Raw genomic sequence first — 228,298 nt, 5'->3', positions numbered from 1 at the left:
GTTCCGTGGGGTCCGGCCGGGGGCTCCGGGTGGGCGGCATGCCGGGCGGCATCGGCGACCCTTCGAGCGGCGGCGCCGGGGGCGGTCCGGGGATCGGCCGCGGCGGGTGGGGCCGGGGGCTCGGCGGTCGAGGGGCGGCGCCGTTCTCCACCCGTCCGGGGGTGGGGGCGTACCGGCTGGGTGCTGGCGGCGCGGACGGCCCGCCCATCGCCCCGTCGGTGGTCTCGACCTTGACCGCCAGCGAGACCTCGCGGCCGAGGCGGCGGGAGAGCGCGTCGGTGATCGCCCCCCGCAGAGCCCGTTCGATGGCTTCCTTGGCGAAATCGCTCGGCGCGGCGAGCAGCGCGGTGCCGTCCAGCAGGCCGATCGGCCTGGTCACGCGCATCCACGCGCGCTGCTGGGGGGAGAGCGTGCTGTCGGACAGTTCGCGCACGACCTGCTCCCAGACCACACCCAGGTTCAACTGGTGGTCGGACACCTGCTCTGCTCCCCTCCCCTCGTCCACCCGCGGTCCACGCGCACGGAGCGCTCTACCCTATCCCCAAGCCGAACCCGCGCAGCAGGTATCCACAAGGTTGTCCACAACTGTGCACTAATGTACGGCGATGCCGCGGTGAGCTTTCCACCCGCTCCCGCTCGGCGAGGACCTGCCCTCGGTGGGGCAGGGGTAGGCACGCTAACAAGCCTCGCCCAATGCCACAAGACGTAGCCGGCGGCAAGCTTTTCACGGTCCACGGCGTGTCGCCATTCGACCCTCGCCCGGCACCGGCGGGGCGGTCGCCGTGTGTTATCGAGGGGCCGGTTTCGGTGTCACCGGGCCGGGTGCGTACCCTCGTAAGGTCTCCCGCAGGCAGCGGGTGCGTTTCGCGTGCCCGTGTTCCTTGCCCGCCACCGAGGTGGGGTCGCGGCCGGAGCGGGAGACGAACACACACGTACGCGCTCGCCCGGTTTCACGTCTGCTCGCAGGCGTCGGCGAGTCAGAGAGCAGGAGAAGTCGACCGTGGCAAAGGGTAAGCGCACCTTCCAGCCGAACAACCGCCGACGCGCGCGGACCCACGGGTTCCGGCTGCGCATGCGGACCCGTGCCGGCCGGGCCATCTTGGCGGCCCGTCGTCGCAAGGGCCGTCAAGAGCTGTCCGCCTGATTCCGGCGGGGCCCGCCGTGTTGCCGGCCACCGCTCGACTGCGGCGGAGCGAGGACTTCCGTTCGGTCATGCGCGGTGGCGTCCGGGCCGGGCGCAAGCGCCTGGTGGTCCACGCGATCCCGGGCCACGCGCCCGGTGCCACCGGCAGCAGGGCGGGCTTCGTCGTGAGCAAGGCCGTCGGGAACTCGGTGGTGCGCCACCGGGTGGCCCGGCGGCTGCGTCATCTCGTATCCGCGCGGCTTGGAACGCTTCCGGGTGGTAGCTCGTTGGTCGTTCGGGCCCTGCCTGCCGCTGCCACCGCCACCAGTGCGGAACTCGGTTCGGACCTCGATTCGGCGTTGCGCCGGCTCGGCCTCGTGCCCGGTTCCGCCGGCGGGGCACGCCAGGATCCTCCATCGCGCGAAGACGGGCCATCGGTGTGAGCGAAACACGAACGGATGAGGGCAGCCCGGCACCAGTGCCGAGGCCGGGCCCGGTCGCGTGGGTTCTTCTGCTCCCGGTGCGCTTCTACCGCAAGGCGATCTCCCCCTTCCTGCCGCCCAGCTGCCGGTTCTACCCCAGCTGCAGTGCCTACGCGCAGGAAGCACTGACCCGGCACGGCGCGGCCCGCGGGAGCTACCTCGCGGTGCGCCGGCTGCTGCGCTGCGGGCCGTGGACCCCTCCCGGCCGGGACCCGGTACCCGAGGTCTTCACCTGGCGCCACCACCGACCTGGTACATCTACCGAGGAGTAGTTCAGTGCTCGACTTCATCTACTACCCCGTGTCCTTCATCCTGTGGTGTTGGCACAAGGTATTCGGGCTGGTGTTCGGCGAGGCCAGCGCCGTGGCCTGGGTCCTGGCGATCATCTTCCTGACCTTCACCGTGCGCGGCATCATGTTCAAGCCGTTCGTGAACCAGGTCCGGTCGATGAAGAAGATGCAGGACTTCGCGCCGGAGATCAAGAAGGTCCAGAAGAAGTACGCCAACGACAAGCAGCGCCAGGCGCTGGAGATGCAGAAGCTCCAGAAGGAGCACGGCGTCAACCCGCTCGGCAGCTGCCTGCCGATGCTGCTGCAGATCCCGGTGTTCATCGGCCTGAACCACGTGCTGCGGATGTTCACGAACGTCCCGCTGGAGCAGAAGACCGAGAACTACTTCTTCGACAAGAGCGGTGTCGAGTCCTACGTCAACGCGAAGCTGTTCGGCGTCAACCTCGGCGACGCCATCCACAACACCCAGATCCTCGCGGGCGACGCGGCCTCCGGCGGCTGGCACTGGTACGTGGCGCCGGTCGCGATCCCGCTGATGATCGTCGCGTCCATCGCGACCCACCTGACCGCGCGGCACTCGGTCGCCCGCCAGAACCCGGCGTCGGCGACCCAGCAGACCGCGATGATGAACAAGCTGACGCTGTACGTCTTCCCGCTCGGTGTGCTCGTCTTCGGTGCGCTCTTCCCGATCGGCCTGCTCATCTACTGGCTGGCGAACAACGGCTGGACCCTGATGCAGCAGCGCCTGGTCTACACCAAGATCGACAAGGAAGAGGAGAAGAAGAAGGCCGAGGCGATCGAGAAGCGCAACACCATCGCGCCGAAGGTCGGCCAGAAGCCGAAGGTCGGGCAGAAGCCGGTGCAGCAGAAGAAGAACCCGGCGCAGTCCGGCTCCGCCTCCACCAAGCCCGGCCAGCCGGGGCAGCCGAAGAAGAAGGCGGGCTCGCCGCACGGGTTCGCCCAGGGCGGCAGCACCGCGGCGAAGAAGGCGTCCGGCGGGTCCGGCGCGGCGAAGAAGCCGGCGCCGAAGACGAACTCCGCCACCGACGCGAACTCGACCTCGTCTGAGAACGGCTCGGGTGTGCCCGGCCTGATCAGCGACTCAACGAAGAAGTCTGGCCGGAAGCGCCGCTGAGCGCGGGCTGGAGAGGAGACAAGGCATGGCGGAAACGGCCGAAGCGGTCGGCACCGAGAGCGAGGAGACCGAGGTCGCCGAGGCGACCGCCGCTCCCGCGAAGAACGGTGTGGATGACGACCTCCTGGTGAAGGAGGGCGACATCGCGGGCGACTACCTGGAGCGCCTGCTGGACCTGCTGGACTACGACGGCGACATCGACCTGGATGTCGAAGCCGGCCGGGCCATCGTGAGCATCGACGGCGGGGACGACCTGGAGAAGCTGGTCGGCTCGCGGGGCAACGTGCTCGAGGCACTGCAAGAACTGACGCGGCTGGCGGTGCAGCAGGAGACGGGTTCGCGGAGCCGGCTGATGCTGGACATCGCGGGCTGGCGGGCGGATCGCCGGGCGGAGCTGCGGGAGCTGGGCCGGTCCACCGCGGAAACGGTGCTGTCCACCGGCGAACGGGTGCGGCTGCAGCCGATGAGCCCGTTCGAACGCAAGGTCGTCCACGACGCGGTCGCCGCCATCGACGGCGTCCGCAGCGAAAGCGAAGGCGAAGACCCGAAGCGTCGCGTGGTGGTCTTCCCCTCCTGAGGTTTTCACCAAGCGGCCCGCCGGATCCGATCCGGCGGGCCGCTTTGCGTTTCACGTGAAACTGCTTGCGCTGGTCGGCCACCGGACGTAACCGCCAGCGTGCTGCCGCCCGAGGGTGAGGATATTGAGCAGCGGCTCGCCGGGATGTGGTGTGCGGTTTCGATAGGACGGGCGGATCAGCCGGATCCCGCGCTCCAGCAGCAACCAGGCCGGGACGCTCGCCGAGCAGGCGGGGTTCGTGGAGGCGGCGGTTGCAGCCGGACTGTCCAGGCTGGAACGGGAAAGCGCCGGGCATGCGGGCGGGCGCGAACCCGGAGCCAGCGGGCTTCCGAGGGGAACCCGGGCAGCGCCTAGGCCACCGCGAGGGTGACCAGCTCGGCGTCGGTCTGCCCAGGCGACGCCTGCCCGCGAGGCGGTCGTCGATCCTGACGTAAAGCGCGGCTGAAGGTGTTCAGGTTCCGCCTGCCAAGTCGAACCGAGCCCAAGGCGAGACAGGTGTCCGTACCAACTTCAACGGTAGCGGTGTCCTAGGCCACCAATTCGTGGAGGGCCAGTGGCACCCGCTGGGACATGTCGAGGCCGCCGATCGCCCGGAGCGTGGTGGGGTATCAGAGCGGTGTCGGTGTGGCGCTGTGGAGCGTGGTGGTTCTGGGGTTTCCGGGCTGCTTGGGATTATGGGTGCAGTTGCCGTTGATGGTGGCGGCCGAGGGTTTGAATCGGTGGCCGTCCGGGAGTGGGGCTGGGGCAGGTGGCAATGACCTCCCGGTTGACAAGCGGCTGTCGACTTGGGTCTGCGCGGTTTCATGGAATGGCGAGAGCGTTGAGGACGGCGTGGCTCATGTGAGAGGTGAGCAGAGAGGTGCTGCCGTGCCCGGAGGTGCTGAGTGGTTTCACGTGAAACTTGGCGTGGGATCGTGCACATCTGTGGGTGCGTCGTGCGGGTCGGCGGAGGGCATCGGGGACAATCGGGGGTGCACCGTTTCACGTGAAACGGTGAGCGAGGAGGAGGGCGGAGTGGGTTTGGGAGTCGGGACGCCGGTGGCGGCGGAGCGGGTGTTCGGGGAGCGGCTTCCCGTTGCCGAGCGGTTCGCGGCGATGCTTGCCGAGCACGGGGTGGAGCGTGGACTCATCGGGCCCCGTGAAGTCGACCGGCTGTGGGACCGCCACATCTTGAACTCCGCGGTGATCGGCGAGAAGATCAGCACCGCCGCTCGCGTTGCCGACGTCGGATCCGGGGCCGGGCTGCCGGGGGTTCCGCTGGCGATCGCCCGGCCGGACCTCGATATCGTGCTCATCGAGCCGATGGCGCGGCGCGTCGACTGGCTCAACGAAGTCGTGGACGAGCTGAACCTGTCATCCGTCACCGTGGTGCGTGGGCGGGCGGAGGAGAAAGCCGTTCGAGCTGCTGCGGCCGATCGTGACGTGGTGACCGCGCGAGCGGTCGCTCCCCTGGCGAAACTGGCCGGCTGGTGCCTGCCGCTGGTGCGCACCGGCGGCACGCTGCTCGCGTTGAAGGGATCGAGTGCCGCGGAGGAGATAACGCGAGACCGGCTCGCGGTGAGCAAGGCCGGTGGCGGTGAAGCGACGGTGGCGGAGTGCGGTGGTGGCCTGCTGGACGTGCCGACCACCGTGGTGCTGATCCCCCGCGTCTCGCCGGAACGGAAGGCGAAGACGCAGACGCAGCGCCGTCGTTGAGGAGATGTTCCACGTGAAACGAACCCAGAACAGCTCGCCCCTATCGAGGAGGTGCTTCGGCCGGTGAACCCGCCGTCGTCAGCAAACACCGGACATGACGTGGGTTGGACCCCGATCGCGGAAGAAGCCATGCGCGCCGCGCGGGTGCTGCACCCGGAGTCCCACCAACTCCCCCGGCCGGACCGCCGCCGCGTCCTCACGGTCGCCAACCAGAAGGGTGGGGTCGGCAAAACGACCAGCGCGGTGAACCTCGCCGCCTCCCTCGCGGTGCACGGCCTCAAGACGCTCGTCGTCGATCTCGACCCCCAGGGCAACGCCAGCACCGCGCTCAACGTGGAACACCGCTCGGGCACCCCCTCGGTCTACGAGGTGCTGCTCGGCGAGGTGAGCTTGGCGGAGGCCGCGGCGGTCAGCGAGCAGTCCCCCAACCTCTACTGCGTGCCCGCCACCATCGACCTCGCCGGCGCCGAGATCGAACTGGTCTCCATGGCGTCCCGCGAGACGCGGCTCAAGGAGGCGCTGACGAGCGAGGCGATCGACCAGCTCGGCGTCGACTACGTCTTCATCGACTGCCCGCCGTCGCTCGGCCTGCTCACGGTGAACGCGATGGTCGCCGCGCAGGAGGTGCTCATCCCGATCCAGTGCGAGTACTACGCGCTGGAAGGGCTCGGGCAGCTGCTCAGCAACATCGAACTCGTCCAGCAGCACCTGAACCGCGAGCTGGCCGTCTCCACCATCCTGCTCACCATGTACGACGGGCGCACCAAGCTCGCCGACCAAGTGACCCAGGAGGTGCGCAACCACTTCGGCGAGGTCGTATTGAAGACGGTCATCCCCCGCAGCGTGAAGGTCTCCGAAGCGCCCGGCTACGGCCAGACGATCCTCGCCTACGACCCCGGATCCCGCGGCGCGCTGAGCTACCTCGACGCGGCCCGCGAGATCGCCGAGCGCGGTGCGAAGAACGGTGACCGACGATGAGTGCCGAACGCAGGGGTGGGCTCGGCCGCGGTCTGGCCGCCCTGATTCCGACCGGTCCGGTCAACACCGAGGGCAAGCCGGTCGAGGTGAAACCGGCGCCCGTGGAGAACGGGCAGAATGGCTCGGCGCCCGGTGGTGAGGTCGCCGGCGCGGTCTACCGCGAGGTGCCGCTCAGCGCGATCAAGCCGAACCCGAAGCAGCCGCGGCAGGTCTTCGACGAGGACGCGCTGGCCGAGCTGGAGCACTCGATCCGCGAGTTCGGGCTCATGCAGCCCGTCGTGGTGCGCCAGCTGCCGGGTGACGAGTACGAACTCGTCATGGGCGAGCGGCGCCTCCGGGCGTCGCAGCAGGCCGAGCTGGAGAAGATCCCGGCCATCGTCCGCCAGACCGCCGACGAGGCGATGCTGCGTGACGCGCTGCTGGAGAACATCCACCGCGTCCAGCTCAACCCGCTCGAAGAAGCCGCCGCCTACCAGCAGCTGCTCGACGAGTTCGAGGTGACCCACGAGGAGCTCGCCGGGCGCATCGGCCGCAGCCGGCCGGTCATCACCAACACCATCCGGTTGCTGAAGCTGCCGTTGCCGGTGCAGCGCCGGGTGGCCGCGGGCGTGCTGTCCGCCGGGCACGCGCGTGCGTTGCTCTCGCTGGACAACGCGGAGGACCAGGAAGACCTCGCCGCCCGGATCGTCGCGGAAGGCATGTCGGTCCGCGCCACCGAAGAGGCCGTGACGCTGAAGAAGAGCGAATCACCGCGCAAGGCGAAGCCCGCTCCCCGCAAGCCGATGCAGGCGCCGGGGTTGCAGGATCTCGCCGTTCGGCTCTCCGACACCTTCGACACCCGTGTCAAGGTCGACCTCGGGCGTCGCAAGGGCCGGATCGTGGTCGAGTTCGGCTCGGTGGACGACCTCGAGCGGATCGTCGCACTGATGGATCCGAATGGGGCAAATCAGACACGGAAAACCGATTAGGGATCACCCCGGGGCGTTTCGTCACGGTGATGATTTCCCAGCGTCGATCAACGAACACGCAGCGGAATCGAAGATCGCGTCGCCGGATCGGACCGATCCGGCGCTCGGTCAGCGCTTGATCGCGCGGTCGATCAGCTCGGCGAAGACCGCGCCGAGCGACCCGCCGCCGGCCTCGATCGCCATCGGCACGGTCGAGGTCTCGGTCAGCCCCGGCGACAGGTTCACTTCGAGGAAGTGCACGGTGCCGTCCGCGTCGACCACCGCGTCGGTCCGGGAGATGTCACGCAGGCCGAGCAACTGGTGCGCCGCGACCGCGAGTTCGCCGACCGCCTTCGCCGACTGCTCGGACAGGCGGGCCGGAGCGAAGAAGTCGGTCAGCCCGGCGGTGTAGCGAGCGGTGTAGTCGTACACCCCGCTCTCGGGCACGATCTCCACCGCGGGCAGCGCGGTCGGACCGGTTTCGGTTTCGACCACCGCGACGGCGACCTCGACGCCGTCGACGAAGCGCTCGGCGAGCACGGTGTCGCCGTAGGCGAAGCAGCCGACCATCGCCGCCGGCAGTTCGGCCGCGTCCCGGACCACCTGCGTGCCCAGCGCCGAGCCGCCCTGGTCCGGCTTCAGGATCAACGGCAGGCCCAGGCGGTCCACCATGGCGTCGAGCACGGCCTGCGCGCCGAGTTCGCGGAAGGTGCTGTGCGGCAGCACCACCCAGTCCGGCGTGGCGAACTCCGCCTTGGCGAGCAACGCCTTCGCGGTCGGCTTGTCCCAGGCGCGACGGCAACCCTGCGAGCTGGTGCCGACGAACGGCACGTCCAGCATCTCCAGCACGGTCTGCACCGAACCGTTCTCGCCCTGACCGCCGTGCAGCGCGACGACAACGGCATCCGGTCGCTGGGTGCGCAACCGCTCCAGCAGCCCGGCGTCGGTGTCCCACTCGGACACGGACAGCCCCTCGTGCCGCAACGCGGCGGACAGCCGCCTGCCGGAACGCAGGGAAACGTCGCGTTCGTGGGACAGACCGCCAGCGAGCACGGCAACGGTGCGTTCGGCCACCGGGGAACTCCTCAGAATTGGTCAGGCGGTGTCGGGCGACGGGTTTTCCGGCCCGGACACCGCGCGGGGGTTCACGCTACCGAAGGTGCGCATGAGGTCCATCTCGGATTCGAGCACGGCGGCGAGCCGCCGCACGCCCTCCCGGATGCGCTCCGGCGTCGGGTAGCAGTACGACAGGCGCATCTGCCTGCTGCCGAATCCGTCGGCGTAGAAACCGGTGCCGGAGGCGTAGGCGACGCGAGCGGTCACCGCACGCGGCAGCATCGCCTTGGTGTCGACGCCTTCCGGCACGGTCACCCAGACGTAGAAACCACCGTCGGGATGGGTCCACGAGCAACCGGGCGGCATGTGCTGCTCCAGCGCGGACAGGATGGCGTCCCGGCGTTCGCGGTAGTTCTCGCCGAACTTCTTGATCTGGCCCTGCCAGTCGTGCGTGGCCAGGTACCGCGAGACGACCAGCTGGTTCAGCGTCGGCGGGCACAGCGTGGCGGACTCCGCCGCGAGCACCAGCTTCTCGCGCACCGCGTGCGGCGCCAGCACCCAGCCCACCCGCAGGCCGGAGGCGAAGGTCTTGGAGAACGAGCCGAGGTAGACCACGTTGTCCGGGTCCATCGACCGCAGCGCCGGATAGGTCTGGCCGTCGAAGCCGAGCAGGCCGTACGGGTTGTCCTCGACCACCAGCACGTCGTACTGGCGGCAGATCTCCAGGATCTCCGCGCGCCGCTCGATGGCGAGCGTGACGCCGGCGGGGTTGTGGAAGTTCGGGATCGTGTAGAGGAACTTGACCCGCTTGCCGTGCGACCGGCACTGGGCGAGCGCTTCGCGGAGACCTTCGGGCACCAGGCCCCGGTCGTCCATCGCGACGTGCACGACCTCGGCCTGGTAGGCGGCGAACGACCCGAGCGCGCCCACGTAGGACGGGCCCTCGGCGATCACCACGTCGCCGGGGTCGCAGAACAGCCGGGTCACCATGTCCAGGCCCATCTGGGAGCCGACGGTGACCACCACGTCGTCGGGGTGGGCGCTGATGTCCTCCAGCGCCATCACCTCGCAGATCTGCTCACGCAGCGCCGGGACGCCGTGCGCGGAGCCGTACTGCAGCGCGACCAGGCCGTCGTTCGCGATCAACTCGGCCATCTGCGAGGACAGCGACTCCAGCGGCAGGGCCGCCAGGTTCGGCATGCCGCCGGCCAGCGAGACCACCTCGGGACGGCTGGCTACCGCGAACAGCGCTCGGATCTCCGAAGCCGTCATGCCCGCGGTGCGCGCGGCGTACCGCGGCAGGTGCGGGTCGAGGTTGTGGTGGCCGCTCTGCGGCGGTCTGGCTGGGCGCTTTTCGCTCATCGGGCACTTCGCAAACGATGTCGGCCGGCATGATCAGTGCTACTCGTTCGTAGATCCATCGAGTGTAACCATCCCCTCTTCGGGCCCTCGGCTCTTCCGGTGCTCATCACATCCGCATATCCTGTGATCTCGGCCGGTTTGCTCTTGCGGTGAACCGTGCCCCCAACGGGGTTCGTTACACAGGGGAGGTCGGACGGGTGTCGCGACGCGTCGTGGGCGTCACGCTGGACAACCTGGACCAGGTACCCCTGCACTGCCGGCGGTGCGTCTACTGGGAGGTCGCGCCGCACCTGAAGGCGCAGGCCGAGGAGTTCGGCGAGACCGAGGTCGAGAAGGAAGCCTGGGTGTCCAGCGTGCTGCTGGAATGGGGCTCCTGCGGCCGGATCGTCTACAGCGACACGCTGCCGATCGGCTTCGTGCTCTACGCCCCGCCGAACGCCGTGCCGCGGGCCAACGCGTTCCCCACTTCCCCACCGGCGCCGGACGCCGTGCTGCTCACCTCGTTCCACATCGCGCCGGAGTTCCGCGGTGGCGGGCTGGGACGGATGCTGGTGCAGGCCGTGGCGAAGGACCTGACCCGGCGCGGGGTCAAGGCGATCGAGGCGTTCGGGACCACCGAACCCGCCCCCGGTACGGAGCACGCCTGCGTGCTGCCCGCCGAGTTCCTGCAGTCGGTCGGCTTCAAGACCGTGCGCCCGCACCCGAAGTTCCCGCGGTTGCGCCTCGAACTGCGCTCGGCGATCTCCTGGAAGGAAGACGTCGAAGCGGCGCTGGAGCGGCTGCTCGGCCAGGTCACCATCACCACCGCCGAACCCAGCGTGGCCCGCTCCTGACCCGGAGTTGTCCACAGTTTGTGCACGGACTGCCGACTTGTCCACAGGGTTGTGCACAGTTGTCCCCAGCAGAGAACGGCCCGGCGGCATCGCCGGGCCGTTCTCGGGTGAAGGAATGGGCTCAGTCGGCCTTGGCGAGTTCGTAGGCCAGGACGTCGGCGAAGGTGAAGGTGCCGGTGGGCTGGTCGCCCTCGCCCAGCAGGTACAGGCGCTTCACCGCGATCAGGATGCCTTCGGCCACCACGTCGCGGAAGGCCGGGTCGGCCAGGCGGCGCCGGTCGTCCGGGTTGGTCAGGTAGCCGATCTCCACCCGGACCGCGGGGCAGCGGGTCATCCGCAGGATTTCCCAGGTCTTCGGGTGCGTCCGGCAGTCCAGCAGCCCGGTCCGCGCGGCCAGCTCCCGCTGGATGAAGCCGGCCAGCAGCTCGCCGACCGTGGAGCTGGTGCCGTTGCCGGTGCCGTAGTGGAAGCTCGCCACGCCCTGGGCGTACGGCGACGGGTTCTGGTCGCTGTGCAGCGACAGGAACAGGTCGGCGCCGGCTTCGTTGGCGAAGGTGGCGCGCTCGGCCTCGGCCGGGCTGTGGTCCGGGCCCCGTGAGATCAGGGCCTCCATGCCGGTGGCCTTCATCCGGCCTTCCAGGCGGCGAGCCAGGTCCCAGGCGATGTCGGCCTCACGCAGCCCGCCGACGACCACCCCGCCGTCGTGGCCGCCGTGGCCGGGGTCGATCACGATGCGCTTGCCGCGCAGCCGCGGCCCGGAGCGCCGCACCTGCTCCTGCTCCCGCAGGAACACCGGGCGGCCACCACGGGCCCGCGGGGACAGCTGCCGCAGCGCGCGGACCGTGCCGCCACCGCAGATGCCGTCTACCACCAGGCCGTAGTCCCGCTGGAAGGTCCGCAGCGCCTGCTCGGTCTGCGGGCCGAACACCCCGTCCGGGCGGCCGGCGTCGAAGCCGAGTTCGGTCAGCCGCTCCTGCAGCGCGAACACGTCGTCGCCGTGCACCGGCGACGAGATCAGGTAGGCCAGCGGCCGGCTGCCGAGGTGGTAGCTGGCGCCCCGCAGGGCCCGGTAGGTGGCCGGACCGACGATGCCGTCGGTGATCAGGCCACGACGCTGCTGGAACGCCCGGACGGCGTGTTCCACCGCCGCGTCGAAGGAGCCGGGCGACCCGTTGACCGGGGGCAGCAGCTCCAGCGCGGCCAGCATCGACCTGATCTCGGCGACATCGGGACCGGCGTCGCCGCGGCGGAGTACCCGCATGCACTCCTCGCTCTTCCTTGGGCGCCGGTTCGGCGCTGGGCGAATTTGTCACTGGGCAGCAAGGCCCAGGAACTCCATTGTGCCCTGCGAACTCTCGGTGAGCGCGCAAGGGCTGCCTGGCGGGCACCCGGTCAGCGGACCGGGCAACCGGTTCCGCGCCGCCGCTCCCGCTGGTGTGACGGCCTGACCGGCGCCGGACGTGAAAAGCCCGGGTGAGCCGTATCCATCGATACGGCTCACCCGGGCGGGTTGGTTCAACGCAGGGTCACAGGACGTCGGACAGGTCCGACAGCAGCGCGGCCTTCGGCTTGGCGCCGACGATCTGCTTCACCGGCTTGCCACCCTGGAACAGGATCAGCGTCGGGATCGACATCACCTGGTAGTCACGGGCGGTGTTCGGGTTCTCGTCGATGTCGAGCTTGGCGATGGTGATCTTGTCCTTGTTCTCCGACGCGATCTCCTCGAGCACCGGAGCCACCATGCGGCACGGGCCGCACCAGGTCGCCCAGAAGTCGACCAGAACCGGCTTTTCGCTGGTCAGGACGTCGTCGGTGAAGCTCTTGTCCGTCACCTTGACCGTGTCGGTCATCTTCTCTCCTTAGGGGGTGGATCCGGGTGTGAAGTTCAGTTGGCCGGGCCGTAGCCGCCGCCGACCAGCTCGGGTGCTTCCGCCGCGTGCTCGGTCACCGCGTGCTCGGCGAGCCAGCGTTCCGCGTCGATCGCCGCCGCGCAGCCGGAGCCCGCCGCGGTGATCGCCTGCCGGTAGGTGTGGTCGACCAGGTCGCCGGCGGCGAACACGCCGTCCAGGTTGGTGTACGAGCTGCGGCCCTTGGTCACCACGTACCCGTTCTCGTCGAGGTCCACCTGCCCGCGGACCAGTTCGCTGCGCGGGTCGTGCCCGATGGCGACGAAGAAGCCGGTCACGTCGAGGGTGGAGATTTCACCCGTGCGGGTGTCCTCCAGCTTCAGCCCGCTGACCTTGTCCTCGCCCACCACACCGGTGATGGCCTTGTTCAGCGCCCACTTGATCTTGTCGTTGGCGCGGGCGCGCTCGAGCATGATCTTCGAAGCGCGGAACTCCTCGCGGCGGTGCACGATGGTCACCGACTTCGCGAACTTGGTCAGGAAGGTGGCTTCCTCCATCGCGGAGTCACCGCCGCCGACCACGGCGATGTCGTGGTCGCGGAAGAAGAAGCCGTCACAGGTGGCGCAGGACGAGACCCCGCGGCCGAGCAGCTCCTGCTCGCCGGGCACGTGCAGGTAGCGCGCGGCGGCCCCCATGGCCAGCACGACGGCCCGCGCGGCGTACCGCTTGCCGTTGACCGTGACGTACTTGACCTCGCCGGCCAGGTCCAGCTCCTCGACGTCCTCGGCCCGCAGGTCGGCGCCGAAGTGCTTGGCCTGCTCGCGCATCTCCTCCATCAGCGCGGGGCCCTGGATGCCGGTGCGGAAACCGGGGTAGTTCTCCACCTCGGTGGTGGTCATCAGCGCTCCGCCGAACTGGGACCCCTCGAACACCAGCGGGTCCAGCTGCGCGCGTGCCGCATACACCGCCGCGGTGTAACCGGCGGGACCCGATCCGACGATGATCAGGTTCCGGACGTCCTCTGCAGCCACCCTTTGCCTCCGCTCGTAGTAGCCGTGTACCTGGCCTAACACGATCGTAGGTCGCGGTGTTCCCGAGGGGTGACGCACACCGCAGGTCGCCGGGCAGGGGCGGTACCCAGTGGGTACCGCCCCTGCTCAGCGCGCGATTTCTACTTGCCGCCGACGGTCTTGTCCAGCACCTTCTGGCAGTCCGGGGTCAGCGCGACCAGCTGGAACTGCCCGATGGTGCCCGGGGTGAGGATGACCAGCGTGGCGGGCTGCCCGTCGATGGTGGCGCCGCGGATGCCCGCCGGCTTCACCGCCGGGTCGAAACCCTGTTCGGCCAGGCACTCGTCGACCCGGTCGCGGGTGCCCAGCGGCCCGTAGTCCAGCTTCCCGGTGGAGCCGATGATCTCACCGATCGGGATGTTGTCCTGCTGCAGCGCCAGCGGCGGCTCGTTCGAGCCCGCACCGGGTGGCGGCTCCGCCACCGGTGGCTGCCCGGAGCCGTCGGTGCCGCTATCGCCCGGGACCGCGATGGCGATGGCCGCGATGGCCGCCGCCGCGATGCCGACCACCCCGGCGCCCCAGCCGGCGATCCTGGCCCGGCGCCTGCGGCGGGCGACGTCGATGCCGACCACGGGCGCGACCGGCGGTGCCATCGGCTCCGGTGCCGCCGGACCGGCGTTTCCCGCCGACCGCGCCATCTCTTCGGCCAGCGCGGCGTCCAGCCGCGCGGCGAACTCCGCCGGCATCGGTTCCACCTCGGCGTCGCCGAGGGCGGCGAGATCGGCCGTGGTGGATTCCAGCGCCTCGATGATCGCCGAAGCTTCGGCGTCCGCGCGGACGAGCGGCCACAACTCCGCCGCCTCGCGCTCGTCGAGCACTCCCGCATGCAGGTCGGCGAGCACGTCGACAGACCAGGGCGGGCCCACGGCCCCGCCAATCCCCCGACTCTCGTCCGTCATCGTCCCTCCCTCTGACCCTGCGTCCCGAGCGGACGCGACACACGCCGCTCGGTGCGGTCATGTTTGCTTTCGTTAGTTGGGACGCCGGGTTCCACGTCGGGGTTCCGCAGATGTCCGAGAACCTTGGCGAGCTTGGCGCGGCCCCGCGCGCACCGGCTCTTCACGGTGCCCTGGGCGATCCCGAGCATTTCCGCGGTCTCGGCCACCGAGTAGCCCTCCACGTCGACCAGCACGATCGGCGCGCGCTGGTCCTCTGGCAGCTGGTCGAGGGCTTCCTTGATGACCAGGCGCGTCTCCCGCTCGGACATCGAGTCGCGGGGGGTCGCCGGTTCGTTGTGGCTGGTCTCGGGCAGGGGCACGGTGGGCCGCGCCTGGCGGCGGCGGACCCGGTCGAGGCAGGCGTTCACCACGATGCGGTGCAGCCAGGTGGTCACCTGGGACTCGGCTCGGAAGTTGCCGGCCGCGCGGAACGCCGAGATGAAGGCGTCCTGCAGGGCGTCGGCCGCTTCCTCGGGATCTCGCAGGGTGCGCAGGGCGACGGCCCACATCCGGTCACGATGTCGGCGGACCAGCTCACTGAAGGCATGCGGATCGCCCGCGGCGTGCGCCGCGATGAGCGCGGCGTCCGTGGGAGTTGCAGCGGTCACTCGCGAGAGCCTATCGACTACCGCTTCCCCCACACGAGCGACACTAGGCAGCCGAGACGAACTCCAGATCGTTGATCTGCGTGACGTGCTTGTCGCCGTCCGTGCCCAGCTTCGTGATCCACACGATCACGTAGCGGCCCTCGGCCGGCCCCTGCAGCTTGATCTCGGTGTCCGGCCCGGTCAGCTCACCGGACCCGACCAGGCGCGTTTCGGCGAACTTCGGGTTCTTCTTGTCCGCGGTCCGGATCTCCACGGTGGTGCCGGGGCTGTCCGCGGCGATCTTCACCGCGCTCAGCTTCACCGCGTCCTCGAAGCTGTTGAGCAGGCCGACGCCCGGTTTGAGGTCGGGGAACTGCTGGCGGTACTCGTCGGTGCGCCAGAACGTGTCGCGCTTGCCGTCGAGCACGTTCTTCGCGCGCGCCGGGGCGTCGCCCTCGCCGCTGGGGTTGTAGACGTTGACGGTCTGCGGCTTCACCGGCGGGCCGGCGGGGGTGTTCGCCGGCGGCGGTGCCTCGTTGCCGCCGGGCTCGGGGGCCGCGGTGGGCGTCGGCTCGGCCACGTTGACCGTGGGCCCGCCCGCTTCGGGGCTCTCCTGGAAGAACGAGATGGCCAGCATGCCCAGCCAGGCCAGGATGCCGACCGCGGTCACCACCAGCACGGTCACGCCCAGTGCCAGCTTCCGCCGCCGCGCCGAGTCCTTGACCGGCTTCTTCGTGGTCCAGATCGCGCCGTCGGCGTCGGCCTCCTCCTCGGGTGGCGCGCCGACCTGGTTGATCAGCTGGGTGCGCTCCTCTTCCTCGGCGGCCTGGGCCAGCACGGCGAGAATGGCGGAGCTGGTGCGGATGCCGCCGTGGCCACCGTCCTCGATGGTGCGCACGGCCAGCGAAGACAGCGTCTGCGGCACACGCGGCTGGAGCGAGCGCGGCGGCACGATCCGGCCGTTCGGCGCGTGCGGTGCGCTCGGAATGGCCGGCGGCCCGCCCGGCAACGCCCAGCGGCCGGTGAGCAGCAGGTACAGCACCCCGCCGATGGCCTTGACGTCGTCGCGGAGGGTGGCGTCCGGCAGCGGGCCGGGGAACGCCAGGCGCAGCGCGCCGTCCGGGGTCAGCCGCAGGCGTTGCGGGTGGTCCAGCCCGAGCACCAGGCCGGACTGGTGGGCCTGCTCCACGGCCTGGGCCAGCGCGCCGACCATGCGGGCGGCGGCACCGGGCTCGACCGGCTTGTCCGCGACCAGGTCGACCAGGTCGCTGCCCCTGGTCCATTCGGCGACCACGATGCCGAGCAGGCCCTCGCTGGAGGCGATGCCGTTGCCGAGGTTCAGCACGTCGAGCACGCGGGCGACCCCGTTGTGGTTGAACTTGGCCGCGTGCGCGGCGCGTTCGAGGGTGCGCCGGGCCAGGCGCGCGGCGTCCGCGTCAGCCGGGTCGCCGACGAGCAGCGTCAGCGCGACGTCCCGCCGGAGCTGGCCGTCGCGGGCCCGCCAGAGGTGGGCATCCGCTCGTTCGTCGATGCCGAACTGCGCGAGGAGGCGGTAGCGGCCGTCGCCGACCACGGTCCCGGGCGCCAGCGGTCCGCTCCGGGCACGGGCTCCCACCTTTCCCGCACCCCCTTCTTTCCGGCTCGTGTCCACCGCACACTCCTGCTTTTCTCAGACGAGGGTACGTGAATGTGACACGAGCACTATGCCGATCCACGCGCAAATCGTTACCCACGCTTGATCATCCGGGTGATTCTCGAGGTCGCCGGCTTCAGCTCCTCGACCTTCAGCGCCATCAGCACGCCGAACGAAACGACGATCCCGACCACCCCCTGGAGTACCAGCTTGATCCAGGCCTGCAAGGTGGCGCCGAGCGCGTCGGGCACGATCAGACCGACGACCAGCGCGGCCCCGACTCCGGCGGCGCTGGCGACGACGGTGAACAGGATCACCCCCAGCACCCGTTTGCTGCGCAGGTTGCCCAGTCGCACCCAGAGCCAAACCTGCCCGAGCAGGGCGCCGATGACGAAGACCAGCGAGTTCACCATCATCACGCCGAGCACGATGTGCTGCGGCGCGAGCAGGGCCGAAGCCAGGTAGAGCAGCGGGATCTTGACCCCGGTCATCACCACCATGATCAGCGTCGGCGTGCGGGAGTCCTTCATCGCGTAGAACACCCGCATCTGCAGCATGACCAGCGCGTACGGCAGCAGGCCGAAGGCCGACACGGCGAGCGCCTGGCCCAGCCGCTCGGCCTGCTCCACCTGGCCCTTGCCGATGGCGAACAACGCGATGCCGATCGAGGTGCCCGCCACGGTCATCACCGCGGAGATCGGCACCAGCATCACCGTGGAGATGCGTGAGGCGTAGGACAGGTCGGCGACCAGCTTCTTGGTCTCGCCGTCGGCCGCCGCGCGGCTCATCCGCGGCATGATCGCGGTCAGCAGCGAGACGCCGATGACGCCGTACGGCAGCTGGAAGAGCAGCCAGGCGTTCGAGTAGATCGACGCGCCGCCCTTCTCGCCGCTGGTCAGCACGTTGGTGTTGACGATCATGCCGACCTGGCTGATCGCCACGTAGGCGAAGATCCACAGCGCCAGCCCGCCGAACTCCTTCAGCCGCGAGTCCAGGCCCCAGCGCCACTTGAACTTGAAGCCGGACCGCTTGAGCGCGGGCACCAGGAACAACGCCTGCACGGTCATCGCGGTCAGCACGCCGAGGCCGAGCACCAGCACCTTGGGCTCGGACATCTTCGACGGCACCAGCGTCGGGTCGCCGGGCAGGATCGCGTAGACGCCGATGGTGACGAAGATGACCAGGTTGTTGATCACCGGAGCCCACTGGGCGGGCCCGAAGATCTGCTTGGCGTTCAGGATCGCCGAGAGCACCGCGAACAGCCCGTAGAACAGCAGGCCGGGCAGCAGCAGGTAGGCGAACCAGGTGGCCAGTTCGGGATTGGCGTCGCCGCTGTCGGCCATCAGCAGGCCGGTGACCTGGGGGGCGAAGGCCACCGAGAGCACGGTGCCGAGCAGCAGCACGGTGGTCGCCATGGTGAGCAGGCGCTGGGTGTAGGCCTCGCCGCCGTCCTCGTCGTCCTGCGAGCGGACCAGCAGCGGCACCACCACACTGGTCAGCACGCCGCCGAGCAGCAGCTCGTTGATGATCAGCGGCAGCGTGTTCGCGACGGTGAACGAGTCGTAGATGATGCCGAGCGTGGCCACCCAGCCGAGCATCACCTTCCAGGCGAAACCGGTGATCCGGCTGGTCAGCGTGGCGATGGCCATCCGGCCGCTGGACTTGGCCAGCGACGGTCCGCTCGCCCCGCCGCTGGGCTGCGCCTCGGTCGGCGTGACGCCGTCGGAGATGCGCGGGATGAACCGGGTGGCGTACTCGTCGTACGGCCGGTGCATGTCCGGGTCGGCGGTGGGCCAGCGGGCCCCGGGCGGCAGACCGCGGTCGACCGGGATGAGCTGGGTGTACTCGACGCGGGGCCGCGCCGGCGGTGGCCCGTCGGGGCGGTCGCGGTTCCACGGGCGCACCGGCGGCTCGGGTCGCGGTGGCCGTTGCTGGATCGGCGGCGGCGGGCGCATCGGACCACGGGACCCGGCCACGGCGCGGCCGGGCGGTTCCGGCTGGGCGTTGGGGCCGCTCGGCTGGTGCGGGCCCGGCCTGCCGTTCGGCGGTGGCCCCGGACGGCGATCACCGGGGGGCGGGCCGGGCCGGTCGCCGGGCAGCGGCCGTGCGTCGGGGCGCTCGGGGGCGCGGGCTTCGGCGGGTGAACCGGGCCGCCCGCCGGGGCGATCGGGCCGTCCATCCGGAGCCGGACGCGCGTCGGGGCCGGGGCGCCCGTCCGGTATGGGGCGCCCATCGGGGCCGGTGCGGCTGTCGGGCAGGGGGCGGCCGTCGGGTGCCGGGCGGTTGTCCGGGCCGGGGCGGCCCTGCGGACCGGGGCGTCCATCGGGACCGGGGCGTCCATCGGGACCGGGGCGTCCGTCGGGACCGGGGCGTCCGTCGGGAACGGGGCGTCCGTCGGGAACGGGGCGTCCGTCAGGTCCTGGGCCGGGGCGACCCGGTGGACCTGGGCGGCCGTCGATACCCGGGCGACCGTCGGGTCCCGGGCGTCCGTCCGGCCCCGGGTGGCCATCGCGGTTGGGGCGGCCATCGGGACCCGGACGGCCATCGGGACCCGGGCGACCGTCCGGGCCGGGGCGTCCGTCCGGCCCCGGGTGGCCATCGCGGTTGGGGCGGCCATCGGGACCCGGGCGGTCGCCCGGGAGGGGGCGGCCGTCGGGTGGGGAGACGGGCATGGCGCGGGTGGGGGGCGGGGCCTGCCGCACCGGGACCTGCCGGGTGCGGCCGTCGCCGGGCGCGGGCCGTTGCGCCCTGGCCGGCGGGAGCCGGTCGGGTGGCGGTGGCTGCTGTCGCTCCGGGCGTTCGGGTCGAGGCGGCGTGGCCTGGGGTGGCCGGTCAGACCGCTGTCGCCCGGGTCGCTCCGGTGGCGAACCCGGCTCTCTGTCCAACACGTGCCCAATCCATCGGCGGCCTACGTCAACGATGCCCAGGGTAATGGCCGTGGGGTGTCCGGTTCGAGTTACCGGGACCTCACCGCCACCCGGCCCGCCCTCCGGCCACGCTGCTCCAGCCATCGGGCGAACCGCGACAGAGCGTAGTTGGCCGCGAAGTAGATCACCCCGATAACCACATAAGTCTGGATGAGCAGCTGGTTCTGGTAGTAGCCGATCAGCACCTTCCCGCTGAACAGCAGCTCGGCGTAGCTGACGAAGAAGCCCAGCGACGTGTCCTTCAGCACCCCGCCGGTCTGGCTGACCAGCGACGGCACCACCCGCCGCAGCGCCTGCGGCAGGATGACCAGCCGCATCGACTGGCCGGTGCCCAGCCCGAGCGCGGCCGCCGCCTCCCCCTGCCCGCGGTCCAGCGAGAGGATGCCCGCCCGGAAGATCTCCCCGAACTGCGCCGAACTCGACACCGCCAGCGGCACCACCAGCTTCCACAGCAGCGGCAGGTCCAGGCCGAGGCTCGGCAGCACGAACAGCACCACGTAGATCAGCAGCACGGCCGGGATCACCCGAACCGTCTCCAGGTACGCCCGCGCCAAGCCACTGATGACCACGTTCCGTGACACGCGTGCCACGGCGAGCAGCAACCCGGCCAGCCCGCCGAGCCACGCCGACAACCCCGCCGCGAGCAGCGTCTGACCGAGCGCGGTCAGCAGGTAGCGCCAGTTCGGCCACTGCGTGTACGGCGCCCACTTCTTCCAGTCCAGTTCACCGTTGACGGCGAACTGCCGCACGGCCAGCGCCAGCAGCACCCCGCCGGCCAGCACGCTGACCGCGGTGGCCACGCGGATCCGGCGCCGCGCCCGCGGACCCGGCTCGTCGAACAGCACGTTCACCGGTGGATCACCAGCTTCCGCTCCAGCAGCCGGGTCCCGGTGGTGATCAGCAGCGCGAGCAGCGCGTAGACCACCGCCGCGCCGGAGAAGATCAGGATCGGCTCGGCTTCGACCAGGTTGACCCGGTTGGCCGCGGTGCTCAGCTCGACCAGCCCCGCCCCGGCGGCCAGCGCGGTGTTCATCAGCAGCATCACGGTGAGGTTGCCGAGCGGCTGCACCACCGAGCGCAGCGCCTGCGGCAGCACCACCCACCGCAGCGACTGGCCGAAGCCGAGCCCGAGCGCCCGCGCGGCCTCGGCCTGACCGGCCGCGACGGTGTTGATCCCGGTCCGCAGTGCCTCGGCGTAGTAGGCCGCCGAGTACATCGACACGGCCAGCACCGCGGTGGTGAACAGCTCGAACTGGATCCCGAGCTTCGGCAGGCCGAAGACGAAGAACAGGATCCAGAGCAGCAGCGGCACGTTCTGGAAAACCTCCACGTAGGCCGTGCCGAACAGCCGCAGCGGCCGGACCGGCGAAACCCGGAACGTGACCACGACCAGCGAAATCGCCAGCGCCCCGACGAATGACAGCGTTGTCAGTTCAACGGTGGTCAGCACGCCACCGGCGAAGGTGCCGAAGTTGTCGAGCAGTACGTCCAAGGTCAGGAGCCCGGCACGGAACCGATGGCGGGCGGGACGGGCGCTTCACCGCTCACCACGGTGCCCAGCGAGTCCTTCCACACCTGCTGCCAGAGCCCGGCCTGCTGCAACTGCACCAGCCAGTCGTTGACGAACTTCTTGAACGCGTCGTCGCCGTGCTTGAGGCCGATGCCGTACGGGTCGCTGGTGAACGGCTCGCCGACCACCTGGATCTTGTCGTTCAACCGGGCGGACGCGGCGAGCAGGGTCAGGTCCTGCACGTAGGCCTCACCGCGGTTCTGCTCCAGCGCCTGCACGCACTCCGGGTCGGTGGCGAAGGTGATGATCTCCGCGGTCGGCGCCTGCTCCTTGATCGCCTCGACGGCCGGGGTGTTCGCGCCCGCGATGACCTTCTTGCCGTTGAGGTCGGCGGGCTTCTTGATGTCCGACTTGTCCTTCACCGTGGCGATGGCCTGGCCGGACATCAGGTACGGCCCGGCGAAGGCGACCTTCTCCGCGCGCTGCGGGGTGATCGTGTAGGTCTGGAACACCACGTCGACGGTGCTGTTCTGCAGCAGCGCCTCCCGCGTCTCGGAGCTGGAGTTGACGATCTTCGCGTCCGGCGAGCCGATGATGTACTTCGCCAGCAGCTTGCCCAGGGTGGCGTCGAAGCCCTCGGTCTCCCCGGTGGCCGGGTTCTGCTGGGACAGCAGCGGCGCGTCCAGCGAGCCGCCGACGAGCAGCTGCCCGCGCTGCTTGATCGCGGTGGCGGTCGGGCTGGCGGCGATGGCCTCGGCCGTCGCGACCGGCGCGCGGTCGATGATTCCCTGACCGCTCGAGCCCGGGGCACCCGGCAGCGCGCCGGGTTCGGCCGAGCAGGCGGCTGCCGTGCCCAGGGTGGCGATGACGCAGGTGAGCACGAGCATCCTGCGGGTTCTTGACGCTGCCATGGTCGCGTGGCCCTCACGATTCGTGAAATCGATTCACACTTCGGACAGGAATGGACGGAAGAATGGTCCAGTCCACCCTTGGGCGTCAAGGAGTTACGGTCGGTGAATCACGAACGAACGGTGTTCAGGCCGCCGGTGTCCGATCCTTGCCCCGGATCCGCCGGTAGATGCGGCGCCCGGAGAGCAGCAGCAGCGCCGCGCCTGCCACGATCGTGACGATCAGCGTGATCAAGCCGAACTGGGTCGAGTTCAGCTCCATCCGGGCCGGCGAGCCGAGCGGCGTGCCACCGGGGGTGCTCAGCGAGACGTCCACGCTGAAGTGCCCGGTGCGCAGCGCCTCCGCCTGGATCAGGTGCGGCACCGAACCGCGGGCGGGCAGCGGCCGGTCCGGGATCTGCTCGGGGCGCAGGCCGGTGAAGTTGTCCAGGTTGATCCGCACGGTCACGCCGACCGGCAGCGAGTTCTTCAGCGTCACCGGCAGCGGCGAGGTGTCCGAGGCCAGCGAGATCGACTGGCGCGGGGTCTCCACGGTGACCTGGCCACGCAGCCCGTCGAGCTGGCTGCGGGCGTCGCCGGCGGCGGCCAGCGCCCCCGCGGTGTCGGCCCGCCAGGCGGTGGACGAGGCCCGCATCAGGCCCGCGCGCACCGGCTTGATCAGATCCTCCGGCTCGACCTGGGTGGTCGCGTCACCGGTCAGCGAGCTGCCGAAGTCGGCGGTGTCCTGCTCGGTCTCGTTCAGCGAGTCGATCACCGGCTGCGGCAGCTCGGCGGGCGCGTCCTTGGCCGTGTAGTCCACCTTCGCCGAACCGGTGACCGGCGCGGCCAGCTCCTCCAGCACCGGTTTCGGCGAGACCATGCCGAGGCCCGAGTAGTCGCCGATGGTGCGCAGCAGCAGGGTCAGCTCGTCGACCGGGGCGGTCCACCGGCGCGGCGGGGCCAGCAGCAGCGGCGCCCCGCTGGTGTCGGACTGCGCGCCGGTCTGGAAGGCCAGCACGGCGAGCGCGTTCTGCGCGGCGACGTCCGGGTCGTCGGCCGGGGTCAGGTTGGTCGCCGTGCCGTCGCCCTGGCGGGTCGCCGACATCGAGCGGCTGAGCAGCGGGTCCAGTGCCACCCCGCGCAGGTTGGTGCCCTCGATGCCGGTGGGCCCGGACAGCGGCCGGCCCGAGCTCAGCTGGTCCGCTTCGGCGATGACCGTGGTCACCCTGGCGTCGGCGAGCTTGCCGAGCGTGGCCGGGTCCAGCCCGCCGTTCGGCCACAGCACCCCGGGCAGCGGTTTGACCCCGAGCAGGCGCTCGAACAGCGAGGTGTTGTCCACCGCGGTCCTGGTCAGCGCCGGATCGCCGTTGGTCACCTTGCCGAGCGCGGGCAGGTCGGCGTCGGCGTAGGGCAGCTGCAGCACGCAGGCGTCCGGCAGCAGCTGCCGCAGGCTGCTCAGCCAGCGGGCCGCGGTGTCGTTGCCGCGGCCGGGCACCTGACCGCCGTCGGCGGCCCGCACCAGGTAACCGCCGGTCATCTTCTCGACGGTCTCCAGCAGGTCCGGGTCGATCGCGAAGCACAGCGAGTCGAACAGGCGGGTGTCGCCCTTGACGTTCTTCGCCGCGGTGAGCAGCGCGTCGAGGCGGCCGCCGGGTGCCAGGTCGGTGGCCAGCTGGTCGTCGGAGAGCACCAGCGTGCCGCCGAACGGCGCGGCCACCACCCGCGGGCGGGTGTCCGCGATCGGCCACAGCACGGACAGCTCGGTGGCGCGCTCCGGCCGCGGCGGCGCGCTCTGCCCCGGCACGCCCAGCACCGGCAGCAGCATGCTGAACGCGGCCAGCCTGGCCTGCCCGCCGAACTCCGGCGTGCCGTTCACGTTGACCAGCAGCGGATACACGCCCGGCTTGCTGACCAGCGGTTTCGCGTCCCCGCCGAGCGGCACGGTGATCTGCAGCGGCACCGTCTGCCCTGGCTCGACCACCCGCGCCACGTCGACGTACTTGGTGATCGAGGCGTCGGTCGGCGGCGCTTCGGCCAGCGCTTCGCCGAGCTGGCGGGAGGTGGTCTGGCGCTCGCCGACCTGCAGGCGCACCTGCACGCCGGTGATCCGGCGGTCACCGGTGTTGGTCACCTTGCCCGACACGGTCAGCGTGGCCGAGGTCGACACCAGCAGGCGCGGGTTCATCTCGTCGATGTCCAGGCGGAGCCTGCTCGGTGCGTCGGGCACCGGCTGGGCAGCGCTCACCGGAACACCGATGAACGCCTGTACCACCAGGAGGAACGCGGTCAGCGTGGCCGAGGCCAGCCTTTTCACTCGGGGACTCCCTCTGCGGAGGAGCGGGAAGCTTGTGCTGCGAACAGTTCGCGGGCCTTGCGGACCAGGGTGCGCTCGTCGGCGTAGGCGAGCTTGGCCTCCAGTTCGGCCACCGGGACCCAGGCCACCTCGGTCACCTCGACGTCCTCGTCGGACAGCTCACCGCCCGCCGCTTCGAGCAGGAAGTGGTGCACGGTCTTGTGCACCCGCCGCCGTTCGGCGACGAACCAGTAGTCGATGGTGCCCAGTGGCTGGAGCACGTGCGCGGAAATGCCGGTCTCCTCCTTCACCTCGCGCACCGCCGTCTGCTCGGTGGTCTCACCGTCTTCGATGTGCCCCTTGGGGAGCGACCAGAGCAGTTTCCCGCGCCGGTCGAGCCTGCCGATCAGCACCGCGTGCTCCCGCTCGGCGTCGACCACCAGCCCACCGGCCGAGGTCTCGTCCACCGTGGTCAGCCTCCTGCCGCGGCGGCGCCGGGACCGGCGTCCCGGTTTGGCGCCACCGGAGCGACCGGCCGATCCAGGCATGCTGCGATGCTAGAGCAACAGCGCGCGCCGGTACGCTGGCTTCTCGTGTCCGTGTTGATCTGTGCGTGTAGTAAGTGCACCGTTTTCGTGGTGGGATCCCAGTGAACGAACTCGCCGTCCAGCGGAACGCGGTGATCGAGCTGATGCGGATCTCGCCGGTGGCCGATCAGCTCGCCGCCCGCTTCGCCGCCGCCGGCCACCGCCTGTACCTCGTCGGTGGCAGCGTTCGCGACGCCCTGCTCGGCAGGTTGTCGCCCGACCTCGACTTCACCACCGACGCCCGCCCGGACCAGGTGCTGGCGCTGGTGGCGGGCTGGGCGGACGCGGTGTGGGACGTCGGCATCGCCTTCGGCACGGTCGGCGTGACCAAGGGCGGTGCGCAGCTGGAGATCACCACCTTCCGCGCGGACGCCTACGACCACGTCAGCCGCAATCCCGAGGTCACCTTCGGCGACACCATCGAGGGCGACCTGCTGCGCCGCGACTTCACCTCGAACGCGATGGCCATCGAGCTGCCGTCGAAGACCTTCGTCGACCCGCACGGCGGTCTCGACGCGGTCCGGCTGAAGGTGCTGGACACCCCGGCCACCCCGCAGGAGTCGTTCACCGACGACCCGCTGCGGATGCTGCGGGCCGCGCGGTTCGTCTCCCAGCTCGGCTTCGAACCCGCACCGCGTGTGGTCGACGCGATGACCTCGATGGCGGGTGAGATCCGGCGGATCACCGCCGAGCGGGTGCAGGCCGAGCTGTCCAAGCTGCTCACCGGCGCGCACCCCCGGCTCGGGCTGGAGCTGCTGGTGGACACCGGGCTGGCCGACCACGTGCTGCCCGAGGTGCCCGGCATGCGGCTGGCCATCGACGAGCACCACCAGCACAAGGACGTCTACCAGCACTCGCTGACCGTGCTCGACCAGGCGATCGCGCTGGAGCGCAAGGACGACCCGGACGCCGAGCCGGACCTGGTGCTGCGGCTGGCCGCGCTGCTGCACGACATCGGCAAGCCGGCCACCCGCCGGTTCGAGGACGGCGGCGGGGTCAGCTTCCACCACCACGAGGTGGTCGGCGCGAAGATGGCCCGCAAACGTTTGCGCGAGCTGAAGTACAGCAAGGAGATCGTCGAGCAGGTGTCCCAGCTGGTGTTCCTGCACCTGCGCTTCCACGGCTACGGCAAGGGCGAGTGGACCGATTCGGCGGTGCGCCGGTACGTCACCGACGCCGGTCCCCTGCTGCCGCGGCTGCACAAGCTGGTCCGGGCCGACTGCACCACGCGCAACAAGCGCAAGGCCGCCGCCCTGCAGCGGACCTACGACGACCTGGAAGTCCGGATCGCCCGGATCGCCGCCGCCGAGGACCTCGCCCGCGTGCGCCCGGACCTCGACGGCAACGAGATCATGAAGCTGCTCGGCCTGCCACCGGGCCCGCTGGTCGGCAAGGCGTGGAAGTTCCTCAAGGAGCTGCGCCTCGACCGGGGTCCGCTGGAGCACGACGAGGCGGTGGCCGAACTCCGCCGCTGGGCGGCCGAACAGGGTATCGACCCACCGGAAGCACCGTCAGCCGGCTGACTAGAACATTCGGCCGATCTTCTCCAGCTGTTGATCCGAATGCCGATCGGATGAACGATACTCACTTCCCCACCCAGGTGAGATGGAGAGACATGCGCCGCCAGGGACCGCCCCAGCAGGCCAGCTTCCTCGTCACCCTGCTCCGGCGGGGTGCGCCGGCGATCGCCACGGCCAGCAGCGAGCTGTCCGACGGGGTCGCGGATCCGACGCCGGTGCGCGCGCTGCGCCGGATCTCGGCGATGGCCGCGCCGGTGGATCCGCGGGCCAGCGACGGCCTGCTGCTGCGGGCGGGTCGCTATGTCGCTTTCGTGCCGATGGTCTACCGGCTGATCGCGGTGCCGGGGGCGCTGGTCGCCTTCCTCGGTGCCCACGGCAGCGCCGGCGCGGCACCGGTGACCACCGTGGCGGTGCTGTCGGTGCTGCTCAACGTCTACGGCGTGCGCTGGATGCTGCGGTCGGCGCCGTTCCGCAGTGATCGCGCGGCGGTGCTGCTGACCGTCGACGCCGTGTTCACCGCGCTGGCGAACCTGGCGGTCGCCGCACTGGTGCCGCCGGAGGTCTACCCCGACGCCATCGGCGTGCCCGGCAAGCACCTGCTCGGCACGGTCGCGTTGTTCACCCTCGCCCTCGGCCTGCCCTACGGCATCGGGTTCCTGCTCGGCAGCATTCCGCTGAACCTGCTGATGAGCTGGGCGAACACCGGCTCGGTCCACGTCGGGAGCGCCTTCTCCGGGCTGGGCACGCTGGCCGGGGTGCTGCTCACCGCCTCCGGCGCGCTGGTGCTGATCGGCCTCGGCACCCGCCTCGCGCTGGCGTACGGCATCCGCAACGGCCGCCAAGCCGAACGCGCGCGCCAGCACCGGTTGATGCACGACACCGTGCTCCAGACGCTCGAGGCGCTGGCGTTGCCCGGCGAGGGCACCGCCGAGGAGCAGCTCGCCGAGGTGCGCCGGATGGCCCGCGCGGAAGCGGTCGAGGTGCGCAAGTACATCGAAGCGGCCGACAGCGAAGGCGCCCGCCCACTGGGCGAGAAGCTCGCCTCGCTCGCCGCGGAAATGGCCCGCGACGGGCTCCGGGCGCAGGTGGTGATCGCCGAACTGGACGAGGACACGCTCTCCGAGGTGCGCCAGATCGCCATCCGGGACGCCGTGCGCGAGGCCATGCGCAACACGATGAAGCACTCCGGCACGGACAAGGTGCTGGTGCGGGTGGAGGAACGCGACGGCGGCATCGCGGTGATCACCCGCGACCACGGCACCGGCTTCAGCTCGGACACCCGCCCGCCGGGCTTCGGCATCAGCGAGTCGATCACCGCGCGGCTGGCCGAGGTCGGCGGCAAGGCGACGGTCGAATCCACCCCGGGCAACGGCACCCGCGTGACATTGTGGGTGCCGTGTTGATCTTCGAAACCCTGGTCGCCTGCCTGACCGCACTGCGGGACGAGGACCGGCCGAAGGCCGCCGTGCTGGCCGGGCAGGCCGCGGGAGCCGGCTCGCGCCTCGGCGGGGAACTGGCCCGCCACCTCGATTCGGCCACCGGCCACGACGTCTACGACCAGCCCGCCGCGTTCACCGAGTTCATCCGCGGCGGCGGCAACGTGCACCTGTACGACCAGCTCGCGCGGCGGCTCGCCGAGCTGTACGACGACCGCCGCCCGGACTCGCTGCTCGACCTCGGCTGCGGGGACGGGCTCGCCGTGGTGCCCGCACTCGACCGGGCGGCGCACCGGCCGTCGCGGATCGACCTGGTGGAGCCGTCGGCCGCGTTGCTGGACACCGCCCGCCAGCGGGTCGCCGGGGCACACGCCGCGCAGGCCACCGCGCAGGAGTTCCTGGCGAACACCGACTCGTCCTGGGACCTCGTGCAGTCGACCTTCGCCATGCAGTCGCTGGAGCCGGACGACCGGCTGGAGGTGTTCCGCGTGCTGCGCGGGCGCACCGGCGAACTGGTGCTCGCCGAGTTCGACGTCCCGGAGGTGGCAGAGCACAGTCCGGAACACCTGGCTTCGCTGGTCACGCGGTACGAGCGGGGCGTGGCCGAGTACGACGGCGACCTGGTCGCGCCGGGCTTCCTGATGCCGATGCTGCTCGGCCTGGTCTCCCCCGGCGGTGGCCGCACCAACTGGGAGCAGCCCGCCGGCGGCTGGGTGGAGCAGCTGGCCGAGGCCGGGTTCAGCGAGGTCGGCGTGACCCCGCTGGCCGACTACTGGTGGTCGCCCGCGGTGCTGGTGCACGCCCGCTGAGCCGAAATCACGCGCTGACCTTCTCCATCGCGCCCGTTTCCACGTGCTGGCCCAGCGGCCGCGGCAGCAGGTACGCGACCGCGCCGCCGGGCAGGGCGCCCCACGGCACGGTGATGCCGGTGAGCACGCGCAGCGGGCGGTGCAGCACGTAGGTGTGCTGCTCGCGTTCGCGGTCGAAGGCGAGCGAGGTCTCCGGGAACCGCACGTGCTCCGGGTGCACCAGGTTGCCGCCCTCGCCGCCCCAGCGTCGCACCACGGTGCCCGCGGGCAGCACGATCAACCGCTTGGCGCGGAAGAAGTTCAGCGGCGGCTCGCCCCGCAGGGGCAGGATCGGCCAGTCCGTCGGGTGCCCGGCCTCGGCCTCCTCGGGCTCGCGCGCCAGCGCCGGGTACAGCACCATCGTGCCGATCAGGTGCCGCGCCGCGTCCTGGACGTGGTCGAACGGCACCGGGTCCACCGGCTCGCCCCCGGCGAACCGCGCCACCTCCCACCGGCCGCCGATCCGGCGGAGGCACCAGGCACCGTCGGCGGGCTCGCCGATGCGGTAGCTCGACGGCGCCACGCCCAGTTCGGCCAGCCTGCGGTGCAGCACGTCGAGCACTTCGGCGGCCCGCAGCTTCGGCAGGGCGTCGTCGTCGCGCTCGCCGCGGGCGTGCCGGTCCGGGCCCGGCAGGTCGTCTGCGGACTGCGGTGGGTACGGCTTGCCCAGCACCTCGGCTTCGGCGGTGTGCCGCAGCTTGTCCGGCACGTACGGCGGGCGGTGCAGGTTCGCCCGGATGTGGTCGACCAGCTCGGGCTCCGGCGGTACCCCGTACTTGCGCAGGTAGTGCGGTACGGCGGCGGGCCAGATCCAGGTGCCGTCGGTGTGGAAGGCGTCCGGCACGTCCGGCCTGCCGTGCGGGGAGAACAGGTCGGGCAGCGCCACCGGGCGGCCCGAGGCCACCGGCGACCGGTACAGGTAGTCGAGCACCCGGCGCACCTCGTCCGGTGGCAGCGGCGGCCGGTTCACCACCGGCTTCTCGCCCTCGGTGTGGCTGTCCACCACCTTCGCGTGCCGGAAGGTGACGTCCAGCGGCAGGCCCGCCTTCGCGGCGAGCCAGTCCGGCACGTGCTTGCGGTCGCGCGGGTACCGCTCCAGCTCGGCTTCGTAGGCCCGCGCGGTCGGCCGCCCGCCCTCACCCGGGGCCAGGCGCCAGTGCGGTTCGGCGTCCACGTCGAAGTCGAAGTCGAAGTTCGAGCCGGCGTCCAGCGTGAAGGTGCCCTCGAACCAGGTGCCGGTGGACGGCTCGTACATGGCCGTGCGCAACTGGCTGAACAACTGGCCCAGCTGCGCCGGTGGCGACAGCGAGACGACCAGGTCACCGGCGACCGCGCGGACCTCCAGCTCGGCGTAGCCGCCGACCTGCCGCAACTGGGCACCGACCCGTTCCCAGCCTTCCGGCAGCACCTTCAGCATGGTGCGGCCGATGGCACGCAGCAGCGCGTTCGGATCACCGGAACCGCGTTCCGGCGGCGGCGTGCCGGCCGGGAGGAAATCGTGCCGCTCCTGCCAGAGCGCTTCGATCTCCTCCGGCTCGGCGGTGGTGGTGAAGTCGACCAGGCCGAGTTCGCGGGCGCGGACCTCGTCCTGCCCGGTCCACCGCAGCGTCAGCGCTTCGCCGTTCTGCGGGGCGACGCGGTAGATCTCGTCGGCGAACAGGCAGTGCGTCTGCACGCTGAAGGTGCTCGCGGCCTCGGCCTCCGGCACCACCCTCGCCGGGCTGCCGTTCCACTCGGTGTCGAAGTCGGCGGGCGCTTCCTCCCCCGGAAGCGCCACCAGCAGCACGGTGCCGTCGGCGGTCGAGCGCTGGGCGCGGAACACCCCGCCCCGCCAGGCCGCGTAGAGCGAATCCGGTCGCTCAGCCGCGTCTATCCGGTAGCGCACGTCTCTCCCCCTTGTTCGTCACCGTGTCCCCTCGGTGAGATCCGAGTCAAATCTAGTCGCCCGGCCGATCCGTGTTCCACGTGGAACCATGATCAGGAGTTCGGGTACTTCCGCTCCCAGAGCGAGTGCGACGGCGGCTCGGGACCGAACTCGGCGAGCGCGTCGGCGGTGAGTTCCTCGATCGCGTCCCGCAGTTCCAGGTGCCCCAGCCAGCTCTGGCGCAGGGCGCCGGGGCCGTACATCGCGCCGGCGATGTTGCCGCAGATGGCACCGGTCGAATCGCTGTCCCCGCTGTGGTTGACCGCGGCCAGCAGCGCTTCGGCCAGGCTCTCGGTGGTGAGGGCGACGTAGACGGCGATCGCCAGCGCGCTCTCGCCGATCCAGCCGCCGCCGTCGATGGTGGCGATCTTCTCCGGCGTCGGCGGGCCCTGCCCGGCCAGTTGCACGGCGAACCGCAGCGCGGCCGTGGTTTCCTCGTGGTCCGGACGGCGGGACAACTGCCGGAAGGCCTCCTCGATCGCGTCCGGCAAGCCGCCGCCGTCGATCAGGTGGCGCACGATCACCGACAGCGCGCCAGCCGACAGGAAGCCGGTGGGATGGCTGTGGGTCAGCGCGGCGCACATCGCACCCACGCTGAACACCGCGTTCGCGTCGCCGGGCCACAGCGCGGCCGGAGCCGTCCGCATCACCCCGCCGCAGCCCTTCGAGGTGTTGAGCCGGTGGGTGAACGTGCCCATCCGCCCGTTGTTGCCGTACGACATCAACGCGGTCAGGCAGGTCTTGCCGGGAGCGCGGCGGCTGAACAACTCGCGGTGCGAAACCAGCCACCCGTCCGGTTCGCGGCTGGGGTCGTGCGGACCGCGGCAGTCCTCCCACGCCAGGTCCTGCGTGTGCAGCCAGCGCTGGTAGGCGCTCTGCACGAAGTGCTCCAGGCCGGTCCGCCCGCCGCGGCGCAGGTGCGCGTGCCCGCGGATGAGCCCTTCGAGGGTGAACAGGGTCATCTGGGTGTCGTCGGTGATCCGGCCGAGGCTGCCGAACGCGGGCACCAGGTCGGTGATGCCGTCGGGACCACGCAGCTCGCGGATGACGTCGATCGGCTCGAACTCGTCGGCCGCCCCCAGCGCGTCCCCGACGGCACCGGCCAGGATGCTGCCGCGGAACCGGTCGTCCCGGTTCAGCGACGGGGCCGCGTGGACTGTGTGGGGCACGGCCGGGCGCAGGCCAGTCGGGTACCGCTGCCCCCACTCGGGCGGTTCGGGGCCGAATTCGGCGAGGGCGTCGGCGATCAGGCTTTCGATGACGTCCCGGAGTTCCAGCTGCGCCAGCCAGTTCGCGCGGATCGCGTCCGGGCCGTACATCGCGCCGGCGATGTTGCCGCAGATGGCACCGGTCGAATCGCTGTCGCCGTCGTGGTTGACCGCGGCCAGCAGCGCTTCGTCCAGGCTCTCGGTGGCGAGGGCGACGTAGACGGCGATCGCCAGCGCGCTCTCGCCGATCCAGCCGCCGCCGTCGATGGCGGCGATCTTCTCCGGCGTCACCGGCCCCTGGTGCGAGAGCTTGATCGCCACGTCGAGCGCGGCGAGCGTTTCTTGGTCGCCGGTGCGCTCGAGGTGCTCGATCGCCAGGTCCACCGCATCCGGCAGCGAACCGCCGTCGAGCAGGTGGGCCACGATCACCGCCAGCGCACCGGCCGAGTGGTACCCGGCCGGATGGCTGTGCGTGAGCATCGCGCTGAACACGCCGGTCTCGAACACGTCCGGCCACAGCGCCGCCGGGGCCGCGCGCATCACGCCACCGCAGCCCTTCGAGTCGTTCAGCCGGTGGGTGAGCGTGCCCATCCGGCCGGTGGCGCCGAACTCCTTCAGCGCGTGGTAGCAGGTGGCGCCCGGGGCACGGCGGTCGAACAGGTCCCGGTTGGTGATCAGCCAGCCGTCCGGGGCGTTCGACCGGTTCTCCGGCCCGCGGGCCTCGTGCCACGAGACGCCCTGCGTGTGCAGCCAGCGCTGGTAGGCGTCCTGCAGGAAGTGCTCGCGGCCGCGGTGACCACCGGCGCGCTGGTGCGCGTGCGCCCGGATGAGCCCTTCGAGGGTGAACAGGGTCATCTGGGTGTCGTCGGTGATCCGGCCGAGGCCGCCGAACGCGGGCACCAGGTCGGTGATGCCGTCGGGACCGTGCAACTGCCGGATGCGTTCCATCGGGTCGAACTCGCGGGCCGCCCCCAGTGCGTCGCCGACGGCACCGGCGAGGATGCAGCCGCGGAACCGTTCCGCCCTGGTCAACGCGGGGGGCGGCACCGTCTCGGTTTCCAGCGCGGCGAGCAGCGAGGTCCGCGCGCGGTGTTCCTGCGGCTCGGCCGGACCCGAGGCGGGTGCTTCGCGGGCCGGGATCGACGGCGGGTACCGGTCGCCCCAGTCGGGCGGTTCGGGGCCGAACTCGGCGAGGGCGTCGTCGGCGATGCGCTCGATGACGTCACGCAGTTCCAGCTGGTCGAGCCAGTTCGGCCGCAGTTGCTCCGGGCCGTACAACGCGCCGACCAGGTTGCCGCAGACGGAAGCCGTGGAGTCGCTGTCCCCGCCGTGGTTCGCCGCGACGAGCAGGGCGTCGTTCGGGTTGTCGGTGACCAGTGCGGCGTAGAGCGCGATGGACAACGCCGTCTCGCCGACCCCGCCACCGCCGAGCGTCGCGGTTTTCTCCGGCGTCGGTGCCCCGCGCCCGGCCAGCGCGATCGCCGCGTCGATGGCGGCGGAGGTCTCCTCGTGCCCGTTCCGGCGGACGAGCAGTTCCCGCGCGGTGGCCAGCGCGGCCTCCAGGCTCGCGCCCCGGACCAGCTGGTGCACCATCGCCGCGAAGGTGCCGGCGGGGAGGTACCCGCTGGGGTGGCTGTGGGTCAGCGCCGCGCTCATCGCGCCGATTTCGAAGGCGTCGGCCGGATCGTCCGACCAGATGGCCGCCGGAGCCGCGCGCATCACGCCACCGCAGCCCTTCGACTCGTTGATCGGCTGCTCGAAGGTGCCCATCGGCACGCCGGAGCCGTAGCCCTTCAACGCGAAGAAGCAGGTCTGCCCCGGTGCGCGGCGGTGGTGCAGCGGTTCGTTGGTGATCAGCCAGCCGTCCGGCCGGTCGCCGTCCTCCCGCGGTCCCCGCGCCTTGTCCCACGGCACGCCCTGCGTGTGCAACCAGCGCTGGTAGGCCAGCTGCAGGCCGTAGCGGAGATCGGTGCCGCCGGTCCGGCGCTGCTCGGCGTGCGCGCGGATCAGCGCTTCCAGGGTGAACAGCGTCATCTGGGTGTCGTCGGTGATCAGCCCGATGCCGTCGTAGGCCGGGATGAAGTCGAGGATGCCGTCCGGTCCGGTCATCGCGCGCACGCGGTCCATGGACTTCGACTCGATCGGGGCGCCGAGCGCGTCGCCGCAGGCCCCGGCGAGCAGGCTGCCGCGCCAGCGCCGCGGGTCCACCCCGGTCGATTCGCGGGGAGCCCAGTCAGCCACCGGGTTCGGCGTCAGGAAGCGGCGTCCGGCGGCGTCGGTGCCGACAAAAAGCTCCACCCGCTCCACCCGGACCGCGTCCGGCGTGCCCCCGGCCGCCCGCTGACGGCGCACCAGGCGCGCCAGCACCGACAGTTCGTCGTCGCTGAGCCAGTCGTCCATGCGTCACCCCCGCGGATACCGGGCTTCCCACGCCTCCTGCTCGGACGGCTCGCGGGCCACGCCGAAGCGGTGGAAGTGGTAGAAGGCGTCCCCGGCGACGTTGTCGACCAGGCCCAGCTGCGGCAGCCGCGCCACCCAGTCCTGCGGCAGCCCCGGAATGCCGCGCTGCGCGCCGACCAGCGCGCCGGTCAGCGCGGCGGTGACCACCGAGCTGCCGGACTGGTGCGCCGCCAGCAGGATCGCCGCCCCCGGGTCGTCCCCGTGCTTTGCCGCGGCGAACAGGGCACGCAGCAGCACCGACCGCGGCGAACGGCCGTCGCCGAGCTGCTCGATCTGCTCGGCCGGGTCCCCGTTCCAGTCGTCCCGCAGTTCGAGGACCCGGGTGAGGTCCGCCCGCAGCGGATCGTCCGCGGCCAGCGACTGCCGGACCGAAGCCAGGTGGTTGTAGGTCGGCATGGCCATCTGGTCGGGCAGCCCGTCGGCCGGGCTCAGCAGCCCCCACAGCACGCGGACCAGCAGGTCCGCGCCCTCGGTGACGTCCGGGCCGGCGGCCGCGCCGATCAGCTCGTGTGCGATGGCCTGCGAGTACGCCACGTCGATGCCGTCGACCGGGGTGCCGCCCGCGACCGTCGCCGCCAGCGCGGGAGCGAGCAACGCGGAGAACTCGGCCGGTGCCGGGCCGGTGCCCGCGGTCGCCTCGTTCAGCCAGCCCTCCGGCCTGCCGACGCGCGGCAGCGACGCCGGGACCTCGGCGGTGTCGTTCACCGGCGGCAGGCCGCGGATCACCGCCTCGGTCTGGAACAGCAGCTGCCGGGTGAGCCCGCCGCGCTCCAGCGGCCCGCCGGTCCAGCGGCCGTGCTGCTCGGCCTGCGAGCCGATCGAATCACCGAGCGCGAAGCCGACGTAGGCGCCCGCGACCCGGTTCCAGCGGAAGTTGCTGCCCTGCTCGGTGGAGATCCGGCGGAAGAACTTGCCGAAGTGCCACGGCTGCGGCGACGGCGTGCCGTCGGTCCGGCGGTGCTCGACGAAACCGGCCGCCCACAGGTCGTCCGGCCAGCTCACCGTCGCGCCGGTGACCGGGGCACGCAGGTTGCGGAACCACAGCGCGTACGCCCGCGCGTACTGCAGGCACTCCCGTTCGGTGAGCACGTAGCCGAACTGCCTGGCCTGCTCGGCGACGAACGGCAGGTGCCCGGTCAGGTACCGCGGCGGATCGATGCCGAACTCGGTGACCAGCGCGTCCACCGCCTCGACCACGGGTGCGCTGTACTCGGCGGGCGCCCCGGGCACCGGCTCCGGCCCCAGGTCGTCGCCGAGGTCCGGCAGCACGTGGTTGCGCACCTCCTCGAAGCTGTACGTGCCCAAGTCGAGGTAGACCGAGCCGCCGCCGTTCTGCTCCTGGAAGAACCGGCGGAGCGTTTTGCGGGTCCACGCCCGCACCGAACCGGGCACGCGGGCCGGTGAGGTGTACACCTTGTTGTCATCGACGTCGAGCACTTCGCACTCGGTGAGGTACCGGAAGTAGGTCCGGTCGTCGATCCAGCCCACCGACCGGTACTGCCACAGCTTTTCGGCGTCGGTCAACGGCAGCGGGTAGCCCATCTTCAGCGGCCCATGGACGTACGCCGGGTTCGGCTTCGTCGCGCCGTCGGCGGATTCCCAGCGCACGATCGCCTTCTCCGGCGGTGCCAGGTTCGGGAACGCGGCCCGGTCGAAGTCGGAGTCCACCACCGCGGGCCAGGTGTCGTCGCTCTCCGCGGCCACCGGTCGCGGCGGGTTCGGCACGGCCATCGCGGCGGCCAGGTGCCGGGGTTCCCCGCCGTCGTCGGGCACGAACAACACCGGCGTCGGGAACAGGCCCTTGCCGATGTCCGTGCCGTCGAGGAAGGCGGCCGCGTTGTACGGCACCTGCCAGCCGTCGCCGTGGCGGGCGACGTACTCGGTGCGCACCCGCAGCGCGTCGCCGCCGGGCCGCCCGCGCAGCCACTGCTCGACGCGGCCGATCGCCTGCTCTTGGGTCATTCCGTTGGTGCTCACGATCGCGGGTACCGCCTCGCCCATCCTGAGGTGCTCTCGAAAACCGGGCTGTACTGGTCGAAGTGCCAGAACGCGTCGCTCGCCAGCTGCTCCACCAGGTCACGCGAGCCCACCTGCCCGGTCCACGGCAGTCCCGGCGGGCCCAGTCGGGCGCCGAGCAGGGCACCGGCCAGCGCCCCGGTCAGCGGGCGCCTGCCGCCGTGGTCGACCGACCGCCGCAACGCCAGTTCCGGGTAGTTCTCGTAGCCGCTGACCGCGCTGAGCGCCTGCGCCAGCACGGTCTTGGTGTCACTCCCGGCGCCGAAGTCGGCCGGCCGGGGCAGCACCGGGATCTTCGAGTGCGGGCTCATCGACATCAGCGACCGGTCGACGGTGTCCCGCAGCCCCGGCCAGGCGCCGTCGCGGAACAGGCCCCGCGCGGTGGCGATCGGCGGGCACACCGCGTCCTTGGTCAGCACCAGGTCGAACAGCGACGCCAGGAACGCGGCGGCCTCGGCGTCTTCGGCCCTGTGGGTCAGTCCGGCGAGCACCCGCGCGGTCCGGTCGACGCCGCCGGAACCCGCGTAACCGTTGGTCAGCGCGGCGGGCAACGCGGCGAGCAGCGCACCCGGGCCGGTGCCCGTGCCCGGCTTCTCCCCGGCCAGCTCCCGCACCGCGCCCAGCTCGGCCGGGTCGGGCTCGGCCCGTTCCCGCAGCTCCGGCACCTGGACCAGCCAGCCGTCGAGCTCACCGGGCACCGGCTCGCCCTGCGTGTGCAGCCAGCGCAGCAGCCCGCGCGCGGCGGTGACCGGCAGCTGATCCGCCCGTTCGGGGTCCTCGCGGTGCGGGCTGCGGATGACGCCTTCGGTCAGGAACAGCAGCTGCCGGGTGAGCGGCCCCAGCGGGACCTCCCGCTCCAGGCTGCCGTGGCGGCCCAGCGCTTCCCCGAGCGCGAAACCGAGGTAGGCGCCGGTCACCCGGTGCCAGCCGTGCTTGAACCCGGGATTGCCCTGCTCGAAGTACTTGCCGAAGGTGTTCAGCCGCGGCACGACCTCGCCGTGGTCGCCGTACCCCGGCCGCAGGCCGTTCGACGCCAGGTCCACCGGCCAGCGACCGCCGTCGTCCAGGCGGACGCGCTCGCGCCAGGTCCGCCCGAGCACGGTCAGCCGGATCTCCTCGTCGGTCAGCTCGTAGCCGTTGCGGCGGGCCCAGTCGACGGCGTGCGTCGGCGCGGAGACCGGGGTCGGCAGCACGATCTTGGCCGCGGCCTCCTCGGCGAGGGTCTTGACCTCCTCGCTCGCGGCGAACCCGGTGACCTTCTGGTCCACGGTCTGCTTGAACCGCGGGAACCGGGTCAGCACCTCGGTCAGCTCGGCGCCGCTGACCTGCTGGCGGTACTGCGGGCCGCCGTCGAGGTTCAGGTTCGGCGGCGGGTCCAGCTTCATCAGCGTCGCCAGGTCGACGTGCCACCAGCGGTGCACGTGCTCCGGCAGGTGCCGCGGGTCGCTGTAGGTGAGCAGCCGGTGCGCCTGCTGGTCGTAGGCGGTGCGCGGCACCCGGTCGTTGTCCGCGATCGGGATGAACACCTCGGTGCCGACCAGGCCGATCAGGAAGCGTTCGCGGTCCAGCCAGCCGGCGTCGTGGAAGGCGAGCAGGTGCTCCAGCGCGTTCCGCGGCCGCTCGCGGCCCAGCCGGATCGGGCCCGGCCGGTACGCCGGGTTCTCCCGTTCCTCGTCGGTCTCGGTGCCGTCGGGGGCGATCTTCTGCCAGCCGCCGATGGCTGCTTCCGGCACGCCGAGGTGGCCCAGCTTCGAGTCCCGGAACTCCTGGTCGACGATCTCGTGCCAGTGCTCCCGGCCCGGGTAGCGCGCCGGGATGCTCAGCCCGCCGGGGTGCGGCGCGGCCTGGCGCACCTGCCCGTCCGGCTCGCGCACCAGCATGTTCGGCGGCGGGAAGATCTCCTTGCCCGCGTCCCCGCCGTCCAGGAAGGCCACCGTGTTGTAGGGCACCGACCAGCCCTCCGGCACCCGGCGCACCTTGGTGGTGTCCACCCGGACCGGGCGGTCCGCGCCGTGCACGGCACGCAGCCAGTCCTCGACCCTGGCTACCGCTTCAGCCGCTTCCACGCTCAGACCGTTCCTTCCAGACTTCCGTCACCGGTGTGCTCGGTGATCGTTCTCGGGAGCACGTAGGCGACCGCTCCCCCGGGCAGGTTCGCCCAGGGCACGGTGATCCCGGTGATCACGTACAGCGGGCGGACCAGCCGGTACCGGCGTTCCGCGCCCTCCCGCTCCAGCGGCAGGGAGGTGGTGGGGAAGCGCACCCCGGGGTGGTGCACCAGGTTGCCGTTCTCCTCCCCGAAGCGCACGACCACCGTACCGGCGGCGAGCCGGATCAGGCGCTTGTTCCGCAACAACGTCAGCGGCGGTTCGCCTTCGGCGGGCTGGATCGGCCAGTCGTCGAGTTCACGGGCGGTCTCCAGCGGGCTCTCCGCCCCGGCGGTGATCCGCGCCGGGTGCAGCAGCACCGCGCCGAGCAACTGCTGGGCGGCGTCCTCCACCCGGTTGAAGTAACACGGGTCGACCGGCTCGCCGTCGTGGTAGCGGGCCACTTCCCAGCCGCGCTCGGTGTGCAGCAGGCTCCACGCGTTGTCCGCGGAACCACCCAGCCGGTAGGCGTTCGGCCACACGCCCGCCTCGTCCAGGCGCGCCCGCAGCGTGGCCAGCGTCTCCGCGCCGTCCAGCTCCGGGCCGACCTGGGTTTCCAGCTCGGCGGCCAGGTCACCGGTGCTCGGCTCGAACTGCTCGGGGTCCGGCTTCGGCCGCGGCTCGCCGAGCAGGTCGGCGGCCGCGGTCAGCCGGTGCAGCCGGTCCACGTGCGGGGTCTGGTACCGCTGCGCGCGGATGTGCGCGGCCAGCTCCGGATCCGGGGGGGTGCGGTGCTTGCGCAGGTAGTGGGCCACCGACGCGTGCCAGATCCAGACGCCGTCGGTGTGGTAGCGCTCGGGCACGTCCGGCGGGTCGGCCGGGGCGAAGATGTCCGGGCCCGGCTGGTCGCCGATCAGCACCACCGGCGAGCGTTCGAGGTAGTGCAGCAGCGCCGGGACCTCGTCCTCGGCCACCGCGGGCCGGTCGACCACCGGGCGTTCACCGGGGGTGTAGGCGTCCACGATCCTGGCGTGCTGGAAGACCACGGCGAGCGGCAGGCCCGCCTTCTCCCGCAGCCAGCGCGGGAGGTGCTCGTCGTCGCGGGGGAACTGCTCGAGCTCCTTGGCGAAGGCCACGCGGGTGGGCAGCCCCGGCCGGTCCGGCGGGCGCTTCCACTCCGGCGGGCTGAGCAGGTCGAAGTCGAAGTCGAACTGCTTGCCGCGCAGCGTGTACCGCGCCTGCAGCCAGGCGCCGACGCCCTTTTCGTACATGCCCGCCCGCAGTTCGGTCAGCAGTTCGCCGACCTCCGGCGGAGCGGACCAGAACAACGTGGTGCCGTGCTCGTCGGTCGAGCTGACCTCGACCTCGGTGTAGCCGCCGAGCTGGCGGAAGTCGACGGCCACCGTGCCCTGCTCCGGGCGCAGCGGTACCAGCGCGCGCCCGACGCCGACCAGCAGCTTGCCGCGTTCCTCCTCGGACAGCGGCTGCGCGGGCGGTGCCGCGTTCACGTCGATCCGGACCTGCCAGAGCGCGGTCAGCTGCTCCGGGGTCGCCTTGTCGACGTAACCACCCGCGTCGCCCTCGGGAATGCCCAGTTCCACCGCGCGCTCGGCGTCGTCCTTGCTCCACGACAGCAGGAAGTGGGGGGCGGTGTAGCCCGCCACCTGGAACTCCTCGTCCTTGTAGGTGGCGAACGCCTGCAACCAGGCCCGGCCGGCCAGGCCCTGGTGCAGCTCGTGTGGCTGGGTCATCGGAGGTCCCTCAACGCTTGCGGCGAACCGTGAAACTGGGCGGCTCACCCGCCGCCCGCCGGGCGAGTTCGTCCTCCCACATCGCGAACGTCCGCCGCTGGATCGACTCGATCAGCTCGAGTTCCTCGTCGGTGATCGGCCGGTTCTCCGCCTCCGCCTGGTCGTAGATCGATTCGATCGTCTCGTAGAGCGCGAAGATCGGCCCGTCCCCGGTCAGGTCCTGGCGGATCCGCTCGGTCCGCTGGACGAACTCCTCCCGGTCCAGTGCGCTGATGTCGCTGTCGGAGGTCGCGAAGAGCACCTTCTGGATCGGCCCGTGGTCCGGCTCGAACTCGCCGGTGTCCCAATTGAGCAGCGATCCGGCGAGGCCGCCGTCGGGCGTGGAGTCGATGACGAAGGTGCGCCCGAAGTACCGGAAGTACGACGGAGTCTCGATGGTCATCGCTGAGTCCTTCTGGTGTAGTTCCGCGGGTCGGTCTCCCGTCCACCCGCCAGCCGGAAGGCGTCCCCGAACCGGATCCGCTCCTCGTTGAGGATCGAACCGATCAGGGCCCGTTCCTCCGGCTTCAGTTCGCGGTCGCCGTCCTCGCCCTCCGCCCGGCTCTTGTCCTCGTTCGCCACGGCCTGGAAGTCACGCCGGACTTCGTAGAGCGCGTGCTCGTAGTCGGCCACGTCGTCGATGGACTTGACGTGCAGGCGCAGCTCGGCGACGTGGTATTCGCCGTTGCCGAGGTCGAGCCGGACGTTCATCTGCAGGTCCCGGTAACCGCTGCCCTGCGGTTTCAGGAACCGGTCGGAGAAGTCGACCACCTTGATCTTCGACCCGGGGCGGCGACTCTCTTCGAGCACCTTCGCCAGCCCCTGGTACGCCTGGTCCACGGTCCGGTACTGGACGATCGAGCCGACCAGGTCGTTCAGCCGGTTGGCCTCGCCCTTGTAGCCGTCGATCTTGTCCGCGGCCCGCACCTTGCTCTTGGGCACCTTGCGCGACTTGACCTCGACGTCTTTGGCGTTCCCGGCGATCGACCTGGCGAAGTCGCCCAGCATGTCGTTCTTCTTTTGCCAGTCCCGGTACAGGTACTCGAGGTACTGGCGCTGGTACTCGGGGTTGTCCTTCTCGTCCTTGTTGAACCCCGGCTGCAGCAGGTGCTGGGGCTTGACCCGCCGGATCTCCTTGACGGCCTCCGCCGAGAGCCGGGCCTGCTCGGGGGTGAGGTCACTGGGCGAGGGCTTCGGGTCCGCCTTGTACGAGTCGGCGAGTTCGGCGGGACCGCCGCCGTACTCGCGCACCTCGCGCACGCAGGACTCCAGCACCTCGACCGCGCCCGGGTACTTCAGCACGTTGCACAGCGTCTGCGGCCGGGCCAGCAGGGAGTTCTCCAGGAACGAGGTGTCGCGGAGGATCCGGGCCACCGCCGGACCGGTGGCCGAATCGAGCATCATCGCCCGGATCGCGTCACCGATCGGCAGGGGCTGGCCGTCGACCTTGACGGTGGCTTCCGGGTCGCGGGCGGTGATCGCGTTGCCCTCCTGGATCGCCCGCTCGACCCGCTCGCTGTCCAGGTAGCGCTCGATCTCCTCGCGCGTGGGCGGCGGCGACTCGTCCTGCGCCCTCGGGCGCTCCTCTTCCCGGGCCCGGTGCCCGTCCTCGTCCGGGTTCCTGGCGGGGTTCGGCTCCGGGGCCGGCGTGGGATCCGGGGTCCGGGGTGGCTCGGCCATGCCGTACCCACCGCGGTCGGCGGCCGGGGTCCGGTCCGGCACGGTGTGCGAGACCGACGGCACCGGCCGCCCGTCCGGCCCGATCCGCGACGGCCGCACTTGGTAACCCGAGCGCGGCGGCAGGCCCGCACCGGCGGGCGGGTTGGCCTGCTGCTGCCAGGCGATCCGCGGGTCCACCGGCGCGTCCGGCTTCTGGAAGGCGATCCGCGGGTCCACCGGGGCGGCCGGCTTGGGCACCGGCTGCGTGGTGTCCGCCGTGGCGGCGGTTTCGGTGTCGTTCTCGACCTGCTGCTTCTCGTTGTGCAGCTCGACCGCCTTCGCCGGGTCGAACGGCATCGTCTTCAGGTCGACCGGCGGGTGCGGCAGGCTCATCAGCGCGTTGCTCTGCGGGTCGATGAACGCCACGCCCTCCTTGGTGTGCACGACCTCCGCCACGTGCCCGTAGGTGTTGCCGTCGTCACCGACGTACTGCACCGCGATCACCGCGCGCGAGCCGATCGGCTGGTCGCGCATGTGCCGGATCACGTCGTCGTAGTCGCTGTGCCCGCGCCAGTCCCCGCCGCCGAGGTTCTCCCGCACGTAGTCGAGCGTGCCCATGGACGCCATGTCCTGGGGCAGCAGCCGGCCGGCCTCCGCGTCGATGCCGCCGAGGCGCAGCGCGTGCGCGACCATGCCGCGCGTGCAGTTGGTCTGGTAACCGTTGGCGAAGGCGTCCGGCGAGTAGAAGTTCGGGTTGACCCCGGCCATCTCCGGGTGCCGCTCGGCGATGTACTTCGCCTGCTGGTTCGGGTTCGCGGTGTCGGCGTGGATGGCCGGTTCGCTCGGCGGATTGGTCGCCCGCGCCAGCGGTGACCAGTCGTGGTCGCCGAGCTGGCTGGAGTCCATCGCCGGACCGTCCGGCCCCTGGTCGGCGCCCGCGTAACCGCCCTGTTCGGTGCCGTTGAGCGCGTCGGAGATGTCGCGCTGCGGCGGCGGGGCCGGGGCGTCGTCCGGCGGCGGGTTGAGCGTGGTGAGGCCGTCGAACGGCGACGGGGCCGCCTTCGCCCTGGCCGCGTTCTCCCGCTCGTTCGCCGCGCACTGCTCGCGCCGCTCGGCCATCCGCTGCTCGGCGGTGGCCTCGTCCACCCACCGCGGATCGCCTTCGACGATCTCCTCGGCCCGGATGACCAGCTTCTCGCGCTTGGTCACCGGATCGGTGACCAGCTCGTTCTCGTGCACGAACAGCTGGGTGGCAGGCTTGCCGATCGACTCGCCCTCGGACCGGTTCTGCGACAGCGACTCGACGTCCCGGAAGGTCTTCGAGTCGATGTGCATCTCGACGTCGGGGCCGAACTTCGTGTCCTGGTCCGGCGTGAGCTTCTTGCTCGCGCTCACCGGCGTCGTCTCGACCGCGGTCCGGCCGACCGGGTACTGGTCGCGGAACTGCTGGATCTTCACCGGGTCGCCGCCGAAGTCCAGCCCGCGGAGCAGCGGGCCCGGCGTCGGGTCGATCTTGTTCAGCGCGCCGACCAGCGCCCGGACCTGCTGCTGCGACCGGTCGAAGTCCGGGTGGTCCGGGCCTTCGCGGTGCGCGGCGTTGGCGGTCGAGTAGAAGTCGTGGCCGGTGTAACCGCGGATCACCGTGGCGTCTTCGTCGGTCAGCCTGGCGTAACGCGGATCCGCGTCACGGGCCCGGACCGCGTCGGCGGTGACGGCTTCGTGCCTGCCCTCGCCCTGGAAGGCGTTGGCGACGGCCCGGTGGTCCTCGGGCGTGGCCTGGAAGCCGGGGTCGTGCAGGTAGCTCTCGTCCGGCCGCCCGTGGCCGGGCTCGACCAGCGTGTTCTCCGACGGCGGTGCGTCCTGGACGGTGTCGGCCACCGGACCGTCACCCTGGTGGTAGGGCAGCGTGGCCACGCTCGACGGCTGGTCCGGCAGGTCCGCGAGGCGGTTGTTCTGCGGGTCGACCAGCGCCAGCCCGTGCTCGGTGTTGACGGCGGTGACCAGGTGGCTGACCACGCGCTTCGGCGAGTCCGGGTCGGCGGGGTCGCTCGGCACCTCGGACTCGTAGGCCAGCACCGACCGCGAGCCGACCGGGCGGTCGGCCAGGTCGCGCAGGGCGGCGTCGAAGTCGCCGTGCTGCTGCCACTGGCCGCCCAGCTTGTCCTGGACATAGTCGAGGTTCGCGTCGTGGCTGACCTGGTCCGGCGGCACCGGACCGGCGGTGCTGTCCTGACCCCGCAGGCGTTCCTCGAGCGCGACGACCGAACGGCTGGAGTTGGTGCGGTAGCCGTCTTCGAGCGCGTTCCAGGCGTGGAAGTTGTGCGCGTTGACGGCCTGGGTCTCCGGCAGCGTGTCCATCAGGAAGCGGACCTGCTGCTCCGGCGAGTTCATGGTGCCCGCGTGGAGGGCGGGTTCCGCCAGCGTGCTCCAGCCGCCTTCGGGCTCGCCGCGGTGCTCCACCGGTTCCGGGGTGGTCGGCGTGGGGTCGGGCGCGGGGGTGCCGAGCGCTTCCCAGATGGCGCTCTTCTTCACCGGCGCCTCGGCCAGCTCGCGGGCCTGGTCGGCGCTGAGCTGGCGGCGCTCGTCCATCCGGTCGCGGACGGTGTCGGGGTCGAGGTAACGCGGGTCGTCCGGCCCGATCTCCTCGGCCTCGATGATCCAGGTGCCGTCGACCTTCTCGTTGCGGGTGACCAGCAGCTGGGTGCCCGGTTTGAACAGCACCTCGCCTTCGCGCTTCATGCCGAGCTGGTCGATGTCGCGGCCGGTCTTGGACTTGATCCGCAGCTCGACCTCGCCGATGAACTTGCTCCGCGGCATCGACTCGGTGACCTTGCTGGAGCTGTTGAACTGCGTCTCGACCGCGATCTCGCCGACCTTGTACTGGGCGGCGAGCAGGTCGGCGGCGCGGCCGGTCAGGCTGACCTTGCGGGACACCAGCCCCTCGTGCGGCGGCAGCTCGTTGAGCCCGGAGGCGATCGCCCTGGCCTGCTGCACCGAGTCGGCGAAGTTCTCGTCCTGGTTGCGGAGGGACCGGTTCAACTGCTCGAACACGTCGGGGCGGGTGTAGGTGTGGACCGCGTACACCCCGTCGTCGGACATGTGGGCGAACTGCGGATTCTCGGCACGCCGCTCATACGCCTCACGACGAGCCACCTCGTGGGGGAGCTCGGCGTTGTTGTCGTGGCCGCTGGAGCGCAGCGTGTCCATCTGCGCTTCGGCCAGCGCCCGGAAGTCCGCGGTGCGGTCGGTGCGGAACCCGGGGTCGGTTACGTAGTCCTCACGAACACGCCCGTCGTCTTCTGGCCGCCCGTCCTGGTCGGCCGCGTCCTTGTCCGCGTCCTTGGCCGTGTCCTGTTCGGCCGACCCTTGGTCGTCCGAATCCTGCTTGTCCGCGTCCCGGTCGGCTCCGTCTTTGTCTGCGTCCCGATCGGCTCCGTCTTTGTCTGCGTCCCGGTCGGCTCCGTCTTTGTCTGCGTCCCGATCGGCTCCGTCTTTGTCTGCGTCCCGATCGGCTGTGTCTTGCTCGGCCCGGTCCTGCTTGTCCGCGTCCCGGTCGGCCGTGTCTTGCTCGGCCCGGTCCTGCTTGGGCGCGTCCTGTTCGGGCGCTTCCCGGTCGGCCGCGTCCTTGTCCGGTCCCTGCTCAGAACGCCCTTGCTCGGCTGCGTCCGCGTCCTGCTTGGGCGCCCCCTGCTGAACAGCATCGGGCTCGACCGCGTCCTGCTTGGGCGCGCCCTGACCGAGCGCATCCTGCCGGGACGCGTCTCGATCGGCGCCGTCCTGCTTGGACGCATCCGATCCGGGCGTCCCCTGCTCCGGCGCACCCTGCTCGGCCTTGTCCTGCTCGACCGCGTCCTGCCTCGGCGCCTCCTGCTCCGGCGCACGCTGCCGGCCCTCGTCCCGCTTGGGTGCTTCCTCCGGCGTACGGGGCTCAGCCCGGTCCTGCTTGGGCGCCTCCTGCTCCGGCGTGCGCTGCCCGGCCGTGTCCTGCTGCGGTGCGCTCTGCTCCGGCGTGGGCCGGACCTGCTCGGCAGCGGTGTCCCGCACAGGCACGTCCTGCCTGGCCGGACGCTGCTCGGGAGCCCGCTGTTCCGGCGGACGGGGCGCGGCAGGCTGCTGCTGCAACGGAATGTCCGGCCGGGTGACCGGCGGCTCGAGCGGCGGCTTCTGCCAGGCGTTGAACGGCTGTGGCGCTCCCTGCCGCCCAGGTGGCGGCGGCATCGGCGGACGCCCACCCGGCCCCGGCTGCTGCGGCCCACGCTGCGGCGGCCCCTGCTGATACCCGGCCTGCGGCGGCCGTCCCGGCTGCGGATACCCCGGAGGCCGCGGCGGCCCCCCACGCCCGGGCGGCGGCTGATCAAGGTTCCCCCGCATCGGCTGGAACGGCCGCTGCTGCGACGGGCCTTGCCGCTGCGGCCCCGGCTGCCCCGGCCCTGGCTGCTGAGGCACCCCACCTTGCCGACCGGGTCCACCCTGCTGACCCGGTCCACCCTGCTGGGGCAAACCACCTTGCTGTCCGGGCCCGCTTTGCTGGCTCCGCCCGCCTTGCTGACCTGGTCCACCCGGCTGCGGCGAACCACCTTGCTGGCTGGGTCCGCCCTGCTGGCTGGGGCCACCCTGCTGAGGCAGGCCGCCTTGCTGGCCGGGGCCACCTTGCTGAGGCAGGCCGCCTTGCTGGCTGGGGCCACCTTGCTGAGGCAAAGCGCCTTGCTGACTGGGTCCGCCCTGCTGGCCTGGCCCGCCTTGCTGACCCGGCCCGCCTTGGCGGCTTGGTCCACCCTGCTGACCGGGTGCACTTTGCTGACCCAGCCCACTCTGCTGGCCCGGTCCACCTTGGTGACCCGGTCCACCTTGGCGGCTCGGGCCGCTTTGCTGGTTTGGTCCGCCCTGCTGGCCTTGCCCGGGACGGGGACCCTGCGGAAGTCCACCGCCGGGGCCTTGCCGGTGGGTGCTCGGACTCTGCTGCTGCGGAGGGCGTCCCTGGGGCGGTGGCTGCGGCGGGCGCGGACCTTGGCCGTTCGGGCGGTTGCCCGGTTGGGGCTGGCCGCCGCCCTGTTGCAGTGGTGGGGGCGCGAAGCCACCGCCGCCTTGCTGCTGCGGGGGAGGCGGTGGCATGCCCGGACCACCCTGCGGTGGGCCGTCCTGCCGGGGCGTGCCCGGCGGTGGGAAGCCACCGCTGGTGAAGCCTGCGGCGGCCACGGAGTCCTGCGTGCGCGGCGGACCGCCCGGCTGCGGGCCGAACCCGCCACCCTGCTGCGGCGGCGGGTTGTAACCACCACCGCCGCCTTGCTGGGGCGCCATGCCGTAGCCGCCGCTGCTGCTACCGCCGCTCTGTGGCGGGGCCATGCCGTAGCCACCCGATGAACCGCTCCCCGACGAAGGCGAACTGCTCGAAGGTGAACCGCCGGAGGAGGGGGCGGGTGAGCCACTCGAAGCTGGGGCGCCGCCTGCGGGAGTTCCGCCTGTGGGGGCGCCACCAGCTGGTGAGCCAACTGCTGGGGCACCGCCTGCTGGTGAGCCGCCTGCGGGAGCGCCACCGGCTGGGGTGCCGCCTGGTTGGGCACCGCCGGAGGAGGCGGCGGGCTGCTGCTGGTTTCCACCGTCGTTGGCGGCGGCCGGGGAGTGTTGTGGCTGGGGGGCCGCAGTGGGTGCCGGTGCGGAGGACTGCTGACCCGCGCCGGTGTCGGAGCGTTCCATGGTCGCTGCTGACGACTGGCCGACGTGGTCCGCGGAGCGGGCGGGGGACGGTCCGTCCGAGGAGGACGAGTTGCCGGACGACGAGCTGCCCGCCGAGGACGAATCGCCGGAGGAGTAGCTGCCCGCCGAGGAAGCACCGCCGGGGGACGAGCCGCCCGAGGATGGACCACCTGAGGAAGAACCACCCGAAGACGAACCGTTCGACGACGAGCCCGAGGAGGAGCCGCCTGCGGATGAACTACCCGAGGAGGAGCCGCCTGCGGAGGAATCGCCCGCGGAGGAACCACCTGAAGAGGAGCCGGAGGACGAGCCACCTGAGGAGGAACCAATCGAGGAGGAGCCGCCGGAGGAAGAACCACCGGAAGAGGAGCCGCCCGAGGAGGAACCACCCGAGGAGCCACCCGAAGACGAACCATTCGAGGACGAACCCGAGGAGGAGTCACCCGGGGAAGAACCGCCGGAAGAGGAGCTGCCCGGCGAAGACGAATCCCCTGAACCCGTAGCAGAAGAACCGCCCGAGGACGAACCGTTCGAAGAAGACCCCGGACCACCCACATCCGGTGCGTCCACGTTCGGCGCGTTCGCCGACCGGATGCCGTCGATGTTCCCCTTGGCGCCGCCGGCGGCGCCATCGGTGGCCCCGCCCGAGGCGCCCATCAGCACGTCCGAGGCGCTCAGGTTCCCCAGTTCACCGGTGACCGCGGCCTCCCCGACCGTGGTCGCGACGCCTTCGGCGGCGCCGCGGGCCGCGCCCCGGATGGCACCGTCGGCGATCTGGCCGCCGACGCTGTCCGAAACGCCCCGCGTGGCGCCCTTCGGAACGGCCTCGCTCGCCGCGCCGACCACACCCTCGACCGCACCGCCGATCGCGGCGTCCGAGGTCTTGCCCCAGTCCCACGACTTCCGGTCGCCGGTGGCCATCTGCAGCCCCTGGATCCCGGCGTCCAGCGCCACCCCGGTGGCCACGTTGATCAGGACCTCTTTGAGGACCCGCTTCAGCACTTCCTGCGCGATCTTCTTGAACCCCTGCTGCGCCAGCTTCTGCAGCAGCTGCCGGAAGATCATCTGCACGGTCATCCGGGTGGCGATCTGCGCGGGCACGATGCCCGCGGTCGACCCGCCGAAGGTGACCGCAGCCGCCGCGATCATGCTCGCGATCGAGATCGCCAGCATGATCAGCGAGGCGATGATCATGTACTTCGTGTACTCGACGTCCAGTGCCGTCGCGTCGCACGAGTCACCGAGTGCCTGGCACGCCTCGGCCAGCGACTTGAAGTAGGCCTCGTCGCCCTCGACGAACTTCTTCCACGCCTCGGCGAACTTGTCGGCGCCGTCACCGGTCCAGGCGCCGAGCACCTCCCCGGCGCCCTTGGTGCCGATGTCCGCCGCCGGATTGATCGCCTTCGCGGCGGTGTGCCAGGCGTCCCGGAGGTTCCGCAGCTTGTCCTCGTCGCCTTCCGGCCAGCTCTCGCCGACGACGATGGGCAACAGCCACTTGACCTCGTCGGGCATCTCCATCCCCACGGGTCAGACTCCTCCGCCCTCTTTCAGCACCCCGCGCACCGTCTCGTCGGCGCCTTCCATGCTCTGCACGGCCGTTTCGACGTTGGTCCGCAGCGCGCGGATCCCTTCGACGATCGAAGTGAACGCCTTCACCGCGCCTTCGGCCCCCGGCACGTAGTCCTTGGCGAACTCCTGGCCCGACTCGTCGTCCCCCCAGCACGCGCCCTCGGCGGCCAGCGCGTCGGCGAGCGCCTTCCCGGCGTCCTCGAGCTGGTCGGCGGCGATGTTCAGTTTCGACGCCGCGGTGGTCGCGGCATCCGGGTCGAGCGTGAACCCCTGGCCCCCCGCGCCCATCAGCGGTTGCCCCGGGTGAGCCAGCTGTCCGGCGGCTCTTCCTCGTCCTCGACCGGCGCGGGCCGGGCCCGGCGCGTGGTCGGCTTGGGCTGCGGCATGGACGGTGGCGGCGGAGGCGGCGGCGTGGCCGCCGGGGGTGGCGGTGTTGCTGTCTGACCGCGGTGCTCGAAGATCGAGCCCTCGTCCTCGAAGGACTCCGGGCGCGCCGTCGGTTCCGGTTCCTTCGGCGTGAAGTCCGGGATGGACGGCACCAGCCCGGCCAGCGACGGCGCGTCCTCGAACAACTCGGTCAGGTCCGGCATGCCCTCGGTCAGCGGGGACATCAGTTCCGCGACCTGCTGCTTGACTTGCAGACCGCCGGTGCGCACCACCTCCAGCACCGAGGCGGCGAGCGCGGCGGGGCCACCGCTGCGCTCGAACGCGGTCGGCGCGAAGTCCAGTTTGCTCAGCACGCCGTTGGCGTCGATGGTGGCGCGGACCAGGCCGTCCTTGGAGGTGACCGTCGCCGAGGCCGCCGCGGCGGCGGCCTGGGCCTCGCGCAGCTGCTCGGTCTGCCGGTTGAACTGCTCCAGGAGGCCGTCGACCCGGTCCTTCATGGCGGCGTTTCGCGCCTCGAGCCGGGCTCGATCGTCCCCTGGCGTGGTCACAGTGCCCCCGAAATCAAGCGAAAGAGATGTGCTGGCGCCACCCTAGTAGTTCCCCCAGTCGGCCCACCCGGGTTCCGGAGATCATTCGCTAGTGCGAACCCGGGTGCTACCCAGATAGGCGACCGCACCCAGCGCGTACGCCCCCGCCGCGGCCAGCAGGAAGCCGGGGGCGCGCCCGTCCAACGGGACCAGCACCGCGGTGGTGGTGACCGCGGCCACCTGCGTGATGTTGAACAACCCGTCGTAGACGGAGAAGACCCGGCCGCGCACCTCGTCGCCGATGTCCTGCTGGATCGCCGCGTCCACGCACAGCTTCACCAGCTGCCCGGCCACGGCCAGCGCGAACGACGCCACCAGCACGGTCGGCAGCACCAGCGGCAGGCCCAGCCCGGCGATCGAGGCGGCCGCGGCCAGCAGCCCGCCGGTGATCACCCGCCGACGGCCGAAGCGGACCACCAGCCGGGGCGTGACCAGGCCGCCGAGCAGCAGCCCGGCCCCCGCCAGCAGGGCGAGCTGGCCCAGCCCGGTCAACCCGGCACGCAGCAGGCCGAGGTCGGTGAACGAGAACCGCATCAGCAGCACGGTCAGCAGCAGCGAGATGCCGAACCCGACCCGGTGCGCGAACAACGCCAGGAACCCGGCCCGGACCGACGGCGTGCGCAGCACCGCCCCGGCCCCGTCGGCCAGCCCCCTGGCGACCGCGACCAGCGCCATCGCCGGCTCGTCCACAGTGGACGGGCCGAGCTCGCCGCGGGCGAACCGGGCGGCGAACACCGCGGCGGCCACCGAACCGGCGATGGCGCAGGCCGTCGTCCACGCCGAACCGACGTCACCGACGCCGAGCAGTGCACGCAGGGCGATCGCGCAGGCACCGCCGATCACCGCGACGACCGAACCCAGCGTGGCGGCGAACGCGTTCGCGCCGACCAGCTTGTGCCACGGCACCACGTGCGGGAGCGAAGCCGACAGGCCGCAGCCGGCGAACCGGGAGATCCCGATCACCACCAGCGCGAGCACGAACATCGGCACCCCGTCGGCACCGAGGCCGACCGACAACGCGGAAACCGCGATCGCCAGCCCGCGCAGCAGATTGGCGACCACCAGCACCTGGCGCCGGTCCCAGCGGTCCAGCAGCGCACCGGCGAACGGCCCGACGATGGAATACGGCAGCAGGAGCGCGGCGAAACCGCCGGCGATGGTCAGCGCGTCGGCCGCGCGCTCGGGGTTGAACAGCACCGCACCGGCGAGTCCGGCCTGGTAGACGCCGTCGCCCCACTGCGAGGCGAAGCGGGAGAGGAGCAACCGGCGGAAGCCGGGCGGGGCGAGCAGCTCGCGCAGGCTGCTCGTGGTCACCGCCCCAGCGTAAGGGGTTGGTCGGCCGGCGCACTTTGGTCGCCTCTCGGCGGCTAGGCGCAGTGTGGCTCCAGCCGAACGGTATTCCACAAAGGCGGTTCTTCAGTGAGCCCGGGGGACACGGAAGTGCGCCGGCCACTGGGCTCAACGGGCCGGCGGCCGTTCTTGTTCCCGCGTCGGCCCACCTTCGCCGGCCGGGGAGTGGGATCATGGGCGGCGTGCGAGCGGACGCCGAGGTGGAACCGGGATCTTTGCTGGTCGCTGCCCCCACCATGTTCGACCCCAATTTCCGGCGGACCGTGGTGTTCGTCATCGACCACCGCGAGCAGGGCACGCTGGGGGTGGTGCTGAACCGGCCGAGCGAGGTGCCGGTGGACGACGTGCTGCCGGTCTGGGGCAGGCACGTGGTCGAGCCGCAGTCGGTGTTCGTCGGCGGGCCGGTGGAGAAGAAGACGGCGTTGTGCCTGGCGGCGCTGCGCACCGGGCAGGACGCGGCGAGCGTGCCGGGGGTGATCGCGGTGCGCGGCCCGGTGGCGCTGGTCGACCTGGACGCCGATCCGGACACGCTGGTGCCGAAGGTGCGCGGGCTGCGGGTGTTCGCCGGTTACGCCGGATGGGATTCCGGGCAGCTGGCCGGGGAGATCGCCCGCGGCGACTGGCTCATCGTGCCCGCGCTGCCCAGCGACGTGCTGGCCACGCCGAACCGCGACCTGTGGGGACAGGTGCTGCGGCGGCAGGGCGTGCCGACCTCGCTACTGGCTACGCACCCTGGGGACCTGCAGCGGAACTGAGCACACCGCAGCCACCGGCGCCGCAGGCGCACCCGGAGCAACCGGACGGTGCGGGTGCCGGTTCCGGCACGGCCAGCGCGGCCCGGTGGCCGAGCACCCCGCCCGCGGCGAGCAGGACCAGCGTGCCGAGCACCCCGACCACCGCGGCGACGATCACCCCGCCGGCGGTCGGCATGACCAGCGCGGCCACGCCGGAGAGCACGCCGACCACACCGCCGGCCATGGTCGGCAGGCCGGCCACCTTGTTGCCGACGCGGAAGGCTTCGTCGCTGCGCTGGGTGGCGGTGGTGCGCACGCCCGCCCCACGCGCCCTGGGCAGGCGCTCGCGCCAGCCGAGGACTCCGCCCCAGCCGACCAGGACACCGAAGACGATGGGGATCAGCGCGACTACCAGCACGCCCCCGAGCATAAGCGTGATTCGGAAGCAACCTGCTGGACACCCTCGTCCGCTGTGCTGCACGCCATGCCCCGAACGTTCCGAGGTCTGCTCAGCGCCGCTCTGGTCGCGGTCACCTCCTTCGCCCTGCTCACCCCGGCCGCGCACGCCGGCCAGCGCGTCCGCCTGCTCGGCGAGCAGGTCGTGCCGCACGGCCTGGTCTTCGGCGGCACCACGGTCGGCGGCCTGTCCGGCATCGACCGCGACCCGCGCACCGGCGAGTACGTGCTGATCAGCGACGACCGCACGAACGCCCGCTTCTACACCGCCGAGATCGACCTGACCGGGGCCGTCGAGTTCACCGGTGTGCACCACCTCGAGCGGCCGGACGGCACGAACTACCCGCCGCAGGGCGTGGACCCCGAGGAACTGCGCGTCGACCCGTGGCTGGGCACCTACTACTGGTCGCAGGAGGGGGACCGCACGCCGGCGGTGCTGCTGGACCCGTCGGTCCGCGAGGCCCGCCGCGACGGCCGTTACCTGCGTGACCTGCCGTTGCCCGAGGAGGTCAAGATGCGCCCGGCGAGCGGGCCGCGGCAGAACTACGGCCCGGAGGCGATGACCTTCGCCGCCCACGGCGCACTGGTGGTGACCGCGTTCGAGGGCCCGCTGCTGCAGGACGGCCCGGAGGCCACCACCGAGCGGGGCGCGGTCTCCCGCATCCTGGTGCAGGGCCGCTACGGCCCGGTGTTCACGCAGGTCCGCTACCAGCAGGAACCGATCTTCGCCCAGTCGAACCCGCCGGGTGCCTTCGCCAACAACGGCGTCACCTCGATCCTGCACTCCGGCGGCAACCGGTTCCTGGTCCTGGAGCGCTCGTTCGTCACCGGAGTCGGCAACAAGGTGCGGATCTACGAGATCGACCTGGCCGAACCCGGCAGGAAGCAGCTCCTGACCGACCTGTCCACCCTCGGTTTGTCCACTGTGGACAACGTGGAGGGGATGACCTGGGGCCCGCGGCTGCCCTCCGGGGAGCGGAGCCTGCTGCTGGTCAGCGACGACAACTTCTCGGCCACCCAGCTCACCCAGGTGATCGCGCTCGCCGTGCGCTGACGGGCGGGCGCAAACTCGCTGGCCGTGACGGCTATCATGGGAGGCATGAACACGGCTCGGCTGCTCCTTGGCCTGCCGCGCTGAACCGACCGACGGTTGAGCGCGGCGACCCCTCACGCCTCTGGCGGAGGGGTCGAGTTGTTTCTGGAGTGCGATACGACGGAGGACACGGGTCATGACCGAGGCGACCGCGGACACGCCCCAGCATCGCTACACCGCGGCGCTGGCCGGGAGGATCGAGCAGCGCTGGCAGGACTACTGGGCCGATCACGGCACCTACCACGCGCCGAACCCGGTCGGGGCGCTGTCCGACGGCACCGACGTGCCCTCCGACAAGCTGTTCGTGCAGGACATGTTCCCCTACCCCTCCGGCGCCGGTCTGCACGTCGGGCACCCGCTGGGCTTCATCGCCACCGACGTGTTCGCCCGGTACCACCGGATGATCGGCCGGAACGTCCTGCACACCATGGGCTTCGACGCCTTCGGCCTGCCCGCCGAGCAGTACGCCGTGCAGACCGGGGCGCACCCGCGCAAGACCACCGAAGAGAACATCGAGACCTACCTGCGGCAGATCCGCAGGCTGGGCCTGGGCCACGACGAGCGCCGCCGGGTGTCCACCATCGACCCCGAGTACTACCGCTGGACCCAGTGGATCTTCCTGCAGATCTTCAACTCCTTCTACGACCAGGAGCAGGGCAGGGCCCGCCCGATCGTCGAGCTGGAGACCGAATACGCGCAGGACAAGCGCCGCACGCCCGACGGCCGGAACTGGTGCGAGCTGACCCGCGCCGAGCAGCGCGACATCATCGACTCGCACCGCCTGGCCTACATCTCCGAGGCGCCGGTGAACTGGTGCCCCGGCCTGGGCACGGTGCTGTCCAACGAAGAGGTCACCCCGGACGGTCGCAGCGAGCGCGGCAACTTCCCGGTGTTCCGCCGCAACCTGCGCCAGTGGATGATGCGCATCACCGCCTACGCCGACCGCCTGGTCGACGACCTGGACCGGCTGGACTGGCCGGACAAGGTCAAGGCGATGCAGCGCAACTGGATCGGCCGGTCGAACGGCGCGAGGGTGGCCTTCGCCGCCGGGGACACCACGCGGATCGAGGTGTTCACCACCCGCCCCGACACCCTGTTCGGCGCCACCTACCTGGTGCTGGCCCCGGAGCACCCGCTGGTCGACCAGCTGACCACCGAGGCGTGGCCCGAGGGCGTGGACCCGCGCTGGACCGGCGACGCCGCCACCCCGGCCGAAGCGGTGGCCGCCTACCGCCTGGCCGCCTCCCGCAAGTCCGAGCTGGACCGGCAGGAGAACAAGGACAAAACCGGCGTGTTCACCGGCACCTGCGCGGTGAACCCGGTCAACGACCGGCGCATCCCGATCTTCGTCGCCGACTACGTGCTGATGGGCTACGGCACCGGCGCGATCATGGCGGTGCCCGGCCAGGACCAGCGCGACTGGGACTTCGCGGAGAAGTTCGGCCTGGACGTCGTCCGGACCGTGCAGCCGGCCGACGACTTCGACGGCAAGGCGTTCACCGGCGAAGGCGCCGCGATCAACTCGGGCTTCCTGGACGGCCTGGGCGTCGACGAAGCCAAGAAGACCATCATCACCTGGCTGGAGGAGCACGGCCACGGCCACGGCACCGTCCAGTACAAGCTGCGCGACTGGCTGTTCTCCCGCCAGCGGTACTGGGGCGAGCCGTTCCCGGTGGTCTGGGACGAGGACGGCCGGGTGCACGCGCTGCCGGACAGCCACCTGCCGGTGGAGCTGCCCGAGGTCGACGACTACTCGCCGAGGACCTTCGACCCGGACGACCCGAACACCGAGCCGTCGCCGCCGCTGTCGCGTGCCGACGACTGGGTCACCGTCGAACTGGACCTGGGCGACGGGCCGAAGACCTACCGCCGCGACACCAACACCATGCCCAACTGGGCGGGTTCGTGCTGGTACCAGCTGCGTTACATCGACCCGGAGAACACCGACCGGTTCGTCGACCCGGAGAACGAGCGGTACTGGACCGGCCCGCGCCCGGCCGAGCACGGCGCCGACGACCCCGGTGGCGTCGACCTGTACATCGGCGGCGTCGAGCACGCCGTGCTGCACCTGCTGTACTCGCGGTTCTGGCAGAAGGTGCTGTTCGACCTGGGCCACGTGTCCTCGGACGAGCCGTACCGGAAGCTGTTCAACCAGGGCTACATCCAGGCCTTCGCCTACACCGACTCGCGTGGTTTCTACGTGCCCGCCGAGGAGGTCGAGGAGCGCGACGGCAAGTACTTCCACTCCGGCCAGGAGGTCAAGCAGGAGTACGGGAAGATGGGCAAGAGCCTGAAGAACGTGGTCACGCCCGACCAGATGTCGGCCGACTACGGGGCCGACACCTTCCGGTTCTACGAGATGTCGATGGGTCCGCTGGAGCTGTCGCGGCCGTGGGCGACCAAGGACGTGGTCGGCTCGCAGCGCTTCCTGCAGCGGCTGTGGCGACTGGTGGTGGACGAGCAGACCGGTGCGCTGCGGGTGTCCGACGTGGACGCGAGCGAGGCGGACCGGCGGCTGCTGCACAAGACCATCGCCGGGGTCCGCGAGGACTACGCGGCGATGCGGTTCAACACCGCGGGCGCCAAGCTGATCGAGCTGAACAACCACCTGACCAAGGTCTACGGCGCGGCCGACGGCACGCCGCGGGAGCTGGCCGAGCCGCTGGTGCTGATGCTGGCTCCGCTGTGCCCGCACCTGGCCGAGGAGCTGTGGCAGCGGCTGGGCCACACCGATTCGCTGGCGCACGGCCCGTTCCCGGCGGTCGACGAGCAGTACCTGGTCGACGAGACGGTCGAGTACCCGGTGCAGGTCAACGGCAAGGTGCGCACCCGGATCACGGTGGCCGCCGACGCCGGTCAGGACGCGGTGCAGGCCGCCGCGCTGGCCGACGAGAAGGTGGTCGCGCTGCTGGGCGGGGGCGAGCCGCGCAAGGTGATCGTGGTGCCGGGCCGCCTGGTCAACGTGGTGGTCTGAAAAGCGCCAGCTTGGGCGGTCCGCCGGCGGTTCGATGGGTGTCGTACGAAAAAACCCATCGAATTCCGGAGGAAGAAGATGTCGCTCGACGGCAAGGTGGCCCTGGTGACCGGCGGCAGCCGTGGCATCGGCAGGGCGATCGCGCTCCGGCTCGCCGCCGACGGCGCCGACGTGGCACTGACCTACCGCGACCGCGCCGACGCGGCCACCGAGGTGGCCGACCGGATCAAGGCGGCCGGGCGGCGTGCCCTGGTGATCCGCGCGGACGGCGCCGACGCGGCCGACTGCACCCGGGCGGTCGAGGAGACCGTCGCCGAGTTCGGCGGGCTCGACGTCCTGGTCAACAACGCCGGGGTCGGCGTGATCGCGCCCATCGGTGACCTCGTGCTGGAGGACGTCGACCGCGTGCTCGCGGTCAACGTGCGTGCCCCGTTCCTGGCGGCGAAGGCGGCGGCGTCGCACCTCGGTGCAGGCGGGCGGCTGATCACCATCGGCAGCTGCGTGGCCGATCGGGCGCCGGGACCCGGCATGTCGCTGTACGCGCTGAGCAAAACCGCGATGCTGGGCCTGACCAAGGCGCTGGCCAGGGAACTGGGCCCGAACGGTGTGACGGTCAACGTGGTCCAGCCCGGCCCGACCGACACCGAGATGAACCCGGCGGACGGCCCGTACGCCGGTGACCAGGCCGCGATGACCGCGCTCGGCCGCTACGGCACCGCCGACGAGGTCGCCGCGACGGTCGCCTTCCTCGCGTCGGACGACGGCCGGTACATCACCGGCACGGCCGTCTCGGTCGACGGCGGGCACGCGGCCTGAGGCCGGCGGGCTGCTGCTCCCGCGTTCACCGGGGCAGCAGCCCGATCTCCCCGGCCAGATCGGCGAGCACGGCGTCGAACAACACATCCGGTTTGCGCACCGGGATCGGGTAGTTGCCGAACACCTCCAGCGTCACGTGGCCGTAGATGCGTGCCCAGAACTGGATCATCAGGTACGTGGTGCCCAGGTCCAGCTTCTCGGCGGGGAAGTCGAGACCCGATCCGCCGAGCACGGACAGCAGGTCACCGCGGTAGGCGGCCAGGTCGTCGCGCAGTTCCGCGGGCACCGTCTCGTCGGCGGGGGTGTCCAGGTCGTGGGTGGCGAGCAGGTGTCCCGCGGTGGTCAGGAAGATGCGGCCGAACGGTTCGTCCGCGCGGCTCAGCGTGGCCGCGCTGCTCGGCGCCGACCCCACTTCGCCGGTCGGCGACGCGAAGACCAGCGTGAACTCCCGCGTGTGCGTCAACGCCCAGCGCCGGAAACCGCGGCACAACGCGAACAGCTGCCCCGCGCCGTCGTCATCGGCGAGTTCGGCCACCTCGGTCGCGAGTTCGTCACCCAGATCGCCGACGATGTCGAGGCGCAGGTGCGCGAGGAGGTCGTCGCGCGAGCCGTAGTACCGGTACAGCGCGGGTGCGGTGATGCCCAGTTCCCTGGCGATCGCCCGCAGCGTCACCGCCTCGGGGCCGTGTGCCACCAGCAGGGCCCGCGCGGCCTGGCGGATCTCCTGGTCCGTCGCCGAGCGGCCCCGTTTGCGCAAACCCTCACCCCATCGGGTAAACGGCGTTCACCTGCCTCCGGTTCATTCTAGGAGCTGCCGCGGCGGTCAACGGCGCAACCACGACGACGCGCGGGTGAGCCGGTTGCCGAGCCAGGCGGACACCGCGGCCCCGGGCAGCCCGATCAACGCGTGCACCACCCAGGCGCCGAGCAGGGAGGGGCCACCCCAGGCACCGCTGTGGTCGGCGTCGGGGTCCCAGAACACGCCGTAGGTGACGACGCGGACGATGAGGAAGGCGGTCAGGCCGAGCAGCAGCACGCCGAGCACGGTGCACAGCCCGGCGAGCAGCAGCCTGAACGGATTGCGGGAGCGGGTCGCGGCGGTCATGGACCAACGCTAAACAGCGGGCTGACCTGCGGGAATCCGGTGAACCCCCGTTGCGGGTGGGGGAAACCCGGGGCGCCGCCGGCACCGATCACTCGGGGGGCTACGTGATCGGTGCCGGCGACCCGATGCCGTTCCGCCGGCCGAGGCCGCTGGTCGGGCAACGCCACCGCGCAAAACGCGGTGGCGTGTCTGTAGAGCTGAACCGCACCCGGGTGTGACGTCCGCGAGCGGAAATCACTCCGAACGGGTGACGCTCGGCTTGCACTCGCCTGATTGTCGCATTCAGAAGCGGATAAGTTACAAAGTCCTTCACATTCGTCGTGAACCGGCCCCTCCGCCTTCGGCTGAACGGGTCGCGTTGACCAGCCTGGCGTAGCGCGCACCCGCCGCCAGCAGCACCAGCCCGGCACCGAGGAAGGCACCCACGCGGGCCATGCCGTCGAGCGACGCGAGGTCGAACAACACCAGTTTCGCCAGCGCGGCGGCCACCAGCACCAGTCCGGTGACGCGGAACGCCTTCCGCCGGATGCCACGCAGCAGCAGCACGAACGCGGCGGCCGTCCAGGAGACGGTGATCAGCGCGTGGCCGATCAGGAAGCCGAGTTCGCCGTCCACCAGCAGCTGGACCGGGTAGAGCACGGTGCCCGCCGCGCCGTAGAGCACCGGGGGCGCGGCCGGCGGCAGCACCGCATCCGGCACCCCGGCGTTGGCGGCGGCGATGGCGAGCAGCACGGCGGCCAGCGCGATGAGCAGCGACACCGCGGCCGCGGTGACCAGCACGTCGGCCGGGACGCCGGTCCGGGGCGCCCGCAGCAGCATGACCGGCGTCGCGGCGGTGCCCATCGCGGCCAGCAACCCGGCGACGCCGAACGCCGCACCGGCCGCGGTCAGGCCGCCGCTCTTCAGCCGGATCGCCACCGCCGCCAGCGCGATCGCCTCGGCGAGCACCACGAGCACCCGCGACTCACCGGACAGCGCCACCACCGTGGTCTCGAAGGCCAGCATCACCGCCGGCACCCCGGCCGCCATCGCCACCCCTGAAGGCAAACGCTTGCGCGCCACCAGCCAGAGTCCGGTCAGCACCGCGGTGAGCCCACCGAGGAAGGCCGCGGCGGGCAGGCGGTCCAGCAGGAACGGCAGCAGCATCACCGGCAGCGGCGCGACCGCGAGCAACGCGATCGGCGTGACGTCGTCCCGGTGCACGGCGACCGTCGCGGTGGCCGTGGCGAGCACGAGCAGCGAGGTGAGCAGCGCGAGCACGGCGATCGCCAGCGAGTCCACCGCACCGGACCAGGCCCCGGCGGCGAGGCCGGCGGTCAGCGTCCCACCGGCGATCGGCGGCAGCCCGGCCGCCAGCACCACCCCCGGCCACCGCCGGGTCAACTGCACCGGCGCGGCGGCGGCCGAGAGCACCAGCAGGAAGGTCATCAGCAGCACGGTGAACCCCTCGGTCAGCACCGGCGCGCACACCGCGCAGCCGAGCAGCACGAACACCGCGAACCCCGGCGCCCGCCAAACCCCGGCCAGCACCACCCCACCCACGGCGACGCCCAGCCCGAGCAGCAACCCGGCCCACACCGGAAGGAGCTCCAGCACCGTGGTGGCCGCGACGATGTCCGCGTAGAGCACCGCCACCCCGGTCGCCGCCAACGCGAACGCGCCGGTACGAGCACCGGCGTTCCGGTGCAGCCGAACCCCGATCCCGGTGAGCGTGCCCCCGAGGAGCGCCCCGAGCAGCACCCGCGGCACCGGCCCGACCCACCCGCGCTGGATCGCCAGCACCAGCAGCAACACCACCCCGAGCAGGGTCACCGCCCCGCCGATCCAGGCGAGCACCTTGCTCCCGGCCCCGTCCCGGGCCAGCTGCTCCGCCACGGTCGGCTTGCGCGTCTGCGGCTGCCAACGAGGCGGTGGCCACTGGGTCCCGGGATACGGCGGGACGAACCCAGGTGCCGGGTAGGCAGACGCTCCCGCCGGGCCTTGGTGCCCACCCGCCGGAGTCGGCCGCGCCGGGTCCGTAGCCGCAGGTGCCCCGGTGTCCACCTGCGGCTCGGCGGCCTCCTTGGCCGACGGTGCCGGCTGAGCCGCCTCCAGGCGCGGAGTACCTGCGTCAGCCGCAGAGGCGGCCGCCGGCTGCCCAACTGGCTCAGCCGCCTCAGTCGGCAGCGCCGCTGCCGCGGCCCTCGGCGTCGGCAGAGCGCGGAGTTCCTCACCGAGCGCGGTGAGCCGGCCGGCGATCTCGCCGAGCGCGTCGGCGATCCGCGGCAGGGGGTCGGTGGTGCCGCTGTGCGTGCCCATGCGTCCAGGGTCGGCCGCCGGGCGCGCGGACGAATCCGTAGCTCTACTCAAACACCGTGACGATTGGGTGACTGGCAGGCTGTGGGGATGACCGCAGAAGTTCTGGTCGCCGGGTCGATCAACGCCGACCTGGTGGTTTCCGCCGATCGACGGCCCGGACCCGGCGAGACCGTGCTCGGGGGCGACACCGTGCTGCTGCCCGGCGGCAAGGGCGCCAACACGGCGGTGGCCGCTTCACTGGTCGGCGCCGAGGTCGCAATGATCGGCGCCATCGGCGACGACGCCAACGGCAGGCTGCTGCTCCGCTCGCTGCGTGAGGCCGGTGTCCGGGTCGACTTGGTGCGGACCGTGGACCGGCCGACCGGAGCCGCGTACATCCTGGTGACCCCGGACGGCGAGAACTCGATCCTGGTGTCGCCGGGGGCGAACAGCGCGCTGGAGCCGTCCGCCGTGGACGGCGCGTTCGACGGTGCCCGGGTGCTCGCCGTGTCCATGGAGGTGCCGCTGCCGACGGTCGAACACGCGGTGCTCGCCGCGGCGGAGGCGGGGGTGCGGGTGCTGCTGAACCTGTCGCCGGTGGCGGAGGTGAGCGAGCGGGCGCTGGCCGCCGTGGACGTCCTGCTGGTCAACGAGCACGAGGCCGCCCTGCTGCTGGGCGCCGACGACGCCGACCCCCAAGGCTTGCTGGAGCTGGGCCCGTACTCCGCGGTCGTCACGCGCGGTGCCCGAGGCGCACTGGTCGTGACCGCGGACGGTGCGACCGAAGTGCCGTCGCCGCAGGTGACCCCGGTCGACACCACCGGCGCCGGCGACGCCTTCACCGGCGCCCTCGCCGCCTCCCTCTCCGACGGCGCGACTCTGGTGGACGCGGCACGCCTGGCCGTGAAGGTCGCCGCTATCTCGGTCACCCGCCCAGGCGCCCAACCCTCGTACCCACGCGCCGACGAACTCGACTGACACCGTCTCGGCTTCGGCCGCTTCGGCTTCGGCGGCTCTGGGTTCGGTCGCTTTGGGTTCGGTCGCTTTGGGTTCGGCGGCTTTGGGTTCGGCGGCCTTGGGCTCGGGGGCTCTGGGTTCGGCCATCTCGATTGCGGTCATCCCGGGTTCGGCGATCTCGAAATCAGCCACCTCGAAACCAGCCACTTCGGAACCGGCCTCCTTGAAAGCGGCCCCCTCGGAACCGGCCACCCCGAAACCAACCATCTTGGGACCGGCGATCTCGGGTTCGGCCATCTCGGAACTGGCGATCTTGGAGCCAGCCCCTTGGAGTCAGCCGCTCGGAGTCAGCCGCTCGGAGTCAGCCGCTCGGAGTCAGCCGCTCGGAGTCAGCCGCTCGGAACCAGCCGCTCGGAACCAGCCGCTCGGAACCAGCCCCTCGGAACCAGTCCCTCGGAACCAGCCCCTCGGAACCAGCCCCTCGGAACCAGCCCCTCGGAACCAGCCCCTCGGAACCAGCCCCTCGGAACCAGCCCCTCGATTCGCTCCTGCCGCAAACGCACCCCTTTCGCCACCGAGCCGCCGAATTCGCCTCCAGTTGTCCCCAATCCATCCGGTCTGTGGACCATCCGCGATCCCCCCTTGAAGCCCCCGACCAGCGGATATGATGTTCGTGGGGACGCCCCCCTGGGAGCGGTGGGGGTTGGTTGAAGGATGGGCGGCGCAGGGCGCGGCGTCGGCTGGGGGGTTCTGGGGTTGGCCCTCATCGGGGGGTTTGCTGGTCTGGTGTGGCACGGTATGGTCTAGACCATGTTGTCGAAGCTTTCCGGGGTGGCGGTCAGTCCGGGGCGGGCCAGCGGGCCCGTGGTGCGGGTGGCCGAGCCGCTCGGGCCGCCGCCGGGTGGGCCTGCGCCGTCGGAGCCGGCGGTCGAGGCCGCGCGTATCGAGCCCGCCGCCCAGTTGGTCGCCGCGCGGCTGGAGAAGCAGGCCGAGGCCGCCACCGGTGAGGCCGCCACGATCCTGCAGACCACCGCCGCGATGGCCGCCGATCCGACGCTGGTCAGCCAGGCCGAGGAGCTGGTCAAGACCGAGCGCCTGCCCGCCGCTCGTGCGGTGCACCAGGCCGCGGAGGGCTTCGCCGAGATGCTTGCCGCCGCGGGTGGGTACCTGGCCGAGCGCGTGCGCGACATCCACGACATCCGCGACCGCATCGTCGCCGAGTTGCTCGGGTTGGTGCCGCCGGGCGTGCCCGAGCTGACCGGGCCGAGCGTGCTGGTCGCCCGTGACCTCGCGCCCGCGGACACCGCCGGGCTCGATCCGGCGAAGGTGCTCGCGCTGGTCACCGAGGAGGGCGGCCCCACCAGCCACACCGCGATCCTGGCCCGCGCGCTCGGCATCCCCGCCGTGGTCGCCGTCCGCGGGCTGCTCGCGTCCGGGGCCGAGGCGCTGGCCGTCGACGGCGACACCGGCGAGGTCGAGCCGGTCGACGCGAGTGCGCCGATCCAGGCGGCGACCACCGGCGGGCCCGCCGAGTGGAACGGCACCGGCGTCACCGCCGACGGCCACCGGGTGAAGGTGCTCGGCAACGTCGGGTCCGCCGCCGACGCGCAGGCCGCGGCGGACGCGGGCGCGGAAGGCGTCGGGCTGTTCCGCACCGAATTCTGCTACCTCGACGCCTCGGCCGAACCGTCCGTCGAGGCCCAGCGCGCCGCCTACACCGCGGTGCTCAAGCCGTTCGCGGGCAAGCCGGTCATCGTCCGCACGCTCGACGCCGGTGCCGACAAGCCGCTGGCCTTCCTCTCCCCCGACACCGAGCCGAACCCGGCGCTGGGGGTGCGTGGGCTGCGCATCGCCTTCGACCGGCCCGAAATCCTCGACCGCCAGCTGGAGGCCATCGCGCTCGCCGCGCAGGACTCCGGCGCCGAGGTGTCGGTGATGGCGCCGATGGTGGCCACCGCCGCCGAGGCCGCCTGGTTCGCCGAGCGCGTGCACGCGGCGGGCATCGCCAGGGCGGGGGTGATGATCGAGGTCCCGGCCGCCGCGCTGGCCGCGCGCGAAATCCTCGACGCCGTCGACTTCGTTTCGATCGGCACGAACGACCTCGCCCAGTACACCTTCGCCGCCGACCGCCAGCTCGGCGCGGTCGCCGCGTTGAACGACCCGTGGCAGCCCGCGTTGCTGCGGCTGATCGCGTTGATCGGCAAGGCCGCCGCGATCACCGGCAAGCCCGCCGGCGTCTGCGGGGAGGCCGCGGCCGATCCGCTGCTGGCCAGGGTGCTCACCGGGCTCGGGTTGACCAGCCTGTCGATGAACGCGGCCGCGGTGCGGGCGGTCGGCGCGAGCCTGGCGGCGGTCACCAGGGAGGACTGCGAGGCCGCCGCGGAAGCCGCGCTCGCCGCGGCCGATCCGGCTGCCGCCCGCCAGGCGGTCAGGACCAGGTGACCCGCCACGGCGTGCGCACCTGGAGCCGCCCGAACCGGTAGTAGCGCGGGGTCCGGACCTGCACGGAACCCGCGTACACCGAACCGCTCAGCACGAACCGCGGCCGTCCGGACGCGTGGTCGAACTCGGTCCGGTCGACCAGGCTGCCCGCCACCACGTTGACCGCCGACGTGGACAGCGCGGCGTCCGGCGGCAGCAGCAGTTCCACCGAACCGGCGGCCACGTTCAGCTCGATACGCACCTCGGCGTGGCTGATCCGCGCCTCGGTGAAGTCCAGTTCGGTCGAGCCCATCTGGTTCTGCACCAGGATCTCGTGCGGCACCCGCCACTGCCCCGACCGCTGAGCGGCGCCCAGCGTGGTCTTGAGCACCAGCCGGTCGCGCCGCGCGGGCACCGGCCCGTTGACGCCGTGGTGCACCAGGCCCGGCAGGTCGGTGAGCACCCGGTTCAGCTCACCGCGGGTGCGCGCGGCCAGCGCCAGGTCGGTGCGGGCGGTGAACTCGTCGAGGTCGAGCAGCCCCTGCCCGACCGCCTTCTGCAGCAACGCCGCGACGTGGTCCCGTTCGGCGTCGGAAACCCGCAGTTCCCGATCGCTCACCAGCGGGAACGGCGGCTGTGGCGGATCACCAGCGGACCGCCGTGCACCCGCCCGGTGACGATGATGGTCGGTGAGCCCGCCGCGGGCTGCCGCTTGCGCTTGTCCTCCACCGAACCCCACTTGATCTCGGTGATGGCGTTGAGGTCCACCCCGGCTTCCTCCGGCACGACCAGTTCGACGCCACCCCACTTGGTGTCCAGTTCGATGTAGACCACCGGCGAGGTGAGCACCGCTTCGGTGAAGTCGAGCTTGGTGCTCGCGTACTTGTTGCGGACCCGCAGGTGCGAGGGCACCTGCCACTGGCCGCTGCGCTTGAGGTTCGAGGCGTGCGCGCGCAGTTCGAGCGGTTTGCCGGACGGCGGCGCGTACGGGTAGTTGTGCACCGGCGACGGCGCGGGGGCCGCTCCGGCGGCCAAGACCGGAGCGGCGTCCCGGTGCACCAGCCCCGGCAGGTCGGCGAGCACGGAGTTCAGCTCACCGCGGGTGCGGGACGCCAGCGCCTTGTCGGTGCGCTCGGTGAACTCGTCGAGGTCGAGCATGCCCCGGCCGATCGCCTTCTGGAGCACCCCGACGACGTGCTCGCGCTCCGCGTCGGAGACGCGCAGGTCGCGCGGGTTGAACTCCTTCGGCGCCTCGGCGGCCTTCTCGGTGGCCTCGTCGCCGTTCGGCACCGGAAGCTGTTCGGTCTGCGGCTCACCCATGCGAACGATGCTAGGGCCGGGAGCCCGGGAGCGGATCGGGGATTTTCCCGGAGCTCAGTCCGTGTCGAGTCCGTGCTCGATGGCGTAGCGGGCCAGTTCCACGCGGTTGTGCAGTTGCAGCTTCCGCAGCGTCGACTGCACGTGGTTTTCCACGGTGCGGTGGGAGATGACCAGCTTCTCGGCGATCTGCCGCGCGGTCAGTCCTTTCGCGACCTGCCGCAGCACGTCGGTTTCGCGCTCGGTCAGCCGCGGCGGCGGTGCACCGGTGGCGGCGGGGGCGTCGGCCATCCGCCGGTACTCCCCGAGCACCAGGCCCGCGAGCCCGGAGGTGAACACCGGGTCGCCCGCGGCGGTCCGGCGCACGGCCTCGGCGAGTTCGGCCGACGAAGCCGACTTCACCAGGTAACCGGAGGCACCCGCCTTCACCGCTTCCAGCACGTCCTCGTGTTCCCCGCTGGCGGAGAGCACCAGCACCCTGGTCTCCGGCAGCGCGCCGGTGATCGCCCTGGTCGCGGTCACCCCGGAGGTCTCGCCGAGGTTCATGTCCATCAGCACCACGTCCGGGCGCACGGTCTTGGCGATCCGGATGGCCGCGTCGCCGTCCGGTGCGGTGGCCAGCACCTCGAACCCGTGCTCACCGAGGTCCCTGGCCACGCCGTCCCGCCAGATCGGGTGGTCGTCGACCACCATCACCGAAATCGCGCTCATCCCGGGGCTCCCTTCGGCACGCGGATCTCCCATTCCGTTCCGGCTCCCGGCGCGGTGTCCAGGCTGATCGTGCCACCCAGCCCGGTCACCCGGCCCCGGATGGACTCCGCGACCCCCAGCCGTCCCTCGGCCCGCGCCAGTTCCAGGCGGCCTTCGGGAATGCCGGGGCCGTCGTCGCGCACGGACACGACCACCTCGTCGCCGAGGTCCTCCAGCAGCACCCACGCCTGGGCGCCCGGGGCGTGCTTGGCCACGTTGACGAGTGCTTCGCGCACCGCGTCGACCAGTTCGGTGGTGGTGGCCGAGGGCAGCGAGACCGGTCCGGCCGGACCCGAGATGTGCACGGCCGACGTGCCCAGCAGCTGCAGCGCGGCCCGCAGGTCAGCGGTTTCGTCGGTCGGCCGCGTCGGCTCGGTGGTGACCAGCGCCCGCAGGGCGATCTCCTGCTCACCGGCCAGTTCGGCGAGTTCGGCCGCCTCGCCGCCCAGTTCGGCGCCGCGCTTGCGGACGCGGGCGAGCACCTGGAGCACGCTGTCGTGGATCGACCGCGCCAGCCGCTCGCGTTCCGCGGTGGCCGCCTCGGTGCGCAACGCCTGCGCCAGCGCCGAACCGGAACGCCGCGCGGTGGTCGCGGTCATGCCGATCAGCAGGCCGCTGGCCAGCAGCAGCACCCCGTCGCGAGCCACGTCGACGGTGAACTCGCCCCTGGCGAAACCGGTGCTCGCCGCGATCACCAGCCCGCCGAGCAGGCCGCCGGTCGCGCCGAACCGGGCTCCGGCGACCAGCGGCGGCACCGCCGCCCAGACCGTGGTGATCAGCGGATCGGCCGCGTCGAACTGCGCCTCGGACAGGATCCACGGCGAGGTCAGCACCAGCCCGGCGGTGAGCACCACGTCGGCGACCACCAGCCAGCGCCAGTGCCACCGCTGCCGTTCACGGGCGTAGACCACGCTGGTCAGCACGGTCCAGCCGGCCATCACGCCGAGCGCCACCCAGGCGAGCCAGGGGCGCCGGTACTCGTCCTGGTGCACCACCACGATGCCGGCGGCGAACAACCAGGTGAGCACGCGCAGGCCGATCGCACCCCACCACAACGGCGAGGCGAGGTCGCGTGTCGTGGGGCCGAACCGCGTGCTCACTTCTCCCGGACGTCCTCGTCGGGTTCGTCCGGCGCCACGGTGTTCGGCTCGGCGCTCTGGTCGTGCAGCACGTCCACGTCGGCCGGATCGGGGTCACGCTCGTGCAGCAGCGACTTGATGCCGGAGTTGAGCACGGCCAGCAGCGGCACCGCCAGCAGCGCCCCGGCGATCCCGGCGGCGACCAGGCCGGCGGTGATCGCCAGCACCACGGCCAGCGGGTGCAGCTTGACCGCCCGCCCCAGCAGCAGCGGCTGCAGGATGTGGCTCTCCAGCTGCATCACCAGGATCACCACGCCGAGCACGATCAACGCGGTGACAAAACCGTTGGTCACCAGCGCCACCAGCACCGCCACCGCACCGGTCAGCACCGCGCCGATGATCGGCACGAAGGCGCCGAGGAAGACCAGCGTGGACAGCGGGATCACCAGCGGCACCCCGAGGATCCACAGCCCGATGCCGATGCCGACGGCGTCGACCACGGCCACCGCCGCCGTCGCGCGCACGTAGCTGACCAGCGAGGCGAAACCGCGGCGACCGGCCACGTCCACCCGGGTGCGCACCTGACGCGGCACGCCGCCGGTGAGGAAGGTCCAGATCTGCTCCCCACCGGCGAGGAAGAAGATCAGGATGAACAGGGTCAGCACGAACCCGGTGAGCACCTCGCCGACGGTGCCCGCGGTGGTCAGCGCGCTGTCGGTGATCGTCGCCTGGTTCTTCTTCAGGAAGTCGATGGCCTGGTTGATGAAGTCCTGGATCTGCGTCTGCCGCAGGTGGATCGGGCCGTTGACCAGCCACTCCTCGATCTGGTCGAGGCTTTCGGTGAGCTGCTGCTGCAAGGCGGGCAGGCCGCTGGTGAACTGCACCACGACGAAGGTGAGCAGGCCGCCGAGCAGGCCGAGGCCGCCGATCAGCACGATGCCCGCGGCCAGCCCGCGTGGCACGCCCACCTTCACCAGCGAGGCCACCCCCGGCGCCATCAACGCGGCCAGCAGCAGCGCGATGGACAGCGGGATGACCACCACCGACAGGTAACCGACCAGCCAGACGATGACGTACAACGCGGCGATCACCACGAGGAACCGCCAGGCGAGCGCGGCGCCGATCCGCAGGCCGCGGGGCACGACGGTGGTCACGTCGAGTTCCACCGGCAGTCCGGGGTAGTCGGGGGCGGGCACGCGGGCGGCGGGCTTGTTCTCCTGCTCCGGCACAACGCACAACTTAGTCGGGGGGACCGACGGAGAACGGGCCGACGGCGGTAATGACCGCTGGGGATCACCCTCCGTCAGGTTCGGACACACTCTGTGCACTTCACACGATCGAGCCATCAAGGTGGTTCGAAGATGCGTCGGCGCGCGGTGATCAGTCAGTCTCGATCGCGATCGAGGTCCCCAGCGAGGAGCAACCGGTGGCGGAAGTGGTGGCGAACCAGCGAGGCGCGAAGCGCGCCGGTCGCTGGACTTCGCGCGCCCTCGTGCTCGCCGGCGGCGTTCTCGCCGGTACCGCCGCCGCGTGGGCCTTCGCCACCGGCGCCTCGGCCGCCGACGCTCCGGTGCCCGACGAAAGCGCCGACCTCACCCCGGTCACCGACGCGACCGTCGATCACCTCGACGACGTCACCGAAGGCGCCTCCGAGCTGACCGGCGATGTCGCCGGTGCCGCCGCGCGCGCCACCGACGTGCCGACGCTGCCCGCCACGCAGGCCCAGCTCAGCGCCGCCGTGGACGAGTTCGCCGGCGAAGCGGTGGTCCGCCCGGTCGGGCGCACGCTCGGTGCCTTCGAGCACATCGTGCGCAAGCCCGAGGACGCGCCGAAGGTCATCGAAGAGACGCTGACCCCGGCGCACCGGGACGCCCCCGACTTCGGCAAGGCCGTCTGGACCTTGCTGCACACCGAGGGCACCCCGCCCCGCCTGCCGCTCGACGCGGACCCGGTGGTCCCCGAGCAGCCGGTGGCGCTGGTGCCGGACGCCGGTCCCGCCGCCGTCCACACCGTGACCGTGCCCGCCGGTTCGGCGGACGCCGGTGCCCGGCTCGCCGGTCCCGGTGCTTCGCCCGTCGACAGGCCCGGCGACGAGGGCGAGCGCGAACTGCCGTCCCCGTTCGCCCCGGTGCGCGCGCCCTTCGCGCCGCCCACCGCACCCACCACCCCCGGCGGCGGTTCCGCCGGGGGGCACTTCGACGGTCTGCTGATCGGCGTGCCCGCCGGTTCGGCCACCGCCTTCGACACCGACCCGATCGGCTCCGTCCGATCCGGTGTCCGCCACCTCATGGTGGATCCGGGCGCGCAGCCCGGCGTCACGCCTGACTGATCACCGCGCGGGGCAGGACGATCGTGTCCCCCGCCGGTCACTTCCCGTGCCGGTAGTGCGCGTTCTCTCCTGACAACACCCCGCGGTTCCTCGCGGCCCGCCGTTTGCGCCGGCCGCTGCCCTCCTCCCGCACGCACCTGCTGCCAGGGAGCCCCGAACCCGCAAGGGAACCAAGGAAAAGGAGAACCCCCCAATGCAGACCTGGGCGAAGCGCGGATTCCAGACCGCGTTGGTCACCGGTGGTTTGCTGATGCTGGGCACCGGCATCGCTTCCGCCGACGAGAAAGTCGATCCCGACAGCCCTGCCGGTCCGCTCGACGTGAACGTGAACGTCCCCGTGCAGATCGAGAAGAACGCGTTCGGCACGCCGGCCGGTCAGGCCGACCTCCCCGGCTACCGGGGTGAGTTCGGCACCGACTCGGCCACCGATCCGCTGAAGAAAGTGCCCGCGCTGCAGAAGGCCCCCGCTTCCGCCGGTCAGGCGACCGCCCCGCTCGCGGGCGCGACGGACAAGGCCACCAGCGCGCTGTCTTCGGCCGGGGTCGCGCGCACCGAGCAGGACGGTGTCTCGGGGCTGGAATTCCACGAAGCCGACCCGGTCAAGGGCAACCAGGCCGCCGTCGACGTGACGATGCCGATCCAGATCTGCGGCAACGCCGCCGGGGTGGTCGGCGACGCCGCCGTCGAAGACGCCTACTGCGGTACCCAGGTCTGGTACCACGACGAGGACCTCGACACCGACGGCAAGCACTCGGGCATCGCGGGCAACGCCGTGGTGCTGGACTGGGCGATGCCGGTGCAGATCTCGGGCAACGCGGGTGGTTTCGCGGGCGGCTCCGGGCGCGTCTCGGGCAGTGCCGCGCAGGAGGTGACCGAGACCGGCGACGTGACCACCGACGGCACCGGTTCCGCCGCCTCGGGCAACGTGGTGGCCGGTCAGTTCGCCACCCCCGTCCAGGTCACCGGCAACGCGGCGTCCTGGTTCCTCGGCAACGCCCACAGCGAGTTCGACGCGGAGTCGGAAGCCGAATCGGGCGGTTACCTCAAGAGCGACGGGGACGGCGGCTCGGTCACCGGCAACGTGGTCGGCGTGCCGCTCGCGCTGCCGGTCAAGCTCAACGGCAACGCCGGTGGCGTCTGGGCGGCCGACGCCGACACGGTGTCGCACTCCGAGGCCGACGCCACTGCCGGGGGCACCACCCCGGGCATGAACGACATCCCGACCTACATCGCCACCGCCGGCGACGACGCGTTCCTGGCCGGGACCGTGGTCCAGCCGCAGGGCGCGCTGGTCGCCAACGCCACGGGCAACGCCGCGGCCTGGGTCGGCAACGCCACCACCGGCAACGCCAAGGACAACAGCTACGCCGGGCCGGGTTCCTCGTCCAGCGAGGTCGAGGCCGGTGGCTTCTCCAGCACCTCCGGCCAGGACGGCGCCGGTTCGGGCAACATCGTCGACCTGCCCGTGGCGCTCCCGGCCGAAGCCTTCGGCATCGGCGGCGCGTACATCGGCAACGCGCACGCCGCGCACGACAACGAAACCGCCACCAAGGCCGGTGAGGGCACCTTCACCACCGGCGACGGCTCGTTCCTCGCCGCCAACACGCTTTCCGGGCAGCCCGCGCTGACCGGTGAGGTGTTCGGCGTCGGTGCTTCGCACATCGGCAACGCCTCGGGCACCGCGACCGAGACGAAGACCATGGACTCGGGTGGTTACAACGGCACCACCGGCAACGACAGCTCGGCCTCCGGCAACGTCGTGCAGGTGCCGCTGGCCGTGCCCGCCGAGGTCTTCGGCGTCGGCGCTTCGTACGTCGGGCAGGCCGAGGGCACCGCGTCGGAGCTCAAGAAGATCAACTCGAGCGGGGGCGGCAACACCGACGACGACAACGGGTTCGTCAGCTCTAACCTGCTGTCCACCCCGCTGGCCGTGCCGGCGCAGGTGTTCGGCGTCGGCGCCTCGCACGTCGGCCGCGGTACCGGTGAAGCCACCACGGACACGCAGGTCACCTCGGGGCACGCGGTGCACTCGAACGGCGACGAGGCCGGTGGCTCGGGCAACATCGGGTACGTGCCGGTCGCCCTGCCGGTGCAGGCGCACGGCCTCGGCGGTTCGGTGTACGGCACCGGCTTCGGCACCAGCGAAAACCTGACCGACGTGGTGGCCGGCGGTGACGCCACCACCAGCGGTGAGGACGGCGCGGCTGCCGGGAACATCGCGCAGGCGCCGTTCGCCGGAGCCGCCACCGTCCACGGCACCTCGGCCGGGGTGCTCGCGCTGGTCGGCGGGGACACCGCCGAGAACGACGTGGTCACCGAGGCGGGCGGGGATGCCGAGACCAACGGTGACGGCGCCTCGATCGGCGGCAACGTGCTCAGCACCCAGGGCCTGCCGGTCGCGCAGGCGTTCGGGGACGCGGTGGCCGTGGCCGCCAAGGCCACCGGCACCGCGTCGAACAGCACCGACGCCACCTCGGGCGGCGACATCACCACCTCCGGGGTGGACGGCGCCTTCTCCGGCAACGTCCTCGACGTCCCGGTGGCCGCGGTCGGCCAGGGCTTCGGTGACGCCGCCGCGGTCGCGGGGGTGGCCGACGCCACCGCGGAGAACGTGACCAACGGCGAGGTCGGCGGCGAAACCACCACCGCGGGCACCTCGGACAGCCTGTCCGGGCTGGACGTGCAGGCGCCGATCGGCGCCGTGGCGCAGGTCTACGACATCCCGGCGGCGGTGCTGAGCACCGCGCACGCCGACGCGACCAACGCCACCGACCTGCTGGTCGCCGAGCGCGAGGCGGAGTTCGTCCAGAGCTTCGACGGTTCGGAGCTGCCGGTCGACGCGCTGCCGAAGCTGCAACTGCCCGCTCTGCCCGCTCTGCCCGCTCTGCCTGCTTTGCCGGGTGGTGACGGGCTGGATCTGCCCACCTCGGGCCTGCCGGTGCCGGGCCTGGCGGACCTGCCCACGCTGCCCGCCCTGCCGACGGCGCCGGGTCGCACCGCGGTGCCGCCGTCCGTGCTGAGCCTGGCCGCCGACGAAGCGGCGAACGCCCCGGTGCCCGAGCGCAAGGTGGAGTTCGCGCAGACCTTCGACCGCTCGGAGCTGCCGCTGGACGCGCTGCCCACGCTGCCGTCGTTCCCGTCGCTGCCCGTCCAGCGCGTCGATCTGCCGTCGCTGGGTTCGGTGACCGACCTGCCCGCGGTGGGCACCCTGCCGGTCCAGCGCTCGACCGCGCGCCAGGGCCTGACCGCCGGACTGCCCACCGACGGCCTGACCGGCGCCCTGCTCGGCGACGGCCTGCCGACCGAAGCGCTGACCGGCGACGGTCTGCTGGGTGACGGTGCGCCGACCGAGGCGCTGACCGGCGACGGCCTGCTGGGTGGTGGCCTGCCGATCAAGGCGCTGACCGGTGAAGGTGGTGGTGCGCCGACCGAGGGCGAGGCTGCTGACGGGTCGCTCGATGGCGGTGCGCCGACTGAGTACGTGGCTGCCGATGGGCTGCTGGGTGGCGGCCTGCCCACCGAAGCGCTGACCGGTGGAGGTCTGCCGGCCGAAGGGCTGCCGACCAGGGCGCTTTCCGGCGAAGGGCTGCTCGCTGACGGTCTGCCGACCCAGTACGTGGCTGCCGACGGGCTGCTCGGTGCTCTGCCGACCGAAGCGGTGTCCGGGCAGCTGCCTGCCGACGGGTTGCTCGCCGGGGGACTGCCGACCGAGGTGCTCGCCGAGGGGCTGCCCACCGGCGATCTGACCGGCAACCTGACCGGCGGCGTGCTGCCGACGGCCGGGCTGACCCAGGGCCTGCTCCGCGGTCTGCCCCAGGCTCCGGCGGGCACCGCGCTGCCGTCGGCGGCGGAGACCACCATGCCGATGCAGCGGGTCCCCGCGCTGCCGGTCGACCCGGCCCACCTGCTCCCGGGTACCGAGGCCGTGTCCGAGCTGGTGCAGACCGACGGGCCGCTGAGCGTGTTCCCGCGGCTGCTCACCGGGTTCACCGGGATCAGGTGAGCTGACCCGCCCCCACGAACGAACGGGTCCCTGGAGCGCCGGCTTCAGGGGCCCGTTCCCGTGTTCAGCCCAGTTGCACCGACCGCTTCGCCAGCCCGTACCAGAACCCGTCGATCACCGTCTTCGGCGGTTCACCACCGGCGCCGAGCGCGACGAACAGCGGGGCGAAGTGCTCGATCCGCGGGTGCGCGAGGCCGGGGGCCGGTGCCTTGCGGGTGAAGTCGAGGATGGCGTCCACGTCGTTCTTCGCTAGTGCTTCCGCGCCCCAGTGGTCGAATTCGGCCGACCACCGGGGCGGCGCGTGGTCGGCGTCGCAGTGCATGTTCATGCCGCTCAGGTTGTGCGTGAAGAAGCCGCTGCCGATGATCAGCACGCCTTCGTCACGCAGCGGCGCGAGGCGGCGGCCCAGGTCGAACAGCTGCTCCGGGTCGAGCGAGGGCATGGAGATCTGCAGCACCGGGACGTCGGCGTCGGGGAACATCTCCACCAGCGGGACGTAGGCGCCGTGGTCGAGGCCGCGTGCCGGGTCCTCGTGCACCGGCGTCTCACCGGACCGCAGCAGCTTCCGCACCCGCTCGGCCAGCGCCGGAGCGCCGGGGGCGGGATATTCCACCTGGTAGTACCGCTCGGGGAAACCCCAGAAGTCGTAGATCAGCGGCACGGTGGTGGTCGCGCCGATGGTCAGCGGGGCTTCCTCCCAGTGCGCCGAGACGATCAGGATCGCCGACGGCCGGTCCAGTGCGGCCGACCAGCCGGCGAGCTGCCGGGTCCAGGTGGCGTCGTCGGCGAGCGGCGGGGCTCCGTGGCTGAGGTAGAGCACTGGCGCGGCGGTCATGGCGGTCTCCCCGAGAGGTATGGTTGAAAATTCAACTATACGCCTCCTCCGGCGTCAACGGCCCGGTTCTACGCTGAACCCGTTCAACAGGCGGGAGGGTGCATGTCGGCGACGCGGCTGCTGGTGCTCGGCGCGGTCCGCGGTTTCGGCCGGGCCCACGGGTACCTGGTCCGGACCGAACTGCTCACCTGGGGCGCCGACGAGTGGGCCAACGTCAAATGGGGCTCGCTCTACCACGCGCTGCGCCAGCTGGCGAAGGACGGACTGCTGCGGGCGATCGAGGTGCCGGACGCAGGCGACCGCGTCGACTACGAGATCACCGAGGCCGGTGACGCCGAGTTCTTCCGGCTGCTGCGCGACGCGGTGAGCCGCCCCGAACCCCGCCAGGACCTGCTGACCGCCGGCTTGGCGCTGCTGCCGGCGTTGTCCAGGGCCGAGGCGATCGAGCTGCTGGAAAAACGGCTGCACGCCCTGGAAGTCGGCCGCGCCGACATCATCGAGCAGACCAGCGCCTGGGCCGATCCGGGGCACGTGCAGGAGCTGTTCGACCTGTGGGTGCACAACGCCACCAGCGGGGTCGACTGGACCCGCGGGCTGATCGAGCGGTTGAAGGCGGGCGCGCACACGATGGCCGGTGAGGACCCCGCCGGGTTCGGGGTGCCGGGCACCTGGACTCCGACCCAGGGTTGAGCTACCGCGGTCCGATGTGGACCGCGGCCGGATGCCGGAGGGTTCCCGGCATGAGAACTCTGCTGCCCGGTGCCCTTTCCCTGCTGCTGGCACCGCTGTTGCTGCTGGCCGGCGTGCTGCTGCGCCTGCCGCACGACCTGTTCTTCCCGGCCCAGCTCGCCGCGTACGGGCGGGAACCGTCGCTGATCTTCGCCGCCTACAGCTGCTTCCTGCTCGGCACGGTGCTGCTGTGGCCGGGGATCGTGCTGCTGGCCCGCCGGATCGGCGGCGGGTTCGGGTTGTGGGGCGGTGTCCTGGTCGTCTTCGGCCTGTTCGCCCGCACCTTCCACGCCGGGGTGGACCACCTCGCCTTCCAGCTGGTGCGGGTGCTCGGGGTGGAGCCCGCGACCCGCGTCGTGGCCGATTCGTACGGGGCTTACCACGTGCTGCGGGTGTTCACCGTGCCGATCCTCGTCGGCTGGGTGGTGCTGGCGATCGGAGCTTGGCGGTCCCGGGCGCTCGGCCGGACCGGTGCGGTGGCGCTCGGGTTGGTGACCGCGATGCCGGTCGGCGTGCTGAAGGGCACCGAATGGCTTTCGGTGGTCGCGGCGACCGGCTTGTGCGTGGCCCTGGTGCCGCTGGGCGTGCGTGTCCTGCGGGAGTGCCCGTGGCCGGCTCCGGCGGTCGCGCTGCGCTGGGGCCTGCTCGGCACGGCGACCGTCACGGCGATGTACTTCCTCGGCCAGGCAGGCTGAAACCCACCCGGGTGCGTGCTGGGTTCTGGGAGGCTGGCGGCGTGGACTACTCCGTCCGATACCTCGACGAGGGCGGCGGCCAGCCGGTGGTCGTCCTGCCCGGTGGGATGAACGAACCCGCCGACTGGGCCGGGGTCGCCGTTCGGCTGGTGCGGCGCTTCCGGGTCGTCCGGCTGCACCGCCGCCAGTACCGGATCGACGTGGCCTTCGACCGGCCGGTCACCATGGCCGACGAGGTCGCGGACGTGCTCGACGTGGTCCGGCGGCTCGACCGGCCGGTGCTCGTCGTCGGACACTCCTCTGGCGCGGTGCTCGCGATGGAGTCCGTGGTCGCCGAGCCGGAGCGGTTCGCCGGGGTGCTGCTGTACGAACCACCGTCGGTGCTCGGCGAGCCGCTCGGCGGGGAGGCCCTGGTCCGGGCCAGGGCCGCGCTGACCGCGGGACGGGCGGGCAAGGCGCTCGCCATCTTCCTGCGCGACGTGGTGCGCGTGCCGTCGTGGCTGGCGTCCACGGCCGGGCTCGCCTCGGTGTTCGTGCGCCGGTTCCGCCGGATGGTGCCCCGCCAACTCGACGACGTGGCGGCGATCGACGAACTCGGCGTGCGGCTGGACGCCTACGCCGGGATCACCGCCCCCACCGTGTTCCTGCTCGGTGAGCGCAGCCCGGAACACCTGCACCGGCGCACCGAAGCCGTGGTGCGGGCCCTGCCGGGCGCACCCCGCGTGGTCGTGCTGCCCGGCCAGGGCCACGACGCCCACCGCCGGGCCCCGGCCGAGGTGGCCGCGGCCATCGAGCGGCTGGCGGGCGAACTCCCCGGCGGCTAGCTCTGCGCGAGGTCGGCGAAGCGGCTGTAGTGCAGCTGGTGGGCGACCACCACGGTGCTGGTCGGCCCGGCGCGGTGCTTGGCCAGGATCAGGTCGGCCTCACCGGCACGCGGGTCGTCGCGTTCCCAGGCGTCGGGGCGGTTGATCAGCAGCACGATGTCCGCGTCCTGCTCCAGCGAACCCGATTCACGCAGGTCCGAGAGCATCGGGCGCTTGTCGGTGCGTTGCTCGGGACCACGGTTCAGCTGGCTGATCGCCACCAGCGGCACCTCGATCTCCTTCGCCAGCAGCTTCAGCTGCCGCGAGAACTCCGAGACCTCCTGCTGCCGCGACTCCACGCGCTTGCCCGAGCTCATCAGCTGCATGTAGTCCAGCACCACGAGCTTGAGGTCGTTGCGCTGCTTGAGCCGCCGGGCCTTGGCGCGGATCTCCATCATGGTCATGTTCGGCGAGTCGTCGATGAACAGCGGGGCCTCGCTGATCTCGCTCATCCGCCGCGCCAGCCTGGTCCAGTCGTCGTCGGACATGCGGCCACCACGCATGTCGGCCAGCCGGATCTTGGCCTCGGCCGAGAGCATGCGCATGACGATCTCGGTCCGGCTCATCTCCAGCGAGAAGATGACGCTGCTCATGCCGTGCTTGATCGAGCAGGAGCGGGCGAAGTCCAGCCCCAGCGTCGACTTCCCGACACCGGGGCGGGCCGCGACGATGATCATCTGGCCCGGGTGCAGGCCGTTGGTCACCTCGTCGAGGTCGGCGAAGCCGGTCGGGATGCCCTGCGCCGAACCACCGCGCGAGGCGATCGCGTCGATCTCGTCCATCGTCGGCTGGAGCAGTTCCTCCAGCGCCACGTAGTCCTCGCTGGTCCGCCGCTCGGTCACCTCGTAGATGGCCGCCTGCGCGCGGTCGACCACCTCGTCGATGTTGCCGCCGGCGTTGTCCTGGTTGGCGCCGTAGCCGTACTGCACGATCCGGGTGCCCGCTTCGACCAGGCGCCGCAGCACCGCCTTCTCGGCGACGATCTCCGCGTAGTACCCGGCGTTCGCCGCGGTCGGCACGGTGGCGATCAGCGTGTGCAGGTACGGCGCGCCGCCCACCCGGCCGAGTTCACCCCGGCGCTCCAGCTCGGCCGAGACGGTGATCGGGTCGGCGGGCTCACCGCGGCCGTAGAGGTCGAGGATGCACTCGTAGACCGCTTGGTGCGCGGGCCGGTAGAAGTCGTTCGGCCGCAGCGCCTCCACCACGTCGGCGATGGCGTCCTTGGACAGCAGCATGCCGCCGAGCACCGACTGCTCGGCCGCCACGTCCTGCGGCGGCTGCCGATCGAACTCGGCCGAGCGGCCACCACCGGGATCCGGTGGACCGGGGTCGTCGGGCTCGTAACCGGAGCCGCGATCATCGGTCATGGCCACCTCGGCAGCCACCTCCTCAGTCGAACGTCTGTTCGATTGTACGTCAGGTTTCCCCGCACGCTAGAGCGCTCGGACGGCGGTCGCCAAATCGCCCCGTGGACAACCTGTGGACAACTTGGGGATGGGTGGCGTCAACCAATCACAGGTGACCGCCTGCCTGTGGATACCTTGGGGGCAACTGTGGAGCCCCCCGGGAAAAGGGCAGGTCAAAGCGCCTGTGCACAGTGTGGAAAAACTCGTTCGGCGTGTCGCGGTAAACCGGTCGTTCGGCGTGTCGCGCACCGGGGCCAGTCCAGCTGTGGACAACCCCTGTGGACAACTCATTGCGCTATGTGGGTGAACGCAGATCAGCCCTCGACGGGTCAGCCCAGTCGCCCCAGGGCGGCCCGCAACCGGCCGGCCAGTTCCTGCGGGGTGGCCGGGGTGAAGGCGATCGCGGGTTCACCCGCGCCCGGCACCTCTTCGGTCAGCCAGCGCCCCTCGATGGTGTCGATGTAGTTGACCGGGCGATCGATCCGCTGCCTGCGGCCCGCCCGGTTGCGTGCCGCCACGTACAGGCTGCCGCCGCCGAGCCGGCGCAGGTTCAGCACCCGCCGCAGCTCCTCGGCTTCGACCGCACCCGCGCTCGGCCGCGCGTCGCGCATCACCGAGAAGCCGTCGTCCGCCGGACCGGGGCCGCGGCGGCTGCCGGTGGCCTCGCTCTTCGGCACCACCAGGCGGTTGCCCTTGCCCGGCGCGAGGTTCGGGATCTGCGCGAGGAACTCGTTGAGCAGTTCCTCCGGCCGCACCGAAGCCAGCACCACGCCCTCGGCCTCGGGATTGCGCGCCAGCACGAACGCCTCACCACCCGCCGAACCGGCGAGCAGGGTGTACTTGAGCGGCTTGCCCTCGAACCCGCCGTCGATCCAGGCGTAGTACTCCACCTGCGGCCGGGCGACCGCCTCGACCACGGCGATGAACCCGGGATCGATACCGCGCCGCCCCGCCAGGCCGTAGCGCGCCAGCTCGGCGTTGGTCCGCTCGTCCTCCGCGCGCTGCGCTTCCTCGCTGAGCCAGGTCGGCGTGCTGGAGAGCACCGTGTGCGGCTCGCCGTCCCGGCGGCGGATCAGGTTGAGCAGGGTGCCCGTGGTCAGCGTGACCTGCTTCTCCAGCAACTTCGCCATCCCCTAGTCGTCGACGCGCCCGGCCCGCGCGGAGGCGGACCGGGCGAAAAAGCGAATTCGGATATTACTCGCCGATCACCGGCGGCGCGGTCAGTTCGTCGGTGCCGAACACCTCGTTGGGGTCGTCGCCGAGCAGGTAGCGCGACTGCCGCTCCTCGTCCTCGGCGCCCTGGCCACGGCCACCGCCCGCACCCATGCCGCCCATGCCCATGCCACCCATGCCCGCACCGCGGCCCGCCGCGGCACCGGCGGCCGCCGCGCCGCCCATCGCGCCACCCATGCCCCGGCCCGCACCGGCACCCGCGCCCGGACCGGCCCCGGACTGGCCACCGGCACCGATCCCGCTGCCCGCACCCGCACCACCGGAGCCGATGCCGCCGACCCCGATGTTGCCGCCGCTGCCGGGACCGAACCCGCCGGACCCACCGGGCCCGAAGCCCTCGGCTCCCGGGATGTCCCCGCCGCTGCCGGGACCGAAGCCACCGGAACCGCCCGGGCCGAACCCGCCCGCGGACGGGATCTTGCCCGGCGTGTACCCGGCGGCACCGGTGCCGTTGTCCCAGGAAGGCGGCTGGTAACCCGGGCTGCCCGGACCACCGGGGTACCCGGGCGAACCGGGGAGCGGGATGTTGCCGCCCGGGGGATAGCCCCCGCCGGGCGTGCCGCCACCGGGCAGGTTCGGCATCGGGATGTTGCCGGGCTGGTAACCGCCGCCGGGCGTGCTGCCGCCACCGGGCAGCTTCGCCCCCGGGATGTCACCCGGCGTGTACCCGCCCTTGTCGTTGCCCTTGCCCTTGTCGTCGGCGCCGATGCCGTCCTTGTCCTTGCCGTCGCCGTTCTCACCGCTGCCGTCGCCGTTCACGTCGACGGCCTGCACCTGGCCGGAGATGGCGTTGTAGGTCGGCATGCCCTGGCCGTTGTCACCGCTGGACTTGAAGTAGGCGTTGAACGCGTCGACGTTCGCCTGGCCCTTGGTGTTGTACTCCTCGATCGCGCGGTCGGTGTCGGTCTCCCACGGCGTGATGTCGTTGAGGAACCCGCTGTCCGGCGGCTCCTTCGGCACCTCCTGCACCTTCGAGTGCACCGTGGTGAACGCGTTGTACTGCTCGCCGAGGTACTTGTCGCTGTCGTTGAGCTTGTCCTTCGAGTCCTGCATCCACACCTTCAGCGGGTGGCCGCCGGACTTCGCCGCCTCGCCCGAGGTACCGGTCCACGCCGCGTCCATCTCGGCGGTGAGCTGGTCGATGGTGGAGATGCGGCTCTCGTAGTTGCCCTTGAGCCGCCCGGCCGCGGCCTGGCCGTCGGCCAGCGACTGCGGGCCCTCACCCGTGGTGATCTGCTGCCAGATCTGGTAGCAGTCGATCTTGCGGTCACCCTCGCCGGCGGTGTAGCTGCCGGACTCGTCCTGGGTGGCCGCACCGTACGCGGCCGCTCCGGCCACGATCGGGACCAGGAACAAAACCATGGCTCAACCGCCCTTCACGGTGTCGATCATCGCTCCGGCGACCTTCTCGACCACCGGGCAGGGCTGCGACTCGTCCGGTCCACCGGACAGTTTCACGCTGACCCTGGCCGCGAACTGGTCGTTCAACCCGACGTAGATGGAACAGTCCCCGTTGCTCCGCGCATCGGTCAGCGCCGCGTAGACCGCCGGGTAACCGGCGACCTCGAGCGGCTCGAAGTAGGCGTAGTCGTCCTTCTGGGCGTAGATGTCGCTCAGACCGTTCGGGTTCTTGGTCTGCGCGGCGATGTCCACGCGGCTGGTGTCCGCTTCGGTGAAGTTCCAGTTGCAGGTGGGGCCGGTCGCGGCCTCGCGCGGGGTGGCGTCGGTGAGCCCCAGCTCGGAAACCTTCGCCGAGGAGAGTGTGGCGCAGACGTCTCCGGTGAACTTCTCGGTGTCGACCGGGTCGGACACCTGGGGTGCCGAGCCGGTGGAGCCGCCGGGTTCCGGGGTGCCGGGCGGGTCGGGGGCTTCGGCGGGCGGCTGGCCGCCGGGCACGGTGGCGGTCGGGATGTTCCCGGCGCTGCCGCCCTTGTCCCCGCAGCCCGCGAGCAGAGCGCCCGCCGCGAGGGCGGCGGCGGTGAGGCCGAGGAAGCGCTGCGTTGCCATCAGCTCTGCTCACCCGTCTTCTGCAGGGCGGCCTGCGTGTCCGCCTCTTTGTTGGTCATGCTCTTCTTCGCCGATTCGAGCGCTTCGATGTAGTTCTCCACGTACTCGCGCATCTTGTCGTTCTGGGCGATGAAAGCCTTGACCGACGGGGTGGCGAGCTTGGCGAAGTCGCCGCTGGCGAACTCCTTGCCCGGTGCCCTGACGTCCGCCATCAGCGCGGCGTCCTCGGCATCGGTCATCAGGTCGTCCAGCAGGTCCTTCCACTTCTTGATGACCGCGTCGATCTGGTCACCCTGGAAGGTGAACCCCCCACCGGCGCCCCCCGGCGCGGACATGCTGACTGGGCCAGTCATTCCGGTTCGTCCCCTTTCGACAACCCCGAGTACCCCACAGTGCGTTCCGGTCGTCAACCACTCGGACGCACCGACGCCGGAAGCCGTTCCCCCAGGTATACGCCAAAAGGGCCGCGCTCCTGGCGGAGGGCGGCCCCTTTGGCGAACACGCTGTTACTTGGCGACGACCTCGAGGCGGAGGTCGGCCTTCACGTCGGGGTGCAGCCGGGCGGTGACCTGGTGCTTGCCGACGGTCTTGATGTGCTCGCGCAGCTCGATGACGCGCTTGTCCAGCAGCGGGCCACCGGCCGACTTGACCGCGGCCACGATGTCGCCGGTGGTCACCGAGCCGAACAGCTTCTTCGAACCCTCGGCCGCCTTGGCGGACAGCTGGATGTGCCCGAGGTTCTCCAGCTCGGTCCGCACCTCCTTGGCGTGGTCGAGGTCGCGGATCCGGCGGGACTCCTGGGCCCGGCGGATGGTCCGCACGTTCTTCTCCGCGCCCTTGGTGGCGGGAATGGCGTACCCGCGCGGCAGCAGGTAGTTGCGCGCGTAGCCGTCCTTGACCTCGACGAGGTCGCCGGGACCGCCGAGGTTCGCCACGTCAGTGGTGAGAATGATCTTCGCCATGAGTGTGAACCTCCTTAGCGGGCGGTCGAGGTGTAGGGCAGCAGCGCCATCTCGCGCGAGTTCTTGACCGCGATGGCGACGTCACGCTGGTGCTGGCTGCAGTTGCCGGTGACCCGGCGGGCCCGGATCTTGCCGCGGTCGGAGATGTACTTGCGCAGCAGGTTGGTGTCCTTGTAGTCGATCGCCTCGGGGCGACCCTTCTTCTCGGCCTTGCAGAAAACGCAGACCTTCTTCTTCGGCTTGCGAATGGGTGGCTTCGCCACTGTCGACTCCTGGAATAGCTGTGAAGTGATTGATCAGAAGGGGGGTTCGTCGTTGAAGCCGCCACCGCCGCCACCGGCGGGCGGAGCCGAACCCCACGGGTCGTCGGCCGGGGCGCTCCCGCCGCCCTGGCCACCGCCGAAGCCACCGCCGCCGCCGCTGCCGCGGCTGACCTTGTTCACCTTGGCGGTGGCGTAGCGCAGCGAGGGGCCGATCTCGTCGACCTCGAGCTCCACGACCGTGCGCTTCTCGCCCTCTTTGGTCTCGAAGGACCGCTGCTTGAGCCTGCCCTGCACGACCACGCGGGCACCGCGGGTCAGCGATTCGGCGACGTTCTCCGCCGCCTGGCGCCAGATGTTGCAGCGCAGGAACAGGGCCTCGCCGTCCTTCCACTCGCCGCTCTGGCGGTCGAAGGTGCGCGGGGTGGACGCGACGGTGAAGTTCGCGACGGCCGCGCCGGACGGGGTGAACCGCAGCTCCGGGTCGGAGGTCAGGTTGCCGACCACCGTGATGACGGTGTCTCCAGCCATGGGTTCGTACCCCTCCGTCAGACCTTGACGGCCGGCTTGGCGGCGCGCTTGACCTCGCGGCGCATGACCTTGGTCCGCAGCACCGTCTCCTGCAGCGACAGCTGGCGGTCCAGCTCCTTGACCGCTTCCGGCGTGGAGTTCAGGTCGAGCACGGCGTAGATGCCCTCGGCGTGCTTGTTGATCTCGAACGAGAGCCGGCGGCGACCCCAGACGTCGACCTTCTCGACGGCTCCGCCCGAAGTGCGGATCACGTTGAGGAACGTGTCCAGCGTCGGGGCGACGGTCCGCTCGTCGAGGGTGGGATCCAGGATGACCATTACCTCGTAATGGCGTGACACAACCACTCACCTCCTGTGGGCTCACGGCCATGGAACTTCCATGGCAGGAGGGTTTGTCAGGAGAAAGGGTACCGGCAGAGCAGCGCGGCGCTCCGTTGAGGGTGGTGGTGGGAGGCGGGAGGGACCAGCTGTCCCCTACGACGCTTTTCGCAGCACCCAGGTCCGGACCAGCGCGGCGGTCACCCCGGCGAGCGCGACCACGGCCAGCAGCATCGGCAGCTGCACGCCGTTCTCACCCTGCCCGGGAGCGGCCAGCGAGTCGGCGTTGCCCGCGTTCTGCACCTCGGGGGCCTGGGTGGCGTTCGGGTCCGCGCCGAGGATGCCGAACTCGGGTGAGGTCGGGCCGGGGGCGGCGGAGCCGTACCGCGCGCCGGGGGGCAGCGCGACACCCGGCGTGGCGGCCGGGATGTTGCTGTAGTCCGGCGGCGGCGCGATCGTGCTGCCGGTGCCGAGCGGCAGGGTGCCCGGGGTCTGGCCCTGGTTGCCGCCGGTGCCGGGCTGGGGGCCGGGGGAGCCGCCGGGCTGCGTGACCGGCTGCTCGGTGACCGGCTCGCGGTGGTCACTGGCGTAGGCGGTCAGCCCGCAGTTGCCCGCGACCTTCTTCTCCACGTTGGCCAGCGTCTTCTTGCGGTCGATGCCGAGGCCCCACGACCCGGTCTCCTCCAGCGCCTTCGCCACCGCCTTGCCGATCACCGAGCCGGAGACCTGCGTGCTGGCGCCCTGGCCGACCTGGCCGACCGGGATCGAGGACACCTTCGCGATGTCGTTGGCGGCCCAGTCGCCGACGGCGAGCGTGCCCGCCTCCTGCGCCCCGGCCTTGACCAGGCCCTTGACCGAGGCACCGGAGATGGCCACGGTGTCGCCGGTCACCCCGGTGACCCCGGCGGTGCAGCTGTTGGCCTGCAGCGTGGTCGCCGCGGCGGTGCCGGTGGACAGGGCCAGCCCGCCGGTGGTGAGCGCGGCGATGGCGGTGGCCGTCAGTACCGAGCGGAAGGTTTTGGTCATCCGGTGCTGCACGAGCGCTGTCCTCCGGTTCGGGATCGGGAGATCACACAAGATAACGAGTCGCGCACGCGAAAGATACTCGATGGGGCAATTCCCGGTTACCGGACGGGGTGGATTACGCCGCCGCTTTGCGGAGCACCCAGGTGCGCACCAGCGCGGCCGACACCCCGGACAACGCGAGCACCGCGATCAACACCGGCAATCCCGTGCCCGCACCGGATCCGCCGCTGTCGGCGGCCAGCGCCTCGGCGCCGCCGGCGTTCTGCACGCCGTCCGGTGACGACGGTCGCCCGTCCGCGCCGAGAATGCCGAATTCCGGGGCGTAACCCGGGATTTGCCCGCCGTAGCGCACGCCGGGTGACGGGGCGTAAATGCCGGGGCTGGCCATCGGAATGGTGCTGTAGTCGCGCATCGGCGCGAATCCGGTGGAGAAGTTCGTCGGCAGGCTGGAGAACGCGGGCACGCCACCGCCGAGCACTTCGCTGTTCGCCTGCGGGATCGGCGCGACGCCGCCTCCGCCGGGGCCGGTCTGCGGGGCGCCGCCGGTGCCGGGGCTGCTGCCCGGTGGGGTCTGCGGGTGGCCGGGCTGGGCTTCGGGGGCCTGCCTGCCGCCGTTCAGCACGCCGACCGTGCCGCTGTGCACGCCGTCGACCACGCCCTTCGTCGCGTCCGCCAGCGGGGCGCCGACGCCGGGCACCGGGGCCACCACGGTGTCGATCACCTGCACGGTGACCTTGCACAGACCGCCGAGCAGGCCGTCGACCACGCCGGTGAGCACCTTGGTGGCTTCGCCGACCACACCGAGGTTGAGCGGGACGCCCAGCAGCGGGGTGGTGGCGAGAATGGTGTCCCCCGGTTTGGCGGTGACCGAACTGCCGCACGGGACCTTCTTGGTGTCGGCCGCCGACGCAGCCGACACCGTGGCCGGAGTGGCTATCGCCGCGGAACCCGCCAGGAGCAGGGTCGCCGCTCCCACGGCCGCCGTTCTCTGGATCTGCCTGCGCATGCCAGCCCTCTCACCCTGTTCATGCCCTGCTCACCGGAACAACGACGGTAACCGGGTCGGGTGACGCGCGCTCGACGAGAAGCCCGCGCGTACGGGTGGATTCGGCGGTTACGGAGAGTCAGACGGCGCGGCGGCGGAGCCAGGTCCTGGCCAGCAGCGCGGCCACCACGACCACGGAGAGCACCGCGATCAGCAGCGGCACCCGCTGCGGCGGGGTGGCCCCCGGCAGGGCTTCGGCGGTGCCGGAGTTCTCGGCGAGCACCTGCGGCGGGAGCGGCATGCCGAGTTCCGGCGCGGCGGGCGGACTGATGCCCGGCGGGATTACCGGGCCGATCATCGCGGCCGGGCCGATCAGCGCCTCGCCGAGCGGCAGGAAGCTGGAGTCGACGCCGCTGCTGGCGTCTCCGCCGACGCTGCTCTCACCATCACCACCACCGCCCGGATTGGTCTGGATCGGGCCTTCCGGGGCCTCTTCGGCCGGTGGCTGCTCCTCGTCCGGCGGGGTAGGACCGGGCTGCGGCGGCGGCTGGGGTTCGTCCTCGTCCGGCGGGGTGCCCGGTTCGGTGTCGTCGGCGCCGAGCAGGCTCTGGGTGGCCGCGCCGACCGTGTTGACCGCGGCCTGGCCGGTGTCGCAGATGATCCCCGCGGTGTTCACCACCAGCGCGTTCGTGCTGACGCCCAGTGCGTTGAGCGCCTCCTTCACCGGCAGCGACAGCAACGGCTTCGGCTTGCCGTTGCCGCCGGGGGAACCGGCGCCGAGGCCGAGGTCGAGCAGGCCCGGTGCGTTCGCGACGGCACCGAGGTCCAGGGTGAGCGGCTTGCCGTTCTTGCCCTTGAGCGTGGCGTCGCACTGGCCGACGACCACCGGGTCGACGCCGGCGGCCGCGGTCGCCGTGCCGGGCAGGGCCAGCGCGGCGGACACCGCCACCAGGAAGCCGGCCGCGCCGATCCGCTTCGCGTTCCTGCTCATGGGCCGCCTCCCCGGTTGACACACCGCGACCAAGGTAGCCCATCAACGTGACCGGCGGTGCTTCGAGTGGACGATTTTCCGCCTGTAGCGTGCTCGGCATGCAGATCGGTGCCCATGTTCGTGACGACGACCCGTTGCCCGCGGCCAGAGAGCGTGGTGCCGAGGTCGTGCAGTTCTTCCTCTCGGACCCGCAGGGCTGGAAGGCGCCGAAGCGCCACCCCAGCGCCGACGCGCTCCTGGCGGACGAGATCGAGGTCTTCATCCACTCGCCGTACCTGATCAACGTGGCTTCGCTGAACAACCGCATCCGCATCCCGTCCCGCAAGGGCGTGGCGCAGCACGCGGCCGGTTCCGCCGAGGTCGGCGCGAAGGGCCTGGTCGTGCACGGCGGCCACGTGCGCAAGGGCGAGGACCCCGCCGAAGGGCTGGCCAACTGGCGCAAGCTGTTCGAGCGGCAGGCCGAGAGCGGCGGGTTCCCGGTACCGATCCTGATCGAGAACACCGCGGGCGGCGACGGCGCGATGACCAAGGACCTGGAGATGATCGCCCGCCTCTGGGACCAGGTCGGCGAGTTCGGCGCGGGCTTCTGCCTGGACACCTGCCACGCCTACGCCGCGGGCTGGGACCTCGACGGCGTGGTGGACCGGGTCAAGGCCATCACCGGCCGGATCGACCTGGTGCACCTGAACAACTCGCGCGACGAGTTCGGCTCCACCCGCGACCGGCACGCCAGCGTGGTCGGCGGCGAGGGCACGATCGATCCGGCGGTGCTGGCCGAGGTGGCGCGCACGGCCGGGGCGCCGGTGGTGGTGGAGACGCCCGGCGACGGCCAGGCCGCCGACATCGCCTACCTGCGGGAGGCCGTGGCCCGGTGACGACGAAGCTCAGCCGGGCCGCGCTCGCCGTGCTCGTGGTGCTCTGCGGCGTGACCACGGTGCTGGGCTTCGCCAACAAGAACCGGTGCACCGGCCCCGAATTCGACGTCTGGGGGCGCAGCGGTCCCGACTACACCCAGCGCAGCTACGCCGACGTCTGCTACTCCGACATCCAGCACCTGTGGATCGGCCGCGACATCGACCGGCACGTGTTCCCCTACGTCCACGGCGCACTCGAGAACGGGCAGCTGGTCGGCGGTTCGGTCGAATACCCGGTGCTCACCGGTGTGCTGATCTGGGCGGGGGCGCTGTTCGCCGACACCGACGCCGGGTTCCTGCTCGCGTCGGCGGTGCTGCTGGCGCCGTTCGGCCTGCTCACCGCCTGGCTGCTGGGGCGGATGGCCGGCCGGCGCGCCCTGTGGTGGGCGATCGGGCCGCCGCTGGTGCTCTACGCCTTCCACAACTGGGACCTGCCGGTGGTGCTCACCGCGGTCGCCGCCTTCTTCGTCACCCTGCTCGGCAAGCGCCCGCTGCCGCAGCGCGCCGCGGTCGCCGCCGTGCTGCTCGGGCTCGGGTTCGCGTTGAAGGTGTACCCGGCGATCTTCGTGGTGCCGCTGGCGTTGTACGTGCTGACGAACGGTGAGCGGGAGGACGGCCGGTACGACCTGCGCGGGGCGTTGCGGGTGGTCGCCGTCGCCGCGGGCACCGGGATCGCGGCGAACCTGCCGTTCGCGCTCGCCGGGTTCGACGGCTGGTGGGCCTCCTTCCAGTTCCAGGGCGATCGCAAGGTCGACGTGTCGACCAACTCCATCTGGTTCTGGGCGTTCCGGCCGCGGTCCGATCCGGGCAACTCCGGCTTCCAGGATGCGATGAACCTGGTTTCGCCGACGTTGATGCTGGTCTCGTTCGCGGTCGCGTGCGTGCTGGGCTGGCAGCGGTACCGGCGTGAGGGCGTCTACCCGCTGCTGCCGGTTTCGGCCGCCATGCTGTGCGGGTTCCTGCTGCTGCACAAGGTCCACTCACCGCAGTACACGCTGTGGTTGCTGCCGATGTTCGTGCTGCTGCGGATCCGGTGGAGCTGGATCGCCGCGTACCTGGTCGCCGACCTGGCCATGGGCATCGGCATCTTCCGGTGGTTCGCCGCGCTGCAGGCGGGGGCCGGCGGCGGCATCTACGACGGTTTCGCGGCGCAGGCGGTGGCGATCGGCGTGTGGGGCCGGGCCGCCCTGCTGCTCGCCCTGTTCTTCGTCTTCCTGCGGGCCACACCGGTGGTGCGGTCGCCCGAAGCGGTCACCGGCCCGGCGCGCTCCCGGCTGGTGACCTGCGGCTGAACACGCCACCCCGGTAGACCACCACGTCCCTGGCGCGGTCGAGCACCCCGCCGCTGGGGTCGTCGTCGCCGACGGCACGCACCGGGTCCCGGTCCGGTCGCCGGATGTCGCGGACGACCAGCACGCACAACGCCACCACGGCGAGGTCCCGCACCACCACCGCGCCGAGGAACCAGCCTTCGGGCAGGCCGCGGTGGTCCTCGCCGAGGTAGAAGAACATGCGCGGGGCCCAGACCAGCGCGTCGAGCACCATCCAGCCGAGCAGCAGCCGCCACCGCGGCACCGCCAGCACGGCCAGCGGCACCAGCCACAGCGAGTACTGCGGGCTCCACACCTTGTTCGTCAGCAGGAACGCGGCGACCACCAGGAAACCCAGCTGCGCGAACCGCGGCCGGATCGCCGAGTTCAGCCCGAGGTGGGCGATGCCCGCGCAGCAGGCGAGGAACAACACCGCGGTCACCGTGTTCAGCCAGACCGGGCTCTCCCCCGGCAGCAGCACCCCGTCGAACCCGCGCCAGCCGGTGAAGTGGGCGATGACGTTGTACAGCGAATCCGGGTCCATGCCGCGTTCGCCGTTGAGCCGGAAGAACTCGCGCCAGCCGACCGGGTAGGCCAGCGCGATCGGCAGGTTCACCGCCAGCCAGGCACCGGCCGCGGCCAGCGCGGTGGTGGTCCACGCCCGCACCTTCCCGGCTCTGACGCAGAGCACGAGCAACGGCCCGAGCAGGAACAACGGGTACAGCTTGACCGCCGCGCCCAGCCCGATCAGCAGGCCGGCGAGCAGGGGCCGCCGCCGGGACCAGGCCAGCACCCCGGTGGCGGCGAAGGCGGTGGCGAGCGTGTCGAAGTTGGTGAAGGCGTGCACCAGCACCAGCGGGGACAAGGCGACGAGCACCGCGTCCCACGGTCGCCGCCGCGCGGTCCTCGCCACCGCCCAGACCGTGGTCAGCCAGGCGAGCGCCAGCCACAGCGCGGTGATGTTGAAGTACACGGCCACCGGGATGGCGCCGGGCAGGAAACCGCCGTCGGCCCCGGCCAGCCAGGCGTCGGTCAGCTTCGCGTTGACCCACTGGAACAACCCGGACAGCACCGGGTACTCCATGTACCGGACCTGCTCCTCGGAGGTGTTCTCGTTCTCCACCCAGCTGGTCTTGTACGGGAAGGTCGCCGGGTCGTCCAGCCGTTCCGCGCTGTAGAGCGGGACCACGTCGGAGTAGCACATCGCCACGTACGGCCGGCCCGAGCGCCAGTCGAGTTCCTGGCTGCCGTCCTCACCGGGGTACTGCTGGATGCAGGCGGCCTTGCCGAACCAGCTCAGCGTGAGCCCCACCACGGCGAGCAGCAGCGCCACCCGCAGCGGGGACCAGAACCAGTGCCTGCCCAGCGCGGCGTGCTCGCCGATCGGTCCGCCGAACGGCCGGGTCGCACCGGCCGCCAGCGGACTGCTGTGGCTGGGCAGCACTCTGTGCGCCGGGTCCAAGGAGACCGCATCGGACACGGTGGTCTGCTCGGGCTCGGTGGGCACGGCGGGATGGTATCCGCGCCGCGCGTGACACGCCGGTGAACCGGGTCACCCGGCCGGTCCGGCGTAGAACCGGGCCAGCACCTCGGCTGCCGCACCCGCCGCGACCAGGCGTTCGTCGTCTTCGGCGAGCACCAGGTCGAGCTTCTGCCACCCCGGCAGCGGCAGGGAGGCGCTCAGCTGGGCCTCGACCTGGGCCCGGTACAGCTCGGGCCGCGACCGCACCGAGAGCACGATGCGGTCGAGGTCGAGCAGTTGCACCAGGTCGACCAGGCCGACGCCGAGCAGGCGCGCCGCCTCGCCGGGGTCGCCGCGCCGGACGGCGGCGTTGTGCAGCACCTCGATGCAGCCGCGGCGCCCGCACGGGCACCGCGGGCCGTCGTGCGCGATGGTGGTGTGCCCGAACTCGCCGGCGTTGGTGCGCGGACCGCGGTGGAGCCTGCCGTCGAGCAGCAATCCGGCCCCGATGCCGGTGCCGACCAGCACCACGGCGACCGCGCGGGCCGGGGTGGTGGCGTGCCAGGCGTGCCCGGCGGCGGCCGCGTTGGTGTCCTTGTCCACCAGCACCGGCAGGCCGGTGGCCTCGGCGAGCAGGTCGCGCAGCGGTACCTCGTGCCAGCCGGGCAGGTTGGTCGCCTCGCGCAGCACGCCGGTGGTGTGGTCGAGCGGCCCGAGCGCGCCGACGCCGAGGCCGAGCGGGGTGCCGTCCCGCAGTTCGTCCACACAGGACCGGATCGCCGCGACGGCGTCGTCCGGGGTGAACCCGGCGGGCAGGTCGCGGGTCCGTTCGGCGACCACCGCGCCGAGCAGGTCGGTGCGCACCACGCGGAGTTCGTCCCGGTCGAGCTGGGCGCCGAGCGCGTGCCGCGCGTCGGCCCGGATGCGCAGGCGGGTGCGTGGCTTGCCCACCCCGCGTGACGGTTCGCGTTCCTCGTCGAGGATGCCCGCTTCGAGCAGGGCGGGCACGATCTTGGACACCGCCTGCTGGGTCAGCCCGCTGCGCTCGGCGAGTTCGACCCGGCTGAGCCCGCCCGCCCGCCGGATCTCGCCGAGCAGCAGCGCCTGGTTGTGCTCGCGCAGGCCCCGCAGGTTCACCCCGGTCTCGGTCTCCACCTGCCGATCCTCGCATGTGTTGCTGTTAATCAACAGCGTTGTTTTAATGGGTGCATGGCTGATCTGCGAGTGGGAATCCTCGGTTACGGCACCGGCGGGCGGGTGTTCCACGCGCCGCTGGTGGCCGCCACCCCCGGGCTGGGCGTCGCGGCGATCGTCACCGGCAACCCCGCGCGCGCCGAGCAGGCCGCCGCCGACCACCCCGGCGCCGAGGTCCTGGGGGACGCCGACGAGCTGTACCGCCGTGAGCTGGACCTGGTCGTGGTGAGCACGCCGAACCGGACCCACGTGCCGCTCGCGCTGCAGGCCATCGAGCACGGGGTGCCGGTGGTGGTGGACAAGCCGTTCGCGCCCACGTCGGCCGAGGCGCAGCGGGTGATCGACGCGGCGGCCGCGTCGGGCGTCGGGCTCACCGTGTTCCAGAACCGCCGCTGGGACTCGGACTTCCGGACCGTGCGCAAGGTGCTCGACTCCGGTGAGCTGGGCGAGGTGTTCCGGTTCGAGTCGCGTTACGACCGCTGGGTGCCGAAGCTGCGTGACAGCTGGCGCGAGTTCGCCGACCCCGGCGAGGCGGGCGGGCTGCTCTACGACCTCGGTGCGCACATCATCGACCAGGCGCTCCAGCTGTTCGGGCCGGTCACCGAGGTGTACGCCGAACTGGACAAGCGGCGCGAGGGCAGCGCCGTGCACGACGACGTCTTCGTCGCGCTGACGCACGCGAACGGGGTCCGCTCGCACCTGTGGACCTCCGCGCTCGCGGCCACGCTGAACCCGCGGTTCCGGGTGCTCGGCAACCGCGCCACGTTCACGAAGTACGGCCTGGACGTGCAGGAGCCGCAGGTCAAGGCGGGGGTGAAGCCGGGGGAGCCGGGCTGGGGCGTGGAGCCGGAGAGCGATCGGGGCGTGCTCGGCACCGGTGACGACACCCGTCGCGTGCCGACCGAGACCGGGCGGTACGAGCAGTTCTACGTCGAGGTCGCCGCCGCGGTGCGCGGGGAAGGCGCGTTCCCGGTCGACCCGGCGTCGGCGGTGGAGGCGTTGAAGGTGATCGAAGCGGCCGGGGTGTCCGGGGCGGAACGGCGCGTGGTGCAGACCCCACTGGCGAAGGGGTAGCACGCGGTAGGGATTCGGGCGCCGGGATCACCGACAGTGAAGCCATGCTGTCGGAAGATCTGGCGTTGCTGCACGCCACCGTCATCGACGCCACCGGCGCCCGCCCGCGCCCGGACGCGACGGTGGTGGTGCGGGGCGGGCGGATCGCGGCGGTCGGGCGGTTCGGGGAGGTGCACGTGCCGCGCGGGGTGCGGAAGCTCGACGTGACCGGGAAGTTCATCGTGCCGGGGCTGTGCGACGTGCGGGTGCACGGGCCGGGCGACCCGGCGCGGGACGCGCTGCTGCTGGCGAACGGGGTCACCCGGGTGCTCACGCTGCCGCCGGCGCGGGTGGTGCTGGACCCCGCGGAGCTGGCGGGCGCGGCCGCCCCGCACGTGCCGACGCTGGTGCGGCACTCCGTGCTGGACCGCCCCTCGCTGATCGCGGCGGACGACTACCGGCTCAAGTACGTCGCGCCCGAGGTGCGTGACGGGTGGCGGCGCGCGCTGGCGGGCCTGCGGCGGAAACCGGACCGGCGGTCGCTGTTCGACCACCGGCTGCGGCTGACCGGGGCGCTGCACCGCGCGGGCGTGCCGATCCTGGCGGGCACCGACACCGGTGCGCCGTGGATCTTCCCGGGGTTCAGCCTGCACGACGAACTGGCCCACCTGGTCGAGGCCGGGTGCACCCCGATGCAGGCCCTGCAAGCCGCGACCAGGGAACCGGCGCGGCAGCTGGGCCTGACCGCCCACGGCACCGTCACCCGCGGGAAGGTCGCCGACCTGCTCATCCTCGACGCCAACCCCCTCGCCGACATCCGGAACACCCGCAAGATCCACTCCCTCCTCCGCCACGGCACCCACCTGCCGCCCACCAGCCGAGCCCACCTCCTCACCACCCCCACCGCAACCGCCGGCTGACCGCGGCGCCGCCGCTTCGGCGCTCGCCGCGGCTCACGCTCGCGGGCTCGTGGTGGACCGCACGAAAATGGGGCCTTGCTCGTAGCGCACGAGCAAGGCCCCACTCAACAGCAACTCAGTTGTCGTCCGGATCTCGGCCGTGGATGGGGTCGCCGTTGCCGTGGCCCGGGTTCGGCAGGCCCGGGATGTGCGGGCCCCGCGAGTCGCTCGGCTCACCGGACGGGTCGCCGTCGTTGGGCTCGGACGGCGGGTTCGACTCGCTCGGCGGCGCCGAGGAAGGCGTCTGGCTCGGCGGCTGCGACTTCGGCGCCTGCGACGGCGGCGCCGTCTGCACCGTCCGGCCGATCAGCTTGACGTCGGAGAACTTCTCCTTCGGCTTCCCCTTCAGGTAGCCGTCCATGAACTTCTTCCACATCTCGCCCGGCAGGTCCTTGCCGTAGATCTTCTTCTTGTTCGACATCCGGATGACCTTGTCGGCCTCGGTGCCGACCCAGGCGCTGGTCGAGATGATCGGCGAGTAGCCGACCATCCACGCCTGCGAGTTCTCGTTGCCGAGGCTGTCCGGCTCACCCTGCTTCGGCGTGTACTGGTGCGTACCGGTCTTCCCGGCGCAGTCGTACCCGCCACCGCACGCCAGCTTCGAGTACGGCAGCACCGGGACCAGCGACTTCGTCACGTTCCCGGCGATCTGCTTGCTCTTCTCCGGATCGTCCGGCGCGAACGCCGCCTTCTCCTCGATCTCGGCCTCGTAGACCACCTCGTCGCGCGAGTTCAGCACCTTCGTCACGAAGTGGTAGTCGCGCTGGATGCCGTCGGCGGCGAAGGTCGCGTAGGCCGCCGCCATCTCGGCCGGCGTCACCTCGGCACCCCGGCCACCACCGATGGACAGGTTGTTGTCGGCGTCCGCCAGCGGCGCCTTCACCCCGGCCTGGTGCGCGGCGTCGACGACCTCCTCGACCCCGGTCTGCCGGGCGACGAAGTCGTAGAACACGGTGTTCACCGACTTCTCCATGGCCTCCGCGACCGAGCACTGCGCACTGCAGTCCACGCCCTCGGAGTTGCGCACCGTGGCACCCTGGATCTTCCGCGGCGACGTGCCGTCGTAGACCTCACCGAGCCCCTTGTTCGTCTTGAGCAGGGCGACCAGGTCGAACGGCTTGAACGACGAGCCCGGCGGACGGGCCGTGTTCGCCCAGTCGCGCTGGTCCTCCTTGACGTTCGGCCCGCCGTAGTAGGCGACCACCCCGCCGGTCTTCGGGTCGACCGCGACCAGCGCTTCCCGCAGCTCCGCCGGCTGGCCGTCCATCACCTCGGTGACCGTCTTGATGGCCAGTTCCTGCGCCTTCGGGTCGATCGTGGTGTAGATCTTGTACCCGCCGGACTGGATCTTGTCCTCGGTGATGCCCTTGGACTCCAGCTCGTCCACGATCCGGTTCTTCACCAGCAGGTTCGGCCCGCTGATCGACTGCTTGCGCACCTCGTCCAGCGGCCGCATCTCCGGGAAGGTGGCCTGCGCGCGCTCGGCGGGCGTCATCCACTGGTTCTCCACGATGCGGTCCATCGCCACCCGCCAGCGCTCCTCGGCCACCGCGCGGTTCTCCGAGCGGCCCGGCTGCTGGATCAGGCCGGCCAGCAGGGCGGCCTCGGAGGTGGTCATGTCCTTGGCGGACTTGCCGAAGAACGACTGCGCCGCGGTCTCGATGCCGTACGCCCCGCGCCCGAAGTAGATCGTGTTCAGGTACGCGGTGATGATCTCGTCCTTGTTGTACTGCTTGTTCATCTTGAAGGACTTGACCAGCTCGGTGGCCTTCCGGGTGAGGGTGCCCTCTTCGTTCTCCGTGGCCTTCTTCACGTACTGCTGGCTGATCGTGGATCCACCACCGACCCCGCCGGTGGCCTGGTTGTAGACCGCGCGCAGGATGCCGGTGATGTCGAACCCGGAGTTGGTCTCGAAGGTGGAGTCCTCGGTGGCGTAGATCGCCCGGCGCACGTGCTGCGGGATGTCCTCCGGCTGCAGCATCACCCGGTTGCCGCCCTGCGGGATGTCCTTGCCCATCTCCGACTCGTCGGCGAACAGGTAGGTGACCACCTTGTCCTGCTTGGCCGCCACCTCCGCCGGGGTCGGCACGTCGACGGTGAAGTAGAGCACCGTGAACACCCCGGCCGGGACCACCACGAACAGGCCGACCAGTACGTAGAGCGCCCGGCGCACGCGCTTCCAGCGGCGCCGCTTGCGCTGCGCCGGGGTGAGCACCTTCTTGCCGTCGCCGGGCTCGTCGTCGTCCGCGCCGAACTCGTTGAACGCCGCCTGGTGCTCGTCCGACGGCCAGCTGTCCCGGCGGTCGTAGTCGTTGTCGGGGAAGCCGGTGCCGTTGTGCTCGTGGTGCGTGATCAGTTCGGGCTCGCGCTCCGGCGTCGGCGGCACGAAGCTGGTCGGCTGCTCCTGGCGCGGGGGCTGCCGTCGCGGGGGCAACGGCGGCTGACCGGGTGGCGGCGGGCGGTACCCGCCGCCGTGCTGCTGGCGCGGGGGCGGCGGCTGCCGGTCCTCCTGCGGCCAGCCCTGCTGACCGGCGGGCGGGCCACCACCCTGACCGCCACGCGGGCGCCCGCGGCCGGGCTGCTCACCACCGGGCCACTGCGGTTCGTCACCGGCGGGCCACTCGTGGCTGCCGCGCTGCGGCTGGCGGGGGCCACCGCGGTTGTCGCCACCGGGCCACTGTGGCGCATCCCACTGCCCTGGTTCCTCTTCCGGCCACGATCGGCCGTACTGATCGTTCACGAAAAGCCCTCCCAGATCGGCGGTTCGGGGGACGCCGCTCTGTGGTCATCCGTTCTCGCTTGCCCCTGTGACGCTGGGATCACTGCCCGGCCGACCTCCGCGGACGGGTTCGGGGGTGTTCTCCGGTCCCAAGGACGTATGACTGCACCAGGTGGTTCCAGCCGCACGTCCGGCAGACCTCCACCACGTACACGGTGAACTCGGCGAAATGGTTGGCCATCTTCGCCAGTTCTTCCGGTGCCCGCGCCGAACCCGAGGCGTGCTTCAGCTCGTCGCCGTAGACCCAGGAGACCTCGGTGAGGACCTCCTTGCGGCAGACGGGGCAGTCGTCCCGCCCCGGGGTCCCGTGGAACTTGGCCGCCCTGAGCAGGTAGGGGCCCGCGTCGCACACCTCGGCGGTGCCGACGCGACCCGAGCGGACGCCCGCGAGCAGCGCCCGGCGCTGCAACGCGTAGTCCACGATCTGCCGGTGGGTTCGCACGCTGACAGAGTACGTGTCCCGGCGCCCGCGACGATGGGCCGTTCTGCCTAGCGCTGTGCGCATCGAGTGCGACACGCCGACGGAGTGGTAACGCTCTGGTGAATTCCACCACCGTGGTTCGGCATCCAACAGGTGATCCGCAGGGTTAGGTACGCCACTTCGATGTATCGGCGCGATATAGTGGCCCGGTAGGTTTCGACGCGCGGATGGAGTAATACGGAGCAACGCCGGAGCGCGTCGTTTGTTCCCGGAAGGGGGTGACCGGCGTGCTGGAGTTCGCGGTGCTGGGACTGCTGCACGAGGCACCCATGCACGGTTACGTGCTGCGCAAGCGGCTGCACGAAACCCTCGGCATGTTCCGCACCTTCTCCTACGGCTCGCTGTACCCGACCCTGCGGCGGTTGCAGCGAGCGGGCTTCATCGTCGAAGAGGACGGCGAAGCCCCGGCGCCGGATCCCGCCGCTCGAGCACAGAGCCGTGCGTGGGCAGCCCGCCGTGGGAAACGCGTGTACAAGCTGACCGCGGAGGGCAAGGAACGGTTCGCCGAACTGCTCGGCGACGCCGGTCCGCAGACCTGGGACGACGAGGGCTTCGGCGTCCACCTCGCGTTCTTCTCCAGGACACCGGCCGACGTCAGGATGCGGATCCTGGAGGGTCGCCGCCGCCGGGTCGAGGAGCGGCGTGAAGGACTGCGGGCGGCGATGGCCAGGGCCGAGGAGAGGATCGACCGCTACACCCGCGAGCTGCACCGGCTTGGCCTGGAAAGCAGCGAACGAGAAGTGCGCTGGCTCAACGAGCTGATCGCGCACGAGCAGGCCGAGCAGCGGGCAGAGGAGCCTTGAGCGCGGCTCGGCCACTACCTACGTGAAGAACGAAACCAAAGGAGATTCCGGCATGGGCGAGAACCGCCGCAGCGTTCGGGTGGCCATCGTTGGCGTCGGCAACTGTGCCGCATCGCTGGTGCAGGGTGTGCACTACTACCGCGACGCCGATCCCGCCTCGCGTGTGCCCGGGCTGATGCACGTCCAGTTCGGTGAGTACCACGTGCGGGACGTCGAGTTCGCCGCCGCCTTCGACGTGGACGCCAAGAAGGTCGGGCGCGACCTCAGCGAAGCCATCGTCGCCAGCGAGAACAACACCATCAAGATCGCCGACGTGCCGCCGCTCGGCGTCACCGTGCAGCGCGGGCACACGCTCGACGGGCTCGGCCGGTTCTACCGGGAGACCATCGAGGAGTCCGACGAGCAGCCGGTCGACGTGGTCGCCGCCCTGCGCGACGCCGAGGTCGACGTGCTGGTCTCCTACCTGCCGGTCGGCTCGGAGGACGCGGACAAGTTCTACGCGCAGGCCGCCATCGACGCCGGGGTGGCCTTCGTCAACGCGCTGCCGGTGTTCATCGCCTCCGACCCCGAGTGGGCGAAGAAGTTCACCGACGCGGGTGTCCCGATCGTCGGTGACGACATCAAGTCGCAGGTCGGCGCCACCATCACGCACCGCGTGCTGGCGAAGCTGTTCGAGGACCGCGGGGTGCAGCTCGACCGCACCATGCAGCTCAACGTGGGCGGGAACATGGACTTCCTGAACATGAAGGAGCTGGAGCGGCTGGAGTCGAAGAAGATCTCCAAGACCCAGGCGGTGACCTCGCAGGTCGATCGCGACCTCGGCAAGGCCAACGTGCACATCGGCCCCTCGGACTACGTGCAGTGGCTCGACGACCGCAAGTGGGCCTACGTCCGCCTGGAGGGCCGCGCCTTCGGTGACGTGCCGCTGAACCTGGAGTACAAGCTCGAGGTCTGGGACTCGCCGAACTCGGCGGGCATCATCATCGACGCGGTGCGGGCCGCGAAGATCGCCAAGGACCGCGGCATCGGCGGCCCGATCCTGTCGGCGTCCTCCTACTTCATGAAGTCGCCGCCGGAGCAGTACGACGACGCCACCGCCCGCGACGCCGTGGAGAAGTTCATCGCCGGCGAAGCCTGATCCACGCTGAACGGGGCACCACCGGCCAGTGGTGCCCCGTTCACCGCGTCACGCCCAGTGCCCGCGGCAGGTCGCTGATGTCCTTCAGCACCACGGCGGCCTCCGCCAGCACCGCCGGGTCCGGCGGGAAGTGCGGGTTCGGCACCGCGCACACCCGCATCCCGGCGGCCATCGCCGACTTCAGCCCGTTCGTGGTGTCCTCGACCGCCACGCAGTCCGCCGCGTCGACCCCGAGCCGCCGCGCCGCCTCCAGGTAGACGTCGGGGGCGGGCTTGCCCGCGTCGACCTGCTCGCTCGACAGCGCCACGCGCACCAGCTCGTCCAGCCCGGTGGCTTCGAGGAACGCCTGGATCAGCACCGGCGGTGACGAACTCGCGATGGCCACCGGGTACCGCTCGCCCACCGCGCGCACCGCCTCCGGCCCGCCCGCGATCAGCGGCGGCCCGTCGGCGTAGCGCTTCCGCATGCGGTCGACCACCACCTCCGCCACTTCGGCCGCGGTCAGCCGGACCCCGAGGCCGACCAGGTGCTCGGCCCATTCCGGGGTGCTCATGCCCTGCACCGCCCTGGTCGACTCCTCGCGCCAGGTACCACCGTGCTCGGCGACCACCGCGCGCCGCACCTCGTCCCAGGTCTGCTCGGAATCGACCAGCACCCCGTCGAGATCGAAGACCACCGCGTCCATGGGCGTGACCGTACCGGCGGCCGACCGGCCCCGGCGACTCAAGCGGGCAGTTCCACCGCCGCGAGCTTGGCCGGGTCGGTCACCACGAGGAGTTCGGCGATCCGGCCGCCGGTGACGGTGAACGCCATGAGCGAGAGCGGGCCGCCGCCAGGAACGGCTGGCGAGCACCTTGGTGGCGCCGGTGGACTTGCCGAGGATCTGGCCGATCTCCTCGAACGGCACCGCGAACAGGTCGTGCAGCACGAACGCCAGTCCGTCGTAGGGCGTTCCGGGGCGGGACCGGCGTGCTCGCAGGACGTCCAGGCTGAGCCGGCCGGCCCCCTGTGCGCCGGATTACTTGGACATGCTCAGCAATGATAGTTAGCATAGCTAAGTAAGAATTCGCTTAAGGAGGAGGCAAGGCCGCTGATGAGCGCCGGAAACCACGGGAGCCTGCTGGACGCGATCAAGGGCCAGCCCAAGCAGGTCTGGATCACCGCCTTCGCGGCGGTCATCGCCTTCATGGGCATCGGGCTGGTCGATCCGATCCTGCTCTCCATCGCCGAGGGGCTGAACGCCACGCCGTCCGAGGTGACCCTGCTGTTCTCGTCGTACCTCGGCGTGCAGGTGGTGGCGATGCTGTTCACCGGCGCGATGAGCGCGCGCTTCGGCGCCAAGCGCACCGTGCTCACCGGGCTCACGCTGATCGTGCTGGCCACCGCCCTGTGCGCGGCCGCCGGGTCCATCGAGCAGCTGGTCGGCCTGCGGGCGGTCTGGGGGCTCGGCAACGCCTTCTTCATCGCCACCGCGCTTTCGGTGATCGTCGGCGCGGCCACCGGCGGGCAGGCGGGCGCGATCCTGCTGTACGAGGCCGCGCTCGGCGTCGGCCTGTCGGTCGGGCCGCTGCTGGGGGCGCTGCTCGGCAACATCTCGTGGCGCGGGCCGTTCCTCGGCACCGCCGTGCTGATGGCCGGTGCGCTGGTGCTGTGCTCGATCTTCCTGAACAGCGACAAGGACGAGCAGCGGCCGCGGGTCCGGCTGCTGGACCCGATCCGCGCGCTGCGGCACGGCGGCCTGCTGCGGACCTCGATCGGTTCGGCGCTCTACACCGCCGCGTTCTTCACCGTGCTCGCCTGGTCGCCGTTCGTGCTGGAGTGGAGCGCCATCGCCGTCGGGCTGGTGTTCTGCGGCTGGGGTCTGTGCGTGGCGGTGGCCGGCGTGGTCTTCGCGCCGAAGCTGGCGGCGAAGCTGGGTGAGCGGCACGCGACCGTGGTCGCGGTGCTGGCCTACGCCGTGCTGCTGGCGGTGATGCTGGTGCCGGGCAAGCCGGTGCTGGTGGCCGCGATCATCGCCTCCGGGCTGGTGTCCGGCCTGCTGAACACGCTGTTCACCGGTACCGCGATGTCGGTCAGCGACGCACCGCGGCCGGTGGCCAGCGCGGGGTACAACTTCCTCCGCTGGCTGGGCGGGGCGGTCGCCGCCACCGTGGTCGGCCACGTGGCCGAGTGGCTCGGCTCGCCGCAGGCGCCGTTCCTGGCCGCGGCCGTCCTCTGTGTACTGGCCGGTGCGCTGCTGGCGATCGAGCAGCGCACCCCGGACTCCCACCGCGTCCCGCCGACAGCGGCGCTGGTCGGCGAAGAGTTCTAGTGAACAAAAGGTGAACACCCGACCAATGAAGGTATTCCCCTCCGTTGGTCGGGTGGCTTAGCGTCGGACTCCCGAACCTGGAGGTCCCCGTTGAAGTTCCTGCCGTTGCTCCCAGGCCACTCACCCGGCCGCGCGGCCGTCACCTGCACCTACCGCTGCGGGGACGCCTGTTTCCACGAAGTGCCCAACACCTCGGGCAACGCCACCTTCGCCGACGTGCTGACCGAGGTCAGCCGCCGCGGCGCGCTGAAGGCGGGTGCGGTGGTCGCGCTGGCCACCGGTGGTCTCACCGCCGCGCCCGCGCTCGCCGCCGCGCCGGAGAAGGGGCAGCCCAAGCCGCCACCGGGGCTGGACTTCCAGCGGGTCGAGCCGAACACGCTGGACGCGGTGGTCGTGCCGGAGGGCTACGAGCAGGGCATCGTCATCCGCTGGGGCGACCCGGTGCTGCCCGGCGCGCCGGAGTGGGACATCACCCAGCAGACCGGGGACGCGCAGGCCAAGCAGTTCGGCTACAACTGCGACTTCGCCGCGCTCCTGCCGATCGACCACACCGGGCTCAAGTCGCTGCTGGTGACCAACCACGAGTACACCACCGAAACGCACATGTTCCCCGGTTACGACGAGGACAACCCGACCGAGGAGCAGGTCGAGGTGGCCTGGGCGGCGCACGGCCTGACCGTGGTGCTGGTGACCAGGACGCCGCGGAGCGGGCACTACCGGCCGAAGCCGTCTCGGCTCAACCGCCGGATCACGCTGCACACGCCGTTCAAGGTGACCGGCCCGGCCGCGGGCAGTGCGCTGCTCAAGACTCCCGCCGACCCGACCGGCACGGTGGTGCTCGGCACGATGAACAACTGCGCGGGCGGCGTCACGCCGTGGGGCACGATCCTGTCCGGCGAGGAGAACGTCAACCAGTACTTCGCCAACGCCGACCTGGTGCCCGACGAGAAGACCCGGACCCGGCTCGCGCGCTACGGCATCAGGGGCACCGAGACCACGCGCAAGTGGGAGCGGTTCGACAGCCGGTTCGACCTGACCGAGCAGCTCAACGAGGCGAACCGGTTCGGCTGGGTGATCGAACTGGACCCGCACGACCCGGAGAGCACGCCGGTCAAGCACACGCACCTCGGCCGGTTCAAGCACGAGTGCGCCAACATCCGGATCGCCGACGACGGCCGCGTGGTGGCCTACTCCGGGGACGACGAGCGCTTCGAATACATCTACAAGTTCGTTTCGAACGGCAAGGTCAAGAAGGGCGGCAGCGCACACGCGCGGCGCCACAACATGACCCTGCTCGACGACGGCACGCTGTACGTGGCCCGGTTCACCGGCGACTCCCCGGCAGCCGAGATCGACGGCTCCGGGAAACTGCCCGGCGACGGCGAGTTCGACGGCGGTGGCGAGTGGATCCCGCTGGCCGCGGGCAAGAAGTCCTTTGTGGACGGAATGACCGCCGAAGAGGTGTACGTGTTCACCCGTGAGGCGGCGGACAAGGTCGGGGCCACCAAGATGGACCGGCCGGAGGACATCCAGGCGCACCCGAAGACCGGCCGGGTCTACTGCGCGCTGAGCAACAACGTCGAACGCGGCAACCCCGGCAAGGAGGGCGCGACCGAGCCGAACCCCCGGGTGCACAACAAGCACGGCCAGGTGCTCGAAATCGACGAGAAGGCGCTCGCGCTGAAGTTCCGCTGGCGGCTGTTCCTGGTCTGCGGCGACCCGTCCGCGCCGGACACCTACTTCGCCGGTTTCCCGAAGGACCAGGTGTCGCCGATCTCCAGCCCGGACAACGTGGCCTTCGACCGGCACGGCAACCTGTGGATCTCCACCGACTCCGCGGGGGCGCTCGGCATCAACGACGGGCTCTACGGCGTTCCGCTGGACGGCAAGCAGCGCGGGAACCTGAAGCTGTTCCTGACCGTGCCGAAGGGCGGGGAGACCTGCGGCCCGGTCATCGGCGACAAAGTGGTCACCGTCTGTGTTCAGCATCCGGGTGAGCTGGACGGCGCGAGTGCCGACAACCCCGCCTCGCACTGGCCCGACGGCGGTGCCAGCGTGCCGCGGCCCTCGGTGGTGGCGGTGTGGAAGCCCGGGAAGCACGGCCCGGGCGATATCGGCGGTTGACCTCGGTTCAAGGTGAATGACCAGGTCAACGCGGTGCGGGTGCGACGTGTGCCACACCGTGTTGGCCTGGTGTTCACCTCGAAGTCGGAACGGGCTCTCCTTGGTCGCTTAACGTCACGGCGTTCCCCTGACTGGACCACTGGAACCCACTGCACTCACCATGGAGGCACCGTGTCCGTCGAGCCCCAGCGGCTCCTGCCGTTGCTCACCTCACACCCCGGCGGCCGTTCCTCGGTCACCTGTGAGTACCGCTGCGGCAACGCTTGCGCGCACCCCGAGCCGAACACCTCGGACAACGAATACTTCGGCGACGTCGCGAAGAACGTGCTTTCCCGCCGTGGTGCGCTGAAGGCCAGCGCGGTGATGGCCGCGGCCGCGGGTGGTTTCGCCGCGTTGTCCGGTACCGCCGCCGCGGCGCCCGTCGAGGCGGCGGGCCACGGCAAGCCGGGCAAGCCGCAGAAGAAGGTGCCCGGCACCGACTTCGACCCGGTCCCGCCGAACACCAACGACGCGGTCACCATTCCGCCCGGCTACGACCAGCGCGTGGTCATCCGCTGGGGCGACGCGGTGGTGCCCGGTGCGCCGAAGTTCGACTTCCACAAGCAGACCGCGGCCGCGCAGGAGAAGCAGTTCGGCTACAACAACGACTTCGTCGGGCTGATCCCGCTCGACCCGCTGGGCATCTCGAACCTGCTCGTGGCCAACCACGAGTACACCACCGAGGTGCACATGTTCCCCGTCGACCAGTACGACCCGAACAACCCCACCGAGGAGCAGGTCAAGATCGCCTGGGCGGCACACGGGCTGTCCGTGGTGCAGGCGCTGCGCGACCCGATCCACGGCGGGCTGCGCGTGGTGCCGAGCCGCTACAACCGCCGCATCACGCTGAACACCGAGTTCGAGGTGCGCGGGCCCGCCGCCGGTTCGCAGTACCTCAAGACCTCCGCCGACCCGTCCGGCAAGGTGGTCCGCGGCACGCAGAACAACTGCGCCGGCAGCGTGACCCCCTGGGGCACCGTGCTCTCCGGTGAGGAGAACATCAACCAGTACTTCGCCAACGCGGGTGCGGTGACCGACCCGGTGCAGGCCGCGCGGCTCAAGCGCTACGGCTTCTCCGGCGCCGGGAGCACCCGCAAGTGGGAGCGGTTCGACAAGCGCTGGGACGTCACCCAGGAGCCGAACGAGCCGAACCGCTTCGGCTGGGTGGTCGAGATCGACCCGCACGACCCGAACGCGAAGCCGATCAAGCACACCCACCTCGGCCGGTTCAAGCACGAGGGCGCCGCGGTGAAGATCGCCGAGGACGGCCGCGTGGTCGCCTACTCCGGGGACGACGAGCGCTTCGAGTACATCTACAAGTACGTCTCGAACGGCAAGTACAAGAAGGGCAACAGCGCGCACGCCCGCCGCCACAACTCCGGCCTGCTCGACGACGGCACGCTCTACGTGGGCCGGTTCACCGGTGACTCGCCGGTCGGCGAGATCGACGGCACCGGCAAGCTGCCCGGCGACGGCGAGTTCGACGGCTCCGGCGAGTGGATCCCGCTGGCCGCCGGCAACAAGTCCTTTGTGGACGGATTCACCGCCGAGGAGGTCTACGTCTTCACCAGGCAGGCCGCGGACAAGGTGCTGCCGACGAAGATGGACCGGCCGGAGGACATCGAGCCGAACCCGGTCAACGGCCGCGTCTACTGCGCGCTGACCAACAACTCCGACCGCGGTGCGGCGGGCAAGGCCGGCGTCGACGAGGCCAACCCGCGCAACGGCAACCGCAACGGGCACGTGCTGGAGTTCGAAGAGGTCGGCAACGCCACCGCGACGAAGTTCAACTGGCGCCTGCTGCTGGTCTGCGGTGACCCGAAGACCGCAGACACCTACTTCGGCGGCTTCGACAAGTCGCAGGTCTCGCCGATCTCGTGCCCGGACAACGTGGCCTTCGACCCGCACGGCAACCTGTGGATCTCCACCGACGGCAACGCGCTCGGCTCGCACGACGGGCTGTTCTCGGTGCCGGTGAGCGGTCCGGAACGCGGCAAGGTGCAGCAGTTCCTCTCGGTGCCGACCGGTGCGGAGACCTGCGGTCCGGTGGTGACGGAGAACCTGGTGCTGGTGGCCGTGCAGCACCCGGGTGAGAACGCGCCGAACTCGGGTGCCCCCACCTCGCACTGGCCGGACGGCGGCGACACCCAGCCGCGCCCGGCCATCGTTTCGGTGTGGCGCAAGGGCCGGTGGGGTCTCACCGGCAAGATCGGCGTCCGCTAGCCCGCCGGGGAGCGGGGCACCCGGCTCGGGGTGCCCCGCTCCTTCGCGCTACTCGGTGGCCTTCCGCATGGCGGTGGTGCCGAGGAACAGGCCGACGGCGGCGATGCCGAACACCGCCAGGCCGCCGTGCAGCACCGCGGCCGCACCCAGCTCGCCGCCGAACAGAGCCCGTTCCGCATCGACCACATAGGACAGCGGGTTCAGCCGGGCGACGGTGTGCAGCCAGCCGGGGGCGCCGTCGATCGGCAGCAGCACCCCCGAGAGCAGCAGCAGCGGGAACAGCAGCGTCTGGTGCACCGCCCAGAACAGCGAATCCTGCTTGCGCACGGCGATCGCCAGCGCGAAGGACAGCGCGCCCATGCCGATCCCGAGCACCGCCAGCAGGACCAGCCCGGCGAGCACACCGGCCGGGTGCAGGGTGAAGCCGAGCGGCAGCACCACCAGGGTGATCAGCACCGCCTGCGCCAGCAGCAGCACCACTTCCTTGAGCACCCGCCCGAGCAGCATCGCGGTCCGGCTGATCGGGGTGACCAGCAGCCGTTCCAGCGAACCGCCACCGCGTTCCATCAGCAGGTTGTAGCCGGACGCCATGGTGCCGAACAGGGCGAGCATCACCAGGATGCCCGGTACGAACCACTGCCACGGCGAGCCGTCGCCGGGCAGCAGCGGGCCGAACAGCAGCAGGAACACCAGCGGCTGCGCCATGTTGATCAGCAGCCCGGCCGGGCTGAGCAGGTTGGGCTTGATCTCGCGGCCGAAGACCACGCCGGTGTCGGTGAGCAGGTTCATCAGCATTTCCCCTCAGGCGGTTTCACGGAGGCTGCGGCCGGTGAGGCCGAGGAAGACGTCGTCCAGGGTGGGGCGGCGGAGGTCGGCCGAGCGCACGGTGATCCCCTCCCGGTACAGCTCACGCAGGTACCGCGGCAGCGCGGCGGTGGCCTGCCCGGCCAGCCGCACGGTCACCAGGTCGCCGTCGACCACCACCTCCTTCGCCGGCGGGGCCAGTTCCGCCGCCCGGCGGGGTTCGTCGACCACCACTTCGATCAGGTCGCCGGCCAGGTTGGCCTTCAGGTTCGCCGCGGTGTCGTCGGCGATGACGCTGCCGTGGTCGATGACCAGCACCCGCTCGGCCATCGCGTCGGCTTCGTCGAGGTAGTGCGTGGTCAGGAAGATGGTCGTGCCGAACTCCCGGCGCAGCCGCAGGATGTGCTCCCACAGGTTCGCCCGGTTCTGCGGGTCGAGCCCGGACGACGGCTCGTCCATGAACAGCAGCTTCGGCCGGTGGATCAGCCCGAGCGCGATGTCGAGCCGCCGTCGCTGGCCACCGGAAAGCGAGTTGGCGTAACGCTTCGCGAGCGACTCGAGGTCGAGGGCGGCGAGCAGTTCACCGGCCCGCTTCCTGGCTTCCGACCGGCTGAGGCCGTAGCACCGGCCCTGGCTGAACAGTTCGTCGGCGACCCGGAAGTAGTCGCCGGAGCTCTTGCCCTGGCCGATGTAGCCGATCCGGCGGCGCGCGGCGGCCGGATCGGTGCGGATGTCGTGCCCCGCCACCTCCGCGGTGCCCGCCGTCGGCGGCAGCACCGTGGTCAGCATGCGCAGGCTGGTGGACTTACCGGCGCCGTTGGGGCCGAGGAAGGCGACCAGCTCGCCCTCCTCGACGTCCAGGTCGAGGCTCTGGACGGCTGCCACGGTCTCGTTCTTGACCTTGAAGTGCCTGGTCAGACCGCGGGCATGGATCATCTGCGACTCCCATACTCAAATTTGAGCTACCCCGTTCACGGGCAGCGCGAGATCGTTCTCGGTAGGTGATTTGCCGGATTTGCAGCTCGAAAAGCTTACTTCGAATGCGTCATAAAACGTCAGGGTGCTTGACAATTATCGGTTATTGTGGGCACCGTGAAGCCGCCGATCCCGTACCTGCTCGCCTACGCGCACACGCTCGCGTCGCGGCGGGTGGCCGAGCGCCTGCGCCGGTTCGGGCTGACCGCCCGGCAGTTCGGCGTGCTGGTGCAGTTGCAGCTCGAACCCGAGCTGACCATGGCCGAACTGGCGCGTCAGTTCGGCGTCAGCAGGCAGTCGCTGCACGAACTGGTCGGCGAACTCGAGGACGCCGGGCACCTGCACCGGCTGCCCGGGGCGACCGGGCGCACCGTGCGGCTGGTGCTCACCGAAGGCACCGAACGGCTGCTCGCCGCCGCGGAAGGCCCGATGATGCAGGCGGAACGCGATCTCGCCGGTGGCCTGAGCGCCCGCGAAACCGAGGCACTGCGTGGATTGCTGCAGAAGCTGATGGCACGCGCGACCGACGACGAGAGCTGGCTCAGCTACTGAAGCGAGTCCCGCCTGATCCGCTCGCCCAGCAGGACGGCCACCCCGGCGGCGGCGATCATGCACAGCCCGACCGCCCACAGCCCGGTGCGCTGGCTGCCCGTGGCGTCGGTCAGCCAGCCGGTGATGTACGGCGCGGCGAAGCCGCTGATGTTGCCCAGCGAGTTGATCATCGCGATGCCCCCGGCCGCCGCGGCCCCGGAGAGGAAGCTCGACGGCAGCGCCCAGAAGGTCGGCAGCGCCGAGCAGACCCCGGTGGCGCAGATGGTCACCGCGACCATGGCCAGCACCGGGTTGCCCAGGTACAGCGCCACCGGGATGGCCGCGCCGCCGACCAGCATCGGCACCGCCACGTGCCAGGTGCGTTCACCGGTCCGGTCGCCGTGCCGCGCCCACAGCACCATCACCACCGCGCCGACCACGTACGGGATCGCGGTGATCAGCCCGGTCTCGGTGATCGAGAACTGCGTGCCGAACTGCTGCTTGAACCCGGCGATGATGGTCGGCAGGAAGAAGCCGAGCGCGTAGAGCCCGTAGGCGATGCCGAAGTAGACGAAGGCCAGCGCCAGGATGCGCGGGTGGGTCAGCGCCTTGCGCAACGGCCAGTGGTGCTGCTGCTCGGTGTCCGCCTTCTCCGCGGCCAAAGTGGACGAAAGCCAGTCGCGCTCGCCCTCGGTCAGCCACTTCGCCTTCTCCGGGCGATCGGTCAGGTAGAACCAGGTGACGAAGGCCAGCAGGATCGCGGGCACGCCCTCGACCAGGAACATGAACCGCCAGCCGGACAAGCCGAACACCCCGTCGCCGCCGGAGATCAGCAGGCCGGAGACGGTGGCGCCGACCGCCGAGGAGATCGGCACCGCGGCCATGAACATGGCCACCGCCTTGGCGCGCTGCGCGGCCGGGAACCAGAAGGTCAGGTACAGGATGATGCCGGGGAAGAAGCCCGCCTCGGCGACCCCGAGCAGGAAACGCAGGACCACCAGCGTGGTCGCGTTCGGCACGAAGGCCATCACGGTGGCCACGACGCCCCAGGTGAGCATGATCCGGGCCATCCACCGCCGCGCGCCGAACCGGTGCAGCGCGAGGTTGCTCGGCACCTCCAGCAGCAGGTAACCGAGGAAGAAGATGCCCGAGGCGAAGCCGAACACCGTCGCGGTCAGCCCGAGTTCTTCGTTCATCCCGTTCGGCGCGGCGAAACCGATGTTCACCCGGTCCAGGTAGTTCACGAAGTACAGCAGGCAGAGGAACGGCATCAGCCGCAGCGCCACCTTGCGCAGCACGCGGTCACCGGGGTCAGTCGCCTTCATGATCGATCATCACAGGCCCGCGCGGCCCGTGCGTCAAGGGGCTCCTACCGTGGGACCCATGACTGAACAGCCGCTCGCCCTGGTCACCGGCGCTTCCCGAGGCATCGGCGCCGCCGTGGCGCAGGCGCTCGCCCCCACCCACCAGGTGCTGCTCGGCGGCCGTGACACCGGCGCGCTGGAGGAACTCGCCGCGGAACTGCCCGGCGCGCGCCCGTGGCCGGTCGACCTGGGCGATTCCGACGCCGTGCGTGCGGCCGTGGCGGACCTCGACCGGCTCGACGTGCTGGTGCACTCGGCGGGCGTCGCCGAACTGGGCACCGTCGAGCAGGCCACCGCCGAGGACTGGCGGCGCAACTTCGAGCTGAACGTGGTGGTGGTCGCCGAGCTGACCCGGTTGCTGCTGCCCGCGTTGCGCGCGGCGAAGGGGCACGTCGTGGTGATCAACTCCGGTGCCGGGCTCAACGCCCGCCCCGGCTGGGGTCCGTACGCGGCGAGCAAGTTCGCCGTGCGTGCCTTCGCCGACGTGCTGCGTGCCGAGGAGGAGCCGAACGGCCTGCGCGTCACCTCCGTCCACCCCGGCCGGACCGACACCGACATGCAGCGCGCGATCGTCGCCGGCGAGGGGAACGAGTACGACCCCGGCCGCTACCTGCGCCCCGATTCGGTGGCGAAGGCGGTGCTCGCCGCGGTCTCCGCGAGCCCCGACGCGCACCTCACCGAACTCGTCGTGCGGCCGCGATGACCACCACGCCGACCACCGCCACCAGCAGGTTCGCGTAGACCTCGTACCCGCGCAGCGCGTCGACGGCCGGGAAGACGTACCGGTTGAACGCGTTCAGGAACGGGCCGAGGACCGGCTGGTACCAGAGGTGGTCGATGGTGCCGCTGAGGCCCATCAGCACCAGCAGCCCGCCCGCGGTCTCGGTGGTTTTCCGCATGTCCCGACGCTAGGGAGGCCGGGCGGACGCCGTGCTCGGCCGAAGGTATCGAGCGGGACGACTTCGGTATCGCATCCGGTGGTGCCCGCCGGATCGCTGGGTAGGTTCGGTGCGGTGAGCACCCGCACCCGGCGCCAGTGGATCGTGGACAGCGCGGTGTTCGGCTTCGCCGTGGTGTTCGGGCTCTGGCTGGCGGTGGGCCGGCTGCGGTGGTGGCCGACCCCGGAACCGGCGTGGCTGCTCGACCTGGACCAGGTCGTCGGCGCGCTGGGCTGCGCCGCGTTGTGGTTCCGCCGCCGGTGGCCGGTGGGGCTGGCGGTGGTGCTGATCGCGTTGTCGTCGTTCTCCGAACTGGTCGGCGGGGCGGCGATGGCGGCCCTGTTCACCGTGGCCGTGCTCCGGCCACCGCGGGTCACCGCGTTGTTGTTCGCCGGTGGCCTGGCCGCCGCGTTCGCCTACCAGCAACTGCGGCCGGAGCCCGACGCGCCCGCGTCCCTGCTGCTGGCGTTCGGGCTGGTGGTGCAGAGCGCGGTGGTCGGCTGGGGGCTGGCCATCCACCACCGGCGCAAACTGGTGGTGTCGTTGCAGGAGCGTGCGGTCCGGGCGGCGCGTGAGGAGATCGCGCGGGAGATGCACGACGTGCTCGGGCACCGGCTTTCGCTGCTCAGCGTGCAAGCGGGCGCACTGGAGTTCCGGCCGGACGCGCCCGCCGAGGACGTCGCGCGGGCCGCCAAGGTGATCCGGGAGAGCTCGCACCAGGCGTTGCAGGACCTGCGCGAGGTGATCGGGGTGCTGCGGGCGCCGGTCGGCGAGCTGCCCCAGCCGTCGATGGCGGACCTGCCCGAGCTGGCCGGGGAATCGCGGCGGGCCGGGATGCGGGTCGAACTGCGGCTGGCGGTCGACGGCGAGCCACCGGACACGCTCGGCCGCACCGCCTACCGGATCGTGCAGGAGAGCCTGACCAACGCGCGCAAGCACGCCCCCGGTGCCGCCGTCGAGGTCGAGGTGACCGGTGCCCCCGGCGACGGGCTGGCGATCGAAGTCACCAACGAGGCGGCCACCGCGCCCGCCGAGGGCTCCGGACAGGGTTTGCTCGGCCTGACCGAGCGCGCGGTGATGGCGGGCGGGCGGCTGGCCCACGGGCCCCGGCCCGGCGGCGGCTGGCGGGTGTCGGCCCGGCTACCGTGGCCGCCGTGATCCGGGTACTGCTCGTCGACGACGACCCGCTGGTGCGCGCCGGGCTGACGATGATGCTCGGCGGAGCCGCCGACCTGCACGTGGTCGCCGAAGCCGGGGACGGCGCCGAGGTGCTGCCGCTGGTCGACGCGCACCACCCCGACGTGGTGCTGATGGACATCCGGATGCCGGGCACGGACGGCCTCACCGCCACCGAAGCCCTGCGGGCCCGGCCGTCGGCACCGGAGGTGATCGTGCTGACCACCTTCGACGCCGATCGGCACGTGCTGCGGGCGTTGCGGGCCGGGGCCGCCGGGTTCCTGCTCAAGGACACCCCGCCCGCCGAGATCGTGGCGGCGGTGCGGCGGGTCGCGCGGGGGCACCCGGCGCTGTCCCCGGCGGTGACCCGCCGCCTGATGGACCGGGTCGCCGAGTCCGACGTGGACCGCCGGCGCACGCGGGCGGCGGAGCGGCTGTCGCGGTTGAACGAGCGGGAGCGCGTGGTCGCCGTGGAGGTCGGGCGCGGGCGGTCGAACGCGGAGATCGGGCGGGTGCTGCACCTCGGGGTGCCGACGGTGAAGACGCACGTGTCGGCGATCCTGACCAAGCTCGGCCTGAACAACCGGGTGCAGATCGCCCTGCTGGTGCACGACGCCGGTCTGCTCAGCGGCTGAGCGCCGCCACGATTTCGGCGACCACGCCCTTCCAGTGCGTGCGCTGCTGTTCGCGTTCGGCCGCGTCGGCCAGCCGTTCCTGGTGCACACCGAGCCGAGCGCGGCCCTCGCCTGCCGAGGTGACCGTCAGCTGCAACGTGGTGTCGTGCGTCCAGCCGGGCGGCTGCCAGGTGAGCCGGAGGCGGTCGAGTTCGCGGAAGCTGCGCACCTCGCCTTGCACCCCGGCCTCGGTCCGGTAGCCGGTGCCCGCCTCGCGCGCGATCGTCACGCCTTCGCCGAGCCAGATCGCCACGCCCTCCGGTGAGGTGATGAAGTCCCACACCTCGGCCACCGGGTGGTCCACCGTCTTCGACACCCCGATCTGCCAGCCCGCGTCCCGGGTGCGCCCGACGGTCACCTGGTCACCGCCGCGATGGCGCTGACCTCGACCAGCGCGCCGGGCACGGCCAGCCCGGCCACCCGGGTGACGACCACCGGCGGCGTCGCACCGGCCAGCCCGGCTGCCGCCGCCGGATAGGCCGCGGCCAGGTCGGCGCCTTCGGCCAGCGCGATGGTGAGCATCACCAGATCCTGCACGGTGGCCCCGCCCGCGGCCAGCGCGGTGTGCAGGTTGGCCAGCACCTGGCGGGTCTGCGCGGCGATGTCGTCACCGCCGACGAGCCTGCCCTCACCGTCGACGGCGTTCTGGCCGCCGATGTAGACGGTGGTGGCACCCGGCGGCACCACGGCGACGTGGGTGAAGGCGGGCGACTGGACGAGTCCCTCGGGACGGAGCAATTGGTTCATGGGACTGAGCTTGCCGCCCTACCCGGACAGATACGGTCAGGGTTTACCGGCATCATTCCGAAGCGTGTCCACCACCACCCGGCGCCTCGAAACGCTCGCCCTGCTCCAGGCGCATCCCGGCATCTCCGCGCCACGGCTCGCGGAACGGCTCGGCGTCACCGAGCGCACGGCCCGCCGCGACGTCGCCCAGCTGCGGGAACTCGGCTACCGCATCGACGGCGATGCGGGCCGGGACGGCGGCTACCGCCTGGCTTCCGGGCGCACCATGCCACCGCTGCTGCTCGACGCCGACGAAACCGCGGCCGTCGTGGTCGGCCTGCGCACCGCGATCGCCGTCGACGGCCTCGAAACCGCGGCGACCACGGCACTGGCCAAGCTCACGCAGGTGGTCCCGTCGCGCTGGCAGACCCGGCTGAACGCCCTCGCCGACGTGCAGACCCGGCCCAGCCCGGCACGGCGGCGGACCGGCCGGGACGTGCTCATCCCGCTGGCCCTCGCCTGCCGCGCCGGTGAAGCCGTCCGCCTCCGCCACGACGACCGCCCGATCGACGTGCAGCCATATCGACTCGTCGCCTTGCGGAGCCACTGGTACCTGGTCGCCTGTCCCCGTGGGAGCGAACGCTGGCGGACCTACGCCATCGACCGCGTCGGGCACGCCCAGCCACTCGGCACCCGGTACCCGGCCCCGGAACCACCCGTGGACGCCGCCGCCTTCGTGTCGGACTCGCTCGCCCACGGACCCTGGCGGCACCGCGTCCGGGTGCGGGTGCACACCTCGGCCGACCTGGTCCGCGACCTGGTCGACCCGAGCGTCGCCACCGTCTCCGAGGTCGACGACTACACCTGCGACCTGCACTTCGGCACCGACGACCTGGACTGGGCCGCGCGGTGGCTCGCCTACCTGAACCTGGACCTGGACGTCCTCGAACCGGCCGCCCTCACCGGCCGCCTGCACTCCCTCGGCGAATGGCTGGCGGCCCGCTACTAGCCCCGCGGCCGCGATCCGCCCGCGCGCTCAGCCGATGGCTGCTCGACCGCTCCCAAGCCCCAGCCGCGCCGATGCCTGCCTGGCGCCTGGGGCTCGATCACCTGCTCTCAGCTCCACAGAGCATGAGCCTTCTGATCTCTAGGTCGCAGGTTCGAGTTCAGCCAGGCCGCGATCAGGCACGCAGCCGTGCCGAGGCCACCGCGACGCCCGCCTGTGCCTCCGCCCGGTCCACCCTGGTCGGCTCGCCGGCCGCGACCACCTGCTCCCCGGCCACCCACACCTCCCGCACCCGCCGCGAGCCCGCGCCCCACACCAGGTTCGCCAGCAGCTGGGCGTCCGGCACGTCGAGGCCGGTGGCGAAGGCGGGATCGTCCAGGTCGATGTGCACGAAGTCGGCCCACCGCCCGGCTTCCAGCGCGCCGATGTCGGCTCGGCCGAGTGCCTCGGCGCCGCCACGCGTGGCCAGCAGCAGGGCCCCGGCCGCGCTCAGCGCCGTCGAGTCCCCGGTCGCCAGCCGCGACAGCATCGCCGAGAGCTGCACCTCTTCCCACAGGTCCAGGTCGTCGTTGCTGGCCGGGCCGTCGGTGCCGAGGCCGACCGGCACCTTGGCCGCCCGCAGCTCGGCCAGCCGCGCGATGCCGGAGGCGAGCTTCGCGTTCGAGCCGGGGCAGTGCGCCACGCCGACCCCGTGGTCGGCGAACAACGCGATGTCCTCGTCGGACAGGTGGATGGCGTGGGCGGCGACCACCCTGGTGTCCAGCAACCCGGTCTTGGCCAGCAGCTTCGGCACCGAGCCGTGCTCGGCGCGCTGCTTCTCGTCCTCGGTGCGTGCCTCGGCCACGTGGATCTGCACCAGCGCGTCCCGGCGCCCGGCCGACTCCGCGGTCAGCCGCAACGCCTCCTCCGGCAGCGTGTACGCCGAATGCGGGCCGTAGCTGACCTCGATCCGCTCGCCGGGGCCGAAGCGCAGGCCGTCGGCGTCGATCCAGGCGTCGACGGCGTTGAGCTGCGCCCGCCAGTCCATGCCGGGCAGGTCCATGATCGGCGCGCCGATCGACACCCTGGCGCCGGTGGCCAGCACCGCGTCGGCGAGCTGGTCGCCGTGGAAGTACATCTCCGCGCTGGTGGTGACGCCGTGCCGCAGCATCTCCAGCGAGCCCAGCAGCATGCCGGTCCGGATGTCCTCGGCGCGCAACCGGGCTTCGGCCGGCCAGATGACCTCGCTCAGCCAGCGCAGCAGCGGCAGGTCGGACCCCATGCCGCGGAGCAGCACCATCGGGCTGTGCGCGTGGGTGTTGACCAGGCCGGGCAGCAGGATGCCGGTCAGCTCGGTGCACGGGACGTCGGTCTCCGGTGCCGTGGCGGCCGGGCCGCAGTGGGTGATCCGCCCGTCCTCGCCGACGTCGAGCACCGCGTCGCGGAGCACGGAACAGGCGGGGTCGGCGGGAAGGACGACGGGGGCGTGGAAACGACGGCGCATCACGGGATTCTAGAGGGTGCCCTCACTCGTCCATCAGGCCGGAACGCCAGGCCCAGGCGGCGATCTCCACCCGGTTCCGCGCGCCGATCTTGCCCTGCACCGAAGCCAGGTGCGTTTTCACCGTGGACAACGACAGGTACAGCTCGGTGCCGATCTCGGTGTTCGTCAGCCCGCGCGCGGTCGCCTTGACCACGTCGGTTTCACGCGCGGTCAGCGGCTCCGACGGCGGTTCGACCGACGGGCGCGCCGGTGCGCTGTCGAAGTGCTTCAGCAGCCGCACGGTGATCTGCGGTGACACCAGCGCGTCCCCGCGATCGGCCGCGCGCACCGCCTCGATCAGCAGCGCGGGCCCGGCGTCCTTGAGCAGGAACCCGCTGGCGCCGTTGCGCAACGCGGTGTGCACGTACTCGTCGAGGTCGAAGGTGGTCACCACGACCACCTTCAGCGGGTCGGCCACCTCCGGCCCGGCCAGCTGCCTGGTCACCGCCAGCCCGTCCAGCTCCGGCATCCGGATGTCCAGCAGGCAGACGTCCGGGCGCAGCTCGCGGGCCCGGCGCACGGCGTCCACACCGTTCGCCACGTCGGCCACCACCTCGATGTCGTCCTGCGCGTCGAGGATCATGCGGAAGCCCATCCGCACCATTTCCTGGTCGTCGGCGATCAGCACCCGGATCATTCCGCTCCCTGCCGAGCTTCGAGGGGCAACCACGCTTCGACCAGCCAGCCGCCCTCCGGCGACGGGCCGGCCTGCAACCGTCCGTGCAGCAGCGCGACCCGTTCGCGCATGCCGACCAGACCGTATCCGCCGGGGATCGGCGCGGTGCGCTGGCTCTCCCCGTGCCCGTTGTCGGTCACCCTGATGTGCAGTTCGCCGTCCTCCTCGCGCACCGACACCCAGGCCACCGTGGCGCCGGCGGCGTGCTTGCCGATGTTCGTCAGCGACTCCTGGACCAGCCGCAGCGCCGACCGGGCGACCTCCTGCGGCAGGTTTTCCGGCAGGTTCAGCTCGATCTTGGTGTGCACGCCGTGGTTCGCCGCGTCGACCATCTTGTGCAGGTCGGCGGCCAGGCTCATGGTGGCCTGTTCGCTGAACTCGGTGGTGCCCGCCGGGTGGTCCCCGCGCATGCTCCGCACCAGGCGCCGCATCGCGGTCAGGGCTTCGGTGCCCGCGGTCTCGATCCGGTCCAGCGCGTCCAGCGCCACGTGCGGGTTCTTCTCGGCGACCACCTTCGCCGCCTGCGCCTGCACCACGATGCCGGTCACGTGGTGCGCCACCACGTCGTGCAGTTCCCTGGCCAGCGCCATCCGCTCGGCGGTCTGGGCGTCGGTGACCGCGGACTGCACCACCTGCTTGCGCTCGGAATCCCTGGACCGCAGGAACAGCCCGGTCGCGATGGAGATGCCGAGCACCAGGAAGGCGGAGAGGATGTGCGGCTGCAGGTCGTCGAAGTCGAGGGTGGGGCCGTCGCGCCGGACGTTGGCCATCGCGCTCAACGCGACCGCGCCCGACAGCACCAGGATCGACGGCCAGGCGCGCGCGGTGGTGGTGTGCCGGATCAGCAGCACCACCATCACCGCCCCGGCCCCGACCTGCCCGATCGGCACCCCGCCGGCGAGCACGTAGCTGGAGTGGCCGCGCAGCACCAGCCGGGTGGCCACGGCGGAGAACAGCATCAGCCCGGCCAGCACCCAGGCGGCGGTCACCGGATGGCGCTTCCCCAGCATCGCCAGCCCGCCCGCGGCCAGCGAGCAGAGCAGCGTCGGCGCGGCACGCAGGCCCTCGCTGACCGCCGCGCCGAGTTCGAAGAACAACAGCAGGGACAGCAGGCCGACCATCGGCCACTGCCCGCTGACCAGCTCGCCGAGCTTGCTCTTCCGCTGCCGCTGGGCCGGGGACCGGGCGCCGATGCCGAACAACACCGCGGCGAAGAGCAGTCCGGCGCCGAACAGGCTGTTCCGGCCCTCGGCCAGTGAACTGAACGGGTCCACGTCCTCGCGTGCGGCGATGGCCAGCACGCACGACACGACCAGCGAGACCGTGCCCGCGAAAGCCACCCCGGGGCGGGCCGAGCGGACCAGGAGAATGACCAGTTCGAGCCCGGCCACCGTCTCGGCGAACGACAGGTTCTCCAGCACCGTCGAATAGGTCGGCACCCGGAACAGGTTCAGCAGCAGCGACGAGCACACCAGCACCAGCGCACCGGTGAACGCGGCGGCCACCGGCTGCGTCCTGGCCCAGACCGCGCAAGCGGCCATCAGCAGCATTCCCGGCACGATGCCGAGGTCGCGCAGGCGCGGTCCGGCACCGGTGATCACGGCGAGGTCGCAGAGCACGGCCGCGAGCAGCACGATACCGGGCACGCCGAGCCACCGCAGGAACGCGGTGACCCTGGCGGCGAACTGGTCGACGGTGGGCACGGTAGCGACGGTAGGGGATCGCCCGCGGACCGCACCTTGGCCGCCTGGCCATCTCCCCCTCGGCCGATCGGCCGAGGTTCCCGGCGGCCGCGGTGGCCGTCTGCCCGAAGCCCGGCACCCCCGCGCTGGGCGAGTCTGCTCGGCAGCAGAACGAATCAGGCGACGACAGGGAGAATTCCGGTGCAGAATCCACAGCGTCCACTCGGGACGGACGACGGCGCGCCCGTGCTGTCCGGCAGGGGGCTGGTGAAGCGCTACGGCACCCAGTACGCGCTGGCCGGGGTCGACATCGACGTCCGCGCCGGGGAGGCCATCGCCATCGTCGGGCCGTCCGGCTCGGGCAAGACCTCGCTGCTGCACGTGCTGGCGGGCATCCTCAAGGCCGACGACGGTGCCATCTTCCTCGGCGGCCAGCGGGTGGACCAGCTCAGCGAGACCAGGCGCAGCGAGCTGCGGCGCTCGGAGTTCGGCTTCGTCTTCCAGTCGGGCATGCTGGTCGCCGAGCTGACCGCCGAGGAGAACGCGGCGCTGCCGCAGCTGCTGGCCGGTGCCGGGCGCAAGGAGGCGCTGACCGCCGCCCGCGGCTGGCTGGCCCGCCTCGGCCTGGCGGGCAAGGAGCAGCGGCGCCCGGGTGAGCTGTCCGGCGGGGAGGCGCAGCGGGTGGCCATCGCCCGCGCGCTGGCGCACCAGCCGAAGGTGATCTTCGCCGACGAGCCGACCGGCGCGCTGGACACCCGGACCGGGCACGACACGATGGGCGCGCTGCTGGGCGCCGCCGCCGAGACCGGGGCCGCGGTGATCGTGGTGACGCACGACCGCGAGCTGGCCGAGTCGATGCCGCGCACGGTGGCCATCCGCGACGGCCGGATCGACGTGCGGGTCGCGGCGTGAACCCGTTCCAGCTGGCCGTGCGCGTGCTGCGGGCCGACCGCCGGACGCGGGTTTCGGCGATCCTCACCGGCGTCGGGGTCGCCGTGGCGACCGCGCTGGTGCTGCTGCTGGTCGGCCTGCCCTTCGGCACGCAGGCCCGGGCCGAACGCGCGTTGTGGCAGCAGCAGGTCTTCACCGAGGGGCAGACGGCCAACCTGTCGAAGGCGATCTCCGACGACTACTTCGAAGGCCGGGAGATCAAGCGGGTGGACGTGGCCCAGCTGGGCCCGGTCGGGTCGCTGCCACCGGGCGTCGACCGGCTGCCGGGGCCGGGCGAAGCGCTGGTCTCACCGGAACTGGCCCGGCTGATGGATTCGCGGATGGCCTCGCAGCTGTCCGACCGCTTCGGCACCGGGCCGCGTTCGCTGCTGGGTGAGCAGGCGCTGGCCTATCCCGAGCAGCTGGTCGCCCTGGTCGGCCACTCGCCGGAGGACATGCCGCAGGACGCCATGCCGGTCGACGGTTTCCCCGTCGACGGCGCCGAACCGGATTCCCTGCTGCAACTGCTCGCCGGGGTCGGTGTGGTGGTGCTGCTGGTGCCGAGCCTGGTGCTGGTCGCCTCCTCGGCCCGGCTGACCGCCGCGCGCCGTGAGCAGCGGCTGGCCGCGCTGCGGCTCGCCGGGGCCACGCCGAAGCAGGTGATCGGCATGGTCGCCGCCGAAACCGCGCTCGCCGCGGTGGCCGGCGCGCTCCTCGGCCTGGCGGTCAGCCCGCTGGCGAACGCACTGGCCACGGTGGTGCCGTGGGCCGGTGGCACCTGGCAGGCCGACGACTTCGCGTTGCCGCTCCCGCTCGCCATCGGCATCACCGCGGCGCTGCCCGCGCTGGTGCTGCTGGCCGCGGTCGCCGGGCTCCGGCGGGTGGTCACCGCGCCACTGGGTGCGACCGGCGGGCACACCAAGAAGCCGCTGCACTGGTGGCGCCTGCTCGCGCTGCCGGTGGCCGGGTCGTTCTTCTTCTACGCCATCTCAGCGGCCGACGACGGCGGCATCATGATCGTGCTGAGCGGCCTGTTCGTGCTGGTCGGCTCGGCGGCGGTGGTCGGGCCGTGGGTGACCTCGGCGGTCGGCGGCATCTTCGTCCGGTTGTGGCGCAAACCGGCCGGACTGCTCGCCGGTCGGCGGCTGCGGGACGATCCGAAGGGTGCCTACCGCGCGTCGGCCGGGGTGGTGCTGGCGGTGTTCGCCGGGTCGATGGCGCTGACCCTGCTGCCCAGCCTCGAATCGCTCGCCGGTGGTGGCCGATCGTTCCACGATTCGGTGCTCTACCTGGACTCCGAGGCGGAGACCGCGCACCAGCGGGCGGACGCGGCCAACGCCGAACTGGCCAGGTACGGGGTGCCGGAGCGGGTGGCCACCATTCCGCAGGTCGAGGTGGGCGGCCGGTCCGCGCTGGTGCTGGACTGCGCGAACGCCCGCGGCCTGCTGCGGTTCAACGCGGCCACCTGCGACGGCAGCCCCGCTGTCTACGCGGCCACGCCGATGGACCTGGCCGGGGTGGAGGTGTCCGCCGGCTTGGGGGCGGAGGGGCAGCCGCTGCCCGCGGGCACGGTGGCCCGTGAAGTGCCCTCGCGCGGCGAGGAGCAGTTCACCTCGTTGTTCATCGACCCGTCGGCGGTGCCCGCCGGGGTACGGCCGCAGTACTTCACCCTGGCCGTGCCGACCACCCCGGAAACCCGGGAAGTGGTGCGGACGGCGCTGATCACCGTGGCCGACGGGGAGCAGATCGACAGCCGGGAGCTGATCCTCGGCAACCAGCAGACCGAGCTGGGCGACCTGCGCCGCGTGACGGTGATCGGCCTGGTCGCCGCGGGCATCCTGGCCGGGTGCAGCGCGGCGATCGCGACCGCCGGTTCGGTGATGGACCGGCGGCGCACCTTCGGCGCGCTGATCGCCGCGGGCACCCCGGTGCCCACGCTGGCGCGGGCCCTGCGGACCGAGGCCGCGTTGCCCGCCCTGGTCGCCACCATCGGCGCCGGTGTGGTCGGCGCGATCGTCGGCCTGGGGCTGTTCAGCCTGGTCGACGACGACCCGGTGGTGCTCAGCCCGTGGCTGCTGGCGCCGGTGGTGCTGGGCGCCGGGGTCGCCGTGCTGGCGGCTTCGGTGTGCACCCCGGCCCTGAACCGGGTGCGCGCCGAACCCCTCGCCGACGAGTGAGGGAGTTGCTGACCGCGTCCCGCCCGGGGCGCGGTCAGCGGCGTTCGAAGATCAGGTCCCGGCTGATCCGGTTCTCCTCGCGGGCGCGGTTCTCGAACTTGGTCACCGGCCGCCAGTCCGGCCGCGGTGCCCAGTCGTCGTACCGGTTCACCAGCGACGGCTCCGCCGAGAGCACCTCGAGCATCTGCTCGGCGTAGTTCTCCCAGTCGGTGGCCAGGTGCAGCGTGCCGCCGGGTTCGATCCGCGAGGCCACCAGCCGGACGAACTCCGGCTGGACCAGTCGGCGCTTGTGGTGGCGCTTCTTCGGCCACGGGTCCGGGAAGAAGATCCGCACCCCGTGCAGCGAGTCGGCCGGGATGTGGCGGGTGAGCAGCACGACGGCGTCGCCGTTGACCAGGCGCAGGTTCGTCACGCCCAGCTTTTCGGCACGCAGCATCAACTGGCCGAGGCCCGGCTCGTACACCTCGACCGCGACGTAGTTCAGCTCCGGCGCGGCGGCGACCAGCTGCGAGGTGGTCTCGCCCATGCCGGAGCCGATCTCCAGCAGCACCGGCGCCTTCCGCCCGAACCACGCGTCGAAGTCGACCGGGCCCTCGGGCAGCTCGGCCACCTTGCGGCCGACCGACGGCCAGAGCTCTTCCCACGCGCGTTGCTGGCCGACCGTCATCCGGCCGCCGCGCTGCACGTAGCTGACCACGCTGCGCAGGCGCGGCTGGTTCTCGCTTTCCACCCGGCCAACCTAACCGCCGGTCAGCGGACCGCTTCGAACTCCCCCAGCCGCGAGCGCAGCCCGGCCAGGCCGGGCACCGCGATCGGGTTCGGCGTGGGACCGCTGTGCGCGGGCAGCACGTCGATCCAGCCGGTGTGCCGGTCGGTGTTCAGGATGGTCGTCGGAATCCGGTGCCCGGCGGGCCCGCCCTCGGAGGGCATGAACTCCCAGTAACCGGCTTCGCCGTCGGCGGCCCACGGCACGTACTCCCAGCCGATGCGCCTGCTGAGCAACTGCGCCACCCGGTCCTCGACGCGGAAGCCGCTTTCCCGGGAATCCAGCTCACCAGCCACCACGGCCCGGAGCCACCACGGCGCGGGCACCACTTCGCCCCCCGCCGCCGTCGCCCGGTAGAGCGCGAGCACCTGGTCTTCGGGGGCGCGGTGGACCCACGCACGCCGGATGTCTGACGGTTTGACCGCCGCCGCCACGCTGCGGGGCATTTCGATCGCCTGCGACCATTCGAGTCCCACCATCGGCTCGAGCCGGAGCTGGCGCGGGGCCGGTCGCTGGGCGGGGATGCTGCCTTCGACTCCTCGATCGGTTTTCACCACCGTCAAGGGTCACCTCCGTAGAGTTCCGTGACGGGTTCACCATTGAAAATGCCTGGTCAGCGGCCCGATGTCTGCTGTGTGTGAGCGAACCCACAGCGTATTTACATGGTCTTAACCCGGCTGCGTGCAGTAGTGCCTCATCAGTATGTCGCTTAGATCTTGAAATTCGTTACTACCTGTTTTCGGCGCTTTCCGGTGATCTTTTGCCTTCGCCGCGGGCCCGCAATGATTCACCCCTTACCCCGGTTTTCCGCAGCGAAACCGCCGCCCGCCCGCAAAATTCCACCACCGGACCACCCAACCGGCTGAACCTCGGACCAGGCCGGCTTATTCCACAGTCGACGGTTCGAGTCGCCGGGCACACGAAAGGGCCCGAGTCGCCCCCCGATGGCGACCCGGGCCCCTTCCCCCGATTCCGGCTCTGCGCACCCCCGTGCCGCGGATCCGGATTTCCCCTGTAGAGGCTTATGCGTCCCGCTTCTTCGCGGTGGCGATGGCGATGACCAGCATGATCACCGCGAACCCGGCGAAGTAGGCCAGCGCCCAGGCCGGGCTCAGCGTCGACGACGACAGCGGCGGGCCCACCTCCTGCCCGCCCATCGACGAGCCGTCGCCGGTGACGAAGCGGTGGGCCACGTTGAACGGCATCCACTGGTGGATGTCGTCACCGATGGACGGGATCAGCGGGACCAGGCCCTCGACGGCCAGGTTGTAGATCAGCAGCAGCGAGATCGCGCCGGCGCTGTGCCGGATCAGGATGCCGACGGCCACCGCGACCACCGCGGCCAGCGCGAACACCGGGCCGATGCCCGCCACGTTGATCCACTCCGCGGTGGTGTTCAGCGCCAGGTCGGCGTCCGGCTGCAGCACGTTGGCCACCGCCCAGGAGCCGAAGCCGGCGATCTCCCCGAGCACCAGCGCCAGCAGCGCCACCACCACGGTCTTCGCCACCAGCGCCGAACCCCGGTGCGGCACCGCCTGGAACGTGGTGCGGATGGTGCCGAAGCGGTATTCGGTGGTGACCGCCAGCGCGGCCAGCACCATCACCACGGCCAGGCCGAAGGTGTACCCGAATTCGGCGCTGCCCACCGAGACGAACTCGGTGTTCTCGGTGGTGCCGGTGACCAGTGCGGCGAACCCGATGGTGACGGCCAGCGTGACCAGGGCGCACCACCACGGCGAGCGGGTGGTGAACAGCTTGATGCGTTCGACTGCGAGCAGGGTCATCGTCGTCTCCAAAAAGTCACTGACCGGTCGGCGCCAGCAGCTGCGCCGCTTCGGTTTCGAGTCCGGTGTGGTACTCCACGGAGTCCCCGGTGATCTGCATGAACGCCTGCTCCAGCGAGCCCTGCAGCGGGCTCAGCTCGTGCAGCACGAGACCGTGCTGGGCGGCGATCTCGCCGATCTTGGCGCTGTCCAGGTCGGACACGATGAGCGCGCCGTCGTCCTCGGTCACCTGGGCGCTGGCGCCGGCCAGCAACTGGCCCAGCTGCCCGAGCTGCGGGCTGCGCACCTTGACCGTGTTCTCCGACGCCCGCGCCACGAAGTCCTTTGTGGAGCTCTGGGAGATCAGCTTCCCCCTGCCGATCACCACCAGTTCGCTCGCGGTCAGCGCCATTTCCGAGAGCAGGTGGCTGGAGACGAAGACCGTGCGGCCCTCGTCGGCCAGCCGGTGCATGAACTTGCGGATCCAGAGGATGCCCTCCGGGTCCAGGCCGTTGACCGGCTCGTCGAACAGCAGCACCTCGGGGTCGCCGAGCAGCGCCGCGGCGATGCCCAGCCGCTGCGACATGCCGAGCGAGAAACCGCCGGCGCGCTTGCCCGCCACCGAGGTGAGGCCGACGATGTCGAGCACCTCGTCCACCCGGCTCGCGGCGATCCGGTTCGACTTCGCCATCCACGCCAGGTGCGCGCGGGCGGAGCGGTTCGGGTGCACCCACTTGGCGTCCAGCAGCGCGCCGACCGTCCTCAGTGGATTCTTCAGTTCGTGGTACCGCTTCCCCCCGATGGTGACCCGGCCCGCGGTCGGGTTGTCCAGCCCCAGCACCATGCGCATGGTGGTGGACTTCCCGGCACCGTTCGGGCCGAGGAAGCCGGTGACCCGCCCGGCCGCCACGCTGAACGACAGGTGGTCCACGGCGAGCGTCTTCCCGTACCTCTTGGTGAGGCCATCTGCCTCGATCATGTCTCCTCCTCGGCAGCGGATCGCCGGATGCCACACCATCGTTTCCCGGCGCCGCGCCTTCGCGCGTCATCCCAGGGATCGAACTTCCCACCCGACTGCAGTCGTAGCTTGGCGCGCCGCGGGGACGAGGGGGATCGGTGATGCCCCTGAGCGGACCCTGAACTCGCTAGGCGATACCCGGACGGGTCAGGCCGGTCTCGTAGGCGAGCACCACGGCCTGCACGCGGTCGCGCAGCTCCAGTTTCGCCAGTATCCGGCCGACGTGGGTCTTGACCGTGGCTTCGGACAGGAAGAGGGCTTCGGCGATTTCGGTGTTGGACATCCCCTTGGCGATCAACACCAGCACCTCGCGCTCCCGCTCGGTGAGCGCGTTGAGCACGGACGCGTCGCGCAGGGGCGCGTCACCGGAGCCGACGAACCGGTCGAGCAGCCGCCGGGTCACCGACGGCGAGACGACCGCCTCCCCGCTGGCCACCGACCGCAAGGCCGACACCAGGTGGTCCGGCGGGGTGTCCTTCAGCAGGAACCCGCTGGCCCCGCCGCGCAACGCGGCGTAGACGTACTCGTCCAGGTCGAAGGTGGTCATCACGAGCACGCGCGCGGTGCCGGCGTCGACGATCAGCTTGGTCGCCTCGACGCCGTCGAGCACCGGCATCCGGACGTCCATCAGCACCACGTCCGGCCGCAGCTCCTCGGCCAGCCGCGCCGCCTCCGCCCCGTTGCCCGCCTCACCGACGACATCGATGTCGGGCTGGGCGCCGAGCACCATGCGGAAGCCGACGCGCATCAGTTCCTGGTCGTCGACCAGCACCACCCGGATCACGGGTCCAACCTAACCGGCAGCGTGGCGTGCACGCGCCAGCCACCACCCGGCCGGGGGCCGACCTCCAGCTTGCCGCCGAGCACGTTGGCGCGTTCACGCATGCCGATCAGGCCGTTGCCGCCGGGCAGCTGCGCGGTCACCGCGGTGGCACCGCGGGCGGGCACCGGCACCGGGCGCACGCCGTTGCCGTTGTCCGAGACCTCGATGCGCACGCCGTCGGCCTCGCGGTGCACCTTGACCTCCGCCTTCGCGCCGGGACCGCCGTGCTTGAGCGTGTTGGTCAGCGACTCCTGCACGATCCGGTAGACGCCGAGGGACACCCCGGCCGGCAGGTCGTCGAAGTTCTCGTCGACCTCCACCACCACCGGCACGCCCGCGGCGCCGACCCGCTGGGCCAGTTCGGTCAGCGAGTTCGCGTTGGGCTGGGGCACGCGTGGTTCGCCCTCGGACTCCTCGTTGCGCAGCACGTCGAGCAGGCGCCGCAGTTCGGCCAGCGCGCCGCGGCCGGTCTCGGAGATCGTCTGCACCGCGCGTTCGGCCAGGTCCGGGTTGGAGCGGATGGCGTAGGAGGCGCCGTCGGCCTGCACCACGATCACGCTGACCGCGTGCGCCACCACGTCGTGCAGCTCACGGGCGATCCGGCCGCGTTCGGCGGCCACCGCGATCCGGGTGGCCTGGTCTCGTTCGGTCTCCAGCAGGTGCAACCTGGCCTCCACTTCCGAGTGGTACGCACGCCGCGCCCCGACGAACTCCCCGAGCAGCCAGCAGCACGCGTACGCGAGCACCAGCAGCACGGCGTTGATCGCCAGCTCCTCGTCCACCTGCACGAACAGCTGGACGATGCTGGTGGTGACGCTGATCAGCAGGTACAGCGCACCGTGGCGCCGCCCGGCGTAGACGACGAGGGTGTAGATCGCGATCATGCCGACCGGCAGGCCGGCGACGCCGAGCTGCAGGCCGCCGTGCACGGTGCCGAGCACCAGCGCCGCGTACGCCGCCCACACCGGTCGTTTCCGGCGGAACACCACCGGCAGCACCACCAGGACGTCCAGCGGCACGGTGACGAACCAGGGGTGGACCACCAGCCCGGTCTCCTCGCTGGCCGACACCACGAGGAGCAGCAGGTCGAACAGCAGCAGCAACGCCGCGATGCAGCTGTCCCCGACCATCGGGTGTTTCCGTAACCAGAGGCTCAGGCGGCGCACGGAATCCAGCGTAGGTCCGCTGGGCGGGAAACCGCGTCGCCCGCCGGGACCACCTTCGATGCGACCGCAGGATGACGGGCATGATTGACCCCGAGATCCGAGCACTCGGGGAGGGAAGCGCGTGACGGCACCGGCGGAACAGGGCGGGCGGCTCGCGGGACCCCTGTCCACCTCGGTCGGCAACCTCTGCCACCGGTTGCAGTCCCAGGTCTCCGCGCGCACCGCGGCCGGGTTCGCCGAGGTGATGCGCCGGCTGGGCGCGCCGCTGCAGGTGGCCGTGGCCGGCCGGATCAAGTCCGGGAAGTCCACCCTGGTCAACGCCCTGATCGGGCGCCGGGTGGCACCGACGGACGTGGGTGAGTGCACCCGGCTGGTCACCCGCTTCCAGTACGGCACGGTGGACCGGGTCGAGGTGGTCTTCACCGACGGCCGCAAGCAGGTGCTGCCGTTCGCGCCGGACGGCAGCATCCCGGCCGAGCTGGGCGTGGACATCGACGAGGTGTCGCACCTGGAGGCGTACCTGACCAACGCCGTGCTGCAGGGCATGACGGTGATCGACACCCCCGGCCTCGGCTCGCTGGACGCCGCGTCGGTGTCGCGGACCGAGGAACTGCTCGGCGCCGCGAAGCACCGCAAAGACGACGGTGACGAATCCGGTTCCGACGAGCTGGACGACACCTCGCGCAACGCCGTCGCCGGTGCCGAGGCCGTGCTCTACGTGGTGACGCAGGGTGTGCGCGCCGACGACCAGCAGGCGCTGGCCGCGTTCACCGCCGCCACGGCCAGCCGCGAAGCCGGGCCGGTGAACGCCATCGCGGTGCTCAACAAGGCCGACACGATCGCCCCGGAGTCGGTGGACGGCGCCGGGGACGACGTGTGGAAGGCGGCGACCATGCTCGCCGAGAAGCAGGCCGCCACGCTCAAGCCCCGGGTGGCCGACGTGCTGCCGGTGATCGGCCTGCTCGCCGAGTCCGCCGAATCGGGTGCCTTCACCTCCGCCGACGCCGACGCCCTGCGGCAACTCGCCGAGGTCGACGACGCTTCGCTGGAGACGATGCTGATCTCCGCGGACATCTTCACCACCTGGGAATGCGCCGTCCCCTCCGGAATTCGCTTGCGGCTGCTGGAAAAGCTGGACCTGTTCGGCATCCGCAGCGCGATCGAGGCGATCCGCGCCGAGCCGGAGATCACCGCGGGCTCGCTGCGGCGCAAGCTGCTCGACGCCTCCGGCCTGGCCGCCGTGCGGGCCCGGCTGGCGATGGTGTTCGCCGCGCGGGCCGACGGCATCAAGGCCGCCGCCGCGCTCGCTTCGGTCACCGCGCTGGCCCACGCCTCCGGCGACCCGGCCGAACGCCAGCGCGTGCACGACGCCATCGAAGTCCTGCTGGCCAAGCCCGAGGCGCACCAGCTGCGCCTGCTGGAGGCGCTGACGCTGGTCGCCTCCGGCGCGGTCGACATGCCGGAGGACCTGGCCGAGGAGGTGCTGCGGGTGGGCAGCAACGCCGACATCGGCGCCCAGCTCGGCATGCCCGGCCGCCCGCGGGCGGAACTGGCGGCCTACTCGCTCGAACGCGCCGGCTGGTGGCGCTCCTTCGCCTCGTTCGGCGCGACGCCGGCGCAGAGCCGGGTGGCGCACGTGGTGCACCGCGCGTATTTCCTGATCTGGCAACAGCTTCGCGCGGATGGCGCGGGAGCCTGATGCCCGTGCCCGCTTCGGCATCAGCAGGAAGCTTTTACGCGCGGCTGGGCCGCTGAACCTGGCGCACGCGCGGCTACAGCGGCCGAAAAGCTTTGTGCGGATCGCCTGGGAGCCTGGCGCTCGAGCCCGCTTCAGCGGCTGGGAAGCTTGTGCGGAGGGCCCGGGAATCCGATGGCACGCCCGCGCCTGCCTCAGCTCCAGCGGCCGAGGATGCTTCGCGCGGATGGCGCGGGAGCCTGACGCGCTCACCCGCGGTCGCGTTCGCGGCGGCCTGAGGAACTTCGCGCGCGGATGGCCAGGGAGCCCGCGCCCGCTTCCAGCATCGGCGGGCAAGGAAGCTTCGCGCGGAAAGCCAGGAAGCCAGACGGCACACCCGCTTTGCTGGCCCGCTTCCGACATCACTCCCGACGTGGCGAGGACGCTTCGTATGGATAATCCGGTAATCCGAAGTTCGAGCTGATGTGTTCCCCCGCTTTCAGCATCAGTTTCAGCAGCGGTTTCCGGCTCAGCGCCGTGTTCCGCAGCCGAATGCCCAGTGCCGTTTTTCGGGGCGAGGAAGGCGCCGGTGCGGTCGCCGCCCTTCTGGCATTCCGCGGCGAAATCGCGGAGCAGGTGTTCGTAGCGGGCGAAGGCGGTGCGGTGGTCGGCCGTGGCCAGTTCGCCTGCCAGCACGTAGGCCGCGACGATGGCGGTGCCGGTGCCCATGCCGCCGAGGGTGGCACCGCACGCGGCGTCGCCGAGGAGGGCGATCCGGCCGGTTGACCAGGTCGGGGGAGGCGAACAGCACGTAGGCGCCCGCCGCGCCCCGGTGGTCGACCGCGACGGAGGCGTACCGGCCGGGGTGTTGTAACCGGCCGCTCCGTCCAGCCACGGCGGTGCCGCCATCTCCCAGCCCGCCACGTGGTAACCGAGGTGCCGGACGAAGTCGGCCTCCGGCCCGAACGCCAGCCGCCGGACGTTCGAGTGCAGGCCGTCGGCGCCGATGACCAGGTCGAAGGTGCGTTCGGTGCCGCTTTCGAACACCACGTGCACGCCGTCGCCGGTGTCGGCCACGGTGCGGATCGAGTCGCCGAAGACGTACTCGGCGGCGATGTGCTCACGCAGCAGCGCGGACAGGTCGGACCGCCGGATCTCGACCGCGCCACCGGCGAATTCGGCGGGCAGCTCCAGCAGCACCCGGTCGTCCTCGTCGACGAACCGGATCGGCGTGCCGCCGGTCTGCCGCTCGCGGATCCGGTCGAGCAGGCCCATCCGCTCCAGCACCCGCAGGTGCGCCGGTCCGCGGAAGTCCACCGCGTAACCGCCCTCGCGTGGCGCCGGTGCCACCTCGACCACGGTCGGCCGGAAACCGTATCGGCCCAGCCAGTGGGCCAGCGCCGGTCCGGCCACGCTGGCACCGGAGATCAACACGTCCATGCCGAAACCGGTGCTCAGCCTGGACCGGGTCGTCGCGGTGGCCATCGAGGTCGCCGACGCCGAGGGCCTGGCCGCGGTGTCCATGCAGCGCGTCGCCGACGAGCTGGGCTTCACCAAGATGTCGCTCTACCGGCACGTACCGGGCAAGGACGACCTGGTCGCGGCGATGACCGACCGGGCATACGGCGAGCCGGCAGAACTGGCGACACCTGGCGGGAGCGGCTCGGGCATTGGTGCCTGCTCGACAGCACCCCGCGCCCGCGCGTGTGGGGGCCGTGCGAAGTGGGCTGGACCGACCGCGCGCTGGCCGCGCTCGACGGCACCGGCCTGACCGGCGGCGAACGCCTCGACGCCGTCGCCACGCTGGCCGGGCACCTGCGGACCATCGCCGAGCAGGCCAGGAAGCCGGCCACGCCGGAGGCCGATTTCACCCGCACGCTGGACGCGTTGATGCGGGAGCACGGCGAGCGCTTCCCGGCGATGGCCGAGGCGGCGGAAGACGGCCAGGACGGCCAGGACAGCCAGGACAGGGCCCTCGATTTCGACCTGGAACGAATCCTCGACGGTCTGGCCGCACTCATCGGCGGCCGGGCGGGGGGCTGAGCTACGTTCGCTCCATGTCGTTGTGGTCCCGCGGACACGATCGAGCCGAAGACGGCGGAACCGGGGCGGGGGCAGCCGCGTCGGAACCCGATGTGGAGCCCGTAGGAGTGATCGTGCCCGGCGGGGACGTGGACCAGGCGTCCGTCGAACGGCAAACGCTGATCCAGCTGTGCCTGTACGCGCTGGACCGCGCACGCAGCGGCGGTGTGGTGGAGCGCCTGGAACAGGGCCTGGCCGAGGTCGGGGTGCGGGCGTTGCGCCCGGACGGCGAGCGGTTCGACCCGGCGGTGCACGAGGCAGGCGGCGCGGTGCCGACCGAGGACCCGGCGCTGGACGGCATCGTGGCGGAGACCGAGGTGGTCGGCTTCGCCGATCGCGACCGGTTGCTGCGTGCCCCGATCGTCACCGTTTACACCAGGAGATAGCTACGATTCGGGCGTGACCGCACCAGCCGCGCTCGGATCCGTCGGTAAGCCCACCCTGCCCGCGCAGGTGAAGCAGGCCAGGGAGACCCTGCTGGCGCTGCTGCGCGAGCTGGACCCGCAGGCCGCCCGCTGGGTGGAGGACCTGCGCAGGGCCCGGCCGAAAAAACCGTCGGTGGTGGTGGTCGGCGAGACCAACCGCGGCAAGAGCTCCCTGGTCAACGCCCTGCTGGCGATGCCGGGGCTGTCCCCGGTCGACGCGAACGTGGCCACCGCGACCTACCTGGTCTTCGAACACGCCGAAGCGTGGTCGGCGCAGGCTTGCTACCCCGGTCAGCTGGCTCCGGTCGGGGTGGAGATGGACGAGCTGGTCCGCTGGGTCTCGGCGGGCCACGAGCTGCCGGAGGGGCAGCTCCCGCCCCGGTACGTCGAGGTCAGCGGGCCGGTGCCGCTGCTGGAACGGGTGTCCATCGTGGACACCCCGGGCGTCGGCGGGCTGGATTCGATGCACGCCGAGCTGGCCATGGAGGCGGCGGCCAACGCCACCGCGCTGCTGTTCGTGGTGGACGCCTCCGCGCCGTTCACCTCCAGCGAGCTGAACTTCCTGCGCAGCATGGGCGACCGCGTGGAAACGGTGTTGTTCGCGCTGACCAAGACCGACCAGTTCCGCGGCTGGCGCCAGGTGCTCGACGCCGATCGCGAACTGCTCCGCGAGCACGCGCCCCGGTTCGCCGACGCGGTGTTCCACCCGGTCAGCGCACGCATGTTCGAGATGGCCGCGAAGGCGCCGAACGAGCAGGCCAGGACCATGCTGCGGGAGCGGTCCGGGGTGGCCGAACTGCAGGCCGCGATGCAGGAGATGCTGGTCGGCCGGTCGGCCATGCTCGGTGAGGCCAACACCCTGCGTGCCCTGTCCAGCGCGCTCGGCGAGCAGCACTCGAAGCTGCAGGCCGAGCGGCGGGCGCTGTCGGCGGGTGAGGCCGAGGCCGAGGTGCTGCGGGAACGCCGTGACCAGCTGGCCGCCGAGCGCCGGTCGTCCACCCGCGGCTGGCAGCTGCGCCTGCGCGGGGAGATCCAGCGGACCCGGGTCGAGATCGGGCACGAGGGCAACCGGCAGATGCGTGACGCCCAGTCCTACTTCCGCCAGCAGATCGACGCGGCCAAGCGCGAGCAGATCCAGGAGCTGCCCGGTCAGGTCGACGTCGCGCTGCAAACCATCTCGCAGCGCATGTCGCTGGCCCTGGCGCAGCGGCTCAACCAGGTGACCGACGTGGCGCTGGCCGAACTGTTCTCCCCGGAGGAGCTCGACGTCATCCGCGCCCAGTTCGCCAGGGCGGGCGGCCCGCCGGTGGTGCTGCGCCCGCCGGACAAGCGGCCGCCGACCGCCGAGGACAAGCTGCTGGTGTTCATGGGCGTGTCCGGCGGGGTCGGCGCGGGCAAGCTGGTGGCCGCGCCGCTGGCCGGGTTCGCCCTGTTCAACCCGGTGGTGCTGCCGGCGACCATCGTGATCGGGCTGGGCGCGGGCTGGTGGATGGCCAGGACCCGGCGGCACGCGGCGGACAAGCAGCACATGAAGCAGTGGCTGGTGGAGTCCATCGCGGACGCCAGGTCCACGCTCGACCAGCTGGTCGCCGAGCAGCTGATCGAGGCCGAGCAGCAGCTGTCGCTGGCGCTCGACGAGGCGCTCGGCCGCCGGATCGAGGCCATCGAAGCCGAGCTGAAGGAAGTCGACAAGACGATCAAGATGGGCACCCAGGAGCGCGCGAAGAAGCTCAGCCTGGTCACCAAGCGGCTCACGCAGGTGAGCGAGGGTCGCGAGCGCGCCGAGGGTTTCCTGTCCCGGATCCGGACGCTGAGGGACAAGACGTCGTGAACCAGCCACCGCAGCAGCCGTACCCCTACCACGGCCAGCAGCCATACGGTTATCCGCCGCAGCCGCCGAAGAAGAGCCGCACCGGACTGGTCGTCGGCCTGGTGGTGGGCCTGGTGGTGCTGCTCGGCGGCGGTGCGGTGCTGCTGGTGGTGCTGCTCAGCGACAGCGGCACCAGCGGTGACCCGCGGGCCACCGCCCAGCAGTACGTGGACGCGGTGAACAACAAGGACGCCGAGACCATCGTGGCGCTCAGTTGCTCGCTCGGCCCGCAGTACGTGGACGGCATCCGCGAGGAGCTGACCGGCAAGGGCGTCGAGATGACCCTGTCGCCGGAGGAGGGCACGGAGTCCGCGGCCAGTGCCGGTTACTGGATCGACGGGAAACTGGCGAACCCGGCCGGTTACGAGGACGGCGAACTGCGTTACCGGCTCAACCTGAGCACCACGAACGACCGGTGGTGCGTGACGCTGGGTGCGCTGGGCCTGCCCAGCTAGCCGATGGAGTGACCGGCTGTTGTGCCGGGGAACCGAACCGGCATACGGTGAGTCATAACCGCTGAAGACAACATCCTTGAACTGCCGGGGCGACTCCTGGCGAAGGGGGAATTCCCGTGTGGGTCGACGAGAGCGGTGGCACCGACACCACCGACAGCACCGCTGCCGCGGACGAGATGACGGTGACCGTCGACGGCGAGGAGTACACCGCTGACGTCAACTTCGACATGAACGAGGACGGCGTCAACGACACCGCGACGATCGAGACCGAGGACGGCGGCGTCCAGGCGTTCGTCGACACCGACGCCGACGGCGACGCCGACGAGTTCATCGAACTGGACGCCCAGGGCGAAGTGGTCTCGCACGCGGCGTACGACGAGGCGTCCGGCGACTGGGTCGACGTCAGCTCCGGGGGTACCACCGGGGACGACACCGACCCCACCACCCAGACCGGGAGCGAAGGCGGGATGACCGCCGACCTGCCCGAGGGCGAGGTGGAGGTCGGACCGGCCACCGTGGACACCGACAACGACGGCGTCAACGACACCGCCGTGGTCGAGGACTCCTCCGGCAACACCATCGGCTTCACCGACGTCGACGGCGACGGCGAGGCCGATCTCGCCGTGGTGATCGACCCGAGCGGTGAGTCCACCGTGTACGAGCACACCGGCGACGGCGAGTGGACCGAGCAGACCGGCAGCAGCGCGGTCGGCGCGGTGGGCGTGCCGTCCGCCGCCGACGACGCCTGGGGCGGCAGCGGTTCGCAGCCGGTCGAGGGCGTCGCCAAGATCGACTCCGCCACCGGCCAGTGGATCAGCCCCAACTGATCCGGCCGCTGACCAGGGCCCGGCGCGAACTCGCGCCGGGCCTTTCTGCTATTCGCGGAAAACGGGCAAGTAGCCCAGGATAACGCGCGTTCGAGTGAGACGCAGCGCACTATTTCCGTCGCCGGGATCGGGCAACCCACGGGGCTCCGGGCAGGAAGAACTTTCCCCTTCCGCCATTCCGGCGACAACTGAATCGATTCCCTTATCGTTCCTGTGAGAGAACCGACAGGTCATCCCTCGGTTACTCGCCGTCCATCCGGTTACCCTCCAAGAATCCCCAAGCCAGTACACCGGTTCCCGCAGCCGGTGTGCGAAGCCATTCGGTCGCCGGCGAAGGAGCCCGCCCCGGACGTCGGTCCGGTGTGGGCTTTTTTGCCGGAGTTCAGGAGAAGAGATGACTGCAGTAGCCATCCCCGGACTCGACGCCGCCCCGACCACGCACTCGAAGGTCCTGGCGTGGGTGCGGGAGGTCGCGGAGCTGACCACCCCGGACCGAGTGGTGTGGGTGGACGGCTCCGAAGAGGAGTCCGCGCGGATCAACGCCGAGCTGGTGGAAGCGGGCACCTTCGTGCCGCTGAAGGCGAAGCCGAACTCGTACTGGGCCGCCTCCGACCCGGACGACGTCGCGCGCGTCGAGGAGCGCACGTTCATCTGTTCCGAGCGCGAAGAGGACGCCGGGCCGACGAACAACTGGGCGCACCCCGGTGAGATGAAGGCGACCATGACCGAGCTGTACCGCGGGTGCATGCGGGGTCGCACGATGTACGTCATCCCGTTCTGCATGGGTCCGCTCGGCGACGACGACCCGAAGCTCGGCATCGAAATCACCGACTTCGCCTACGTGGTGGCGTCGATGCGGGTGATGACCAGGATGGGGCAGGCGGCGCTGGACAAGTTCGTCACCGAGGACGGCACCGAGCGCGAGTTCGTGCCCGCGCTGCACTCGGTCGGCGCCCCGCTCAACCCGGGCGAGGAGGACGTGCCGTGGCCGTGCAACTCGACCAAGTACATCACCCACTTCCCCGAGGAGCGGATGATCTGGAGCTACGGCTCCGGTTACGGCGGCAACTCGCTGCTCGGCAAGAAGTGCTACTCGCTGCGGATCGCCTCGGTGATGGCCCGTGACGAGGGCTGGCTCGCCGAGCACATGCTGATCCTCAAGCTCATCTCGCCCGAGGACAAGGCGTACTACGTCGCCGCGGCCTTCCCCAGCGCCTGCGGCAAGACCAACCTGGCCATGCTGCAGCCGACCATTCCCGGCTGGCGCGTGGAGACCCTGGGCGACGACATCGCCTGGATGCGCTTCGGCGAGGACGGCAGGCTGTACGCGGTCAACCCGGAGTTCGGCTTCTTCGGCGTCGCGCCGGGCACCAACTGGCACACCAACCCGAACGCCATGCGCACCATCGAGCAGGGCAACTCGGTGTTCACCAACGTCGCGCTGACCGACGAGGGCGACGTCTGGTGGGAGGGCATGGAGGGCGAGCCGCAGCACGCCACCTCCTGGAAGAAGCAGGAGTGGACGCCGGACTCGGACGAGAAGGCGGCCCACCCGAACTCGCGCTACTGCACGCCGATGTCACAGTGCCCGATCCTGGCGCCGGAGTGGGACGACCCGAAGGGCGTGCCGATCTCGGCGATCCTGTTCGGCGGCCGCCGCGCCACCACGGTGCCGCTGGTCACCGAGGCCCGCGACTGGCAGCACGGGGTGTTCATGGGGGCGACCATGTCCTCGGAGAAGACCGCCGCCGCGGCGGGCAAGGTCGGCGAGGTGCGCCGCGACCCGATGGCGATGCTGCCGTTCCTCGGCTACCACGCCGCCGACTACTTCCAGCACTGGCTCACCCTCGGCAAGGAGGCCGACGCGGCCAAGCTGCCGAAGATCTTCTACGTCAACTGGTTCCGCCGCGGTGACGACAAGCGCTTCCTGTGGCCCGGGTTCGGCGAGAACTCGCGCGTGCTGAAGTGGGTGATCGGCCGCATCGAGGGCAAGGCGTCGGCCACCGAAACCCCGATCGGCTGGGTGCCCACCGCCGACGACCTGGACATCGACGGCATCGAGGAGCCGAAGTCCGACGTGGAGGCGGCGCTGGCGTTCAGCGCCGAGGAGTGGCGCCAGGAGCTGCCGCTGATCGAGGAGTGGTTCGCCAAGATCGGGGACAAGGTGCCGTCCAACCTGCACGACGAGCTGGCCGCGTTGCGCCAGCGCCTCGGCTGACCCGCGTCCGCCACCGAACGGCCCGCCCACCGGCGGGCCGTTCTGCTGTCCGGGCACGGGTTCACCGTTGTCCCGGTACCGCCGTTGATTGTCATCCTGAATAGCCCTTTTGGCCTTGTTTTCGGCCCAAAAGGGCTATTCGTTTCCGGCCGGAGAATCGCGAGTATGGTCGCCGCATGGGGATCACTACCGAATCCATGGGAATCCGCGTGGGCAGGCAATGGCTGTTCCGCGGCCTCGACTGCGAGGTGGGTCCGGGTGAGTGCCTCGCGCTGGTCGGACCGAACGGCAGCGGGAAATCGACGCTGTTGCGCGTTCTTTACGGTATGCAGGCGCCCGCCGAAGGAAGGGTGGAGGTGGCGGGGCGCATTCCCGACGAGCGCAGTGTGGAGTTCCGGCGGAAGGTTTCGGTACTGCTCGACGATTCCGATGTGTTCGCCGAACTGACCCCGGTGCAGCACCTGGAACTGCTGGCTGGCAGCTTCGGTACCGAAGTGGACGGCGAACGGCTGCTCGCCGAGGCCGAGCTGGCGGACCGGGCCGGGGTGGCCGCGGGCAGCCTGTCCGCCGGGCAGCGGCGGCGGCTGTTGCTGCTGGGTGCCACCGCCCGGCCGTTCGAGGTGCTGCTGCTGGACGAGCCGGAGCGCGCGCTGGACACCGACGGCCGGGACTGGCTGGCCGGGCTGGTGCGCCGGGCCAAGGCAGGCGGCGCGGCGATCGCGCTGGCCACCCACCACCCGCCGCTGCTGGAGGCGGCGGATTCGGTGCTCACCATGCCCGGCGCGTGATCACTACGCTGGACCGGGTGCGGATTCCCGGCCGCCCGCGGTTCGGCGGGGTGTTCAGCGGTGACACCACCAGTTTCCTGGTGGTTTTCGGCATCGGGGCACTGGCCACCGCGTTCGGCAAGCTGCCGTGGTGGCGGGAGTTCCTGGGGGTCTCCACCCACGGCGGTGCGTTGCCCGCGGTGGTGCTGGTCCTGGCCGGACTGTCCGCCCGCGCCCAGTTGCGCCGGGGGTACCGGTGGGCCGATCCGTCCGAACTGACCTGGGTCGAAGCGGACCGGGTGCCCGCCATGGGCGCGCGGTCGTGGCGGGTCTGGCTGGGCTGGTTGCTCGCCACCGGTTACGCCACCGCGCTCGGCGGTGCGATCCACCAGGCGACCGTCGAGGTGTGGACGGCTGCCGGTTCCCTGCTGGCCGGGAGTTCGGCGTTGACGCTGGCGCTGGCCCGGCGGCCGGTCGAGACCGGAACGGCGGCCGGTCCGGTCGCGCTGGCGGGCGCGGGTGCGCTGGTGGCGGTGACCGCTCCGCCACCGCTGCTGCTCTCGGTATCCGGGGCGGTGCTGCTGCTCGCCGCGGGGGTGGTCGCGTGGGGGTCCGGGGCGCCGCTGCGGCCGGTGGCGGCGGTGACCGCCGGGCGGCTGGAGCTGGTGTCGGCGTGGCGCGAACGGGTGGTTCGCCTGGTTGCGGTGAGCTTCCTCGACCCACTGCTGGTGCTGCCCTCGGCACGGCCGGTCCCCGTGCCGGTGACCTCGGTGTGGCGGCTGGCCCTGGCCGGGGTGCTCGGGCGGCGCCGGTACACCGCGGCGGCCGTGCTGCTCGCCTTCGCCGCCGGGGTGGCGCGGCTGGCCTTTCCGGCGTTGCCCCAGGTCGTGGTGGTGGCGATCGCGGGGTACGCGGCGTTGATGCCGTTCGCCGGCGGGCTCGGCGAACTCTGGCGCAGTCCGGGTCTGCGCCGCTGGCTCGACGGCGGTGACCTGCGGCTCCGGGCCGCGTACGCCCTGGTTTTCGCCGGGTTGGCGCTGGCGTGGGGGCTGGTGTTGTGGCTGGTGGCGCTGCTGCTCGGCGTCTCGTTCGGCGCCGCCGCCTGGCTCGTGCTGCCGCTCGCCGCCGCCGCGGTGCTGCGCACGGCCTCGCGCCCGCTGATGAGCTACGACGACCTCGGCATCACCGACACCCCGTTCGGCCAGGCGCCGATCCGGCTCGTCACCCAGGCGATCCGGGGGCCGGACCTCGGTGCAGTGGGGGCATTGTTACTGAGCGTGGTGCCTCTGGGCCCCGTTTCGGTGGGCCTGGTTTCGCTGCTCGTCCTGTGGTCCTGCCTGCGCTGAGCCCCCGGGCTAGTCTCGCGGTGGCGAAGGGAGTTGATCACCGTGGGTGGTGGGCACGCGGCGGGCACCGGTCGGCGGGCGACCACCGAATTCCCGGCGGACTGGGGTGGCCGCCGGATCGTCCGGTTGATCACCGACGTGGCGGGCCGGCCGGACGAACCGCCGTGGCGGCAGCCCAACGGCCGGTGGCGGGCGGCGGGCGTGCGGGACGGCGTGTCCATCGTGGTGGTGGTCGAACCGGACGGGCGGGTGCACACCGGCTTCCCGATCGCGGGCCCCGGCGTGGTGCGCAATCCGGACACCGCCGCCGACCCGGCCAATCCGACCGTCGCCGACCTCACCGAAAGCCGGGTCAGCTTCTACGCGCTGAACCTGCTCAAGCACCTGGCGGACCGGCTGGCCGCCGACGCGCTGGCGCACTACCACGGGCTGTACCTGGCCGGTGAGTGGGAAGAACTGGTGGACGTGCTGGCCGCGCACCTGGTCGTCGAGCGGACACCGCTGAGCGTGGACGAGTACGCCGATTTCGAACGCCTGCTCAACGCCTACGACATCCCGAAACCGGGCTTCCTCTACCTGAACGACCGCGAGCACGTGCTGAAGGTGCTGCGGCCCTGAGTCGCTCAGGACGCTTTGGTCAGCGGTTCGGTGGCTTCGCACAGGGCGTCCAGCGGCAGCCGGACGGCGGTGGCGATGGCCGTGACGGTGAAGAACGCGGGCGTCGGGATGCGGCCGGTCTCGATCTTGCGCAGGGTCTCCACCGAGATCCCGGCCTCCGCGGCCACCTCGACCATGCTCCGCTCCCCGCGGGCCGCCCGCAGCGCGGCACCCAGCCGCTCACCACGTACCCGCTCTTCTTCGGTCAACGGAACGCGCACCATGCCGTCCAGTCTAGTCGCCCCGTTGTCCCCAGGCTGTGGACAACTCGGTGCACAGTTGGGGACAACTTCGCCGAAACCGGAATGACACCTGAAAACTTGTATCCGGAAGCCCTCCTCGCACGTCTGAACCAGCAACGACTCGTTCCCAGCGAGGAGGTCGACGATCGTGATCGCAGGTCTGGCGCTGCTGGTCCTCGGGCTGGGGGTGACGCTGCTGGTGGTGCTCAGCGGCGCGCTCCACCACGAGCAACTCGACATGACGGCAAAAAGGGGCCCCGCCGAGCGGAAGCTCGACGGGGCCTTCGTGCCACAACCGCGGAGAGGATGACGGGTCAGGGCGTGGGCAGCGGCATGCCCGGCAGGCTCTGGTCGTTCGGCACGATGCCGTCGACCAGGTAGTCCTCCACGACCTTGTCCACCGGCGCGTTGCCACCGGCGTAGATGCCGTGGTCACCCTCGTCGGTGACGGTCAGCATCCGCGAGTTGGCGAACGCCTGGTGCGCGCGCTGCGCGCCCTCGAGCGGGGTCGCCGGGTCGTGCACCGACTGCACGATGACCACCGGCGGCACGCCCTTGCCGTTCACCTTCGGCAGCGAGATCGGCTTGTGCTTCCAGAAGATGCACGGCTGGATCAGCCAGCCGGCGCCCAGCAGCGGCAGGTCCTGGTCGATCAGCTTCTGCGACTGCTTGATCACGCTGCTGCGGGTCCCGGTCCACGGCCCCTCGTTGCAGGGGATGGTCCAGAAGCTGGCGTCGTAGGCGTCGTCGTAGTCGGTCGGCACCACCAGCGGCTGCGGGCCGATCACGTCGTCGGGCTTCTGCTCGGCCTTGACCTTCTGCGCCGCCGCCGACTTCTGCTCGGCGGTGGTGCTGCCCTCGGTCAGCGTGCGCACGGCCACCAGGTACTCGGCGAGCACCGGGAAGTTCCGCTTGCCGTAGAGGTAACCGGGGATGGTCGAGTCGAACTTCGCCGCGCTGACCTTCTCGCCGTCCAGCTCGACCGGGTTCTGCGTGAGCTTGGCCCGGACCTGCTCGTAGGTCTGGCGGGCGGCCTCACCGGTGTTCCCGAAGTGGTAGACCGAGTCGTACTTGGCCAGCCACGGCAGGAAGTCCTGGCGCCAGCGGCGCTCGAAGCCCAGCGGCTGCCAGTCGAACGACTTCTGCCAGGTGGTGGTGAACTCGGTGGCCGAGTCCAGCACGAACCGGCCGACGCGGTTGGGGAAGTAGGTGGCGTAGTGCGCGCCCATCCAGGTGCCAGCCGAGTACCCGACCCAGTTGATCTTGTCGCGCTTGAGCAGCACGCGCAGCAGGTCGATGTCGCGGGTGGTCTGGTAGGTGTTGATCAGCGGGCCCAGTTCGCCGGACTTGACCTGGCAGGAGTTCGCCGCGTACTTGGTGGCGTCCAGGATCAGGTTCAGGTTGCCCTTGGACCGGTCACGCGGGTCCAGGTCACCGCCGGTGCCGATGGCCCCACCGCAGGTGATGTTGGTGCTCTTGCCGGTGCCGCGCGGGTCGAAGCCGACGATCTCCTGGCTGGCGCGCAGCTTGGCCTGGTTGCGCAGCCGGGCCGGGAAGCTGCGGCCGGGCGCGCCGGGGCCACCGGGGTTGGTGATCACGCTGGCGGTCGCCTCGCCGCCGGTCGCCTTGAGCCTGCTGACCGCGATGGTCAGGTCGATCTTGTCGCCGGTGCGGTCCCAGTTGCGCGGGGTCTGGTACGTCGCGCACTCGATGCCCTCGGCACCCGGCGGCGGTGCGGTGGGCAGTTCGTCGCCGGTGCAGGTGTGCCAGTTCAGCACCTGGCCGGCGTACTGCGCCGGGATGTTGGTCGAGTTCAGCGGTAACCCGCCCGTCGCGGCCGGATCGGCCAGTGCCGGGGTGACCCCGGCGAGCAGGCCGCCCGCCACCATCGGGATGACCACGGCGGTGCGCAGTCTTTTCATGTGTTGCCCCACTTGTCTCTTCGGTGTGTTCGCCCGTTTTCCTGGCGTACGCGGAAGTCGATGGCGGGTCATTGATATCGGCCCGGCCCGGCCTCGGCAACAGCCATTGGTCGGATATCGGGTCATCCGCCCGGTAACGGGGCGGTGCCGAGGTTCCGCAACTTCCCGGTCACCGGGACATCGGTTTGCGCGAAGCAGGTGAGGTTGGTGAATCCCTGTTCCCATTCGGTCTGGCTGGGCCAGCGCCAGGTGGCGACCACGTCTTCGCGGGTCGCCGTGCCCAGGTACTTGGTCAGCGTTTCACCGCAGACCGGCCGCGCGGCGGCGTTGAATTCGTCGGGCGTGGGCAACGGGTCGGTGTGCTTGCCCATGGTGACCACGCGAAGACCCTCCGCGTGGTGCGGTTCGGTGCAGGCCACCCGTTTCACCGCCGCCTCCAGCGGTTTGACCGCGGAGCACAACTGGAATTCGAAGAACTTCTCGCCGTTGAGCGCGCCCTTGACCGAACCGGTCCGTTCGACCGCTTTTCCGTCGGTGTCCAGTTGTGCCACCCCGCACCGGTACCAGCGGTGGCCGGCGGCCCAGTCGGGGGCCGGTGCCCACAGCATCCAGGCGGCCAGGGTGGAGGCGTCGAAGTCGGTGCTGCCGAGGTACTTGGCGGCTTCGGCCCGGCAGTCCGGCAGCGCCGCCTTGAAGATGACGTCGGCTTCCGGCCGCGCGGCGGGCAGCTCCGGGCCGAAGGTGCCGGCCTTGGTCACCTCGACGTGGTGCGGCTTCGAGCAGTCGACCGGGGCGGGGCTGGTGCCGAGCACGCACTGCCCCGGCTGGGCCACCGGGGTCTGGCTGGGGGCCTTCGCGCTCGGCGCGGACCGCTCGGCGGACGGCGGCCCGGCCTGGGCCCGGCCACCGACCTCGGTGGCGCAGCCGGAAACCGCGAGCGCGGCGGCGAGCAGTCCGATGCGCACCCGCCCGCCGGTCGACCGTGCCATGTCAGCCACCCCCGATCAGAGTCGCGCCCGACCCTATCCGACAGCCTTTCCCCAGTTCGCGGGTGTCGGGAGCAAATCGATACCGGACACGGGTGACGCACGGGGGCGGAGGTTCTAAGGTCAACGCGATCTCCACCGCCGGAGTGCGCTAAGAGGAGTTTGGTGAGGCCAATGTCGACCGGTAAGCCCGGGGGCCGGGTAACCGGGCTGGTGTTCAGCCCGTGGAACCTGCTGCTGATCATCCCGTTGTGGGTCGTGATCACCCCGCTCTACAACTTCGAAGAACCCCGCCTGATCGGGATGCCGTTCTTCTACTGGTTCCAGTTCGCCGGCATCGCGGTCGGGGTGCTCTGCACCACCGTGGTGTACCTGATGACGAAGCACAAGCCGACCAGCCGGACCAGCCTGCCCGAGTCCGATGTGGACGAGCTGGACGAGGGGAGTGCCCGGTGAGCGAGATCCAGTGGCCGGAGCTGATCATCTTCACCCTGCTCTTCGCGGTGGTCACCGTGCTCGGCTTCGTCGCGTCGCGGTGGAAGGCCGGGGACACCCTCGACCACCTCGACGAATGGGGCCTCGGCGGGCGCAAGTTCGGTTCGTGGATCACCTGGTTCCTGATCGGCGGTGACCTCTACACCGCGTACACCTTCGTCGCCGTGCCCGCGCTGCTGTTCGGCGCCGGTGCCGTCGGGTTCTACGCGCTGCCGTACACCATCGTCGCCTATCCGATCGTCTTCCTGCCGCTGCTGCGGTTGTGGTCGGTGTCGCGTTCGCACGGCTACGTCACGCCCGCCGACTTCGTGAAGGGCCGCTACGGTTCGCCGCTGCTGGCCACGCTGGTCGCGATCACCGGCATCGTCGCCACGATGCCCTACATCGCGCTGCAGCTGGTCGGCCTGGAGTCGGTGCTGCGCACGCTCGGCTTCAACGCCAGCGGTTTCCTCGGTCACCTGCCGCTGCTGATCGCCTTCATCATCCTGGCGGTCTACACCTACCAGTCCGGGCTGCGGGCGCCGGCGCTGATCGCGTTCGTCAAGGACATCCTGATCTACGTGGTGATCCTGGTCGCCGTGGTCTACCTGCCGAGCAAGCTCGGCGGCTGGGAGTCGATCTTCAGCGCGGCCGACGCCAAGTTCGACGCCAGCCCGGCGGCTTCGGACGGCATCTTCCTCAACGCGAACAACCAGCTGCAGTACGCCACGCTGGCCTTCGGCTCGGCGCTGGCGCTGTTCCTGTACCCGCACTCGGTGACCGGCGTGCTGGCCTCACGCGGGCGGAACGTGATCAAGCGCAACATGTCCGCGCTGCCCGCCTACTCGCTGCTGCTCGGCCTGCTGGCGCTGCTCGGGTTCGTGGCCATCGCCGCGGGCACGAAGGCGATCACCAACGAGGCCACCGGGCGCCCGGACGGCAACACGATCATCCCGCAGCTGTTCGCCGACCAGTTCCCGTCGTGGTTCACCGGCATCGCCTTCGCCGCCATCGGCATCGGCGCGCTGGTGCCCGCCGCGATCATGTCCATCGCCGCGGCGAACCTGTGGACGCGCAACGTCTACAAGGAGTTCCTCAAGAAGGACGCCACGCCGAAGCAGGAGGCCAAGCAGGCCAAGCTGGCCTCGCTGATCGTGAAGTTCGGCGCGGTGGCGTTCATCCTGTTCATCGACCCGCAGTTCTCCATCGACCTGCAGCTGATCGGCGGGGTGATCATCCTGCAGACGCTGCCGTCGGTGGCGCTTTCGCTCTACACCAGGTGGTTCCACATCTGGGGGCTGGTGGCCGGCTGGGTGGTCGGCATGGGCTGGGGCATGCTCCTGCTCTACAACATCCCCAACCCGGCCAGCGGCAAGGCGCACTTCGGCGGTTCGGCGCTGGCGCTGGACAAGATCGACCTCTTCGGCTGGCAGCCGTTCGCCGGTTCCCAGGTGCAGATCTACGTCGGCATCGTCGCCCTGGTGGCGAACCTGGTGGTGGCGGTCCTGGTCACCGCGGTGGCCCGGCGGCTGAAGGTGGCCAACGGCACCGACCAGACCAACGACGCCGACTACCACGTCGACGAGGACGACAAGAACCTGCGCGCGGTCGGCGTGCACTAGGGGCGAGCCGGGGTCGTGGGGGGCTCCACCCGCACGACCCCGGCCGAGCACCACGCTGCCGCGAGTTCACCGGCTCAGCACTCGCAGGTGGCCAACCGGCGACGCAGGAACCGTTGCTGCGGTTCGGAGTTCGGCAACGCCAGCGCCGCCCGGTAGTAGCCGGCCGCCCGCGCCGGTTCGCCCGCGAGCAACCACAGCGCACCGAGCGCGGCCGGGAGCCGCGGGTACGCCGCCGGCCGCGGTTCGTGCTCCAGCCGTTCCAGTTCGGCGATGCCCGCCGCCGGGCCGTCCGCCATCGCCAGCGCGATCGCCCGGTTCAGCCTGCCCGCCGGTGACGGCCGCAGGGCCAGCAACTGGTCGTACAGGCCGACGACGCGGGGCCAGTCGGTGTCCGGGGTCGTGTGGCACAACGCGATCGCCGCCTCCACGTGGTACGCCGACAGCTCGGGTCCGGTGCAGGCGGCCGCGAACAGCCGCGTGCCTTCGGCGATCATCGAGTGGTCCCACCGCGTGCGGTCCTGCTCGTGCCACAGCAGCAGGTCGCCGTCGGCGTCCACGCGCGCGGGCAACCGGCTGGCCTGCAACAGCATCAACGCCAGCAACGCCCGCGCCCTCGGCAGGTCGGTGCGCCGGTCGGCCAGCAGCAACCCGGCCAGCCGGACGGCCTCCCCGCACAGCTCACCCCGGATCGCCGACTCCCCGCCGCTGGCCTGGTAACCCTCGGTGAACAACAGGTAGAGCACCGCCAGCACACTGTCCACTCTGGACTCGATCGCCGCGGGCACGGCGAACGGCTGGTCGCTCCCAGCCAGCCAGCGCTTGGCCCGGACCAGGCGTTGCGCCACGGTGGCCGGTTTGTCCAGCAGCGCCGCGGCGATCTCCCCGACGCCGAGCCCGCCGACGGTCTTGAGGGTGAGCGCGACCTGGGCGGGCACCGGCAGTTCGGGGTGGCAGCAGAGCACCATCATGGTCAGCTCGTCGTCGGCCGCCGCGGGTTCGCCGAGCCGGTCGAGCAGCAACGGGAGCTTGGCCCGCAGCGAATCCTCGCGGCGCAGCAGGTCGACCGCGCGGTTGCGGGCGGCGCGGAAGAGCCAGCCGCGGGCGTTCTCCGGCACCCCGTGGTGCGGCCAGGTGCGCAACGCCCGCTCGATGGCGTCGGCCACGGCTTCCTCGGCGAGGTCCAGGTGGGCGGGACCCAGCGTCCTGGCCAGCGTGGCGGTGAGCTGCCCGGCGCTGTGCCGGAACAGGTGCTCCACCACGCCGGCCGGGGTGCTCATTCCTCCGAACAGCTCTCGTCGGCGACCTTGCGCAGCTCGATCGGCCCGAACCGCAGGTGCGGGTGGGTGCCGAAGATGCCGGCCGCCTGGTCGTAGTCGTCGGCGGTGATGGTGATGTACCCGCCGACGACCTCCGCCGAGCCGGTGTGCGGACCGTCGGTGGTGCTCAGCGCGTCACCGGAGCGCCGGAGCAGGCGCCCGGTTCTGGCCAGCGGGTGACTGGCCCGCAGGCGGCCCTCCCGCGTCACCCGGTCGGTCCAGGCCAGGTACTCCTCGAGCACGCGCTGCGCTTCGCCGGGGCTGAGGTCCTCGACGCTCTTCTCCTCGCGGCGGAGCAGGCCGATGTAGTCGGGCATGTGTTCCCTCCTCGTTCGTCAGGTGCCCCGAAGACGAACGAGCCCCGCCGGAATCGACACCTACAGCTTCAACCGCCAGGTCTGCCCGAGCACCACCGGCCCGAAGTCCGCGGTCGGCTGCTCGTCGACCAGTTCGAACCCGGCGGCCTGGTAGATCCGGCGGGCCGACGACAGCAGGCTCACCGTCCACAACTCCATCGTGGTGTACCCGACCGACCGCGCGAAGGACACGCACTCCTGCACCAGCCGCGCACCGACCCCGTGCCCCCGCGCACTCGGCTCCACCAGCAGCAACCGCAGCTTGGCCGTCTGCTCGCCGGCCCCGCGGGCGCACATGATCGACCCGACGCGCTCGCCGTCCAGTTCCGCGATCCACACCGCCTCGCGCGCCGGGTCACGCCCGGTCAGGTAGTCCGAAACGATCCGGGCGACCAGCGCCTCGAACCCGTCGTTCCACCCGTACTCCCTGGCGTAGACCGCCCCGTGGCGCTGCACCACCCACCCCAGGTCGCCCGCCCTCGGCGCCCGCAGCACCACCGTCGGATCGTGCTCCCCGCCCACGATCCGCGAGATGGTCCGCATCGCCTCCAGCAGCTCCACCTGCCGGTCCTCACCGAACCGCCCGAGCAACCCCCGGATCTGCTCGGAACTCCGGCGATCCAACTCGGCGAACACGCCGCGCCCGCGGTCGGTCAGCCGCACGATCTGGCGCCGCGCGTCCTCCGCGCTCCGCTCGCGCACCAGCAACCCCCGCCCCGCCAACCGGCCCAGCAGCCGACTGGCATATCCCGCGTCGAGCCCCAGCACGCGACGCAGCTCGCCCACCTCGGTCCACTCCCGCCGGGCCACCTCGAACAACACCCTGGACTCGGGCAGCGAATACTCCGCGTCGGCCGGCCCCTCGTCCAGCACCCCGATCACCCGCGTATACAGCCGGTTGAACGCCCGAACTTCCCCAACCCGATTCACCTGACAACCACAACAAAAACCACTGACGAAGTCAACCATTAATCCACAAGAGGTCCCCCAGTGGAGACAGCAGGAGTTGGTTCCTCGCCAACAAGACCAGCGCCCGCCAGTGCAAGGACCTCGCACCGCGGGGGTCCGGGGGCTCGGCCCTCCGGCATACCCGCAGCTCACGGCCACGGGAAAGGGGATGCCGCAGGCATCCCCTGAACATGGAAACCCCGTGATGCTGCCAGGTCGGGGGTCCGCCAGCATCACGGGGTCATCAGGGGTATCGACGCCTGGTCGGGTGGCGTTACACCCCGCTCGTATTGTGTTCTACGTCACTCGTGTGGGGGAAATTCCACCCGGTCCACGAGGGGTCAGCGCATGTGGGGCTGACGGGCCTGGGCGATCGCGATCAGCTCCTGACGAACAGTCGCGGTGGCCGCGGTGTCGATCGCCCGGTTCAGCGCCCGGCGAGTACGAGCCTCGGCGCGGCGGGCACGGAGCTTGGCGGCGATGTTGTTCATCGGTGTGTGCATCCCCTTCAAGGGTGTCGCTGGATCTCTCGGCTTACGTGGTCTAGTATGCCCGACCTCGCGGCAGATTGCCAACGATTATCCGGTGATCTGGCGCACGAGCCGATGAATCATCGGCAAACAAGGAGTAGACCCGACGAACCAGGTGAGCCCGGTAACCCTCTTCAGCTCTATCGTGGTGTATTGCTCAAAAGCTAGATAGTCGAAGAGACCGCTACGCCCCGGCGCGGTCGGGAGGAGTCCACCGGGCCGACGGCCCGGGACCGGTGCTACTCGTCGATCCGGCTGAGCAGGTAGTGGCCGAAGTGCGGCACGGTGAAGGCGATCCGGCCGCGTTCGGCGGAGAAGACCAGGCCCTTCTTCATCAGGTTGTCGCGCGCCGGTGACAGGCTCGACGGCTTCCGTCCCAGGTAGACGGCCACGTCCGAGGTGCTCGCCGCCTCGTCCCGCCCCTGCGTCAGCTCGGCCATCGCCAGCAGGTACTCGCGTTCGGCCGGGGTGGCGCGCTCGTACCGCGAGCCGAAGAAGCCCACCGCCAGCTCCGACTCCGCCTCCGGCGCGGCGACCTGCACGTCCTTGACGGTGATCGGGTCGTCCGGCGCGGCGTCCCAGGCCGCCTTCGCGTACGCCTGGATGAAGTACGGATAACCGCCGGACGCGTCGAACAACGCGTCCAGCGCCTCCGGCTCGATCCCGGCGTCCTCCCGGTCGATCGGCGCCAGCACCGCCCGGTCGGCGTCCTCGCGGTCCAGCCGGTCGATGCGGGCGTACCGGAAAAGGCGCTCCGAATAGGACTTCGACGCCGACAGCACCGCGGGCACGTGCGGCAACCCGGCCCCGACCACCACCAGCGGCGCCCCCGACTGGGACAGCTCGTGGCAGGACGCGCACAACGCCGAGACGTCCTCCGGCCCGAGGTCCTGGATCTCGTCGATCAGCAGCGCGACCCCGGTGCCGACGTCCGCGGCCAGCTCGGCCACGTCGGTGAACAACTCGGCCAGGTCGATCTCGATGTCGCCGGAGTCGGCGCGCCCCTGCGCGGCGGGCACGTCGATGCCCGGCTGCCAGCGGTCACGCAGCTTCGCGTCCGGTTTCGCGGCCCGCAACGCGAACGCCTTGAGCACCCCCAGCACCGATTCGACGCGGTCCGGGGCGCGGTGGCGGACCGCGAGGTCACGGATGGCGCGGTGCAGGGCGGCGGACAGCGGGCGCCGCAGCTCGGCGTCCGGCCGCGCCTCGATCTTGCCCGCACCCCAGCCGTGCCTGATCGCCATCGACCGCAGTTCACCGAGCAACACGGTTTTCCCGACCCCGCGCAGGCCGGTCAGCACCAGGCTGCGTTCCGGGCGGCCGCGGGCGACCCGTTCCAGCACCACCTCGAAGGCGTGCAGCTCGCGCTCCCTCCCGGCGAGTTCGGGCGGGCGCTGGCCGGCGCCGGGGGCGAACGGGTTGCGGATGGGGTCCACTCTCGAACGGTATCGGGCTTTCTAGCGCCGCACCGATAATGAGCCAGAAACCCCGAGGTGTGTCGTGGCCAGGTCTGCAGCCCTGGCCACGGGCCTAGTCGGCGAGGTGGCGCTCGCCGTAGACCTTCATCGCGTCGCGGACGTACTCCGCGGTGCCCTTGCCGTGCCGGTCGTAGTTCGCCGTGAACCGCTCGTCCGACACGTACAGCTCGCCCAGGCCGATGAAGTAGCACTTGCTCACCTCACCGGTCCCGGCCAGCCAGTGGTGCTGGCGCCGGGTGATCGCCTGCGCGACCTCGCCGTCCGCCGGCTCACCCGCCCGCATCGCGTCGGCGAAGTCGCGGGCGATGTCGACCTGCTCCTGCTGGAACGCCCGCTTCTCGGCGTCGCTCAGCGAACGCCACCAGCGGTCGCCCTTCTCGTAGGCGTCCTTGCCCCAGCGTTCGACGACCTCGTCCTGGTACCGGGTGTGGTCGAACCCGTCGAAGACCTCTTCTGCCATCAGTTGCTCACCTCCTTCCGTTTTCCGCAGGGTCGTGCGCACCGACTCGATCTGCCGTCCGAGCCGGTCCCGCTCCTGTTCGAGCAGGGCGAGGTGGGTGCGCAGGGCAGCGGCGGTGTCCTGCTGCCCGGCCAGCACCTCGGCGATGGCGGGCAGCCCGAGCCCCAGTTCGCGCAGCAGCAGGATCCGCTGCAGGCGCACCAGGGCGCGTTCGTCGTAGTAGCGGTAACCGTTGCGCCCCACCCGGGTCGGCTCCAGCAGCCCGACCTGCCCGTAGTGGCGCAGGGTGCGGCTGGTGGTGCCCGCCGTCCGCGCGATGTCCTGAATCGACCATTCCATCGTTCAACCTCAGTTCAACCTCGCGGAATCCACGGTAGAAGTTGACGCTGCGTCAAGGTCAACCCGGAATTCAGAAATCCGTTCCGCACCACGGCGTGACGGGACTGTGGAACAGCGCATCCGCCCTGGCCAGTGCCTCCGGCCGACGAACGTCGATGCGCCCGATCCCGGCCAGTGCGCTCGGCGACCACCCGCCGAGGTAGAGCATGGCCAGGGTGTCCACGTCCAGGCTGAGGTCGGCTTCGGCGTCCGTGCGCTCCACCCCGTCCTGGCCGATCCGGTAGCCACCGGTGTTCTCCGGCAGCCGGAGGTCACGCACGTGCAGCACCACCGGCTCGGCCACACCGCAACTCCTGGACGCAAGCGCTTGCGCCACGTCGGTCAGCCGCAGCCAGAGGTGGTCCTGCACCGCCCTGACCTGGGCCGCACGGGGATTCTCCAGCATCAGCTCGACGGGCTCGTCGATCGGCCTCGACGTGAAGCGGATCCTGGTCACCAGATCGATCGACAGCAGGTACCGCCACAGCCCGGCGATCGCCCCCGGAGCGGCGGCGTGCAGGTCGCGCACCTCCACGGCGGTGCCCGCGGCGGGCTGGTCGAAGGTGCCGAGCGGCACCGTGCGGTAGGTGGCGAACCCGTCGTCGGCGCCGTGCCGGTCGCGGTGCACGGCGACCAGGTAACCGTCGCGGTCGAGGACGCGGTCGTGCCCCCACGGCCACCACCGTTCGTCCCGCGTGAGCATGCCCGGCCGGTGCGGGGCGATCCGCGAGTACACCTCGCGGGGCACGGTCCGCGCGTCGGCGGCGGAGAGCAGCCGCACCGAACCGGTCACCGGCGCGTCCGAGCGGAGCCGCGCGCTCGCGCGCTCGACCACGACCTGCTTGACCTGGCACGAGACGCCGTAACCGAAGCGGCCGTAGATGGTGGCCTCGCTGGCGTGCAGCACCGCCGCCGGTTCACCGCGGTCACGGCAGTCGCGCAACTGGCCGGTCAGCAACGCGGTGCTCACCCCGCGCCGGGTGCGGTCCGCCCGCACGCCGACCCACGCCACCGCGGCCGCGGGCACCCGGCCGCCGGGCACCGCCAGGTCGACGGCGGTGGAGGTGGTCAGCCCGATCGGCAGGCCCTCGTCGAAGGCGGTGAACGTCCGGTCGGCGGTGAACACGCGCTCGGCGATCGCCCACTGCTCGTCGGTCAGCGGCGGGAAGTGCAGGGCTCGGGCCACCGTTTCCAGTGCGGGCCGCAGTTCGTGCGCCTCGGGTCGCCGGACGGTGAAGTCGGTCATGGCGGTGATCCTCCCAGGGTTCACCTGGACGTCGCCTGGGCCTGGTTGAGTCGCCTGCCATGAGAACCCTCCCCAAAGCGCTGGTCGTGGCGGTGGCCGCGACCGTGCTCGGCACCTCCGCCGCGCAGGCGTCCCCCCGCAAGGAGTTCGACATCCAGGCGCACCGCGGCGGGCTCGGGCTCACCGTGGAAGGCACGCTCGCCGCCTTCTCCACCGCGCTCGAACTCGGCGTCACCACGCTGGAACTGGACATCCAGATCACCAAGGACGGCCGGGACGTGGTCACCCACGACCGGAAGACGAACCCGGCGAAGTGCGCCGACACCCAGCCCGCCTTCCCCGGCGACCCGGCGTTCCCGTACGCGGGCAAATACGTCAAGGACCTCACCTTCGCGCAGGTCCGCACGCTGGACTGCGGCTCGCAGAAGCTGCCCAACCACCCCGGCCAGCAGCTTTCCCCCGGGGCGAAGATGCCGACCCTGCGTGAGGTGTTCGACCTGGCGCGCGAGCACCACGCCTGGGGCATCCGGTTCAACGTGGAGACCAAGGTCGAGGCGGCCGCACCGCACGAGACGGCCCCGCGTGAGCAGTTCGTCCAGCGGGCGGCCCGCGAGATCACCTTCTCCGGCTTCGCGCACCGCACCACCGTGCAGAGCTTCGACTGGGGTGCGTTGATGCTGATGCGCCGGACCGCGCCGTGGCTGAAGACGGTCGCGCTGACCCAGCCGGAGTTCCTGCAGGCCGGTCAGCCGGGCAAGTCGCCGTGGCTGGGCGGGCTGGACATCGACGACTTCGGCGGCAGCCCGGTGCGCGCGGTGAAGTCGTTCGGGGCGAGCGCGCTCTCGCCGGTGCACGGCAATCCGCAGGGCGGCGCGGTCGGTGACCCGAACTACCTGCCGTTCACCACGAAGGCGCTGGTCGACGAGGCACACCGGGCGGGGCTGAAGGTGGTGCCGTGGACGGTCAACGACAAGGCGACCATGCACAAGCTGATCGACGACGGCGTGGACGGCATCATCACCGACTACCCGAACCGGCTGCGGGAGGTCGCCGCCGAACGCGGGTTCGAGCTGCCGCGGGCCTATGCCGGTCGATAACGGCGTATGAGCCTTTCTAGCGCTGACACTAGAAAGGCTCATAAGGGGTGAGATCCCGCGGATGTGGGTACGTTCGAAGCAAGCTTGAATTGCTGTCGGAGAGGTGACCCCGTGATTCTGCGCCGATTGGCCCGCCCCCTGCTCGCGTCGATCTTCATCAGCGGCGGCATCAACGCGCTGCGGCAGGCGGAGGGCCACGCCGAAGCCGCCAAGCCGCTGCTGGACAGCACGGTCGGCAGGTACGCCGACAAGCTGCCCGCCCAGGTGCCAACCGATCCGGTGACCCTGGTCCGGGTGGACGCCGGGCTGAAGCTCGCCGCAGGCACGCTGTTCGCCCTCGGCAAGGCCCCGCGGCTGTCCTCGCTGGTGCTGCTCGGCAGCCTGGTGCCGACCACCGTGGCCGGCCACCCGTTCTGGGCGGAGAAGGACGAGCAGGCGAAGCAGCAGCACCTGATCCACTTCCTGAAGAACGCCGGTCTGGCCGGTGGGCTGATGCTCGCCGCCGCCGACACGCACGGCAAGCCCTCGCTGGGCTGGCGCGCCAAGAAGGCGGCGAAGGTGGCGAGCAGGCAGGCCCAGTCCCTCCAGCGGTCGGCGGGCAAGCAGGCCCAGAGCTGGCAGAAGAACGCCGAGAAGCAGACGCGCAAGGCCCGCAAGCGCGCCAAGCAGCTCACCAGCTGACGCGAAAGGGGGCATCCCGCACCGGGATGCCCCCTTCTCGCTACTTCTCCAGGATCGCGGTGATGCCCTGGCCACCGGCCGCGCACACCGAGATCAGGCCCCGCCCGGAGCCCTTCTCGTGCAGCAGTTTCGCCAGCGTGGCCACGATCCGGCCGCCGGTCGCGGCGAACGGGTGCCCGGCGGCGAGCGAGGAGCCGTTCACGTTCAGCTTCGACCGGTCGATCGAGCCCAGCGGCGCGTCCAGGCCGAGCTTCTCCTTGGCGAAGGCGTCGTCCTCCCATGCCTTCAGCGTCGCCAGCACCTGCGACGCGAACGCCTCGTGGATTTCGTAGAAGTCGAAGTCCTGCAGGGTCAGGCCCGCCCGCTCCAGCATCCGCGGCACCGCGTACGCGGGCGCCATCAGCAGCCCTTCGTCCCCGTGCACGTAGTCGACGGCCGCCGTCTGCGAGAAGGTCAGGTACGCCAGCACGGGCAGCTTCCGCGCCTTCGCCCACGCCTCGCTCGCCAGCAGCACGGTCGACGCGCCGTCGGTGAGCGGCGTCGAGTTGCCCGCGGTCATCGTGCCCTGGGGACCACCGAACGTCGGCTTCAGCTTCGACAGCTTCTCCACGCTCGAATCCGGCCGCAGGTTCTGGTCCCGCGACAGCTTCAGGAACGGCGTGAGCAGGTCGTCGAAGAACCCGCGGTCGTAGGCGGCGGCCAGGTTCCGGTGGCTCGCGGCCGCCAGTTCGTCCTGCTCGGCGCGCGAAACCTCCCACACCTTCGCGGTCAGCGCGGCGTGCTCACCCATCGACAGCCCGGTGCGCGGCTCGGCGTTGCGCGGGATCTCCGGCACGATGTGCCCCGGCCGGATCTTCGCCGCCAGCTTCAGCCGCTCGCCGACCGTCTTCGCCGCGTTCAGCTGGACCAGGATCTGCCGGAGGTCGTCGTTCACCGCGAGCGGCGCGTCGCTGGTGGTGTCCACGCCACCGGCGATGGCCGAGTCGATCTGCCCGAGCGCGATCTTGTTCGCCACGGTGACGATCGCCTGCAAACCGGTGCCGCAGGCCATCTGCAGGTCGGCGGCGGGCGTCTCCGGCGAAAGCTTGCTGCCGAGCACGCACTCACGGGCCAGGTTGAAGTCGCGGGCGTGCTTGAGCACCGCACCGGCGGCCACCTCGCCGATCCGTTCGCCCTGCAGGGAGAAACGGCTGACCAGGCCGTCCAGCGCCGCGGTCAGCATGTCCTGGTTCGAGGCCTGCGCGTACGGGCCGTTCGACCGCGCGAACGGGATCCGGTTGCCGCCCACGATGGCGACCCTGCGGACCGGCGGTGCCTTCTTCGTGGCCATCTTTCCTCCGAGGCGAAGTTGTGAGGTACTCCGAGTGTAACCTACTCGCTAGTAGGTTAGGCTGCACGGTGACACCGGACGCAGGGAAGGGATGGTCATGGCCGACAGGTACCAGCAGTTCGCGAAAGGCCGGCTCGGGCGGTTCCTGGTGCCGCGGCTGGGGTTGCCGAACCCGTACCCGCTGCGCCGCTACACCGCGGGTCAGGCCCCGCTCGACGGCCCGGCGCTGCTCGGCGCGGCTCCCGGCGGACGGCTGGAGAAGGCGCTGGCCACCCAGCTCGCCGACGCCGGTGTCGAGGTGCTCACCACCCCGGCAGGCGGCAGGCACGGCGCGCTGGTCTTCGACGCCACCGGCATCACCGAACCCGGCCGCCTGCGTGAGGTGTACAAGTTCTTCCAGCCGGTGATCCGGCAGCTGGTGCCCTCGGGCCGGGTGGTGGTGCTCGGCACGCCGCCGGAGGTGGTTGAGGGCCGCGAGCGGATCGCGCAGCGCGCGCTCGAAGGGTTCGTCCGCTCGGTCGGCAAGGAGCTCAAGCGCGGTGCCACCGCCCAGCTGGTCTACGTGGCCGAAGGCGCCGAGGAAGCCACCGAGTCGACGCTGCGGTTCCTGCTGTCGGCCAAGTCCGCCTTCGTCGACGGCCAGGTGATCCGCGTCGGCACCCACGGCAAGACCGCGCCGGCCCCGGAGAACTGGGCGAAGCCGCTGGACGGCAAGGTCGCGCTGGTCACCGGTGCCTCCCGGGGCATCGGCGCGGCGATCGCCGAGGTGCTCGCCCGCGACGGCGCCCACGTGGTCGCGCTCGACATCCCGGCGCAGGGCGCGGACCTGTCCAAGGTGGCCAACGAGATCGGCGGGGCCTCGCTGCAACTGGACGTCACCGCCGCCGACGCGCCCCAGCAGCTCGCCGACTACCTCACCCAGCGGCACGGCGGGGTCGACGTGGTCGTGCACAACGCCGGCATCACCCGCGACAAGACCCTCGGCAACCTGACCGAGGGCCACTGGGACGCGGTGCTCTCGGTGAACCTCGCCGCGCAGCTCGCGGTCAACGACAAGCTGCTCGCCGACGGGGTGCTCAACGACAACGGCCGCATCATCGGCGTCTCCTCGATCGCCGGCATCGCGGGCAACCTCGGCCAGACCAACTACGCCACCAGCAAGGCGGGCGTGATCGGCATGGTCGACGTGGGCGCGCCGGAGCTGGCGGCCAGGAACGGCACGATCAACGCGGTCGCCCCCGGCTTCATCGAAACCCAGATGACCGCGGCGGTGCCGGTGGTGATCCGCGAGGTCGGGCGGCGGCTGTCCAGCCTGGCGCAGGGCGGGCTGCCGGTGGACGTCGCGGAAACCATCGCCTGGTACGCCAACCCGGCTTCGGCCGCGGTCAACGGCAACGTGGTGCGCGTGTGCGGCCAGGCCTTCCTGGGAGCGTGAGATGACCACCACCAAGGAACTGAGCGCGGCCCCCAGCCTCGGCGCGCTGTACCCGAAGGCCCTGCTCGGCGGCCTGCGCCAGGGGCCGTCCGGCGGGCAGTTGCCGGACACCGAGTTCGTGCGCACCGGCGTCACCGTCGATCCGGCGCACCTGGCCGCGTACAACCGGGTCTGCGGGTTCCGCTTCGGCGACGAACTGCCCGCCACCTATCCGCACGTCCTCGCCTTCGGCCTGCAGATGGCGCTGATGACCGAGCCGGACTTCCCGTTCCCGCTGCTCGGCATGGTGCACGTGGCGAACCGGATCACCCAGCGCCGCCCGGTGCTGCTCGGTGAGCGGTCCACCGTGCGCGTGCGGGCGGAGAACCTGCGCCCGCACGAGAAGGGGCAGCAGTTCGACGTGCTCAGCGAGCTGGTCCCGGACGGTGAGGACGCTCCCGTGTGGACGGACGTGAGCACCTACCTGCGCCGCGGTGGTGGTTCGGGCGGCAAGGGGCCGGGCGAGCGGCTGGCGCCGCCGTCGCCGAACGCGATCTGGCGGGTGCCCGGTGACATCGGCCGCCGGTACGCCGAGGTGTCCGGGGACCGCAACCCGATCCACCTGCACCCGCTGACCGCGAAGGCGTTCGGCTTCCCGGCCGCGATCGCACACGGCATGTGGACCAAGGCGCGCAGCATGGCCGCGTTCGAGGGCAGGCTGCCCGGGGCGTTCACCGTGGACGTGAAGTTCAAGCTGCCGGTGCTGCTGCCCGGCGAGGTCGCCTTCACCAGCTGGGCGACCGGCGACGGCTGGGCGTTCGAGCTGTGGGGCGCGAAGAAGCCGAAACCGCACCTGGCGGGTTCGATCGCTGCGGTTCAGGGCGGCGCGAAGCGCTCCGTTGAGGGCGGTGGCGGGCGACGGGCGGGCTAGGGCTCGGCCGGCTTCCAGACGGCACCTTCGACCAGGTCGTTGAACCCGAGCCAGACCAGGTTCATCAGCCAGGAGGCGAGCACGCCGTCGGAGATGTTGGGGTGGTCGAGCGCCCAGTCGGCCAGCGATTCCGCGGCCCCGACCAGTGCCGCGGACAGGCCCTCACCGGAGAACTCGGCCTGCTCGGCGAGGCCCTTGCGGGTGCCCGCCGAAACCACCAGCGCGGCCACCAGCTCGATCGCGCGCTTGCGCATGTCGGTGATCTCGGCGGCGAACGGGCCGCCGACCACCAGCGCCTGTCGGTGCAGCACGGTCCACGACTCGCGGTACTCGGCGACGAACCGGTAGAACGAGCGCAGGCCGTGCCAGAGCTGCATGTCCGGCGGCAGGTCCGGCTGGACCCCGGCCTGGATGGCCTCCAGCAGCCGGGTGGCCTCGCGGCGGATGCACTGGGCGAACAGGTCCTCCTTGGAGCCGAGGTAGGTGTAGATCATCGGCTTGGAGACGCCTGCCACCTCGGAGATCTCGTCCATCGACGCCGAGTGGTAGCCGTACTGGGCGAACACCTGCACGGCGGCGTCCAGGATCTGCCGCTCCCGGACGGCCCGCGGCAGCCGCTTGGCGCGCTCGGGTGGATTCTGCACTTCCTCGGACACCTCTACCTCCCTCGTCCGGTGAACGCTACCGGGCTCGCGACCGGCGGTGTCACGGCACGGCGGCATCGGCTTGCCGAGTTACCTACTGATGAGTAGGCTACTGTTCGGTAAGTGGACGGGAGGCCGGCGTGGAGGACATCGAGCTGCTCGACGGCCCGGCGCTGCTCGAGGCACTGCGAACGGCCGACCTGCGGCAGGTGGAGCCGGCGCAGTTCGCGCGGATCATCGCCGGGGCGTCGAACGCGCAGCTGGACACCGTCGTCGGCGACCGGGCGCTGCGGGAGAAGGTGCTCGGCGAGATCTTCCGCCGGATGAGCGCGCACCTGCGTCCCGATCGGGCGGCCGGACTGGACGCGGTGGTCCGCTGGCGGCTGACCGGCGGAGCCGACGCCGATGGCCACGACCGCTTCGAAACGATCATCCGGGACGGCGCCTGCGCGGTCAGCCGGGTGCCGACCGAGAAACCGCGGGTGACCATCACCCTCTCGCCGGTGGACTTCTTCAAGCTCATCACCCACCAGGCCACCCCGGCGGTCATGTTCGTCACCGGCCGCATCAAGGTAAAAGGCGATCTCGCATTCGCGGCCGGGCTGATCGGTTTCTTCGATCTTCCCAAGCCCTGAACGGCGACCTACACTCGTTCCCCGTGTCTTCGAACCCGGTCACCTGGCGCGAGCGCTGGCGCGGCACATTGTTGCGCCGCAGCCGGCTGCCCGCGCCGCGCCCGCACGCGGAATCGGTGCTGGACGCGTTCGCCGGCGAACTGGAATTCCGCAGGCTGAGCCCGGCGCAGTTCGTGCAGGTGCTGGAAACCCTGCACATGCTCGGGTCGGTGGGCGCCGGGATCGAACTGTCCTCGTTGTCCACGCAATTGCTCGTCGACGTGGTCGGCAGCGCTTCGAAAGAGCAGATCAACGAGCTGGCCGCACACGACGAGTTGCGCCTGGTCTTTCTCGACGAGATATTCCGCAGGATGTCCGACCACCTGATCCCGGAAAAGGCGGAAAACGCGGAATTCGTGATCGGCTGGCGTTTCCACCGGGGCGACGGCGAGCCCCCGTTCGACCGCTACCAGACCGTGGTCGAGGACGGGGTCTGCGTTTCCAGCAGCGACCTCGGCCGCTCCCCGGACGCCACGGTCACCGCCTCCGCCGCCGACTTCATCCGGATGGCCACCGGGGTGACCGCGGCCGCGGCCATGTTCGTCACCGGCCGGGTGAAGGTCAAGGGCGACTACGCGCTGGCCGTCCGGTTCAGCAGCTACTTCGACATCCCGAAGGCTACCCCTCGATAACCGGGTGCTTCCCGGGCCGGGACGGCTCGTCGGGGTCGACCACCTCGCTGTCCACCACGATCACCCCGCCCCGGAACGGCGAGCGCGGGTGCACCGAGCGCTTCTCGATCCGCCGCAGCCAGGCGCGCCGGAACACCCCGCGCGTCGGCGGCAGGATCATCAGCAGCCCGGCCACGTCGCTGACGAAGCCCGGCAGCATGATCAGCAGGCCACCGAGCCCGATCAGCATGCCGTCGGTCACCTCGTTGTGCGCCGACCGCCCCGACCGCGCCGTCTCCACGAACGCGCGCGCCGCCTTGCCCCCCTCGCGGCGAGCCAGCCACGAGCCGAGGAACGCGCCCGCCAGCAGCAGGCCGATCGTGCCGAAAAAGCCGATGGCCGAGCTGACCGCCCAGACGGCCGCCACCTCGGCTACCACGTAGAGCAGGAAAACCACAGCCATGTCCGGTTCAACGACCCAGCGGCCCGTTTTGCTCCCGCCGGGGTGACCGGTCGTGGGGAACCGGCCGACCTGCCCGGTCGGGGCCTGGCGCGGCGGCGCTGGTGGGTCAGGTGTCCAGGTAGGCGGCGGCCTGCAGGGTGAACAGCTCCGCGTAACCGCCGTCCAGGGCCATCAGCTCCTCGTGCGTGCCGAATTCGGCCAGCTTCCCCCTCTCCAGCAACAGGATCTTCTCCGCCCGCCGGACCGTGGAGAACCGGTGCGAGATGTAGAGCGTGGTGCGGCCGTGCGCCAGCTCCCGCAACCGGGCGAACAACTCGTGCTCGGCTTCGGCGTCCAGTGCCGACGTCGGTTCGTCGAGCAGGAGGATCGGGGCGTCCCGCTGGAACGCCCTGGCCAGCGCCAGCTTCTGCCACTCACCGCCGGACAGGCTGATGCCCTGGTCGAACCACCGGCCCAGCGGGCTGTCGTAGGTCTTCGGCAGCCGTTCGATCCGGTCGGCCACCCCGGCGCGGCGGGCGGACTCCTCGATGCGCGGGCGGTCGGTCACGTTGTCGATGTCGCCGAGACCGATGTTCTCCGCCGCCGTGGCGTGGTAGCTGACGTGGTCCTGGAACATCGCGCTCATCCGCCGCCGCAGCTCGTCCGGGTCGAACTCCCGGATGTCCACGCCGTCGAGCAGGATGCGCCCGCCGGTCGGGTCGTACAACCGGCACAGCAGCTTCAGCAGGGTCGACTTCCCGGCCCCGTTCCGCCCGACCACGGCGACCGTGGTGGCCGGTTCGATGGTGAAGCTGACGTCGTCGAGCGCGGGTTCGTCGGCACCCGGGTAGCGGAAGCTGACCCGCTCGAAGGTGACCCGCCCGCGCACCGGCTCCGGCAGCGGCTTCGGGTTCGGCGGCGCCACGATCTCCGGCTCGGTGGCCAGGAACTTGTACAGCGTGTCCAGGTAGAGGTTGTTCTCGTACATGCCGGTGAAGGCGCTGAACAGCCCCTGCACCGAGGACTGCACGGCGGTCGCGGCGGCGGTGTACAGCGCGAGGTCGCCGAGCGTCAGCCGTCCCGCCACCGCTTCGAGCGCGATGTACAGCGCGATCGCGGACCCGGCGAGGGTGGACAGCAGGCTCCACGACGCCCCGGCCAGGTTCCGGTTGCGGATCAGCCTGCGCTGCTTGCCGTAGGCGGCCGTGCTGATCCGGTGGAACCGGTCGACCAGGTACGGGCCGAGGCCGAACAGCTTGGTCTCCTTGGCGTGGTTGTCCGTGGTGACCAGCATGGACAGGTACTCCATGCGCCGCCGGAACGGCGAGAGCATCAGGGTCAGCGTGAACGCGCGGGCGCCGTACTTCGACTGCGCGATGAACGCCGGGATCGGCGCCACCAGCGCGACCAGGGCGAGCAGCGGGCTCACCGTGACCAGCAGGGTGATCATGCTGCCGAAGGTGATCGAGGTGCGGATCAGCCCGAGGCCGGAGGTCAGCATGGACACCGGGCGCTGCGGTGCCTCCCGGTCGGCCTGGCGCAGCAGGTCGTAGGACTCCGAGCCCTCGAAGAAGGCCAGGTGCAGGCGGCTGGCGTGGGCCATCACCTGGTGGCGGATGGTCAGCACCATGCGTTCGGTGAGCAGCTGCTGGCAGATGTTCGTCAGCGCGGTGGTGATCGCGGTCAGGGTGAAGACGCCGAACTGGAACACGGCCAGCCAGACGATCGCGGTGGTGGTGCCGTGCCCGGAGATGGCCGCGACCACGGCGTCCATCAGCAGCTTGGCGGCGTAGGCGGTGAGCGTCGGCGTCAGCCCGGCGACCAGGGTGAGCAGCGCGATGCCGATGGTCAGCAGGCGGCCGGCGCCCCAGGTCAGCCGGGCGACCCTGGGCAGGCCGCGGACCGTGCCGCCGACCGCCTCGCGCACGCGCTTGAAGCGGGCGGCGAGGTCCGCCGGTTCGTCCGGGGCGGGGCGGGGATCGGGAATGCTGATCGGGCCGGTGAGCCCGCTTTCGGTCGCCTTGCCCGCGCGGCGCATCAGGCGGCGCAGGCCGGGCGGTCCCCCAGCGCGGAAATCGGTCACTGGCAGGCTCCGTGGAGGAAGACGTCCACGATCTCCTCCACCGTTGTCGCGTGGTCGGCGTCGCGGTGCTGGCTGAGCAGCAGGGAGGAGAACAACGCCGCGAGCTTCTCGGGCGGCAGCCGCAGCTTGTCGCGCTCGGGCTCGAAGAGTTCGGCGATGGCGTTGCGCGTGGTGAGGAAGGAATCGCGCCGGGCGTTGCGCTGCTGCTCGTTGCCGGGCTCGGGGCGCTTCATCGGACGGCCGGCGGTGAACATGGCGCCGACCACCGCACCCATGCGCCCGAGGTGCGCGGACAACGTCGCCGCGGCTTCCAGCAGCCGCTCGCGCAGGGGCTGGTCCAGCGGGATCTCGGCGATGGCCTGCAACGCGGTGTCGGGCCGCACCGCCTCGGCGATGCAGGCGTCGAGCAGCTCGTCCTTGTCCTTGAAGGCCCGGAAGATGGTGCCCTCGCCGATGCCCGCGGCCCGGGCGATCTGACTGGTGGTGATCGCGGCGCCGTGCTCGGCCACCAACGGCAGCACGGCCCGGACGATCATCTCGCGCCGCTGCTCGGTGCTCATGGCGGGGGCGCGTCGTTTGGCAGGAGGTGGGTTCATGCCTGCCAGTGTGCGGAGTGAGCGCTCACTCCGTCAAGCGAATATGTTGCCGCGCGAGCCGCCCCGGTTTTTCCGTGTGACTACGGCGAAGGCCGCGATGCAAGGCGGGAAGAGACGCCTTGACATCGCGGCCTTCGCCGTGTTTCTGGCGGTGGACCGGGGCGGGGTGGGGTTCGGGCGGCTGCGCTTGTTGGGTGCCCCGGCTGCGGTTGGTGCCGTGAGTGGGTGCTCCCCACTCACGGCAACGCCTCAGAAGACGAAGGCGCTCGCCGGGTCGGCCAGCAGGGTGCCCACGTCCGCGAGGAACTGGGAGCCCTGTTGCCCGTCGACCACGCGGTGGTCGAAGCTCAGGGCGAGCTGCAGCACCTTCCGCACCTTGATCTCCCCGTCGACCACCCACGGGGTGTCGCGGATGGCGCCGAAGGCCAGGATCGCCGACTCGCCGGGGGTGATGATCGGGGTGCCGGTGTCCACGCCGAACACGCCGACGTTGGTGATGGTGATGCTGCCGTTGATCATGTCGCCGGGGGCCGTCTTGCCCTCGCGCGCCACGTCGGTCAGCTCACCCAGCGCCTTGGCCAGCTCCGGCAGCGACAGCTGCTCGGCGTTGCGGATCTTCGGCACGATCAGCCCCCGCGGCGTGGCCGCGGCGATGCCCAGGTGCACGTAGCTCTTGTAGACGATCTCCTGGTTTTCCTCGTCCCAGGTCGCGTTCACGTCCGGGGTCCGCTTCACCGCCAGGCACATCGCCTTCGCCGCGAAGGCCAGCGGGGTCAGCTTGATCCCGGCGAACGCCGGGCTCTTCTTCAGCTTCTCCCGCAGCTCCATCATCGGCGTCACGTCGACGGTCAGGAACTCCGTCACGTGCGGTGCGGTGTACGCGCTCTCCACCATCGCCTTGGCGGTCGCCTTGCGCACACCCTTGATCGGCACCCGGCGCTCGCCGGAGCTGTCCGGAGTGGATACCGGAGTGGATACCGGGGCGGCGGCCGGAGCAGCCGCGCGCTGCACGTCCTCCCGGGTGATCACCCGGCCGTCGGCGGCCAGCGAGTGCAGGTCGACGCCGAGGTCCTTGGCCAGTTTGCGCACCGGCGGCTTCGCCAGCGGCACGTAACCGCCCTTGGCCGGCGCCGGGGCTTCGACCGCGGCCACCGGTTCGGGCGCCCGCGAAGGCGTGACCGGGGCCTCCTTGCGTGCCCGCCGCTTCGCGGTGACCGCCTTCGAGCCGTAGCCGACCAGCGGCTTCATCTCCTCCTCGGCCGGAGCCGGAGCGGGAGCCGGTGCGGAAGCGCCGTTCGGGGAGGGCGCTTCCGCCGGTGCCCCACCCGGATCGGTGTCGATGGTCAGGATCGGCGTGCCGACCTCGACCGTCTGCCCCGGCTCCACGTGCAGCTCGGTGATCACCCCGGCCCACGGGATGGGCAGTTCGACGGCCGCCTTGGCGGTCTCGATCTCCACCACGATCTGGTTGACCTTCACCTCGTCACCCGGCTTGACGTGCCAGTTGAGGATGTCGGCCTCGGTCAGCCCCTCCGCCGTGTCGGCCAGGGGAAACTGCTTGTACTGCGGCATGTTCGCGAATCCCCCTACCAGGCCAGCGAGCGGTCGACGGTGTGCAGCACCCGGTCGAGGTCGGGGAGGTAGTCCTCCTCGAGCTTCGCCGGCGGGTACGGGGTGTCGAACCCGGTGACCCGCAGGACCGGTGCCTCCAGCGAGTAGAAGCACTCCTGCTGCACCCGCATGGCGATCTCCGAGGTCAGCGACGACTCCGAAGGCGCCTCGCTGACCGCGATCAGCCGGCCGGTCCGCCGGACGGACTCGAACACCGGGTCCAGGTCCAGCGGGGAGAGCGTGCGCAGGTCGATGACCTCCAGCGAGGTCCCCTCCTCCTGCGCGGCGGTGGCCGCGTCCAGGCAGACCTTCACCGACGGCCCGTAGGCGACCAGGGTGGCCGCGTCACCGGGACGCACCACGCGCGAAGCGAACAGCGGGTCCGGCGTGGCCGTGGTGTCGACCTCGGCCCGCAGGTTGCCCGAGTGGTAGAGCCGCTTGGGCTCGAACAGCAGCACCGGGTCGTCGCACTCGATGGCCTGCCGCGTCATCCAGTACGCGTCGGCCGCGTTCGAGCACGAGACCACCTTGAGGCCCGCGACGTGCGCGAACAGGGACTCCGGGGACTCCGAGTGGTGCTCGACCGCGCCGATCCCGCCGCCGAACGGCACGCGGATCACCATCGGCACCTTGACCCGGCCCTGGGTGCGGTAGTGCAGCTTCGCCACCTGGCTGACGATCTGGTCGAAGCCGGGGAAGATGAAGCCCTCGAACTGGATCTCGCACACCGGCCGGAACCCGCGCACGGCCAGGCCGACCGCGGTGCCGATGATGCCGGACTCGGCCAGCGGCGTGTCCAGCACGCGCTGCTCGCCGAAGTCCTTCTGCAGGCCGTCGGTGATCCGGAAGACACCGCCGAGCTTGCCGACGTCCTCCCCGAGCACGATCACCTTGTCGTCGGCCTCCATGGCCGAGCGCAGGGCGAGGTTGATCGCCTTGCCGATGGTCAGGTTCTGCACGGCGCCCGCGGCCCCGTCCGCCTTCGCCTTCACGGGTGCGGCCATCAGTGCTCACTCCCCGCGAAACCCTCGAGGTAGGACAGGTACTCGCGCCGCTGGGCCTCCAGGACCGGCGACGGCTCGGCGTAGACGTTCTCGAAGATCCGCTCGGGCGGCGGATCGGGCATGTTGAACACGAAGTCACGCAGTTCGGCGGCGAAGCTGTCGGCCTCGGCGTCGATCTTGTCGAAGAACTCCTGGTCGGCGCCGCCACCGCGGGCCAGGTGCGCGCGCACCCGCTCGATCGGGTCCTTGAGCTTCCACTCCTCCAGCTCGTCGGAGAGCCGGTAGCGGGTGGGGTCGTCGGTGGTGGTGTGCGCGTCCATCCGGTAGGTGAACGCCTCGATCAGCACCGGGCCGTTGCCGTGGCGGCACTCGTCCAGCGCCCAGCGGGTGACCGCGAGGCAGGCGAGCACGTCGTTGCCGTCGACGCGGATGCCGGGGAAGCCGTAACCGCGGGCGCGCTGGTACAGCGGCAGGCGCGACTGGCGCTCGGTGGGCTCGGAGATGGCCCACTGGTTGTTCTGGCAGAAGAACACCACGGGCGCGTCGTAGACCGCGGACCAGACGAAGCCCTCGTGCACGTCGCCCTGGCTGGTGGCGCCGTCGCCGAAGTAGACGATGGTGGCTTCGCCGTTGTCGTCACCGACCTTGCCTTCGAACTTCTGGCCCATCGCGTACCCGGTGGCGTTGAGCACCTGGTTGCCGATGACGATCGTGTACGGGTGGAAGCCGTGGTGCTTGAAGTCCCAGCCACCGTGGTCGGAGCAGCGGAAGATGCCGATCAGCTCGCGGAAGTCGACCCCGCGGGTCCACGCCACGCCGTGCTCGCGGTAGCTCGGGAAGGCCATGTCGGACGGGCGGAGCGCGCGGCCGGAGCCGATCTGGGCGGCCTCCTGGCCGAGCAGCGGCACCCAGATGCCGAGCTGGCCCTGGCGCTGCATGGCGTTGGACTCGCGGTCGGCCCGCCGGACCAGCACCATGTCGCGGTAGAGGTTCCGCAGCGCTTCGTCGTCGACGTCGGAGACGTAGGGATCGAACTGCGCCGAGGGCACGCGTTCGCCTTCGGGCGTCAGCAGCTGGGTGAGTTCGGACCCACCTTCGGTCGTTGCGCGCAAACCCGCGATCACCTGCTCCGGTGTTGGTTCCGCCGCGGTCGCGGCGGGCCCGGCACCCGGTTCGGGATGCGTCCACTGTTCCGGGGACGACATTCTCGTTCTCCTCAGTTCGGTGCCGCGCAGCCGCTTGTGGCAGCCGCCGCGACTTCGCCGGCGGCACTGGGAACTCGGTCGAGCACCCGGCCGTCAGCGGTGACGGTCTTCGCGCACATCCTGGCACGAGAACCGGCTCCAGGTGAGTACCGGAGATTGATTTGTTGCCGCGAAGGCGGGGCTGAACAGGGGAAACACTAGGAAACCCGATGATGGGGCCGCCAAAAGTAGGGCGCACTGGTACGTCTGGACCAGCGGGGGACGGGTGCGGGAACCACCCCGCCCGCAGCGGAACGCACCGCCGCTCGCCCCCTGTGATGTACCCCACTCCCTCTGTCAGGATCGACGCATGGACCAGCGACTGCTTCGAGAGACGATCCAGGAAACCTGGCGCACCGACGCACTGGCGAGCCTCTCCGAGTTCGTCTCGATCCCCGCGCTCTCCCCGGCCTTCGACGCCTGGTGGGCGAGCAACGGGCACCTGCACGCGGCGGTCGAGCACGTGCGCCGGTGGCTGGTCGCGCGGGAGCTGCCCGGCGCGGTGGCCGAGGTGGTCAAGCTGCCCGGCCGGACCCCGTTGCTGCTGGTGGAGATGCCGGCGAGCGGCGCGGCCAACGACGAGACGGTGGTGCTCTACGGGCACCTCGACAAGCAGCCGGCCGCGGGCGAGTGGTCGCCGGGGCTCGACCCGTGGACACCGGTGGTCAAGGACGGCAGGCTCTACGGCCGCGGTGCCGGCGACGACGGGTACGCCGGTTACGCCGCCGCCACCGCGCTGGAGGCGCTGCACCGCGCGGGCGGCAGGCACGCGCGCACGGTCGTGCTGCTGGAGACCTGCGAGGAGTCCGGCAGCCCGGACCTGGCCGCCTACCTCGACCACCTGCGCGACCGCATCGGCCGGGTCGGCCTGGTGGTCTGCCTGGACGTGGCGGGCGGGGACTACGAACGGCTGTGGCTGGCGACCTCCCTGCGTGGCATCGCCTTCCTCGACCTGACCGTGCGCGTGCTCGACGCGGGCGTGCACTCCGGGCACTCGAGCGGGCTGGTGGCGAGTTCGTTCCGCATCCTGCGGCAGCTGCTCGACCGGCTGGAGGACTCGCGCACCGGGGAGGTGCTGCTGCCCGAGCTGAGCGTGGCGATCCCGGAGGACCGGCTGGCCGAGGTGCGGCTGGCGGTGGCCGAAGGCGGCCTGCGGCCCGAACTGCCGATCACCGAAGGTGTGCGGACCGCCACCGACGACCCGGTCGAACTGGTGCTGAACAACACCTGGCGCACCACGCTGTCGGTGACCGGGGCCAGCGGGCTGCCGCCGCTGGAGGACGCGGGCAACGTGCTGCGGCCGTTCACCGGCCTCAAGCTCAGCTTCCGGCTGCCGCCGACCGCCGATCCCGGCGCGGCGCTCGAAGCGATCAAGCGGGCGCTGACCACCGACGTGCCGTACGGCGCGAAGGTGGAGATCGGCCGGGCCGCCGCGGCGGCGGGCTGGAACGCGCCGAAGCTCGCGCCCTGGCTGGAGACCGCGCTGGACAAGGTGAGCGTCGACGTGTTCGGCGAGCCGTGGCGGGCGCTCGGCCTCGGCGGCACCATCCCGTTCCTCGGCCTGTTCGCCGAGACCTATCCGGACGCGCAGTTCGTGGTCACCGGGCCGCGTGGCCCCGGCAACAACGCGCACGTGCCGGACGAGTGGCTGCACCTGGCGCAGACCGAACGGGTGACCGAGGCGGTGGCCGGGATTCTGCACGCGCACGCCACCGAATGACCCGGTGGCAGGATGGGTGGCGTGGACCAGACTGTGAATGCGACCGCGTTGCGTGAAACCGTGCGGCGGCTCTGGGCGGACGACATCCTGCCGAGCCTGTCGGGACTGGTGGCCATCCCCGCCCTGTCCCCCGGTTTCGACCCGGACTGGGCGTCGAACGGCCACCTGGCCGCCGCCGTCGAGCACGTCCGGGACTGGCTCGGGAGCCGGGCGATCCCCGGTGCCTCGATCGAGGTGGTGGAGCTGCCCGGCCGCAGCCCGGTGCTGCTGCTCGACGTGCCTGCCACGGCCGGTGCCGAGGACAAGGGCACCGTGCTGCTCTACGGGCACCTGGACAAGCAGCCGCCGCTCGGCGGCTGGTCCGATGGGCTCGACCCGTGGAAGCCGGTGGTCAAGGACGGCAAGCTGTTCGGCCGCGGTTCCGCCGACGACGGTTACGCCGGTTACGCCGCGACGGCCGCGCTGGAGGCGTTGCGCGCCAACGGCGGTGCCCACGCGCGGGCCGTGGTCCTGCTGGAGACCGGTGAGGAGTCCGGCAGCCCGGACCTGCCCGCCTACCTGGAGCACCTGAGCGACCGGCTCGGTGACGTGACCTTCGTGGTGTGCCTGGATTCCGGCGGCAACGACTACGAGCGGCTGTGGCTGACCACCAGCCTGCGCGGCATGGTCCAGCTGCACGTGACCGTGCGCGTGCTCGACTCGGGGCAGCACTCGGGGCTGGCCAGCGGGGTGGTGCCCAGCTCGTTCCGCATCCTGCGCGAGCTGCTGGACCGGGTGGAGAACGCGCAGACCGGGCACCTGCTGCTGGACGAGTGCTACGTGGACATCCCGGCGGACCGCGCCGCCGAAGCCGAGGCCGCGGCGGCCGCCGCGCCGGGCGCGATGAAGCGGGCGTTCCCGCTGCACGGGGGCACCACCACGGTCGACGAGGACGACGTCGAGCTGCTGCTGAACAACAGCTGGCGGCCGACGCTGTCGGTGATCGGCGCGACGGGCTTCCCGGAGCCGATCGACGCGGGCAACGTGCTGCGCACGCACAGCACGCTGGCGCTGAGCTTCCGCCTGCCGCCCACCGCCGATTCGACGGCCGTGCTCGGTGCCCTGGAGAAGGTGCTGACCACCGACGTCCCGTACTCGGCGACCGTCGAACTGGCCGGCCTCGAACACGCCGACGGCTGGAACGCCCCGGCCAGCGCCCCCTGGCTGGCGGCTTCCCTGGAGGAAGTCAGCACCGCCGTCTTCGACGCCCCCTGGCGAGCCATGGGCCTGGGCGGCTCGATCCCGTTCATGGGCCTGCTCGGGGCGAAGTACCCGAACGCGCAGTTCCTGGTCACCGGCGCGCTGGGGCCGGACTCGAACGCGCACGTGCCGGACGAGTGGTTGCACCTGGCCCAGGCGGAGAGGGTGACGGCGGCGGTGGCGCACATCCTGAACGCCCACGCGACGAGCTGAGCACCCCGACGCCCCATTGTGCCGACGGTCGGAATTCCCTTGTCCAGGCGGGAAAGAGTACCTTGACAAGGGAATTCCGACCGTGGTTTTGGCTTCGTGTCGGGGAGCAGGGTAGGGGCTGGGCTGCTGGGTGTGGCTGGGTGGCCCGGCTTCCTGTTGGCATCACCCCTGGTGCCTTTGCTGTCAGGCGACTCGGGTCAGTTCTACGGAGACGTCCAGGGTTGATTCCCCACCGCCGGTGAAGATCCCCTTCAGCGGAGCGACGTCGGCGTAGTCCCGGCCGGTGGCGACCCAGACGTGGCGCGGGCCCACCGGGATGGCGTTGGTGGGGTCGTGCGCCCACCAGCCACCGGTCCAGGCATCGATCCAGGCGTGCGACTCGCCCTGCACGGTTTCCCCGAGTTGCGCGTCGGGTTGGGTGTGGAGGTAGCCCGAGACGTAGCGCGCGGGTACGCCGATGGAGCGCAGCATGGTCAGGGTGACGTGGGCGAAGTCCTGGCAGACGCCCTCCCCGGCCTGCCAGGCGTCCGTCGCGGTGCTGTGCACGCCGGTGGTGCCCGGCTGGTACTTCAGCTGCTCGTGCACCCAGTTCGACACCGCCAGCACGGTGTCCGCCGGGTCCTTGCCCTTCCGCAGGTCCCGCGCCACCTTCGCCAGTTCACGATCGTGCGGGGTGTAGTCGGTGGGCGTCAGGAACTCGGTGTGCTCGTCGAGCACCTCGTCCGAGTGCAGGTCCGCCCAGCTCGCCTCGTGCACCGGCGAGGCGGCCTCGGCCGTCTCCACCAGCGAAGTCGCCACCACGGTGAACTCCGTGTGCGGCGCGTGCAGGTCGAACGAAGTCACCACCGTGCCCCAGTAGTCCGAGTACCGGTACGCCCTGGTCGCCGGCTCGGTCTCCAGCCGGTTCGCCACCAGCGTCTGCCGCCGGTCCGAGCGCGGCGTCAGCCTGGCCTCGTTGTACGACTGCATGGCCGGGGTGGCGTAGTGGTACCCGGTGCGGTGCACCACGCGGACCTGCCAGCTCACAACGACACCTCCGCCCCGCGCCAGGCCACCCACGGCGACGAGTGGAAGTACTGCACCGACACCGCTTCCCCGATCTCCCGGATGGTCGTCTGCAGGCTGCCCAGCCGCTTCGGCAGTTCCTCCAGCAGGTCCGACGGCCGCAGGAACTCCAGTTCGCTGCGGGCGCGGCCGAGCAACCGCAGCGCCTCGGCCTGCTCGTTGCCCCGGCCGAGGCTGCCCTTCTGCAGCTTGCCGAGGCAGTACTCCGCCTGCCGCAGCGCGTGGAACACCGAGCGCGGGAACAGCGAATCACGCAGCAGGAACTGCACGATCCGGCCCGCGTCCAGCGCACCGCGGTAGGTGCGCAGGTAGGTGTCCTGGGCGCCGGTGGACCGCAGTACGGTGATCCAGCCCGGCGACGACGCGCGGTCCTGCACCCGGGACAGCAGCAACCGCACCACCATGTCCGCGCGCTCGATCGACCGCCCCAGCACCAGGAACAACCAGCCGTCGTCCCGGCTCATCGTCGAATCGGCGAGGCCGGCGAACATCGCCGCCCGTTCCTCCACGAAGGACAGGAACGAGTGCGGTCCGGCCCGGCGGGCGTGGCGCTGCCGGTCCGGCACCGCGTTCCAGGTGGCGTTGAGGCACTCCCACAACTCGGTCGAGACCACCTCACGCGCGCCACAGGTGTTCTCGCGGGCGGCGGTGATCGAGCCGACGATCGAGCTGGCGTTGTCCTTGGCGTAGGCGACCAGTTCGGTCAGCTTCCACACGTCCAGCTCACCCGGCTCCTCCGGCTGGATGCCGAGCACGGTCAGCAGCTGGCGGCTGGCGTGGTCCGGGTCCACGGTGGCGTCCTCCAGCAGCTGGTGGACCGACACGTTGAGGATGCGCGCGGTGTCGTCCGCGCGTTCCACGTACCGGCCGATCCAGTACAACGATTCGGCGTTGCGGGCGAGCATCGGTGCCTCCTCGTGGGGTTCACTGCTGCTGCTGCTGCTGCTGTTGCTGGGCGCTGGTCAGCTCCGGCCCCTGCTCGGCTGCCAGCCCGTCCAGCTGCGACTGCTCGGCCAGCGCCGGCTCGGCCAGTTCGCGGTCGGCCGCGGACGACCGGCTCGCCAGCACCCAGGTGTCCTTCGAGCCGCCGCCCTGCGAGGAGTTGACCACCAGGCTGCCCTCCGGCAGCGCCACCCTGGTCAGCCCGCCGGGCAGGACGAAGACGAAGTTGCCGTCGTTGACCGCGAACGGCCGCAGGTCCACGTGCCGCGGCGCCAGCCTGCCCTGGTCCACTTTGGACGGGACGGTGGACAGCTGCACCACCGGCTGGGCGATCCAGCCGCGCCGGTCGGCCTTCACCCGGCGCCTGAGGTCGGCCAGCTCCTTCGCCGACGCCTCCGGCCCGAACACGATGCCGTACCCACCGGAGCCCTCGACCGGTTTGACCACCAGCTCGTCCAGGTGGTCGAGCACGTGGTCGAGCTCGTCCGGCAGCCAGCAGCGGTAGGTGTCCACATTGGGCAGCATCGGCTTCTCGCCGAGGTAGTACTTCACCATCTCGGGCACGTAGGTGTAGACGAGCTTGTCGTCGCCGACGCCGTTGCCGACCGCGTTCGCGATCACCACGCCGCCCGCGCGGGCGGCGTTGAGCACCCCGGCGATGCCGAGCACGGAGTCCGGCCGGTAGTGCAGCGGGTCGAGGAACTCGTCGTCGATCCGCCGGTAGATCACGTCCACCGGCCGCTCGCCCTCGGTGGTGCGCAGGTAGACCACGTTGTCGCGGCAGAACAGGTCCCGGCCCTCGACCAGTTCCACGCCCATCAGCCTGGCCAGCAGCGAGTGCTCGAAGTAGGCGGAGTTGTGGATGCCGGGGGTGAGCACCACGATCATCGGGTCGGCCACGTTCGCCGCGGCCGCCGCCCGCAGGGAGCGCAGCAGGTGGGAGGCGTAGTCGCCGACCGGGCGCACCCGGTGCTGGGCGAACAGGTCCGGGAACACCCGCGCCATCGTGCGGCGGTTCTCCATCACGTAGGAGACGCCGGACGGGTTGCGCAGATTGTCCTCCAGCACGCGGAACGTGCCCGCCTCATCCCGCACCAGGTCCACGCCGGCCACGTGGATGCGCACGCCGTTGGGCGGGCTGATGCCGAACGCCTCGCGCTGGAAGTGCGAGCACGAGGTGATCAACCGGCGGGGCAGCACCCCGTCGGCGAGGATCTGCGCGTCGCCGTAGACGTCGTCGAGGAACGCCTCCAGCGCGCGCACCCGTTGCGCCACACCGCGTTCGAGCTTGGCCCACTCCGCCGCGGTGATCACCCTCGGGACCAGGTCCAGTGGGAACGGGCGTTCCTGGCCGGACAGCGAGAAGGTGATGCCCTGGTCGACCAGCGCGCGGTCGAGCGCCGCCGAGCGCGCGGTCAGCTCGGCGGCGTCGTACCCGGCGATCGACTCGTAGAGCGCGCGGTAGGGCGGGCGGACCGTGCCGTCCTCGGCGAACATCTCGTCGTAGGCCCCGGCGTGCGGCCGGTCACCGGCGAGGTAACCGTCGAACTGCGCTCCCGCCCGGCCGTTGGTGGTCGCCCGCGCCGTCCTGGCCCGCATCCCGGTGGGCGGCAGCTTGGGCGGCGCGTGCTGGTTCATGACCATCATCGTCGCTCACGTTCGAGTGGTTTGCGACACGCAGGAGTGATGTCGTCCAGGTCGCCACCAGGAAGACAATGGAAAGACCCAGTCGAAACGGCGCTGTAACGTCCCAATGCTGGGCAGTTGACCCCAGCGGGTGGCAGGATGCGAAAATCTCGCCGAGATCTGACTACTAGGAGTGACACCGTGGCGCGTCGACACACACGCAGAGCGCTCACCATCTTGCCGGCGCTCGCCTTGGCCGTTACCGCGGCCGGTTGCGCCGAATCGGTCAACACCGGGGGCGACACCCAGGCCGGGGGCCAGATCACGCTCAAGGAAGCGGGCAAGCTGACCACCTGCACCCACCTGCCCTACGCCCCGTTCCAGTTCACCGAGGGCGACAAGACCGTCGGCTTCGACGTGGAGCTGGTGGACCTGGTCCTGCCCCTGGTCGGCGCGAACGAGCAGAAGATCTTCGACACGCCGTTCGAGGGCATCAAGTCCGGCGAGTCGCTGAACATCGGCCAGTGCGACGTGGCCGCCGCGGCCATGTCGATCACGCCCGAGCGGCAGGCCGTGATGGACTTCTCCGACCCGTACTTCAACGCCAAGCAGGCGCTGCTGGTGAAGAAGGGTTCCGGCTACGACAGCCTGGAGAAGCTGCGCGGCAAGAAGCTCGGCGTGCAGCAGGGCACCACCGGCGAGACCTACGCCAACGAGAACAAGGAGAAGTTCGGCTACGAGGTCATCCAGTTCGAGGACCTCGCGCTGGAGCAGACCGCGGTGCAGACCGGCCAGGTCGACGCGGGCATCAACGACGACGTGGTGCTGCTGGACTTCCTCAAGGCCAACCAGGACGTGGAGGTGACCGCCACCTTCGACACCGGCGACAACTACGGCATCGCGGTGAAGAAGGGCAACGGCGCGTTGCTGGCCAAGGTCAACGAGGCGCTGACCAAGGCCAAGAGCGACGGCACCTACGACAAGATCTACGAAAAGTGGTTCGGCAAGAAGCCGACCGCCTGATCCGCGACTGAGGGGAACGGCCGCCACGGCGGTCGTTCCCCTTGGTTCTGCCAGCCACTTTCGAGGAGCCTCCCCCCATGGCCATGTCCAAGCGGCAGCGCCGGCAGACGGTCCAGCTCGCGCAGTACGCGCTGCTGGTGGTCGTCATCGCGGTGCTCGCCCTGATCGCGGACTGGGCGACGATCCAGCGCGCGTTCTTCAACCTCGACGCCGCGGCCGAGCAGTTCCCCGGCATCATCACCATCGCGCTGAAGAACACCATCATCTACACCGTGCTCGGCTTCCTGCTCGGCCTGGCCCTCGGGCTGGTGCTGGCGCTGATGAAGCTGTCGTCGGTGCCGCCGTACCGGTGGATCGCCACCGTCTACATCGAGTTCTTCCGCGGCATCCCGGCGCTGCTGGTGTTCATCGCGCTCGGCTTCGGTGTACCGCTCGCCTTCGGCATCAAGTTCGACATCTACTCCACCGCCGCGCTCGCCCTCGGCGCGGTCGGCGCCGCCTACATGGCCGAGACCATCCGCGCCGGCATCCAGGCGGTGCCGCCGGGCCAGGTCGAGGCGGCCAGGTCGCTGGGCATGAGCCAGGGCCGGGCGATGGTCACCATCGTCATCCCGCAGGCGTTCCGGATCATCCTGCCGCCGCTGACCAACGAGCTGATCCTGCTCACCAAGGACTCCTCGCTGATCTACCTGCTGGGCCTGGCCAGGGACCAGTACGAGCTGACCAAGTGGGGCCGCGAGGGCCTCAACGCCACCGGGTCGATGACGCCGATCCTGCTGGCCGGGCTGTGCTACCTGATCATCACCATCCCGCTGGGCTACCTTTCGCGGTATCTGGAGCGCAGGACCGGCCGGAAGCAGAACCGTGGCCTGGAGGTCGAGGCATGAGCGACGTGATCGTCGAGGTTTCCGGACTGCACAAGGCGTTCGGTGAGCTCCAGGTGCTCAAGGGCATCGACCTGCGGGTCGAGCGGGGGCAGGTGGTCTGCATCATCGGGCCGTCCGGCTCGGGCAAGTCCACCCTGCTGCGCTGCGTGAACCTGCTGGAAGAGCCCAACGAAGGCCGGATCGTGGTCAACGGCCACGAGATCACCGACCCCGACGTCGACATCGACCACGCGCGGCAGGGCATCGGCATGGTGTTCCAGTCGTTCAACCTGTTCGCCCACCTGTCCGTGCTGGACAACCTGACCATCGCCCAGCGCAAGGTGCTCAAGCGCGACAAGTCCGAGGCGGAGCGGGTCGCCCGCGACAACCTCAAGAAGGTCGGGCTCTCGGAGAAGGCGAATTCGCTGCCGATGCAGCTCTCCGGCGGGCAGCAGCAGCGCGTGGCGATCGCACGGGCGCTGTCGATGAACCCCGAGGTCATGCTGTTCGACGAACCCACGTCGGCGCTGGACCCGGAGCTGGTCGGCGACGTGCTCAGCGTGATGCGCCAGCTCGCCGAAGAGGGCATGACCATGCTGGTGGTCACGCACGAGATGCAGTTCGCGCGTGAGGTCGCCGACGTGGTGCTGTTCATGGACGGCGGTGTCGTGGTCGAGCACGGTGCGCCGTCGCGGGTGATCGGGGCCCCGCAGCACCAGCGGACGAAGACGTTCCTGTCGCGGGTGCTCAATCCGACGCACGTCGACGACTAGGCTGGCGCGGAGCGTCCGTTGAGGGTGGCGGTGGGCGACGGGAAGGGCGTCTGATTTGGTGGTTTTTCGCCGGGGAGGGGCTCGTGACGACCACGAGCCCGGCGACCCACTCGAACCAGCCGACGCCTTCGACCCGTTCCAGGACACCCCGGACAAGCGGTTCGAGATCCGCGCCGAGGACCTGATCAAGCCGTTGATCGTGCCGGAGGCCGGTGGGCTGCTCCGGTTGCGCAAGCAGCCGACGAACGCCCCGCTGGTGCAGGTCGAGGACGCCTACATCACCGGCCGCTTCGACCTGCGCGCGCTCGACCTGGAGTACCTGTTCCGCTTCGAGCGCTGCCGGTTCGAGGAACCGCCGGACGTGCGTGAGGCGACCCTGCTCGGCCTGGTGTTCCGCCGGTGCTGGCTGCCCGGGCTCAAGGCCCGCAACATGCGCAGCCGCAACGACGTCCGGCTGATCCGCTGCGAGGTGGAGGTCGAGCACACGGTCAAGGGGCACAGCGAGACCGCCGTCCAGCGCGGCGACGACCGCGAACGCGGCCGTCCCGACGCGGCGATCAACCTGACCGACGCCGCCATCGAGGGTTCGGTGGTGCTCACCAGGACCCGCATCCGGCACGCCCGCGGCAAGGCCATCCAGGCCGACCGGCTGGAGATCACCGGCGCCCTGCTGGCCTACCGCCTCGAAGCCGACGGCGAGATCCGCGTCCCCGGCCTGAAGACCGGCGGTAACGTCAACTTCTCCGGCGCCACCCTGCACAACCCGGACGGCTTCGCGCTCAACGGCAACGGCCTGCACATCGGCGGCAGCCTGCTCTGCGAGGTCGACACCTACGGCCCGCCGAAGGCTCGCCAGCGCTTCTCCGCCAACGGCATCATCTACCTGCCCAGCGCCAAGGTGGACAGCGACATCGTGCTGCGCGGGGCCCGGCTGCACACCAGCCAGCACGGCCCGATCGTGGTGGACCAGTGGAAGTCCCGCGACCCCTACCTCGACCCGCGCCCGGCGATCAGCGCCGACCGGCTGCGCGTCGACGGCAACGTCGAGCTCAGCGACGACTTCCGCGCCACCGGCACCATCCGCATGGTCAACGCGCACATCGGCGGCACCCTGCGGCTCGCGCACGCCGAGATCTCGGTGGCCAGGGGATACGTCGAGCCGTACTACGACCGGGCGTTGCACATCGACGGCACCGAGATCAGCGGCGACATCGAGGCGACCAACCTGAAGGTGCCGATGGGGCAGTGCCGCCTGTCGGACGTCACCGTCGGCGGCAACGTGCTCGCCTGGAACGCCACCCTGCTGCACCACGAACGCGACGTGTTCTCCGCGCGCCGCGCGAAGATCGCCGGGAACCTGCACCTGACCGACGCCACCGTGGAGGGCACGCTGCGGCTGCAGGGCATCGAGGTCGGCGGCAGCATCGACCTGTACGGCACCGAGGTGACCAAGCCCGCGGTCCGGCCGAGCACCAGCTTCTCGGTGGACGTGCGGGCCGGGCGGATCGGCCGCGACCTGGTGTTCACCGCCAACCGCGAGCGCCGGTTCCACGCCGAGGGCGGGGTCAACCTGGACGGCGCGGTGGTCGCCCGGCGGGTCGACCTGACCGGTGCGGTGCTCCAGTCCAGCGACCGCGACGGCATCGCGCTCGACGCCGGTTCGGTCACCGCGGACGAGTTCGCGCTGGTGCCCGACATCGCACCCCGCGGTGAGGTGGTGCTGGCCGGGGCGCACTGCGTCACGCTGAACGACAACCCGGAGCTGTGGGAGGCCACCGGCGGGCTGGACCTGGAGGACTTCCGGTACGACTCGATGAAGGTGCCGATCGGCATCAAGGACGACGCCGCGGTCGCCCAGCGCATCCGGCTGCTGCGCCGGGCGATGGGCGGTTACCGGCCCGGCCCGTACGACCAGCTCGCCGAGATGCTGCGGACCAGCGGTAACGAGGAGCACGCCTCGACCGTGCTGTTCAAGAAGCAGCAGTTCCGCTACGAGTCGCTGGCCGACGGCTACCGCTTCATGGGGCCGCTGGTGCGGTTGTGGAGCTGGCTCCAGCGGTCGATGGTCGGCTACGGCTACCGGCCGGGCCGCGCGGTCGGCTGGCTGCTGCTGTTGCTGATCGCGGGCAGCGTGTGGTTCGCCGCCGGGCACACCGACCACCCGTGCCTGACCGACACGCAGAACTACGCGCAGAGCGGTGGCCGGTGCGCGGTGAACAGCGACGACAAGGGCCTGGAGTGGAGCCCGGTGCTCTACACCGTCGACCTGCTGGTGCCGATCGTGGACTTCGGCAACAAGGGCCGCTGGTTCATGGAGGGCGCCGACAAGTGGGTGGCGGTGGGCTTCACCGCGATGGGCTGGACCCTGGCCACCACCGTCGCCGCGGGTGTCACCAGGGCGCTGCGCCGCAGCTGAGCTTGTTATCTTGCCAGCTATGGCGGAACCGAACGCGACGGCGAAGATCGAGGTCAGCGCCAGCCCGCAGCGGGTGTACGAGCTGGTCAGCGACCTGCGGGTGCTGGCGGAACTGGCCGAGGAGTACTCGGGCCACAAGTGGCTCGACGGCGCCACGAAGGCCACCGTCGGCGCCCGGTTCAAGGGCACCAACCGCCGCGGCCTCCGCCGTTGGAGCACCACCTCGGAAATCACCGATGCCTGGGCGGGCCGCCGGTTCGCCTTCGAGGTCACCTCGGTGGCCGGGTTGCCGGTGTCGCGGTGGCAGTACGACATCACCGCCACCGAGACCGGCTGCGTGGTGACCGAAAGCACCTGGGAGCGGCGCCCGTCCTGGTTCCGCCTCCCGACTTCGGCCGTCACCGGCGTCTTCGAACGCGACGAGCAGAACCAGCGCAACATCGAAGCGACGCTGCGGCGCCTGAAGGCTCGAGCTGAGGCTAACCGGTAGGTGGTTTCCACCGGTTGGAGCACACGGCGAGCCCCGTCGACCAACTGCTTGCAGGTCATCGCGTCGACGCGGCTCAGCTGGCCGTTGTAGCTGCGCGGGGCCTCGTCGACCGGCCGCTCGCTGAACGCGGTGCCGAGCATCGGACGGCCGATGACCACGGTCCCGCCGGCCCGGCGCGCGTCGATCCCGTACCGGTCGGGCAACGCTGTCCGCGGCGCCGGCGAACTCACCACCGAACAGCCAGGGCGACTTCTCCACCAGTTGCTGAAGGTGCCGCTCCTTGGTGGAGGGGTGCGCCACGGCTTGCTCGATCTCGTCCAGCTCGGCAGGAAGGTCTGCGCTGCCGACCCCCGCGCAGCGTTCGATCGTCCGGAGATCGTACTGGCCCGACCCGTTGTACCTCCGGTATTTCACCGTGGGGTCGTTACCGAGTCCGTGCGGGTGTGCACTGCATCTCCTGGGGAGAGCGGCTGTGGTCCACATCGTGGACATCGGGGCCTGACGGTGTTAGCTGTGGGGCGTGAGCAAACGTTTGGCCCGCGTCCGGGCGCCCGAGCTGGCCGGTCGCGAGTGGATCAACACCGGCGGTGAGCGGCTCCGCCTCGCCGACCTGCGCGGCAAGATCGTGCTGCTGGACTTCTGGACCTCCGGCTGCATCAACTGCCTGCACGTGCTGGACGAACTGCGCCCGCTCGAGGCCGAGTTCGCCGACGTGCTGGTGACCATCGGGGTGCATTCGCCCAAGTTCCTCCACGAGGGCGAGGCCGCCGCCATCGAGGCCGCGGTGCGCCGCTACGAGGTCCACCACCCGGTGCTCAACGACCCCGACCTCACCACCTGGTCGCAGTACGCCGTGCGTGCCTGGCCGACGCTGGTCATCGTCGACCCCGAGGGGTACGTGGTGCACGTCGCCGCTGGTGAGGGGCATGCCGAGGCCCTGCGCCGCGTGCTCACCGAACTCACCGAGCAGCACCGCGACACCTTGCGCCGCGGCGGCAGCCCGTACGTGCCGCTCGAGGAGTCCGAGAGCCTGCTCCGCTTCCCCAGCAAGGCCGTCGCCGCGCCCGGCGGGCACCTGCTGGTCGCCGACACGGGCAACCACTCCGTCGTCGAGCTGGACGGGGAGCGCCTGGTCCGCCGCTTCGGCACCGGACGGCGCGGCGAGCCGTTCACCGAGCCGTCCGGCGTCGCCGTGTTGCCGCCGGAGGTGGCCGAGCGGGCCGGGTACCACGTGGTGGTCGCCGACACCGCCGCCCACCGGCTCCAGGGGCTGAACCTCGACACCGGCGAAGTCACCGTCGTCGCGGGCACCGGCGAGCAGTGGCGCGACGGCGACTCCGGCGGCGACGCGCTCAAGGTCGACCTGACCAGTCCGTGGGACGTGGTCTGGTGGGCCGGCGAGGTGGTCGTCGCGATGGCGGGCAACCACACGCTGTCCGCCTTCGACCCGGTCGCGGGCACCATCCGGCGCTTCGCGGGCACCACCGTCGAGGGTCTGCGCGACGGCGACGCGGGCGAAGCCTTCTTCGCGCAGACCTCCGGCTTCGCCGTCACGCCCGGCAAGCTGTGGCTGGCCGACGCCGAGACCTCCGCGCTGCGCTGGATCGACGAAGCGGCCACTGTGCACACCGCGGTCGGCATCGACTTGTTCTCCTTTGGACACCGCGACGGCGACGCCGCCGACGCCCTCCTCCAGCACCCGCTCGGCCTCGCCGCGCTCCCGGACGGTTCGATCGCGATCGCCGACACCTACAACGGCGCCGTCCGCCGCTACGACCCGCGGACGCGGCAGGTGTCCACTGTGGCCACCGGCCTCGCCGAACCGTCCGGCCTGCTGGTGCGCGGCGACGAGCTGCTGGTCGTCGAATCCGCCGGGCACCGGATCACGCCGATCGCCGCCGACGGCCTGGAGAGCGTCGAGGGCGGCGCGCACGCCGTGCGCCGCCCGCCGACCGTGCTCGCCCCCGGTGAGCTGGAGTTCAGCGTGGTGTTCACCCCGCCGCCCGGCGAAAAGCTCGACGACCGCTACGGCCCGTCGACCCGGCTGGAGATCAGCGCGTCCCCGCCGGAACTGCTGGTCGACGGCGCGGGCGTGGGCACCGACCTGACGCGGCGGCTCCGGTTCGCCGACGGCATCACCGAGGGCGTGCTCCAGGTGGTGGCGCAGGCGGCCAGTTGCGACAGCGCCACCGAGCACCCGGTCTGCCGCGTCACGCGTCAGGACTGGGGCGTGCCGGTGCGGCTGGAGCCGGGCGCCGACCGGGCGCTGGAGCTGATGATGGCGGGTACCCCGGCGGAGTGAATTTCGCCGCGTAGCATTCGGGGCGTGTCCGAAGAATCCGCGGCCAAGCTCGAAATCCAAATGCTGCACGACCGGGTGCTGGCCAAGCTGTCCGGGGAGGACGGTGAGCGCCGCAGCAGCGGTGGCATCGTCATCCCCGCCACGGCGCAAGTCGCGCGGCGGCTCGCGTGGGGTGATGTACTCGGAGTCGGCAACAATGTGCGCAACGTGAAGGTTGGCGACCGGGTGCTGTTCAACCCGGAGGACCAACTCGAGGTGGAGATCCAGGGCGAGGGGTACCTGGTGATGCGCGAGCGCGACATTCACGCCATGGCGAGCGAGCGCACGGAGCACGGCACCGGGCTGTACCTGTAGGCGCTCGCCGCCGCCCGTCGTTTTCGGGAGGTGGTGGGCAGTGCAGGAGGAGTTGGACCGTCCTACGGCGGTGACGCGGGGCACAGCCCCCGAGCACTGCTGGCCGGAGTTCGACGCCGACGCGGTGGAGGTCGCGCCGCCGTCGCCCCGGCAGCACGACGAGGGACTGGCCGACTCCCTGCTCGACAAACCCGTGGTGCTGGCGCGCCCGCGCAGCCGGGCCACCCGCCGCCGGTTCGCCGTCGGCAGGTTGTTCGTCGGCATCGGTGCCTTCCTCGCGGTGTTCGTGGCGGCCTACGCCGCGGACCTGATCATCAGCTCCGGCACCGTGCCGCGCGGGGTGACCGTGGTCGGTGTGCCCATCGGCGGGATGCAGCGCGACGCGGCCGAAGCGTTGCTGCGCGCCGAGCTGGCGGCACGGCTGATCAAGCCGATCCCGGTGCGCGCCGGTGACGTGTCGGCCGAGCTGGACCCCGTCGAGTCCGGTTTCGCGGTGAACTGGCAGGAAACGGTGAGCAAGGCGGGCATCCAGCCGCTGGACCCGTTCACCCGCATCGCCTCGTTCTTCACCACCCGCGAGGTCGGCGTGGTGACCAGCAGCGATCCGGACGAGCTGAAGCAGTCGGTGACCCAGTTCGCCGCCGACCACCTCAACCACGACATGACCGAGGGCGGCATCCGCTTCGAGTCCATCCCCGGCAGCGACGGCGGTGTGACGGCGATCGCGGTGGAACCGCGCAACCGCCAGGAACTGACCGACGTGGCGACAGCCACCGACCTGCTCAAGGACAACTGGACCGACGGCGGCCTGATCGAACTGCCGATGCAGGTGACGCCGCCGAAGGCGACCAGCGAGGGCGTGCACGCGACGCTGGCGCAGATCGTGCGACCGGCGATCGCGCAGCCGGTGCGCATCCGCGGCGACGGCGGTGAGGCGGTGCTCAAACCGGACGGGATCGCCGGGGCCATGCGCTTCGCGCCGGTGGACGGCGGTGCCATCGAAGTCCGGCTCGACCAGTACGCGCTGCAGTTGCTGGCGCAGCCGCAACTGGCGGGAACCGAACGGCAGCCGGTGAACGCGAAGATCACCTTCGACGGCCCGGTGCCGGCCGTGCAGCCGTCGGTGGACGGCCGGAAGGTGGCCTGGGTGCCGACGCTGGCGCCGTTCCTGGAGGTGATGAAGCGGCCGGACGGACGCGAGCTGCCGGTGGTCTACGAGCCGGTCCGGCCGGACATCCCCACGGAGGTGGCGAACGCGCTGGGCATCAGGGAGGTCGTCGGCGAGTTCACCAGCGAGGGGTTCACCGCCAAGGACGTGGCGCGGAACGTGCGGACCATCGGGGGCAAGGTGACCGGGGCGATCGTGCGGCCGAACGAGACCTTCAGCCTCGACGGGTACGTGGGCCCGCGGACCCCGTCGCAGGGGTACCTCAAGGCGCCGGTGCACGAGGACGGCACCGGGCCGGAGGTCTACGGCGGCGGGATCAACCAGTTCACCTCGACCCTGTACAACGCGGTCTACTTCGCCGGACTGGCCTTCGCCGAGCACAGCTCGCAGACCTTCCACCTGGACCGCTTCCCGGTCGGGCGGGACGCCAAGTCGCTGGAGGAGGACGGGGCCGCGATCGACCTGCGGTTCACCAACGACGCCCCGACCGGGGTGGCGATCCAGACGCTGACCAGCGAGAAGTCGGTGACGGTGAAGATCTGGGGCACGAAGCGGTTCCGGGTGGAGAGCCAGACCGGCCCGCAGTCCGATCTGGTCCAGCCCACCGTGGAGCGCAAGACCACCCGCGGTTGCCGGGCGGTGAAGCCCGTGCCGGGGTTCACCGTCACGGACACCCGCCTCTTCTTCGACCCGGTCACCGGCGCCGAACTGGGCCGGGAACCCCGGGCGGTCACCTACCAGCCGCGAAACGGCGTCGAATGCATCCGGCCGCCGAAACCCAAACCGCCCGTCCGGGACCGCCCCAATCCACGCCCCTGATCACCGCAGGACGACGCAGTCCTTGGCCTCCAGTTCCGGCAACCAGTCCGGCACGCGCAACCGCTTGTTCCACCGCAGGTCGAGCTTGGCCAGCTTCGGCAGGTCCAGCAGCGAGTCCGGCAGCGAGGTCAGCAGGTTCTCCCGCAGGTCCAGGTGACGCAGGTCGGCGAGCGAACCAACGGACGAAGGCAGCGAAGTCAGCTGGTTCCCGCGCAGGTACAACTCGCGCAGCGCGGCCAACGAACCAATCGATTCCGGCAGCGAAGTCAGTTGATTGTGGTAAAGCCGCAATTCACGCAAGGAACGCATGGCGCCGATAGCCGCGGGCAGCTCGGTCAGCTGGTTGTCCGTGGCTCCCAGGTAGCGCAGCTTGTCCAGGTTGCACAGTGCATCCGGCAAGGCGGTCAACCGGTTGTCGCTCAGGTAGAGGTACTCCGTGAGGTTCGGCAGCGAACCGAGCGAAGGGGGCACCGAGGTGAGCTGGTTGTGCCCCAGGTCCAGGGTGTGCAGATCGGCCAGCGAGCCGAGCTCGTCGGGCACCGAAGTCAGCCGGTTGTCCGCCAGGTTCAGCACCCGCAGCCCCCGTGCCGACCACACCTCGCCGGGCACCTCGGTCAGGCCGTGCTGGTAGAAGTCGAGTTCCACCCGCCGAACCTACCGCCCTATCGAGTAATTGCCCTTCGCCCGCAGCTGGCTACGGTGGGTGAAGATCGGTCACGCACAAAGGAGGTCGGGTGTCCAGGTTCGCGAAGGTGCTGGCAGTGAGCGCGGCGATGGGGATGGCGGTCGGATTCGCGCCGGCGGCCGGGGCCGGGGAGACCCCGGCGCTGGTCCGCGCGTCGGTGACCAACCAGTGCAAGCTCAACGTGCGGGCCGAGCCACAGCTGGGCGGAACGCCGCTGGCCACGCTGACCTGCGACAACTACACCACCTGCGTGAAGCTGGAGACCGGGCCGGACGAGCCGTGCGGCAAGCCGGTGACCGGCGGGGAGTACACCTGCGTGGGCGGGAAGAACACCCAGGTCAAGGACAACCAGTGGGTCGAGGTCTCCTGGCGGATGCCGAAGCCCGCCTACGTCGCGGCCGCCTGCGCCTCGTTCCGGAGCTAGGCAGTCCGGTGGGCGGCGCGGGGATGGACCCGCCGCCCACCGGGCCTCGGCTAGTGCGTGACTCGGCGCCTGCCGTACAGCCCCGCAGCCAGCGAAACACCGATGGCCGCGACGATGACCTGGGTGAGCAGCTCCAGCCAGTCGAAACCGTTGGTGTCCGCGTAACCCAGTCCGCGCGCGATCGCCGTGCCGATGAACGCGGCGATGATGCCGACGATCAGGGTCAGCCAGATCGGGATCCCCTGCTTGCCGGGGGCGACCAGGCGGCCGAGGACGCCGATGATCAGCCCTACGATGATCGCGCTGATGATGCCTGCGATTTCCATAGCCCGTCTCCCTTGTACCGTCTTGGGCGCGGGGTACCTCGGCTGGGAAACCGCAAACCACAAAAAGGGCCGAGCGGGTGAACCCGCCCGGCCCCTTTTCTCGGCGGACCCAGCTCAGAAAGCGGCTTCCGGCACGTCCATCAGGTCGTTGTCGGCCGCCTCGACGATCGCGCGCCGCGAAGTCAGCTCCGGCAGCACGGTCTTGGCGAAGAACGAGGCCACGGCGATCTTGCCCTCGTAGAACGGGGTGTCCTTGGCCGGCGCGCCCGCGTCCAGCTTGGCGATGGCCACCTCGGCGCCGCGCAGCAGCTGCCAGCCGACCAGCAGGTCACCGGCGGACATCAGCAGGCGCACGGTGTGCTGGCCCACCTTGTTGATGTTCTTCGGGTCCTCCTGCGAGGAGGTCAGCTGCCCGATCATCGCGCCGAGCATGCCCTGCGTGTCCTCCAGGGCCTGCTTGAGCAGCGCGCGCTCGTTCTTGAGCCGGCCGTTGCCGCTCTCGGCGTCGATGAACTTGGTGATCTCGTTCGCGATGTGCGCCAGCGCCTGGCCCTTGTCGCGGACGATCTTCCGGAAGAAGAAGTCCAGCGACTGGATGGCCGTGGTGCCCTCGTACAGCGAGTCGATCTTCGAGTCGCGCAGGTACTGCTCGATCGGGTAGTCCTGCAGGAAGCCCGAGCCGCCGAGCGTCTGCAGCGACTGCACCAGCTGCTCGGTGGCCCGCTCGGAGCCGACGCCCTTGACGATCGGCAGCAGCAGGTCGTTCACCCGCGCCGCCAGCTCCTGGTCGCCCTCGCCGGTCCAGAGCTGGTCCTGGTAGGAGGCGGTGTACAGGTACACCGCACGCAGGCCCTCGGCGTAGGCCTTCTGCAGCATCAGCGAGCGGCGGACGTCCGGGTGGTGCGTGATGGTCACCCGCGGCGCGGTCTTGTCCAGCATGTTCGGCAGGTCGGCGCCCTGCACCCGCTCCTTGGCGAACTCCAGCGCGTTCAGGTAGCCGGTGGACAGCGTGGCGATGGCCTTGGTGCCGACCATCATCCTGGCGTACTCGATGACCTGGAACATCTGCGCGATGCCGTCGTGCACCTCGCCGAGCAGCCAGCCCTTGGCGGGTACGCCGTGCTGGCCGAAGGTCAGCTCGCAGGTGGTGGACACCTTGATGCCCATCTTGTGCTCGACGCCGGTGACGAAGGCGCCGTTGCGCTCGCCCAGCTCACCGGTCTCGCTGTCGAAGTGGAACTTCGGCACCAGGAACAGCGACAGGCCCTTGGTGCCCGGCTTGGTCTCGATGCCGGGCCCCTCGGGGCGCGCCAGCACCAGGTGCATGATGTTCTCGGTCAGGTCCTGCTCGGCGGAGGTGATGAACCGCTTCACGCCGTCGAGGTGCCAGGAGCCGTCCTCCTGCAGCACCGCCTTGGTGCGCCCGGCGCCCACGTCCGAACCGGCGTCCGGCTCGGTGAGCACCATGGTGGCGCCCCAGGACTTGTCGATCATCAGCTGCGCCCAGCGCTTCTGCTCGTCGGTCCCGTTCTTGTTCACGATCATCGCGAAGTTCGGGCCCGCCATGTACATGAACAGCGGCGGGTTCGCGCCGAGGATCAGCTCCGAGGCCGCCCACTGCACGGTCGGGGGCAGGCCGAAGCCGCCGAGGTCGTTGGTCAGGCCGAGGCGCCACCACTCGCCCTCGTACAGCTGCTCGTAGCTCTTCTTGAAGGACTCGGGCAGCTTCACCGAGAAGGTCTTGGGGTCGTACACCGGCGGGTTGCGGTCGGCGTCGGCGAAGGACTCGGCCAGCGGGCCGGTGGCGAGCTTGTTCAGCTCGCCGAGCACACCGCGGGCGGTCTCCTCGTCGGACTCGGCGAGCACGCCCTTGCCGAGGCGCTCCTGCACGCCGAGCACCTCGAACAGGTTGAACTCGAGGTCTCGGACATTGCTCTTGTAGTGGCCCATTTAGTCGCTCCGTGTCGCTCGGGGTTTCCGGTGGGCACGCCCTTAGCCGCTCACTGCCCTACTGGCCGGTAACATCAGGGTATTACCTGTCGGTAACCGACGGCAAGTGCCTCCGTCCAGATGTGATCGACGATCCTCGCCAGTGGGTGTGACGCCGGTCACCTCAGGGGATTGGCGGGGTCCGGGAGCTGGGCGCAGTCGTCCGGGTGCGTGATCAGGATGCCGGTGCGGAACGCGGTGGTCACCGCGTGCGTCCGGTCCCGGGCGGCGAGCTTGCGCAGGATGCTCTTGACGTGCGTGCGCACGGTCTCCACCGACAGGTAGAGCACCTTCGCGATGGCCGAGTTCTCCATGCCCTCGGCGATCAGCTGGAGCACCTGGTACTCCCGGCGGGACAGCGGCATCTGCGCCCGCGGCCCGGTGGCCGGCCGCCCGTCGGCGGGGGTCTGGCGCTTCGGCCGGGCGGCCAGGGTGGCCAGTACCGGGTCGAGGTAACGCGTTTCGAGGTGGGCGCGGCGCATCGCTTCGAGCACGCGTCTCGGCTCGGCCGACCGCGGCACGGCGGCGCGGGCCCCGGCCGCGATGGCCGAGTTGAGGTAGCGGGAGGTCCGGGTGGCCTCCCGGATCAGCACCACCACGTTCGGCGAGTGCTCGCCCGAGGTGAGCAGCCGGGTCAGGTGGCAGTTCGGGTCCAGGCCGGAGTCGAGCAGGATCATCTCCGGCCGCAGTTGCTCGCACAGCTGCAGCGCGGTGTGGTGGTTGGCCGCGTGACCGACCCAGGTCATCCCGTGGGACCGCTGGATCAGCGCCGACAGCCCGTCCCGGAAGATCGGCACCGCCTCCACGGCCGCGACGGTGAAGCCGCGACCACCGGTGACCGGGGGGATCGGCGGGGCGGTCGGCCCCGGTGGATGTGCCCGGTTGGGGTCGGTGCTGCGGGTCATGCGATCTCCATCTTCGTGCGCACCGCCGCCCGGTGCCGCCCGGCCCCCCAGCCGCGCGGCACCGCGTGCCGGTCCCCCCTGCCGGGACCGGCCGGCGATGTCCCTCCTGGTTGTGTGAGTTGCCGCCGGAGGCCTCGTGACGCCGGATCCCCCTCATGGCCGCATTCGTGTTTGCGGATTCGACTGTCAGTAAGTTACCCGGGTGACCTGTCCCACGACGGCCCGAGATCGGCAAGGGGTGCGGGCACCGGGTGCTACCGGGGGTGGTCCTCCTCCTCGCCGGCCACGCGCAGCCGCCGGAACTCCTCGCCGAGCGCGGCGGGCGTCCAGTGCGCGTTCAGCCCGCTGGGGTTGGGCAGCACCCAGACCTTCGAACCGGCGATGGTCTCCGGCTGCCTGCCCACCGTCGCTTTCGGCCTGCGGAACGCGGTCCGGTAGGCGGTGATGCCGACCACGGCCAGCCAGCGCGGCCGGTAGCGGGCCAGCTTCTCGGTGAGGATGAGCCCGCCCCGGTGCAGTTCGTCCTTGGCCAGCTCGTCCGCCCTGGCCGTGGTGCGCGCGGCCAGGTTGGTGATGCCGAAGCCGAGTTCGAGCAGTTCGTGCTGCTCGTCCGGCCGGAACCGGCGCGGGGTGAACCCGCCCGCGTGCAGCGCGGGCCAGAACCGGTTGCCCGGTCTGGCGAAGTGCAGGCCCACCGCGCCGGAGTAGAGGCCGGGGTTGATCCCGCAGAAGAGCACCTTCAGCCCGGGGGCGATGACGTCGTCGATCTCACCGCCGTGGGCCGCGGTGAGTTGCTCGGGGGTGGGTCGCACGGCAACAAGTGTGCACGGCGGACCAGTTGGATACCCCGGTGCGATGTCCACCAAAGTTCTCGCACTGACCGTCGACTGCCACGACGCCGACCGGCTGGCCGGGTTCTGGTGCGCCGCGCTGGACTACCGGGAGGTCGACCGCTGGAAGGACGCCGTCGGCGTCGAGTACCTGACCATCGGCGACCCGGCCCGGCCGGACGGGCTCCGGCTGCTCTTCCAGCCGGTGCCGGAGGACAAGGCGGTGAAGAACCGGCTGCACCTGGACCTCGGCCCGGTCGAACGGGACCAGCGCGCCGAGGTCGACCGCCTCGTCGGCCTGGGCGCCTCCCTGCTCGACGAGGCACCCGAACACCCGTGGATCGTGCTGGCCGACCCCGAAGGCAACGAATTCTGCGTGTTGCCGCGTCAGGACCACTGATACTTCGGCCTGTTGCCTGAATCACCTTCGAATGCGTAGGCTGTGTGACTTGACGCACAGCGGCGTGTGGAGGTGGCGTGGTGGAGCTGGTTCTGGTGGTGACCCTGGTACTGGCGATCTTCGCGGCCGCCGCGTTCCTGGTGTCGAGCGAGGACAAGCGAGCCGCCCGCCGGCGCGCGGCCCAGCGCCGGGCGCGCCTGGCGCGGCTCGGCGAGGTGGACCCGCTGGCGCCCGGCCGCCTGGCCGCCACCGTGGGTGACCGGCGCTTCGACCGCTGAACCCGCCCGCAGGGTGAGGTAGAGCGCGGCCAGCACCCAGCCCAGCGCGGCGCCGGTGGTGTTGGCGAACAGGTCGTCCACGTCGAAGATGCGGTAGACGAACGGCGCGGTGCCGAAGTTGGCGGTCACCTGCGTGACCTCGATCAGCAGCGAGACGCCGAGGCCGATCGCCGCGGTCCCGGCGAACCCCCGCCGCCAGACCAGCCCGGCCACCACGCCCAGCGGCACCAGCAGCAGCACGTTCATCGCCAGCTGCTGGAAGGTCTGCGTGCCCAGCGCCTGCCAGCCCGCCGCGCCGTGCTTGGCCAGTTCGGCGCCGATGTCGGCCACCCACTGGAACGGGACCAGCTGCACCGTCTGGCTGAGCCGCGGGGTGTCCGGGCCCGGCACCGGCAGCAGCACCACGGCCAGGCCGAGGCAGGCGTACAGGGTGAGCACCGCACTGGCCACCAGCCCCTTCGGCCGGACTCCGCCGTGCCGCGCGTGCTGCACGATCGCCTGCGGGACGACCAGCGTGCCCCACACGGCGAGGAAGGCGAGCAGTCCGTACTCGAGTGCGGTGACCTGTGCGTGCGTCATGCCCCGAACGTTAGGTATTCGCAGGTCCCGCCCACTTCGGTCGAAGAGTTGCCCGGCCGGGGGTCCGCCTCGGCCGAATGGCCGAGGCGCGCACCGGCCGGGTGGCCGGTCGCGCACGCTCGGCGATTTTACCCGCTGGCCGCCTTTTCCCTCTGGTGGAAGCCCTGCCGAGCAGGCAGACTCCCGGCTCGAAACGGAGGAGAAATGATCCTGTCTACCCGCCTGCGCAGGCGAGCTGGCACCCTCGGGGTGGCCGTGCTGGCTTCGCTCGGCCTGGTCGCGGCGGGTTCACCCGCGTCCGCCGCGCCCGCCGCCACCACCGACGTCCGCCTGATCACCTTCAACGACCTGCACGGCAACCTCGAACCGCCGTCCGGTTCGTCCGGCCGGGTCACCCTGCCCAACGGGTCCACCGTGGACGCCGGTGGCGCCGCCTACCTGGCGTCGCACGTGCAGCGGCTGCGCGGTGAGGTCGAGAACTCGGTGGTGCTCTCGGCGGGTGACAACGTCGGTGCCTCGCCGGTGATTTCGGCGTTGTTCCACGACGAGCCGACGATCGAGTTCCTCAATTCGCTCGGCGTGCGGGCGTCGGCGGTCGGCAACCACGAATTCGACGAGGGGTACCGGGAACTGCAGCGCATGCAGTTCGGCGGCTGCCACCCGGACGACGGCTGCCAGTTCCGCGACCGCTACCGGGGTGCGAAGTTCCCGTTCCTCGGCGCGAACGTCACCTTCGACAACGGCGTTCCGGCGCTGCTGCCGTTCAGCGTGGAGTTCTCCGGTGGCGTGCCGATCGGGGTCATCGGCGCGACGCTGAAGGACCTGCCGACGGTGGTCACGCCGGAGGCGATCAAGGGGCTGGAGTTCGGCGACGAGGTCGAGGCGATCAACCGCACCGCGACCCTGCTCGACCGCCTCGGCATCAGGGCGCAGGTGGTGCTGCTGCACCAGGGCGACAACACCGAGGGCGGCGGCCCGGACGACTGCAAGGCGCTGCCGGGTCCGGCCACGAAGATCGCCGAGAACGTCAGCCCGTCGGTCGACGCCATCTTCACCGGGCACAGCCACCAGCAGTACAACTGCACGGTCGACGACCCGTCGGGCAAGCCGCGCACGATGATCCAGGGTGCCTCCTTCGGCCGCCTGCTCTCCGTGGTGGACCTCAAGATCGACCGCCGCACGCGGGACGTGGTGCGCGAGCAGTCCAAGGCGCACAACGAGATCGTCACCCGCACGGTGACCCCGGACGCGGCCACGCAGAAGCTGGTCGAGGAGGCCGAGGTCAAGGCGGCCCCGATCGCGAACGAGCAGGTCGGCACCATCTCCGGCGACCTCCTGCGGGCCGCGGCGCCGTCCGGTGAGATGCCGCTGGGCAGCGTGATCGCCGACGCCCAGCTCGAAGCGACCAGGTCGAACGGCGCGCAGATCGCCCTCACCAACCCGGGCGGCGTGCGCGCGGACCTGGTGTACGCGTCCTCGCCCGCCGGTGAGGGCGACGGCGTGGTCACCTACGGCGAGGCGTTCACCGTGCAGCCGTTCGCCAACATCATGCAGACCATCACGATGACCGGCGAGGACCTGAAGGCCGTGCTGGAGCAGCAGTGGCAGCAGGCTTCACCGCGGATCCTGCAGATCTCGTCGACGCTGAAGTACGCCTACTCCGCCTCGGCGGCGCCCGGTTCGAAGGTTTCCGACCTGACCGTCGAGGGCCGGCCGGTCGACCCGGCGGGCACCTACCGGGTGTCGGTGAACAACTTCCTCGCCGCCGGCGGCGACGGGTTCACCGGGTTCACCAAGGGCACCGACCTGGCAGGCGGCCCGGTCGACCTGGACGCGCTGATCGCCTACTTCGGCGCGCACCCCGGCATCGCCCCGCCCGCCGCGGACCGGATCACCGTCAAGCCGTAGTGCGCCGAAATAGCTCCGGCCCCTCGTTCAACAGAACGGGGGGCCGGAGCGTTTGAGCGGGGTGAGCCCCACTTTCGACGAGTTCGTCGCCCAGCGCCTCGATCCGTTGCTGCGGTACGCGACCGTGCTGACCTGCGACGCGCACTTGGCGCAGGACGTCGTGCAGGAGTCGTTGCTGCGTGCCCAGCAGCGTTGGCCGCGGATCGCCGCGACGGGTCAGCCCGCCGCGTACGTGAAGCGGATGGTCACCAACGAGTACCTGTCGTGGCGGCGCCGCCGGGCCAGGACGGAAGTGTCGTTGTCGCACGCCGACCTGGAACCGCTGGCCCGCCGCGAGGATCCCGCGGGTGACTACGACGAGCGGGACGCGATGCTCGCCGGGATCGCGGCGCTGCCGGCGAAACAGCGGGCGGCGGTGGTCATGCGGTACTACGAGGACTGCTCGGACGCCGCGATCGCGACCGCGCTCGGCTGCCGGGAAGGCACCGTGCGCAGCCACATCTCCCGGGCGCTCACCACCCTGAGAGCGATCAAAACGGAGGCGGAGCGAACATGACCGAGGAGCTGATCAGGGCCGCGCTGGGCAAGCAGGCCGAGCGCGCGCCACACCCGGGTCCGGTGCTGCACGCGCTGGCCGGACCACCACGGCGAACCCCGCGGCGGTGGGCACTGGCCGGTCTCGCCGCGGCCCTGGTGGTCGCGTTCGCGGTGGGCGCCACGGCGTTGCTGGCGCCCGCACCACCGGCGCCGGTGGGGGCGGCGCGGCCGCTGACCGCGTTGCCGATGCGGTACGACCTGACCTGGCTGCCGGACGGCTACGTCGAAACCGAGCGGTCCAGCTCGGCGGACGGGCAGTCGCGGACGTGGACGCTGGGCACGTCGGCGATCACCCTCCACCTCATGGCACCGGACGATCGGATCGACGATTTCACCCCGCTGCCGGAGGACCGGGTGACGGTGCTCGGCCAGCCGGGTGAGTTCTACCAAGGCAGTCGTGAGGCGCTGACCGTGCTGGAGTGGCAGTCGCCGGAGCCGTTGCGGAAACTGAGGCTGCAGCTCGAATCCGTGGCTGGCGGCCGGGTCACCGCGCAGCGGCTCGCCGAGTCCGTGCGGCCGTCGGCGGACGTGCTGACGCCGGCGTTCGAACTGCCGCGACCGCCGTTGCCGATGCTGGTGTCCGCTTCCGGAGCAGGCGGAAAACTGGAAGGGCTGCACCCGGCGGGCTACGGGCCGGAGCTGGAAGTGGTGACCGCCCCGGCGCCGGACGACCCCACCGGCGGGCACGAGGTGCGCGCGCGCGGCACCACGGCGACCCACGTCCCGTTCCGGGCGGAAACCGGTGCGGCTTCGCTGAGCGTGCCGCTCGACAACGGGGAGTGGCTGGTGCTGCGGGCGTGGACGCTGGACGAGAGGGGGGAACGCAGCGCGTCGGAACTGGATCTGGTGGGACTGGCCGAGCAGCTCGTGTTCAACTCGGCGACCGACTTCTCGTGGGTGGGCACGCGTTAACGTCCAGCGCATGACGATCGTGCGTTCGCTGGCCCTGTTCGTGGTCGCCGCGCTGGCCGAGATCGGTGGTGCCTGGCTGGTCTGGCAGGGCGTGCGGGAGCAGCGGGGCTGGCTGTGGGTGGTCGGCGGGGTGGTCGCACTCGGTGCGTACGGCTTCGTCGCCACCCTGCAGCCGGACGCGCACTTCGGCAGGCTGCTGGCCGCGTACGGCGGGATCTTCGTGGCGGGCTCGCTGCTGTGGGGCGTGGTGCTGGACGGCTACCGCCCCGACCGGTACGACCTGCTCGGCGCGGCGATCTGCCTGGTGGGTGTCGCGGTCATCATGTACTCGCCGCGCTCCTGAGCGACGGCCCCACTACGACGGCTGCGGCCCCCGTCCTGGTCGTGGACGCGGAGCAGTTGGCCGAACGGGTTCCGTCCGCGCCGTGAACAGCGGATGAGTCCACTTGCCGTAGTGGTAACGGCAGGCGGCGATGCGAACCTCGTCCTCGGCGACCTTGTACACGAGCCGGTGTTCGTCGGTCATCCGCCGCGACCAGTGACCCTGGAAGCCGTGCTTCAACGGCTCCGGTTCACCGATGCCCTCGTTGCCGTTGCGGCGGACGTCCTCGATCAACTCGTTGATGCGCTTGAGCACCTTGCGGTCCTCGGTCTGCCACCAGAGGTAGTCCGCCCACGCGAACTCGTCCCAGACCAGTTTCCTTCCGTGAGTTTGTGCTGCTGACCACGGAGTCGAGCGTCTCGGCGTACTTCGCACGAGACTCGGAGTAGCTCATGGTCTTCACGGACACCCCCCTCGACGTACAAGATCGTGTACGTCCGCGATCGGGGTCAGACAAGGGGTGGAAGCCGCCGATAATCGGTTTGGGGTTGGTGGGGTGGTCGCCATACTCGGCGGCATGGAGTTCGACAGCTTCGACTCGCGTGGGTACCGCACGGTCGACGTGCGCACCGGGTACGGCGAGTGGGTCAGCACGTACGAAGACACCGTCCAGGACGAAATGGACATCGCCGTGCTCGACGAGTTGCGGGTGCCGCGGTGGTCCCGGGCGACCAGGGCGCTGGACCTCGGGTGCGGCACCGGGCGCACCGGCGCGTGGCTCCGGCGGCACGGCGTCACCGCCGTCGACGGCATCGACCTGACCCCGGAGATGCTGGCCGCCGCCAAGGAACGGGGCGCCCACGACCGGTTGTTCGAAGGCGACGTCACCAGCACCGGCCTGCCGGACGAGACCTACGACCTGCTCATCGCCTCCCTGATCGACGAGCACCTGACCGACCTCGCGCCGCTGTACCGGGAGGCCTTCCGCGTCGCCGCGCCGGACGCGCACTTCGCGCTGGTGGGGCTGCACCCGCACTTCATCATGGCCTCGGGCATGCCGACGCACTTCACCAACACCGACGGCGAGTCGATCGCCATCGCCACCACGGTGCACCTGGTCAGCGACCACGTCACCGCCGCGCTGGGCGCGGGCTGGCGCCTGGCCGAACTCCGCGAAGCCGTGGTGGACGACCGGTGGATCGCCCTGAAACCGAAGTGGGCGAAGTACCGCAACCACCCGGTGTCGGCCGCCTACGTCTTCCACAAGGAAAAATGACCCGAAAAAAGGGCTGGTGCGCAATTCGAATTGCGCACCAGCCCTTTTCGCTGAGCGGATGACGGGAATCGAACCCGCGTATTCAGCTTGGGAAGCTGATGTTCTACCATTGAACTACATCCGCAGTACTCGACCGAGCATACACGGGGCTGAAACCCCGCCTCGCTCCGGCCTCCCCGAACTTACCGCCTTGACGGGGCGCCCGGCAAGTGACAACACTTGTTGTCCGAAGGTGGTGAGGCGCGTGGACGAGCCCGAGTTGTTCCGCCAGGGCGGGTTCCGGCTGGCCAGGTGGGCCACCGGCGACCTCCGCGGTGACGAGCGGCAGGTTCGCCGGTTGCGCGAGTTCGCCCAGGCCGAGGACCCGCTGGCCGACGCGGTGGTGGCGATGATGCGCGAGCGCCCCGGGAGCCGGGAGCTCTTCGAGCGGGCGCTCCAGCGGGGGATCGACAGCGTCGAGGAGCCGCCGCCGGAACTCGAAGCCTTCTTCCGCAGCGTCGAGGCGACGCCGTTCTGGGTCGACCAGGCGCGCGTCGAGCGCGGGGCGCGGGCGATCGTGCGCACCGGCTTGCTCGGCCTGTTCCCCCTCGGCGACATGGCGCTGATGGGCGGCTACCTCGCCTCCCGGGCGACGAAGTCGCTGGTCGGCACCGGGGCGATCGAGCACCGGGCGACCAGGCGGCTGGTCGAGACGGCGACCTGGTGGCTGGAGGTGACCAATCCCGGCGCGCTGCGGCCCGGCGCCGAGGGGTACGTCGCCGCGCTGCGGGTGCGGATCGTGCACGCGCACGTCCGCGCCGCGATGAACCGCCGCCCCGACTGGGACTACGCCAACTGGGACCGCCCGGTCAACCAGGTGCAGACCACCGGCACGCTCCTCCTCTTCTCCCTGGTCTTCGTCTTCGGCACGCAACTGCTCGGCATCCGCTACACCGCCCGCGAGCGCGCCGACATCCTGCACCTCTGGCGCTACGCCGGCTGGCTGATGGGCGTCGACGAAGAGCTGCTGCCCGCCGGTGAGCGCGACGCCTGGCGCCTGCTCTGGCTGCTCGCCGCCACCGAGTTCATCCCCGACGAAGATTCGAAGCGGCTGGCCAAGGCGCTGCTCGAGTCGCACGCCGACGTGGGGCGCGGTCGCGGGGCCGTCGGCAAGGTGCTCTCGCACGTCTCCGTCCGCGTGCACTCCTCGATCAGCAGGCTGGTGCTCGGCAAGGCCAACGCCGACTTCCTCGAACTGCCCGACGACCGGATCGCCCAGGGTGCCGTGGTGGCCGCGGCCGGGGCGATCTTCGCCGCCGAGACCGTCCGGCGCACCGTGCCCGGCCTGACCGCGCTGCAGGAACGCATCGGCCTGGCCGAACGCCGCGCGTACGGCGCCCACCTCGCGAAACTGTTCGACCTCGACCCCACCTACGCCCAGCACGCGCTGCGCCCCGGCTAACCTGGGCCCGTGCTGCTCAGTGACCGCGACCTCCGCAAAGACGTCGAATCCGGACGGCTCGGGGTCGACCCGTTCGACCCGGCGATGCTGCAACCGTCCAGCATCGACGTCCGGCTCGACCGCTTCTTCCGGGTCTTCAACAACACCAAGTACACCCACATCGACCCGCGTCTCCAGCAGGACGAGCTGACCTCCGTGGTGGAGAAGGAGGGCGACGAGCCGTTCGTGCTGCACCCGGGCGAGTTCGTGCTCGGCTCCACCTTCGAAAGCTTCAAGCTGCCCGACGACCTGGCGGGCCGCCTCGAGGGCAAGTCGTCGCTGGGCAGGCTCGGCCTGCTCACCCATTCCACCGCGGGCTTCATCGACCCGGGTTTCGCCGGCCACATCACCCTCGAACTGTCCAATGTGGCCAACCTGCCGATCACGCTGTGGCCGGGCATGAAGATCGGCCAGATGTGCTTGTTCATGCTGAACAGCCCGGCCGAGCACCCGTACGGTTCGGCACAGGCCGGTTCCCGGTACCAGGGCCAGCGCGGGCCGACGCCGAGCCGCGCTTACCAGAACTTTCACCGGATCGACACCAAACGCTGACCAACCACGGAAAGCGCCCCCATCCGTGTAACGAAATCCCCCATTCCGGCGAATAGTCGGCAGTATCTTCTTGGCTCCGATGGGGGTTTCGTGCGCAAGGCCGGGCTAGGCGTGGCGATGGTGTTGGCCCTCGGCGGCCCGGCGGTGTTCGCGGTGACCCCCGCGACCGCCGCCGACGAACCGGGCATCGAGCTGACCAAGGAGGTCGTCGGCGGGCCGTTCCGCACCGGCGACCAGGTGACCTTCCAGTTGACCGTGCGCAACACCGGCAACGTGCCGCTCGCCCGCGTCACGGTGTCCGACCCGCGCACGCCCGAGTGCTCGCAGAGCCGCGCCGAACCGCTGGAGCCGGGTGGCACCTGGGGTTACGGCTGCTTCGCCGCCGCACCCGCGCAGGACTTCACCAACGTCGCGACGGTGACCGCGCGCCCGCCCGCCGGCCGCCGCGCGGAGGCCACCGCCGACGCCGCGGTGGACGTCATCCACCCCGGGCTGGCGATGAAGGTCAGCGGCGCCGAGTACGCCCGCAAGGGCGAGACCACCGACGTTTCGGTCACGCTGACCAACACCGGAGATTCCCCGTTGCGGGACGCCAAGGTCGTCGACCCGAACTGCACCAGGAACTTCGGCACGCTCGCGGCCGGGGCGTCGAAGACCGAGACCTGCACCTTCAAGGCCACCGAGAGCATCGACAAGACGATGCGCGCCAACGCCACCGACGGCACCCACCGGCTCGTGCCCGCCTCGGCCGGGCACCGGCTGGCGGTGATCAACCCGGGGCTGTCGCTGACCAAGAAGGCGCTGGGCGGCCCGTACCGCGTGGGCGATTCCGTGGTGTTCGAGGTCGACGTCACCAACACCGGCGACGAGGACCTGGAGAACGTCCAGGTCACCGACACGCAGGCACCCGAGTGCGCGCGCAAGATCAACCTGCTGCTCGCCGGGACCGCCGAGGGCTACCGGTGCGCGATGACCGCCACCGAGGACGCCGAGGTGAAAACCGTGGCGAGCACCGTCGCCGCGGACAAGAAGCCGCTGACCAGCCAGGCGACCGCGTCGATCGACGTGATCCACCCGTCGCTGGAGTTCACCCACGCGGCCACGCCCGGCCGGACCTACCCGGGTGAAGAGGTGACGGTCGAGCTGTCCGTGCACAACACCGGTGACGTGCCGTTGACCGCGATCGAGGTGACCGACGACCGCGACCCGTCGTGCGGGTTCACCGTCGAGACGCTGGACCCGGACACCACCGAAACCCGCACCTGCACCTTCGTCGCCGAACAGGATGTGACCAGCACGGCCGCGGTGACCGCGGTCGACCCGCTCGGCGGGAAGCTCACCGAGGAACAGGACGCCGCCGTCGACGTGCTCGGCCCCGGCATCACGGCGAAGCTGGCCGGACCGGACAAGCCGGTCAACCCCGGGCAGAAGGCCGCGCTGACCGTCGAGGTGACCAACACCGGTGACGCGGTGCTGACCGACGTCGCCGTCGAGGACCCGCTGACCGGCTGCGCCGCCTTCCTCGGCACGCTGCAACCCGGCCAGCGCCACGACGTGCCGTGCGAGTACACCCTCGGCGAGCAGGACGTCGTCTACTTCGTGAAGGTGACCGGCTTCGACCCGCTGTCCAAGGACTTCACCTCGACGGACGAGCTGATGCTCCGCGCCGCCAAGCCCGGCCTGGAGCTGACCAAGGACGCGGGCGCGGAGCGGGCGTCGGCCGGTGCCACCGTCACCTTCACGCTGACCGCGAAGAACACCGGCAACACCGTGCTCGCCCCGGTCACCGTGACCGATCCGACGCTGGCTGCCTGCGACCGGTCGTTCGATCGGCTCGGCGTCAACGAAACGCGCACCTGGACGTGCACCACCCCGGCGCCGCAGAGCGGGGAGCTGAGCAACACCGCGAACGCCGAGGCGACCCCGGACACCGACCGGGCCGGGGCCGAGCTGACCGACTCCGACACCGCGGTGGTGCAGGTCGGCGGCGGTGCGGCCAGCCAGTCGGGTGGCAGCGGCACGCCGAAGCAGTCGCCGGCGAAGGCGCTGGCGTCCACCGGGGTCGACGCCCTGCCGACGGCGGTCGCCGGGCTCGGTCTGCTGCTCGCCGGGGCCGCTCTGGTGCTGGTTTCTCGACGTGGCCGAAAGCACGTGAACTAAATACGCCCCGCTTACGTAGGGTCCACATGACCATGCTTTGGTGGTAATTTCCCGGCTCGTGTCAGCCGTGAACTCGCGTAAGAAGTCACTTTCCGTGATGCTTGGCGTGCTACTGGGTGGCGCGCTCGCCGCCGGGGGTTACCTGACGCTGGACCGGCCCGCCGAGGTCGGCGCCGTGGCGGCCCAGCAGCGGGTCACCGGGGACCTCACCGCGTTCCGGGCGGCGCAGCAGACGACCACGAGCGCGCCGGTCACCACCACGACGAGCGTCGCGCCGCCGTCGTCGTCGACCGCGCCGCCCAGCAGCAGCGAGGCGCCGACGAGCAGCAGCGCCCCCACTTCGCCGGCCGAACCGGAGGAGACACCGAAGGCCAAGCCGGTCGACGGCTCACCCGGCGCCCAGGTGGTCGCGCTGGTGAACCAGGAGCGGGCGAAGGTGGGCTGCGGGGCGATCGGCGTGGACGACCGCCTGGTGCGGTCCGCGCAGGCGCACAGCGACGACATGTCGGCACGCGGCTACTTCTCGCACACCACCCCCGAGGGCGTCACCTTCGACCAGCGGATCAAGAAGGCGGGTTATCCGAAGCCCGGCGCGGAGAACATCGCGAAGGGTTCCACCACCGCCGCGCAGACGATGAAGATGTGGATGAACTCCGAGGGGCACCGGCGGAACATCCTCAACTGCGACCTGACCAAGCTCGGTGTCGGCGTGGCCACCGGGGGCTGGTACTGGACGCAGAACTTCGGCTACTGACGCACAGGAACGCCGGCGGGCTCACCGCCGCCGGCGTTCCTCCGTGCACTCGGTTTGAGGGGTGTCCGTCCCTTCCGGCCGCCGAACCGCAGATCCACCATTCGTTCGCACCCCCTGCGGGGCGGCGTCCGCCGGACACCGGGAGCTATCTACCCCGGCCCGGCGTGGTCCAAACCAGTTGTGTGCCGTGTCACAGGGCACCGTGGCGACCGGCACCCGAGGCGAACCGCTGGGCACCCGCCAGCGCGTCGGCGGACAGCGAGGCGAAGCCGTGCCGCAGTTCGCCCGCCATGGCGTCCGCTTCGGACAGACCTTCCTGCTCCAGCACCGACAGCCGGTCCTCACGCAGGCAGGTCTGCGGGAACGCGGCGAGCTGCGCGGCCAGCCGTTCGGCCTCCGCCCGCGACTGCCCGCTGGGCACGACCCGGTTCACCAGGCCCATCCGGTGCGCTTCGTCGGCGGACACGCCCCGGCCGGTCAGGATGAGGTCCATCGCGTTGCTGGTGCCGATCAACCGCGGCAACCGGACCGTGCCGCCGTCGATCAGGGGCACGCCCCACCGGCGGCAGTGGACGCCGAACACCGCGTCCTGCTCGGCCACCCGCAGGTCGCACCAGATCGCCAGCTCCAGCCCGCCGGCGACGGCGTACCCGGCGACCGCCGCGAGCACCGGTTTGCCCAGCCGCAGCCGGGTCGGCCCCATCGGCCCGTCGCCGTGCTCGATGACCCGGTTGCCGTTCTCGGTGCCCATGGCCTTCAGGTCGGCACCCGCGCAGAACGTGCCGCCCTCCCCCCACAGCACGGCCACGTGGGCGCCGGGGTCGGCGTCGAAGGCGCGGAACGCCGCCGCCAGTGCCGCGGCGGTCGGCCCGTCGACCGCGTTCCGCTTCTCCGGGCGGGACAGGATGATCGTGGTGACCGGCCCGGTGGACTCGACCCGAACCGCGGTCACACCCGGGCCCGCTCGATGATGGCCCGCACGTCGGAACCGGCGGGCAGGGTGCCGAAGGCGGCACCCCAGTCCCCGCCGAACCGGGAGGCGCAGAACGCGTCGGCGACGGCCGCGGGTGCGTGCCGCACGAGCAGCGAACCCTGCAACACCAGCGCGAGCGCTTCGACGATGCGCCGGGCGCGGTATTCGATGTCCGCGAAATCGGTGAGTTCCTTGCGCACCGCGGCGACGGCATCGTCCAATCGGGAATCCGCACCGGCGGCCGTTTCGACTTCGGCGAAGAACGCCTCCACCGAATCCGGTTGCTTCGCCATGGCGCGCAACGCGTCCAGGGCGGCGACGTTTCCGGAACCCTCCCAGATGGACATCAACGGCGATTCGCGGAACAGCCGGGGCATGCCCGATTCCTCGATGTAGCCGTTGCCGCCGAGGCATTCCAGCGCTTCCGCGGCGTGCATCGGCGCCCGTTTGCACACCCAGTACTTCGTCACCGCGAGGCCGAGGCGCCGGAACGCCTGTTCCTCGGGGCGGTCGGTGGCGCCGGCCAGTCGCATCGCGACGGTCGTCGCCGCTTCGGCCTCCAGCGCCAGGTCGGCCAGCACGTTCGTCATCAGCGGCTGCTCCACCAGCCGCCTGCCGAACGCGCTGCGGTGCTCGGCGTGCTGCACCGCGCGCACCACGCCGTACCGCATGCCCGAGGCGCTGCCCAGCACGCAGTCCAGGCGGGTCATGTTGACCATCTCGATGATGGTCCGCACCCCGCGCCCCTCCTCGCCGACCAGCCAGCCGACGGCGTCGTCGTACTCGAGTTCGGCGGAGGCGTTGGACCGGTTGCCCAGCTTGTCCTTGAGCCGCTGCAGGTGGATGCGGTTGCGGGTGCCGTCGGGCAGCACCCGCGGCAGCAGGAAGCAGGACAGGCCGCCGGGGGCCTGCGCCAGGGTCAGGAACAGGTCGGACATCGGCGCCGAGGTGAACCACTTGTGCCCGGTGAGCAGGTAACCGCCTTCGGCGGGCCGGGCGGTGGTGGTGTTCGTGCGGACGTCGGACCCGCCCTGCTTCTCGGTCATCGACATGCCCGCGATCAGCCCGCGCTTCCCGCCGGGTGCCCGCAGGCCGAAGTCGTATTCGCGGTTGGCCAGCAGCGGTTCGTAGACCGCGGCCAGCTCGGGGTTGTGCCGCAGCGCGGGCACGGCGGCGTAGGTCATCGAGATCGGGCAGCTGTGCCCGGCTTCGACCTGGCCCCAGGTGTAGAACTTCGCCGCCCGCGCGGCGTGCGCACCGGCGCGGTCGTCCCGCCACGGTGCGCCGTGCAGCCCGTGCGACACCGCGACGTTCATCAGGTCGTGCCAGTGCGGGTGGAACTCGACCTCGTCGACGCGGTGGCCGACGCGGTCGTGCGTGCGCAGCTTCGGCGGGTTCTCGTTGGCCAGCCTGCCCCATTCCTGCGCCTGCTCACCGCCCGCCAGCGCGCCGAGTTCACGCAGCTCCGGCTCGGCCCAGCCGGCGCCTTCGCGGTGCAACGCGGCCAGCAGCGCCGGGTCCTCGGCCGCGTTGTAGCCGGTGAGCGCCGGGACCTGGTTGGTGACCTCATGGGTGGGTGGCATCGGAACCTCCTAGAGCACGCAGGACGAAGGTGCGCAGTGCGGGCAGGGCGTCCCCGCCCTGTGCGGTGAGCGGGCCGATCAGGACCTCCGCCGCCGCGCCGACCAGTGCCGCCGCGGTGACCTCGGCGTCCTGGGGCGGCAGCGCGCCGGCGCTGACCCCCTCGGTGATCCGGCGGGCGACGACGTCGCGGAAGGCCCGGCGGAACACCAGGCGCTCGGCCTCGATCGGCACGTCGACCGGTTCGGCGAGCAGCGCGTAGGCCAGCCGCGGCGCCTTGAGCGCCCGGGTGGCGAAGGTGTCGAACACGGCGAAGATCCGTTCGACCACGTCGTCGGCGGAGGCCGCTTCGACGGCGGCGACCTCGCGGGTCACCACCTCGCGGAACACCTCGACCACCAGCTCGGCCTTGCCGGGGAAGTGCCGGTAGACGCTGCCGGTGGCCACCCCGGCCCGGCGCGCCACGGCCGCCATCGAGCAGCCCGCGTACCCGTGCTCGGCCAGCAGTTCGAGCGCGGTGGCCAGGATTCCCGCGCGCTGGGCGTCCAGGCGGGCCTGGACCTGCGGCGTGCGGCGGTACGGCATGGAAGGATTGAACGCCGATTCATTCCTTCGCGCAAGACCCTCAGCCGGACGGCCGCCAGTCGCCGTACCGCTGCAGCACCGCCGACCGCAGTGCCGCGTCGGTCCGCGGCACCGGTTCCAGGAACACCTCGGTGATGTCACCGAACTCGGCTGACAGCTCACCGGCCAGCCGCACGCAGAGGCGTTCCAGTTCCCCGGCGGTGATCGAGTCGACGAAGTCCAGCCGCGCGCAGACCAGCACCTGGTCGGTGCCGAGCAGCATGGTCTGCAGATCGACCAGCGCGTCCACCTCCGGTGCGCCGGCCAGGTGGTCGCGGACCCCGCGGACCAGCACCGGATCGGCCTGCCGCCCGATCAGCAGCCCGCGGTTCGTGCGGCCGAGCAGGTAGGCGACCACGGCCAGCAGCAGGCCGATGGCGATCGAGGCGAGCCCGTCCCAGATGGCCGAACCGGTCACGTGGTGCAGCCCGATGCCGGTGAAGGCGAGCAGGATGCCGAGCAGCGCGGCGGAGTCCTCGAACAACACCGTCTTCGGCGCCGGGTCGTCGACCAGCCGCAGGTGCTCGGCGATCGAGCGGTGCTCCTCCTTCGACTCGCGGCGGACCTGCCGCAGCGCCTGCAGCCACGAGACGGATTCGAGCGCGAACGCCAGCGCCAGCACGCCGTAGGCGAGCAGCGGGCTCTCCTGCTCCTGCGGTTCACCGAAGACCGTGGAGAACCCCTCGTACAGGGCGAACATCGCGCCGGAGGCGAAGATCGACACCGCCGCCAGCAACGCCCAGAAGTAACGCTCCTTGCCGTACCCGAACGGGTGCACCCGGTCGGCCGGCCTGCCCGAGCGGCGCAACGCGGTGAGCAGCAGCACTTCGGTGATCGTGTCGGCCACCGAGTGCGCGGCCTCCGCCAGCATCGCCGAGGACCCGGTGATCAGCCCGGCGATCAGCTTGAGCACCGCGATCGCCAGGTTCACCCCGCCCGCGAGCAGAACGGTGAGCGTGCTTTCGCCGCCGGATTCGCTAGCCACCGGCCGATGGTAAGGGCGGTTCAGAGCCGCCGCAGGCCGGTGAGCACGCGCTCCATCAAGGCCAGGTCGGGCCGGGTGCCCGGGGTGGCCATCGCGCCGTGCACCGCGACCAGCCCCTGCTCGGCCATGTCCCCCAGCAGCACCCTGGCCACCCCCAGCGGCACGCGCAGCCGAGCCGCGACCTCGGCCACCGAGCGCGGCTCACGGCAGACCGCGCGCACCGAGTGGTACTCGGCCCCCAGCCGCGCGTCCCGCCACTGGGCGCAGGCCCTGGTCGAGATCATCGTCTCCAGCCCCAGTTGCCGCTTCGGCTTGGTCCGCCCCTTGGTCAGCACGTACGGCCGCACCAGCGAGCGCTGAGCCGGCACCGGCTCCGGGATCATCCGCGGCTCGCGAAACGGCTGCACCCGCTCGTGCGGAATGGTCCAGCCGTTAGGTCTGCCCGATGAATGGTTCACAATCCGCCGCCCCTCCGCTCCGCACAAATGTGCCTCACCGGCGACGTCGGCAGTGAGGAATCTTCATGCTACTGCCCCTGTCTATCCGCCAAATGGGAAATTCCAGGTGGGCTCGATTTCAGACCCCCAGTTGTCCTGCTCGGACAATGCACGTGCAAATTGCACATCCCACTGCATTCGGCGACGGGCGAACACGGCCAGCGGGGTCGGGGCCGAGGTCGACCACACCGCGGCGTCCACTGTGCCCCGCAGCTCCCGGTGCTGCGTGCTGAGCAGGAACAGCGACAGCGGGATACCGGTGGTGTGCGAACCGGGCGCGGCCCGCGCACCGCGCGCTGCCCGAAGGCCGCGGCGAAACCGGGGTGGGTTCGGGTTTCCGGCGTGGATCGCGGCAGTGCGGCGCTGACCAGCGCGGCCGCCGCCGTGACGAGCGCGGCGGCCAGCAGCGGACCGGCCAGCTCGGGCAGGCCGAGCACCTCGGCGGTGCGCGCGGCCGGGGCGATCAGCGGCGGTCTGCCCAGCGCGCCGACCGTGCCCGCCCAGACGGTCGCCGACAACGCGCGGCCCTGGCGCTCGTCCGGATACAGCTCGGCCGCCGCGTACCGGGGCAGCTGCGCACCGCCGCTGCCCAGCCCGAGCACCAGCGAACCGGCCGGCAGCAAGGGGAACAGCCCGGCCACCGCGCCCGCGGGCGGCGAGCAGCGAACGACGCCGCCCGCGGGCGGCGACCAGCGGGGCCGAGCGCCCCGGCGGCGGTGCCGAGCACGCCACCGACGGCACCCCGCTCCAGCCCGGCCCCGGCGACTCCGTCGCGATCAGCGCACCGGCCGTGGCGGCCCGGCCATCGCGGTGTTCATGCACGCCACCCCGGTGAAACAGGGCGGCCACCACCCGACGCCGGGCACCGGCCCCTCGAGGGCGGTCACGGACCCCAGGCGAGGGGCCCGGACCGGAAAGCCCCTACTTGTCCTCGTCGGGCAGCGGGGTGCCGGTGGGCACCTTGTCCGTCGGGGTGTCGGCCTTGCCATCCGGCTGGGCCTCACCGCCCGGCTCCTCCAGCGGGTCCGACCCGTTGGCGGGCAGCGAAGTGTCCACAGTGGACGGGACCGGGGCCGGCTTCCGCTTGACCGCGGTGAGCAGCAGCTGCGCCACGTCCACCACCTCGACCTTCTCGCTGGCCAGGCCGTCGCTCTGCCGCGAGGTGACCCCGTCGGTCAGCATCACCCGGCAGAACGGGCACCCGGTGGCGATCTTCGACGGCGCGGTGCCGAGCGCCTCGTCCACCCGCTCCACGTTGATCCGCTTGCCGATGCGCTCTTCCATCCACATCCGCGCCCCACCGGCACCGCAGCACATCGACCGGTCGCCGTGCCGCGGCATCTCCCGCAGCGAGGCACCCGAGGCGCCGACCAGCTCACGCGGCGCGTCGTAGACCTTGTTGTGCCTGCCCAGGTAGCACGGGTCGTGGTAGGTGACGTCCTCGGCGATCGGCGCCACCGGCACCAGCCGCTTCTCCCGCACCAGCCGGTTCAGCAGCTGCGTGTGGTGCACGACCTCGTACTGCCCGCCCAGCTCCGGGTACTCGTTGGCCAGGGTGTTGAAGCAGTGCGCGCAGGTCACCACGATCTTGCGCTTGAGCGGCTCCACGTCCTCGAACACCGAGTTCAGCACCTCGACGTTCTGCTGCGCGAGCATCTGGAAGACGAACTCGTTGCCCGCGCGCCGCGCCGGGTCACCGGTGCAGGTCTCCTCCGGGCCGAGCACGGTGTACTTGACGTCCGCCATGTGCAGCAGCTCGGCCACCGCGCGGGTGGTCTTCTTGGCGCGGTCCTCGAAGGCACCCGCGCAGCCCACCCAGAACAGGTACTCGGTGTCGCCGAACTCCCCGTCGAACACCGGCACCTCGAAGTCCAGGTCCTCCGCCCAGGCCAGCCGGTCCTTGGCGTTCTGGCCCCACGGATTGCCCTTGTTCTCCAGGTTCTTGAACATCCCGTTCAGCTCGGACGGGAAGTTCGACTCGATCATCACCTGGTAGCGGCGCATGTCGACGATGTGGTCCACGTGCTCGATGTCCACCGGGCACTGCTCCACGCAGGCCCCGCAGCTGGTGCACGACCACAGCACCTCGGGGTCGATCACACCCAGCTCGTCCGGACCGCCGATCAGCGGGCGCTCGGCCTCCGCCAGCGCCAGCACGTCGATCCCGGCGTGCGGGTTGTCCCCGGTCAGGCCGACCTCTTCCCCGGTGACGTCCTTGCGGCCGCCGGCGAGCAGGTACGGCGCCTTCGCGTAGGCGTGGTCGCGCAGCTGCGTGATCACCAGCTTCGGCGACAGCGGCTTGCCGGTGTTCCACGCCGGGCACTGCGACTGGCAACGGCCGCACTCGGTGCAGGTGGTGAAGTCCAGCCAGCCCTTCCAGCTGAAGTCCTCGATCTTGCCCGCCCCGAAGACGTCCTTCTCCGGGTCGGCCTCCTCGAAGTCGAGCGGCTTGCCGTCGCTCATCATCGGCTTGAGCGCGCCCAGCGCGACCCCGCCGTCGTCCTCGCGCTTGAAGTAGATGTTGGGGAAGGCGCTGAACCGGTGCCAGGCCACGCCCATGGTCATGTTCCTGGCCACCACCCAGACCCAGACCATCGCGCCCATCAGCTTGATGAAGGCGAACACCGAGACCAGGGTGGGGCTGGCGGGCAGCAGGTCGCCCAGCGGCTCGGAGACGAAGGCCGCCCAGGTCGGCAGGTCGTGGGAGCCGAGCGCGGACTTGGCCGCCCGCACGCCGAGGATGCCGATGCCCTCGAAGACCACGATGAACTCGACGAAGTACGCCTGGCGGAAGTTCGAGCCGGCGAACCGGGACACCCGGTCGGCGCGGCGGGGGTGGTTCCGCTGGCGGATGACCGCCAGCGCCAGCCCGCCGACGATGGTGCCGACGCCGAGGACCTCCATCAGCAGGTGCCACAGCGACCAGTGGTCCAGGATCGGCCAGCCCCAGGTCGGCACGAAGACCTCACCGTAGGCTTCGAACAGCGCCATCGAGCCGATCAGGAAGCCCCACATCACCAGCCAGTGCCACGGGCCGACGTGCTTGAGCTTGTTCATCCGCGTGTGCGCGGCGAACTCCTTGACCAGCGTTTTCATCCGCGGCCCGAACGGCCCGTTGCGGGTCGGGTCCGGCTGGCCGAGGCGGATGATCCTGACGAAGCGCACGATCGTGACGACGAACATGCTCCAGGCGACCAGGCTGACCGCGACGGCGATCAGCCCGAGCGTGAGCTGTACAGCACCCATGTCGGGGGCCTCCGGGGTTCATCTGGCGTGTGGTGGTGCGAGGAGGGTAGCGCTGATTACTCATCAGTAACCAATTGGCGCGCGAGAAGTCCCACTGATGTGGCGCAGAACTCGCTGGTTACCGGGACGATCGTTCCGGTAGTTTTGCCGACATGGGCGCGTACCTACTCCTGGCCATCGCCATCGTGGGCGAGGTAACCGCCACGATCTCACTGAAGCTCTCCGACGGCTTCTCGAAGCCGATCCCCTCGGTGATCGTCGTGGCCGGCTACGGGCTCGCCTTCGCGATGCTCGCCATGGTGCTCAAGGCCGGGCTGCCGATCGGCGTCGCGTACGCCATCTGGGCCGCCGCCGGGGTCGCGCTGGTCGCCCTGATCGGCGCGATCTTCCTCGACGAGGGCTTCAACTGGACCATGGGTGCCGGGCTGGTGCTGGTGATGGCCGGTGTGGTGCTGCTGGAACTGGGACGGGCGCATTGACGGCGGTGAAGCGGCAGACGGACGGCCGGAAGGCACGCGGGGAGAAGCGGCGGGCGGAGCTGATCGACGCCACGCTGCGGGTGATCGAACGCGACGGCGTCGCCGGGGTCACCCACCGCACCGTGGCCGCCGAGGCCGGGGTCCCGCTCACCTCGACCACCTACCACTTCGACAGCCTGGACGACCTGCTGATCGCCACGCTCATCTCGTGCGCCCGCGACATGGCCACCGAGGTGTACTGGATGATCGACCGCGCGCGCTCACGCGGCAGCCGCGGTGCCGAGGAGGTCGCGTCGCTGCTCGCCGAGGCGCTCGGGCCGCGGCGCGGGCGCACCATGGCCGAGTACGAGCTGTACCTGCTCGCCGCGCGCCGCCCGGAACTGCGCCCCGCCGCCCGGCGCTGGCTGGACGTGCTCACCTCGATGGTCCGGCACGATGACGAGGTGGCGTTCAGGGTGTTCCTCGCCGGTATCGACGGCCTGCTGGTGCAGGGGCTGATCGACGACGAACCACCGTCGGCCGAGGAGCTGCGGCCGGTGGTCGACTACCTGCTGAAACCGCACTGATGGAGATCGACGAAGCGGTGCGGCGGCACGGTTTCTCCGGCGTGCTGCGGGCGGACCGGGGCGGCGAGACGGTGTTCGCGGGGGCCTACGGCTTCGCGCACCGGGCGCACCGGGTGCCGAACACGCTGGCGACGCGCTTCGCGCTCGCCAGCGGTACCAAGGCGTTCACCGCGGCGACCGTGCTCTCGCTGATCGAGGCGGGTGCGTTCGACGAGCGGACGACGGTGCGCTCGGTGCTGGGCGGCGAACTCCCGCTGGTGCACCCCGGGGTGACCGCCGGGCACCTGCTGCGGCACACCGCCGGCATCGGCGACTACTGCCCGGACGACGCCGGCCCGCCACCGGGCCAGTGCCTGCTCGCGTCCACTTCGGACTACCTGGCGGCGATGGCCGGGCTGCCCGCCGACTTCCCGCCCGGCGAACGGGTTTCCTACAACAACGGCGGTTACGTGCTGCTGGCCGTGCTCGCGGAGCGGATCACCGGGACGCCGTTCCCGGAACTGGTCCAGCAGCGGGTGTGCGGCCCGGCTGGGCTCCGCGACACCGGTTTCCTGCGCACCGACGACCTGCCGGGCACCGCGGCGACCGGATACCTGGCCGACGGCCGGACGAACGTGCTGGAGGTCCCGGTGCACGGCCACGGTGACGGCGGCCTCTACTCGACCGCCGGCGACATCCACCAGTTCTGGCGGGCCCTGCTCGGCGGCCGGATCCTGGCCGACCCGGAGTACCTGCTCTCCGAGGGCCTCGGCTGCCGGCCGGTCGACGGTGGCGCGGCGATGCAGGGCGGCGACGCGGGCATCAACTTCCGCAGCGTGCACCGGCCGGCCGCCGGGACCACCTGCACCGCCATCGCCAACGCGGGCGGGGTCATGGCGCTCTCGGCCCTGCTCGCCGAAGCCGTGGACGCGGCTCCCGGCGGGGAGGACCGCGTCCACGGCTGACGAACGGGGGCTCAGCCCCTGTTCTCGTGGGTGCCGGTCAGGTGGGCCCGGCCGACGGTGTTCGAGAACAGGTTGAAACCGAGGAAGGCGGGGGTGGCGGTGTCCGGGATGTCCAGTGCTTCCACCCCGACGGCGTGCACGGTGAAGATGTACCGGTGCGGCCCGTGCCCCGGCGGCGGGGCGGCCCCGAGGAAGCGGTTGAGGCCGCCGTCGTTCTTCAGGGTCACCGCGCCGGGCACGGGTTCCGGGTGCTTGCCCGCGTCGGTGGGCAGGGAGGTCACCGTGGCCGGGATGTTGAACACGGCCCAGTGCCAGAACCCGCTGGCGGTGGGGGCGTCGGGGTCGTAGCAGGTGACCGCGAAGCTCTTGGTCTCCGCGGGGAAGCCCTCCCACGACAGCTCCGGCGAGACGTCGTCGCCGCCGGCCCCGAAGATGCCGCTGAGCTGCGGCGTGGCCAGCGCGGCGCCCTCGGCCAGGTCGCCGCTGCGCACGGTGAACCCCGGCACCGCGGGCAGGAAGTCGTACGGGTTGGGCGGTTGAGGCATGCGGATCCTCCTCCTACGTCGGCAACGGCCACAGGCTATCGGCGCCACCGCCCCCGGGCGGGGTAGGGACAACCTCAGGGGACATTAGGGGGTTCACCCGGATGCCCCGCGGCCCCCGCGCGCCTTAGCGTTTCCCGCAGAAGAAACCTGCACGGGGAGGACTCAATGGCGCGGCCTGGGCTAGCCATCGGCGGTATCGCGTTGATCGTGGCCGGAGCGGCGATCGGGTTCGGGTGGTGGTGGCCGTCGACGAGCGAGGCGACGGGCCAGGTGGACGAGCGGATCCAGCGGGTCCGCATCGCCGGTGACTCGGGGAGCGTGCACATCCGCACCGCGGACGTGGCGCGGAGCACGGTGGTCCAGCGCTTCGAGTACCGGTGGGGGGAGCCGGGCGCGAGCTACTCGGTCGAGGGGGACGAGCTGGTGCTCGCCGACTGCGGCAACTGGTGCTCGGTGGACTACGACGTGACCGTGCCGGTCGGAACCGTGGTGTCGGGGCACGCGGACTCCGGCGAGATCACCCTGGCCGGGGTGGCCGGGGCGGACGTGTCCGCCGATTCCGGCCACGTCGACGTGCGGGACGTGGCGGGTCCGGTGACCGTGCGGGTTTCTTCGGGGGACGTCACGCTCGCCGGCATCGGGGCCGCGGTCAAGGTCGTGGCGGACTCGGGGCACATCACCGGGACCGGGCTCAAGGGCCGGGTCGACGCGGAGACGGATTCCGGGAACGTCGAGCTGACCATGGCCGCCGCGCAGGAGGTCCGGGCGCACGCCGACAGCGGTGACGTCGAGGTCGCCGTGCCTGCCGGGTCGTACCGGGTGGAGGGCAGCACCGACAGCGGTGACCGGGACATCTCGATCCCGACCGGGGGTGGCACCGCCACCGTGCTGCTGCAGCTCGACACCGACAGCGGCAACGTCGTCGTCCGCCAGGTCTGAACGAGAGCGAAGGGGATCACGGGGTGATCGGGAAAACGGGCCTGGTGCTGGCCGGGTTGTCGGTGTCGGCGCTGGTGCTGGCCGGGTGCGACGTCATGGAGCCGGAGGAGCGCTTCAGCGACGGCTCACCGGTGCCGGAGCAGATCAGCAAGGTGCGCTTCGACGTGGCCGCCGGGGAGGTGCGCATCCGGGTCGAGCCGGGAGCGCCGGTTTCGCTGCGGCGCGACGTCCACTACCGCGGCGGCAAGCCGGGCCGGTCGCACCGGGTCGAGGGCGACACGCTGGTGCTGGACAAGTGCGGGAACGACTGCTCGGTGGACTACGACGTGGTCATCCCGGCCGCGTTGCCGGTCACCGGCAGCGCCGCCGCGGGCGACGTGTACGTCACCGGGGCGGGGGCGACCGACGTGCGGGCGGCGGCCGGGCGGGTGGTGCTCGACCGGATCGCCGGATCGGCCGAGGTGGAGGCCTCGGCGGGGGACGTCGAGATCGGCCTGGCCACGGCCGCCGACGCTCGGGTGAAGGCGAGCGCGGGCAGTGTCACGGTCACCGTGCCGCAGGGCACGTACCGGGTCCACACGGAGTCGAACGCGGGCCGGTCGGACGTCTCCGTGCCGAGCACCCCGGACGCCCCGCACGCGCTGGACATCAAGGCGTCGGCCGGTGACGTGACGGTGCGCACCGCATGATCCGCGCCCTGTCCGGGGCGGCCGTTCTGGGGTTGACGGTGTTCGCGGCACCCGCCGCGCAGGGGGCGGCGGGTGGCCTCGACTGGCAGCCCTGCGCGACGCCGCAGACCCCGCCCGGCCTGGAGTGCGCCACCTTGCGCGTGCCGCTGGACTGGTCCCGGCCGGACGGTCCCCGGATCGACCTGGCGGTCAACCGGACCCCGGCCCGCGACCGGGGCAACCGGCTCGGTTCGCTGCTGGTCAACCCCGGCGGGCCGGGTGGCTCGGCGGTGGACGTGGTGGCCTACAACGGCATGGTCGCCGGCACGCCGGAGGGCGCGGTGCTGGCCGAGCGGTTCGACCTGGTCGGGCTGGACCCGCGCGGGGCCGGGCACAGCTCGCCGGTTCGGTGCGACCGGGCTTCGCTGCACGACCCGGCGGTCAGCCGGTTCGGCGACTTCGGCAGGCTCGTCGCGGCCAACCGCAGGGCGGGGCAGGACTGCCTCGACCGCACCGGCCCGCTGCTCGGGCACGTCGACACGCTCAGCGTCGCCAGGGACTTCGAGGCGTTGCGGCGGGGGCTCGGCGAGGAGCGGATCTCCTACTACGGCATGTCGTACGGGACCGAGATCGGGGAGCTGTACGCCGACCTGTACCCGCGGCACGTCCGGGCCATGGTGCTCGACGCACCGGTGGACCACGCGCTGCCGACCCCGGTCGCGGCCCGGGACGAGGCCATCGCCATCGAGGATTCCGCCAACCGCTTCTTCGCCACCTGCGCCGGGTGCCGCGACCAGTTCGACCGGCTGATGACCAGGGCCGATGCCGAAGACCTGACCGACGGCTTCTACGGCTACCTGAACCTCAAAGCGGCCTGGCCGCAGCTGGCGCAAGCGCTTGCGGCGGCCGACGCGGGGGACACCGGTCCGCTGCTGGAGGCCGCGCGGTTCAACGCGCCGGAGTACGGCTCCTACCGCGCGGTCGCCTGCCAGGACTTCCCCGCCGCGCTCACCCCGGGCAGCCACCGGCGGTGGGCCGAGGAGCTGCGGCGGGTGGCGCCGCGCACCTGGCGGTACTCCGAGTTGTGGGAGATGGCCACGGGGTGCGCCGGGTGGCCGGTCCCACCGCGCAACCCGCCCGCGCACCGCCGGGTGACGGGCACCCCGCCGGTGCTGGTGATCGGCGGCACGCACGACCCCGCCACGCCGCTGCGCTGGGCGGAGAGCCTGAGCCGCCGCATCGACGGCAGCCGCCTGCTGGTCGACGAGCGGGACGGCCACGCGGCCCTGCTCCACTCGCCGTGCGCCCGGCAGCGGGCCTCGGACTACCTGGTCGGCGGCACGCTCCCGGAAACCGGTGCCACCTGCCGGGAACAACCGGCGAGCCCGGTACGTTGAGCCAGCAGAAAGGTTGAGCCGCCCCCGCTCAAGTCCAGGTTGACGAAGCGGAGCGGCTCCGGTTAGAACTTGAGTGAGCACCGCTCAACCACGGCGGGCGCACGATCCAGAAGCACAGAGAGAGGGAACGAACCATGGCGCGAGCGGTCGGCATCGACCTCGGTACGACCAACTCGGTCGTCGCCGTCCTGGAGGGCGGCGAGCCGACGGTCATCGCCAACTCGGAAGGGTCGCGGACCACCCCGTCCATCGTCGCCTTCGCCAAGAACGGTGAAGTGCTGACCGGGCAGCCCGCGAAGAACCAGGCCGTCACCAACGTCGACCGGACGATCCGCTCGGTGAAGCGGCACATCGGTACCGACTGGAAGACCGAGATCGACGGCAAGCACTACACCTCGCAGGAGATCAGCGCGCGCGTGCTGATGAAGCTCAAGCGCGACGCCGAGTCCTACCTCGGTGAGGAGATCACCGACGCGGTGATCACCGTGCCCGCGTACTTCGAGGACGCGCAGCGGCAGGCCACCAAGGAAGCCGGCCAGATCGCCGGGCTGAACGTGCTCCGCATCGTCAACGAGCCGACCGCGGCCGCCCTGGCCTACGGCTTGGACAAGGGCGAGAAGGAGCAGACCATCCTGGTCTTCGACCTCGGTGGCGGCACCTTCGACGTCTCCCTGCTGGAGATCGGCGAAGGCGTGGTCGAGGTCCGCGCCACCTCCGGTGACAACCACCTCGGTGGTGACGACTGGGACGAGCGCATCGTCAGCTGGCTGGTCGACAAGTTCAAGTCCTCCAGCGGCATCGACCTGACCAAGGACAAGATGGCGCTGCAGCGCATCCGCGAGGCGGCGGAGAAGGCGAAGATCGAGCTGTCCAGCTCGAACAGCGCCAGCATCAACCTGCCCTACATCACCGTGGACGCGGACAAGAACCCGCTGTTCCTGGACGAGACGCTGTCCAGGGCGGAGTTCCAGCGGATCACCAACGACCTGCTCGAGCGCACCCGCCAGCCGTTCAACAACGTCATCCGCGACGCCGGCATCAGCGTCGGCGACATCGACCACGTGGTGCTCGTCGGTGGTTCCACCCGCATGCCCGCGGTGTCCGACCTGGTCAAGGAGCTGACCGGCGGCCGCGAGCCGAACAAGGGCGTGAACCCGGACGAGGTCGTCGCGGTCGGTGCGGCGCTGCAGGCCGGTGTGCTCAAGGGCGAGGTCAAGGACGTCCTGCTGCTCGACGTGACCCCGCTGTCGCTGGGCATCGAGACCAAGGGCGGGGTGTTCACCAAGCTCATCGAGCGCAACACCACCATTCCGACCAAGCGCTCGGAGATCTTCTCCACCGCCGACGACAACCAGCCCTCGGTGCAGATCCAGGTATTCCAGGGTGAGCGCGAGATCGCCGCGCACAACAAGAAGCTCGGCATGTTCGAGCTGACCGGGCTGCCGCCGGCGCCGCGCGGGGTGCCGCAGATCGAGGTCACCTTCGACATCGACGCCAACGGCATCGTGCACGTGACCGCGAAGGATCTCGGCACCAACAAGGAACAGTCGATGACCATCACCGGCGGCTCCGCGCTGCCGAAGGAGGACATCGACCGCATGGTCAAGGACGCCGAGGCGCACGCCGAAGAGGACAAGAAGCGCCGCGAGGAGGCGGAGACCCGCAACCAGGCGGAGACGCTGGTCTACCAGACCGAGAAGTTCGTCAAGGACAACGAGGACAAGCTGCCCGACGAGCTGAAGGGCAAGGTCAAGTCCGCGATCGACGAGGCGAACGAGGCGCTCAAGGGCACCGACACGGCCAAGATCCGCGAGTCCATCGAGAAGCTGAACAGCGCTTCGCAGGAGCTGGGCACCGCGCTCTACGCCAACGCGAACGCCGCCCAGGAAGCCGCCGGGGACGCGGCTGGTGCCTCCGCCGGGTCGGCCGGGTCGGCCTCCGGCAAGGCGGACGACGTGGTCGACGCCGAGATCGTCGACGAGGACGACAAGAAGGGCGCGGAGGGCGAGAAGAAGTGACCCACGCGAATCGCGAAAACTCCGAGGGTCCCCGGCACGGGACCGGCGCGGAGCCAGAGGAGCCGCGAGTCGTGGTGCGCGATCGCCGCAAGATCGACCCGGTGACCGGTGAGCTGCGGGAGCAGCCGGTGCTCGAGGAGGAGGAAGCGCCCGTGGCTGGCAAGCACGCCGGTCCCTCGCTCGGGGAGTCACTGGTCGACGAAGCCGTGGCGCCGGTGTCCGACCTGGAGAAGCAGCTGGAGGAACGCACCGCGGACCTCCAGCGGCTCCAGGCCGAGTACACCAACTACCGGCGCCGGGTGGACCGCGACCGCGAGCAGGTGGTCAGCGGGGCGAAGGCCGCGGTGGTCGGCGACCTGCTGCCGCTGCTCGACGACCTCGAGCGGGCCGAGCAGCACGGCGACCTCACCGGCGCGTTCAAGGCGGTGGCCGACAAGCTGGTGGCCAGCCTGCAGCGGGCCGGGCTCGAGCCGTTCGGCGCGGAGGGCGAGCCCTTCGACCCGAGCGTGCACGAGGCGGTGCAGCACAACACTTCGTCCGAGGTGGACGGTCCGACGGTGACCCTGGTGATGCGCCGGGGCTACCGCTTCGGCGAGCGGGTGCTGCGGGCGGCGCTGGTCGGGGTCACCGACCACGAACCAGCCGCGGCCCCGGCACCGGCCGCGGAGCCGGTCGCCGAAGTGGCGCCGGAGCTGGACGCCACGCAGTCCGGTGAGCTGCCCCTTGATGAGAACAGTCGCTAGCGACGACCCGGAGGGAGGAGACGCCCGATGAGTGCTCGGGAGTGGATCGGCAAGGATTTCTACCGTGAGTTGGGCGTCTCCTCCGACGCCTCCGCGGACGAGATCAAGAAGGCGTACCGCAAGCTGGCGAAGGAGAACCACCCCGACGCCAACGCGGGCAACGCCGAGGCCGAGAAGAAGTTCAAGGCGGTGTCCGAGGCCTACGGCGTGCTCTCGGACGGCACCAAGCGCAAGGAGTACGACGAGGCCAGGCGCCTGTTCGGGGCGGGCGGCCCCGGGGGTTTCGGGTTTCCCGGAGGCGGCGGAGCCGGTGGCACCGACTTCGGCGACATCTTCGGAAACGCCGCCGGGCAAGGCGGGGGTTTCGGTGGCCTCGGTGACATCCTCGGCGGCCTGTTCGGCCGTCGCGGGGCCGCCGGTGCCACGGCGAACCGCGCGCAACGCGGCGCCGACGTGGAGACCGACGTCCGGATCGACTTCGTCGAGGCGGTCAAGGGCGCGACCCTGCCGCTGCGCCTGTCCAGCCCGGCGACCTGCGGCACCTGCGGTGGCAACGGCGCCAAGCCCGGCACCACCCCGCGGACCTGCGGCAACTGCGGTGGGTCGGGGCTGGTCAGCCGGAGCCAGGGGGCGTTCGCCTTCTCGGAGCCGTGCCGGGAGTGCCGTGGCCGCGGCACCATCATCGACAACCCGTGCGGTGAGTGCGGTGGCGAGGGCATCAGCACCCGCACCCGCACGCTGACCGTGCGGATCCCCGCCGGGGTGGACGACGACCAGCGCATCCGGCTGGCCGGGCAGGGCGAGCCGGGCCGGGGCGGCGCGCAGCCGGGCGACCTCTACGTCCGGGTGCACGTGGCACCGCACGCGGTGTTCGGCCGATCGGGCAATGATCTGACCATCACCGTGCCGGTGAACTTCACCGAACTGGCGCTGGGTGGGACCATCACGGTGCCGACCCTCGACGGCAAGGTCTCGGTCAAGGTGCCGGCGGGCACCGCGAGCGGGCGGGTGCTGCGGGTGCGCGGCAAGGGCATCACCAAACGAGACGGCACCCAGGGCGATCTGCTGGTCACCCTGCAGGTGGCGGTGCCTGCCCGGCTGGACGACCAGGCGCGGGCGGCACTGGAGAGTTACGCGGAGGTCTCCGCGCAGCACGACCCGCGCCCGGAGATCACCGCGCTGATCAGGGAACGGAGCTGAGATGTTCGGTTCTTCGCCGCCGGGTGGCCTGCCACAGGACGAGGACACCCCGGTCTTCGTGATCTCCGTGGCCGCCCAGCTCTCCGGGCTGCACGCGCAGACCCTGCGGTCCTACGACCGCCAGGGCCTGGTCTCCCCCGGCCGCACGGCCGGGGGCGGCAGGCGGTACTCGCTGCGGGACATCGCCCTGCTGCGCGAGGTGCAGCGGCTCTCGCAGGAGGACGGCGTCAACCTCGCCGGGATCAAGCGCATCATCGACCTGGAGAACGAGGTCGATGCCCTGCGTTCGCGGGTCTCGGAACTGACCGAGGAACTGGCCGCCGCCTACGCCGCCGCGGAACAGGCCGCTGCCGCCGTGCACGCCTCGTACCGCAAGGACCTGGTCCCCATGCGGAACCAGACCGCCCTGGTCGTGTGGCGCCCCAGCCGCCCCCACCGCTGACCGACTCTCGGCTCCGCAAACCCCACCTTCAGGCCATCGAGTTCCCCGCGTCACCGGCCGAAGGTCACAGTGGTGATGCCGAAACCCCAGTCCAGCGGCGGCGACCCGATCCCCCGGGGTCGCCGCCGTTCAGTCGATGGTGAACGGGTCGTACTTGATCTGGTCCAGCGCCGTGCCGGCGACCAGCATGCGCGAGACCGTCGCCCGGATCATCGCGGGCGAACCCGAGACCAGCACGTCGTGCTTCGGCCACGCGCCGTACTTGGTGACCACCTCGGCCAGCGTGCCGTGCTCGAAGCCGGGCAGGCCGGGGTTGTTCTCCACCACCGGCACCACGGTCAGCCACGGGTTCACCGCGGCCAGCGAACGCAGTTCCTCCAGGTCGTACAGGTCCTCGCGGTCGCGGCCCCCGTAGAACAGCTTCACCTTCGGGTTCTCACCCCACTGCGCCAGCTCGTCGAGCATCGCGCGCAGCGGGGCCACCCCGGTGCCACCGGCGATCATCAGCACGTCCCGGCCGGACTCCCGGTCGACGGTCAGCCGCCCGAGCGGCGGGCCGAGGCGCCACCGGTCGCCTTCGGCGGTGTGGCTGACGATGGCGCGGGACACCCAGCCGCCCTCGACCGCGCGGATGTGGAACTCGATCGAACCGTCGTCACGCGGGGCGTTCGCCGGGGACAGGTACCGCCACAGCCGCGGCCGCTGCGGCACTTCGACGCTGAGGTACTGGCCGGCCTGGTACGGCACCGGGCTGTCCGGCTCCACCAGCACCAGCGCCAGGTCCCAGGTCAGCCGCCGGTGCCCGGCCACGGTCGCGGTCCACGAACCCGGGTGCCGGTCGGCCGCGGCGGCCTCCTGCATGGCCCGCGCGATGATGGTGAACGCCTCCGCCCACGCCCGCTCCACCTCGGGCGTCCAGTCCGGCCCGAGCTGCGTCTTCAGCGCGGCGAGCAACGCGGTGCCGACCGCCTCGTAGTGGTTCGGGATGACGCCGAACTTGCGGTGGTCGCGCCCCAGCTGGCGCAGGAACGGCACCAGGTCGTCCGGCCGGTCCACCATCTGCACGATGTGCACCAGCGCGCGCACCAGCCGCCCCCGCTGGACCTCCATGTTGATCGGGAAGAAGTCCCTGGTGGCCGGCGCGAGGGTGAACAGCATGCCGTAGAAGAACTGGGAGATCTCCGGTGTGTGCGGCTCGGCCTTCGCCCAGGTGTCACGGATCAACCGCACCATCGCCGCGACGGCGGGCGGTGCCTCCCTGGTGGAGGAGGTCCTGGGTACTGGGCTGACCGGTTCTGCTGTCATCGCTGGCGGGTGTCGGCTCCTGGTCCGGTTGCGGATCGTGGTCGGCGGTGGCGGCGGGGACCGGTGGTCCAGTGGTCCGCTCGCCGATTGTGGCCTGGATTATTCATTAATGCGCGCAGCTCTGGGTTCCGCCGACCGGGGCAGGCCAGCGGCCTGACCCAGGGGTGTCGACGTAGGGAATATTCCCCCTTTCGGAATAAGTCGATCGAGGTAAACGGGCCAGTGGTCTCTGTCGGAGGGTAGTCACAACGCGGGAAAAGCCGCCGGGCGTTGCTCCGTCCGGGTCAACTTGCGTCCGTCGGCCGTGTGATGGATCACTGATAAACTAGTTGCAAGATACAACTAGTAACCCCCGGATTGTTTCCCCGGCCGGGCGACGGGAAGGCTGGCCCCGATGGGTCCCTCAGATGAGGCCGCACTCGAATTGGTACGGCAACTCAAAGTGAACGCGCAGTTGCAGCAGGCGTGGACCACGCACCTGTGGCAGGCCCAGCACGGGCTGCACCCCGCCTCGGCCTGGTTGCTCGCCGAACTCGCCCAGCTCGGGGAAACGCGGCCGTCGGAGCTGGCGAAGCGGCGCATGGTGGACGTGTCCGTGGTCAGCCGCCAGGTGGCCCAGCTGACCGCCGCCGGCCTGATCGAACGCCGACCGGCCCCGGAGGACGGCCGCGCGGCGTTGATCCGCGTGTCCGAACGGGGCGAGGAGGAACTGGTGCGCTGGCGCCGCCAGTACACCGACTTCCTCACCGACGCGCTGGCCGACTGGGCCCCCGGCGAGCTGGACGCGCTCACCGAACGGCTGAAAGCCGCCAACGAGAGCCTCCGCGACACCCTCGCCAAGCGTTCCGCGGCCCGCTGACCTGGAACTTCGTCAAAGTCGGGGTTGAGCGGAACAGACTCAAGTTTCTTGACGTTGTGCATGTCGAAGACTTTTTGGGAAGGCTGGCGTCAGGCGACGCACGACATGAGGTGAGGGATGGACGCTTTCAACCCGACCACGAAGACCCAGCAGGCGATCTCGTCCGCGGCGCAGGCGGCGACGGTCGCCGGCAACCCGGACATCGCGCCGGCCCACCTGCTCGGCGCGCTGCTGGCCCAGGGCGAGGGGCTCGCCGGACCGCTGCTGACCGCGGTCGGGGCGGACCCGGAGCAGGTGCACAAGGAGCTGGAGCCGATCACCCAGGCGCTGCCGTCCGCGGTCGGCGCCACCGTTTCGCAGCCCCAGTTCGACACCCACGCGGTCAAGTCGATCACCCGCGCGCAGAAGCTGGCCACCGAACTCGGCGACGAGTACGTCTCCACCGAGCACCTGATGGTCGGCCTGGCCGCGGAGGGCGGGCAGGTGGCCGACCTGCTCAAGCGCCACGGCGCCACGCCGGACGCGCTGCGCGAGGCGTTCACCGCGGTCCGCGGTTCGGCCCGGATCACCAGCCCGGACCCGGAGGGCACGTTCAAGGCGCTGGAGAAGTACGGCGTCGACCTGACCGCCCGCGCCCGCGCGGGTGAGCTGGACCCGGTGATCGGCCGCGACACCGAGATCCGCCGCGTGGTGCAGGTGCTCTCGCGCCGGACCAAGAACAACCCGGTGCTGATCGGTGAGCCGGGCGTCGGCAAGACGGCCATCGTCGAGGGGCTCGCCCAGCGCATCGTCGCCGGGGACGTGCCGGAGTCGCTGCGCGGCAAGCGCGTGGTCGCGCTCGACCTCGGGTCCATGGTGGCCGGTGCCAAGTTCCGCGGTGAGTTCGAGGAACGGCTCAAGGCCGTGCTCAAGGAGATCACCGACTCGGCCGGCCGGGTGGTCACCTTCATCGACGAGCTGCACACCATCGTCGGCGCCGGTGCCACCGGTGAAGGCGCGATGGACGCGGGCAACATGATCAAGCCGATGCTCGCCCGCGGTGAGCTGCGCATGGTCGGCGCCACCACGCTGGACGAGTACCGCCAGCACATCGAGAAGGACGCCGCGCTGGAGCGCCGGTTCCAGCAGGTGCTGGTCGGCGAGCCGTCCACCGAGGACACCATCGGCATCCTGCGCGGGCTCAAGGAGCGCTACGAGGTCCACCACGGCGTGCGCATCACCGACGGCGCGCTGGTCGCCGCGGCCACGCTGTCCGACCGCTACATCACCGCCCGGTTCCTCCCGGACAAGGCGATCGACCTGGTCGACGAGGCCGCGTCCCGGCTGCGCATGGAGATCGACTCGCGGCCGGTGGAGATCGACGAGGTCGAGCGCGCGGTGCGGCGGATGGAGATCGAGGAGATGGCGTTGTCCAAAGAGGACGACGCCGCGTCGAAGCAGCGGCTGGCCGCGTTGCGCGCCGAACTGGCCGAGAAGCGCGAGCAGCTGTCGGCGCTGACCGCCCGCTGGCAGAACGAGAAGGGCTCCATCGAGCGGGTCCGCGACCTCAAGGAGCAGCTGGAGCAGCTGCGCGGCGAGTCGGAGCGGGCCGAGCGCGACGGTGACCTCGGCCGGGCCGCCGAGCTGCGCTACGGCAAGATCCCCGCGCTGGAGAAGGAACTGGACGCCGCGACCGCCACCGAGAAGGCCGTGCAGGCCGAGGTGATGCTCAAGGAGGAGGTCGGCGCGGACGACGTCGCGGACGTGGTCAGCGCGTGGACCGGCATCCCGGCGGGCAGGCTGCTCGAAGGCGAGACCGGCAAGCTGCTCCGGATGGAGGAGGAGCTGGGCAGGCGGGTGATCGGCCAGGAGGAGGCGGTCAAGGTCGTCTCCGACGCGGTCCGCCGCACCAGGGCCGGGGTGGCCGACCCGGACCGCCCGACCGGTTCGTTCCTGTTCCTCGGCCCGACCGGCGTCGGCAAGACCGAGCTGGCGAAGGCGCTGGCGGAGTTCCTGTTCGACGACGAGCGCGCGATGCTCCGGATCGACATGAGCGAGTACGCCGAGAAGCACTCGGTGGCCAGGCTGGTCGGCGCGCCGCCCGGGTACGTCGGTTACGACCAGGGCGGGCAGCTGACCGAGTCGGTGCGGCGCCGGCCGTACAGCGTGGTGCTGCTCGACGAGGTGGAGAAGGCGCACCCGGACGTGTTCGACGTGCTGCTCCAGGTGCTCGACGACGGCAGGCTGACCGACGGCCAGGGCCGGACGGTCGACTTCCGCAACACCATCCTGGTGCTCACCTCGAACCTCGGTTCGCAGTCGATCGCCGACGCCGCGCTGGACGAGCGGCAGCGCCGGGACGCGGTGCTCTCGGTGGTGCAGCGGCACTTCAAGCCGGAGTTCCTGAACCGGCTGGACGACCTGGTGGTCTTCCACTCGCTCGGCACCGAGCAGCTGACGTCCATTGTGGACATCCAGGTGGACCGGCTGGCCCAGCGGCTGGCGCAGCGCCGGCTCACCCTGGAGGTCACCGACGGGGCGCGCGAGTGGCTGGCGCTCAACGGCTTCGACCCGATCTACGGGGCCAGGCCGCTGCGGCGGCTGGTGCAGTCCGCGATCGGCGACCAGCTGGCGCGGCTGCTGCTCGGCGGTGAGGTGCTCGACGGTGACACGGTCCGGGTGGACATCCCGGACGAAGCGGGCGACGCCCTGAGCGTGACCCGCGCCTGACCCCGCGGAGGTCGCCCCCACTCGATCGGGTGGGGGCGACACGGCGTCCTGATCTCGGCCTTCCGGCCCAGGGCGATACGCTGGTGTTCGTGGGAATACCGGCGTGGATCTGGTTCGTCGTGGCCGCCGTCGCCTTGCTGGCGGGGCTCGGGTTGCTCGCTGCCGACCGGGCCCGTGAGGGCTCGCGCAACCGGGAGCGAATGCGCTGGGCCGACCTCAGAGGCTGGGAGTTCGTCGAGGAGGACGAACGCCTGCCGCGGCAGTGGTCGGGCGGGGCGATCGGTTACTTCGGCGCCGAGGCCGCGGTCAACGTGGTGGGCGGGTCCACCTTCACCTCGGACGGCCGCCGCCCGGTCTTCGTCTTCGACATCGAGTCCGACGGGCAGATCCCGGCGGTGATCGTGGCCGTGCGCTGCAACCGCGTGCACCAGGTGCTGGTGGAGCTGTGGCTGGCCAGCGTGCCGTTCCAGCGCGCGGAGATGCCGGAGCTGCTCGGCCCGGTCGGCCAGCGCTACGCCTTCGCCGACGACGCCGAGGGGGCCCGCGCGGTGATCACCCAGGAGCTGGTGGACGCGGCGGACGCGCTCGGCGGTGACGTCGGCGTGGCCTGGCTGGAGAACGAATGGGTGCTCGCCAGCGTCGCGCCGAACGCCGGGCCGTCGCGCCTGGAGCGGCTGCTGCGCGACCTCGGCGAGATCGCCGACATCGTGGACCCGTTCGACGAGGCCGTCGACCCCGCGCACGAGACCAGGCACTGGCAGAACCCGGCCACCGCGCCGGCACCCGCCGCCGCCGAGCCGCAGCAGCAGGCGGGCGAATAACGCCGTGGGCACCGCACTCGTCACCGGGGCCACCGCGGGCATCGGCGCCGCCTTCGCCCGCAGGTTCGCCACCGAGGGCCACGACCTGGTGCTGGTCGCGCGGGACGCGGCCCGGCTGGAGCAGCTGGCCGCCGAGCTGATCGAACGGCACGGGATCGGCGCCGAGGTGCTGCCCGCCGACCTCGCTTCGGCCGAGGGCCGGGCGAAGGTGGAGGACCGGGTCGCCGAAGGCGTCGACACCCTGGTCAACAACGCCGGGTTCGGCCTCGGCGGGGAACTGCAGGACGCTTCGCTGGAGCAGTTGCAGGCCCAGCTGGACGTCAACGTCACGGCGGTGCTGCGGCTGACCCGCGTCGCGCTGCCCGGCATGCTGGAGCGCGGCCGCGGCGACGTGATCAACGTGTCGAGCGTGGCCGGTTTCCTGCCCGGCCGCGGTTCCACCTACACCGCCAGCAAGACCTACGTCACCGCGTTCACCGAGGGCGTCGCCGGTTCCGTGCAGGGCACCGGGGTGCGCGTGCTGGCGCTGTGCCCGGGGTTCACCCACACCGAGTTCCACCAGCGGGCCGGGCTGGACAAGCCGGGGCCGCAGCTGTTCTGGCTCGACGCCGAGCGGGTGGTCGACGACTGCCTGGCCGACCTGCGCCGCGGGCGCTGGATCTCGGTGCCCAGCCCGCAGTACAAGGCGCTGGTGGGCGCACTGCGCGTGGTGCCGCGGTCGCTCATCCGGTTCGCCGCCGGTCGCTTCGCCGGGCGCGGCCGGACCTGAGCCGGCCCGCCGGTGCCGTGTGAGAGGCTGAGCGCCGTGGCGAATCCTGGCATTGATCAAGCGGCGAAACTCGAGCTAGCCCGGCTCATCACCGAACTGTCCGTGGTGCACGGCAAGGTGACCCTGGCTTCCGGCAAGGAAGCCGACTACTACGTCGACCTCCGGCGCGCGACCCTGCACCACGCGGCCGCCCCGCTCATCGGCAAGCTGCTCCGCCAGCTCACCGCGGACTGGGACTTCGTCTCGGTCGGCGGGCTCACCCTCGGCGCGGACCCGGTCGCCACGGCCATGCTGCACTCGGCCGCCTGCGACGGCGTGGTGCTCGACGCCTTCGTGGTCCGCAAGGAGACCAAGGCGCACGGCATGCAGCGCCGGGTCGAAGGGGTTGAGGTGCGGGGCCAGCGGGTACTCGCGGTGGAGGACACCTCCACCACCGGGGGCAGCGTGCTGACCGCGGTGCGGGCACTGGAAGAGGCCGGCGCCACGGTGGTGGGTGTGGCCACCGTGGTGGACCGCGACACGGGGGCGCGGGAGGCGATCGAGAAGGAAGGGCTGGCGTACCGGTACCTGCTGGACGCGAGTGATCTCGGTCTCTCCTGAGACCACGCCCGTGCCGGGCGCGATCAGGAAGGGACGACATGCCGCACGAGCCGCTCGACCCACCGGATCGCCCCGGCCCCAAGCCGTATTCGCGTCCGGGGAAGCCGCCGGGAGCTCCGGACCAGTACCCGAAGGAGACCCCGCAGCGCTACCCCGCGGAGAAGCCCGACGGCTTTCCGGGGGACGACCCGCCACCACCGCCGCGCTGATCACCAGCGGTTCTCCAGCGCACAGGAGTACGTTGGAGGTGTAAGGGGGACGTGAAGGGGATGGGGTGAGCTGGGCATGGCCGGATTTCTCGCCGATGTCACGGTCGCGGTACACGTTCTTGCCCTGCTGTACATCGGGTTCGGCGGGTTCGTGGCGTGGCGCTGGCCGAAGACGATCTTCGTGCACGTGTTCTTCGCGGCGTGGGGCATCCTGGTGAACGTCTTCCCGATCCCGTGCCCGCTGACCGCGCTGGAGAACCACTTCCGCGCCCAGCAGGGGCTGGGTGACCTGCCCGGCGGCTTCAACGCCTACTACATCTACGACACGGTGTTCCCGCGCGACATGATGCCGGTGGTGGTGTCGATCGCGTTCGTGGTGCTGGTCGTTTCCTACATCGGCGCGTACGTGCACTGGAAGCACCGCGACAGCGACGACGGCACCGGCGCCGAGGGCACGCGCGCCCACCCCATCGGCCTCGGCTGAACCTGACAGAATCGCGACGTGGTCATCGTTGCGGTCTTCGTCGGCATCATCCTGCTCGGCCTGGTGATCGGCCTGGTCATGCGGCCGAAGGTGCAGGCGAGAGCCAGGGCGCACGTGGACGCCGTGCAGGCGATGGCGGCGAACTTCGGCTGGCGGATCGACCGCAGCCCGGTCCCGGACCTCCGCGCCCGCCTGCCGCTGGGTGGCATGTTCAACGCCGATACCGCCATCCGGGCCACCGCGCAGCTCACCGGCCAGTGGCGGGGCGTGCCGGTGGTGGCGCTCCAGCTGACCTACGGCACGGACGGCGTGGCCACCCGCACCTGGCACACCATGACGATGCTGATGGTGCCGCGGCCGGTGCCCGGTACCGTGGTCGCGCTGACCACGCAGGGCCGGTCGTGGGCGAACTTCCTCGCTTCGGACCGGCAGATCGGCTACCCCGAGTTCGACCAGCGCTACCACGTGCACGCGAAGAACGACGAGTACGCGCGCGCCACGCTCACCCCGGCGGTGGCCGGCCTGCTCGCCACCGACCCCCGCATGCAGGACCGGATGCTGTTCTTCGGTGAGCACGACCTCGCCGCCTGCTTCCCCGGTGCCATCACGCAGCCGCAGGTGGTCGCGCAGACCGCGGACCTGCTGCTGGAGGTCTCGCAGCGGCTGGCCGTCCGATGACCGAGGCGGGGCCGACCGAGTGGGTGGCCGAGCACGAGGTCGGCGTCGGGCCGTGGCCCGGGGCGTGGCCGGCGGACGAGCGGTACGACCCGGAGCTGCTGGAGCACGGCGACCGCCGCAACGTGGTGGACGCCTACCGCTACTGGCGGCGCGAGGCCATCGTGTCCGATGTGGACAGCCGACGGCACCCGTTCCACGTGGCCATCGAGAACTTCCAGCACGACCACAACATCGGCACGGTGGTGCGCACGGCGAACGCCTTCGCCGCGGCCGCCGTGCACATCGTCGGGCGGCGCCGGTGGAACCGCCGGGGCGCCATGGTGACCGATCGCTACCAGCACCTGCACCACCACGCTTCGGTCGGCGAGTTCACCGCCCACGCCGCGGAATCCGGGCTGACCGTGGTCGCCGTCGACAACACCCCGGGCGCGGTCCGGCTGGAAACCGCGGAGTTGCCCCGCGACTGCGTCCTGCTGTTCGGGCAGGAGGGTCCCGGGCTGTCCGCCGAAGCGCAGGAAGCCGCCTCGCTGGTGGTCTCGATCGCCCAGTTCGGCACCACGCGCTCGATCAACGCCGGGGTGGCGGCGGGCATCGTCATGCACACCTGGGTCCGGCAGCACGCGGACCTCTCCGCCGCCTGGTGAAGTTCAGGCGGGCGCGATCTCGACCGGGATGCCGTTGAGCACGCTGGTCCCGGACAGCGCGTCCATCAGGGTTTCGTCGGAGAGCAGGTTGGTGTTCGCGCCGGCGTGGGCGGTGGCGACGGCGGTGCGCGTGCCGTCGGCGTGGTGGCCCCAGCCGTGCGGGATGCTCACCACGCCGGGCCGGATGCCGTCGGTGACCTCCACCGGCACCTCGATCCTGCCCGCCCGCGAATGGACCACGGCCTGACCGCCGTCGGTCAGCCCGAGCCGGGTGGCGTCCTCGGGGTGCACCTGCACCGTGCACCGGTTCTGCCCGCGCACCAGCGGTTCCAGGTTGTGCATCCAGGAGTTGTTCGAGCTGAGGTGCCGCCGCCCGATGAGGACCAGTTCGCCGTCCGGGACCTTCGCCAGCTCGGCCGCCAGGCGCGGCACGTCCGCGGTGATCGGTTCCGGGGCCAGTTCGATCTTGCCGCTGGCCGTGGTCAGGACCTCCGGGACGCGCTGCTTCAGCGGTCCGAGGTCGACCCCGTGCGGGGCGGCTTCGAGATCGGCGAGCGTCAGGTCGTACGGGCCCGCGCGCAGCATCAGGTCGACCAGGCGCTCCGGACCGGTGCGGTCCGACACCGCGGGGTCCAGCCCCGACCGGCGCGCGGCCTCGGCGGCGACGAACTCGTCCAGCGCGGCGACGTCGGCGTTCGGGCCCTGACCGGTGACGATGCCGGTCAGCCGCAGCATCGTCTCCCACTCCTGCGGCAGGTCGGTGGGCAGCGCGGCCGGTGTCCAGTTCGCCACGTCCCGGACCGCGTACTGGTACAGCGCCACGTCGTAGTGCGGCCGTTCCAGCGCGCTCGGACCGGGCAGGATGACGTCGGCCAGCCTGCTCGTCTCGTTGAGGTAGACGTCCAGCGACACCATGAAGTCGAGCTGCTCCAGTGCGCCGGTGAGCCGTTCGGCGTTCGGGGTGCTCAGGCACGGGTTGCCGCTGACCGTGATCAGCGCACGCACCCGGCCTTCGCCGGGGGTGAGGATTTCGTCGGCGAGCACGCCGACCGGGACTTCGCCGAGCACCTCGGGCAGCCCGTGCACGCGGGTCTTCCAGCGGCCGGTGCGGAACGGCTTCGGCTTCGGGGAGGAGCTGTTCGGCTGCCCGGCGGCGGCCAGCGGGAACATCGCGCCACCGGGTTCGTCGAGGTTGCCGGTGAGCGTGTTGAGCACGTCGACCAGCCAGCTGGCGACCGTGCCGAACGCCTGCGTGGTGGTGCCGATCCGGCCGTAGACCGCGGCTTGCTCGGCGCCGGCCAGCTCGAGCGCGAGCCGCCGGATCTCCGCGGCGTCGATGCCGGTCGGCCCGGCGGCGGCTTCGGGGGTGAACCGGCGCGCCAGCTCGCGGACCTCGCCGACGCCGTTGACGTGCTCGGCGAGCCTGCCCAGCCGGACGCGGTTCTCCGTGAACAGCACGTTGACCATGGCGAACAGCAGCAGCGCGTCGGTGCCGGGGCGGATGGCGTGGTGCTCGTCGGCGAGTTCGGCGGTGCGCGTGCGCCGCGGGTCCACCACGACGACCTTGCCGCCGCGGCGCTGGATGCCCTTCAGCCTGCCGCGGGCGTCCGGGGCGGTCATCAGGCTGCCGTTGGAGACCAGCGGGTTCGCGCCGAGGATGAGCAGGTGCCGGGTGCGGTCGAGGTCGGGCACCGGGATGGACAGGCCGTTGCCGAACAGGTATCCGGAGGAGAAGTGCTTCGGCACCTGGTCGACCGTGCCCGCGGTGAAGAAGTTCCTGGTGCCGAGGGCCTTGTAGAAGACGCGGCCGTAGAGCAGGTTGCCGAGGTTGTGCGCGCTGGGGTTGCCGATGTAGAGGGCCACGGCGTCCCTGCCGTGCGCCTCGATGACCGGCAGCAGGCGGGCGTGGATTTCGGCGAACGCCTCGTCCCAGCCGACCTCGACGAATTCGCCGTCGCGCTTGACCAGCGGGGTGCGCAGGCGGTCGGGGTCGTGGTGCAGCGCGCCGAGCGAGGCGCCCTTGGGGCAGATGAACCCGCCCGAGAAGACGTCGGCGTCGTCCCCTCGCACCTTCGTGACCCGGGTTCCCTCGAACGTGACGTCGAGTCCGCAGGTCGCTTCGCACAGTGGGCAGGTGACGGCAGCCATCGCCTGAACATACCGACGGGTATGTCGACGGACAAGGGAGAATCGGCGGTATGACGGCGGCGGAACGGGCCAGTGCGGCGGAGTTCGCGGTGCGCGAACGGCATTTCCGGAGGGTGTGGGGGTTGCCGTCGACGGTGCTCGCCCGCAGCGGCTGGCCGCCGGATCCGGGGCAGCGGGTGCACTGGCACTGGAACTACTGGTGGCAGGCGCACGTGCTGGACTGCCTGGTCGACGCGCAACTGCGGGCGCCGTCCGAAGAACGCGCCGGGCTGATCGAGCGGTACGCGCGCTCGATCCGGCTGCGGAACTTCGGGCGCTGGACGAACGAGTACTACGACGACATGGCCTGGCTGGGGATCGCGCTGGATCGGGCTTCGCGGGTCGTGGGTGTGGATTTCGGGCCTGCGCTGGACGCCATTCTCGGGGAATTGCGGGACGGGTGGACCGAGGACGCGGGCGGGGGGATCTGGTGGCGGAAGAACGACCGGTTCAAGAACGCCCCGGCGAACGGTCCGGCGGCGATCCTGCACGCGCGGCGGGGTGAGGTGACGCGGGCGCGGGAGTTGTTCGAGTGGATGGATTCGCGGTTGGTGGATCCGGGGACGGGGTTGGTCTGGGACGGGCTGCGGGTGGACAGCGGGGAGTTGGTGAAGCTGGTTTACACGTACTGCCAGGGGGTGTTCCTGGGGACGTGCGTGGAACTGTCCGAAGTGGAGGCCGCGGAACGGACGGTGGCGGCGGTGGCCGAGCACTGCGCGCCGGGTGGGGTGCTGGTCGGTCAGGGTGGCGGGGACGGGGGGTTGTTCGCGGGGATCCTGGCGCGGTACCTGGCGTTGGCGGCCCGGCGGTTGGCGGGTCCGGTGGCCGGGGTGGCGCGGGATCTGGTGCTCGCTTCGGCGGACGCTTGCTGGGCTGCGGCGGGGGACGGAGTGGTCTTTGGTCCTGATTGGACGGTGCCCGTCCCGGTGCCGGTGGGGGGTGCGGCGCGGGACCTGTCGGTGCAGGTGGGGGCTTGGCTGCTGCTGGAGGCGGCGGTGACGGTGGAGTGAGTGTGGCGTGGGGGCCACCCCGCCGTGTTCTTGCTGCGGATCGGGGTGGGGCGGGGGGTGTGGGTGCCCCTCCTGCCGAGCTGTCCGGTTCCGGTGGGGGGGTGTCCCTATGTGGTTGTCAAGCCGCAGCGGGGGTTGAGGTGGGTTCGGGGTGGCGGTAGTGGGTTCGGTTGCGGAGCATGGCGTAGAGG

Annotated in this window: 204 protein-coding genes, 1 tRNA gene and 3 pseudogenes (1 of these 208 cut by a window edge); 100 read left to right on the top strand and 108 right to left on the bottom strand. The window is 71.2% G+C overall.

All coding sequences use genetic code 11. The features are described 5' to 3' along the window. Positions 1-478, bottom strand: partial view of a chromosomal replication initiator protein DnaA gene (gene dnaA, locus AC07EG_RS19690; RefSeq protein ID WP_478254555.1) — the beginning only. 1,196 nt of this gene lie to the left of the window's left edge; only the first 478 of its 1,674 coding nucleotides appear in the window; its start codon is at positions 476-478; its stop codon lies beyond the left edge, outside the window. 522 nt (positions 479-1,000) lie between these two features. Between dnaA and rpmH the strand changes: the two genes are divergently transcribed. From rpmH to AC07EG_RS19665, 5 genes are read left to right on the top strand one after another with little or no spacing between them, the layout of a single operon-like run. Further along, positions 1,001-1,144 (top strand): 50S ribosomal protein L34, encoded by a 144-nt coding sequence (gene rpmH / locus AC07EG_RS19685; protein ID WP_113695296.1) that lies wholly within the window; start codon positions 1,001-1,003, stop codon positions 1,142-1,144. Positions 1,145-1,161: 17 nt separating this feature from the next. Then, positions 1,162-1,566, top strand: coding sequence for a ribonuclease P protein component (gene rnpA / locus AC07EG_RS19680; RefSeq protein WP_478254554.1), 405 nt, complete (start codon positions 1,162-1,164; stop codon positions 1,564-1,566). Continuing rightward, complete coding sequence (yidD, locus tag AC07EG_RS19675; RefSeq protein WP_478254686.1) at positions 1,557-1,877, top strand: membrane protein insertion efficiency factor YidD; 321 nt, start codon at positions 1,557-1,559, stop codon at positions 1,875-1,877. The genes rnpA and yidD overlap by 10 nt, the downstream gene beginning before the upstream one ends. Positions 1,878-1,881: 4 nt before the next feature. After that, a complete protein-coding gene (yidC, locus tag AC07EG_RS19670) occupies positions 1,882-3,030 on the top strand; it encodes a membrane protein insertase YidC (RefSeq protein WP_478254553.1) in 1,149 nt (382 codons plus the stop codon). A gap of 25 nt (positions 3,031-3,055) precedes the next feature. After that, positions 3,056-3,607, top strand: a complete 552-nt coding sequence (locus tag AC07EG_RS19665; protein ID WP_478254552.1) for a Jag family protein — start codon at positions 3,056-3,058, stop codon at positions 3,605-3,607. A gap of 126 nt (positions 3,608-3,733) precedes the next feature. On the opposite strand, the pseudogene AC07EG_RS19660 reads toward AC07EG_RS19665, so the two are convergent. After that, positions 3,734-4,031: pseudogene (locus AC07EG_RS19660) on the bottom strand (hypothetical protein); the annotation flags it as partial. A 569-nt stretch (positions 4,032-4,600) separates the two neighbouring features. Here AC07EG_RS19660 and rsmG point away from each other — a divergent pair. The 3 genes from rsmG (at position 4,601) to AC07EG_RS19645 (ending at position 7,248) form a co-directional block, all read left to right on the top strand. Continuing rightward, positions 4,601-5,302 (top strand): 16S rRNA (guanine(527)-N(7))-methyltransferase RsmG, encoded by a 702-nt coding sequence (gene rsmG, locus AC07EG_RS19655; RefSeq protein ID WP_478254685.1) that lies wholly within the window; start codon positions 4,601-4,603, stop codon positions 5,300-5,302. A 63-nt stretch (positions 5,303-5,365) separates the two neighbouring features. Continuing rightward, entirely contained in the window at positions 5,366-6,280 is a 915-nt protein-coding gene (locus AC07EG_RS19650) for a ParA family protein (protein ID WP_478254551.1), read from the top strand. Beyond that, complete coding sequence (locus AC07EG_RS19645; protein ID WP_478254550.1) at positions 6,277-7,248, top strand: ParB/RepB/Spo0J family partition protein; 972 nt, start codon at positions 6,277-6,279, stop codon at positions 7,246-7,248. Before AC07EG_RS19650 ends, AC07EG_RS19645 begins: the two co-directional genes overlap by 4 nt. Before the next feature lie 108 nt (positions 7,249-7,356). Here AC07EG_RS19645 and AC07EG_RS19640 read toward each other — a convergent pair whose 3' ends face one another. Together AC07EG_RS19640 and AC07EG_RS19635 are read right to left on the bottom strand one after the other, a co-directional pair. Further along, complete coding sequence (locus AC07EG_RS19640; RefSeq protein WP_478254549.1) at positions 7,357-8,301, bottom strand: D-alanine--D-alanine ligase family protein; 945 nt, start codon at positions 8,299-8,301, stop codon at positions 7,357-7,359. A 21-nt stretch (positions 8,302-8,322) separates the two neighbouring features. Further along, positions 8,323-9,645, bottom strand: a complete 1,323-nt coding sequence (locus AC07EG_RS19635) for an aminotransferase-like domain-containing protein (protein WP_478254548.1) — start codon at positions 9,643-9,645, stop codon at positions 8,323-8,325. Positions 9,646-9,842: 197 nt separating this feature from the next. Here AC07EG_RS19635 and AC07EG_RS19630 point away from each other — a divergent pair, with 197 nt between their 5' ends. Then, the gene (locus tag AC07EG_RS19630) at positions 9,843-10,478 is read left to right on the top strand and encodes an N-acetyltransferase family protein (protein ID WP_478254547.1); all 636 of its coding nucleotides are present in this window, start codon (positions 9,843-9,845) and stop codon (positions 10,476-10,478) included. A 121-nt stretch (positions 10,479-10,599) separates the two neighbouring features. On the opposite strand, the gene AC07EG_RS19625 is transcribed toward AC07EG_RS19630, so the two are convergent. The 12 genes from AC07EG_RS19625 to AC07EG_RS19570 all read right to left on the bottom strand — a co-directional run bounded on the left by AC07EG_RS19625 (position 10,600) and on the right by AC07EG_RS19570 (position 24,718). Next, on the bottom strand, positions 10,600-11,739 hold the full coding sequence (locus AC07EG_RS19625) for an N-acetylmuramoyl-L-alanine amidase (RefSeq protein WP_478254546.1): 1,140 nt from the start codon (positions 11,737-11,739) through the stop codon (positions 10,600-10,602). 265 nt (positions 11,740-12,004) lie between these two features. Beyond that, positions 12,005-12,328 (bottom strand): thioredoxin, encoded by a 324-nt coding sequence (gene trxA / locus AC07EG_RS19620; protein WP_478254545.1) that lies wholly within the window; start codon positions 12,326-12,328, stop codon positions 12,005-12,007. A 35-nt stretch (positions 12,329-12,363) separates the two neighbouring features. Continuing rightward, on the bottom strand, positions 12,364-13,356 hold the full coding sequence (gene trxB, locus AC07EG_RS19615; protein ID WP_478254544.1) for a thioredoxin-disulfide reductase: 993 nt from the start codon (positions 13,354-13,356) through the stop codon (positions 12,364-12,366). 140 nt (positions 13,357-13,496) lie between these two features. Beyond that, positions 13,497-14,294, bottom strand: coding sequence for a hypothetical protein (locus AC07EG_RS19610; RefSeq protein WP_478254543.1), 798 nt, complete (start codon positions 14,292-14,294; stop codon positions 13,497-13,499). Then, positions 14,291-14,941, bottom strand: a complete 651-nt coding sequence (sigM, locus tag AC07EG_RS19605) for an RNA polymerase sigma factor SigM (protein WP_478254542.1) — start codon at positions 14,939-14,941, stop codon at positions 14,291-14,293. Before sigM ends, AC07EG_RS19610 begins: the two co-directional genes overlap by 4 nt. A gap of 43 nt (positions 14,942-14,984) precedes the next feature. Next, the gene (locus tag AC07EG_RS19600) at positions 14,985-16,535 is read right to left on the bottom strand and encodes a protein kinase family protein (RefSeq protein WP_478254541.1); all 1,551 of its coding nucleotides are present in this window, start codon (positions 16,533-16,535) and stop codon (positions 14,985-14,987) included. Between the two features lie 110 nt (positions 16,536-16,645). Then, positions 16,646-18,508, bottom strand: coding sequence for a murein biosynthesis integral membrane protein MurJ (gene murJ / locus AC07EG_RS19595; protein ID WP_478254540.1), 1,863 nt, complete (start codon positions 18,506-18,508; stop codon positions 16,646-16,648). Between the two features lie 1,001 nt (positions 18,509-19,509). Next, positions 19,510-20,331: an amino acid ABC transporter permease gene (locus AC07EG_RS19590; protein ID WP_478254539.1), complete on the bottom strand. Its 822-nt coding sequence runs from the start codon at positions 20,329-20,331 to the stop codon at positions 19,510-19,512. After that, on the bottom strand, positions 20,328-20,972 hold the full coding sequence (locus tag AC07EG_RS19585; protein ID WP_478254538.1) for an amino acid ABC transporter permease: 645 nt from the start codon (positions 20,970-20,972) through the stop codon (positions 20,328-20,330). Before AC07EG_RS19585 ends, AC07EG_RS19590 begins: the two co-directional genes overlap by 4 nt. Before the next feature lie 2 nt (positions 20,973-20,974). Further along, positions 20,975-21,877, bottom strand: a complete 903-nt coding sequence (locus tag AC07EG_RS19580; protein ID WP_478254537.1) for a glutamate ABC transporter substrate-binding protein — start codon at positions 21,875-21,877, stop codon at positions 20,975-20,977. A gap of 148 nt (positions 21,878-22,025) precedes the next feature. Then, positions 22,026-24,191, bottom strand: coding sequence for a DUF6049 family protein (locus AC07EG_RS19575; protein WP_478254536.1), 2,166 nt, complete (start codon positions 24,189-24,191; stop codon positions 22,026-22,028). After that, a complete protein-coding gene (locus AC07EG_RS19570; protein ID WP_478254535.1) occupies positions 24,188-24,718 on the bottom strand; it encodes an NUDIX hydrolase in 531 nt (176 codons plus the stop codon). The genes AC07EG_RS19575 and AC07EG_RS19570 overlap by 4 nt, the downstream gene beginning before the upstream one ends. Positions 24,719-24,819: 101 nt before the next feature. On the opposite strand from AC07EG_RS19570, the gene AC07EG_RS19565 reads away from it, so the two are divergent. The 3 genes from AC07EG_RS19565 (at position 24,820) to AC07EG_RS19555 (ending at position 28,522) form a co-directional block, all read left to right on the top strand. Then, positions 24,820-26,280: a CCA tRNA nucleotidyltransferase gene (locus tag AC07EG_RS19565; RefSeq protein ID WP_478254534.1), complete on the top strand. Its 1,461-nt coding sequence runs from the start codon at positions 24,820-24,822 to the stop codon at positions 26,278-26,280. 92 nt (positions 26,281-26,372) lie between these two features. Continuing rightward, a complete protein-coding gene (locus AC07EG_RS19560) occupies positions 26,373-27,680 on the top strand; it encodes a sensor histidine kinase (RefSeq protein ID WP_478254533.1) in 1,308 nt (435 codons plus the stop codon). Further along, positions 27,674-28,522, top strand: coding sequence for a class I SAM-dependent methyltransferase (locus AC07EG_RS19555; protein ID WP_478254532.1), 849 nt, complete (start codon positions 27,674-27,676; stop codon positions 28,520-28,522). Before AC07EG_RS19560 ends, AC07EG_RS19555 begins: the two co-directional genes overlap by 7 nt. Positions 28,523-28,529: 7 nt before the next feature. Here AC07EG_RS19555 and AC07EG_RS19550 read toward each other — a convergent pair whose 3' ends face one another. From AC07EG_RS19550 to AC07EG_RS19500, 11 genes and pseudogenes are all read right to left on the bottom strand, one after another. Next, entirely contained in the window at positions 28,530-30,446 is a 1,917-nt protein-coding gene (locus tag AC07EG_RS19550) for a TNT domain-containing protein (protein WP_478254531.1), read from the bottom strand. 92 nt (positions 30,447-30,538) lie between these two features. Continuing rightward, complete coding sequence (locus AC07EG_RS19545) at positions 30,539-34,093, bottom strand: ADP-ribosylglycohydrolase family protein (RefSeq protein WP_478254530.1); 3,555 nt, start codon at positions 34,091-34,093, stop codon at positions 30,539-30,541. A 3-nt stretch (positions 34,094-34,096) separates the two neighbouring features. Beyond that, entirely contained in the window at positions 34,097-36,115 is a 2,019-nt protein-coding gene (locus tag AC07EG_RS19540) for a YrhB domain-containing protein (RefSeq protein WP_478254529.1), read from the bottom strand. An 11-nt stretch (positions 36,116-36,126) separates the two neighbouring features. Continuing rightward, positions 36,127-38,235, bottom strand: coding sequence for a YrhB domain-containing protein (locus AC07EG_RS19535; protein ID WP_478254528.1), 2,109 nt, complete (start codon positions 38,233-38,235; stop codon positions 36,127-36,129). Between the two features lie 2 nt (positions 38,236-38,237). After that, positions 38,238-40,007, bottom strand: a complete 1,770-nt coding sequence (locus AC07EG_RS19530; RefSeq protein WP_478254527.1) for a TNT domain-containing protein — start codon at positions 40,005-40,007, stop codon at positions 38,238-38,240. Positions 40,008-40,017: 10 nt separating this feature from the next. Then, the gene (locus AC07EG_RS19525; RefSeq protein WP_478254526.1) at positions 40,018-40,449 is read right to left on the bottom strand and encodes a hypothetical protein; all 432 of its coding nucleotides are present in this window, start codon (positions 40,447-40,449) and stop codon (positions 40,018-40,020) included. Further along, complete coding sequence (locus AC07EG_RS19520) at positions 40,446-45,749, bottom strand: toxin glutamine deamidase domain-containing protein (protein ID WP_478254684.1); 5,304 nt, start codon at positions 45,747-45,749, stop codon at positions 40,446-40,448. The genes AC07EG_RS19525 and AC07EG_RS19520 overlap by 4 nt, the downstream gene beginning before the upstream one ends. A gap of 2,784 nt (positions 45,750-48,533) precedes the next feature. Continuing rightward, positions 48,534-48,911: pseudogene (locus AC07EG_RS19515) on the bottom strand (WXG100 family type VII secretion target); the annotation flags it as partial. Positions 48,912-48,926: 15 nt separating this feature from the next. Next, entirely contained in the window at positions 48,927-49,256 is a 330-nt protein-coding gene (locus AC07EG_RS19510; RefSeq protein ID WP_478254525.1) for a WXG100 family type VII secretion target, read from the bottom strand. After that, a complete protein-coding gene (locus AC07EG_RS19505) occupies positions 49,256-49,852 on the bottom strand; it encodes a YbaB/EbfC family nucleoid-associated protein (RefSeq protein ID WP_478254524.1) in 597 nt (198 codons plus the stop codon). Before AC07EG_RS19505 ends, AC07EG_RS19510 begins: the two co-directional genes overlap by 1 nt. A 132-nt stretch (positions 49,853-49,984) precedes the next feature. Beyond that, on the bottom strand, positions 49,985-51,256 hold the full coding sequence (locus AC07EG_RS19500; RefSeq protein WP_478254523.1) for an MFS transporter: 1,272 nt from the start codon (positions 51,254-51,256) through the stop codon (positions 49,985-49,987). A 209-nt stretch (positions 51,257-51,465) separates the two neighbouring features. Here AC07EG_RS19500 and AC07EG_RS19495 point away from each other — a divergent pair, with 209 nt between their 5' ends. Then, entirely contained in the window at positions 51,466-52,047 is a 582-nt protein-coding gene (locus AC07EG_RS19495) for a YqgE/AlgH family protein (protein ID WP_478254522.1), read from the top strand. Here AC07EG_RS19495 and AC07EG_RS19490 read toward each other — a convergent pair. Next, complete coding sequence (locus AC07EG_RS19490) at positions 52,016-52,444, bottom strand: SdpI family protein (RefSeq protein WP_478254521.1); 429 nt, start codon at positions 52,442-52,444, stop codon at positions 52,016-52,018. The genes AC07EG_RS19495 and AC07EG_RS19490 overlap by 32 nt on opposite strands. 66 nt (positions 52,445-52,510) lie before the next feature. Here AC07EG_RS19490 and AC07EG_RS19485 point away from each other — a divergent pair, with 66 nt between their 5' ends. The 3 genes from AC07EG_RS19485 to AC07EG_RS19475 all read left to right on the top strand — a co-directional run bounded on the left by AC07EG_RS19485 (position 52,511) and on the right by AC07EG_RS19475 (position 57,365). Further along, positions 52,511-53,536, top strand: coding sequence for an esterase-like activity of phytase family protein (locus tag AC07EG_RS19485; protein ID WP_478254520.1), 1,026 nt, complete (start codon positions 52,511-52,513; stop codon positions 53,534-53,536). A 175-nt stretch (positions 53,537-53,711) separates the two neighbouring features. After that, positions 53,712-56,549, top strand: a complete 2,838-nt coding sequence (gene leuS / locus AC07EG_RS19480) for a leucine--tRNA ligase (RefSeq protein WP_478254519.1) — start codon at positions 53,712-53,714, stop codon at positions 56,547-56,549. Positions 56,550-56,627: 78 nt separating this feature from the next. Continuing rightward, positions 56,628-57,365 (top strand): SDR family NAD(P)-dependent oxidoreductase, encoded by a 738-nt coding sequence (locus AC07EG_RS19475; RefSeq protein WP_478254518.1) that lies wholly within the window; start codon positions 56,628-56,630, stop codon positions 57,363-57,365. Between the two features lie 25 nt (positions 57,366-57,390). On the opposite strand, the gene AC07EG_RS19470 is transcribed toward AC07EG_RS19475, so the two are convergent. The 3 genes from AC07EG_RS19470 to AC07EG_RS19460 all read right to left on the bottom strand — a co-directional run bounded on the left by AC07EG_RS19470 (position 57,391) and on the right by AC07EG_RS19460 (position 60,345). After that, positions 57,391-58,122 carry a TetR/AcrR family transcriptional regulator gene (locus AC07EG_RS19470; protein WP_478254517.1) on the bottom strand — a complete coding sequence of 244 codons (732 nt, stop codon included), beginning with the start codon at positions 58,120-58,122 and terminating at the stop codon, positions 57,391-57,393. 66 nt (positions 58,123-58,188) lie between these two features. Then, positions 58,189-58,470: a hypothetical protein gene (locus AC07EG_RS19465; protein WP_478254516.1), complete on the bottom strand. Its 282-nt coding sequence runs from the start codon at positions 58,468-58,470 to the stop codon at positions 58,189-58,191. A gap of 309 nt (positions 58,471-58,779) precedes the next feature. After that, positions 58,780-60,345, bottom strand: a complete 1,566-nt coding sequence (locus AC07EG_RS19460) for a DUF2339 domain-containing protein (RefSeq protein ID WP_478254515.1) — start codon at positions 60,343-60,345, stop codon at positions 58,780-58,782. A 510-nt stretch (positions 60,346-60,855) separates the two neighbouring features. On the opposite strand from AC07EG_RS19460, the gene AC07EG_RS19455 reads away from it, so the two are divergent. Both AC07EG_RS19455 and ptsP read left to right on the top strand, forming a co-directional pair. Beyond that, the gene (locus AC07EG_RS19455; RefSeq protein ID WP_478254514.1) at positions 60,856-61,725 is read left to right on the top strand and encodes a ribokinase; all 870 of its coding nucleotides are present in this window, start codon (positions 60,856-60,858) and stop codon (positions 61,723-61,725) included. A 789-nt stretch (positions 61,726-62,514) separates the two neighbouring features. After that, positions 62,515-64,146, top strand: coding sequence for a phosphoenolpyruvate--protein phosphotransferase (ptsP, locus tag AC07EG_RS19450; protein ID WP_478254513.1), 1,632 nt, complete (start codon positions 62,515-62,517; stop codon positions 64,144-64,146). On the opposite strand, the gene AC07EG_RS19445 is transcribed toward ptsP, so the two are convergent. The 5 genes from AC07EG_RS19445 to AC07EG_RS19425 are packed head-to-tail and all read right to left on the bottom strand — an operon-like array spanning position 64,133 to position 68,467. Then, positions 64,133-64,744, bottom strand: coding sequence for a DUF1707 SHOCT-like domain-containing protein (locus AC07EG_RS19445; protein WP_478254512.1), 612 nt, complete (start codon positions 64,742-64,744; stop codon positions 64,133-64,135). The genes ptsP and AC07EG_RS19445 overlap by 14 nt on opposite strands. Continuing rightward, a complete protein-coding gene (locus AC07EG_RS19440) occupies positions 64,741-65,445 on the bottom strand; it encodes a DUF1707 SHOCT-like domain-containing protein (protein WP_478254511.1) in 705 nt (234 codons plus the stop codon). Before AC07EG_RS19440 ends, AC07EG_RS19445 begins: the two co-directional genes overlap by 4 nt. A 54-nt stretch (positions 65,446-65,499) precedes the next feature. Then, complete coding sequence (locus AC07EG_RS19435; protein WP_478254510.1) at positions 65,500-66,153, bottom strand: response regulator; 654 nt, start codon at positions 66,151-66,153, stop codon at positions 65,500-65,502. Then, a complete protein-coding gene (macS, locus tag AC07EG_RS19430; protein ID WP_478254509.1) occupies positions 66,150-67,292 on the bottom strand; it encodes a MacS family sensor histidine kinase in 1,143 nt (380 codons plus the stop codon). The genes AC07EG_RS19435 and macS overlap by 4 nt, the downstream gene beginning before the upstream one ends. After that, positions 67,289-68,467 carry an AI-2E family transporter gene (locus AC07EG_RS19425; protein WP_478254683.1) on the bottom strand — a complete coding sequence of 393 codons (1,179 nt, stop codon included), beginning with the start codon at positions 68,465-68,467 and terminating at the stop codon, positions 67,289-67,291. The genes macS and AC07EG_RS19425 overlap by 4 nt, the downstream gene beginning before the upstream one ends. Before the next feature lie 230 nt (positions 68,468-68,697). Here AC07EG_RS19425 and AC07EG_RS19420 point away from each other — a divergent pair, with 230 nt between their 5' ends. Further along, positions 68,698-69,600, top strand: coding sequence for a hypothetical protein (locus tag AC07EG_RS19420; RefSeq protein WP_478254508.1), 903 nt, complete (start codon positions 68,698-68,700; stop codon positions 69,598-69,600). A 193-nt stretch (positions 69,601-69,793) separates the two neighbouring features. Next, complete coding sequence (locus tag AC07EG_RS19415; protein WP_478254507.1) at positions 69,794-73,603, top strand: beta strand repeat-containing protein; 3,810 nt, start codon at positions 69,794-69,796, stop codon at positions 73,601-73,603. A gap of 64 nt (positions 73,604-73,667) precedes the next feature. Here the strand turns inward: AC07EG_RS19415 and AC07EG_RS19410 are convergent, their stop codons facing one another. Next, positions 73,668-74,438 (bottom strand): dioxygenase family protein, encoded by a 771-nt coding sequence (locus AC07EG_RS19410; RefSeq protein WP_478254506.1) that lies wholly within the window; start codon positions 74,436-74,438, stop codon positions 73,668-73,670. Positions 74,439-74,540: 102 nt separating this feature from the next. Between AC07EG_RS19410 and AC07EG_RS19405 the strand changes: the two genes are divergently transcribed. From AC07EG_RS19405 to AC07EG_RS19395, 3 genes are read left to right on the top strand one after another with little or no spacing between them, the layout of a single operon-like run. Further along, positions 74,541-75,128, top strand: a complete 588-nt coding sequence (locus AC07EG_RS19405; RefSeq protein ID WP_478254505.1) for a PadR family transcriptional regulator — start codon at positions 74,541-74,543, stop codon at positions 75,126-75,128. A gap of 50 nt (positions 75,129-75,178) precedes the next feature. Next, on the top strand, positions 75,179-75,862 hold the full coding sequence (locus tag AC07EG_RS19400; protein WP_478254504.1) for a hypothetical protein: 684 nt from the start codon (positions 75,179-75,181) through the stop codon (positions 75,860-75,862). 41 nt (positions 75,863-75,903) lie between these two features. Next, positions 75,904-76,686, top strand: coding sequence for an alpha/beta fold hydrolase (locus AC07EG_RS19395; RefSeq protein ID WP_478254503.1), 783 nt, complete (start codon positions 75,904-75,906; stop codon positions 76,684-76,686). Here the strand turns inward: AC07EG_RS19395 and dnaB are convergent. The 12 genes from dnaB to AC07EG_RS19335 form a co-directional block, all read right to left on the bottom strand. Then, positions 76,683-78,098 (bottom strand): replicative DNA helicase, encoded by a 1,416-nt coding sequence (gene dnaB, locus AC07EG_RS19390; RefSeq protein ID WP_478254682.1) that lies wholly within the window; start codon positions 78,096-78,098, stop codon positions 76,683-76,685. The two genes, AC07EG_RS19395 and dnaB, sit on opposite strands and share 4 nt — an antisense overlap. A gap of 362 nt (positions 78,099-78,460) precedes the next feature. After that, the gene (locus AC07EG_RS19385) at positions 78,461-79,252 is read right to left on the bottom strand and encodes an ESX secretion-associated protein EspG (RefSeq protein WP_478254681.1); all 792 of its coding nucleotides are present in this window, start codon (positions 79,250-79,252) and stop codon (positions 78,461-78,463) included. Between the two features lie 73 nt (positions 79,253-79,325). Further along, positions 79,326-80,726, bottom strand: a complete 1,401-nt coding sequence (locus tag AC07EG_RS19380) for a hypothetical protein (RefSeq protein WP_478254502.1) — start codon at positions 80,724-80,726, stop codon at positions 79,326-79,328. Between the two features lie 3 nt (positions 80,727-80,729). Beyond that, on the bottom strand, positions 80,730-81,371 hold the full coding sequence (locus AC07EG_RS19375) for a DUF3558 domain-containing protein (RefSeq protein WP_478254501.1): 642 nt from the start codon (positions 81,369-81,371) through the stop codon (positions 80,730-80,732). Beyond that, positions 81,371-81,724 (bottom strand): hypothetical protein, encoded by a 354-nt coding sequence (locus tag AC07EG_RS19370; protein ID WP_478254500.1) that lies wholly within the window; start codon positions 81,722-81,724, stop codon positions 81,371-81,373. The genes AC07EG_RS19375 and AC07EG_RS19370 overlap by 1 nt, the downstream gene beginning before the upstream one ends. A 153-nt stretch (positions 81,725-81,877) precedes the next feature. Beyond that, the gene (gene rplI / locus AC07EG_RS19365; RefSeq protein WP_478254499.1) at positions 81,878-82,333 is read right to left on the bottom strand and encodes a 50S ribosomal protein L9; all 456 of its coding nucleotides are present in this window, start codon (positions 82,331-82,333) and stop codon (positions 81,878-81,880) included. A gap of 14 nt (positions 82,334-82,347) precedes the next feature. Beyond that, on the bottom strand, positions 82,348-82,596 hold the full coding sequence (rpsR, locus tag AC07EG_RS19360) for a 30S ribosomal protein S18 (protein ID WP_113695352.1): 249 nt from the start codon (positions 82,594-82,596) through the stop codon (positions 82,348-82,350). 33 nt (positions 82,597-82,629) lie between these two features. Beyond that, positions 82,630-83,124: a single-stranded DNA-binding protein gene (locus AC07EG_RS19355; protein ID WP_478254498.1), complete on the bottom strand. Its 495-nt coding sequence runs from the start codon at positions 83,122-83,124 to the stop codon at positions 82,630-82,632. A gap of 17 nt (positions 83,125-83,141) precedes the next feature. After that, complete coding sequence (rpsF, locus tag AC07EG_RS19350; protein ID WP_478254497.1) at positions 83,142-83,462, bottom strand: 30S ribosomal protein S6; 321 nt, start codon at positions 83,460-83,462, stop codon at positions 83,142-83,144. A 135-nt stretch (positions 83,463-83,597) separates the two neighbouring features. Next, positions 83,598-84,467 carry a hypothetical protein gene (locus AC07EG_RS19345; RefSeq protein WP_478254496.1) on the bottom strand — a complete coding sequence of 290 codons (870 nt, stop codon included), beginning with the start codon at positions 84,465-84,467 and terminating at the stop codon, positions 83,598-83,600. A gap of 115 nt (positions 84,468-84,582) precedes the next feature. Continuing rightward, positions 84,583-85,473 carry a hypothetical protein gene (locus tag AC07EG_RS19340; RefSeq protein ID WP_478254495.1) on the bottom strand — a complete coding sequence of 297 codons (891 nt, stop codon included), beginning with the start codon at positions 85,471-85,473 and terminating at the stop codon, positions 84,583-84,585. A 118-nt stretch (positions 85,474-85,591) separates the two neighbouring features. Next, on the bottom strand, positions 85,592-86,443 hold the full coding sequence (locus AC07EG_RS19335) for a hypothetical protein (RefSeq protein WP_478254494.1): 852 nt from the start codon (positions 86,441-86,443) through the stop codon (positions 85,592-85,594). Positions 86,444-86,541: 98 nt separating this feature from the next. Between AC07EG_RS19335 and AC07EG_RS19330 the strand changes: the two genes are divergently transcribed. Together AC07EG_RS19330 and AC07EG_RS19325 are read left to right on the top strand one after the other, a co-directional pair. Beyond that, a complete protein-coding gene (locus tag AC07EG_RS19330) occupies positions 86,542-87,318 on the top strand; it encodes a deoxyribonuclease IV (protein ID WP_478254493.1) in 777 nt (258 codons plus the stop codon). Continuing rightward, the gene (locus AC07EG_RS19325) at positions 87,315-88,649 is read left to right on the top strand and encodes a glycosyltransferase family 87 protein (protein ID WP_478254492.1); all 1,335 of its coding nucleotides are present in this window, start codon (positions 87,315-87,317) and stop codon (positions 88,647-88,649) included. Before AC07EG_RS19330 ends, AC07EG_RS19325 begins: the two co-directional genes overlap by 4 nt. On the opposite strand, the gene AC07EG_RS19320 is transcribed toward AC07EG_RS19325, so the two are convergent. Together AC07EG_RS19320 and AC07EG_RS19315 are read right to left on the bottom strand one after the other, a co-directional pair. Beyond that, positions 88,609-90,174, bottom strand: coding sequence for a glycosyltransferase family 87 protein (locus AC07EG_RS19320; RefSeq protein ID WP_478254491.1), 1,566 nt, complete (start codon positions 90,172-90,174; stop codon positions 88,609-88,611). The genes AC07EG_RS19325 and AC07EG_RS19320 overlap by 41 nt on opposite strands. Positions 90,175-90,219: 45 nt before the next feature. Further along, the gene (locus AC07EG_RS19315) at positions 90,220-91,284 is read right to left on the bottom strand and encodes an ROK family transcriptional regulator (RefSeq protein WP_478254490.1); all 1,065 of its coding nucleotides are present in this window, start codon (positions 91,282-91,284) and stop codon (positions 90,220-90,222) included. A gap of 54 nt (positions 91,285-91,338) precedes the next feature. On the opposite strand from AC07EG_RS19315, the gene AC07EG_RS19310 reads away from it, so the two are divergent. Both AC07EG_RS19310 and AC07EG_RS19305 read left to right on the top strand, forming a co-directional pair. Next, positions 91,339-92,397 carry a Gfo/Idh/MocA family oxidoreductase gene (locus AC07EG_RS19310; protein ID WP_478254489.1) on the top strand — a complete coding sequence of 353 codons (1,059 nt, stop codon included), beginning with the start codon at positions 91,339-91,341 and terminating at the stop codon, positions 92,395-92,397. A 44-nt stretch (positions 92,398-92,441) separates the two neighbouring features. After that, complete coding sequence (locus AC07EG_RS19305) at positions 92,442-93,296, top strand: amidohydrolase family protein (RefSeq protein WP_478254488.1); 855 nt, start codon at positions 92,442-92,444, stop codon at positions 93,294-93,296. 115 nt (positions 93,297-93,411) lie between these two features. On the opposite strand, the gene AC07EG_RS19300 is transcribed toward AC07EG_RS19305, so the two are convergent. After that, a complete protein-coding gene (locus tag AC07EG_RS19300) occupies positions 93,412-96,075 on the bottom strand; it encodes a transglycosylase domain-containing protein (protein ID WP_478254487.1) in 2,664 nt (887 codons plus the stop codon). 79 nt (positions 96,076-96,154) lie between these two features. Next, positions 96,155-96,556: a DUF5318 domain-containing protein gene (locus tag AC07EG_RS19295; RefSeq protein ID WP_478254486.1), complete on the bottom strand. Its 402-nt coding sequence runs from the start codon at positions 96,554-96,556 to the stop codon at positions 96,155-96,157. Positions 96,557-96,822: 266 nt separating this feature from the next. On the opposite strand from AC07EG_RS19295, the gene AC07EG_RS19290 reads away from it, so the two are divergent. Next, positions 96,823-97,398, top strand: coding sequence for a PadR family transcriptional regulator (locus AC07EG_RS19290; RefSeq protein ID WP_478254485.1), 576 nt, complete (start codon positions 96,823-96,825; stop codon positions 97,396-97,398). A 52-nt stretch (positions 97,399-97,450) separates the two neighbouring features. Next, the gene (locus tag AC07EG_RS19285; RefSeq protein ID WP_478254484.1) at positions 97,451-98,536 is read left to right on the top strand and encodes an inositol-3-phosphate synthase; all 1,086 of its coding nucleotides are present in this window, start codon (positions 97,451-97,453) and stop codon (positions 98,534-98,536) included. Positions 98,537-98,576: 40 nt separating this feature from the next. Here the strand turns inward: AC07EG_RS19285 and AC07EG_RS19280 are convergent, their stop codons facing one another. After that, entirely contained in the window at positions 98,577-99,221 is a 645-nt protein-coding gene (locus AC07EG_RS19280; protein ID WP_478254483.1) for an HAD family hydrolase, read from the bottom strand. Positions 99,222-99,629: 408 nt separating this feature from the next. Here AC07EG_RS19280 and AC07EG_RS19275 point away from each other — a divergent pair, with 408 nt between their 5' ends. The 3 genes from AC07EG_RS19275 to AC07EG_RS19265 all read left to right on the top strand — a co-directional run bounded on the left by AC07EG_RS19275 (position 99,630) and on the right by AC07EG_RS19265 (position 105,233). Beyond that, positions 99,630-100,847, top strand: a complete 1,218-nt coding sequence (locus AC07EG_RS19275; protein WP_478254482.1) for an MFS transporter — start codon at positions 99,630-99,632, stop codon at positions 100,845-100,847. A gap of 90 nt (positions 100,848-100,937) precedes the next feature. Further along, positions 100,938-102,971 carry a PhoX family protein gene (locus tag AC07EG_RS19270; RefSeq protein ID WP_478254481.1) on the top strand — a complete coding sequence of 678 codons (2,034 nt, stop codon included), beginning with the start codon at positions 100,938-100,940 and terminating at the stop codon, positions 102,969-102,971. A 171-nt stretch (positions 102,972-103,142) separates the two neighbouring features. Then, a complete protein-coding gene (locus tag AC07EG_RS19265) occupies positions 103,143-105,233 on the top strand; it encodes a PhoX family protein (RefSeq protein WP_478254480.1) in 2,091 nt (696 codons plus the stop codon). Between the two features lie 48 nt (positions 105,234-105,281). Here the strand turns inward: AC07EG_RS19265 and AC07EG_RS19260 are convergent, their stop codons facing one another. Beyond that, positions 105,282-106,022 (bottom strand): ABC transporter permease, encoded by a 741-nt coding sequence (locus AC07EG_RS19260; protein WP_478254479.1) that lies wholly within the window; start codon positions 106,020-106,022, stop codon positions 105,282-105,284. A 12-nt stretch (positions 106,023-106,034) separates the two neighbouring features. Continuing rightward, complete coding sequence (locus AC07EG_RS19255) at positions 106,035-106,973, bottom strand: ATP-binding cassette domain-containing protein (protein ID WP_478254478.1); 939 nt, start codon at positions 106,971-106,973, stop codon at positions 106,035-106,037. 156 nt (positions 106,974-107,129) lie between these two features. Between AC07EG_RS19255 and AC07EG_RS19250 the strand changes: the two genes are divergently transcribed. Beyond that, positions 107,130-107,564, top strand: a complete 435-nt coding sequence (locus AC07EG_RS19250; RefSeq protein WP_478254477.1) for a MarR family winged helix-turn-helix transcriptional regulator — start codon at positions 107,130-107,132, stop codon at positions 107,562-107,564. On the opposite strand, the gene AC07EG_RS19245 is transcribed toward AC07EG_RS19250, so the two are convergent. Beyond that, a complete protein-coding gene (locus tag AC07EG_RS19245) occupies positions 107,558-108,868 on the bottom strand; it encodes an MFS transporter (RefSeq protein WP_478254476.1) in 1,311 nt (436 codons plus the stop codon). The two genes, AC07EG_RS19250 and AC07EG_RS19245, sit on opposite strands and share 7 nt — an antisense overlap. Before the next feature lie 58 nt (positions 108,869-108,926). On the opposite strand from AC07EG_RS19245, the gene AC07EG_RS19240 reads away from it, so the two are divergent. Further along, positions 108,927-109,610: an SDR family oxidoreductase gene (locus AC07EG_RS19240; protein WP_478254475.1), complete on the top strand. Its 684-nt coding sequence runs from the start codon at positions 108,927-108,929 to the stop codon at positions 109,608-109,610. On the opposite strand, the gene AC07EG_RS19235 is transcribed toward AC07EG_RS19240, so the two are convergent. Then, on the bottom strand, positions 109,582-109,806 hold the full coding sequence (locus AC07EG_RS19235) for a hypothetical protein (protein ID WP_478254474.1): 225 nt from the start codon (positions 109,804-109,806) through the stop codon (positions 109,582-109,584). The two genes, AC07EG_RS19240 and AC07EG_RS19235, sit on opposite strands and share 29 nt — an antisense overlap. 114 nt (positions 109,807-109,920) lie before the next feature. Between AC07EG_RS19235 and AC07EG_RS19230 the strand changes: the two genes are divergently transcribed. After that, positions 109,921-111,003 carry a sensor histidine kinase gene (locus AC07EG_RS19230; protein ID WP_478254473.1) on the top strand — a complete coding sequence of 361 codons (1,083 nt, stop codon included), beginning with the start codon at positions 109,921-109,923 and terminating at the stop codon, positions 111,001-111,003. Further along, on the top strand, positions 110,991-111,656 hold the full coding sequence (locus tag AC07EG_RS19225) for a response regulator (RefSeq protein WP_478254472.1): 666 nt from the start codon (positions 110,991-110,993) through the stop codon (positions 111,654-111,656). Before AC07EG_RS19230 ends, AC07EG_RS19225 begins: the two co-directional genes overlap by 13 nt. On the opposite strand, the gene AC07EG_RS19220 is transcribed toward AC07EG_RS19225, so the two are convergent. Continuing rightward, a complete protein-coding gene (locus AC07EG_RS19220) occupies positions 111,646-112,053 on the bottom strand; it encodes an SRPBCC family protein (protein WP_478254471.1) in 408 nt (135 codons plus the stop codon). The two genes, AC07EG_RS19225 and AC07EG_RS19220, sit on opposite strands and share 11 nt — an antisense overlap. Next, on the bottom strand, positions 112,050-112,442 hold the full coding sequence (locus tag AC07EG_RS19215; RefSeq protein WP_478254470.1) for a RidA family protein: 393 nt from the start codon (positions 112,440-112,442) through the stop codon (positions 112,050-112,052). Before AC07EG_RS19215 ends, AC07EG_RS19220 begins: the two co-directional genes overlap by 4 nt. A 64-nt stretch (positions 112,443-112,506) precedes the next feature. Between AC07EG_RS19215 and AC07EG_RS19210 the strand changes: the two genes are divergently transcribed. Next, positions 112,507-113,430 (top strand): helix-turn-helix transcriptional regulator, encoded by a 924-nt coding sequence (locus tag AC07EG_RS19210; protein ID WP_478254469.1) that lies wholly within the window; start codon positions 112,507-112,509, stop codon positions 113,428-113,430. A gap of 172 nt (positions 113,431-113,602) precedes the next feature. Here the strand turns inward: AC07EG_RS19210 and AC07EG_RS19205 are convergent, their stop codons facing one another. Genes AC07EG_RS19205 through AC07EG_RS19195 form a run of 3 tightly spaced genes read right to left on the bottom strand, consistent with a single transcriptional unit; the run spans position 113,603 to position 117,328 of the window. Continuing rightward, positions 113,603-114,910 carry an amidohydrolase family protein gene (locus AC07EG_RS19205; RefSeq protein ID WP_478254468.1) on the bottom strand — a complete coding sequence of 436 codons (1,308 nt, stop codon included), beginning with the start codon at positions 114,908-114,910 and terminating at the stop codon, positions 113,603-113,605. A 22-nt stretch (positions 114,911-114,932) separates the two neighbouring features. Then, positions 114,933-115,586: a response regulator gene (locus tag AC07EG_RS19200; protein ID WP_478254467.1), complete on the bottom strand. Its 654-nt coding sequence runs from the start codon at positions 115,584-115,586 to the stop codon at positions 114,933-114,935. Then, on the bottom strand, positions 115,583-117,328 hold the full coding sequence (locus AC07EG_RS19195) for a sensor histidine kinase (protein WP_478254466.1): 1,746 nt from the start codon (positions 117,326-117,328) through the stop codon (positions 115,583-115,585). The genes AC07EG_RS19200 and AC07EG_RS19195 overlap by 4 nt, the downstream gene beginning before the upstream one ends. Positions 117,329-117,508: 180 nt before the next feature. Here AC07EG_RS19195 and AC07EG_RS19190 point away from each other — a divergent pair, with 180 nt between their 5' ends. After that, positions 117,509-118,219 carry an ABC transporter ATP-binding protein gene (locus tag AC07EG_RS19190; protein WP_478254465.1) on the top strand — a complete coding sequence of 237 codons (711 nt, stop codon included), beginning with the start codon at positions 117,509-117,511 and terminating at the stop codon, positions 118,217-118,219. Continuing rightward, positions 118,216-120,414 carry an FtsX-like permease family protein gene (locus tag AC07EG_RS19185; RefSeq protein WP_478254464.1) on the top strand — a complete coding sequence of 733 codons (2,199 nt, stop codon included), beginning with the start codon at positions 118,216-118,218 and terminating at the stop codon, positions 120,412-120,414. The genes AC07EG_RS19190 and AC07EG_RS19185 overlap by 4 nt, the downstream gene beginning before the upstream one ends. 34 nt (positions 120,415-120,448) lie before the next feature. Here the strand turns inward: AC07EG_RS19185 and trmB are convergent, their stop codons facing one another. The 6 genes from trmB to AC07EG_RS19155 all read right to left on the bottom strand — a co-directional run bounded on the left by trmB (position 120,449) and on the right by AC07EG_RS19155 (position 125,950). Continuing rightward, positions 120,449-121,144, bottom strand: coding sequence for a tRNA (guanosine(46)-N7)-methyltransferase TrmB (gene trmB, locus AC07EG_RS19180; RefSeq protein ID WP_478254463.1), 696 nt, complete (start codon positions 121,142-121,144; stop codon positions 120,449-120,451). Positions 121,145-121,164: 20 nt separating this feature from the next. Further along, a complete protein-coding gene (locus AC07EG_RS19175) occupies positions 121,165-121,659 on the bottom strand; it encodes a hypothetical protein (protein ID WP_478254680.1) in 495 nt (164 codons plus the stop codon). Positions 121,660-122,202: 543 nt separating this feature from the next. Continuing rightward, positions 122,203-122,964, bottom strand: a complete 762-nt coding sequence (locus AC07EG_RS19170) for a hypothetical protein (protein WP_478254462.1) — start codon at positions 122,962-122,964, stop codon at positions 122,203-122,205. Positions 122,965-122,980: 16 nt separating this feature from the next. Beyond that, positions 122,981-123,922: an ATP-binding cassette domain-containing protein gene (locus AC07EG_RS19165; RefSeq protein WP_478254461.1), complete on the bottom strand. Its 942-nt coding sequence runs from the start codon at positions 123,920-123,922 to the stop codon at positions 122,981-122,983. A gap of 166 nt (positions 123,923-124,088) precedes the next feature. Then, positions 124,089-124,745 carry a response regulator gene (locus AC07EG_RS19160; RefSeq protein WP_478254460.1) on the bottom strand — a complete coding sequence of 219 codons (657 nt, stop codon included), beginning with the start codon at positions 124,743-124,745 and terminating at the stop codon, positions 124,089-124,091. Further along, a complete protein-coding gene (locus tag AC07EG_RS19155; protein ID WP_478254459.1) occupies positions 124,742-125,950 on the bottom strand; it encodes a sensor histidine kinase in 1,209 nt (402 codons plus the stop codon). The genes AC07EG_RS19160 and AC07EG_RS19155 overlap by 4 nt, the downstream gene beginning before the upstream one ends. A gap of 121 nt (positions 125,951-126,071) precedes the next feature. Between AC07EG_RS19155 and AC07EG_RS19150 the strand changes: the two genes are divergently transcribed. Both AC07EG_RS19150 and AC07EG_RS19145 read left to right on the top strand, forming a co-directional pair. After that, positions 126,072-127,649, top strand: coding sequence for a dynamin family protein (locus tag AC07EG_RS19150; protein WP_478254458.1), 1,578 nt, complete (start codon positions 126,072-126,074; stop codon positions 127,647-127,649). A 459-nt stretch (positions 127,650-128,108) separates the two neighbouring features. Continuing rightward, positions 128,109-128,411, top strand: a complete 303-nt coding sequence (locus AC07EG_RS19145) for a hypothetical protein (protein ID WP_478254457.1) — start codon at positions 128,109-128,111, stop codon at positions 128,409-128,411. Positions 128,412-128,657: 246 nt separating this feature from the next. Here the strand turns inward: AC07EG_RS19145 and AC07EG_RS19140 are convergent. Further along, positions 128,658-129,065 (bottom strand): annotated as a pseudogene (locus AC07EG_RS19140) (FAD-dependent monooxygenase); the annotation flags it as partial. Here AC07EG_RS19140 and AC07EG_RS19135 point away from each other — a divergent pair. From AC07EG_RS19135 to AC07EG_RS19090, 10 genes are all read left to right on the top strand, one after another. Then, complete coding sequence (locus tag AC07EG_RS19135; protein WP_478254456.1) at positions 129,064-129,396, top strand: TetR/AcrR family transcriptional regulator; 333 nt, start codon at positions 129,064-129,066, stop codon at positions 129,394-129,396. The pseudogene AC07EG_RS19140 and the gene AC07EG_RS19135 sit on opposite strands and share 2 nt — an antisense overlap. Then, positions 129,348-129,668: a TetR/AcrR family transcriptional regulator C-terminal domain-containing protein gene (locus tag AC07EG_RS19130; RefSeq protein WP_478254455.1), complete on the top strand. Its 321-nt coding sequence runs from the start codon at positions 129,348-129,350 to the stop codon at positions 129,666-129,668. Before AC07EG_RS19135 ends, AC07EG_RS19130 begins: the two co-directional genes overlap by 49 nt. A gap of 14 nt (positions 129,669-129,682) precedes the next feature. After that, on the top strand, positions 129,683-130,093 hold the full coding sequence (gene grpE / locus AC07EG_RS19125; RefSeq protein ID WP_478254454.1) for a nucleotide exchange factor GrpE: 411 nt from the start codon (positions 129,683-129,685) through the stop codon (positions 130,091-130,093). 13 nt (positions 130,094-130,106) lie between these two features. Continuing rightward, complete coding sequence (locus AC07EG_RS19120) at positions 130,107-131,963, top strand: dynamin family protein (RefSeq protein ID WP_478254453.1); 1,857 nt, start codon at positions 130,107-130,109, stop codon at positions 131,961-131,963. Beyond that, on the top strand, positions 131,960-132,457 hold the full coding sequence (locus AC07EG_RS19115) for a hypothetical protein (protein WP_478254452.1): 498 nt from the start codon (positions 131,960-131,962) through the stop codon (positions 132,455-132,457). Before AC07EG_RS19120 ends, AC07EG_RS19115 begins: the two co-directional genes overlap by 4 nt. A 116-nt stretch (positions 132,458-132,573) precedes the next feature. Then, the gene (locus AC07EG_RS19110; RefSeq protein WP_478254451.1) at positions 132,574-133,284 is read left to right on the top strand and encodes a DUF6802 family protein; all 711 of its coding nucleotides are present in this window, start codon (positions 132,574-132,576) and stop codon (positions 133,282-133,284) included. Positions 133,285-133,678: 394 nt separating this feature from the next. Next, entirely contained in the window at positions 133,679-135,502 is a 1,824-nt protein-coding gene (locus tag AC07EG_RS19105) for a phosphoenolpyruvate carboxykinase (GTP) (protein ID WP_478254450.1), read from the top strand. 176 nt (positions 135,503-135,678) lie between these two features. After that, positions 135,679-136,290, top strand: a complete 612-nt coding sequence (locus AC07EG_RS19100; protein WP_478254449.1) for an ABC transporter ATP-binding protein — start codon at positions 135,679-135,681, stop codon at positions 136,288-136,290. Then, positions 136,287-137,615 (top strand): hypothetical protein, encoded by a 1,329-nt coding sequence (locus tag AC07EG_RS19095; RefSeq protein WP_478254448.1) that lies wholly within the window; start codon positions 136,287-136,289, stop codon positions 137,613-137,615. The genes AC07EG_RS19100 and AC07EG_RS19095 overlap by 4 nt, the downstream gene beginning before the upstream one ends. 42 nt (positions 137,616-137,657) lie before the next feature. Beyond that, entirely contained in the window at positions 137,658-138,233 is a 576-nt protein-coding gene (locus AC07EG_RS19090) for an EndoU domain-containing protein (RefSeq protein WP_478254679.1), read from the top strand. Positions 138,234-138,238: 5 nt separating this feature from the next. Here AC07EG_RS19090 and AC07EG_RS19085 read toward each other — a convergent pair whose 3' ends face one another. Next, the gene (locus AC07EG_RS19085; RefSeq protein ID WP_478254447.1) at positions 138,239-138,496 is read right to left on the bottom strand and encodes a helix-turn-helix domain-containing protein; all 258 of its coding nucleotides are present in this window, start codon (positions 138,494-138,496) and stop codon (positions 138,239-138,241) included. Between the two features lie 166 nt (positions 138,497-138,662). Here AC07EG_RS19085 and AC07EG_RS19080 point away from each other — a divergent pair, with 166 nt between their 5' ends. Then, positions 138,663-138,824, top strand: coding sequence for a hypothetical protein (locus AC07EG_RS19080; RefSeq protein ID WP_478254446.1), 162 nt, complete (start codon positions 138,663-138,665; stop codon positions 138,822-138,824). Between the two features lie 4 nt (positions 138,825-138,828). Here AC07EG_RS19080 and AC07EG_RS19075 read toward each other — a convergent pair whose 3' ends face one another. Next, positions 138,829-140,436, bottom strand: a complete 1,608-nt coding sequence (locus AC07EG_RS19075; protein ID WP_478254445.1) for an alpha/beta hydrolase — start codon at positions 140,434-140,436, stop codon at positions 138,829-138,831. Positions 140,437-140,558: 122 nt separating this feature from the next. After that, positions 140,559-141,425, bottom strand: coding sequence for a septum formation family protein (locus AC07EG_RS19070; protein ID WP_478254444.1), 867 nt, complete (start codon positions 141,423-141,425; stop codon positions 140,559-140,561). A 171-nt stretch (positions 141,426-141,596) separates the two neighbouring features. On the opposite strand from AC07EG_RS19070, the gene AC07EG_RS19065 reads away from it, so the two are divergent. Next, entirely contained in the window at positions 141,597-141,878 is a 282-nt protein-coding gene (locus tag AC07EG_RS19065; RefSeq protein ID WP_478254443.1) for a DUF3311 domain-containing protein, read from the top strand. Further along, complete coding sequence (mctP, locus tag AC07EG_RS19060) at positions 141,875-143,518, top strand: monocarboxylate uptake permease MctP (RefSeq protein WP_478254442.1); 1,644 nt, start codon at positions 141,875-141,877, stop codon at positions 143,516-143,518. The genes AC07EG_RS19065 and mctP overlap by 4 nt, the downstream gene beginning before the upstream one ends. A 74-nt stretch (positions 143,519-143,592) precedes the next feature. Here the strand turns inward: mctP and AC07EG_RS19055 are convergent, their stop codons facing one another. The 7 genes from AC07EG_RS19055 to AC07EG_RS19025 form a co-directional block, all read right to left on the bottom strand. Beyond that, positions 143,593-144,795: an RNA polymerase sigma factor gene (locus AC07EG_RS19055; protein WP_478254441.1), complete on the bottom strand. Its 1,203-nt coding sequence runs from the start codon at positions 144,793-144,795 to the stop codon at positions 143,593-143,595. Further along, entirely contained in the window at positions 144,792-145,151 is a 360-nt protein-coding gene (locus AC07EG_RS19050) for a YciI family protein (protein WP_478254440.1), read from the bottom strand. The genes AC07EG_RS19055 and AC07EG_RS19050 overlap by 4 nt, the downstream gene beginning before the upstream one ends. Before the next feature lie 60 nt (positions 145,152-145,211). Then, complete coding sequence (locus AC07EG_RS19045; RefSeq protein ID WP_478254439.1) at positions 145,212-146,159, bottom strand: bifunctional helix-turn-helix transcriptional regulator/GNAT family N-acetyltransferase; 948 nt, start codon at positions 146,157-146,159, stop codon at positions 145,212-145,214. Between the two features lie 320 nt (positions 146,160-146,479). Further along, positions 146,480-146,641 carry a hypothetical protein gene (locus AC07EG_RS19040; RefSeq protein WP_478254694.1) on the bottom strand — a complete coding sequence of 54 codons (162 nt, stop codon included), beginning with the start codon at positions 146,639-146,641 and terminating at the stop codon, positions 146,480-146,482. Positions 146,642-146,907: 266 nt separating this feature from the next. Continuing rightward, positions 146,908-148,104 (bottom strand): AAA family ATPase, encoded by a 1,197-nt coding sequence (locus AC07EG_RS19035; protein ID WP_478254438.1) that lies wholly within the window; start codon positions 148,102-148,104, stop codon positions 146,908-146,910. 94 nt (positions 148,105-148,198) lie between these two features. After that, positions 148,199-148,945: a MerR family transcriptional regulator gene (locus tag AC07EG_RS19030; protein ID WP_478254437.1), complete on the bottom strand. Its 747-nt coding sequence runs from the start codon at positions 148,943-148,945 to the stop codon at positions 148,199-148,201. A gap of 70 nt (positions 148,946-149,015) precedes the next feature. Beyond that, positions 149,016-150,230, bottom strand: coding sequence for a GNAT family N-acetyltransferase (locus tag AC07EG_RS19025; protein WP_478254436.1), 1,215 nt, complete (start codon positions 150,228-150,230; stop codon positions 149,016-149,018). A 59-nt stretch (positions 150,231-150,289) separates the two neighbouring features. Between AC07EG_RS19025 and AC07EG_RS19020 the strand changes: the two genes are divergently transcribed. Together AC07EG_RS19020 and AC07EG_RS19015 are read left to right on the top strand one after the other, a co-directional pair. Next, positions 150,290-151,327 (top strand): glycerophosphodiester phosphodiesterase family protein, encoded by a 1,038-nt coding sequence (locus AC07EG_RS19020; protein ID WP_478254435.1) that lies wholly within the window; start codon positions 150,290-150,292, stop codon positions 151,325-151,327. A gap of 111 nt (positions 151,328-151,438) precedes the next feature. After that, positions 151,439-152,008: a DoxX family protein gene (locus AC07EG_RS19015; RefSeq protein ID WP_478254434.1), complete on the top strand. Its 570-nt coding sequence runs from the start codon at positions 151,439-151,441 to the stop codon at positions 152,006-152,008. A gap of 40 nt (positions 152,009-152,048) precedes the next feature. Here the strand turns inward: AC07EG_RS19015 and AC07EG_RS19010 are convergent, their stop codons facing one another. Next, complete coding sequence (locus AC07EG_RS19010; RefSeq protein ID WP_478254433.1) at positions 152,049-153,338, bottom strand: acetyl-CoA C-acetyltransferase; 1,290 nt, start codon at positions 153,336-153,338, stop codon at positions 152,049-152,051. Positions 153,339-153,435: 97 nt separating this feature from the next. Between AC07EG_RS19010 and AC07EG_RS19005 the strand changes: the two genes are divergently transcribed. Both AC07EG_RS19005 and AC07EG_RS19000 read left to right on the top strand, forming a co-directional pair. Continuing rightward, positions 153,436-154,773, top strand: a complete 1,338-nt coding sequence (locus tag AC07EG_RS19005) for a 3-oxoacyl-ACP reductase (RefSeq protein WP_478254432.1) — start codon at positions 153,436-153,438, stop codon at positions 154,771-154,773. A 1-nt stretch (position 154,774) separates the two neighbouring features. Next, positions 154,775-155,683 (top strand): MaoC/PaaZ C-terminal domain-containing protein, encoded by a 909-nt coding sequence (locus tag AC07EG_RS19000; RefSeq protein ID WP_478254431.1) that lies wholly within the window; start codon positions 154,775-154,777, stop codon positions 155,681-155,683. On the opposite strand, the gene AC07EG_RS18995 is transcribed toward AC07EG_RS19000, so the two are convergent. Further along, complete coding sequence (locus tag AC07EG_RS18995) at positions 155,680-156,339, bottom strand: TetR/AcrR family transcriptional regulator (protein WP_478254430.1); 660 nt, start codon at positions 156,337-156,339, stop codon at positions 155,680-155,682. The genes AC07EG_RS19000 and AC07EG_RS18995 overlap by 4 nt on opposite strands. A gap of 128 nt (positions 156,340-156,467) precedes the next feature. On the opposite strand from AC07EG_RS18995, the gene AC07EG_RS18990 reads away from it, so the two are divergent. Both AC07EG_RS18990 and AC07EG_RS18985 read left to right on the top strand, forming a co-directional pair. Beyond that, positions 156,468-156,962: an SCP2 sterol-binding domain-containing protein gene (locus AC07EG_RS18990; protein WP_478254429.1), complete on the top strand. Its 495-nt coding sequence runs from the start codon at positions 156,468-156,470 to the stop codon at positions 156,960-156,962. 119 nt (positions 156,963-157,081) lie between these two features. Continuing rightward, on the top strand, positions 157,082-157,633 hold the full coding sequence (locus AC07EG_RS18985) for an SCP2 sterol-binding domain-containing protein (protein ID WP_478254678.1): 552 nt from the start codon (positions 157,082-157,084) through the stop codon (positions 157,631-157,633). Here AC07EG_RS18985 and AC07EG_RS18980 read toward each other — a convergent pair. From AC07EG_RS18980 to pdhA, 6 genes are all read right to left on the bottom strand, one after another. Continuing rightward, positions 157,620-158,075, bottom strand: a complete 456-nt coding sequence (locus AC07EG_RS18980) for an FxsA family protein (RefSeq protein ID WP_478254428.1) — start codon at positions 158,073-158,075, stop codon at positions 157,620-157,622. The two genes, AC07EG_RS18985 and AC07EG_RS18980, sit on opposite strands and share 14 nt — an antisense overlap. A gap of 106 nt (positions 158,076-158,181) precedes the next feature. Continuing rightward, on the bottom strand, positions 158,182-160,092 hold the full coding sequence (locus AC07EG_RS18975) for an ABC transporter ATP-binding protein (protein WP_478254677.1): 1,911 nt from the start codon (positions 160,090-160,092) through the stop codon (positions 158,182-158,184). A 41-nt stretch (positions 160,093-160,133) separates the two neighbouring features. Continuing rightward, complete coding sequence (locus tag AC07EG_RS18970) at positions 160,134-160,697, bottom strand: TetR/AcrR family transcriptional regulator (RefSeq protein WP_478254676.1); 564 nt, start codon at positions 160,695-160,697, stop codon at positions 160,134-160,136. Between the two features lie 285 nt (positions 160,698-160,982). Continuing rightward, positions 160,983-162,305: a dihydrolipoamide acetyltransferase family protein gene (locus AC07EG_RS18965; protein ID WP_478254427.1), complete on the bottom strand. Its 1,323-nt coding sequence runs from the start codon at positions 162,303-162,305 to the stop codon at positions 160,983-160,985. Between the two features lie 14 nt (positions 162,306-162,319). After that, the gene (locus AC07EG_RS18960; protein WP_478254426.1) at positions 162,320-163,348 is read right to left on the bottom strand and encodes an alpha-ketoacid dehydrogenase subunit beta; all 1,029 of its coding nucleotides are present in this window, start codon (positions 163,346-163,348) and stop codon (positions 162,320-162,322) included. Next, a complete protein-coding gene (gene pdhA, locus AC07EG_RS18955) occupies positions 163,348-164,553 on the bottom strand; it encodes a pyruvate dehydrogenase (acetyl-transferring) E1 component subunit alpha (RefSeq protein ID WP_478254425.1) in 1,206 nt (401 codons plus the stop codon). The genes AC07EG_RS18960 and pdhA overlap by 1 nt, the downstream gene beginning before the upstream one ends. A 349-nt stretch (positions 164,554-164,902) precedes the next feature. Here pdhA and AC07EG_RS18950 point away from each other — a divergent pair, with 349 nt between their 5' ends. After that, complete coding sequence (locus AC07EG_RS18950) at positions 164,903-166,312, top strand: M20/M25/M40 family metallo-hydrolase (RefSeq protein WP_478254424.1); 1,410 nt, start codon at positions 164,903-164,905, stop codon at positions 166,310-166,312. A gap of 33 nt (positions 166,313-166,345) precedes the next feature. After that, complete coding sequence (locus AC07EG_RS18945) at positions 166,346-167,764, top strand: M20/M25/M40 family metallo-hydrolase (RefSeq protein ID WP_478254675.1); 1,419 nt, start codon at positions 166,346-166,348, stop codon at positions 167,762-167,764. A 183-nt stretch (positions 167,765-167,947) separates the two neighbouring features. On the opposite strand, the gene AC07EG_RS18940 is transcribed toward AC07EG_RS18945, so the two are convergent. Genes AC07EG_RS18940 through AC07EG_RS18930 form a run of 3 tightly spaced genes read right to left on the bottom strand, consistent with a single transcriptional unit; the run spans position 167,948 to position 171,409 of the window. Continuing rightward, positions 167,948-168,790, bottom strand: a complete 843-nt coding sequence (locus tag AC07EG_RS18940; RefSeq protein ID WP_478254423.1) for a transglutaminase family protein — start codon at positions 168,788-168,790, stop codon at positions 167,948-167,950. Then, on the bottom strand, positions 168,787-169,734 hold the full coding sequence (locus tag AC07EG_RS18935; protein ID WP_478254422.1) for an alpha-E domain-containing protein: 948 nt from the start codon (positions 169,732-169,734) through the stop codon (positions 168,787-168,789). The genes AC07EG_RS18940 and AC07EG_RS18935 overlap by 4 nt, the downstream gene beginning before the upstream one ends. A 19-nt stretch (positions 169,735-169,753) precedes the next feature. Next, complete coding sequence (locus tag AC07EG_RS18930; protein WP_478254421.1) at positions 169,754-171,409, bottom strand: circularly permuted type 2 ATP-grasp protein; 1,656 nt, start codon at positions 171,407-171,409, stop codon at positions 169,754-169,756. Positions 171,410-171,598: 189 nt separating this feature from the next. Here AC07EG_RS18930 and AC07EG_RS18925 point away from each other — a divergent pair, with 189 nt between their 5' ends. The 8 genes from AC07EG_RS18925 to AC07EG_RS18890 all read left to right on the top strand — a co-directional run bounded on the left by AC07EG_RS18925 (position 171,599) and on the right by AC07EG_RS18890 (position 181,608). Then, entirely contained in the window at positions 171,599-172,420 is an 822-nt protein-coding gene (locus tag AC07EG_RS18925; RefSeq protein ID WP_478254420.1) for a transporter substrate-binding domain-containing protein, read from the top strand. A gap of 77 nt (positions 172,421-172,497) precedes the next feature. After that, a complete protein-coding gene (locus tag AC07EG_RS18920) occupies positions 172,498-173,307 on the top strand; it encodes an amino acid ABC transporter permease (RefSeq protein WP_478254419.1) in 810 nt (269 codons plus the stop codon). After that, entirely contained in the window at positions 173,304-174,059 is a 756-nt protein-coding gene (locus AC07EG_RS18915; protein ID WP_478254418.1) for an amino acid ABC transporter ATP-binding protein, read from the top strand. The genes AC07EG_RS18920 and AC07EG_RS18915 overlap by 4 nt, the downstream gene beginning before the upstream one ends. A gap of 55 nt (positions 174,060-174,114) precedes the next feature. After that, positions 174,115-176,475, top strand: a complete 2,361-nt coding sequence (locus AC07EG_RS18910) for an oxidoreductase (RefSeq protein ID WP_478254417.1) — start codon at positions 174,115-174,117, stop codon at positions 176,473-176,475. 19 nt (positions 176,476-176,494) lie between these two features. Next, positions 176,495-176,965, top strand: coding sequence for an SRPBCC family protein (locus AC07EG_RS18905; protein WP_478254416.1), 471 nt, complete (start codon positions 176,495-176,497; stop codon positions 176,963-176,965). A 520-nt stretch (positions 176,966-177,485) separates the two neighbouring features. Then, the gene (locus tag AC07EG_RS18900) at positions 177,486-179,267 is read left to right on the top strand and encodes an NHL domain-containing thioredoxin family protein (RefSeq protein ID WP_478254415.1); all 1,782 of its coding nucleotides are present in this window, start codon (positions 177,486-177,488) and stop codon (positions 179,265-179,267) included. A gap of 60 nt (positions 179,268-179,327) precedes the next feature. Then, positions 179,328-179,621 carry a GroES family chaperonin gene (locus AC07EG_RS18895; RefSeq protein ID WP_478254674.1) on the top strand — a complete coding sequence of 98 codons (294 nt, stop codon included), beginning with the start codon at positions 179,328-179,330 and terminating at the stop codon, positions 179,619-179,621. 70 nt (positions 179,622-179,691) lie between these two features. After that, positions 179,692-181,608: a VanW family protein gene (locus AC07EG_RS18890; RefSeq protein ID WP_478254414.1), complete on the top strand. Its 1,917-nt coding sequence runs from the start codon at positions 179,692-179,694 to the stop codon at positions 181,606-181,608. Here the strand turns inward: AC07EG_RS18890 and AC07EG_RS18885 are convergent, their stop codons facing one another. Then, the gene (locus AC07EG_RS18885; RefSeq protein ID WP_478254413.1) at positions 181,609-182,253 is read right to left on the bottom strand and encodes a leucine-rich repeat domain-containing protein; all 645 of its coding nucleotides are present in this window, start codon (positions 182,251-182,253) and stop codon (positions 181,609-181,611) included. Between the two features lie 89 nt (positions 182,254-182,342). Between AC07EG_RS18885 and AC07EG_RS18880 the strand changes: the two genes are divergently transcribed. Then, the gene (locus tag AC07EG_RS18880; protein WP_478254412.1) at positions 182,343-182,717 is read left to right on the top strand and encodes a hypothetical protein; all 375 of its coding nucleotides are present in this window, start codon (positions 182,343-182,345) and stop codon (positions 182,715-182,717) included. A gap of 50 nt (positions 182,718-182,767) precedes the next feature. Here AC07EG_RS18880 and AC07EG_RS18875 read toward each other — a convergent pair whose 3' ends face one another. The 4 genes from AC07EG_RS18875 to mug form a co-directional block, all read right to left on the bottom strand. Continuing rightward, positions 182,768-183,043 carry a GlsB/YeaQ/YmgE family stress response membrane protein gene (locus tag AC07EG_RS18875; RefSeq protein ID WP_478254411.1) on the bottom strand — a complete coding sequence of 92 codons (276 nt, stop codon included), beginning with the start codon at positions 183,041-183,043 and terminating at the stop codon, positions 182,768-182,770. A 114-nt stretch (positions 183,044-183,157) separates the two neighbouring features. Beyond that, the gene (locus AC07EG_RS18870) at positions 183,158-184,993 is read right to left on the bottom strand and encodes an acyl-CoA dehydrogenase (RefSeq protein WP_478254410.1); all 1,836 of its coding nucleotides are present in this window, start codon (positions 184,991-184,993) and stop codon (positions 183,158-183,160) included. Between the two features lie 158 nt (positions 184,994-185,151). Further along, positions 185,152-185,937: a response regulator transcription factor gene (locus AC07EG_RS18865; RefSeq protein WP_478254409.1), complete on the bottom strand. Its 786-nt coding sequence runs from the start codon at positions 185,935-185,937 to the stop codon at positions 185,152-185,154. Between the two features lie 254 nt (positions 185,938-186,191). Then, the gene (mug, locus tag AC07EG_RS18860) at positions 186,192-186,749 is read right to left on the bottom strand and encodes a G/U mismatch-specific DNA glycosylase (RefSeq protein WP_478254408.1); all 558 of its coding nucleotides are present in this window, start codon (positions 186,747-186,749) and stop codon (positions 186,192-186,194) included. A 43-nt stretch (positions 186,750-186,792) separates the two neighbouring features. Here mug and AC07EG_RS18855 point away from each other — a divergent pair, with 43 nt between their 5' ends. Further along, positions 186,793-187,167, top strand: a complete 375-nt coding sequence (locus AC07EG_RS18855; protein WP_478254407.1) for a VOC family protein — start codon at positions 186,793-186,795, stop codon at positions 187,165-187,167. Here AC07EG_RS18855 and AC07EG_RS18850 read toward each other — a convergent pair. Then, positions 187,155-188,024: a VanZ family protein gene (locus AC07EG_RS18850; protein WP_478254406.1), complete on the bottom strand. Its 870-nt coding sequence runs from the start codon at positions 188,022-188,024 to the stop codon at positions 187,155-187,157. The two genes, AC07EG_RS18855 and AC07EG_RS18850, sit on opposite strands and share 13 nt — an antisense overlap. A 204-nt stretch (positions 188,025-188,228) precedes the next feature. On the opposite strand from AC07EG_RS18850, the gene AC07EG_RS18845 reads away from it, so the two are divergent. The 4 genes from AC07EG_RS18845 (at position 188,229) to AC07EG_RS18830 (ending at position 191,784) form a co-directional block, all read left to right on the top strand. Then, positions 188,229-189,932: a bifunctional metallophosphatase/5'-nucleotidase gene (locus AC07EG_RS18845; protein ID WP_478254405.1), complete on the top strand. Its 1,704-nt coding sequence runs from the start codon at positions 188,229-188,231 to the stop codon at positions 189,930-189,932. A 61-nt stretch (positions 189,933-189,993) separates the two neighbouring features. After that, positions 189,994-190,488, top strand: coding sequence for a SigE family RNA polymerase sigma factor (locus AC07EG_RS18840; RefSeq protein ID WP_478254404.1), 495 nt, complete (start codon positions 189,994-189,996; stop codon positions 190,486-190,488). Next, entirely contained in the window at positions 190,485-191,441 is a 957-nt protein-coding gene (locus AC07EG_RS18835; protein WP_478254403.1) for a hypothetical protein, read from the top strand. The genes AC07EG_RS18840 and AC07EG_RS18835 overlap by 4 nt, the downstream gene beginning before the upstream one ends. 10 nt (positions 191,442-191,451) lie before the next feature. Further along, a complete protein-coding gene (locus AC07EG_RS18830) occupies positions 191,452-191,784 on the top strand; it encodes a YnfA family protein (protein WP_478254402.1) in 333 nt (110 codons plus the stop codon). Positions 191,785-191,796: 12 nt separating this feature from the next. Here the strand turns inward: AC07EG_RS18830 and AC07EG_RS18825 are convergent, their stop codons facing one another. Then, a complete protein-coding gene (locus AC07EG_RS18825) occupies positions 191,797-192,078 on the bottom strand; it encodes a Txe/YoeB family addiction module toxin (protein ID WP_478254401.1) in 282 nt (93 codons plus the stop codon). 262 nt (positions 192,079-192,340) lie between these two features. Between AC07EG_RS18825 and AC07EG_RS18820 the strand changes: the two genes are divergently transcribed. Then, positions 192,341-193,039 (top strand): class I SAM-dependent DNA methyltransferase, encoded by a 699-nt coding sequence (locus tag AC07EG_RS18820; RefSeq protein WP_478254400.1) that lies wholly within the window; start codon positions 192,341-192,343, stop codon positions 193,037-193,039. A 53-nt stretch (positions 193,040-193,092) separates the two neighbouring features. On the opposite strand, the gene AC07EG_RS18815 is transcribed toward AC07EG_RS18820, so the two are convergent. Next, positions 193,093-193,163 (bottom strand) — tRNA-Gly (locus AC07EG_RS18815). Positions 193,164-193,283: 120 nt separating this feature from the next. Between AC07EG_RS18815 and AC07EG_RS18810 the strand changes: the two genes are divergently transcribed. The 4 genes from AC07EG_RS18810 (at position 193,284) to AC07EG_RS18795 (ending at position 197,985) form a co-directional block, all read left to right on the top strand. Beyond that, positions 193,284-194,480 carry an oxygenase MpaB family protein gene (locus AC07EG_RS18810; RefSeq protein ID WP_478254399.1) on the top strand — a complete coding sequence of 399 codons (1,197 nt, stop codon included), beginning with the start codon at positions 193,284-193,286 and terminating at the stop codon, positions 194,478-194,480. Between the two features lie 9 nt (positions 194,481-194,489). Further along, complete coding sequence (gene dcd / locus AC07EG_RS18805; RefSeq protein WP_478254398.1) at positions 194,490-195,071, top strand: dCTP deaminase; 582 nt, start codon at positions 194,490-194,492, stop codon at positions 195,069-195,071. A 117-nt stretch (positions 195,072-195,188) separates the two neighbouring features. After that, entirely contained in the window at positions 195,189-197,231 is a 2,043-nt protein-coding gene (locus tag AC07EG_RS18800) for a DUF7507 domain-containing protein (RefSeq protein ID WP_478254397.1), read from the top strand. Positions 197,232-197,328: 97 nt separating this feature from the next. Then, positions 197,329-197,985, top strand: a complete 657-nt coding sequence (locus AC07EG_RS18795; RefSeq protein WP_478254396.1) for a CAP domain-containing protein — start codon at positions 197,329-197,331, stop codon at positions 197,983-197,985. 190 nt (positions 197,986-198,175) lie between these two features. Here AC07EG_RS18795 and AC07EG_RS18790 read toward each other — a convergent pair whose 3' ends face one another. The 6 genes from AC07EG_RS18790 to AC07EG_RS18765 form a co-directional block, all read right to left on the bottom strand. After that, a complete protein-coding gene (locus AC07EG_RS18790; RefSeq protein ID WP_478254395.1) occupies positions 198,176-198,937 on the bottom strand; it encodes a crotonase/enoyl-CoA hydratase family protein in 762 nt (253 codons plus the stop codon). Beyond that, complete coding sequence (locus AC07EG_RS18785; protein WP_478254394.1) at positions 198,934-200,541, bottom strand: acyl-CoA dehydrogenase family protein; 1,608 nt, start codon at positions 200,539-200,541, stop codon at positions 198,934-198,936. The genes AC07EG_RS18790 and AC07EG_RS18785 overlap by 4 nt, the downstream gene beginning before the upstream one ends. Further along, positions 200,525-201,124 carry a TetR/AcrR family transcriptional regulator gene (locus AC07EG_RS18780; RefSeq protein WP_478254393.1) on the bottom strand — a complete coding sequence of 200 codons (600 nt, stop codon included), beginning with the start codon at positions 201,122-201,124 and terminating at the stop codon, positions 200,525-200,527. Before AC07EG_RS18780 ends, AC07EG_RS18785 begins: the two co-directional genes overlap by 17 nt. Before the next feature lie 40 nt (positions 201,125-201,164). Further along, a complete protein-coding gene (locus AC07EG_RS18775) occupies positions 201,165-202,148 on the bottom strand; it encodes a cation diffusion facilitator family transporter (RefSeq protein ID WP_478254392.1) in 984 nt (327 codons plus the stop codon). 20 nt (positions 202,149-202,168) lie between these two features. Beyond that, a complete protein-coding gene (locus AC07EG_RS18770) occupies positions 202,169-202,531 on the bottom strand; it encodes a DUF742 domain-containing protein (RefSeq protein ID WP_478254391.1) in 363 nt (120 codons plus the stop codon). 1,035 nt (positions 202,532-203,566) lie between these two features. Beyond that, on the bottom strand, positions 203,567-205,891 hold the full coding sequence (locus AC07EG_RS18765) for a (Fe-S)-binding protein (protein WP_478254390.1): 2,325 nt from the start codon (positions 205,889-205,891) through the stop codon (positions 203,567-203,569). A gap of 152 nt (positions 205,892-206,043) precedes the next feature. Between AC07EG_RS18765 and AC07EG_RS18760 the strand changes: the two genes are divergently transcribed. The 3 genes from AC07EG_RS18760 to AC07EG_RS18750 are packed head-to-tail and all read left to right on the top strand — an operon-like array spanning position 206,044 to position 207,880. After that, positions 206,044-206,370: a DMT family transporter gene (locus tag AC07EG_RS18760; RefSeq protein ID WP_478254389.1), complete on the top strand. Its 327-nt coding sequence runs from the start codon at positions 206,044-206,046 to the stop codon at positions 206,368-206,370. A 5-nt stretch (positions 206,371-206,375) separates the two neighbouring features. Beyond that, on the top strand, positions 206,376-206,936 hold the full coding sequence (locus AC07EG_RS18755) for a TetR/AcrR family transcriptional regulator (RefSeq protein WP_478254388.1): 561 nt from the start codon (positions 206,376-206,378) through the stop codon (positions 206,934-206,936). After that, positions 206,936-207,880: a serine hydrolase domain-containing protein gene (locus tag AC07EG_RS18750; protein ID WP_478254387.1), complete on the top strand. Its 945-nt coding sequence runs from the start codon at positions 206,936-206,938 to the stop codon at positions 207,878-207,880. Before AC07EG_RS18755 ends, AC07EG_RS18750 begins: the two co-directional genes overlap by 1 nt. Positions 207,881-207,891: 11 nt before the next feature. Here the strand turns inward: AC07EG_RS18750 and AC07EG_RS18745 are convergent, their stop codons facing one another. Next, entirely contained in the window at positions 207,892-208,425 is a 534-nt protein-coding gene (locus AC07EG_RS18745; RefSeq protein ID WP_478254386.1) for a YbhB/YbcL family Raf kinase inhibitor-like protein, read from the bottom strand. A gap of 165 nt (positions 208,426-208,590) precedes the next feature. Here AC07EG_RS18745 and AC07EG_RS18740 point away from each other — a divergent pair, with 165 nt between their 5' ends. The 7 genes from AC07EG_RS18740 (at position 208,591) to AC07EG_RS18710 (ending at position 215,832) form a co-directional block, all read left to right on the top strand. Beyond that, positions 208,591-209,364 (top strand): DUF4097 family beta strand repeat-containing protein, encoded by a 774-nt coding sequence (locus AC07EG_RS18740; protein ID WP_478254385.1) that lies wholly within the window; start codon positions 208,591-208,593, stop codon positions 209,362-209,364. A gap of 23 nt (positions 209,365-209,387) precedes the next feature. Continuing rightward, positions 209,388-210,053 (top strand): DUF4097 family beta strand repeat-containing protein, encoded by a 666-nt coding sequence (locus AC07EG_RS18735; protein WP_478254384.1) that lies wholly within the window; start codon positions 209,388-209,390, stop codon positions 210,051-210,053. Beyond that, positions 210,050-211,429: an alpha/beta hydrolase gene (locus tag AC07EG_RS18730; protein ID WP_478254383.1), complete on the top strand. Its 1,380-nt coding sequence runs from the start codon at positions 210,050-210,052 to the stop codon at positions 211,427-211,429. The genes AC07EG_RS18735 and AC07EG_RS18730 overlap by 4 nt, the downstream gene beginning before the upstream one ends. A 134-nt stretch (positions 211,430-211,563) precedes the next feature. Further along, on the top strand, positions 211,564-213,447 hold the full coding sequence (gene dnaK / locus AC07EG_RS18725; protein WP_478254382.1) for a molecular chaperone DnaK: 1,884 nt from the start codon (positions 211,564-211,566) through the stop codon (positions 213,445-213,447). After that, positions 213,444-214,190, top strand: coding sequence for a nucleotide exchange factor GrpE (gene grpE / locus AC07EG_RS18720; protein WP_478254381.1), 747 nt, complete (start codon positions 213,444-213,446; stop codon positions 214,188-214,190). The genes dnaK and grpE (AC07EG_RS18720) overlap by 4 nt, the downstream gene beginning before the upstream one ends. A gap of 27 nt (positions 214,191-214,217) precedes the next feature. Next, positions 214,218-215,390, top strand: coding sequence for a molecular chaperone DnaJ (gene dnaJ / locus AC07EG_RS18715; RefSeq protein ID WP_478254380.1), 1,173 nt, complete (start codon positions 214,218-214,220; stop codon positions 215,388-215,390). 1 nt (position 215,391) lies between these two features. Beyond that, on the top strand, positions 215,392-215,832 hold the full coding sequence (locus AC07EG_RS18710; RefSeq protein WP_478254379.1) for a heat shock protein transcriptional repressor HspR: 441 nt from the start codon (positions 215,392-215,394) through the stop codon (positions 215,830-215,832). A gap of 129 nt (positions 215,833-215,961) precedes the next feature. Here the strand turns inward: AC07EG_RS18710 and AC07EG_RS18705 are convergent, their stop codons facing one another. Beyond that, on the bottom strand, positions 215,962-217,137 hold the full coding sequence (locus AC07EG_RS18705; protein ID WP_478254378.1) for a globin domain-containing protein: 1,176 nt from the start codon (positions 217,135-217,137) through the stop codon (positions 215,962-215,964). 394 nt (positions 217,138-217,531) lie between these two features. Here AC07EG_RS18705 and AC07EG_RS18700 point away from each other — a divergent pair, with 394 nt between their 5' ends. The 8 genes from AC07EG_RS18700 to AC07EG_RS18665 all read left to right on the top strand — a co-directional run bounded on the left by AC07EG_RS18700 (position 217,532) and on the right by AC07EG_RS18665 (position 224,910). After that, positions 217,532-217,996, top strand: coding sequence for a MarR family winged helix-turn-helix transcriptional regulator (locus AC07EG_RS18700; RefSeq protein WP_478254377.1), 465 nt, complete (start codon positions 217,532-217,534; stop codon positions 217,994-217,996). Between the two features lie 117 nt (positions 217,997-218,113). Next, entirely contained in the window at positions 218,114-220,705 is a 2,592-nt protein-coding gene (gene clpB / locus AC07EG_RS18695) for an ATP-dependent chaperone ClpB (RefSeq protein WP_478254376.1), read from the top strand. Positions 220,706-220,794: 89 nt separating this feature from the next. After that, positions 220,795-221,526 carry a type III secretion system chaperone family protein gene (locus tag AC07EG_RS18690; RefSeq protein WP_478254375.1) on the top strand — a complete coding sequence of 244 codons (732 nt, stop codon included), beginning with the start codon at positions 220,795-220,797 and terminating at the stop codon, positions 221,524-221,526. A gap of 4 nt (positions 221,527-221,530) precedes the next feature. Further along, positions 221,531-222,295 (top strand): SDR family NAD(P)-dependent oxidoreductase, encoded by a 765-nt coding sequence (locus tag AC07EG_RS18685; RefSeq protein WP_478254374.1) that lies wholly within the window; start codon positions 221,531-221,533, stop codon positions 222,293-222,295. A 36-nt stretch (positions 222,296-222,331) separates the two neighbouring features. Further along, the gene (gene pyrE / locus AC07EG_RS18680; RefSeq protein WP_478254373.1) at positions 222,332-222,895 is read left to right on the top strand and encodes an orotate phosphoribosyltransferase; all 564 of its coding nucleotides are present in this window, start codon (positions 222,332-222,334) and stop codon (positions 222,893-222,895) included. 285 nt (positions 222,896-223,180) lie between these two features. Further along, on the top strand, positions 223,181-223,588 hold the full coding sequence (locus AC07EG_RS18675) for a DUF2784 domain-containing protein (RefSeq protein WP_478254372.1): 408 nt from the start codon (positions 223,181-223,183) through the stop codon (positions 223,586-223,588). Positions 223,589-223,606: 18 nt separating this feature from the next. Further along, positions 223,607-224,266, top strand: a complete 660-nt coding sequence (locus AC07EG_RS18670; protein WP_478254371.1) for a hypothetical protein — start codon at positions 223,607-223,609, stop codon at positions 224,264-224,266. Continuing rightward, on the top strand, positions 224,263-224,910 hold the full coding sequence (locus tag AC07EG_RS18665; RefSeq protein ID WP_478254370.1) for a TrmH family RNA methyltransferase: 648 nt from the start codon (positions 224,263-224,265) through the stop codon (positions 224,908-224,910). Before AC07EG_RS18670 ends, AC07EG_RS18665 begins: the two co-directional genes overlap by 4 nt. A gap of 3 nt (positions 224,911-224,913) precedes the next feature. Here the strand turns inward: AC07EG_RS18665 and AC07EG_RS18660 are convergent, their stop codons facing one another. Then, the gene (locus AC07EG_RS18660; RefSeq protein ID WP_478254369.1) at positions 224,914-227,058 is read right to left on the bottom strand and encodes a molybdopterin-dependent oxidoreductase; all 2,145 of its coding nucleotides are present in this window, start codon (positions 227,056-227,058) and stop codon (positions 224,914-224,916) included. A 50-nt stretch (positions 227,059-227,108) separates the two neighbouring features. On the opposite strand from AC07EG_RS18660, the gene AC07EG_RS18655 reads away from it, so the two are divergent. After that, a complete protein-coding gene (locus AC07EG_RS18655) occupies positions 227,109-228,107 on the top strand; it encodes a glycoside hydrolase family 76 protein (protein WP_478254368.1) in 999 nt (332 codons plus the stop codon). Positions 228,108-228,298 lie beyond the last annotated feature (191 nt).

It is taken from the genome of Amycolatopsis sp. NPDC045836 (genome assembly GCF_056431745.1).
This window is presented reverse-complemented; position numbering and strand designations above follow the sequence as displayed.

Excerpts from the sequence above, each read along its gene's own strand:
- AC07EG_RS19665 (WP_478254552.1), top strand. The coding sequence starts at position 3,056 with ATGGCGGAAACGGCCGAAGCGGTCGGCACCGAGAGCGAGGAGACCGAG.
- AC07EG_RS19645 (WP_478254550.1), top strand. The coding sequence starts at position 6,277 with ATGAGTGCCGAACGCAGGGGTGGGCTCGGCCGCGGTCTGGCCGCCCTG.
- AC07EG_RS19635 (WP_478254548.1), bottom strand. The coding sequence starts at position 9,645 with ATGAGCGAAAAGCGCCCAGCCAGACCGCCGCAGAGCGGCCACCACAAC.
- AC07EG_RS19625 (WP_478254546.1), bottom strand. The coding sequence starts at position 11,739 with ATGCGGGTACTCCGCCGCGGCGACGCCGGTCCCGATGTCGCCGAGATC.
- trxA (WP_478254545.1), bottom strand. The coding sequence starts at position 12,328 with ATGACCGACACGGTCAAGGTGACGGACAAGAGCTTCACCGACGACGTC.
- AC07EG_RS19610 (WP_478254543.1), bottom strand. The coding sequence starts at position 14,294 with ATGACGGACGAGAGTCGGGGGATTGGCGGGGCCGTGGGCCCGCCCTGG.
- murJ (WP_478254540.1), bottom strand. The coding sequence starts at position 18,508 with ATGCGCCCGCCGCCGCCGATCCAGCAACGGCCACCGCGACCCGAGCCG.
- AC07EG_RS19580 (WP_478254537.1), bottom strand. The coding sequence starts at position 21,877 with ATGCTCGTGCTCACCTGCGTCATCGCCACCCTGGGCACGGCAGCCGCC.
- AC07EG_RS19570 (WP_478254535.1), bottom strand. The coding sequence starts at position 24,718 with ATGCCTGGATCGGCCGGTCGCTCCGGTGGCGCCAAACCGGGACGCCGG.
- AC07EG_RS19560 (WP_478254533.1), top strand. The coding sequence starts at position 26,373 with ATGCGCCGCCAGGGACCGCCCCAGCAGGCCAGCTTCCTCGTCACCCTG.
- AC07EG_RS19545 (WP_478254530.1), bottom strand. The coding sequence starts at position 34,093 with ATGGACGACTGGCTCAGCGACGACGAACTGTCGGTGCTGGCGCGCCTG.
- AC07EG_RS19540 (WP_478254529.1), bottom strand. The coding sequence starts at position 36,115 with ATGACCCAAGAGCAGGCGATCGGCCGCGTCGAGCAGTGGCTGCGCGGG.
- AC07EG_RS19530 (WP_478254527.1), bottom strand. The coding sequence starts at position 40,007 with ATGACCCAGCCACACGAGCTGCACCAGGGCCTGGCCGGCCGGGCCTGG.
- AC07EG_RS19525 (WP_478254526.1), bottom strand. The coding sequence starts at position 40,449 with ATGACCATCGAGACTCCGTCGTACTTCCGGTACTTCGGGCGCACCTTC.
- AC07EG_RS19510 (WP_478254525.1), bottom strand. The coding sequence starts at position 49,256 with ATGGGCGCGGGGGGCCAGGGGTTCACGCTCGACCCGGATGCCGCGACC.
- AC07EG_RS19505 (WP_478254524.1), bottom strand. The coding sequence starts at position 49,852 with ATGAAGGACCGGGTCGACGGCCTCCTGGAGCAGTTCAACCGGCAGACC.
- AC07EG_RS19495 (WP_478254522.1), top strand. The coding sequence starts at position 51,466 with ATGGGCGGCGTGCGAGCGGACGCCGAGGTGGAACCGGGATCTTTGCTG.
- AC07EG_RS19485 (WP_478254520.1), top strand. The coding sequence starts at position 52,511 with ATGCCCCGAACGTTCCGAGGTCTGCTCAGCGCCGCTCTGGTCGCGGTC.
- leuS (WP_478254519.1), top strand. The coding sequence starts at position 53,712 with ATGACCGAGGCGACCGCGGACACGCCCCAGCATCGCTACACCGCGGCG.
- AC07EG_RS19475 (WP_478254518.1), top strand. The coding sequence starts at position 56,628 with ATGTCGCTCGACGGCAAGGTGGCCCTGGTGACCGGCGGCAGCCGTGGC.
- AC07EG_RS19465 (WP_478254516.1), bottom strand. The coding sequence starts at position 58,470 with ATGACCGCCGCGACCCGCTCCCGCAATCCGTTCAGGCTGCTGCTCGCC.
- AC07EG_RS19455 (WP_478254514.1), top strand. The coding sequence starts at position 60,856 with ATGACCGCAGAAGTTCTGGTCGCCGGGTCGATCAACGCCGACCTGGTG.
- ptsP (WP_478254513.1), top strand. The coding sequence starts at position 62,515 with ATGTTGTCGAAGCTTTCCGGGGTGGCGGTCAGTCCGGGGCGGGCCAGC.
- AC07EG_RS19440 (WP_478254511.1), bottom strand. The coding sequence starts at position 65,445 with ATGGGTGAGCCGCAGACCGAACAGCTTCCGGTGCCGAACGGCGACGAG.
- AC07EG_RS19435 (WP_478254510.1), bottom strand. The coding sequence starts at position 66,153 with ATGAGCGCGATTTCGGTGATGGTGGTCGACGACCACCCGATCTGGCGG.
- AC07EG_RS19415 (WP_478254507.1), top strand. The coding sequence starts at position 69,794 with ATGCAGACCTGGGCGAAGCGCGGATTCCAGACCGCGTTGGTCACCGGT.
- AC07EG_RS19410 (WP_478254506.1), bottom strand. The coding sequence starts at position 74,438 with ATGACCGCCGCGCCAGTGCTCTACCTCAGCCACGGAGCCCCGCCGCTC.
- AC07EG_RS19405 (WP_478254505.1), top strand. The coding sequence starts at position 74,541 with ATGTCGGCGACGCGGCTGCTGGTGCTCGGCGCGGTCCGCGGTTTCGGC.
- AC07EG_RS19400 (WP_478254504.1), top strand. The coding sequence starts at position 75,179 with ATGAGAACTCTGCTGCCCGGTGCCCTTTCCCTGCTGCTGGCACCGCTG.
- AC07EG_RS19380 (WP_478254502.1), bottom strand. The coding sequence starts at position 80,726 with ATGGTTTTGTTCCTGGTCCCGATCGTGGCCGGAGCGGCCGCGTACGGT.
- AC07EG_RS19375 (WP_478254501.1), bottom strand. The coding sequence starts at position 81,371 with ATGGCAACGCAGCGCTTCCTCGGCCTCACCGCCGCCGCCCTCGCGGCG.
- AC07EG_RS19370 (WP_478254500.1), bottom strand. The coding sequence starts at position 81,724 with ATGACTGGCCCAGTCAGCATGTCCGCGCCGGGGGGCGCCGGTGGGGGG.
- rplI (WP_478254499.1), bottom strand. The coding sequence starts at position 82,333 with ATGGCGAAGATCATTCTCACCACTGACGTGGCGAACCTCGGCGGTCCC.
- AC07EG_RS19355 (WP_478254498.1), bottom strand. The coding sequence starts at position 83,124 with ATGGCTGGAGACACCGTCATCACGGTGGTCGGCAACCTGACCTCCGAC.
- AC07EG_RS19345 (WP_478254496.1), bottom strand. The coding sequence starts at position 84,467 with ATGACCAAAACCTTCCGCTCGGTACTGACGGCCACCGCCATCGCCGCG.
- AC07EG_RS19340 (WP_478254495.1), bottom strand. The coding sequence starts at position 85,473 with ATGCGCAGGCAGATCCAGAGAACGGCGGCCGTGGGAGCGGCGACCCTG.
- AC07EG_RS19335 (WP_478254494.1), bottom strand. The coding sequence starts at position 86,443 with ATGAGCAGGAACGCGAAGCGGATCGGCGCGGCCGGCTTCCTGGTGGCG.
- AC07EG_RS19330 (WP_478254493.1), top strand. The coding sequence starts at position 86,542 with ATGCAGATCGGTGCCCATGTTCGTGACGACGACCCGTTGCCCGCGGCC.
- AC07EG_RS19310 (WP_478254489.1), top strand. The coding sequence starts at position 91,339 with ATGGCTGATCTGCGAGTGGGAATCCTCGGTTACGGCACCGGCGGGCGG.
- AC07EG_RS19305 (WP_478254488.1), top strand. The coding sequence starts at position 92,442 with ATGCTGTCGGAAGATCTGGCGTTGCTGCACGCCACCGTCATCGACGCC.
- AC07EG_RS19285 (WP_478254484.1), top strand. The coding sequence starts at position 97,451 with ATGGGCGAGAACCGCCGCAGCGTTCGGGTGGCCATCGTTGGCGTCGGC.
- AC07EG_RS19280 (WP_478254483.1), bottom strand. The coding sequence starts at position 99,221 with ATGGACGCGGTGGTCTTCGATCTCGACGGGGTGCTGGTCGATTCCGAG.
- AC07EG_RS19275 (WP_478254482.1), top strand. The coding sequence starts at position 99,630 with ATGAGCGCCGGAAACCACGGGAGCCTGCTGGACGCGATCAAGGGCCAG.
- AC07EG_RS19260 (WP_478254479.1), bottom strand. The coding sequence starts at position 106,022 with ATGAACCTGCTCACCGACACCGGCGTGGTCTTCGGCCGCGAGATCAAG.
- AC07EG_RS19255 (WP_478254478.1), bottom strand. The coding sequence starts at position 106,973 with ATGATCCATGCCCGCGGTCTGACCAGGCACTTCAAGGTCAAGAACGAG.
- AC07EG_RS19245 (WP_478254476.1), bottom strand. The coding sequence starts at position 108,868 with ATGAAGGCGACTGACCCCGGTGACCGCGTGCTGCGCAAGGTGGCGCTG.
- AC07EG_RS19240 (WP_478254475.1), top strand. The coding sequence starts at position 108,927 with ATGACTGAACAGCCGCTCGCCCTGGTCACCGGCGCTTCCCGAGGCATC.
- AC07EG_RS19235 (WP_478254474.1), bottom strand. The coding sequence starts at position 109,806 with ATGCGGAAAACCACCGAGACCGCGGGCGGGCTGCTGGTGCTGATGGGC.
- AC07EG_RS19215 (WP_478254470.1), bottom strand. The coding sequence starts at position 112,442 with ATGAACCAATTGCTCCGTCCCGAGGGACTCGTCCAGTCGCCCGCCTTC.
- AC07EG_RS19205 (WP_478254468.1), bottom strand. The coding sequence starts at position 114,910 with ATGCGCCGTCGTTTCCACGCCCCCGTCGTCCTTCCCGCCGACCCCGCC.
- AC07EG_RS19200 (WP_478254467.1), bottom strand. The coding sequence starts at position 115,586 with ATGATCCGGGTGCTGATCGCCGACGACCAGGAAATGGTGCGGATGGGC.
- AC07EG_RS19175 (WP_478254680.1), bottom strand. The coding sequence starts at position 121,659 with ATGGTGGGACTCGAATGGTCGCAGGCGATCGAAATGCCCCGCAGCGTG.
- AC07EG_RS19170 (WP_478254462.1), bottom strand. The coding sequence starts at position 122,964 with ATGACCCTGCTCGCAGTCGAACGCATCAAGCTGTTCACCACCCGCTCG.
- AC07EG_RS19165 (WP_478254461.1), bottom strand. The coding sequence starts at position 123,922 with ATGATCGAGGCAGATGGCCTCACCAAGAGGTACGGGAAGACGCTCGCC.
- AC07EG_RS19145 (WP_478254457.1), top strand. The coding sequence starts at position 128,109 with ATGTGTTCCCCCGCTTTCAGCATCAGTTTCAGCAGCGGTTTCCGGCTC.
- AC07EG_RS19135 (WP_478254456.1), top strand. The coding sequence starts at position 129,064 with ATGCCGAAACCGGTGCTCAGCCTGGACCGGGTCGTCGCGGTGGCCATC.
- grpE (WP_478254454.1), top strand. The coding sequence starts at position 129,683 with ATGTCGTTGTGGTCCCGCGGACACGATCGAGCCGAAGACGGCGGAACC.
- AC07EG_RS19105 (WP_478254450.1), top strand. The coding sequence starts at position 133,679 with ATGACTGCAGTAGCCATCCCCGGACTCGACGCCGCCCCGACCACGCAC.
- AC07EG_RS19100 (WP_478254449.1), top strand. The coding sequence starts at position 135,679 with ATGGGGATCACTACCGAATCCATGGGAATCCGCGTGGGCAGGCAATGG.
- AC07EG_RS19085 (WP_478254447.1), bottom strand. The coding sequence starts at position 138,496 with ATGGTGCGCGTTCCGTTGACCGAAGAAGAGCGGGTACGTGGTGAGCGG.
- AC07EG_RS19075 (WP_478254445.1), bottom strand. The coding sequence starts at position 140,436 with ATGAAAAGACTGCGCACCGCCGTGGTCATCCCGATGGTGGCGGGCGGC.
- AC07EG_RS19070 (WP_478254444.1), bottom strand. The coding sequence starts at position 141,425 with ATGGCACGGTCGACCGGCGGGCGGGTGCGCATCGGACTGCTCGCCGCC.
- AC07EG_RS19065 (WP_478254443.1), top strand. The coding sequence starts at position 141,597 with ATGTCGACCGGTAAGCCCGGGGGCCGGGTAACCGGGCTGGTGTTCAGC.
- AC07EG_RS19055 (WP_478254441.1), bottom strand. The coding sequence starts at position 144,795 with ATGAGCACCCCGGCCGGCGTGGTGGAGCACCTGTTCCGGCACAGCGCC.
- AC07EG_RS19050 (WP_478254440.1), bottom strand. The coding sequence starts at position 145,151 with ATGCCCGACTACATCGGCCTGCTCCGCCGCGAGGAGAAGAGCGTCGAG.
- AC07EG_RS19045 (WP_478254439.1), bottom strand. The coding sequence starts at position 146,159 with ATGGTTGACTTCGTCAGTGGTTTTTGTTGTGGTTGTCAGGTGAATCGG.
- AC07EG_RS19040 (WP_478254694.1), bottom strand. The coding sequence starts at position 146,641 with ATGCACACACCGATGAACAACATCGCCGCCAAGCTCCGTGCCCGCCGC.
- AC07EG_RS19030 (WP_478254437.1), bottom strand. The coding sequence starts at position 148,945 with ATGGAATGGTCGATTCAGGACATCGCGCGGACGGCGGGCACCACCAGC.
- AC07EG_RS19025 (WP_478254436.1), bottom strand. The coding sequence starts at position 150,230 with ATGACCGACTTCACCGTCCGGCGACCCGAGGCGCACGAACTGCGGCCC.
- AC07EG_RS19020 (WP_478254435.1), top strand. The coding sequence starts at position 150,290 with ATGAGAACCCTCCCCAAAGCGCTGGTCGTGGCGGTGGCCGCGACCGTG.
- AC07EG_RS19010 (WP_478254433.1), bottom strand. The coding sequence starts at position 153,338 with ATGGCCACGAAGAAGGCACCGCCGGTCCGCAGGGTCGCCATCGTGGGC.
- AC07EG_RS19005 (WP_478254432.1), top strand. The coding sequence starts at position 153,436 with ATGGCCGACAGGTACCAGCAGTTCGCGAAAGGCCGGCTCGGGCGGTTC.
- AC07EG_RS19000 (WP_478254431.1), top strand. The coding sequence starts at position 154,775 with ATGACCACCACCAAGGAACTGAGCGCGGCCCCCAGCCTCGGCGCGCTG.
- AC07EG_RS18980 (WP_478254428.1), bottom strand. The coding sequence starts at position 158,075 with ATGGCTGTGGTTTTCCTGCTCTACGTGGTAGCCGAGGTGGCGGCCGTC.
- AC07EG_RS18975 (WP_478254677.1), bottom strand. The coding sequence starts at position 160,092 with ATGCGCCGCGCGGGCAAGGCGACCGAAAGCGGGCTCACCGGCCCGATC.
- AC07EG_RS18970 (WP_478254676.1), bottom strand. The coding sequence starts at position 160,697 with ATGAGCACCGAGCAGCGGCGCGAGATGATCGTCCGGGCCGTGCTGCCG.
- AC07EG_RS18965 (WP_478254427.1), bottom strand. The coding sequence starts at position 162,305 with ATGCCGCAGTACAAGCAGTTTCCCCTGGCCGACACGGCGGAGGGGCTG.
- AC07EG_RS18960 (WP_478254426.1), bottom strand. The coding sequence starts at position 163,348 with ATGGCCGCACCCGTGAAGGCGAAGGCGGACGGGGCCGCGGGCGCCGTG.
- pdhA (WP_478254425.1), bottom strand. The coding sequence starts at position 164,553 with ATGTCGTCCCCGGAACAGTGGACGCATCCCGAACCGGGTGCCGGGCCC.
- AC07EG_RS18950 (WP_478254424.1), top strand. The coding sequence starts at position 164,903 with ATGGACCAGCGACTGCTTCGAGAGACGATCCAGGAAACCTGGCGCACC.
- AC07EG_RS18935 (WP_478254422.1), bottom strand. The coding sequence starts at position 169,734 with ATGCTCGCCCGCAACGCCGAATCGTTGTACTGGATCGGCCGGTACGTG.
- AC07EG_RS18930 (WP_478254421.1), bottom strand. The coding sequence starts at position 171,409 with ATGAACCAGCACGCGCCGCCCAAGCTGCCGCCCACCGGGATGCGGGCC.
- AC07EG_RS18920 (WP_478254419.1), top strand. The coding sequence starts at position 172,498 with ATGGCCATGTCCAAGCGGCAGCGCCGGCAGACGGTCCAGCTCGCGCAG.
- AC07EG_RS18915 (WP_478254418.1), top strand. The coding sequence starts at position 173,304 with ATGAGCGACGTGATCGTCGAGGTTTCCGGACTGCACAAGGCGTTCGGT.
- AC07EG_RS18905 (WP_478254416.1), top strand. The coding sequence starts at position 176,495 with ATGGCGGAACCGAACGCGACGGCGAAGATCGAGGTCAGCGCCAGCCCG.
- AC07EG_RS18895 (WP_478254674.1), top strand. The coding sequence starts at position 179,328 with ATGCTGCACGACCGGGTGCTGGCCAAGCTGTCCGGGGAGGACGGTGAG.
- AC07EG_RS18875 (WP_478254411.1), bottom strand. The coding sequence starts at position 183,043 with ATGGAAATCGCAGGCATCATCAGCGCGATCATCGTAGGGCTGATCATC.
- AC07EG_RS18870 (WP_478254410.1), bottom strand. The coding sequence starts at position 184,993 with ATGGGCCACTACAAGAGCAATGTCCGAGACCTCGAGTTCAACCTGTTC.
- AC07EG_RS18865 (WP_478254409.1), bottom strand. The coding sequence starts at position 185,937 with ATGACCCGCAGCACCGACCCCAACCGGGCACATCCACCGGGGCCGACC.
- AC07EG_RS18855 (WP_478254407.1), top strand. The coding sequence starts at position 186,793 with ATGTCCACCAAAGTTCTCGCACTGACCGTCGACTGCCACGACGCCGAC.
- AC07EG_RS18850 (WP_478254406.1), bottom strand. The coding sequence starts at position 188,024 with ATGACGCACGCACAGGTCACCGCACTCGAGTACGGACTGCTCGCCTTC.
- AC07EG_RS18845 (WP_478254405.1), top strand. The coding sequence starts at position 188,229 with ATGATCCTGTCTACCCGCCTGCGCAGGCGAGCTGGCACCCTCGGGGTG.
- AC07EG_RS18835 (WP_478254403.1), top strand. The coding sequence starts at position 190,485 with ATGACCGAGGAGCTGATCAGGGCCGCGCTGGGCAAGCAGGCCGAGCGC.
- AC07EG_RS18830 (WP_478254402.1), top strand. The coding sequence starts at position 191,452 with ATGACGATCGTGCGTTCGCTGGCCCTGTTCGTGGTCGCCGCGCTGGCC.
- AC07EG_RS18820 (WP_478254400.1), top strand. The coding sequence starts at position 192,341 with ATGGAGTTCGACAGCTTCGACTCGCGTGGGTACCGCACGGTCGACGTG.
- AC07EG_RS18800 (WP_478254397.1), top strand. The coding sequence starts at position 195,189 with ATGGTGTTGGCCCTCGGCGGCCCGGCGGTGTTCGCGGTGACCCCCGCG.
- AC07EG_RS18795 (WP_478254396.1), top strand. The coding sequence starts at position 197,329 with ATGCTTGGCGTGCTACTGGGTGGCGCGCTCGCCGCCGGGGGTTACCTG.
- AC07EG_RS18785 (WP_478254394.1), bottom strand. The coding sequence starts at position 200,541 with ATGCCACCCACCCATGAGGTCACCAACCAGGTCCCGGCGCTCACCGGC.
- AC07EG_RS18780 (WP_478254393.1), bottom strand. The coding sequence starts at position 201,124 with ATGCCGTACCGCCGCACGCCGCAGGTCCAGGCCCGCCTGGACGCCCAG.
- AC07EG_RS18770 (WP_478254391.1), bottom strand. The coding sequence starts at position 202,531 with ATGATCCCGGAGCCGGTGCCGGCTCAGCGCTCGCTGGTGCGGCCGTAC.
- AC07EG_RS18765 (WP_478254390.1), bottom strand. The coding sequence starts at position 205,891 with ATGGGTGCTGTACAGCTCACGCTCGGGCTGATCGCCGTCGCGGTCAGC.
- AC07EG_RS18760 (WP_478254389.1), top strand. The coding sequence starts at position 206,044 with ATGGGCGCGTACCTACTCCTGGCCATCGCCATCGTGGGCGAGGTAACC.
- AC07EG_RS18750 (WP_478254387.1), top strand. The coding sequence starts at position 206,936 with ATGGAGATCGACGAAGCGGTGCGGCGGCACGGTTTCTCCGGCGTGCTG.
- AC07EG_RS18745 (WP_478254386.1), bottom strand. The coding sequence starts at position 208,425 with ATGCCTCAACCGCCCAACCCGTACGACTTCCTGCCCGCGGTGCCGGGG.
- AC07EG_RS18740 (WP_478254385.1), top strand. The coding sequence starts at position 208,591 with ATGGCGCGGCCTGGGCTAGCCATCGGCGGTATCGCGTTGATCGTGGCC.
- AC07EG_RS18730 (WP_478254383.1), top strand. The coding sequence starts at position 210,050 with ATGATCCGCGCCCTGTCCGGGGCGGCCGTTCTGGGGTTGACGGTGTTC.
- dnaK (WP_478254382.1), top strand. The coding sequence starts at position 211,564 with ATGGCGCGAGCGGTCGGCATCGACCTCGGTACGACCAACTCGGTCGTC.
- dnaJ (WP_478254380.1), top strand. The coding sequence starts at position 214,218 with ATGAGTGCTCGGGAGTGGATCGGCAAGGATTTCTACCGTGAGTTGGGC.
- AC07EG_RS18710 (WP_478254379.1), top strand. The coding sequence starts at position 215,392 with ATGTTCGGTTCTTCGCCGCCGGGTGGCCTGCCACAGGACGAGGACACC.
- AC07EG_RS18705 (WP_478254378.1), bottom strand. The coding sequence starts at position 217,137 with ATGACAGCAGAACCGGTCAGCCCAGTACCCAGGACCTCCTCCACCAGG.
- AC07EG_RS18700 (WP_478254377.1), top strand. The coding sequence starts at position 217,532 with ATGGGTCCCTCAGATGAGGCCGCACTCGAATTGGTACGGCAACTCAAA.
- clpB (WP_478254376.1), top strand. The coding sequence starts at position 218,114 with ATGGACGCTTTCAACCCGACCACGAAGACCCAGCAGGCGATCTCGTCC.
- AC07EG_RS18675 (WP_478254372.1), top strand. The coding sequence starts at position 223,181 with ATGGCCGGATTTCTCGCCGATGTCACGGTCGCGGTACACGTTCTTGCC.
- AC07EG_RS18665 (WP_478254370.1), top strand. The coding sequence starts at position 224,263 with ATGACCGAGGCGGGGCCGACCGAGTGGGTGGCCGAGCACGAGGTCGGC.
- AC07EG_RS18660 (WP_478254369.1), bottom strand. The coding sequence starts at position 227,058 with ATGGCTGCCGTCACCTGCCCACTGTGCGAAGCGACCTGCGGACTCGAC.
- AC07EG_RS18655 (WP_478254368.1), top strand. The coding sequence starts at position 227,109 with ATGACGGCGGCGGAACGGGCCAGTGCGGCGGAGTTCGCGGTGCGCGAA.